Origin of the sequence: Janibacter terrae, from assembly GCF_039636765.1 — a bacterium.
Lineage (GTDB): Bacteria > Actinomycetota > Actinomycetes > Actinomycetales > Dermatophilaceae > Janibacter > Janibacter terrae.
Genome location: NZ_CP144167.1, coordinates 3,034,306 through 3,259,814 on the forward strand (window position 1 = coordinate 3,034,306; position 225,509 = coordinate 3,259,814).

General features: G+C 72.7%; 224 protein-coding genes, 2 tRNA genes and 2 riboswitches (2 of these 228 only partly in view). Of the genes, 77 read left to right on the top strand and 149 right to left on the bottom strand.

Annotation, left to right across the window (positions count from 1 at the left end; all coding sequences use genetic code 11):
• The 3 genes from V3C34_RS15120 to V3C34_RS15130 all read right to left on the bottom strand — a co-directional run.
• Positions 1-607 carry the 5' portion of a S8 family serine peptidase gene (locus V3C34_RS15120; RefSeq protein WP_068322028.1) on the bottom strand. Its footprint begins 467 nt before the window's first position, so 607 of the gene's 1,074 nt are visible here — the first part of the coding sequence; it begins with the start codon at positions 605-607; its stop codon lies beyond the left edge, outside the window.
• A gap of 98 nt (positions 608-705) precedes the next feature.
• The gene (locus V3C34_RS15125) at positions 706-2,268 is read right to left on the bottom strand and encodes an acyl-CoA carboxylase subunit beta (RefSeq protein WP_068423887.1); all 1,563 of its coding nucleotides are present in this window, start codon (positions 2,266-2,268) and stop codon (positions 706-708) included.
• A gap of 29 nt (positions 2,269-2,297) precedes the next feature.
• A complete protein-coding gene (locus V3C34_RS15130) occupies positions 2,298-3,494 on the bottom strand; it encodes an acyl-CoA dehydrogenase family protein (RefSeq protein ID WP_068322018.1) in 1,197 nt (398 codons plus the stop codon).
• A gap of 62 nt (positions 3,495-3,556) precedes the next feature.
• On the opposite strand from V3C34_RS15130, the gene V3C34_RS15135 reads away from it, so the two are divergent.
• The 3 genes from V3C34_RS15135 (at position 3,557) to V3C34_RS15145 (ending at position 5,526) form a co-directional block, all read left to right on the top strand.
• A complete protein-coding gene (locus tag V3C34_RS15135) occupies positions 3,557-3,934 on the top strand; it encodes a MerR family DNA-binding transcriptional regulator (RefSeq protein ID WP_338537753.1) in 378 nt (125 codons plus the stop codon).
• A 91-nt stretch (positions 3,935-4,025) separates the two neighbouring features.
• Positions 4,026-4,817 carry a hypothetical protein gene (locus V3C34_RS15140; RefSeq protein ID WP_068322013.1) on the top strand — a complete coding sequence of 264 codons (792 nt, stop codon included), beginning with the start codon at positions 4,026-4,028 and terminating at the stop codon, positions 4,815-4,817.
• Between the two features lie 7 nt (positions 4,818-4,824).
• A complete protein-coding gene (locus tag V3C34_RS15145; protein WP_338537752.1) occupies positions 4,825-5,526 on the top strand; it encodes a class F sortase in 702 nt (233 codons plus the stop codon).
• On the opposite strand, the gene V3C34_RS15150 is transcribed toward V3C34_RS15145, so the two are convergent.
• Both V3C34_RS15150 and V3C34_RS15155 read right to left on the bottom strand, forming a co-directional pair.
• Positions 5,487-6,428: a PfkB family carbohydrate kinase gene (locus V3C34_RS15150; RefSeq protein ID WP_338537751.1), complete on the bottom strand. Its 942-nt coding sequence runs from the start codon at positions 6,426-6,428 to the stop codon at positions 5,487-5,489. The two genes, V3C34_RS15145 and V3C34_RS15150, sit on opposite strands and share 40 nt — an antisense overlap.
• 1 nt (position 6,429) lies before the next feature.
• Positions 6,430-7,200, bottom strand: a complete 771-nt coding sequence (locus tag V3C34_RS15155) for a TylF/MycF/NovP-related O-methyltransferase (RefSeq protein ID WP_338537750.1) — start codon at positions 7,198-7,200, stop codon at positions 6,430-6,432.
• 105 nt (positions 7,201-7,305) lie between these two features.
• Between V3C34_RS15155 and V3C34_RS15160 the strand changes: the two genes are divergently transcribed.
• The 6 genes from V3C34_RS15160 to V3C34_RS15185 all read left to right on the top strand — a co-directional run bounded on the left by V3C34_RS15160 (position 7,306) and on the right by V3C34_RS15185 (position 17,019).
• Positions 7,306-8,214: a MoxR family ATPase gene (locus V3C34_RS15160; protein WP_338537749.1), complete on the top strand. Its 909-nt coding sequence runs from the start codon at positions 7,306-7,308 to the stop codon at positions 8,212-8,214.
• Positions 8,201-9,679 carry a VWA domain-containing protein gene (locus V3C34_RS15165; protein WP_338537748.1) on the top strand — a complete coding sequence of 493 codons (1,479 nt, stop codon included), beginning with the start codon at positions 8,201-8,203 and terminating at the stop codon, positions 9,677-9,679. The genes V3C34_RS15160 and V3C34_RS15165 overlap by 14 nt, the downstream gene beginning before the upstream one ends.
• A 152-nt stretch (positions 9,680-9,831) precedes the next feature.
• On the top strand, positions 9,832-10,533 hold the full coding sequence (locus tag V3C34_RS15170) for a response regulator transcription factor (protein ID WP_346007552.1): 702 nt from the start codon (positions 9,832-9,834) through the stop codon (positions 10,531-10,533).
• Complete coding sequence (locus V3C34_RS15175; RefSeq protein WP_346007553.1) at positions 10,530-13,145, top strand: DUF4153 domain-containing protein; 2,616 nt, start codon at positions 10,530-10,532, stop codon at positions 13,143-13,145. The genes V3C34_RS15170 and V3C34_RS15175 overlap by 4 nt, the downstream gene beginning before the upstream one ends.
• A gap of 104 nt (positions 13,146-13,249) precedes the next feature.
• Positions 13,250-15,016 carry an acetyl/propionyl/methylcrotonyl-CoA carboxylase subunit alpha gene (locus V3C34_RS15180; protein ID WP_346007554.1) on the top strand — a complete coding sequence of 589 codons (1,767 nt, stop codon included), beginning with the start codon at positions 13,250-13,252 and terminating at the stop codon, positions 15,014-15,016.
• Complete coding sequence (locus V3C34_RS15185; RefSeq protein ID WP_346007555.1) at positions 15,016-17,019, top strand: MFS transporter; 2,004 nt, start codon at positions 15,016-15,018, stop codon at positions 17,017-17,019. Before V3C34_RS15180 ends, V3C34_RS15185 begins: the two co-directional genes overlap by 1 nt.
• Here V3C34_RS15185 and V3C34_RS15190 read toward each other — a convergent pair.
• Both V3C34_RS15190 and V3C34_RS15195 read right to left on the bottom strand, forming a co-directional pair.
• The gene (locus V3C34_RS15190; RefSeq protein ID WP_068321982.1) at positions 16,980-17,276 is read right to left on the bottom strand and encodes an antitoxin; all 297 of its coding nucleotides are present in this window, start codon (positions 17,274-17,276) and stop codon (positions 16,980-16,982) included. The two genes, V3C34_RS15185 and V3C34_RS15190, sit on opposite strands and share 40 nt — an antisense overlap.
• A 56-nt stretch (positions 17,277-17,332) precedes the next feature.
• Complete coding sequence (locus tag V3C34_RS15195) at positions 17,333-18,745, bottom strand: NAD(P)H-quinone dehydrogenase (RefSeq protein ID WP_346007556.1); 1,413 nt, start codon at positions 18,743-18,745, stop codon at positions 17,333-17,335.
• Positions 18,746-18,770: 25 nt separating this feature from the next.
• Here V3C34_RS15195 and V3C34_RS15200 point away from each other — a divergent pair, with 25 nt between their 5' ends.
• The 5 genes from V3C34_RS15200 to deoC are packed head-to-tail and all read left to right on the top strand — an operon-like array spanning position 18,771 to position 23,378.
• Positions 18,771-19,589, top strand: a complete 819-nt coding sequence (locus V3C34_RS15200; RefSeq protein WP_338537744.1) for a purine-nucleoside phosphorylase — start codon at positions 18,771-18,773, stop codon at positions 19,587-19,589.
• Positions 19,589-21,289, top strand: a complete 1,701-nt coding sequence (locus V3C34_RS15205; protein WP_346007557.1) for a phospho-sugar mutase — start codon at positions 19,589-19,591, stop codon at positions 21,287-21,289. Before V3C34_RS15200 ends, V3C34_RS15205 begins: the two co-directional genes overlap by 1 nt.
• Positions 21,290-21,300: 11 nt before the next feature.
• Positions 21,301-21,933 carry an ATP-binding protein gene (locus V3C34_RS15210; protein WP_346007558.1) on the top strand — a complete coding sequence of 211 codons (633 nt, stop codon included), beginning with the start codon at positions 21,301-21,303 and terminating at the stop codon, positions 21,931-21,933.
• A 10-nt stretch (positions 21,934-21,943) separates the two neighbouring features.
• On the top strand, positions 21,944-22,591 hold the full coding sequence (locus V3C34_RS15215; RefSeq protein ID WP_346007559.1) for a YigZ family protein: 648 nt from the start codon (positions 21,944-21,946) through the stop codon (positions 22,589-22,591).
• Positions 22,592-22,601: 10 nt separating this feature from the next.
• Positions 22,602-23,378 carry a deoxyribose-phosphate aldolase gene (gene deoC / locus V3C34_RS15220; protein ID WP_346007560.1) on the top strand — a complete coding sequence of 259 codons (777 nt, stop codon included), beginning with the start codon at positions 22,602-22,604 and terminating at the stop codon, positions 23,376-23,378.
• 50 nt (positions 23,379-23,428) lie between these two features.
• Here the strand turns inward: deoC and V3C34_RS15225 are convergent, their stop codons facing one another.
• From V3C34_RS15225 to V3C34_RS15280, 12 genes are all read right to left on the bottom strand, one after another.
• Positions 23,429-24,352 carry a hypothetical protein gene (locus tag V3C34_RS15225; RefSeq protein ID WP_346007561.1) on the bottom strand — a complete coding sequence of 308 codons (924 nt, stop codon included), beginning with the start codon at positions 24,350-24,352 and terminating at the stop codon, positions 23,429-23,431.
• Positions 24,353-24,494: 142 nt separating this feature from the next.
• On the bottom strand, positions 24,495-25,643 hold the full coding sequence (locus V3C34_RS15230) for an adenosine deaminase (protein WP_346007562.1): 1,149 nt from the start codon (positions 25,641-25,643) through the stop codon (positions 24,495-24,497).
• The gene (locus V3C34_RS15235) at positions 25,640-25,774 is read right to left on the bottom strand and encodes a hypothetical protein (RefSeq protein WP_346007563.1); all 135 of its coding nucleotides are present in this window, start codon (positions 25,772-25,774) and stop codon (positions 25,640-25,642) included. Before V3C34_RS15235 ends, V3C34_RS15230 begins: the two co-directional genes overlap by 4 nt.
• Position 25,775: 1 nt before the next feature.
• Positions 25,776-27,077, bottom strand: a complete 1,302-nt coding sequence (locus V3C34_RS15240) for a thymidine phosphorylase (protein WP_346007564.1) — start codon at positions 27,075-27,077, stop codon at positions 25,776-25,778.
• Complete coding sequence (locus tag V3C34_RS15245; protein WP_068321954.1) at positions 27,074-27,481, bottom strand: cytidine deaminase; 408 nt, start codon at positions 27,479-27,481, stop codon at positions 27,074-27,076. The genes V3C34_RS15240 and V3C34_RS15245 overlap by 4 nt, the downstream gene beginning before the upstream one ends.
• A gap of 1 nt (position 27,482) precedes the next feature.
• Complete coding sequence (locus V3C34_RS15250) at positions 27,483-28,745, bottom strand: ABC transporter permease (protein WP_346007565.1); 1,263 nt, start codon at positions 28,743-28,745, stop codon at positions 27,483-27,485.
• The gene (locus V3C34_RS15255) at positions 28,742-29,839 is read right to left on the bottom strand and encodes an ABC transporter permease (RefSeq protein WP_346007566.1); all 1,098 of its coding nucleotides are present in this window, start codon (positions 29,837-29,839) and stop codon (positions 28,742-28,744) included. Before V3C34_RS15255 ends, V3C34_RS15250 begins: the two co-directional genes overlap by 4 nt.
• Positions 29,836-31,377, bottom strand: a complete 1,542-nt coding sequence (locus tag V3C34_RS15260; RefSeq protein WP_346007567.1) for an ABC transporter ATP-binding protein — start codon at positions 31,375-31,377, stop codon at positions 29,836-29,838. Before V3C34_RS15260 ends, V3C34_RS15255 begins: the two co-directional genes overlap by 4 nt.
• Before the next feature lie 80 nt (positions 31,378-31,457).
• Positions 31,458-32,495: a BMP family ABC transporter substrate-binding protein gene (locus V3C34_RS15265; protein WP_346007568.1), complete on the bottom strand. Its 1,038-nt coding sequence runs from the start codon at positions 32,493-32,495 to the stop codon at positions 31,458-31,460.
• A gap of 192 nt (positions 32,496-32,687) precedes the next feature.
• Positions 32,688-33,884 carry an amidohydrolase gene (locus V3C34_RS15270; RefSeq protein WP_068321941.1) on the bottom strand — a complete coding sequence of 399 codons (1,197 nt, stop codon included), beginning with the start codon at positions 33,882-33,884 and terminating at the stop codon, positions 32,688-32,690.
• A gap of 46 nt (positions 33,885-33,930) precedes the next feature.
• A complete protein-coding gene (locus tag V3C34_RS15275) occupies positions 33,931-35,022 on the bottom strand; it encodes a mannose-1-phosphate guanylyltransferase (protein ID WP_338537738.1) in 1,092 nt (363 codons plus the stop codon).
• Positions 35,019-35,966, bottom strand: a complete 948-nt coding sequence (locus tag V3C34_RS15280; RefSeq protein WP_345912781.1) for a glycosyltransferase family 2 protein — start codon at positions 35,964-35,966, stop codon at positions 35,019-35,021. The genes V3C34_RS15275 and V3C34_RS15280 overlap by 4 nt, the downstream gene beginning before the upstream one ends.
• A 110-nt stretch (positions 35,967-36,076) precedes the next feature.
• Here V3C34_RS15280 and V3C34_RS15285 point away from each other — a divergent pair, with 110 nt between their 5' ends.
• The 6 genes from V3C34_RS15285 (at position 36,077) to V3C34_RS15310 (ending at position 42,572) form a co-directional block, all read left to right on the top strand.
• The gene (locus V3C34_RS15285; RefSeq protein WP_245634765.1) at positions 36,077-37,063 is read left to right on the top strand and encodes a UDP-glucuronic acid decarboxylase family protein; all 987 of its coding nucleotides are present in this window, start codon (positions 36,077-36,079) and stop codon (positions 37,061-37,063) included.
• A 98-nt stretch (positions 37,064-37,161) separates the two neighbouring features.
• A complete protein-coding gene (locus tag V3C34_RS15290) occupies positions 37,162-38,319 on the top strand; it encodes a glycosyltransferase family 1 protein (RefSeq protein ID WP_346007569.1) in 1,158 nt (385 codons plus the stop codon).
• A 127-nt stretch (positions 38,320-38,446) separates the two neighbouring features.
• Positions 38,447-39,676 carry a class I SAM-dependent methyltransferase gene (locus tag V3C34_RS15295; protein ID WP_346007570.1) on the top strand — a complete coding sequence of 410 codons (1,230 nt, stop codon included), beginning with the start codon at positions 38,447-38,449 and terminating at the stop codon, positions 39,674-39,676.
• Between the two features lie 31 nt (positions 39,677-39,707).
• A complete protein-coding gene (locus tag V3C34_RS15300) occupies positions 39,708-40,538 on the top strand; it encodes a sugar phosphate nucleotidyltransferase (RefSeq protein WP_346007571.1) in 831 nt (276 codons plus the stop codon).
• A 46-nt stretch (positions 40,539-40,584) separates the two neighbouring features.
• Positions 40,585-41,232: a PIG-L deacetylase family protein gene (locus V3C34_RS15305; RefSeq protein WP_068321924.1), complete on the top strand. Its 648-nt coding sequence runs from the start codon at positions 40,585-40,587 to the stop codon at positions 41,230-41,232.
• Complete coding sequence (locus V3C34_RS15310; protein ID WP_068321921.1) at positions 41,229-42,572, top strand: glutamate-1-semialdehyde 2,1-aminomutase; 1,344 nt, start codon at positions 41,229-41,231, stop codon at positions 42,570-42,572. The genes V3C34_RS15305 and V3C34_RS15310 overlap by 4 nt, the downstream gene beginning before the upstream one ends.
• A 34-nt stretch (positions 42,573-42,606) precedes the next feature.
• Here the strand turns inward: V3C34_RS15310 and V3C34_RS15315 are convergent, their stop codons facing one another.
• Positions 42,607-44,055: a DUF4038 domain-containing protein gene (locus V3C34_RS15315; RefSeq protein WP_346007572.1), complete on the bottom strand. Its 1,449-nt coding sequence runs from the start codon at positions 44,053-44,055 to the stop codon at positions 42,607-42,609.
• Positions 44,056-44,141: 86 nt separating this feature from the next.
• Here V3C34_RS15315 and V3C34_RS15320 point away from each other — a divergent pair, with 86 nt between their 5' ends.
• Positions 44,142-45,164, top strand: a complete 1,023-nt coding sequence (locus V3C34_RS15320; protein ID WP_338537730.1) for an SDR family oxidoreductase — start codon at positions 44,142-44,144, stop codon at positions 45,162-45,164.
• 2 nt (positions 45,165-45,166) lie between these two features.
• Complete coding sequence (locus tag V3C34_RS15325) at positions 45,167-46,477, top strand: DUF4910 domain-containing protein (protein WP_068321912.1); 1,311 nt, start codon at positions 45,167-45,169, stop codon at positions 46,475-46,477.
• Between the two features lie 21 nt (positions 46,478-46,498).
• On the opposite strand, the gene rfbC is transcribed toward V3C34_RS15325, so the two are convergent.
• Positions 46,499-47,065: a dTDP-4-dehydrorhamnose 3,5-epimerase gene (gene rfbC / locus V3C34_RS15330; RefSeq protein ID WP_068321909.1), complete on the bottom strand. Its 567-nt coding sequence runs from the start codon at positions 47,063-47,065 to the stop codon at positions 46,499-46,501.
• 66 nt (positions 47,066-47,131) lie between these two features.
• On the opposite strand from rfbC, the gene V3C34_RS15335 reads away from it, so the two are divergent.
• Positions 47,132-47,623, top strand: coding sequence for a MarR family winged helix-turn-helix transcriptional regulator (locus V3C34_RS15335; RefSeq protein ID WP_346007573.1), 492 nt, complete (start codon positions 47,132-47,134; stop codon positions 47,621-47,623).
• Here V3C34_RS15335 and V3C34_RS15340 read toward each other — a convergent pair.
• The 5 genes from V3C34_RS15340 to V3C34_RS15360 form a co-directional block, all read right to left on the bottom strand.
• Positions 47,592-48,125 (bottom strand): 2'-5' RNA ligase family protein, encoded by a 534-nt coding sequence (locus tag V3C34_RS15340; protein WP_068321904.1) that lies wholly within the window; start codon positions 48,123-48,125, stop codon positions 47,592-47,594. The two genes, V3C34_RS15335 and V3C34_RS15340, sit on opposite strands and share 32 nt — an antisense overlap.
• Positions 48,126-48,127: 2 nt before the next feature.
• Positions 48,128-49,138 (bottom strand): tryptophan--tRNA ligase, encoded by a 1,011-nt coding sequence (gene trpS, locus V3C34_RS15345; RefSeq protein WP_068423823.1) that lies wholly within the window; start codon positions 49,136-49,138, stop codon positions 48,128-48,130.
• A gap of 63 nt (positions 49,139-49,201) precedes the next feature.
• Positions 49,202-49,921, bottom strand: a complete 720-nt coding sequence (locus V3C34_RS15350) for an FkbM family methyltransferase (protein WP_346007574.1) — start codon at positions 49,919-49,921, stop codon at positions 49,202-49,204.
• Positions 49,921-51,366 carry a sugar transferase gene (locus tag V3C34_RS15355; protein WP_338537728.1) on the bottom strand — a complete coding sequence of 482 codons (1,446 nt, stop codon included), beginning with the start codon at positions 51,364-51,366 and terminating at the stop codon, positions 49,921-49,923. The genes V3C34_RS15350 and V3C34_RS15355 overlap by 1 nt, the downstream gene beginning before the upstream one ends.
• A gap of 28 nt (positions 51,367-51,394) precedes the next feature.
• Entirely contained in the window at positions 51,395-51,649 is a 255-nt protein-coding gene (locus V3C34_RS15360) for a hypothetical protein (RefSeq protein ID WP_338537727.1), read from the bottom strand.
• Positions 51,650-51,907: 258 nt separating this feature from the next.
• Between V3C34_RS15360 and V3C34_RS15365 the strand changes: the two genes are divergently transcribed.
• From V3C34_RS15365 to V3C34_RS15385, 5 genes are all read left to right on the top strand, one after another.
• The gene (locus V3C34_RS15365) at positions 51,908-54,127 is read left to right on the top strand and encodes an NADP-dependent isocitrate dehydrogenase (protein ID WP_346007575.1); all 2,220 of its coding nucleotides are present in this window, start codon (positions 51,908-51,910) and stop codon (positions 54,125-54,127) included.
• Positions 54,128-54,224: 97 nt separating this feature from the next.
• Positions 54,225-55,745 carry a molybdopterin-dependent oxidoreductase gene (locus V3C34_RS15370; RefSeq protein WP_346007576.1) on the top strand — a complete coding sequence of 507 codons (1,521 nt, stop codon included), beginning with the start codon at positions 54,225-54,227 and terminating at the stop codon, positions 55,743-55,745.
• Positions 55,746-55,812: 67 nt separating this feature from the next.
• Positions 55,813-56,475, top strand: coding sequence for a fasciclin domain-containing protein (locus tag V3C34_RS15375; RefSeq protein WP_346007577.1), 663 nt, complete (start codon positions 55,813-55,815; stop codon positions 56,473-56,475).
• A gap of 14 nt (positions 56,476-56,489) precedes the next feature.
• Complete coding sequence (sigK, locus tag V3C34_RS15380; RefSeq protein ID WP_428832178.1) at positions 56,490-57,116, top strand: ECF RNA polymerase sigma factor SigK; 627 nt, start codon at positions 56,490-56,492, stop codon at positions 57,114-57,116.
• Entirely contained in the window at positions 57,113-57,844 is a 732-nt protein-coding gene (locus tag V3C34_RS15385; protein ID WP_346007578.1) for an anti-sigma factor, read from the top strand. Before sigK ends, V3C34_RS15385 begins: the two co-directional genes overlap by 4 nt.
• A gap of 18 nt (positions 57,845-57,862) precedes the next feature.
• Here V3C34_RS15385 and V3C34_RS15390 read toward each other — a convergent pair whose 3' ends face one another.
• The 9 genes from V3C34_RS15390 to V3C34_RS15430 all read right to left on the bottom strand — a co-directional run bounded on the left by V3C34_RS15390 (position 57,863) and on the right by V3C34_RS15430 (position 66,566).
• Positions 57,863-58,642 carry a class I SAM-dependent methyltransferase gene (locus V3C34_RS15390; RefSeq protein ID WP_346007579.1) on the bottom strand — a complete coding sequence of 260 codons (780 nt, stop codon included), beginning with the start codon at positions 58,640-58,642 and terminating at the stop codon, positions 57,863-57,865.
• Positions 58,639-60,975, bottom strand: a complete 2,337-nt coding sequence (locus V3C34_RS15395; protein WP_346007580.1) for a CDP-alcohol phosphatidyltransferase family protein — start codon at positions 60,973-60,975, stop codon at positions 58,639-58,641. Before V3C34_RS15395 ends, V3C34_RS15390 begins: the two co-directional genes overlap by 4 nt.
• Entirely contained in the window at positions 60,972-61,607 is a 636-nt protein-coding gene (locus V3C34_RS15400; protein WP_346007581.1) for a GTP cyclohydrolase II, read from the bottom strand. Before V3C34_RS15400 ends, V3C34_RS15395 begins: the two co-directional genes overlap by 4 nt.
• Positions 61,604-62,344, bottom strand: coding sequence for a RibD family protein (locus V3C34_RS15405; protein WP_338537718.1), 741 nt, complete (start codon positions 62,342-62,344; stop codon positions 61,604-61,606). The genes V3C34_RS15400 and V3C34_RS15405 overlap by 4 nt, the downstream gene beginning before the upstream one ends.
• Positions 62,337-63,185, bottom strand: coding sequence for a lysylphosphatidylglycerol synthase domain-containing protein (locus V3C34_RS15410; RefSeq protein WP_338537717.1), 849 nt, complete (start codon positions 63,183-63,185; stop codon positions 62,337-62,339). Before V3C34_RS15410 ends, V3C34_RS15405 begins: the two co-directional genes overlap by 8 nt.
• Before the next feature lie 73 nt (positions 63,186-63,258).
• Positions 63,259-64,086: a methyltransferase domain-containing protein gene (locus tag V3C34_RS15415; protein WP_346007582.1), complete on the bottom strand. Its 828-nt coding sequence runs from the start codon at positions 64,084-64,086 to the stop codon at positions 63,259-63,261.
• Positions 64,083-65,177 carry a glycosyltransferase family 4 protein gene (locus V3C34_RS15420; RefSeq protein ID WP_346007583.1) on the bottom strand — a complete coding sequence of 365 codons (1,095 nt, stop codon included), beginning with the start codon at positions 65,175-65,177 and terminating at the stop codon, positions 64,083-64,085. The genes V3C34_RS15415 and V3C34_RS15420 overlap by 4 nt, the downstream gene beginning before the upstream one ends.
• Positions 65,174-65,572, bottom strand: a complete 399-nt coding sequence (locus V3C34_RS15425) for a 6-carboxytetrahydropterin synthase (RefSeq protein WP_346007584.1) — start codon at positions 65,570-65,572, stop codon at positions 65,174-65,176. The genes V3C34_RS15420 and V3C34_RS15425 overlap by 4 nt, the downstream gene beginning before the upstream one ends.
• 1 nt (position 65,573) lies before the next feature.
• A complete protein-coding gene (locus V3C34_RS15430) occupies positions 65,574-66,566 on the bottom strand; it encodes a dehydrogenase (RefSeq protein ID WP_346007585.1) in 993 nt (330 codons plus the stop codon).
• Between the two features lie 159 nt (positions 66,567-66,725).
• Between V3C34_RS15430 and V3C34_RS15435 the strand changes: the two genes are divergently transcribed.
• Positions 66,726-67,121: a hypothetical protein gene (locus tag V3C34_RS15435; protein ID WP_346007586.1), complete on the top strand. Its 396-nt coding sequence runs from the start codon at positions 66,726-66,728 to the stop codon at positions 67,119-67,121.
• An 8-nt stretch (positions 67,122-67,129) separates the two neighbouring features.
• Here V3C34_RS15435 and V3C34_RS15440 read toward each other — a convergent pair whose 3' ends face one another.
• Positions 67,130-67,828, bottom strand: coding sequence for a zf-HC2 domain-containing protein (locus V3C34_RS15440; protein WP_346007587.1), 699 nt, complete (start codon positions 67,826-67,828; stop codon positions 67,130-67,132).
• The gene (locus V3C34_RS15445; RefSeq protein WP_346007588.1) at positions 67,825-68,337 is read right to left on the bottom strand and encodes a sigma-70 family RNA polymerase sigma factor; all 513 of its coding nucleotides are present in this window, start codon (positions 68,335-68,337) and stop codon (positions 67,825-67,827) included. The genes V3C34_RS15440 and V3C34_RS15445 overlap by 4 nt, the downstream gene beginning before the upstream one ends.
• A 212-nt stretch (positions 68,338-68,549) precedes the next feature.
• Between V3C34_RS15445 and V3C34_RS15450 the strand changes: the two genes are divergently transcribed.
• Positions 68,550-69,545, top strand: coding sequence for a malate dehydrogenase (locus V3C34_RS15450; protein WP_346007589.1), 996 nt, complete (start codon positions 68,550-68,552; stop codon positions 69,543-69,545).
• Between the two features lie 73 nt (positions 69,546-69,618).
• Here V3C34_RS15450 and V3C34_RS15455 read toward each other — a convergent pair whose 3' ends face one another.
• From V3C34_RS15455 to V3C34_RS15475, 5 genes are all read right to left on the bottom strand, one after another.
• Positions 69,619-69,939: a DUF3017 domain-containing protein gene (locus V3C34_RS15455; protein ID WP_068321844.1), complete on the bottom strand. Its 321-nt coding sequence runs from the start codon at positions 69,937-69,939 to the stop codon at positions 69,619-69,621.
• Positions 69,936-70,796 carry a bifunctional methylenetetrahydrofolate dehydrogenase/methenyltetrahydrofolate cyclohydrolase gene (locus V3C34_RS15460; RefSeq protein ID WP_068321841.1) on the bottom strand — a complete coding sequence of 287 codons (861 nt, stop codon included), beginning with the start codon at positions 70,794-70,796 and terminating at the stop codon, positions 69,936-69,938. Before V3C34_RS15460 ends, V3C34_RS15455 begins: the two co-directional genes overlap by 4 nt.
• Positions 70,797-70,825: 29 nt before the next feature.
• Positions 70,826-72,424, bottom strand: a complete 1,599-nt coding sequence (purH, locus tag V3C34_RS15465) for a bifunctional phosphoribosylaminoimidazolecarboxamide formyltransferase/IMP cyclohydrolase (protein WP_346007590.1) — start codon at positions 72,422-72,424, stop codon at positions 70,826-70,828.
• 33 nt (positions 72,425-72,457) lie between these two features.
• Positions 72,458-72,531: riboswitch (ZMP/ZTP riboswitch) on the bottom strand.
• A gap of 27 nt (positions 72,532-72,558) precedes the next feature.
• On the bottom strand, positions 72,559-73,161 hold the full coding sequence (gene purN / locus V3C34_RS15470; RefSeq protein WP_345912764.1) for a phosphoribosylglycinamide formyltransferase: 603 nt from the start codon (positions 73,159-73,161) through the stop codon (positions 72,559-72,561).
• Between the two features lie 23 nt (positions 73,162-73,184).
• Positions 73,185-74,282 (bottom strand): cell division protein PerM, encoded by a 1,098-nt coding sequence (locus tag V3C34_RS15475; protein ID WP_068321832.1) that lies wholly within the window; start codon positions 74,280-74,282, stop codon positions 73,185-73,187.
• Positions 74,283-74,473: 191 nt separating this feature from the next.
• Here V3C34_RS15475 and V3C34_RS15480 point away from each other — a divergent pair, with 191 nt between their 5' ends.
• Both V3C34_RS15480 and V3C34_RS15485 read left to right on the top strand, forming a co-directional pair.
• The gene (locus V3C34_RS15480; protein WP_345912763.1) at positions 74,474-74,980 is read left to right on the top strand and encodes a SigE family RNA polymerase sigma factor; all 507 of its coding nucleotides are present in this window, start codon (positions 74,474-74,476) and stop codon (positions 74,978-74,980) included.
• Entirely contained in the window at positions 74,973-75,308 is a 336-nt protein-coding gene (locus V3C34_RS15485) for a hypothetical protein (RefSeq protein WP_346007591.1), read from the top strand. Before V3C34_RS15480 ends, V3C34_RS15485 begins: the two co-directional genes overlap by 8 nt.
• A gap of 54 nt (positions 75,309-75,362) precedes the next feature.
• Here the strand turns inward: V3C34_RS15485 and ribH are convergent, their stop codons facing one another.
• The 6 genes from ribH to sucC form a co-directional block, all read right to left on the bottom strand.
• Positions 75,363-75,833: a 6,7-dimethyl-8-ribityllumazine synthase gene (gene ribH / locus V3C34_RS15490; RefSeq protein WP_068321821.1), complete on the bottom strand. Its 471-nt coding sequence runs from the start codon at positions 75,831-75,833 to the stop codon at positions 75,363-75,365.
• Entirely contained in the window at positions 75,830-77,074 is a 1,245-nt protein-coding gene (locus tag V3C34_RS15495; RefSeq protein ID WP_068321818.1) for a bifunctional 3,4-dihydroxy-2-butanone-4-phosphate synthase/GTP cyclohydrolase II, read from the bottom strand. The genes ribH and V3C34_RS15495 overlap by 4 nt, the downstream gene beginning before the upstream one ends.
• A complete protein-coding gene (locus tag V3C34_RS15500; protein WP_346007592.1) occupies positions 77,071-77,682 on the bottom strand; it encodes a riboflavin synthase in 612 nt (203 codons plus the stop codon). The genes V3C34_RS15495 and V3C34_RS15500 overlap by 4 nt, the downstream gene beginning before the upstream one ends.
• Positions 77,682-78,773, bottom strand: coding sequence for a bifunctional diaminohydroxyphosphoribosylaminopyrimidine deaminase/5-amino-6-(5-phosphoribosylamino)uracil reductase RibD (ribD, locus tag V3C34_RS15505; protein WP_346007593.1), 1,092 nt, complete (start codon positions 78,771-78,773; stop codon positions 77,682-77,684). Before ribD ends, V3C34_RS15500 begins: the two co-directional genes overlap by 1 nt.
• Before the next feature lie 140 nt (positions 78,774-78,913).
• Positions 78,914-79,047: riboswitch (FMN riboswitch) on the bottom strand.
• A gap of 218 nt (positions 79,048-79,265) precedes the next feature.
• Entirely contained in the window at positions 79,266-80,156 is an 891-nt protein-coding gene (gene sucD / locus V3C34_RS15510) for a succinate--CoA ligase subunit alpha (RefSeq protein WP_068321809.1), read from the bottom strand.
• Positions 80,157-80,173: 17 nt separating this feature from the next.
• Entirely contained in the window at positions 80,174-81,355 is a 1,182-nt protein-coding gene (gene sucC, locus V3C34_RS15515) for an ADP-forming succinate--CoA ligase subunit beta (protein ID WP_068321806.1), read from the bottom strand.
• Positions 81,356-81,533: 178 nt separating this feature from the next.
• On the opposite strand from sucC, the gene V3C34_RS15520 reads away from it, so the two are divergent.
• The 3 genes from V3C34_RS15520 to V3C34_RS15530 all read left to right on the top strand — a co-directional run bounded on the left by V3C34_RS15520 (position 81,534) and on the right by V3C34_RS15530 (position 84,733).
• A complete protein-coding gene (locus tag V3C34_RS15520; protein ID WP_245634764.1) occupies positions 81,534-82,460 on the top strand; it encodes a lipase family alpha/beta hydrolase in 927 nt (308 codons plus the stop codon).
• A gap of 120 nt (positions 82,461-82,580) precedes the next feature.
• Positions 82,581-83,498, top strand: a complete 918-nt coding sequence (locus V3C34_RS15525; protein WP_346007594.1) for a M23 family metallopeptidase — start codon at positions 82,581-82,583, stop codon at positions 83,496-83,498.
• 197 nt (positions 83,499-83,695) lie between these two features.
• Positions 83,696-84,733, top strand: a complete 1,038-nt coding sequence (locus V3C34_RS15530) for an IS481 family transposase (protein WP_068321680.1) — start codon at positions 83,696-83,698, stop codon at positions 84,731-84,733.
• A gap of 22 nt (positions 84,734-84,755) precedes the next feature.
• On the opposite strand, the gene pcrA is transcribed toward V3C34_RS15530, so the two are convergent.
• Together pcrA and V3C34_RS15540 are read right to left on the bottom strand one after the other, a co-directional pair.
• The gene (gene pcrA, locus V3C34_RS15535) at positions 84,756-87,203 is read right to left on the bottom strand and encodes a DNA helicase PcrA (protein ID WP_346007595.1); all 2,448 of its coding nucleotides are present in this window, start codon (positions 87,201-87,203) and stop codon (positions 84,756-84,758) included.
• A gap of 35 nt (positions 87,204-87,238) precedes the next feature.
• Positions 87,239-88,276 (bottom strand): IS481 family transposase, encoded by a 1,038-nt coding sequence (locus tag V3C34_RS15540; RefSeq protein ID WP_068321680.1) that lies wholly within the window; start codon positions 88,274-88,276, stop codon positions 87,239-87,241.
• A 135-nt stretch (positions 88,277-88,411) separates the two neighbouring features.
• Between V3C34_RS15540 and V3C34_RS15545 the strand changes: the two genes are divergently transcribed.
• On the top strand, positions 88,412-89,002 hold the full coding sequence (locus tag V3C34_RS15545) for a GNAT family N-acetyltransferase (RefSeq protein WP_346007596.1): 591 nt from the start codon (positions 88,412-88,414) through the stop codon (positions 89,000-89,002).
• 21 nt (positions 89,003-89,023) lie between these two features.
• On the top strand, positions 89,024-89,989 hold the full coding sequence (ligD, locus tag V3C34_RS15550) for a non-homologous end-joining DNA ligase (protein WP_338537700.1): 966 nt from the start codon (positions 89,024-89,026) through the stop codon (positions 89,987-89,989).
• Here the strand turns inward: ligD and V3C34_RS15555 are convergent.
• Complete coding sequence (locus V3C34_RS15555; protein WP_346007597.1) at positions 89,986-90,312, bottom strand: TfoX/Sxy family protein; 327 nt, start codon at positions 90,310-90,312, stop codon at positions 89,986-89,988. The two genes, ligD and V3C34_RS15555, sit on opposite strands and share 4 nt — an antisense overlap.
• Before the next feature lie 33 nt (positions 90,313-90,345).
• Between V3C34_RS15555 and V3C34_RS15560 the strand changes: the two genes are divergently transcribed.
• The 3 genes from V3C34_RS15560 (at position 90,346) to V3C34_RS15570 (ending at position 93,199) form a co-directional block, all read left to right on the top strand.
• Positions 90,346-91,176, top strand: coding sequence for a uracil-DNA glycosylase (locus V3C34_RS15560; RefSeq protein WP_346007598.1), 831 nt, complete (start codon positions 90,346-90,348; stop codon positions 91,174-91,176).
• 23 nt (positions 91,177-91,199) lie between these two features.
• A complete protein-coding gene (locus V3C34_RS15565; RefSeq protein WP_346007599.1) occupies positions 91,200-92,189 on the top strand; it encodes a quinone oxidoreductase in 990 nt (329 codons plus the stop codon).
• Positions 92,190-92,326: 137 nt separating this feature from the next.
• Positions 92,327-93,199 carry a DUF559 domain-containing protein gene (locus V3C34_RS15570; RefSeq protein WP_346007600.1) on the top strand — a complete coding sequence of 291 codons (873 nt, stop codon included), beginning with the start codon at positions 92,327-92,329 and terminating at the stop codon, positions 93,197-93,199.
• Between the two features lie 61 nt (positions 93,200-93,260).
• Here the strand turns inward: V3C34_RS15570 and V3C34_RS15575 are convergent, their stop codons facing one another.
• The 3 genes from V3C34_RS15575 to V3C34_RS15585 are packed head-to-tail and all read right to left on the bottom strand — an operon-like array spanning position 93,261 to position 95,354.
• Positions 93,261-93,599: a hypothetical protein gene (locus V3C34_RS15575; RefSeq protein ID WP_068321779.1), complete on the bottom strand. Its 339-nt coding sequence runs from the start codon at positions 93,597-93,599 to the stop codon at positions 93,261-93,263.
• A gap of 34 nt (positions 93,600-93,633) precedes the next feature.
• Positions 93,634-94,278, bottom strand: a complete 645-nt coding sequence (locus V3C34_RS15580) for an NUDIX hydrolase (protein ID WP_346007601.1) — start codon at positions 94,276-94,278, stop codon at positions 93,634-93,636.
• Positions 94,275-95,354 (bottom strand): glycosyltransferase family 4 protein, encoded by a 1,080-nt coding sequence (locus V3C34_RS15585; RefSeq protein WP_346007602.1) that lies wholly within the window; start codon positions 95,352-95,354, stop codon positions 94,275-94,277. Before V3C34_RS15585 ends, V3C34_RS15580 begins: the two co-directional genes overlap by 4 nt.
• Positions 95,355-95,397: 43 nt before the next feature.
• On the opposite strand from V3C34_RS15585, the gene V3C34_RS15590 reads away from it, so the two are divergent.
• Both V3C34_RS15590 and V3C34_RS15595 read left to right on the top strand, forming a co-directional pair.
• On the top strand, positions 95,398-96,243 hold the full coding sequence (locus tag V3C34_RS15590) for a PIG-L family deacetylase (RefSeq protein ID WP_346007603.1): 846 nt from the start codon (positions 95,398-95,400) through the stop codon (positions 96,241-96,243).
• A complete protein-coding gene (locus tag V3C34_RS15595) occupies positions 96,240-97,307 on the top strand; it encodes a lysylphosphatidylglycerol synthase transmembrane domain-containing protein (RefSeq protein ID WP_082807390.1) in 1,068 nt (355 codons plus the stop codon). Before V3C34_RS15590 ends, V3C34_RS15595 begins: the two co-directional genes overlap by 4 nt.
• On the opposite strand, the gene V3C34_RS15600 is transcribed toward V3C34_RS15595, so the two are convergent.
• The 3 genes from V3C34_RS15600 to V3C34_RS15610 are packed head-to-tail and all read right to left on the bottom strand — an operon-like array spanning position 97,308 to position 100,162.
• The gene (locus tag V3C34_RS15600) at positions 97,308-98,099 is read right to left on the bottom strand and encodes a cobalamin biosynthesis protein CobB (RefSeq protein WP_346007604.1); all 792 of its coding nucleotides are present in this window, start codon (positions 98,097-98,099) and stop codon (positions 97,308-97,310) included.
• Positions 98,096-99,439 carry a Mur ligase family protein gene (locus V3C34_RS15605; protein ID WP_346007605.1) on the bottom strand — a complete coding sequence of 448 codons (1,344 nt, stop codon included), beginning with the start codon at positions 99,437-99,439 and terminating at the stop codon, positions 98,096-98,098. Before V3C34_RS15605 ends, V3C34_RS15600 begins: the two co-directional genes overlap by 4 nt.
• Positions 99,440-99,463: 24 nt before the next feature.
• Positions 99,464-100,162, bottom strand: a complete 699-nt coding sequence (locus V3C34_RS15610) for a lysophospholipid acyltransferase family protein (RefSeq protein WP_082807388.1) — start codon at positions 100,160-100,162, stop codon at positions 99,464-99,466.
• Positions 100,163-100,192: 30 nt separating this feature from the next.
• On the opposite strand from V3C34_RS15610, the gene V3C34_RS15615 reads away from it, so the two are divergent.
• Entirely contained in the window at positions 100,193-100,660 is a 468-nt protein-coding gene (locus tag V3C34_RS15615; protein WP_169701789.1) for a hypothetical protein, read from the top strand.
• 24 nt (positions 100,661-100,684) lie between these two features.
• Here the strand turns inward: V3C34_RS15615 and guaA are convergent, their stop codons facing one another.
• The 6 genes from guaA to V3C34_RS15645 form a co-directional block, all read right to left on the bottom strand.
• Positions 100,685-102,286 (bottom strand): glutamine-hydrolyzing GMP synthase, encoded by a 1,602-nt coding sequence (guaA, locus tag V3C34_RS15620; protein WP_068322481.1) that lies wholly within the window; start codon positions 102,284-102,286, stop codon positions 100,685-100,687.
• A gap of 9 nt (positions 102,287-102,295) precedes the next feature.
• The gene (locus tag V3C34_RS15625; RefSeq protein ID WP_068321760.1) at positions 102,296-102,643 is read right to left on the bottom strand and encodes a DUF3817 domain-containing protein; all 348 of its coding nucleotides are present in this window, start codon (positions 102,641-102,643) and stop codon (positions 102,296-102,298) included.
• Entirely contained in the window at positions 102,640-103,389 is a 750-nt protein-coding gene (locus tag V3C34_RS15630) for an SURF1 family protein (RefSeq protein WP_068321757.1), read from the bottom strand. The genes V3C34_RS15625 and V3C34_RS15630 overlap by 4 nt, the downstream gene beginning before the upstream one ends.
• A gap of 9 nt (positions 103,390-103,398) precedes the next feature.
• Complete coding sequence (locus tag V3C34_RS15635; protein WP_338537692.1) at positions 103,399-105,195, bottom strand: GMC family oxidoreductase; 1,797 nt, start codon at positions 105,193-105,195, stop codon at positions 103,399-103,401.
• 5 nt (positions 105,196-105,200) lie between these two features.
• Positions 105,201-106,793, bottom strand: a complete 1,593-nt coding sequence (locus V3C34_RS15640) for a succinic semialdehyde dehydrogenase (protein ID WP_346007606.1) — start codon at positions 106,791-106,793, stop codon at positions 105,201-105,203.
• A gap of 66 nt (positions 106,794-106,859) precedes the next feature.
• Positions 106,860-107,981, bottom strand: a complete 1,122-nt coding sequence (locus tag V3C34_RS15645; protein WP_068321749.1) for a GuaB3 family IMP dehydrogenase-related protein — start codon at positions 107,979-107,981, stop codon at positions 106,860-106,862.
• A gap of 51 nt (positions 107,982-108,032) precedes the next feature.
• Between V3C34_RS15645 and V3C34_RS15650 the strand changes: the two genes are divergently transcribed.
• Together V3C34_RS15650 and V3C34_RS15655 are read left to right on the top strand one after the other, a co-directional pair.
• Positions 108,033-109,781, top strand: a complete 1,749-nt coding sequence (locus tag V3C34_RS15650) for a DHA2 family efflux MFS transporter permease subunit (RefSeq protein ID WP_345912751.1) — start codon at positions 108,033-108,035, stop codon at positions 109,779-109,781.
• Positions 109,782-109,873: 92 nt separating this feature from the next.
• Entirely contained in the window at positions 109,874-110,167 is a 294-nt protein-coding gene (locus V3C34_RS15655) for an antitoxin (RefSeq protein WP_338537688.1), read from the top strand.
• 1 nt (position 110,168) lies between these two features.
• Here V3C34_RS15655 and V3C34_RS15660 read toward each other — a convergent pair whose 3' ends face one another.
• Positions 110,169-111,194, bottom strand: a complete 1,026-nt coding sequence (locus V3C34_RS15660) for a dipeptidase (protein ID WP_346007607.1) — start codon at positions 111,192-111,194, stop codon at positions 110,169-110,171.
• 199 nt (positions 111,195-111,393) lie between these two features.
• Between V3C34_RS15660 and V3C34_RS15665 the strand changes: the two genes are divergently transcribed.
• Positions 111,394-112,620, top strand: a complete 1,227-nt coding sequence (locus tag V3C34_RS15665; RefSeq protein WP_346007608.1) for an extracellular catalytic domain type 1 short-chain-length polyhydroxyalkanoate depolymerase — start codon at positions 111,394-111,396, stop codon at positions 112,618-112,620.
• Positions 112,621-112,647: 27 nt separating this feature from the next.
• Positions 112,648-113,679, top strand: a complete 1,032-nt coding sequence (locus V3C34_RS15670) for a P1 family peptidase (protein WP_338537685.1) — start codon at positions 112,648-112,650, stop codon at positions 113,677-113,679.
• On the opposite strand, the gene V3C34_RS15675 is transcribed toward V3C34_RS15670, so the two are convergent.
• Together V3C34_RS15675 and guaB are read right to left on the bottom strand one after the other, a co-directional pair.
• Positions 113,663-114,640 carry a hypothetical protein gene (locus V3C34_RS15675; RefSeq protein ID WP_346007609.1) on the bottom strand — a complete coding sequence of 326 codons (978 nt, stop codon included), beginning with the start codon at positions 114,638-114,640 and terminating at the stop codon, positions 113,663-113,665. The two genes, V3C34_RS15670 and V3C34_RS15675, sit on opposite strands and share 17 nt — an antisense overlap.
• Before the next feature lie 11 nt (positions 114,641-114,651).
• Positions 114,652-116,193, bottom strand: coding sequence for an IMP dehydrogenase (guaB, locus tag V3C34_RS15680; RefSeq protein ID WP_068423760.1), 1,542 nt, complete (start codon positions 116,191-116,193; stop codon positions 114,652-114,654).
• A 180-nt stretch (positions 116,194-116,373) separates the two neighbouring features.
• On the opposite strand from guaB, the gene V3C34_RS15685 reads away from it, so the two are divergent.
• Both V3C34_RS15685 and V3C34_RS15690 read left to right on the top strand, forming a co-directional pair.
• Positions 116,374-116,676, top strand: a complete 303-nt coding sequence (locus V3C34_RS15685; protein WP_068423758.1) for a WhiB family transcriptional regulator — start codon at positions 116,374-116,376, stop codon at positions 116,674-116,676.
• A gap of 29 nt (positions 116,677-116,705) precedes the next feature.
• Positions 116,706-116,951, top strand: a complete 246-nt coding sequence (locus tag V3C34_RS15690; protein WP_346007610.1) for an RNA-binding S4 domain-containing protein — start codon at positions 116,706-116,708, stop codon at positions 116,949-116,951.
• 100 nt (positions 116,952-117,051) lie between these two features.
• Here V3C34_RS15690 and V3C34_RS15695 read toward each other — a convergent pair whose 3' ends face one another.
• Positions 117,052-117,747 (bottom strand): aspartate/glutamate racemase family protein, encoded by a 696-nt coding sequence (locus V3C34_RS15695; protein WP_068322475.1) that lies wholly within the window; start codon positions 117,745-117,747, stop codon positions 117,052-117,054.
• A gap of 114 nt (positions 117,748-117,861) precedes the next feature.
• Here V3C34_RS15695 and serA point away from each other — a divergent pair, with 114 nt between their 5' ends.
• The gene (gene serA / locus V3C34_RS15700; protein ID WP_068423757.1) at positions 117,862-119,064 is read left to right on the top strand and encodes a phosphoglycerate dehydrogenase; all 1,203 of its coding nucleotides are present in this window, start codon (positions 117,862-117,864) and stop codon (positions 119,062-119,064) included.
• A 91-nt stretch (positions 119,065-119,155) separates the two neighbouring features.
• Here the strand turns inward: serA and groL are convergent, their stop codons facing one another.
• Entirely contained in the window at positions 119,156-120,763 is a 1,608-nt protein-coding gene (gene groL, locus V3C34_RS15705) for a chaperonin GroEL (protein ID WP_068321720.1), read from the bottom strand.
• Positions 120,764-120,862: 99 nt separating this feature from the next.
• Entirely contained in the window at positions 120,863-121,159 is a 297-nt protein-coding gene (gene groES, locus V3C34_RS15710; protein ID WP_068321718.1) for a co-chaperone GroES, read from the bottom strand.
• 202 nt (positions 121,160-121,361) lie between these two features.
• On the opposite strand from groES, the gene V3C34_RS15715 reads away from it, so the two are divergent.
• Together V3C34_RS15715 and V3C34_RS15720 are read left to right on the top strand one after the other, a co-directional pair.
• Positions 121,362-122,606 (top strand): class I SAM-dependent methyltransferase, encoded by a 1,245-nt coding sequence (locus V3C34_RS15715; protein ID WP_068423756.1) that lies wholly within the window; start codon positions 121,362-121,364, stop codon positions 122,604-122,606.
• A gap of 47 nt (positions 122,607-122,653) precedes the next feature.
• On the top strand, positions 122,654-123,943 hold the full coding sequence (locus V3C34_RS15720) for a glycoside hydrolase family 3 N-terminal domain-containing protein (protein ID WP_245634762.1): 1,290 nt from the start codon (positions 122,654-122,656) through the stop codon (positions 123,941-123,943).
• A gap of 30 nt (positions 123,944-123,973) precedes the next feature.
• Here V3C34_RS15720 and tsaD read toward each other — a convergent pair whose 3' ends face one another.
• The 6 genes from tsaD to alr are packed head-to-tail and all read right to left on the bottom strand — an operon-like array spanning position 123,974 to position 129,098.
• Positions 123,974-125,053: a tRNA (adenosine(37)-N6)-threonylcarbamoyltransferase complex transferase subunit TsaD gene (gene tsaD, locus V3C34_RS15725; RefSeq protein ID WP_346007611.1), complete on the bottom strand. Its 1,080-nt coding sequence runs from the start codon at positions 125,051-125,053 to the stop codon at positions 123,974-123,976.
• Positions 125,050-125,523: a GNAT family N-acetyltransferase gene (locus tag V3C34_RS15730; protein ID WP_338537678.1), complete on the bottom strand. Its 474-nt coding sequence runs from the start codon at positions 125,521-125,523 to the stop codon at positions 125,050-125,052. The genes tsaD and V3C34_RS15730 overlap by 4 nt, the downstream gene beginning before the upstream one ends.
• Positions 125,520-126,272 (bottom strand): tRNA (adenosine(37)-N6)-threonylcarbamoyltransferase complex dimerization subunit type 1 TsaB, encoded by a 753-nt coding sequence (tsaB, locus tag V3C34_RS15735; RefSeq protein ID WP_346007612.1) that lies wholly within the window; start codon positions 126,270-126,272, stop codon positions 125,520-125,522. The genes V3C34_RS15730 and tsaB overlap by 4 nt, the downstream gene beginning before the upstream one ends.
• Positions 126,269-126,751 carry a tRNA (adenosine(37)-N6)-threonylcarbamoyltransferase complex ATPase subunit type 1 TsaE gene (gene tsaE, locus V3C34_RS15740; protein ID WP_068321705.1) on the bottom strand — a complete coding sequence of 161 codons (483 nt, stop codon included), beginning with the start codon at positions 126,749-126,751 and terminating at the stop codon, positions 126,269-126,271. Before tsaE ends, tsaB begins: the two co-directional genes overlap by 4 nt.
• Positions 126,748-127,890 (bottom strand): alpha/beta hydrolase, encoded by a 1,143-nt coding sequence (locus V3C34_RS15745; protein WP_346007613.1) that lies wholly within the window; start codon positions 127,888-127,890, stop codon positions 126,748-126,750. The genes tsaE and V3C34_RS15745 overlap by 4 nt, the downstream gene beginning before the upstream one ends.
• Entirely contained in the window at positions 127,890-129,098 is a 1,209-nt protein-coding gene (gene alr, locus V3C34_RS15750) for an alanine racemase (protein ID WP_346007614.1), read from the bottom strand. Before alr ends, V3C34_RS15745 begins: the two co-directional genes overlap by 1 nt.
• 49 nt (positions 129,099-129,147) lie before the next feature.
• Between alr and mgrA the strand changes: the two genes are divergently transcribed.
• Complete coding sequence (mgrA, locus tag V3C34_RS15755; protein WP_346007615.1) at positions 129,148-130,191, top strand: L-glyceraldehyde 3-phosphate reductase; 1,044 nt, start codon at positions 129,148-129,150, stop codon at positions 130,189-130,191.
• 32 nt (positions 130,192-130,223) lie between these two features.
• Entirely contained in the window at positions 130,224-130,772 is a 549-nt protein-coding gene (locus tag V3C34_RS15760; protein WP_068321698.1) for a glycine cleavage system protein R, read from the top strand.
• Here V3C34_RS15760 and V3C34_RS15765 read toward each other — a convergent pair.
• The 3 genes from V3C34_RS15765 to glmS are packed head-to-tail and all read right to left on the bottom strand — an operon-like array spanning position 130,769 to position 134,497.
• On the bottom strand, positions 130,769-132,244 hold the full coding sequence (locus V3C34_RS15765; protein ID WP_346007616.1) for a bifunctional ADP-dependent NAD(P)H-hydrate dehydratase/NAD(P)H-hydrate epimerase: 1,476 nt from the start codon (positions 132,242-132,244) through the stop codon (positions 130,769-130,771). The genes V3C34_RS15760 and V3C34_RS15765 overlap by 4 nt on opposite strands.
• 35 nt (positions 132,245-132,279) lie before the next feature.
• Entirely contained in the window at positions 132,280-132,633 is a 354-nt protein-coding gene (locus V3C34_RS15770; protein WP_338537673.1) for a holo-ACP synthase, read from the bottom strand.
• 4 nt (positions 132,634-132,637) lie between these two features.
• On the bottom strand, positions 132,638-134,497 hold the full coding sequence (glmS, locus tag V3C34_RS15775) for a glutamine--fructose-6-phosphate transaminase (isomerizing) (RefSeq protein ID WP_346007617.1): 1,860 nt from the start codon (positions 134,495-134,497) through the stop codon (positions 132,638-132,640).
• Positions 134,498-134,555: 58 nt separating this feature from the next.
• Here glmS and coaA point away from each other — a divergent pair, with 58 nt between their 5' ends.
• A complete protein-coding gene (coaA, locus tag V3C34_RS15780; RefSeq protein WP_068423744.1) occupies positions 134,556-135,512 on the top strand; it encodes a type I pantothenate kinase in 957 nt (318 codons plus the stop codon).
• Between the two features lie 66 nt (positions 135,513-135,578).
• On the opposite strand, the gene V3C34_RS15785 is transcribed toward coaA, so the two are convergent.
• From V3C34_RS15785 to V3C34_RS15795, 3 genes are all read right to left on the bottom strand, one after another.
• On the bottom strand, positions 135,579-136,334 hold the full coding sequence (locus V3C34_RS15785; protein WP_346007618.1) for a hypothetical protein: 756 nt from the start codon (positions 136,332-136,334) through the stop codon (positions 135,579-135,581).
• 193 nt (positions 136,335-136,527) lie between these two features.
• Positions 136,528-137,766 carry a PhoH family protein gene (locus V3C34_RS15790; RefSeq protein WP_428832225.1) on the bottom strand — a complete coding sequence of 413 codons (1,239 nt, stop codon included), beginning with the start codon at positions 137,764-137,766 and terminating at the stop codon, positions 136,528-136,530.
• 504 nt (positions 137,767-138,270) lie between these two features.
• A complete protein-coding gene (locus tag V3C34_RS15795; RefSeq protein ID WP_068321677.1) occupies positions 138,271-139,026 on the bottom strand; it encodes an isoprenyl transferase in 756 nt (251 codons plus the stop codon).
• A 129-nt stretch (positions 139,027-139,155) separates the two neighbouring features.
• Between V3C34_RS15795 and trhA the strand changes: the two genes are divergently transcribed.
• Positions 139,156-139,875, top strand: coding sequence for a PAQR family membrane homeostasis protein TrhA (trhA, locus tag V3C34_RS15800; RefSeq protein WP_338537671.1), 720 nt, complete (start codon positions 139,156-139,158; stop codon positions 139,873-139,875).
• On the opposite strand, the gene V3C34_RS15805 is transcribed toward trhA, so the two are convergent.
• A complete protein-coding gene (locus V3C34_RS15805) occupies positions 139,816-140,100 on the bottom strand; it encodes a hypothetical protein (protein ID WP_338537670.1) in 285 nt (94 codons plus the stop codon). The two genes, trhA and V3C34_RS15805, sit on opposite strands and share 60 nt — an antisense overlap.
• Complete coding sequence (mca, locus tag V3C34_RS15810; protein WP_346007620.1) at positions 140,097-141,029, bottom strand: mycothiol conjugate amidase Mca; 933 nt, start codon at positions 141,027-141,029, stop codon at positions 140,097-140,099. Before mca ends, V3C34_RS15805 begins: the two co-directional genes overlap by 4 nt.
• A gap of 166 nt (positions 141,030-141,195) precedes the next feature.
• Here mca and V3C34_RS15815 point away from each other — a divergent pair, with 166 nt between their 5' ends.
• Together V3C34_RS15815 and greA are read left to right on the top strand one after the other, a co-directional pair.
• Complete coding sequence (locus tag V3C34_RS15815) at positions 141,196-141,621, top strand: DUF4307 domain-containing protein (RefSeq protein ID WP_338537668.1); 426 nt, start codon at positions 141,196-141,198, stop codon at positions 141,619-141,621.
• A 170-nt stretch (positions 141,622-141,791) separates the two neighbouring features.
• Entirely contained in the window at positions 141,792-142,286 is a 495-nt protein-coding gene (gene greA, locus V3C34_RS15820) for a transcription elongation factor GreA (protein ID WP_338537667.1), read from the top strand.
• 71 nt (positions 142,287-142,357) lie between these two features.
• Here greA and V3C34_RS15825 read toward each other — a convergent pair whose 3' ends face one another.
• Entirely contained in the window at positions 142,358-142,981 is a 624-nt protein-coding gene (locus V3C34_RS15825) for a hypothetical protein (protein WP_338537666.1), read from the bottom strand.
• Positions 142,982-143,081: 100 nt separating this feature from the next.
• Between V3C34_RS15825 and msrA the strand changes: the two genes are divergently transcribed.
• On the top strand, positions 143,082-143,780 hold the full coding sequence (msrA, locus tag V3C34_RS15830) for a peptide-methionine (S)-S-oxide reductase MsrA (protein ID WP_068321656.1): 699 nt from the start codon (positions 143,082-143,084) through the stop codon (positions 143,778-143,780).
• 166 nt (positions 143,781-143,946) lie between these two features.
• On the opposite strand, the gene V3C34_RS15835 is transcribed toward msrA, so the two are convergent.
• Positions 143,947-145,959, bottom strand: coding sequence for an NADPH-dependent 2,4-dienoyl-CoA reductase (locus V3C34_RS15835; protein WP_346007621.1), 2,013 nt, complete (start codon positions 145,957-145,959; stop codon positions 143,947-143,949).
• A gap of 134 nt (positions 145,960-146,093) precedes the next feature.
• Here V3C34_RS15835 and V3C34_RS15840 point away from each other — a divergent pair, with 134 nt between their 5' ends.
• Positions 146,094-147,089, top strand: a complete 996-nt coding sequence (locus V3C34_RS15840) for an SGNH/GDSL hydrolase family protein (RefSeq protein ID WP_068321650.1) — start codon at positions 146,094-146,096, stop codon at positions 147,087-147,089.
• Between the two features lie 164 nt (positions 147,090-147,253).
• On the opposite strand, the gene V3C34_RS15845 is transcribed toward V3C34_RS15840, so the two are convergent.
• From V3C34_RS15845 to V3C34_RS15860, 4 genes are all read right to left on the bottom strand, one after another.
• The gene (locus V3C34_RS15845; RefSeq protein ID WP_068423730.1) at positions 147,254-147,514 is read right to left on the bottom strand and encodes a hypothetical protein; all 261 of its coding nucleotides are present in this window, start codon (positions 147,512-147,514) and stop codon (positions 147,254-147,256) included.
• Complete coding sequence (locus V3C34_RS15850; RefSeq protein WP_068423729.1) at positions 147,511-148,449, bottom strand: Bax inhibitor-1/YccA family protein; 939 nt, start codon at positions 148,447-148,449, stop codon at positions 147,511-147,513. The genes V3C34_RS15845 and V3C34_RS15850 overlap by 4 nt, the downstream gene beginning before the upstream one ends.
• Before the next feature lie 107 nt (positions 148,450-148,556).
• Entirely contained in the window at positions 148,557-149,738 is a 1,182-nt protein-coding gene (locus V3C34_RS15855) for a cystathionine gamma-synthase (protein ID WP_068321639.1), read from the bottom strand.
• A 6-nt stretch (positions 149,739-149,744) separates the two neighbouring features.
• Positions 149,745-151,127: a cystathionine beta-synthase gene (locus V3C34_RS15860; protein ID WP_346007622.1), complete on the bottom strand. Its 1,383-nt coding sequence runs from the start codon at positions 151,125-151,127 to the stop codon at positions 149,745-149,747.
• A gap of 80 nt (positions 151,128-151,207) precedes the next feature.
• Here V3C34_RS15860 and V3C34_RS15865 point away from each other — a divergent pair, with 80 nt between their 5' ends.
• Positions 151,208-152,041 (top strand): siderophore-interacting protein, encoded by an 834-nt coding sequence (locus V3C34_RS15865; protein WP_346007623.1) that lies wholly within the window; start codon positions 151,208-151,210, stop codon positions 152,039-152,041.
• 21 nt (positions 152,042-152,062) lie between these two features.
• Here V3C34_RS15865 and V3C34_RS15870 read toward each other — a convergent pair.
• The 9 genes from V3C34_RS15870 to mfd form a co-directional block, all read right to left on the bottom strand.
• A tRNA-Leu gene (locus V3C34_RS15870) sits at positions 152,063-152,137 on the bottom strand.
• Positions 152,138-152,149: 12 nt separating this feature from the next.
• Positions 152,150-153,133, bottom strand: a complete 984-nt coding sequence (locus V3C34_RS15875) for a Ppx/GppA phosphatase family protein (protein WP_346007624.1) — start codon at positions 153,131-153,133, stop codon at positions 152,150-152,152.
• Positions 153,130-153,666, bottom strand: a complete 537-nt coding sequence (locus V3C34_RS15880) for a DUF501 domain-containing protein (RefSeq protein WP_068321626.1) — start codon at positions 153,664-153,666, stop codon at positions 153,130-153,132. The genes V3C34_RS15875 and V3C34_RS15880 overlap by 4 nt, the downstream gene beginning before the upstream one ends.
• A complete protein-coding gene (locus V3C34_RS15885; RefSeq protein ID WP_338537659.1) occupies positions 153,663-154,199 on the bottom strand; it encodes a septum formation initiator family protein in 537 nt (178 codons plus the stop codon). Before V3C34_RS15885 ends, V3C34_RS15880 begins: the two co-directional genes overlap by 4 nt.
• 8 nt (positions 154,200-154,207) lie before the next feature.
• Positions 154,208-155,488 carry a phosphopyruvate hydratase gene (eno, locus tag V3C34_RS15890; RefSeq protein WP_068321619.1) on the bottom strand — a complete coding sequence of 427 codons (1,281 nt, stop codon included), beginning with the start codon at positions 155,486-155,488 and terminating at the stop codon, positions 154,208-154,210.
• 100 nt (positions 155,489-155,588) lie between these two features.
• Complete coding sequence (locus V3C34_RS15895) at positions 155,589-156,713, bottom strand: GNAT family N-acetyltransferase (protein ID WP_346007625.1); 1,125 nt, start codon at positions 156,711-156,713, stop codon at positions 155,589-155,591.
• Between the two features lie 10 nt (positions 156,714-156,723).
• Positions 156,724-157,542, bottom strand: coding sequence for a MazG nucleotide pyrophosphohydrolase domain-containing protein (locus V3C34_RS15900; protein WP_346008573.1), 819 nt, complete (start codon positions 157,540-157,542; stop codon positions 156,724-156,726).
• A complete protein-coding gene (locus tag V3C34_RS15905) occupies positions 157,488-158,063 on the bottom strand; it encodes a hypothetical protein (RefSeq protein WP_170307538.1) in 576 nt (191 codons plus the stop codon). The genes V3C34_RS15900 and V3C34_RS15905 overlap by 55 nt, the downstream gene beginning before the upstream one ends.
• Positions 158,064-158,088: 25 nt before the next feature.
• Positions 158,089-161,724, bottom strand: coding sequence for a transcription-repair coupling factor (gene mfd / locus V3C34_RS15910; protein ID WP_346007626.1), 3,636 nt, complete (start codon positions 161,722-161,724; stop codon positions 158,089-158,091).
• A 97-nt stretch (positions 161,725-161,821) separates the two neighbouring features.
• On the opposite strand from mfd, the gene V3C34_RS15915 reads away from it, so the two are divergent.
• From V3C34_RS15915 to V3C34_RS15925, 3 genes are all read left to right on the top strand, one after another.
• Positions 161,822-163,867, top strand: a complete 2,046-nt coding sequence (locus tag V3C34_RS15915) for a TPM domain-containing protein (protein WP_346007627.1) — start codon at positions 161,822-161,824, stop codon at positions 163,865-163,867.
• 78 nt (positions 163,868-163,945) lie between these two features.
• Positions 163,946-164,662, top strand: a complete 717-nt coding sequence (locus V3C34_RS15920; RefSeq protein ID WP_068423718.1) for a PspA/IM30 family protein — start codon at positions 163,946-163,948, stop codon at positions 164,660-164,662.
• Between the two features lie 2 nt (positions 164,663-164,664).
• Positions 164,665-164,823: a hypothetical protein gene (locus V3C34_RS15925; RefSeq protein WP_170307542.1), complete on the top strand. Its 159-nt coding sequence runs from the start codon at positions 164,665-164,667 to the stop codon at positions 164,821-164,823.
• A gap of 105 nt (positions 164,824-164,928) precedes the next feature.
• Here V3C34_RS15925 and pth read toward each other — a convergent pair whose 3' ends face one another.
• The 3 genes from pth to V3C34_RS15940 all read right to left on the bottom strand — a co-directional run bounded on the left by pth (position 164,929) and on the right by V3C34_RS15940 (position 167,599).
• Positions 164,929-165,519: an aminoacyl-tRNA hydrolase gene (gene pth, locus V3C34_RS15930; RefSeq protein ID WP_346007628.1), complete on the bottom strand. Its 591-nt coding sequence runs from the start codon at positions 165,517-165,519 to the stop codon at positions 164,929-164,931.
• A 186-nt stretch (positions 165,520-165,705) separates the two neighbouring features.
• Complete coding sequence (locus V3C34_RS15935) at positions 165,706-166,398, bottom strand: 50S ribosomal protein L25/general stress protein Ctc (protein WP_338537652.1); 693 nt, start codon at positions 166,396-166,398, stop codon at positions 165,706-165,708.
• Positions 166,399-166,582: 184 nt separating this feature from the next.
• Entirely contained in the window at positions 166,583-167,599 is a 1,017-nt protein-coding gene (locus V3C34_RS15940; protein WP_345912716.1) for a DMT family transporter, read from the bottom strand.
• A 55-nt stretch (positions 167,600-167,654) separates the two neighbouring features.
• Here V3C34_RS15940 and V3C34_RS15945 point away from each other — a divergent pair, with 55 nt between their 5' ends.
• The gene (locus tag V3C34_RS15945) at positions 167,655-168,209 is read left to right on the top strand and encodes a CGNR zinc finger domain-containing protein (RefSeq protein WP_068321599.1); all 555 of its coding nucleotides are present in this window, start codon (positions 167,655-167,657) and stop codon (positions 168,207-168,209) included.
• Positions 168,210-168,212: 3 nt separating this feature from the next.
• Here V3C34_RS15945 and V3C34_RS15950 read toward each other — a convergent pair whose 3' ends face one another.
• Both V3C34_RS15950 and glmU read right to left on the bottom strand, forming a co-directional pair.
• Positions 168,213-169,184 carry a ribose-phosphate diphosphokinase gene (locus V3C34_RS15950; protein WP_068321596.1) on the bottom strand — a complete coding sequence of 324 codons (972 nt, stop codon included), beginning with the start codon at positions 169,182-169,184 and terminating at the stop codon, positions 168,213-168,215.
• Positions 169,181-170,662 carry a bifunctional UDP-N-acetylglucosamine diphosphorylase/glucosamine-1-phosphate N-acetyltransferase GlmU gene (glmU, locus tag V3C34_RS15955; protein ID WP_170307541.1) on the bottom strand — a complete coding sequence of 494 codons (1,482 nt, stop codon included), beginning with the start codon at positions 170,660-170,662 and terminating at the stop codon, positions 169,181-169,183. The genes V3C34_RS15950 and glmU overlap by 4 nt, the downstream gene beginning before the upstream one ends.
• Positions 170,663-170,917: 255 nt before the next feature.
• Between glmU and V3C34_RS15960 the strand changes: the two genes are divergently transcribed.
• Positions 170,918-171,955, top strand: a complete 1,038-nt coding sequence (locus tag V3C34_RS15960; protein ID WP_068321680.1) for an IS481 family transposase — start codon at positions 170,918-170,920, stop codon at positions 171,953-171,955.
• Between the two features lie 52 nt (positions 171,956-172,007).
• On the opposite strand, the gene ptsP is transcribed toward V3C34_RS15960, so the two are convergent.
• The 8 genes from ptsP to V3C34_RS16000 form a co-directional block, all read right to left on the bottom strand.
• Positions 172,008-173,693, bottom strand: coding sequence for a phosphoenolpyruvate--protein phosphotransferase (gene ptsP, locus V3C34_RS15965; RefSeq protein ID WP_068321593.1), 1,686 nt, complete (start codon positions 173,691-173,693; stop codon positions 172,008-172,010).
• Between the two features lie 5 nt (positions 173,694-173,698).
• Positions 173,699-173,971 carry an HPr family phosphocarrier protein gene (locus V3C34_RS15970; RefSeq protein WP_068321589.1) on the bottom strand — a complete coding sequence of 91 codons (273 nt, stop codon included), beginning with the start codon at positions 173,969-173,971 and terminating at the stop codon, positions 173,699-173,701.
• Between the two features lie 71 nt (positions 173,972-174,042).
• Positions 174,043-176,088: a PTS fructose transporter subunit IIABC gene (locus V3C34_RS15975; protein ID WP_068423715.1), complete on the bottom strand. Its 2,046-nt coding sequence runs from the start codon at positions 176,086-176,088 to the stop codon at positions 174,043-174,045.
• Between the two features lie 22 nt (positions 176,089-176,110).
• Positions 176,111-177,070: a 1-phosphofructokinase gene (gene pfkB / locus V3C34_RS15980; protein ID WP_068423713.1), complete on the bottom strand. Its 960-nt coding sequence runs from the start codon at positions 177,068-177,070 to the stop codon at positions 176,111-176,113.
• Entirely contained in the window at positions 177,067-177,828 is a 762-nt protein-coding gene (locus tag V3C34_RS15985; RefSeq protein WP_346007629.1) for a DeoR/GlpR family DNA-binding transcription regulator, read from the bottom strand. The genes pfkB and V3C34_RS15985 overlap by 4 nt, the downstream gene beginning before the upstream one ends.
• A 151-nt stretch (positions 177,829-177,979) precedes the next feature.
• Positions 177,980-178,441 carry a PTS sugar transporter subunit IIA gene (locus V3C34_RS15990; RefSeq protein WP_068321573.1) on the bottom strand — a complete coding sequence of 154 codons (462 nt, stop codon included), beginning with the start codon at positions 178,439-178,441 and terminating at the stop codon, positions 177,980-177,982.
• Entirely contained in the window at positions 178,438-178,701 is a 264-nt protein-coding gene (locus V3C34_RS15995) for a glucose PTS transporter subunit EIIB (protein WP_255218231.1), read from the bottom strand. The genes V3C34_RS15990 and V3C34_RS15995 overlap by 4 nt, the downstream gene beginning before the upstream one ends.
• Positions 178,698-179,717, bottom strand: coding sequence for an SIS domain-containing protein (locus V3C34_RS16000; RefSeq protein ID WP_338539303.1), 1,020 nt, complete (start codon positions 179,715-179,717; stop codon positions 178,698-178,700). The genes V3C34_RS15995 and V3C34_RS16000 overlap by 4 nt, the downstream gene beginning before the upstream one ends.
• 87 nt (positions 179,718-179,804) lie before the next feature.
• On the opposite strand from V3C34_RS16000, the gene V3C34_RS16005 reads away from it, so the two are divergent.
• From V3C34_RS16005 to nagA, 3 genes are read left to right on the top strand one after another with little or no spacing between them, the layout of a single operon-like run.
• Positions 179,805-180,548, top strand: a complete 744-nt coding sequence (locus V3C34_RS16005) for a GntR family transcriptional regulator (RefSeq protein WP_068321567.1) — start codon at positions 179,805-179,807, stop codon at positions 180,546-180,548.
• A gap of 3 nt (positions 180,549-180,551) precedes the next feature.
• Positions 180,552-181,817 carry a PTS transporter subunit EIIC gene (locus V3C34_RS16010; protein WP_082817141.1) on the top strand — a complete coding sequence of 422 codons (1,266 nt, stop codon included), beginning with the start codon at positions 180,552-180,554 and terminating at the stop codon, positions 181,815-181,817.
• Positions 181,814-182,932 (top strand): N-acetylglucosamine-6-phosphate deacetylase, encoded by a 1,119-nt coding sequence (gene nagA, locus V3C34_RS16015; RefSeq protein ID WP_346007630.1) that lies wholly within the window; start codon positions 181,814-181,816, stop codon positions 182,930-182,932. The genes V3C34_RS16010 and nagA overlap by 4 nt, the downstream gene beginning before the upstream one ends.
• An 85-nt stretch (positions 182,933-183,017) precedes the next feature.
• On the opposite strand, the gene V3C34_RS16020 is transcribed toward nagA, so the two are convergent.
• The 4 genes from V3C34_RS16020 to V3C34_RS16035 are packed head-to-tail and all read right to left on the bottom strand — an operon-like array spanning position 183,018 to position 186,986.
• A complete protein-coding gene (locus V3C34_RS16020; protein ID WP_346007631.1) occupies positions 183,018-183,695 on the bottom strand; it encodes a histidine phosphatase family protein in 678 nt (225 codons plus the stop codon).
• A 9-nt stretch (positions 183,696-183,704) separates the two neighbouring features.
• Positions 183,705-184,265 (bottom strand): TOPRIM nucleotidyl transferase/hydrolase domain-containing protein, encoded by a 561-nt coding sequence (locus V3C34_RS16025; RefSeq protein WP_346007632.1) that lies wholly within the window; start codon positions 184,263-184,265, stop codon positions 183,705-183,707.
• Position 184,266: 1 nt separating this feature from the next.
• Positions 184,267-185,610, bottom strand: a complete 1,344-nt coding sequence (locus tag V3C34_RS16030) for a hypothetical protein (protein ID WP_346007633.1) — start codon at positions 185,608-185,610, stop codon at positions 184,267-184,269.
• Positions 185,607-186,986 (bottom strand): hypothetical protein, encoded by a 1,380-nt coding sequence (locus tag V3C34_RS16035; protein WP_346007634.1) that lies wholly within the window; start codon positions 186,984-186,986, stop codon positions 185,607-185,609. The genes V3C34_RS16030 and V3C34_RS16035 overlap by 4 nt, the downstream gene beginning before the upstream one ends.
• A 55-nt stretch (positions 186,987-187,041) precedes the next feature.
• Between V3C34_RS16035 and V3C34_RS16040 the strand changes: the two genes are divergently transcribed.
• The gene (locus tag V3C34_RS16040; protein WP_346007635.1) at positions 187,042-187,677 is read left to right on the top strand and encodes a cation transporter; all 636 of its coding nucleotides are present in this window, start codon (positions 187,042-187,044) and stop codon (positions 187,675-187,677) included.
• A 2-nt stretch (positions 187,678-187,679) separates the two neighbouring features.
• On the opposite strand, the gene V3C34_RS16045 is transcribed toward V3C34_RS16040, so the two are convergent.
• Positions 187,680-187,758: transfer RNA gene (locus V3C34_RS16045), tRNA-Gln, on the bottom strand.
• A 68-nt stretch (positions 187,759-187,826) separates the two neighbouring features.
• Between V3C34_RS16045 and V3C34_RS16050 the strand changes: the two genes are divergently transcribed.
• Positions 187,827-188,477, top strand: a complete 651-nt coding sequence (locus V3C34_RS16050) for a TetR/AcrR family transcriptional regulator (protein ID WP_400293143.1) — start codon at positions 187,827-187,829, stop codon at positions 188,475-188,477.
• Here the strand turns inward: V3C34_RS16050 and V3C34_RS16055 are convergent, their stop codons facing one another.
• Positions 188,478-189,278, bottom strand: coding sequence for a methyltransferase domain-containing protein (locus V3C34_RS16055; protein WP_346007636.1), 801 nt, complete (start codon positions 189,276-189,278; stop codon positions 188,478-188,480).
• Positions 189,279-189,369: 91 nt separating this feature from the next.
• On the opposite strand from V3C34_RS16055, the gene V3C34_RS16060 reads away from it, so the two are divergent.
• Positions 189,370-189,876, top strand: a complete 507-nt coding sequence (locus V3C34_RS16060; RefSeq protein WP_068321542.1) for a MarR family winged helix-turn-helix transcriptional regulator — start codon at positions 189,370-189,372, stop codon at positions 189,874-189,876.
• Between the two features lies 1 nt (position 189,877).
• On the opposite strand, the gene V3C34_RS16065 is transcribed toward V3C34_RS16060, so the two are convergent.
• From V3C34_RS16065 to metG, 6 genes are all read right to left on the bottom strand, one after another.
• The gene (locus tag V3C34_RS16065) at positions 189,878-191,704 is read right to left on the bottom strand and encodes an ABC-F family ATP-binding cassette domain-containing protein (RefSeq protein WP_346007637.1); all 1,827 of its coding nucleotides are present in this window, start codon (positions 191,702-191,704) and stop codon (positions 189,878-189,880) included.
• Complete coding sequence (locus V3C34_RS16070) at positions 191,704-192,642, bottom strand: 4-(cytidine 5'-diphospho)-2-C-methyl-D-erythritol kinase (RefSeq protein WP_068321536.1); 939 nt, start codon at positions 192,640-192,642, stop codon at positions 191,704-191,706. Before V3C34_RS16070 ends, V3C34_RS16065 begins: the two co-directional genes overlap by 1 nt.
• Complete coding sequence (gene rsmA, locus V3C34_RS16075) at positions 192,639-193,535, bottom strand: 16S rRNA (adenine(1518)-N(6)/adenine(1519)-N(6))-dimethyltransferase RsmA (protein WP_068423692.1); 897 nt, start codon at positions 193,533-193,535, stop codon at positions 192,639-192,641. Before rsmA ends, V3C34_RS16070 begins: the two co-directional genes overlap by 4 nt.
• Positions 193,536-193,642: 107 nt before the next feature.
• Positions 193,643-194,875: a ubiquitin-like domain-containing protein gene (locus V3C34_RS16080; RefSeq protein WP_346007638.1), complete on the bottom strand. Its 1,233-nt coding sequence runs from the start codon at positions 194,873-194,875 to the stop codon at positions 193,643-193,645.
• A 279-nt stretch (positions 194,876-195,154) separates the two neighbouring features.
• Positions 195,155-196,033: a TatD family hydrolase gene (locus V3C34_RS16085; protein ID WP_346007639.1), complete on the bottom strand. Its 879-nt coding sequence runs from the start codon at positions 196,031-196,033 to the stop codon at positions 195,155-195,157.
• Entirely contained in the window at positions 196,033-197,829 is a 1,797-nt protein-coding gene (gene metG, locus V3C34_RS16090; protein ID WP_346007640.1) for a methionine--tRNA ligase, read from the bottom strand. Before metG ends, V3C34_RS16085 begins: the two co-directional genes overlap by 1 nt.
• 96 nt (positions 197,830-197,925) lie before the next feature.
• Here metG and V3C34_RS16095 point away from each other — a divergent pair, with 96 nt between their 5' ends.
• Both V3C34_RS16095 and V3C34_RS16100 read left to right on the top strand, forming a co-directional pair.
• Positions 197,926-198,519, top strand: a complete 594-nt coding sequence (locus tag V3C34_RS16095) for a DUF4126 domain-containing protein (protein WP_068321524.1) — start codon at positions 197,926-197,928, stop codon at positions 198,517-198,519.
• Between the two features lie 35 nt (positions 198,520-198,554).
• A complete protein-coding gene (locus tag V3C34_RS16100; protein WP_346007641.1) occupies positions 198,555-199,331 on the top strand; it encodes a CPBP family intramembrane glutamic endopeptidase in 777 nt (258 codons plus the stop codon).
• On the opposite strand, the gene V3C34_RS16105 is transcribed toward V3C34_RS16100, so the two are convergent.
• From V3C34_RS16105 to V3C34_RS16120, 4 genes are read right to left on the bottom strand one after another with little or no spacing between them, the layout of a single operon-like run.
• A complete protein-coding gene (locus V3C34_RS16105) occupies positions 199,322-200,224 on the bottom strand; it encodes a hypothetical protein (protein WP_068423686.1) in 903 nt (300 codons plus the stop codon). The two genes, V3C34_RS16100 and V3C34_RS16105, sit on opposite strands and share 10 nt — an antisense overlap.
• A 31-nt stretch (positions 200,225-200,255) precedes the next feature.
• Positions 200,256-200,999 (bottom strand): succinate dehydrogenase/fumarate reductase iron-sulfur subunit, encoded by a 744-nt coding sequence (locus tag V3C34_RS16110; protein ID WP_068423683.1) that lies wholly within the window; start codon positions 200,997-200,999, stop codon positions 200,256-200,258.
• Positions 201,000-201,001: 2 nt separating this feature from the next.
• Positions 201,002-202,990, bottom strand: a complete 1,989-nt coding sequence (locus V3C34_RS16115) for a fumarate reductase/succinate dehydrogenase flavoprotein subunit (RefSeq protein ID WP_068423680.1) — start codon at positions 202,988-202,990, stop codon at positions 201,002-201,004.
• 17 nt (positions 202,991-203,007) lie between these two features.
• Positions 203,008-203,721: a succinate dehydrogenase cytochrome b subunit gene (locus tag V3C34_RS16120; RefSeq protein ID WP_428832181.1), complete on the bottom strand. Its 714-nt coding sequence runs from the start codon at positions 203,719-203,721 to the stop codon at positions 203,008-203,010.
• 141 nt (positions 203,722-203,862) lie between these two features.
• On the opposite strand from V3C34_RS16120, the gene V3C34_RS16125 reads away from it, so the two are divergent.
• Positions 203,863-204,555: a hypothetical protein gene (locus tag V3C34_RS16125; RefSeq protein WP_346007643.1), complete on the top strand. Its 693-nt coding sequence runs from the start codon at positions 203,863-203,865 to the stop codon at positions 204,553-204,555.
• Between the two features lie 18 nt (positions 204,556-204,573).
• Here V3C34_RS16125 and hemL read toward each other — a convergent pair whose 3' ends face one another.
• The 13 genes from hemL to V3C34_RS16190 form a co-directional block, all read right to left on the bottom strand.
• Positions 204,574-205,905 (bottom strand): glutamate-1-semialdehyde 2,1-aminomutase, encoded by a 1,332-nt coding sequence (gene hemL / locus V3C34_RS16130; RefSeq protein WP_346007644.1) that lies wholly within the window; start codon positions 205,903-205,905, stop codon positions 204,574-204,576.
• A gap of 76 nt (positions 205,906-205,981) precedes the next feature.
• Positions 205,982-206,461, bottom strand: a complete 480-nt coding sequence (locus V3C34_RS16135) for a MarR family winged helix-turn-helix transcriptional regulator (RefSeq protein ID WP_346007645.1) — start codon at positions 206,459-206,461, stop codon at positions 205,982-205,984.
• Positions 206,458-207,456, bottom strand: a complete 999-nt coding sequence (gene hemB, locus V3C34_RS16140) for a porphobilinogen synthase (protein WP_346007646.1) — start codon at positions 207,454-207,456, stop codon at positions 206,458-206,460. Before hemB ends, V3C34_RS16135 begins: the two co-directional genes overlap by 4 nt.
• A 2-nt stretch (positions 207,457-207,458) precedes the next feature.
• Positions 207,459-209,102, bottom strand: a complete 1,644-nt coding sequence (locus V3C34_RS16145) for a uroporphyrinogen-III synthase (protein ID WP_346007647.1) — start codon at positions 209,100-209,102, stop codon at positions 207,459-207,461.
• A complete protein-coding gene (gene hemC / locus V3C34_RS16150) occupies positions 209,099-210,058 on the bottom strand; it encodes a hydroxymethylbilane synthase (protein ID WP_346007648.1) in 960 nt (319 codons plus the stop codon). Before hemC ends, V3C34_RS16145 begins: the two co-directional genes overlap by 4 nt.
• Positions 210,055-211,329, bottom strand: a complete 1,275-nt coding sequence (locus V3C34_RS16155) for a glutamyl-tRNA reductase (RefSeq protein ID WP_068321489.1) — start codon at positions 211,327-211,329, stop codon at positions 210,055-210,057. The genes hemC and V3C34_RS16155 overlap by 4 nt, the downstream gene beginning before the upstream one ends.
• A complete protein-coding gene (locus V3C34_RS16160; protein ID WP_068321486.1) occupies positions 211,326-212,009 on the bottom strand; it encodes a redox-sensing transcriptional repressor Rex in 684 nt (227 codons plus the stop codon). The genes V3C34_RS16155 and V3C34_RS16160 overlap by 4 nt, the downstream gene beginning before the upstream one ends.
• A 131-nt stretch (positions 212,010-212,140) precedes the next feature.
• The gene (locus V3C34_RS16165; protein ID WP_068321483.1) at positions 212,141-212,389 is read right to left on the bottom strand and encodes a glutaredoxin family protein; all 249 of its coding nucleotides are present in this window, start codon (positions 212,387-212,389) and stop codon (positions 212,141-212,143) included.
• Between the two features lie 8 nt (positions 212,390-212,397).
• Complete coding sequence (locus V3C34_RS16170) at positions 212,398-213,840, bottom strand: lysophospholipid acyltransferase family protein (protein WP_346007649.1); 1,443 nt, start codon at positions 213,838-213,840, stop codon at positions 212,398-212,400.
• Positions 213,840-214,892 carry an NAD-dependent epimerase/dehydratase family protein gene (locus V3C34_RS16175; protein ID WP_169701783.1) on the bottom strand — a complete coding sequence of 351 codons (1,053 nt, stop codon included), beginning with the start codon at positions 214,890-214,892 and terminating at the stop codon, positions 213,840-213,842. Before V3C34_RS16175 ends, V3C34_RS16170 begins: the two co-directional genes overlap by 1 nt.
• Positions 214,893-215,068: 176 nt before the next feature.
• Positions 215,069-215,167, bottom strand: coding sequence for a 30S ribosomal protein bS22 (locus V3C34_RS16180; RefSeq protein ID WP_003792170.1), 99 nt, complete (start codon positions 215,165-215,167; stop codon positions 215,069-215,071).
• A 159-nt stretch (positions 215,168-215,326) separates the two neighbouring features.
• Complete coding sequence (locus V3C34_RS16185) at positions 215,327-215,524, bottom strand: helix-turn-helix domain-containing protein (RefSeq protein WP_068322435.1); 198 nt, start codon at positions 215,522-215,524, stop codon at positions 215,327-215,329.
• A gap of 168 nt (positions 215,525-215,692) precedes the next feature.
• Positions 215,693-216,883: an acetoin utilization protein AcuC gene (locus V3C34_RS16190; RefSeq protein WP_068321480.1), complete on the bottom strand. Its 1,191-nt coding sequence runs from the start codon at positions 216,881-216,883 to the stop codon at positions 215,693-215,695.
• Positions 216,884-216,946: 63 nt separating this feature from the next.
• Here V3C34_RS16190 and V3C34_RS16195 point away from each other — a divergent pair, with 63 nt between their 5' ends.
• The gene (locus tag V3C34_RS16195; protein ID WP_255218216.1) at positions 216,947-217,615 is read left to right on the top strand and encodes a potassium channel family protein; all 669 of its coding nucleotides are present in this window, start codon (positions 216,947-216,949) and stop codon (positions 217,613-217,615) included.
• 97 nt (positions 217,616-217,712) lie between these two features.
• On the opposite strand, the gene V3C34_RS16200 is transcribed toward V3C34_RS16195, so the two are convergent.
• Positions 217,713-218,750 carry a 2-keto-3-deoxygluconate permease gene (locus tag V3C34_RS16200; RefSeq protein ID WP_338537625.1) on the bottom strand — a complete coding sequence of 346 codons (1,038 nt, stop codon included), beginning with the start codon at positions 218,748-218,750 and terminating at the stop codon, positions 217,713-217,715.
• Between the two features lie 66 nt (positions 218,751-218,816).
• Positions 218,817-219,608 carry a 1,6-dihydroxycyclohexa-2,4-diene-1-carboxylate dehydrogenase gene (locus V3C34_RS16205; RefSeq protein WP_068426314.1) on the bottom strand — a complete coding sequence of 264 codons (792 nt, stop codon included), beginning with the start codon at positions 219,606-219,608 and terminating at the stop codon, positions 218,817-218,819.
• 160 nt (positions 219,609-219,768) lie between these two features.
• On the opposite strand from V3C34_RS16205, the gene V3C34_RS16210 reads away from it, so the two are divergent.
• The gene (locus V3C34_RS16210; protein ID WP_346007650.1) at positions 219,769-220,533 is read left to right on the top strand and encodes an IclR family transcriptional regulator; all 765 of its coding nucleotides are present in this window, start codon (positions 219,769-219,771) and stop codon (positions 220,531-220,533) included.
• 4 nt (positions 220,534-220,537) lie between these two features.
• Here V3C34_RS16210 and V3C34_RS16215 read toward each other — a convergent pair whose 3' ends face one another.
• The 7 genes in view from V3C34_RS16215 to V3C34_RS16245 are tightly spaced (at most 53 nt apart) and all read right to left on the bottom strand, a layout consistent with a single transcriptional unit that may run on beyond the window.
• Complete coding sequence (locus V3C34_RS16215; protein ID WP_068321465.1) at positions 220,538-221,053, bottom strand: GNAT family N-acetyltransferase; 516 nt, start codon at positions 221,051-221,053, stop codon at positions 220,538-220,540.
• Between the two features lie 53 nt (positions 221,054-221,106).
• A complete protein-coding gene (locus tag V3C34_RS16220; RefSeq protein ID WP_346007651.1) occupies positions 221,107-221,613 on the bottom strand; it encodes a GNAT family N-acetyltransferase in 507 nt (168 codons plus the stop codon).
• A complete protein-coding gene (proC, locus tag V3C34_RS16225) occupies positions 221,592-222,371 on the bottom strand; it encodes a pyrroline-5-carboxylate reductase (RefSeq protein ID WP_346007652.1) in 780 nt (259 codons plus the stop codon). The genes V3C34_RS16220 and proC overlap by 22 nt, the downstream gene beginning before the upstream one ends.
• A 20-nt stretch (positions 222,372-222,391) precedes the next feature.
• Complete coding sequence (locus tag V3C34_RS16230; RefSeq protein WP_346007653.1) at positions 222,392-223,336, bottom strand: hypothetical protein; 945 nt, start codon at positions 223,334-223,336, stop codon at positions 222,392-222,394.
• Complete coding sequence (locus V3C34_RS16235) at positions 223,333-224,256, bottom strand: diacylglycerol/lipid kinase family protein (RefSeq protein WP_346007654.1); 924 nt, start codon at positions 224,254-224,256, stop codon at positions 223,333-223,335. Before V3C34_RS16235 ends, V3C34_RS16230 begins: the two co-directional genes overlap by 4 nt.
• A gap of 27 nt (positions 224,257-224,283) precedes the next feature.
• Complete coding sequence (locus V3C34_RS16240) at positions 224,284-225,018, bottom strand: ABC transporter permease (protein WP_338537622.1); 735 nt, start codon at positions 225,016-225,018, stop codon at positions 224,284-224,286.
• Positions 225,015-225,509 carry the 3' portion of an ABC transporter ATP-binding protein gene (locus tag V3C34_RS16245; RefSeq protein WP_345912695.1) on the bottom strand. Its footprint extends 228 nt past the window's final position, so only the last 495 of its 723 coding nucleotides appear in the window; its start codon lies beyond the right edge, outside the window; its stop codon occupies positions 225,015-225,017. The genes V3C34_RS16240 and V3C34_RS16245 overlap by 4 nt, the downstream gene beginning before the upstream one ends.

Consider the following 225,509-nt stretch of genomic DNA (forward strand, 5'->3'; position numbering starts at 1 on the left):
TCAACGTGCCCTTGTCGCGGGCGTACTGGATCGCGTCCATCATCGTCGTGTCGAGACCGAGGATGGAGAAGATCTGCGTGCCGGGCAGGCCGCCGAGGCTGAGGTTGACGACGTCGGCATCGTGGTCGGCCGCGTAGCGGATGCCCTCGGCGATGTCCTCGTTGGTGCCGGAGCCGTCCTCGAGGACCTTGATCGGCATGACCTGGGCGTCGGGCGCGACGCCGGCGACGCCGATGCCGTTGTCCGCCGTGCCGACGATCGTGCCGGCCACGTGGGTGCCGTGGACGTCGGGGTCCTGGCCCACACCGTCCTGCCCCTGCCAGCTGCCGTCGCCGCAGGACCCGGTGGCCTCGCCGCAGACGAAGTCGGCCCCGGGCACGAGACGACCCTGCAGGTCCGGGTGACCGAGGTCGACGCCGGTGTCGACGACGGCGACGACGACGCCCGCACCGCGGCCGGAGGACCAGGCCTGCTCGGCGTGCACCTGGTCGAGCCCCCACAGGTCGGGGCGGAGCGGGTCGTTGGTGGCGGCGCCGGCGGAGCCGGCGGTGGCGACGAGGCCGATCGCACAGGCTGCGGCGGCGAAGGGGGCTGTCCAGCGCGTCATCAGGGTGTTTCCTTCGTCAGGGGACGTGGCTACCCAACGGTAAGGAAGAGCGAGCGATCTCGCAGCGCGAACGGCAGGACCCCGGTCGCCGCCCCAGGTCAGACGGGCGGGATCCCCCGACGGCGCTCGGTGAACCGGCGGTCGCGACCCCGCGCGTGTCGCAGTCGGGCGAGCAGCTCGCCCCGCAGCTCCTCCGGCTCGATGACCTGGTCGAGGACGAGGTCGGCGGCGAGGCGCTCGAGGTCGACGTCCTCCTCGTACTCGGCGCGACGGGCGGCGATGAACGCGTCGCGGGCGGCCTCCCCTTCGTCGGCCTCGACCTGCGCGATCTTGTTGGCGTAGACCGCGTTGACCGCGGCCTCGGGGCCCATGACGGCGATGCGGGCAGTCGGCAGCGCGATCGTCGCGTCGGGCGCGAAGCCCGGCCCGCCCATCGCGTAGAGACCGGCGCCGTAGGCCTTGCGGACGACGACGCAGAACTGCGGCACCGTCGCCGAGGCCACCGCGGAGACCATCTTGGCGCCGTGGCGGATGATGCCACCCCGCTCGACCTCGACGCCGATCATGAACCCGGGGACGTCCGCGAGGTAGATGAGCGGGATCGAGTAGGCGTCGCAGAGCCAGATGAAGCGCGCGGCCTTGTCGGCGCTGTCGGTGAAGAGCACGCCGCCCTTGGCCATGGAGTTGTTGGCGACGATGCCGACGGTCTCGCCCGCCATCCGGCCCAGGCCCACGACGAGCTCGGGCGCGAAGAGCTGCTTGACCTCGAAGAAGGAGTCGTCGTCGACGAGGCCGTCGATGACGTCGTGGACGTCGAAGGGCTGTGACTCGCGCTCCGGGATCGTCGCGGCCGTGAGGGGCACCGCCGGCTCCTCCGGGAGGTAGGTGGGCAGGTCGCTGCGCCAGCTGAGCGGGAGATAGCTCAGCCACAGCCGTGCCGTCTCGATCGCCTCGGCGTCGTCACCGACGAGCACGTCGCCGACGCCGCTCACGGTGCAGTGCATGCGGGCTCCACCCATCTCCTCCAGGGAGACCCGCTCCCCCACGACCATCTCGGCCATGCGCGGGCTGCCGAGGTACATCGACGCGTTGCCCTCGACCATGATCACGAGGTCGGTGAAGGAGGGGATGTACGCGCCGCCCGCGGCGCTCGGGCCGAAGAGGCAGCAGATCTGCGGGACCCGGCCCGACAGCGCGACCTGGTTGTGGAAGATGTGGCCGGCGCCGCGGCGGCCGGGGAACATCTCGACCTGGTCGGTGATCCGCGCCCCGGCGGAGTCGACCAGCCAGAAGACGGGCAACTCCTCGCGCAGCGCGGTCTCGGTGGCGCGCACGATCTTCTCCACCGTGCGGGCGCCCCACGAGCCGGCCTTGACCGTCGGGTCGTTGGCGATGACGATGACCGGCCGGTCGTCGACGAGGCCACGGCCGGTGACGACGCCGTCGGCCGGGAGCCCCGGGGCGAGGGCGTTGGCGTAGCGACCGTCCTCGACGAAGGAGCCCTCGTCGACGAGCAGGGCGATGCGGTCGCGGACGTAGAGCTTGCCCTGCGCCTCGAGCTTGGCGGCGGCCTGCTCGCTCGGGCGCTCGGAGGCCTCGTGGGCCTCGCGGATGCGGCGACGGACGTCCTCGACCTTGGGATCAAGAGGGTAGGTGCTCACGGGTGGTGCTCCCTTCGCTCGTCGCTCGCTCAGACCGGCAGGCCGAGGTGGCGGGCGATGACCATGCGCTGGACCTCGGAGGTGCCCTCGCCGATCTCGAGGATCTTGGCGTCGCGGTAGAAGCGTGCGACCGGGTACTCCTCCATGAAGCCGTTGCCCCCGAAGACCTGGGTCGCGATGCGGGTGGCGCTCACGGCCGCCTCGGAGGTGTAGAGCTTGGCGATCGAGGCCGCCCTGGCGACCTCCTTGGCGGAGCGGCGGCCGCGGTCGGCCTCGTCCTTGAGCCACGCGGCCTTGTAGGTGAGCACGCGGGAGGTCTCGGCCATGACCGCGAGGTCGGAGACCTGGAAGCTCACGCCCTGGTTGGCCCCGATCGGGCGCCCGAAGGAGGTGCGCGTCTGGGCATACTCCGTCGACAGCTCGAGCATCCGCTGGGTCAGGCCGGTGGCGAGCGCGGAGATCGCGATCCGCCCGTCGTCGAGGGTCTTGAGGAACTGACGGAAGCCCTGCCCCTCCTCGCCCACGAGGTGGTCGGCGGGCACGCGGCAGCCGGCGAAGGACAGCCCGTGGGTGTCGGAGATGTGCCAGCCGAGCTTGTCGTAGGGCTCCTCGACGGTGAAGCCGGGGGTGCCGCTCGGCACGATGATCGCCGAGATCTGCGGGCGGCCCTCGGCGCTCGTGCCGGTGCGGACCGTCACGGTGACGAGCGAGGTGATGTCGGTGCCCGAGTTGGTGATGAAGGACTTGGCGCCGTCGATGACCCACTCGTCGCCGTCGCGCCGGGCGGTCGTCCGGGTGCCACCGGCGTCGGAGCCGGCATCGGGCTCGGTGAGGCCGAAGCCGGCGAGCGCGCGCCCGGCGACGAGGTCGGGCAGCCAGGTGTCGCGCTGCTCGTCCGTGCCGTAGGTGAGGATCGGGTTGATGCCCAGGCCGACGCCCGCCGACAGGGTGATGCCGATCGACTGGTCAACCCGGCCGAGCTCCTCGATCGCGACGCACAGGGCGGTGAAGTCGGACTGCACCACGCCGTCGACGGTCTCGGCGGAGCCGCCCCAGCGCTCGGGGACGACGAGGCCGAAGAGCCCCAGGTCGCCCATCCGGCGCACGACCTCGAGGGGCAGGTGGTGGTCCTTGTCCCACCGGGCGACGTGCGGCTCGACCTCCTTGTCGGCGAAGTCGCGCACGCTGGCGCGGAAGTCCTCGTGGTCCTGCGAGAGCTCGAACATGTCGTGTCTTCCGAGACGAAGGGCGCTTGACGTTGACGTCAACGTAAAGCATGCTCCCGTCCATGACAAGCGCGACCTGGACGATCCGCGAGATGGCGGACGAGTTCGGCGTGACGACGCGCACGATCCGCCACTACGAGGCCCTCGGCCTGATCTCCCCGGAGCGGCGAGGGACGACCCGGATCTTCCACCGCCGCGACCGCACCCGCCTGGCCCTCGTGCTGCGGGGGCGGCGCCTGGGCTTCCCCCTCGACGAGATCGCCACGATCATCGACCTCTACGACGCGCCCCGGGGCCACGCCAGCCAGCTCGAGTACGTGCTCGGGCAGATCGGCGAACGCCGCGAGGACCTGCAGCGCCGGCGGCGCGACATCGACGACGCCCTCGCCGAGCTCGACACCTTCGAGCAGCGCTGCCGCGACGAGCTCGACGCGCGCTGACCAATCCGTCCTCCCCCTTCGCTCCGAAGTCCCGGCACGAGGCCCCACCGGTCACCCGAGATCGGCCCGGCCAACGACACAGGAGTCAGGTATGCACACCTTCACCAAGGCCGCTCTCGCCACCCCGGCCGCGTGCGCGATCCTCTTCGCGGGAGCCACCGGCGCGAGCGCCGACGAGACGTGGACGATGAACCTCACCGACACGATGGGCAACGACAGCGGGTCGACGTCCACCGCCACGGTCACCGTGGCGGGCGACCAGATGACGGTCGACATCACGGGCACCGGGTTCACCCCGAGCTCGCCGCACGCCCAGCACTTCCACGGCTCGTTCGACGAGAACAAGGACTTCACGTGCCCCACGCCCGCAGCCGACAAGGACGGCGACGGCCAGGTCGACACCGAGGAGGGCCTGCCGACCTACGGCGACATCATGATCTCGCTGACGACGAAGGGGGACACGAGCCCGAAGAGCGGCCTGGCCGTGGACCGCATGCCCGTCGCGGACGCCGACGGCAACCTGAAGTACTCGCGGACGATCACCCTCCCCGAGGGGGCCGGGCCCAAGCTGAAGAACCTGCACGTCGTCCAGCACGGCCTCGACGCCAACGGCAACGGCAAGTACGACATGGACGCGCTCGGCGAGTCCAGCCTGGCGAAGTCCCTCGGCGTCAAGGGCATCCCGGAGGAGGCCACCAACCCGGCCACCTGCGGCACCGTCACGGGCGCCGCGGTCGCAGCGGCACCCACCGGTGGCGTCCAGACCGGTGGCGGCACGACCGAGGGCCTCGAGGCCAAGGGTGCGCTGGGCGCCGGCGCCCTCGCCATGGCGGGCGCGGCCGGCCTGCTCGTCATGCGTCGTCGCCTGACGCAGGAGAGCTGAGCGCGTCGTGCCACAGCGCACCCAGGGCCGCGACCGCCGCGCGAAGGGCGTGGCGGTCGCGGTCCTCGCCCTCGCCGTGGCCGGCAGCGGCCTGACCGCCTACGGCCTCTCGCAGCAGGAGACCCGGACGCCGCCACCCGCGGCGGTGTCGGAGGGTGGGCACGCCGGTCACCACATGGGCCCGGCCCCCACGAGCCCGTCCCCGTCGTCCGATCCCGCGCCCGAGCCCACCGCCGAGCGGATGTCTCGGTCGCGCCCCACGTCGATCTCGATCCCGTCGCTCGGGGTGAGCAGCTCGATCACCGACCTCGGCCTGCAGGCCGACCGGACGATGGAGGTGCCCCAGGACGGCACGAGCACCGGCTGGTTCACCGGGAGCCCCACCCCGGGCGAGCTCGGACCATCCGTCCTGGCCGCGCACGTCACGTGGGACAAGGAGCCCGCGGTGTTCTTCGAGCTCGGCTCGATGCGCGAGGGCCAGCGGGTCGAGGTCGAGCGGGCGGACGGCTCGACCGCCGTGTTCGAGGTGAGCGACATCGGGCAGTACCCCAAGACGAAGTTCCCCACCGACGACGTCTACGGCGAGGTCGACCACGCCGCGCTGCGGCTGATCACCTGCGGTGGCCACTTCGACGGGGAGACGGGGCACCACGTCGACAACGTGGTGGTCTACGCCGAGCTGGTCGACGAGCGGGCAGCCGCCAGGTAGGCGTCGATCTCCGCGGCGGTGGGCGCGCTCGTCGGCCCCTTGCGGGTCACCTTGATCGCGCCGGCGGCGTTGGCCCGGCGGCAGGCATCCGGCCAGGTGGCCCCCTTCGCCCGCTCGGCGAGGAGGACGCCGGTGTGCGTGTCGCCCGCGCCGTTGGTGTCGACCGGGGTCTCGGGGAACCCGGGCACGACGAAGGTCTCGCCGTCGGCGTGCACCGCGCACCCCCGGTTGCCGTCCCGGACGACGGCCACGGCCCCATCGCGGAGGTGGGCGGCGACGGCCTCGGCGGCCGGACCCATCCCCGGCGCCCCGCCGAAGTCCTCGGACTCCTCTGCATTGCCCGTCCAGACGTCGGTGAGCGCGACGACCCGGGAGCGAAGGGAGGGGTCCAGCTCGGCGAAGACGGCACCTGGGTCGAGCACGACGAGGACCCCGGCGGGAAGTAACTCGAGCCAGGCGACGATCGGGTCCCTGGTGCGACCCACGAGGCTGTAGCCGCTGACGCACACGAGGTCGCCCGCGACGGGTGCGCTCGTCTGCAGGGACTCGACGCTGATCCGCCGCTCGGCGTCCTGGGTCGTGACGAAGGTGCGCTCCGCGGACGGCTCGACCATGACGACGCAGATGCCGGTGTCGAGCTCCTCGACGACGGGCGCGGACAACGAGACCCCTTCTGCCGCAAGGGTCTCGCGCACGAGGTCGCCGTTGGGTCCCCGACCGTGGGCACCGGCGTGGACCGCCTCGGCGCCCGAGCGGGCCGCCGCGAGGAGGGTCGTCACCGCTCCCCCGGCGTACCGGGTGGCGTCCGTCGCCATGGCGTTGCCGCCGCGACGTGGCAGGCCGGGCACCTCGACGACGACGTCGACGAGCGCCTGGGCGGTGTGGATGACGCGGGGCGCCACCTCAGCCCTCCCGCACCACGTGCACCTTGGCCCGGTGCTCGACGCGCCAGCCCGGCCGCCCGTCGAAGTACTCGTCGGTCGCCGTGCGCGCCCCGGACCAGTGGTAGTAGTCGTCGAGGACGATGCGGCCGCCCGGCACGACATGTGGGGCGATCCGCTCGAGGCAGACCTTCGTCGATGCGTACCAGTCGCCGTCGAGGTGCGCCAGGGCGACCGGGCCGTCGACGTGCACGGTGTCCTCGAAGAGTCCGCGCACCAGCTCGATGTCGTTGTCCGCCACCGGGACCCCGTGGCGGGCGAAGGAGGCGGTCACCTCGCCGAGCAGGTCCTCGCGGTAGCCGTAGTACGTCTGGCCGCCGAGACCCCCGGACTCACCGCGCCGGATCGTCTCGTACCGCTCGTGGACGTCGGCCCCGTCCTCCTCGGTGGGCGGCGGGATCATCCCGAAGACGTCGAAGACCCGCATGGGGCGACCTGCGGCCTTGGCCGCCCCCATGACGATCGCGGACCCGCCGAGCGCGGTGCCGCACTCGAGGACCAGGCCCTCGCGACCGGCGCGGTCGGCCTCGACGACGAGCTCGGCGAGCAGGCGCAGGTCCGCCTCCTTGAGGTAGGTCAGGGACTCCTCGCGCACGCCCGTCACCACGTCCGCGACCCGCGGGGGCAGGTCGATGTCGTCGAAGGGGTGCCTGCTGAAGCCGCGCAGCAGGTCGAGCTCCGCGGTCAGGGCCTGGTTCCGGCTCTTCAGGCGCCGGATCTGGTCGTCGCTCACGTGGGGTCCGTCCTGGGAGGTGGCGAAGGGCGTGGCGCCCACCGTACCCATCGACCCCGCGGACCGGAGCGGACGCGCCCCGAGCCCTCCGGCAGACTGGCGCCCATGACGCACACCCCCCGCTTCGCCTCCGTCGACGACGTCCGTGAGCGGCTCGCGGCCCACGGCTACCTCGCCTCCGACGCGATCGCGACGACGGTCTACCTCGCCGACCAGCTCGGCAAGCCGCTGCTCATCGAGGGGCCGGCCGGTGTGGGCAAGACCGCCCTCTCGGCTGCCGTCTCGGGCGCGACGGACGGCGAGCTCGTGCGCCTCCAGTGCTACGAGGGCGTCGACGAGGCCCGCGCCCTCTACGAGTGGAACCACGCCAAGCAGCTGCTGCGCATCACCGCCGCCGGTGCCCACCACGACTCCCGGGGCGCCGACGAGGCCGACTGGACGTCGGTCAAGGAGGACATCTTCACCGACGAGTTCCTCCTCTCCCGCCCGCTGCTCACCGCGATCCGCAACGCGCACCCGACCGTGCTGCTCATCGACGAGCTCGACAAGGCCGACGTCGAGATCGAGGGGCTGCTGCTCGAGGTGCTCTCGGACTTCCAGGTCACGGTCCCCGAGCTCGGGACGATCCGGGCGAGCCAGACCCCCTTCGTCGTCCTGACCTCCAATGCCACGAGGGAGCTCTCCGAGGCCCTGCGCCGCCGCTGCCTTTACCTGCACATCGACTACCCGGAGGCCGAGCTCGAGCGCCGGATCGTCGCGCTCTCCGTGCCCGGCCTCGAGGACGCCCTGGCCGACTCGATCGTGCGGCTCGTGGGTGCGCTGCGCCGGATGCGGCTGCGAAAGTCGCCCTCGGTCGCCGAGACGATCGACTGGGCCCGCACCCTCGTCAGCCTCGGAGCCGGCGACGAGCCCGACCCGCAGCTCCTGCGCGCCACCCTCGGTGTCGTGCTCAAGCACCGCGAGGACATCGACATGGCGATCGCGCAGCTGGACCTGGACCGTGCCCTCGCGTGACCCGCTCGGCGAGCGCCTCGTCGACCTCGCGCGCTCGCTGCGGCTGCACGGCGTGACCGTCGGGACGTCCGAGGTCGCCGACGCGGCCGCGGTCGCCACCGTCCTCGGGCTCGACGACCGCGAACGGCTGCGGGCCGGCACGGCCGCGGCGATGATGCGCCGCTCGGCCGACCGCGCCGTCTTCGACCAGCTCTTCGACATCCACTTCCCGCCGGCCGTCGGCGGTCGCACGGGGGCGGCCGGCGACCCGGTGCCGACCGACACCGCCGGCGCCCGCGCGCGTGCCGCCGCCATCCGCGAGGCCCTCGTGGACGCCCTCGCCCGGGACGACGAGCGCGGTCTCGAGGAGCTCGCCGCGCGGGCGCTCAGCGAGCTCGGCCGCCTGGCCAACGAGGCGACGACGGGCGGGTGGTCCGCGAGCCAGACGCTCGACCGGCTCGCGCCGCAGACGGCGATCGCCGCTGCGCTGCAACGCGCCCGGGACGCCGGCGACGTGCCGGGCGGAGCGGGCGAAGGGGGTGGGGGCACCGGCTCGGGGTCCGGCGCCTCGGGCGGCGGCGGCGCCGGGAGCCCGTGGCGGCCCGAGCGGCTCAGCGACCGCTACGACCGCGACGAGATCCGCGGGCGCGTCGCCGCCTTCCGCCGGGCCGTCGAGACCGAGGCCGCGCGGCGCAACGCGGAGGTCCGCGGCCGCGAGCGCATCTCGCGCTTCGGCGTGCGGGACCCCTTGGAGCGCAAGGACTTCCTGCTCACCGGCACGACCGAGGCGGCCGAGCTGCAGGCCGTCATCGGCCCGCTGTCACGCAAGCTCGCGGCCAAGCTCGCCGCCCGCCAGCGGCGCCATGCGCGCGGCAGCATCGACATCCGACGCACCCTCCGCTCGGCGATGTCGACGGGTGGCGTGCCGGTGCGGCCGGAGTACAAGCGGCGTCACCGCAGCCGCGCCGACATCGTGCTGCTGTGCGACATGTCGGGCTCGGTCGCGGGCTTCTCCCGCTTCACGATGCTGCTGCTCCAGTCGCTCGCCGGCGTCTTCCGCCGGGTGCGGTTCATCGGGTTCGTCAACATCTGCGACGACATCACCGAGCTCGTGCGCGAGTCGCGGGTCGGCGAGGACATCAGCGAGCGCGTGGCCCGCGAGGCGCAGCTGACGCGGTGGCACGGGTCCAGCGACTACGGTGCCGCCTTCGAGGACGCGGTCGAGCACCACCTCGACGCCATCGGTCCCCGCTCGACGGTGCTCGTCCTCGGCGACGCCCGCACCAACGGCACCGACCCACGGGTCGAGGCGCTGCGGACCCTCGTGCGGCAGGCCAAGCACGCCGCCTGGCTCAACCCCGAGCCGGCCCGCATGTGGGACACCGGCGACTCCGTCGCGAGCCGCTACGCCGAGGTCGTCGACATGCACGAGGTGCGCAACATCGAGCAGCTGCGGCAGTTCATCTCCCGTCTGCCGGTGACCTGACCCTCCCCCCCTTCGCACCTGAACCCGCATTGCCCTAGGGGAATGCGCACCTGAACCCGCATTGCCCTAGGGGAATGCGGACTCCCGGATCTGCAGACAATCTCCACACGTCGTCCCCGGGATCCACCGATCGCGCTGCCTAGCCTGAACCCATGACCTCCACCCACGCGCCGCGACGGGTCCTCGTCGTCGAGGACGACCCGACGATCAACCAGGCGCTGACCGACCGGTTCGTCGCGGAGGGCTTCGAGGTGTCGCAGGCCCACGACGGGCCGGGGGCGGTGGCGGCCCACGCCGAGCACCACCCCGAGGTGGTCGTCCTCGACCTCATGCTGCCGGGCTTCGACGGGCTGGAGGTGTGCCGCCGGATCCAGGCCGAGCGCCCGGTGCCGGTGCTGATGCTCACCGCCCGCGACGACGAGAGCGACATCCTCGTCGGGCTCGGTGTCGGCGCCGACGACTACCTCACCAAGCCCTTCCGCATGCGCGAGGTCGTCGCCCGGGTCCGCGCGCTGCTGCGCCGCATCGAGCGTGCCGCGGAGCTCTCGCGCGACGCCGGGCCGGTGACCCTCGACGGCCTCGTGCTCGACGCACGCACCCGGCGCTGCACCGTCGAGGGGCTCGCCGTGCACCTGACACCGACCGAGTTCGACCTCCTCGCCCTCCTCGCCCGCGAACCCGGCTCGGTCGCGCGCCGCGAGCGGATCGTCGCCGACCTGTGGGGCTGGGACGAGAGCCTGGGTCGCGGCAGCCTGGACAGCCACGTCAAGTCGCTGCGCGCCAAGGTCGGCAGCCACCGCATCCGCACCATCCACGGCGTCGGCTACGCCCTCGACGACGGGACGGGTCGATGAGCCGCTCCGCTCCCCTGCTGGAGCTGACCTCGATCCGGACCCGCCTCGGCGTGCTCGTCGGCGCCAGCATCGTCGTCGCGGCCGTCGTCGGCACGATCGGGACCGACGCCGGGGTCCCGCTCTGGCTCGGCCTGCCGGCGACGATCGGCGTGGCGCTCGTCATCACCCGCTGGCTCGCCACCGGGATGACGACGCCGCTGCTCCAGATGACCGAGGCCGCGCAGCGGATGGCGCGCGGCGACTACGACGCACAGATCACGACGAGCGGGCAGGACGAGGTGGGGAGCCTCGCGCGGGCCTTCAGCTCGATGGCGGGCGAGCTGCGCGAGGCCGAGGAGCACCGGCGACGCCTCGTCGCGACGGTCGCCCACGAGCTGCGCACGCCCCTCAGCGCCCAGCAGGCCCTGCTGGAGAACCTCGTCGACGGCGTCGTCGCCCCCGACGACACGACCCTCGGCGCGGCGCTCGCGCAGTCCGAGCGGCTCGGTGCCCTCGTCACCGACCTGCTCGACCTCTCCCGCCCCGACGGCCGCGGGATCCCGTTGTCCCCCAGCCGCATCCGTGTCCACGAGCTCCTCGACGAAGCCATGGACGAGGCCCGCCTCCAGGGCCGCGAGCTCACGCTCGTCGCCGACGTCGAACCCACCGACCTCACCGTCACCGGCGACCGTGCCCGGCTCGCCCAGGTGACCGCCAACCTGCTCGACAACGCCGTCCGGCACAGCCCCGCCGGCGGCACCGTCACCCTCACCGCCCGCGCCGAAGCCGAGCGCTGGCAGCTCACCGTCGCCGACGAGGGTCCGGGGCTCTCGCCCGAGCGCGCCGAGCGCCTCTTCCACCGCTTCGGTCCCGGCGGGGACGAAGGGGGTGGCACCGGCCTCGGCCTGGCCATCGCCGCGTGGGTCGCGTCGATGCACGGAGGCAGCATCCGCACGGTCGGCACGGCTGCCGGAGCGCGGATCCAGATGACGCTCCCGCTCGTCCCGCCACGCCCCTCCCCCTCGCCCGCCCCGCTCACCACCCAGGAGACCGCCATGACCGCCCAGCCCGTACCCACCACGCCCCTTCGAGACGGCGCGAGCGCGCCTCCGGTTCCTGAGGAGGGAGTCCGCGCAGCGGGCGAGCGTCTCGAAGGGCAGGGGGCGGGTGCGGCACCCCCTTCCCTCTCGCTGGCGCGGTGGTGGCCAGAGCGCACGAGCGAAGGGCGGCCCCGGCTGCTGCTCGCCGCGCTCGCCGTCGGGCTGCTCGCCGCGGTCCTCCTGCCGGGCAACGCGATCGGGCTCGGCCTGCTCGTCGTGCTCACCGCCGGCGGCGCGGCGCTGTGGTTCGCCTCGCCGCGTCGCGCCGCGCCCTGGTCGTGGTGCACGGCGGCGCTCGCGCTGCCGCTCGGCCTCACGACGGTGCTGCGCGACGACCCGGCGACGAGCTTCTTCGCGGTCGCCGTCGCCGGCGTGCTCGCCGCCACCGCGTGCACCGACGCACGCACCGTCGCGGGCATCGCGGCCTCGGTCATCGCCTGGCCGCTCTCCGCGCTGCGCGGTCTGCCGCTCCTCGACCGGACGATTCGGATCCTGGCCCGCCGGGGCAGCGCGTGGTCGATCCTGCGTACCGGCGCCGTGAGCCTCGTCCTGCTCCTCGTCTTCGGTGGGCTGCTCGCCTCCGCCGACGCCGTCCTCGGGTCCTGGACCTCGGCGCTCGTCCCCGAGATCAGCGACATGGCCGTCCTGCGCGTCTTCGTGCTCGTCTTCTTCGCCGGGGTGACCCTCGCGGGCCTCTACCTCGCGATCAACCCGCCCGTCGTCGACGGCGCGAGGCCCTCGCCGCGCATCCCAGAGCGCGAGTGGCAGGTCCCCCTCGGTGTCGTCATCGCGATCTTCGTCGCCTTCGTCGTCGCGCAGGCCGCCGCGGTCGTCGGCGGGCACGACTACGTCCTGCGAACCGCAGGGGTGACCTACGCCGAGTCGGCCCGCCAGGGCTTCGGGCAGCTGACGCTCGCCACCGCGCTCGTCCTGCTCCTCGTCGCGGGGGTGCGCACCCTGGGACGCACGAGCACAGACCGCGACCGCACGGTCATGCGGGCGATGAACGCGGCGCTGTGCGTCCTCACGCTGCTCGTCGTCGCCTCCGCCCTGCGCCGGATGGCGCTCTACCAGGACGCGTACGGGTACACGACGCTGCGCGTCAATGCCGACCTCTTCGAGATCTGGCTCGGGCTCGTCGTGCTCGCGGTCCTCGTCTCGCTCTTCACGCCGTCCCGCCGATGGGTCGGTCGGGCGGTGCTCGTCACGGCCGCGGCCCTGACGATCGTCGGCACGGTCGGCAACACCAGTGCCCGGGTGGCCGAGCACAACATCCAGCGGTGGGAGGAGACCGGCAGGCTCGACACCGAGTACCTGAGCAGCCTGCCGGGCGACGCCGTGCCGGCCATCCACACCAGCTCGCTCCCGGCGCAGCTGAAGACCTGCATCCTCTCGCAGCACCAGGTCCACGGCGCGGGCGACGAGCAGAGCCTGCCGGGCTGGAACCTCGCCCGCTCCCGCGCCGGGGAGATCCGGGCGCTCTACCCCGTGCCGACCGCCTGCGCGCCGGGCCGCGGCTCGTCGACGAGGTGAGCCACGCACCCTCCGTCACGGCCTCGCGGCGGAGGGAAAAGGTGGCGCGGGCCACGATGCGGTCGGGTCATCGAGGGGCTGGGGCACGCAGTAGTCTGCGACGCATGGCCATCAACAAAGTCCTCATCGCGAACCGCGGCGAGATCGCCGTCCGCATCGCCCGTGCCTGCGCCGACGCAGGCATCGGCTCCGTCGCCGTCTACGCCGAGCCCGACCGTGACGCCTTGCACGTCAAGGTCGCCGACGAGGCGTACGCCCTCGGTGGGCAGACGCCCGCCGACAGCTACCTGCTCCAGGACAAGCTCCTCCAGGTCGCCAAGGACGCCGGTGCCGACGCGGTCCACCCGGGCTACGGCTTCCTCGCGGAGAACGCCGACTTCGCCCAGGCCGTCCTCGACGCCGGGCTGGTCTGGATCGGGCCGAGCCCGCAGGCCATCGACGCGCTCGGCGACAAGGCTAAGGCCAAGCACATCGCCGTCAAGGCCCACGCCCCGCTGGCCCCCGGCACCAACGACCCGGTCAAGGACGCCGACGAGGTCATCGCCCTGGCGCAGGAGTTCGGCCTGCCGATCGCCATCAAGGCCGTCTACGGCGGCGGCGGCCGCGGCCTCAAGGTTGCCCACACCATGGAGGAGATCCCCGAGCTCTACGACTCCGCCGTCCGCGAGGCCGTCACGGCCTTCGGCCGCGGCGAGTGCCTCGTGGAGAAGTTCCTCGACAAGCCCCGCCACGTCGAGACCCAGTGCCTCGCCGACCAGCACGGCAACGTCGTCGTCGTCTCCACGCGTGACTGCTCCCTGCAGCGCCGCAACCAGAAGCTCGTCGAGGAGGCACCCGCCCCCTTCCTCACCGAGGAGCAGCACGCCGAGCTCGTCCGCGCGTCCAAGGCGATCCTCAAGGAGGCCGGGTACGTCGGCGCCGGCACCTGCGAGTACCTCGTCGCCCAGGACGGCACGATCTCCTTCCTCGAGGTCAACACCCGCCTGCAGGTCGAGCACCCCGTGACCGAGGAGGTCACCGGCATCGACCTCGTCCGCGAGATGCTGCGCATCGCCGACGGCGAGGAGCTCGGCTACGACGACCCTGTCGCCCGCGGTCACTCCTTCGAGTTCCGCATCAACGGCGAGGACGCCGGCCGCAACTTCATGCCGGCCCCCGGCACCGTCACCAAGATGCGCGTGCCCCACGGCCCGGGTGTCCGCTGGGACGCCGGCATCGAGGAGGGCGACACCGTCGCCGGCGCCTTCGACTCGATGATCGCCAAGCTCATCGTCTCCGGCGCCACGCGCCAGCAGGCCCTCGAGCGCTCGCGCCGCGCCCTGGCCGAGCTCGTCGTCGACGGCATGCCGACGGTGGTCCCCTTCCACCGGGCGATCGTCTCCGACCCGGCCTTCGCGCCGGAGGGTGACGCCCCCTTCAGCGTCCACACCCGCTGGATCGAGACCGAGTTCGACAACCAGATCGCCCCCTACGGCGGCGAGGTCGGCGAGGCAGCGGACGAGGGCGAGCGCCAGAAGATCACCGTCGAGGTCGGCGGCAAGCGCCTCGAGGTCGTCCTGCCCGGTGGACTCTCGCTCGGTGGTGGCGGAGGTGCCGCTGCCAAGAAGAAGGCCCCGAAGCGCTCCGGCGGGGGTGGCGGCGGCGCCGCGGCCTCCGGCGACAGCCTCACCGCGCCGATGCAGGGCACCATCGTCAAGATCGCCGTCGAGGAGGGCCAGCAGGTGGCCGAGGGCGACCTGGTCGTCGTCCTCGAGGCGATGAAGATGGAGCAGCCGATCACCGCGCACCGGGCCGGCACCATCACCGGCCTGGCCGCCGAGGTCGGGGCCACGGTCAGCAACGGCGCGGTCATCGCCGAGATCAAGGACTGATGAGCGCCTCCCCCACGAGCCTCGACGCCGCCCCCGGCACGCCCTCGCGGCGTACCGGGGGCGGCCTCGTCATCGCCGTCCTCGCGCTGTGCGGCACCGTCGTCTCGCTCCAGCAGACGATGGTGCTGCCGCTCGTCCCCGAGCTGCCCGCCCTCATCGGCACCAGCACCGGCAATGCCTCGTGGATGGTGACCGCGACCCTCGTCGCCGGCGCCGTCGCGACCCCGGTCATCTCCCGCATGGCCGACATGTACGGCAAGCGGCGGATGATCCTCGTGACCCTGGCGATCGTCGCCCTCGGGGCGCTCGTGGGCGCCTTCGCCACCACCCTCCCGCTCCTGCTCCTCGCCCGTGCCCTGCAGGGCATGGGCATGGCACTCGTGCCGGTCGGGATCGCGACGATGCGCGACGAGCTCGACCCCGACCGCGTGCCCCTGGCCGTGGCCCTGATGAGCGCGACCCTGGCCATCGGTGCCGGCGTCGGCCTGCCCCTCGGCGGCTACCTCGCCGAGGCCTTCCACTGGCACGTCGTGCTGTGGCTGCCGGGCGTGCTCGCGCTCGTCATGCTGGCGCTGGTGCTCGTCACCGTCACGGAGTCGAGCGTGCGCACCGCCGGCGCCTTCGACCACCGGGGCGCCGTGCTGCTCAGCCTCGCCCTCGTCCTGCTGCTCCTCGCGGTCTCCAAGGGCTCGGACTGGGGCTGGACCGACGCCCGAACCCTCACGTCCGTCGCCGCGGGGGTCGCGCTGCTCGCGGTCTTCGTACCGCTCGAGCTGCGCATCCCGAACCCCCTCGTCGACATCCGCACCGCCGCGCAGCCGGTCGTCATGGCGGCCAACGCCATCTCGGTCTTCATGGGGTTCGCGATGTTCGTCAACATGCTCGTCTCGACGCAGCTGCTGCAGACCCCCACGAGCACCGGGTACGGCCTGGGCCTGGACGCACTCCACGCCGGGCTGTGGATGGCCCCGTCGGCCGCGGCCTTCGGACTCCTCGCGCCGCTGTCGGGGTGGGTCACCCGCCGCTTCGGCCCCGAGCTGGCCATCGGCCTCGGCGGCGCGATCATGACGATCTCCTACCTCGCCCGCATCCCGCTGAGCGGCACGGTCACCCTCGTCGTCCTCGGCACGATCACGGTGACCATCGGCACCGCCCTGGCCTACTCGGCGCTGCCGACGCTCATCATGCGCTCGGTCCCCGTCACCGAGACGGCTGCGGCCAACGGCCTGAACACCCTGCTCCGCTCCGTGGGCACCTCGAGCGCCAGCGCGGTCACCGCCGCCGTGCTCGCCGCGAGCGTCTCGGCGGCGACGCAGGGGCACCCGAGCTTCGGCGCGCTGCAGCTGATGTTCGTCCTCGCCGCCAGCGCCGCGGCCGTCTCGACGGGCGTCATCGTCCCCTTCCTGCGCCGGCGGGTCGCGGAGGGCGAGACCCAGTCGACCGAGCGGCTCACCGTCGACCACGTCGTCCGGGGCCGGGTCGTGGACCCGCAGGGCCGTGGGGTGCCCGGCGCGATCGTCACCGTCCTCGGGGGGCGCGGCAGCCACATGGACTGGGCGCACACGGACTCGGCGGGCGACTTCAGCGTCGCCACCGGCGGCCGGATGCGCCACCTCTTCGTCGTCTCGGCCATCGGGTGGGCGCCCGTCTCGGCGTACCCGGACCTCTCCGAGGACCGGACGCTTGCCCCCTTCGTCGTCGGGGAACGGCTCACCGTCTCTGGGCGGGTCACCGACGAGCAGGGGCACGCGGCCGCGGACGCGTCGGTGGTCATCACCCGTCGCACGGGTGGCTCGGTCTCGTGGGTGCGCACGGACGCGGACGGCAGCTACGCGCTCCCCCTGCCGCGCGAAGGGGGCTACGACCTGACCGCGGTCGACCGCGCGTCGGGCGCCACCGCGAGCCGGCTCATCGCCGTCGGAGGACGCTCCATCACCCTCGACCTGCAGCTGGTCGCGGCGGCTCAGCCGGGCAGCTTGCCGCAGCCCGTCGGGTCGGACTGACCCTCGGGGTCGGTCTGACCCTTGGGGTCGGTCTGACCCTCGGGCCCGGTCTCCTGCTCGGTCGGCAGCCCGATCCTGTCCTCGAGGAAGTCGCCGGCCGTGTCGATGATCGACGTGAACCTGCCACCGGTGCGCTGGTCCACGGCGTCCTGGACCTTGTCGATCGCGCTGCGCGCCTGGTCCGGGTGGTCACGCGCCGCGTCCCGCGCCTTGTCGACGTACTCGCCACCGTTGAACTGCTGCGGGGTGTTGCCCATGGTCGGCTCCTTCGTCACGGAGCCGCCGGTCGGCCCCCTTCGACCCTAGCGGCGGATCAGTCCTCGCGACGGGGGTGCAGACGACGCGCGGCCTCCGCGAGCGTCCCCGTGAGCGAGGGGTAGACGGTGAAGGTCGAGGCGACCTGGTCGACCGACAGGCGGTTGTGGACCGCGATGGCGACCGGGAAGATCAGCTCGGAGGCCCGCGGGGCCACGACGACCCCACCGAGGACCGTGCCGGTGCCGCGGTAGGCGAAGAGCTTGACGAAGCCCTCGGTGATCCCGAGCATCTTGGCGCGCGGGTTGCGCGAGAGCGGCATCGTCACGGCCTCGACGTCGGGGTTGTCCGCGGCGTCGGCAGCGGTGAGCCCGACCGTCGCGATCTCGGGGTCCGTGAAGACGTTGGCCGAGACGGCCGAGAGGCGAAGGGGGGCCACCGCGTCACCCAGCGCGTGCGCCATGGCCGTGCGGCCCTGCATGGCCGCGACCGACGCGAGGGCGAAGACTCCGGTGCAGTCCCCCGCCGCGTAGATGCCGCGGACCGAGGTGCGCGAGACCCGGTCGGTGACGACGTGGCCCGAGTCGCTCTGCTCGACCCCGACCTCCTCGAGGCCGATGTCGCGGGTGTTGGGCACGGCCCCGACGGCGATGAGCACGTGGCTGCCCTCGACCTCGCGGCCGTCCTCGAGCGTGACGACGACGCCGTCGCCGCGGCGCTGCGCCGAGGCCATCCGCGAGCGGTTGAGCACGGTCATGCCGCGACGGCGGAAGACGTCCTCGATGACCGCGGCCGCGTCCTGGTCCTCGCCCGGCAGGACGAGGTCGCGCGAGGAGACGAGCGTGACGTCCGCGCCGAGGCCGAGGTAGGCCTGGGCGAGCTCGGCGCCGGTGACACCGGAGCCGACGACGATGAGCCGCTCCGGCATGTCCGGCAGCGCGTAGATCTGCTGCCAGGTGAGGATCCGCTCGCCGTCCGGCTGAGCGGCCGCCAGCACCCGCGGGCTCGCCCCCGTGCTGAGGAGCACGACGTCGGCCTCGACGGTCTCGGTGCCCGTGCCGGTGGTGACCTCGACCGTGCTCGGCGAGGTGAGCCGGCCGGTCCCGGGCAGCACGCGCACGCCCACCTCGGCGAGGCGGGCGCTGATGTCGGCGGACTGCGCGGCGGCCAGATCCAGGACGCGCTGGTTGATGGCCCCCAGCTCCGCGACGGTCTCGGTCGCGACGTCCCCCTCGGGGTCCTCGAGGTGGACGCCGAGCTCGGCGGCGGTCCCGATGCCACCGAGGTAGTCGGCGGTCGCGATGAGGGTCTTGCTCGGGACGCAGTCGGTGAGCACCGCGGCCCCGCCGATGCCGTCCCGGTCGACGACGGTGACGGAGGCGCCGAGGTGGGCCGCGACGAGCGCCGCCTCGTAGCCGCCGGGTCCGCCACCGAGGATCACTACTGAGCTGGTTCGTGTCACGCCACCCATCCAACCACCCTTGTAGATTGCGGCTGTGACCGAGCAGACCCACAGCCAGGACCCCTTCGCCCTCGCCCGTGAGGCGGCGGCCGTCATCGCCGACCGCACCGGTGTCGAGCGCCACGACGTCGCCCTCGTGCTGGGCTCCGGCTGGGGCCAGACCGCGGACCTCGTCGGCGAGACGGTCACGACGATCGAGCAGGCGCAGGTGCCGGGTTTCTCCACCGCCGCCGTCGCCGGCCACTCCGGGCAGATGCGCTCCGTCGACATCGCCTCCTCGGGTCGTCGCGCGCTCGTCTTCGGCACCCGGACCCACTACTACGAAGGGCGGGGCGTGCGGGCCGTCGTGCACGCCGTCCGCACGGCGGCCGCGGCCGGTTGCCGGGCGATCGTCCTCACCAACGGGTGCGGCGGCCTGCGGCCGGAGTGGGGGCCCGGCACGCCGGTCCTCATCAGCGACCACCTCAACCTCACGGCGACCTCGCCGATCGAGGGCGCCAACTTCGTCGACCTCACCGACCTCTACTCCCCCCGCCTGCGCGAGCTGGCCCGCGAGATCGACCCCGAGCTCGACGAAGGCGTCTACGCCCAGTTCCGCGGGCCCCACTACGAGACGCCGGCCGAGGTGCGCATGGCCGGGATCCTCGGCGCCGACCTCGTCGGCATGAGCACGGCGCTCGAGGCGATCGCCGCGCGCGAGGCCGGGCTCGAGGTCCTCGGGCTCTCCCTGGTCACCAATGCCGCTGCCGGCATCAGCGAGACGCCGCTGGCGCACGACGAGGTCGTCGCCGCCGGGCAGGCTGCCGCCGAGCGCTGCGGCACCCTCCTCGCCGACATCGTGGGGCGCATCTGATGAGCGAGTACTCCGGTCGCCACTCCGCCACCGAGCTGCCCGACGACCTGCTCGTCGCGGCCGCGGAGTGGGCGGCCGACGACCCCGACCCGGTCACCCGCGCCGAGCTCCAGGACCTGGTCACCGCGGCCGAAGGGGGTGACGCCGTCGCCGTCGCCGACCTCACCGGCCGCTTCGCCGGTCTCCTGCAGTTCGGCACCGCCGGGCTGCGCGGCGCCCTGGGGGCCGGGCCGCACCGGATGAACCGCTCCGTCGTCATCCGCGCCGCCGCCGGCCTCGTGGCCCACCTGAAGACCCTGGGAGACGGCGCCTTCGTCGTCGTCGGGCGGGACGCGAGACACAACTCCGACGCCTTCGCCATCGACACGGCCGCCGTGGTCGTGGCTGCGGGCGGTCGGGCGGCGGTCCTGCCGCAGCCGCTGCCGACGCCGGTGCTCGCCTTCGCGATCCGTCACCTCGGCGCCGACGCCGGGGTCATGGTGACGGCCAGCCACAACCCGCCGCAGGACAACGGCTACAAGGTCTACCTCGGCGACGGCCGCCAGATCGTCCCTCCGAGCGACGCGCAGATCGCCGCGCAGATCGACCGGGTGGCGAGCGTCGCCGACGTCCCGCGCGCCGAGGGCGGGTGGGAGGTGCTCGGCGACGAGGTGCTCGAGGCCTACCTCGACGCGATCGCCGGAGTCGTCGCCCCGGACACCCCGCGCGACCTGCGGGTGCTGCACACCGCGCTGCACGGTGTCGGCGACGGCACGGTCCAGGCGGCCTTCACCCGGGCGGGTTTCGCTGCGCCCCAGCAGGTCCCGAGCCAGGCCGCGCCGGACCCGGACTTCCCCACGGTGGCCTTCCCCAACCCCGAGGAGGACGGCGCGCTCGACGCCGCCCTGGCCGCCGCCCGCGAGAGCGGGCCCGACCTGGTCATCGCCAACGACCCGGACGCCGACCGGTGCGCGGTGGCCGTCCCGGACGCCGGCGTCGACGGCGGGTGGCGGCTGCTGCGCGGTGACGAGCTCGGCGTGCTGCTCGCCTCCCACCTCATCGTGCGCGGGGTGCCCGAGGGACGTCGCATGGCCAGCTCGATCGTCTCCTCCCGGCTGCTCGCCGCGATGTGCCGCCAGTCCGGGGTGGCCCACGAGGAGACGCTCACGGGGTTCAAGTGGATCGCCCGCGTCGAGGACCTGCACTACGGCTACGAGGAGGCGCTCGGCTACTGCGTCGCGCCCGACCTCGTCCGGGACAAGGACGGGGTCTCGGCCGCTCTCCTCGTCGCCGAGCTCGCCGCGATCCTCAAGGCCGAAGGCAGGACCCTCCAGTCGGTCCTCGACGACCTGCACACCCAGCTCGGCGTGCACGCGACGGACGCCTTCTCCATCCGGGTCACCGACCTCGCCGACATCGTCGTGCTCATGGCGCGCCTGCGCCGGACGCCACCGACGGAGGTCGCCGGCTCACCGGTCACGAGCAGCGAGGACCTGGCGCTGGGGGACGGTCGGCTGCCGCCGACCGAGGGCCTGCGCTACCTGCTCGACGACGGCTCGCGGATCATCGTGCGCCCCTCCGGGACGGAGCCCAAGCTCAAGGTCTACCTCGAGGCCATCGAACCGGTGGCCGCGCCCGAGGACCTCGGCGCGGCTCGCGAGCGCGCGGCGGAGCGCCTGGGCCGGGTGCGGGCAGCGATGGAGGGCCTCACCGCCCTCTAGACTCTCCCTTCGTGCCCACGCCCACCCCTGCCCCCGAGACCGGCCGCATCGTCGTCCTCGCGGGGCCGAGCGGATCGGGCAAGTCACGGCTCGCCGGTCGCCTCCGGCGCCGGCACGGGTGGCCCGTCGTGCGGCTGGACGACTTCTACAAGGACGCCGACGCCCCGGACCTGCCGCTCAGCGAGGAGCTCGGGATGGTCGACTGGGACCACCCGGCCAGCTGGGACGAGGACGCCGCGGTCGCCTCCCTCCGCCGGCTGCTCACGACGGGCCAGGCATCGATGCCCGTGTACGACATCAGCGTCTCGCGCGCCACCGGCGCGCACACGGTGACCGCCCACGCGCACGACCTCGTCGTCGCCGAGGGCATCTTCGCGGCGGAGGCCATCCCGGCGCTGCGCGCGGCCGGGCTGCTGCACTCCGCGTGGTGCATCCGCCACCACCGGCTCAAGACCTTCGTCCTCCGCCTGGCGCGCGACCTCAGGGAGCGCCGCAAGCCCCCGCTCACGCTCGTCCACCGCGGCCTGGTGCTCATGCGCGAGGAGCCGCGCGTCGTGGCCCGGCACGTCGAGCTGGGCGCGCGCTGCGCCACGCCGTCGCAGGCCGAGCGGCTGCTGGCCGGGCACCGTCCGAGCGGCGCCTGAGGACCCGGCGGTGGCGACGACGTCGTACCTGACGATCGCCCACGACGGCGAGGTCGAGATCGAGGTCAGGCGGTCCCGCTTCCGCTGCACGCTCGAGCGCGTCGAGACGCAGGACGAGGCGCGGGCCGTCGTGGAGCGGCTGCGCAAGCAGCACTGGGACGCCCGGCACCACTGCTCTGCCTTCGTCCTCGGGCCCGAGCGCGGGACCACGCGCTCGTCCGACGACGGCGAACCCTCGGGGACCGCTGGCGCGCCCATGCTCGAGGTGCTCCTCGGTCACGGTGTGTCCGACGTCGTCGCCGTCGTGACCCGCTGGTTCGGTGGTGTGCTTCTCGGCACCGGTGGCCTGGTCCGCGCCTACGGCGACTCCGTGCGCGCCGGGCTGGCGGACGTCGGCACCCTGCGCCGCACGCTGGTCACCGAGCACGAGCTCGTCGTCCCGCACGCCGAGGCCGGCCGGATCGACAACGAGCTGCGCGCCCGGGGAGTCCGCGTGCTCGACGCCCGGTACGCCGCCGAGGTGACGCTGCGGCTCGGCGTCGCCGCCGACGACCGGGACACGCTGCCCCCGCTCGTGGCCGAGCTGACCGCGGGCACCGGCCGGTTGCGCGATGTCGGCTCGCGCTGGGTCGACGGTGGGTCCGACGCCACCGCCTAGGCTTGCGGGCATGACGCGACCCCCCTTCGCCCCCGGCAGCACGCTCACCGTCCAGGACGTCGCCGACCTCATCGACCATGCGCTGCTCAAGCCCGAGCTGACGCCCGACGAGGTCGCCGCCTCGGTCCGCGAGCTCGCCGCGCAGCGCATCTGGAGCGTCTGCGTGCGGCCCAGCGACGTGGCCCTGGCCAGGGAGACCGTCGCCGAGGTCGTCGGCAGCCCGACCCGGGTGTGCACGGTCATCGGCTTCCCCCACGGCACGACGTCGACCGCCGCCAAGGTCGCCGAGTCGCGGCAGGCCCTCGCCGACGGCGCGAGCGAGCTCGACATGGTCCTCAACATCGGCCGGCTGCGGGGCGGGGACGTCACCGCGGTGCGTGACGACATCGCGGCCGTCGTCGAGGTCGGGCACGCGGCCGGCGCGATCGTCAAGGTCATCTTCGAGACCGCGCTGCTGGACGAGCGGGCCAAGATCGACGCGTGCCGGGCGAGCGCCGACGCCGGGGCGGACTTCACCAAGACCGCCACCGGGTTCGCCGGCGGCGGCGCCACCCTCGCCGACGTCGCGCTGATGCGCGCCCACACCCCCGAGCGCATGGAGGTCAAGGCCTCCGGCGGCGTCCGTGACATCGCGACCCTCCTGGCGATGCTCGCCGAGGGCGTCACCCGCATCGGCACCTCGAGCACCGCGGCCCTGCTCGCCGAGGCCGAGCAGCTCGGTCCGGAGAGCCTGGTCGTCCCCGAGCCCGGCCGGACCACCGACGCCGCTCCCAGCGACTCCTACTGATCCCCCTTCCTCCCCGGTGGAGGTGAACGCGCTGACCTTTCGTCCGCGCGTCAGCTTCCATTCGTGAGACGCCGGTGCGCGGTGACGACCTGGGCCATGAAGTCCTCTTCCAGGGTGCGGAGCCCGATCGTGTCGATCCGCAGCACGGTGTCCCCGGCCAACGTCGCGAAGTTGTGCCGCAGGTTGTCGTCGCTCACCGCCAGTCCCCACCGGTGGCCGGCTCCGTCGATCTCGACGACGAGGCCGCAGGCCCATCGCACGTCGAGGTAGATCCGGCCCCTGGGACCGCGCCTGACGGCCTGCCGCTGCGGCTCCGGCAGGCCGTGGATCCGGCAGATCCGGGCGAAGTCGAGCTCGCTCAGGGCCTCGGCCCCACCCGCGATGTCGGCGGCGACGAGCCTGATGAACTTCCGTCGGGTGCGACCGCGCACCTCGCGGGTTGCGACGACGAGCTGGTCCCCCGTGACCAGGCGCTGCTGGACGGGCAGCACCATGATGAGCGCCGCCTGTCGGTCCGAGCGGGCCCAGTGCGCTCCCCTCACGGCTGCCGGCCCTGGTGCCGCGACCGGGAGACCGGTCGCGCTGACATGGCGACGAGGGCGCGTCCGCACCTTGTGGAGCACGACCCCGTCGACGGGGTGGGTCCTCGCGGTGTGCGGCACCGAGACGTGGATGCTCGGCTCGGCGAATCCCTTGAGCCCCCTCTGGTGCAGTGCGCTCACGCCGTCGACCACGGCGATGCCCTCGCCCACATCCCAGACCGCGCGCCAGCGCTGGGCGAGCAGGCTCAGGTCGCCCGTGTGGACCGCGATGGTCCATCGTCCGTGCTCACGCCAGCGACCCGCACGGACGTGGCCGCGCACCTCGTCGCGGTCGATCCCCGCCGCCCGCAGCATCCGCCGGGAGGCGACGCCGTCCTGCGCAGCAGCCGCTGCCACGGCGACCCGGTGCACGGCCCTGATGCGTTCGATCACGGACCCAGCACACCGGCTGGGAGCTCACCGAGGGCGGCGGACCACCGGGCTGTGGGTACCCGCGTCGTGAGCTCGCCCCCTGGGGACGAATCGGTGGAGGTGTACGCGCGGGGGTTTCCCCGGCGCGTACACCTCCACCCGGTCAGGGTCGGGAGCCAGCCGCTGCGTAGCCCGGCTTGATCGTCCCTTCGATGAGCTCCAGCCGCTCGTCGAAGGGGAGGAAGGCCGACTTCATCGCGTTGGTCGTCACCCAGCGCAGGTCCTCGAGCGTCCAGCCCGCCTCGGTGACCAGCGCGGTCATCTCCTTGGTCATCGACGTGTCCGACATCAGCCGGTTGTCGGTGTTGAGGGTGACGCGGTAGCGCAGCAGCGCGAGCAGGGTGATGGGGTGGGCGGCGATCGACGGCGCCGCGCCGGTCTGGACATTGCTGTGCGGGCACATCTCGAGCGGCACCCGGGTGTCCCGGACGAAGGACGCCAATCGCCCGAGCCGCAGCTGCGAGGGGTCCTCCCGCGCGGCCTCGTTGGCGGCGAGGGGGTCGTCGGTGACGGTCGCCCCGCGGAAGCCGATGTCGTCGACGATGCGCACCCCGTGCCCGAGCCGGTCGGCGCCGCACCACTGCAGCGCCTCCCAGATGCTCGGCAGCCCGAAGGCCTCCCCGGCGTGGATCGTGAAGTGCGCGTTCTCGCGGCGCAGGTACTCGAAGGCGTCGAGGTGCCGGCTCGGGGGGTAGCCCGCCTCGGCGCCGGCGATGTCGAAGCCCCCGACCCCGCGGTCGCGGTAGCGCACGGCCAGCTCGGCGATCTCGCGCGACTTGGCCGCGTGGCGCATCGCGGTGAGCAGCCCCCGCACGACGATCGGGTGGCCCTCGGCAGCCGCGGCCTCCTCCCCTTCGCGGAACCCGGCGTCGACCTCCTCGACGACCTCCGTCAGGCTCAACCCGCCCTCGAGGTGCTGCTCGGGGGCGTAGCGCGACTCCGCGTAGACGACCCCGTCGCGGGCCAGGTCGAGGACGCTCTCGCGGGCGACGCGGCGCAGCGCGGGGGCGGTCTGCATGACACCCACGGTGTGCGCGAAGGTCTCGAGGTAGCGCACGAGCGAGCCCGAGTCGGCGCACTCGCGGAACCACCGGGCCAGGCCCTCGACCGTGCGGTCGGACCCGCCCACCGGCAGCTCGTGGCCGACCTCGTCGGCGAGGTCGAGCACGGTCTGCGGCCGCACGCCGCCGTCGAGGTGGTCGTGGAGCACCACCTTGGGCAGCGCCCGGACGGCGGCCTCGTCGAGGCTCATGCCTCGTCCTCGCGGTGCACCGTGCCGGGGCCGAGGGCCGGCGTGCAGATGGCGACGCGACCGACGTGCTCGGCGATGACCTTGCCGCCGGCGACGTCGATGATCGACGGGGAGGTGGTGAGCTCGGGCACGTCAGCGCTCCTCTGCGGTGATGCGGTCCAGCACGATCGGGGACGAAGGGGGTGCCTCCCGCGTGATCCGCCACCCGCCCTCGAGCGCCTGCCGGGCGCGCTCGAAGCGCTCCGGGGTGTCGGTGTGCAGCGTCATGAGCGACTGACCGGCGGTGACGCGGTCCCCCGGGCGGGCGTGCAGCTCCACGCCGGCGCCGGCCTGCACGGGGTCCTCCTTGCGGGCGCGACCGGCACCCAGCCGCCAGGCCGCGACCCCGACGGACATCGCGTCGAGCTCGGCCAGGTGGCCGTCCGCGTCCGCGGTGATCGTCTCGGTCTCGCGGGCGGTGGGGAGCTCGGCGCCGGGGTCGCCGCCCTGCGCGGAGATCATCCGCCGCCACACGTCCATGGCGCGGCCGTCGGCCAGGGCTGCGCGCAGCTCGTCGGTACCGATGTCCTTGCCGGCGGCGCGGGTCATCTCGTCGGCGAGCGCGACGGTGAGGTCGACGACGTCGGCCGGTCCCCCGCCGGAGAGGACCTCGACGGACTCGCGCACCTCGAGGGCGTTGCCGGCGGTCAGTCCGAGCGGCACGGACATGTCGGTGATCAGCGCGACGGTGTCGACCCCCGCGTCGGTGCCGAGGTCGACCATCGTGCGGGCGAGCTCGGTGGCGTCCTCACGGGACTTCATGAAGGCCCCGGACCCGACCTTGACGTCGAGGACGAGCGAGCCGGTGCCCTCGGCGATCTTCTTGCTCATGATCGAGCTGGCGATGAGCGGGATGGCCTCGACGGTCCCCGTGACATCCCGCAGCGCGTAGAGCTTCTTGTCGGCCGGGGCCAGGCCCGCGCCGGCGGCGCAGATGACCGCACCGACGTCCTCGAGCTGGGCGAGCATCTCGGCGTTGGTGAGGTCGGCCCGCCACCCGGGGACGGACTCCAGCTTGTCGAGCGTCCCGCCGGTGTGGCCGAGCCCGCGGCCGGACAGCTGCGGGACGGCGACGTCGAAGACGGCTACGAGCGGCGCCAGGGGCAGCGTGATCTTGTCACCCACGCCGCCGGTCGAGTGCTTGTCCGAGGTGGGGCGGCTCAGGGCGGCGAAGTCCATCCGCTCCCCGCTCGCGATCATGGCCGCGGTCCAGCGCGCGATCTCGGGGCGGGTCATGCCGTTGAGGAGGATCGCCATGGCCAGTGCCGACATCTGCTCGTCGGCGACGACCCCACGGGTGTAGGCGTCGATCACCCAGTCGATCTGCCCGTCCGTGAGCTCTCCCCGGTCACGCTTGGTCCGGATGATGTCGACGACGTCGTGCTGCTCGGTCACGGTGCTCCCTTCGTCAGGTCCTGCGCGCCGAAGGCCTGCGGGAGGATGTCGGCGATCGTCAGCTCCCCCTCGGGGGTCTGGATGCGGCACTGCGGCCCACCGTGCTCCCAGAGGAGCTGTCGGCAGCGGCCGCACGGCATCAGGGTCTCACCGCGTGCGTCGACGCACCACACGGCGACGAGCAGGCCGCCGCCGGTGCGCACGAGGTCGCTCACGAGACCGCACTCGGCGCACAGCCCGACGGCGTACGACGCGTTCTCGACGTTGCAGCCGCTCACCAGCCGCCCGTCGTCGGCGAGGCCGGCGACGCCGACCGGGAAGTGGGAGTAGGGCGCGTACGCCCGCTCCATGGCCTCGACCGCGGTCACCCGCACGCGCTCCCAGTCGGCGTCCGTGACCTCCATGTCAGTGGCCCTCTCCCCTGCGGTAGACCTTGCCGTCGGCCGCGGGCATCCGCAGCCGTTGGCTGGCGAAGGCGAGCACGAGCAGGGTCGTCAGGTGCGGGGCGAAGGGGGTGATCTCGCCAGGGACGGTGTCGCTGAGGGCCCAGTAGACGACGACGACGAGGCCCGCCACGACCGCGAAGGTCCCCTGCACGAACGCCCGGCGGCGCAGGACCTGCCACAGACCGATGCCGAGGAGGACGAGCGCGACGAGGAGCAGCAGCGCGTGCAGCGCGGCGCCGCCGCCGCGCAGCTGGAGCGCGTCCATGTAGCCGAAGAGGCCCGAGCCCATGAGCACGCCACCCGGGCGCCAGTTGCCGAAGATCATCGCGGCGAGACCGATGTAGCCCCGGCCGCCGGTCTGGCCCTCGCGGTAGGCGTCGGAGGCGACCATCGCGAGGAAGCCACCACCGAGCCCGGCGAGGCCGCCCGAGGCGACGACGGCGATGTACTTGTAGAGGTAGACGTTGACACCGAGCGTCTCGGCGGCCACCGGCGACTCACCACAGCTGCGCACCCGCAGGCCGAAGGGGGTGCGCCACAGGACGTACCACGTCCCGGCGATCAGCAGCAGGGCGATGACGGTGAGGGCGGACAGGCCCGTCGTCGCGGCGCGCAGCACGGCGGCCACCTCGGAGACGAAGAACCAGCCCTTGGCCTCGACGGTGGCCAGCGGCTCCGAGATGCCGGGGATCCCCAGCTTCGGCAGCCCGGGCAGCTGCGGCGACTGGACGTCGCTGCCGCCCTCGACCTGGCCGAAGAAGCGCGCCGCGAGGTAGCTCGCGACACCGACGGCGACGATGTTCAGGGCCACACCGGAGACGATGTGGTCGACGCCGAAGGTGACGGTCGCGAGGGCGTGGACCAGGCCACCGAGCGCACCGCAGACGAGCGCACCGAGCACGCCGCCCCACGGACCGGCGTGGATCGCCCCGAAGGCAGCGCCCCACGTGCCGAGGACCATCATCCCCTCGAGCCCGATGTTGATGACGTCGGCCCGCTCCGACCACAGACCACCGAGGCCGGCGAGGGCCAGGGGCATGGCCCAGGCGAGGGCGGCGCTCAGGGTGCCGGACGAGGCGATGTCGCCCTGCCCGGTGACGACGCGGATCGCCGAGAGCACGACGATGAAGCCGGCGAGGGCCAGTGGCCAGAACCAGAAGGGCACCCGGCGAGAGGGCCGGGCGGGCTCGACCTCGGTCTCGGTCCCGACGCTGAGGGTCATGCCGGGGCTCCTTCCGTCGTGGCATCGAGCTGACGGGCGACGTGCCGCTGCTCCATGCGCTGCTCGATGCGGTGGACGACCTCGTAGGCGATGACGACCGCCAGGAGGATGACGCCCTGGATGATGAAGACGAGCGCGGGCGAGACGTCGGCGCGCAGCTGCAGCCCGTCGCTCGCCTTCTCCAGCCACGACCACAGCAAGGCCGCGAAGGCGATGCCGATCGGGTGGTTGCGGCCGAGGAGGGCGACGCCGATGCCGATGAAGCCGACGCCCGACTGGAAGTTCATGCCGTAGCTGTGGTCGGCGCCGAAGAAGCCCGGCATGCCGATGAGGCCGGCGACGGCACCCGAGGCGACCATCGCGACGAGGACCATCCGCGGGACCTTCACGCCGCTCGCGACCGCGGCCGACTCGGACTCACCGGTCGCGCGCACGTCGAAGCCGAAGCGGGTGCGGTTGATGACGAACCAGTAGCCGATGCCGAGGAGGACCGCGAGGAGGAGCAGGGTGTAGACCTTGCCCGTCGCGCCCGGGACGAGCCCGAGTCCCTCGAGCTGGCTCGAGGCCGGGATCTCCTGCGTGCTGCGGGTGTTGCTGCCCTCGGCGCGCTGCCCCCACGAGCGCAGGCCCCACGCGACGAGGCCGCCGGAGATCGCGTTGAGCATGATCGTCGAGATGACCTCGGAGACGCCGCGGCGGACCTTGAGCCAGCCGGCGATACCGGCCCAGAGACCACCGACGAGCATCGCGACGAGCAGGGCCAGGACGATGTTGAGCGGCCCGGGCAGCCAGCCGTTGCCGGCGACGAGCGCCGCGGCGAAGGTGGCGATGCGGTACTGGCCGTCGACGCCGATGTTGAACAGCTTCATCTTGAAGCCGACCGCGACGGCGACGGCGGCGATGTAGTAGGTGATCCCGCTGTTGACGATGTTGACGATGGTGCGGGGCTTGGGCTCGGACAGCAGCGTCGCCCACACCTTGCCGACCGGGTCGCCCACCGCGACGAGCACGAGCGAGGTGACGACGAAGGCCACGACGACGGCGAGCACCGGGGCCGCGAGGGTGAGCGCCAGGCGGCGCGGGTCGAGCTTCATGATGCGTCCTTACCGGCGCCGGTCATCGCGCTGCCGAGCTCCTGGCTGGTCACGGTGTCGGGGTCGAACTCACCGGTGATCCGCCCCCGAAGGATGACCTTGATCGTGTCGGAGAGCCCGATGAGCTCCTCGAGGTCGGCGCTGACGAGCAGCACGGCGAGCCCCTCGCGCCGCGCGTCGCGGACGAGGTCCCAGATGGCGGCCTGCGCGCCGACGTCGACGCCTCGGGTCGGGTGGCTCGCGACGAGCACCTTGGGGTGGTGGCTCATCTCGCGGCCGACGATGAGCTTCTGCTGGTTGCCGCCGGACAGCGAGCCGACGGTCACGTCGATGCCCGGGGTGCGCACGTCGTACTCGCGCACGATCCGCTCGGTGTCCGCCTTCGCGGCCGAAGGGGTGAGCAGACCGCGTCTGGAGGACGGCGCCTCCGTCTGGTGGCCCAGCATGCGGTTCTCCCACAGCGGGGCGTCGAGCAGCAACCCCTGGCGATGGCGGTCCTCCGGGATGTAGCCGACGCCCGCCTCGCGGATGGCGCGCACGTCCCAGTCCGAGATGTCGGTGCCCTCGAGGTGGACGGTGCCGGAGGTCGGCTCGAGCATGCCCATGAGGACCTCGACGAGCTCGGCCTGGCCGTTGCCCTCGACCCCGGCGATGCCCAGGACCTCCCCCGCGTGGATGTCCAGCGTGATGTCCTGCAGCAGGTCGCGACCGTGACCCTGCAGGGTGATCTCCCGCATCGAGAGCACGACCCGGTCGGTGACCGTCGACTCCTCGGTCTGCGGGGTCGGCAGCTCCGAGCCGACCATGAGCTCCGCGAGCTGGCGGGCGGTGACACCGGTCGGGTCGACGGTGTCGACCGTCGTCCCGCGGCGGATCACGGTGACCGCGTCGGCGACGGAGAGCACCTCGTCCAGCTTGTGCGAGATGAACAGGACGGTGATGCCCTCGCGCTTCAGCTCGCGCAGGTTGTCGAAGAGCTCCTCGACCTCCTGGGGCACGAGCACGGCGGTCGGCTCGTCGAGGATGATCGTGCGGGCCCCCCGGTAGAGCACCTTGAGGATCTCGACGCGCTGCCGCGCCCCCACGCCGAGGTCGGCGACGAGGGCGTCGGGGTCGATGTCGAGGCCGTACTCGTCGGAGATGCGGGTGATCTCGGCCCGCGCCCCGCCCCGGATGCCGTGCAGACGCTCGGCGCCGAGGACGACGTTCTCGGTCACCGTGAGGTTGTCCGCGAGCATGAAGTGCTGGAAGACCATGCCCACGCCGTGCTTGATCGCCTCGGACGGGCTCGACATCGTCACGGGTTCGCCGTTGATGCGGATCGTGCCCTCGTCGGGCTTCTGCACCCCGTAGAGCATCTTCATCAGCGTCGACTTGCCGGCGCCGTTCTCCCCGACGATGGCGTGGACGGTGCCGCGGCGGACACCGAAGGTGACGTCGCGGTTGGCGACGACGCCCGGGAACCTCTTGGTGATGCCCTCGACCTCGACGGCCAGGCCGTCACCCCCGGTCACTGGCGCTGGGGTGGTGCTGCTCATGATGCCTCCGGTGGTGGCTCCGACAGGGACGGGGCCCGGCGACGCACTCGGCGCCGACGGACCCCGTCTCGGTCAGGGCGTCACTTGGACGGGACGGAGATCTTCCCGTCGATGATCTGCTGCTCGTAGTCGTCGAGGTCCTTGGTGATGTCGTCGATCTTGCCGCCGGTGGTGGCGTAGGAGACGCCACCCTCCTTGAGGCCGTAGACGATGTTGCCGGACTGCGGCTCGCCGTCGACGCTGGCCTTGATGTAGTCGAAGACCGCCACGTCGACGTTCTTGACCATCGAGGTGATGATGACGTCGCGGACGCTCGCGTCGGCCGTCTTCGCCTGGTCGGAGTCGACGCCGATCGCCATCTTCTTGCTCTCGGACGCAGCCTTGAAGACGCCGGAGCCGGACCCGCCGGCCGCGTGGTAGACGACGTCGGCACCCTTGTCGTACATGCCCTGGGCAGCGGTCTTGCCCTTCGCCGGGTCGGCGAAGCCGGAGCCGTCCTCGGCGAGGTACTTGACCTGGATGTCGATCTTGGGGTCGACGGTCTTCGCGCCGGCCTCGAAGCCCGCCTCGAACTTGTTGATCAGCGGCACGTCCGTGCCACCGATGAAGCCGACCTTGCCGCTCTTGGACTTCATCGCGGCGGCCGCACCGACGAGGAAGGAGCCCTCCTGCTCGGCGAAGGTCAGCTGGGCGACGTTGTCGGCCTTGGACGCGTCGGAGGCGTCGTCGATGACGGCGAAGCTGATGTCCTGGTTGGCCTTGGCCGCGGCACCGATCGCGTTGGCGTAGATGAAGCCGACACCGATGATGTTGGTGCACCCGGCGTCGACGAGCTGGTTGAGGCGGTCCTCGCGGGCCGCGTCGTTCTCGCCCTGGCTGGCCTCGACCTCGTCGATCTCGACGCCGAGCTCGTCCTTGGCCTGGTCCAGGCCCTTGGCGGCGGAGTCGTTGAACGACTGGTCGCCGCGACCACCCACGTCGTAGGCGAGGCAGGCCTTGACGTCGCTGCCGCCGCCCTCGCCGGAGGTGGCGTCACCACCGGAGTCACTCCCACCGCACGCGCTCAGGGCCAGTGCGGCGACGGACATGATCGATGCAGCCTTCACGGTGTGACGCAAGGCGCTCTCCTTCTCGAGCAGGGGTACAGGGCACGCGATGGCGCATGCCGTCCGGGGGATGCTACGTCCGGGTACGCCCCGGGTCACCAGCCGATGCGATCCGTGGGCCAACTGTTATGAGACCGCGACCCCTCGCGCTCCTCCGGCAGGGTTTTCCCTCGCAGGGCAGGACCCTGCCGGACGAAGGGGAGGTCAGTCCGCCTCGACCCGCGTCCACTCCCCCGCCGCGGCGATGGCGAGCAGGGCCGTGCCGTTGCGCACCGCGCCCTCGTCGACGACGAGGTCCCCCTGGTGGAGGTCGAAGGTGCGCCCGCCGTGGGTGCGCGTGCCCAGCCGGGCCATGGCGCCCTCGGCGTCGTGCAGCATCCAGGCGAAGTCCTCACCGCCGAGGCTGTGCGGCGTGGGCACCGGCCGCAGGCCCGCGGCCATGGTCGCGCGACCGAGCGCCGCCACGGCGGGTGCGTCGTTGACGACCGGCGGCACGCCGCGCACGTGGTCGACCGCGGCGTCGACGCCGTAGGGGCGCACGACGTCGTCGATGACCTCGTGGAGCAGGGGGCCGATCTCCTCCCAGAGGTTGACGTCGAGCATCCGCAGGGTGCCCTGGGCGACACCGGTGGAGGGGATGACGTTGATCGCCTCGCCGGCGGAGACCTTGCCCCACACGAGGACGAGACCGGCGCGCGGGTCCACCCTGCGGCTGAGCACCCCCGGCACGTCGGTGATGACCTTCGCCAGGGCGTACGTGAGGTCCTCGGTGAGGAAGGGGCGGGAGGTGTGGCCACCCCGGCCGCGCAGCGTGACCGTCACCTGGTCGGCCGCGGCGGTGAGCGCGCCCTCGCGCAGCCCGATCTCGCCGACGTCGAGTGCCGGGTCGCAGTGCACGGCGTAGACGGTGTCGACGCCCTGCATGACGCCGGCCTGCACGAACTGCAGCGCGCCACCGGGCATGCGCTCCTCGGCCGGCTGGAAGAGCAGGCGGACCGCGACGTGCCGGGCGGCGAGCTCGTCGGCGACCTCGGCGAGGGCCAGGCCCGCGCCGAGCAGGGCCGTCGTGTGCACGTCGTGGCCGCAGGCGTGGCAGACGCCGTCGACGGTCGAGCTCCAGTCGAGACCGGAGCGCTCGCGCACCGGCAGCGCGTCGAGGTCACCGCGCAGGGCGACCCGACGTCGCGGCTCGGGGGCGCCGAGGTCGACCACGAGACCGGTCTCGCCGACCGACCGCGGGGTGAGGCCCGCTGCCTCGAGCCGCGAGCGCAGCCGCTCGCTCGTGCGGTGCTCCTCGAAGGAGAGCTCGGGGTGGGCGTGCAGGTCCCGCCGGAAGTCGATCAGCTCCGGCAGCAGCTGGTCGATGACCCGCAGGAGCGTCGGGGCGAGGGGGGCAGTCATATCGGGTGAACTCTACCGACGGCCGGGCACCCGCCCGTGGAGGCGCTCACACGAGGTCGGTGCGTCCGGCGGCCTTGAGCGCCTCGACGACGAGCTTGACGTCCTGGGCGCGCTCACGACTGGCCACGAGGAGAGCGTCGGAGGTCTCGACGACGACGACGTCCTCGAGCCCGACGACCGCGACCATGCGCCCGGACTCGGAGACCACGAGACCGCCCGAGTCGACCGCCTGGACCTGCGCGGGGTCGCCGACGACGGTCATCGAGCCCTCCCCCTTCGGCAGCAGCCCGGAGAGCGACTTGAAGTCGCCGACGTCGTCCCAGTCGAAGACCCCGGGCACGACCGCGACCCTCCCTTCATCCGCAGCGGGCTCGGCGACCGCGTGGTCGATCGAGATCTTCTCGAGCCCGGCCCAGCGCTCCTCCAGGAGCGAGGGGTCCGCGGCGATCTCGCGCAGGCCGGCGGCGAGGTCGGGGTGCCACCCCGCGAGGAGGTCGAGGAGCGTGCTCGCCCGCACGACGAACATGCCGGCGTTCCACCGGAACTCGCCGGTGGCGAGGTAGGAGGCGGCGCGGCGGGCGTCGGGCTTCTCGACGAACTGGCGCACCCGCGCGGCCGTGGGGTGCGCGCGCAGGCGCGGGCCCATCTGGATGTAGCCGAAACCCGTCGAGGGGAAGGTCGGCTCGATGCCGATCGTCACGAGCAGGTCGTCGCGCTGGGCGACGCCGACGGCCTCGGTGACCGCGGCGGCGAAGGCCTCCTCGTCGCGGATGACGTGGTCGGCGGCGAAGGAGCCGAGGATCGCCTCGGGGTCGCGCAGCTCCAGGACCGCGGCGGCCAGGCCGATCGCGGCCATGGAGTCGCGCGGCGAGGGCTCGGCGATGATCAGGTCCGAAGGGAGGTCCGGCACCTGCTCGGCGACCGCGGCGGCGTGGGCCGCGCCGGTGACGACGAGGACCCGCTCGGGGGCCAGGCAGCGCAGCCGGTCGACGGTCGCCTGGATGAGCGTGCGGCCGCTGCCGGTGAGGTCGTGGAGGAACTTCGGCGAGGCCGCGCGGGAGACGGGCCACAACCGCGTCCCGGCACCACCGGCGGGCACCACCGCCCAGAAGCGCTCGAGGTCGGGTGCCGTCGTCACAGGTCGTCCTCCCCGGTCGGTCCGAAGCGCAGGATCCGCAGCTGCTCGAGCGTCTCCTCCATGAGCACGCGGTTGGTGCGTTGCAGGTCGGCGATGACCAGCAGGGCGTACGAGAAGAGGGCCCCGACGATCAGCGCGGTGCCGAAGATCAACGACTGGACGTGGCCGCCCCCGTCACCCATCGCCGCGAGGACGAGGAAGCGGACGAAGGGGATGAGCCCCAGCAGCAGCAGCGCCGTCCCGAGCAGGCCGAAGAACACGTGCGGCTTGAACATGATGTAGGAGCGGATGATCGCCGACCCGGACTTCGCCATGTGCTGCCAGATGCTGGAGAAGAGCCGCGACTCGCGCGTCTTGTCGTTGGTCACCACGGGGATTGAGGCGATGGACATCCGCTTGTGCCCCGCCTGGATGATCGTCTCCATGCAGTACGAGAAGTCGGTGACGATGTTCAGCCGCATCAGCGACGCCGCGGAGTAGGCGCGGAAGCCGCTCGCGGCGTCCGGGAGGTCCGTGCTCGCCACCTTGTTGACCACGGCCGAGCCGAGCGCCTGCATCTGCCGCTTGAACGGGGAGAAGTGCTTGATGGTCCGGGTCTGCCGGTCCGCGACGACGATGTCGGCCTCGCCCGCGAGGATCGGTTGGACGAGGTCACCGATGCGCTCCTGCGGGTACTGGTTGTCCCCGTCGGTGTTGACGAGGATGTCGGCGCCGTGGCGCAGGGCGAAGTCGGCCCCGTCCCGGAAGGAGCGGGCCAGCCCCAGGGGCCGGGTGTGGCTGAGGACATGGGTGACGCCGAGCTTGCGGGCGACCTCGGCGGTGCGGTCGCTCGATCCGTCGTCGATGACGAGGGTCTCGATGACGTCGACGCCCGGGATCGACGCAGGGATCGTGGCCAGGACGAGGGGGAGCGTGGTCTCCTCGTCGAGGCAGGGGATCTGCACGATCACCTTCATGGGTCAGGGAGCCTTCCGGACTGGTGCTGGGATGAGCCGCGTCTCAGGGTAGTCGGCGCGTGCGACGGGCCGGAGCGACCAACGGGTAACCTGACGCGGTGAACGCTCGGGACCGCCAGGGAATGGCTCAGGAGATGGCCGGGCCCCCGCGCCGGGTGATGGTCACCGGTGGCGCCGGGTTCATCGGCTCGCACATCTGCGAACGGCTGCTGGAGCAGGGCCACGAGGTCCTCGTGGTCGACAACTTCTACTCGAGCACCCGACGCAACCTCACGCACCTGCTCGACCACCCCAGCTTCGAGCTGATGCGGCACGACGTGACCTTCCCGCTCTACGTGGAGGTCGACGAGATCTACCACCTCGCCTGCCCGGCGAGCCCGATCTACTACCAGCGCGACCCCGTGCAGACGACGAAGACGAGCGTCCACGGGTCGATCAACATGCTCGGTCTGGCGAAGCGCACCAAGGCCAAGATCCTCCTGTCCTCGACCTCCGAGGTCTACGGCGACCCGCAGGTCCACCCGCAGACCGAGGACTACTGGGGCAATGTCAACCCCATCGGCATCCGCTCCTGCTACGACGAGGGCAAGCGGTGCGCCGAGACGCTCTTCTTCGACTACCGGCGGCAGCACGACCTGGGCATCAAGGTCGCCCGGATCTTCAACACCTACGGCCCCCGGATGCAGCCCGACGACGGCCGGGTCGTCTCCAACTTCATCGTGCAGGCCCTGTCCGGTGCCCCCATCACCATCTACGGCGACGGCAGCCAGACCCGCTCCTTCTGCTTCGTCGACGACATGGTCGAGGGACTCATGGGCCTGATGGCGACCGACCACGAGGTCACCGGCCCCATCAACATCGGCAACCCCACCGAGTTCACCATGCTCGAGCTCGCCGAGCTCGTGCTCGAGCTGACCGGCAGCTCCTCGTCGATCGAGCACCGTCCCCTCCCCGAGGACGACCCGACCCGACGTCGGCCCGACATCACCCGGGCCACCGAGGTGCTGGGCTGGCACCCCCGCGCCCGGCTGCGCGACGGCCTCCAGCGCACGATCGACTACTTCACGCAGCTGCCGACCCGCTAGGGCGCTGGACGCGGGGCCCCGGATGGTCACCTGATGCTCACCGGACACCCACCGCGAGGTCACCGAAGGGGGGTGGCACCGCACGCAGAGTGGGTCCCGTGCGAGTGGCGATTGCGACCGAGTCCTTCCTGCCCAGCCTCAACGGCGTCACGACGAGTGTCTGCCGCGTGGCCGAGAACCTGCGCGAGCAGGGCCACAAGGCGGTGATCATCGCGCCGGGGCCGGCCCCGGCGACGTACGCGGGCCACGTGGTCCGCGCGCTGCCGGCGGTGCCCGTGCGCGGGTTCCGTGCAGGCCTGCCGACTGCGGCGGTGCGCAGGGCCCTGCGCGACTTCCGCCCCGACGTCGTCCACGTCGCCTCCCCCTTCCTCGTGGGGGCTCGCGGGCTGCAGCAGGCCGAGAGCTTCGACCTGCCCACCGTGGCGATCTACCAGACCGACATGCCGGGCTACGTCCGGCAGCACGGCCCCGGGGCCCTCGGTCGCAGCGCGTCGAACCTGGCCTGGGAGTGGGTGCGCCGCATCCACGAGCGCGCGGACCTCACCCTCGCGCCGAGCCGACCCACCCTGGAGGAGCTGCGTGCCCACCGCATCCCGCGCACGGGTCTGTGGGGTCGCGGCGTCGACACGCGCCTGTTCACGCCGGCGTGGAAGGACGACTCCGAGACGCTCGCGCTCAAGCACGCCCTCGCCCCGAACGGCGAGCTCCTCCTCGGCTACGTCGGCCGGCTGGCCCCCGAGAAGGAGCTCCACCGACTCGTCGAGCTCGCCCAGCTGCCGGGCACCCGCCTGGTGCTGGTCGGCGAGGGCCCGAGCCGCAACGAGCTCGGGGCCCGGCTCGCCGAGGCCGTCGCCGCCAGCTCCGGCCGGCCCAACCTCCCACCGGCATTCCTCGGGCCCCGCACGGGCGCCGACCTCGCGCGCGCCTACGCGGCCTTCGACGTCTTCGTCCACACGGGGACCAAGGAGACCTTCGGGCAGACGCTGCAGGAGGCCGCCGCCGCTGGGCTGCCCGTCGTCGCGCCGGGCGTGGGTGGCCCCCTCGACCTCGTGGCCCACGGCGCGTCCGGCTACCTCTTCGACCCCGACCGCCGCGGCGACCTCGCTCGCTGGGTGGGCGAGCTCGTCGAGTCCCCCGGTCTGCGGGAGCGCATGGCCACGACGGGTCCGGGGATGGTCGCGGAGCGCTCGTGGAGCAGCCTGACCACCCAGCTCGTCGGGCACTACGAGAGTGCGATCGCCGCACGCGCGGCCTGACCCGGCAGGGCTCCCCCACACCGTCATTCGCCCCCTTCGGGCTATGGCGTCCACCCGGTGACCGCTGGCATAGTGATGGTGCAGGCACAGGCCGGGGGCCGGTGCCGCCGGACGTGAGGATGTTCAGATGGACGCACCACGGTGCCGGCTCTGCTCCACCGAGCTACGACACACCTTCGTCGACCTGGGCTCGTCGCCGCCCTGCGAGAGCTTCCTGCGGGCCGACCAGCTGGACCAGGGCGAGGTCTTCTACCCGCTCCACGTGCGGATCTGCTCGGAGTGCCTCCTCGTGCAGCTGCCGGCCTACATCCCGGCCGAGGAGATCTTCAGCGACTACGCCTACTTCTCCTCCTACTCCGACTCGTGGGTGCAGCACGCGAAGGAGTTCGTCGACGGCGCCGTCTCCCGGCTCGGCCTCGGCAGCGACGGCTTCGTGGTCGAGGTCGCGAGCAACGACGGCTACCTGCTGCAGCACGTCGTCGCGCGGGGGCTGCGCGCCCTCGGGGTGGAGCCCGCGGCGAACATCGCCGAGGTGGCCCGCGGCAAGGGCATCCCCACCGAGACCACCTTCCTCGGGGAGGAGACGGGGGCCGCAATCGCCAAGGAGCACGGCCGCGCCGACCTGGTCGTCGCGAACAACGTCTTCGCCCACGTCCCCGACATCGTCGACTTCAGCACGGGGCTGCGTCGGCTGGTGGCCGACGACGGCGTCGTGAGCATCGAGATCCCCCACCTCCAACGCCTCATCGAGGGCAACGAGTACGACACGATCTACCACGAGCACTACTCCTACCTCAGCCTGCTCACCACCCAGCGGGTGCTCGCGGCCGCGGGCCTGACGGTGGTCGACGTCGAGGAGCTGTCCACCCACGGCGGCTCCCTGCGCACGTGGTCCAGACCCACGGAGTCTGCAGGTGACCCGAGCGATGCCGTCGCCCGCGTGCTCGCGGCCGAGGAGGCCGCCGGGCTGCACACCCTTCAGGGCCACGACGGGTTCGCGGACTCCGTGGCGACCGTGCGCAACGACCTGCTCGAGTTCCTCATCCGCTGCTCGCGCGAGGGCCTGACCGTGGCCGGCTACGGGGCACCGGGCAAGGGCAACACGCTGCTCAACCACTGCGGGATCCGCCGCGACCTGATGGCCTTCACCGTCGACCGCAACCCGCACAAGCACGGGCTCTTCCTGCCCGGCACGCACATCCCGATCCGCCCGCCGGAGGCCCTCGACGACGAGGCACCCGACGTCGTGCTCATCATGCCGTGGAACCTGCGCACGGAGATCGCCGCCCAGCTGCAGCCCTTGCGCGACCGGGGCACCCGCCTCGTCGTCGCCCTGCCCCACCTCGAGCAACTGTGACGGCCGCCGGCCGTCCGGGAGGGAGCCAACCGTGAAGGTCGTCCTCTTCTGCGGTGGTCTCGGCATGCGCATGCGTGCCGACAACCAGTCGCTGCCCAAGCCGATGATGCCCATCGGGCCACGTCCGGTGCTGTGGCACGTCATGCGCTACTACGCCCACTTCGGCCACACCGAGTTCATCCTCTGCCTCGGGCACGGGGCGGAGGCGGTCAAGGAGTACTTCCTCGACTACCGGGAGACCGCGTCCAACGACTTCGTCATGACGAAGGGGGGCGAGGAGATCGAGATGCTCGGCACCGACATCAGCGAGTGGACGATCACCTTCGTGGACACCGGGCTCAGCACCGCGATCGGTGAGCGCCTGCGCCGCGTGCGTCCGCACCTGGGGGACGACGAGATCTTCCTGGCCAACTACGGCGACGTCCTCACCGATGCGCCGATGAACGAGCTCATCGAGGAGTTCCGGGGCACCGACGCCGTGGGCCAGATGCTCGCGGTGAGGCCGCAGGAGTCCTTCCACGTCATCGAGATGGACGACGAGGGGATCGTGAGCGGTCTAACCCCCGTCGCGGACATGCCCTTCCCGATCAACGGCGGCTACTTCTGCCTGCGGCAGGGGATCTTCGACTACCTCCACGAGGGCGAGGACCTCGTCATGGACGCGTGCGTGCGCGCGGCCGCCGACGGCCGGATGCGAGCCGTCCGGTACGACGGGTTCTGGGCGCCGATGGACACCCTCAAGGAGCGCACCGCGCTGCAGGAGCAGTACCGGCAGGGCACCAGCCCCTGGGCCGTCTGGCGCCCCGACCCCACCCCCGACCCGATCCCCGCGTCGCTCACTCCTGCCGTCGTCATGCCATGACGGCTCGCCGGGGGGCGGCAGGTCGCGACAGAGGTGGGAGGGCCTCATGATCACCCTGCATCCGGGGAGCAGCCCGCTGACCGTGCTGGCCCTGGGGGCCCACCCCGACGACATCGAGATCGGTTGCGGTGGCACGTTGCTCGCCCTGACCGAGCGGGCCGGGACGAGCGTGCACGGCCTCGTGCTCACCGGCACCCCGGCGCGCCGGGCCGAGGCCGGGACCGCGCTCCCCGCCTTCTTCCCCGGGGCGAGCCTGGACGTCCTGGACCTCCCCGACGGGCACCTGCCGAGCCACTGGGGAGCGGTCAAGGAGGCCCTGGAGGACCTGGCGGGCCGGGTCCGTCCCGACGTCGTCCTCGCGCCCCGGGCGGACGACGCGCACCAGGACCACCGCCTGGTGGGTCGGCTCGTGCAGACCGTGTGGCGGGACTCCCTCGTGCTCCACTACGAGATCCCGAAGTGGGACGGTGACCTCCTCCCCCCTTCGCACTACGTCCCGCTGACACCGGAGCAGGCACGGCGCAAGGTGGAGCTGCTCGACGCGGCCTACCCGAGCCAGCAGGCCAGGGACTGGTGGGACGAGGAGCTCTTCCTCGGGCTCATGCGGTTGCGCGGCGTCGAGTGCCGAGCCCGGTACGCCGAGGCCTTCCACGTCGGCAAGGTCGTGCTCGACTGGTCATCGGAGGCGACATGACGAGCTTCACCCGGTCCGACGCCGCGCAGGCGCGGTTGCACGAGCTCGTCCCGGGCGGTGCCCACACGTATGCCCGCGGGTCGGACCAGTACCCGGAGGGGATGGCCCCCGTCATCCGCCGAGGCCGCGGGGCGCGGGTCGAGGACCTCGACGGCAACACCTTCGTCGAGTACGGGATGGGCCTGCGCTCGGTGACCCTCGGGCACGCCCACCCCGCGGTCGTCGAGGCCGTGACGCAGGCCGTCGCCGAGGGAACGAGCTTCAGCCGGCCGACCCATCTCGAGCTCGCCGCCGCCGAGGACTTCCTCGAGCGGGTCCCCGGGGCGGACATGGTCAAGTTCACCAAGAACGGCTCCGACGCCACGACCGCCGCCGTCAAGGTGGCGCGCGCGGCGACGGGCCGCCCCCTCGCCGCCATCTGCCGCTCGCACCCCTTCTTCTCCACGGACGACTGGTTCATCGGGACGACAGAGATGAACGCGGGCATCCTGCCGCAGCACCTCACGACGACCGTCGGCTTCGACTACAACGACCTCGGCTCGGTCCGTGACCTGCTGGCGGCCCACCCGGGCGAGATCGCCTGCTTCGTCCTCGAGGCGGCGACCGCCCTCGCGGAGCCGGAGCCCGGCTTCCTCGAGGGCCTGCGCGACCTGGCCGACCAGCACGGGATCGTCCTGGTCCTCGACGAGATGATCACCGGCATGCGCTGGTCGTCCGGCGGGGCGCAGGCGGTGTACGGCGTCACGCCCGACCTGTCGACCTGGGGCAAGGCGCTCGGCAACGGGGTAGCCGTCTCGGCGCTCGCGGGGCGGCGCAGCCTGCTCGAGCTCGGCGGGCTGAGCACCGACCGCCCGCGCGTCTTCCTCCTGTCGACGACCCACGGTCCCGAGACCATCGGGCTCGCAGCCAGCCTCGCCGTCTCCCGGGTCTACCGCGAGGAGGACGTCGTCGGGACGATGGAGCGCCAGGGCACCCGCCTCGCCGAGGAGGTCAACGCCGCGAGCCGCGAGCTCGGGCTGCAGGACCATGTCGCCGTCATCGGTCGTCCCTCGTGCGCCGTCTTCACGACGAAGGACCACCTCGGCCGGCCCTCCCAGGCCTTCCGCACCCTCTTCCTCCAGGAGCTCCTGCAGCGCGGCGTCCTCGGGCAGTCCTTCGTCATCTCCGCCGCCCACACCGACGAGGACCTCGACCTGACGGTGGATGCGGTCCGCGGTGCCCTGCCCGTCTACGCCCGGGCCCTCGAGCAGGGTGGGGTGGAGGGACTGCTCCGTGGTCGTCCGGTCGCGCCGGCCCTGCGCAGCCTCGCCGAACCCCGCCGGCTGGAGGTGCGTCGATGACCGCACCGACCGCCCTGGCCGGCGACCGCCCGGCTCAGCGGCTGGTGAGCTCGAGCAGCCAGTCACCGTCCCCGTCGGCGTTGGCACCGGGGGTCCGGTACGTGGCCCGCACCGGTACGGACCGCCTGCTGCCGGTCGAGGGGTCCACCCAGGCGGCGCGCACGGAGCCCGCCAGCCGCGAGTCGTCGATGGTGAACGTGCGGGCGGTCGGGACGTAGACGAGCCCGCTCGACCCGTCGGGCGCGAGGGCTGCCGTAGCCAGGTCGCTGTCGAGCACGTCCGTCGTGCCGTCGTCCTCCGTGATGGCCTGCCCCCGGCCCGAGGTGATGAAGTCGCCCTCGGTGTCCGGCTCCCAGGTCCACCACGGCAACCCCTCGACGACGTCGCGCACGTGCCCGACGTCCGCCAGACCGGGTGCGTGGAGCCGGTCCTGCCACCCACTGCGGAACTCCCAGTCGTCGGAGCCGTAGAAGTCCGCCACCGCGCCGCTCGTGAGCGCCCACGCCGTCTGGCGGCGCAGGGTCTCGGGCGTGGTCGGCTGGTTGCCCTGGAGGTTCTCCCGCTCGTAGTTGCCCTCCCCGAAGACCACCGGGCGGGCCGGGTCCGCCGCGCGGGCCCGGCGGACGAGCCGGTAGGTCGGCGAGTACGTGTAGGCGAAGTTGAAGCTGATGCGGTGGCGCCAGAAGGGGTCGTCGCTCGAGGCCATCGGCTGGCCCCCACTCACCTGGATCGTGCGGGGCCGGGTGTCGCCGGATCGACGGATGCCGTCGAGCACCGCGTCCAGGCAGCGGTCGACCTCCGTCCCGCTCTCGGAGGCCCGGTCCGGCAGGTAGTCGCCTCCGACGGACCACATGATGTTGGGCAGGTCCGCGAAGAACTCCCCCACCTTGCGGCCGTAGGCCCGGCACGCGCCGACCTCGGTCGGGACGAGCCCGCTGTCGACGACCCAGGAGTCCACCGGGTACAGGACGAGCGTGATGCCGTGCTGCTGCGCCATCCGGACGTAGGCATGCATCCTGCGCCAGTAGGCGGGGTTCCAGTCGGTGATGCCCCCGTCACGGAAGGGTCGGACACCGTCGTGCGTCGCGCCGTCGTCGCTCGGGCCACCGTTGCCCACGGAGCCGAGCACCGAGACGATCATCGCGTTGACCCCCCGGGACTGCCGGTCGGCGAAGTAGCGCCTCGCCTGGTCGGCCGACAGGTCCGTCATGAGCGACCACGGGGAGTCCCCCCGCACCAAGAGGGGTCGACCGTGCTGGTCGACGAAGTACCTGCCGGATGGGGCGACCGCGGTGACGAGGGGGACGTACTCTCGCACCGGCGGCTTGGACGGCTCGGCCGGCTCGGGCCGCATGGACAGCTCGGACGGCACCGGACCCGCGGTGACCTCGCGCGAGACATCACCCCGCACGACGCCGACGGTCCACATCCCGAGGGCGAGCACCACGGCCAACGCTGTCACGGCGAGAACCCGACGACCCACCTTGTGAAGGCTACCCCTCGAGAACGGCCTGTGAGACGATCGCCGTGCCGGTCGGTACCCGCGCCGACCCTCGGGGTGGAGGGCACATGCGCGTACTCGTCAACGGCGACCGGGGCTACATCGGAGCGGTCCTCGTGCCGATCCTCCAGGAGGCAGGGCACGAGGTCGTCGGCCTCGACGCGGGGTGGTACGACGGGTGTGACTTCGGTCCGCAGCCGACCGGGTACACCTCCCGCACCGGGGACGTCCGGGACGTGGGCGTGGAGGACCTCACGGGTTTCGACGCGGTCGTCCACCTCGCCGCGATCTCCAACGACCCGATCGGCCACCTCAACCCCGAGGCCACCTACTCGGTCAACGCCGACGCGGTCGGCCACATCGGCGCGGTGGCCAAGGCCGCGGGGGTCCCGCGCTTCCTCTTCTCCTCCTCGTGCTCGCTCTACGGTGCCGGCGGCAGCTCGCTCAAGGCGGAGGACAGCGAGTTCAACCCCGTGACGCCCTACGGGGAGAGCAAGGTCCGCGCCGAGGCGCTCCTCGCCCGGCTCGCCGACGACGACTTCAGTCCGACGTACCTGCGCAATGCCACGGCCTACGGCTCCTCCCCCCGGCTGCGCGCCGACATCGTCGTCAACAACCTCACCGGCACGGCACTGACCCGCGGCGAGGTGCGGCTGCAGAGCGACGGCAGCCCCTGGCGACCGCTCGTGCACGTGCGCGACATCTCCATGGCCTTCCTCGCAGCGCTCGAGGCCCCGCGCGAGACCGTGCACGACCAGGCCTTCAACGTCGGCCGCGACGAGGACGTCGTCCAGATCCGCGACATCGCGACCGCGGTGGCCGAGCACACCGGCGCGCCCGTGACCTTCGCCGAGGGAGCCGGACCCGACGCCCGCGACTACCGGGTCGACTTCCGCAAGATCGGCGACCTCCTGCCCGCCTTCACCCCGGAGTGGACGATCGACCGGGGCATCGTCGAGCTCGCCGAGGACATGGAGCGCATCGGCCTGACGAGCGAGGAGTTCGAGGGTCCCCGCTACGTCCGGCTGCGTCGCATCGAGGAGCTCACGGAGCAGGGTCGCCTCGACGCGCTGCTCCACGTGCGGGGCTGACGGTGCCGGGCACGCAGGACGCCGACGGGGCGCTGGGAGCCGTCCTGCTGGAGCGGGTCGCCCGCCTGCGGCCCCACCTGCGCAGCCTCACCGGCGACGGGGTCCGGGGCACGCTCGACGTCATCGCCGAGGACCTGCCCATCGAGCGGCACGCGGTCCCCTCGGGCAGCCGGGCCTGCGACTGGGTCGTGCCCGAGGAGTGGAACGTCACGGCGGCCCACATCACCCACGCGGACGGCCGCCGCGTCGTCGACCTCGCCGACCACGACCTGCACCTCGTCGGGTACAGCGTGCCCGTGCACGAGCGCATGGACCTCGCGGCGCTGCGCCCCCACCTGCACACGCTCCCGGAGCACCCCGACTGGATCCCCTACCGGACGAGCTACTACCACCGCGACTGGGGCTTCTGCCTCACCCAACGCGTGCTCGACGGTCTCGACGAGGGGCCCTACGACGTCGTCGTCGACAGCCGGCTCGGCCCCGGGGAGCTGACCTGGGGCGAGCTCGTCGTCCCCGGCGACACCGACGACGAGGTGCTCGTCAGCAGCCACCTGTGCCACCCGGCCATGGCCAACGACAACCTCAGCGGGCTCGCCACCGCGATCGAGCTCGCCCGCCACGTGTCCGCCCTCCCGGCGCGGCGCCTGACCTACCGGTTCGTCTTCGCTCCCGGCACGATCGGCTCCCTCGTGTGGTTGGAGCACCGCGAGGCCGTGCTGCCCCGGGTGCGGCACGGCCTCGTCCTCACCGGACTCGGCGGGCCGGGACCGCTCGTCTACAAGCGCAGCCGCCACGGTGACCGCGCGATCGACCGCGCCGCCGCCCACGTCGTCACCCGCCGGCACGGTGAGATCCGGGACTACGCACCGTGGGGCTACGACGAGCGGCAGTACAACTCGCTCGGCTTCGACCTGCCCGTCGGGCGGCTGACCCGGACGCCGCACGGTGAGTACCCGGAGTACCACACCTCGGCCGACGACCTGTCGCTCATCTCGGGTGGGCGGCTCGCCGAGTCCGTGCGCGCGCTGACCGAGATCGTGGCCGTGCTCGAGCACGACGGGTTCCACCGCAACCTCCTCCCCCGCGGCGAGCCCCAGCTCGGCCGCCGCGGCCTCTACCCGACGACGGGCGGCCGCTCCGCCGACGACGCGGTCATGGCGATGCTGTGGGTGCTCGCGCTGGCCGACGGCCAGACCTCGCTGCTGGACATCGCCGAGCGGGCGGGCACCGACTTCGGGGCCGTCCACGCCGCCGCCCAGCGGCTCCTGGCGGCCGACGTCCTCGAGCCCGTCGCACGCGACGCCGACGCCTGAGCCGACCGCGGGGAGACCCGGTCAGCGCGGCGCGGGGGCGATCGTCGCCAGCCGTCCCTCCAGCTGCTCCAGCAGCGGCGCGTCGAGGTCCTTGGCCGAGGCCAGGGTCACGGGCAGCGGCCACGGGATGTCGAGCCGGGGGTCGCGGAAGGAGATCGTCAGGTCCTCGGACGGGTCGTGCTCACGGTCGATCCGGTACGTGATGTCCGCCGGCTCGGTGAGTGCCTGGAACCCGTGGGCACACCCCGCCGGGATGTACACCGAGCGTGGCGTCTCGTCGTCGAGGTCGAAGGAGAGCCAGGTCAGGTACGTCGGCGAGCCGGGTCGCAGGTCGACGACGACGTCGAAGATGGCGCCCCGCGAGCAGCGGACCAGCTTCGCCTCGCCGGCCCCGGTCCGCACGTGCAGGCCCCGCACGACCCCCTGCCGCGACCGGGAGACGGAGTCCTGGACGAACCCGTGCGGGTCGATGCCGGCCGAGGCCACGACCTCGGCGTCGAAGGTGCGGGAGAAGAACCCGCGGTCGTCCCGGTACGGGGTGGGCGTGAGGACCAGGACCCCGGGGAGCGACGTGTGCGTGACGTCCATGGGCACGAGTATGCCGCCCGCGCCCCAGTAGTTGATTGTCGCGACAAGCACAGACACAATGAGCCCATGGACCCGCGCTGGCTCGACGACGACGAGATGACCGCCTGGCTCCGGCTCATCGCGCTCGCGGAGCTGCTGCCGGCCCGCCTGGACGCCCAGCTGCGGCGTGACGCGCAGCTGACGCACTTCGAGTACCAGGTGCTCGCCATGCTCTCCGAGGCCCCCGAGCGGACCCTGCGGATGTCCTGGCTGGCCCAGCGCACCCAGGCGACGCTGCCGCGGCTCTCGCACGTTGTGCGCCGTCTGGAGGACCGCGGTCTCGTGCGTCGTCAGCCGAGCGCCACCGACGCGCGCGCCAACGACGCGAGCCTCACCGACCTCGGGTGGCAGACGATCGTCGATGCCGCACCCGGCCACGTCTCCCTCGTGCGCGAGGAGGTCTTCGACGCGCTGACCCCCGAGCAGGTCGGGCAGCTGGCCGACGTCGCGACGGCGATCCTGGAGCGGCTCGACCCGGAGGGTCACCTCACGATGAAGGCTGCAGACGCGTCCCGCTGAGCCGGAAGCCCTGCATCGGGCGCCACACGCCGTCCGCCCCGTGCTGGTACAGGTGGATCTCGCCCACCTCGAACCGGGCGTCGAAGCCCGCGAGCCCGTCGAAGGCCTGGTCGAGGGCGCTCTCGTCGACGTGGTGCGCGATCGTCACGTGGGGGTGGTAGGGGAACTCGAGGTCACGGGTCACCGGCCCCCGGCGCACCGCCTGCTCGAGTCGTTCGCACATCGGGATCCCCTGGGAGACCTGGACGAAGACGACCGGGCTCACCGGGCGGAAGGTGCCGGTCCCCCGCAGCCGGACGGTGAAGGGGCCGTGGGCCCGCACGACCGCCTGGAGGTGCCGGGTGAAGTCGGGCAGCTCGCTCGCCGAGATCTCCGTCGGCGGCATCAGGGTGATGTGCGGCGGGATGGCCCGCGCCATGGGGTCACCGACGTCCTCGCGATGCTGCTGCAGCTGGGAGCCCCAGGGCTCCGGCACGGCGATGGAGACCCCGTGGACGGCCACCTTCAGGCCTTCGCGGCCAGGAGGCCGACCCGATCGTAGACACGGTCCCGGGTGGCGGCGGCCACCTCGCGGGCGCGGGCGGCCCCCTTCGCCAGGATGTTGTCGAGCTCGGCCGGGTCGTCCATGAGCTCGGCCATGCGCTGCTGGTACGGCTCGAGGGCGGCGACGACCACGTCGGCGACCTCCTGCTTGAGGTCCCCGTAGCCGCGGCCGGCGAAGCCGGCCTCGACGTCGGCGACCGACCGGCCGGAGAGGGCCGAGTGGATCGACAGCAGGTTGGAGACGCCGGGCTTGGCCTCGACGTCGAACCGGATCTCGCCGTCGGTGTCCGTGACGGCCGAGCGGATCTTCTTGGCGATGCGCCTGGGGTCGTCGAGCAGGGAGATCAGGCCCTTGTCCGAGGACGTCGACTTGCTCATCTTGGCGCTCGGCTCCTGCAGGTCCATGATCCGCGCCGTCTCCTTCAGGATGTGCGGCTCGGGGACGACGAGGGTCTCGCCGAAGCGGGCGTTGAACCGCTCGGCGAGGTCGCGGGTGATCTCGAGGTGCTGGCGCTGGTCGTCACCGACGGGCACGCGGGCCGCGTCGTAGACGAGGATGTCCGCGGCCATGAGGATCGGGTAGGTGAAGAGGCCGACGTTGGCGCCCATCCCCTTGGCCGTCTTGTCCTTGAACTGCGTCATGCGGCTCGCCTCGCCGAAGGCGGTCTGGCAGGCGAGCACCCACATCAGCTCGGTGTGCTCGCGCACGTGGCTCTGGCAGAAGATCGCCGAGCGCTCCGGGTCGACGCCCCCGGCGATGTACTGCGCGGCCGTGACCCGGCTGCGGCGGGTGATGTCCGCCGGGTCGGTGGGGACGGTGAGGGCGTGGAGGTCGGCGACGAAGTAGTACGCGTCGAAGTCCTCCTGCAGGCCTACCCAGTTGACGAGCGCCCCGAGGTAGTTGCCGAGGTGGAGGGAGTCGCTCGTCGGTTGCATCCCCGAGAGGATGCGCTGCCGTGGTGCCGTGGTCATGGGCGCCATTGTGACAGCCCGTCGGCCGCCTCCAAGGACCGGGCGCACTCGACTCCCCGGCCGTCAGGCGCTCAGACGCCTGACCCCGCCGGGGTACTCGTAGACGATCTCGTCGATCGCCTCGCGCACGTCGACGGCGATCGCGTCCACGATGGCCTCCTCGCTGCCCCCCGTGTCGATCTTGACGAGGTCGATGTGCCCCCCTTCGCCCTCGAGCACACCGCGCAACGCGTCGTCGACGGCCTCGCACCAGACCTCGACGGCGACCCGGCCGTCGGCGGTCGGCAGGTTCTGGGCGAGCGTGCTGGAGCGACCGAGCGGGACCACGAGGAGGGTCGCCGGACCCGCCTGCGGGGCCAGCGCCGCCTCGTGGACCACGCAGCGGTCACCGAAGCGCGCGACGTTGGTGCGCAGCGTCTGCAGGTTGTGCGGCACCGGCTCCCACACGTGCACCCGCGTGTGGGCAGAGCGACTGAGGAACCAGGCCGCGCTGACACCGATGTTGCCGCCGACGTCGACGACCACCCGCGGTCGTCCCGTGCCGTAGTCATGGCGGTGGAAGATGTCGTTGACCGTCCGCACGTCGTGCGGGTGCGGCACGACCAGCCGGACCGGTCCGATCGGCGTCCGCAGCGACGTGGTCCACGGGTACTCACCGGTCCCGCGCACGTACCGGTCCACCGACTCGACCGGCTGCAGGCTCGTCGTGAGCGTGGACCACAGCGCGCGGTAGCTGCGGGGACGGAACGGCGCGCTCCACGTCCGTCGCTGGTCGTCCGTCATCAGTAGGCCCCGTCCCGGGAGACGACGGCGGAGAGGGTGCGCCACAGGATGACGAGGTCCTGGGCGACGGACCAGTTCTCCACGTAGTAGAGGTCGAACCTCACGGACTCGTCCCACGACAGGTCGCTGCGCCCGTTGATCTGCCACAGGCCGGTCATGCCGGGCTTGACGAGCAGGCGCCGTCGCACGTCGTCGGCGTACTCCGAGACCTCCGAGGGCAGCGGCGGACGAGGGCCGACCAGGCTCATCTCCCCGCGCAGCACGTCGAAGAGCTGCGGCAGCTCGTCGATGGAGTACCGGCGGATGAACCGACCGACGGGTGTGACCCGGGGGTCGTCCTTCATCTTGAACAGCACCCCACGGTCCACGTCGGCGTCCTCGTCGCGGGACGTCTCCAGGTCGGCCAGGCGGGCCTCGGCGTCGACGACCATCGAGCGGAACTTCGTCATGCGGAAAAGCTCGCCGTCGAGGCCCACCCGCACCTGCCGGAAGAAGACCGGCCCACCGTCGGACAGCTTCGTCACGAGCGCCACGCCGAGCAGGAGGGGCGAGAACAGGATCACGAGGAGAAGCGCCCCGATCCAGTCGACCATCGACTTGAGGACGAGCTTGGGACCGGAGAAGGTCGGCGCCTCCACGTGCAGCAGGGGCAGCCCCGCGACCGGGCGCGTCAGCACCCGTGGCCCGGCCACCTCGGTGAGCCCGGGCGAGACCACGAGGCCGATGTCGCTGCCCTCGAGCGCCCACCCCAGACGTCGCAGGCCCACGGCGCCGAGTCCGTGCTCCCCCACGCACGCCACGACGTCCACGCCGAGCTCGATGGCCACCTTGGCCGCCTCGCGCGGGGTGCCGAGCACCGGCAGGTCGGGTGGAAGCACCGTCTCCGCCGTCGTGCAGGCACAGACGACGCGGTACCCCGCCTGCGGCACGGCGGCGAAGGCGCCCACCAGCTCGGTCACCGCTGCACCCTCCCCGACGACGAGCACGTCGAGGCTGAGGTCGCCGACCTCGCGACGGTCCCCCAGCCACGTGCGCCAGGCGCGGCGGGCCACGGAGAGTCCGACGACGCCCGCCGGCAGGGCGAGGAGGATGTACCCGCGCGCCACGTCCACCTGCAGGGCGAAGCCCAGCATCGCGACACCGGCGAAGAGCCTCAGGGAGGCGACGCCGATGATGCGGTACTCGGCGGTCCCGTGGCCCAGCACGTGGGACTCGTACGCGCCGTGCAGGCGCAGCATGAGCCACCACGCGATGGCCAGCACGACGCTGAAGGTGGTGTAGCTCAGCGTCAGGTTGCCGGCGGTGGCCGCCACGTCGGTCCGGCCCTCGATGCCGAAGCGGACGAACTGCGCGCCGAAGGTGGCCCAGACGATGACCAGCAGGTCGGTGACGGCCAGCATCCCCTGCAGGGGCCGCAGGGCTGCCCGGCCGGCACCAGCGTCCACGTCGACCAGACGCGGGACGCCGACCACGTCAACCCCGACGAATCATCAGGGCGGCGCTGGCCGCGGCGTTCTCGGCGAGGCGGATCGCCTCGGTCATGCGACCGCGCTCGGTGGCACCGGTCGCGACGCGCTGGGTCCGCATCTCGTCCAGACGCCCTGCGGCGTCGGTCCGGGTCCGCAGGGCACTGCGCTGGTTGGAGTGACGGATGGCCCACTGGGCACTGGTGTAGGCGACCATCGGGACGGTGACCCACCCCACGAAGTACATGATCTCGATGCGCACTGCACAAACCCCTCCCCGAGCCGACCCGGGGCAGGGTCTGCCTCGGGACGAGGTCGTGGACCTCCCCGTCCGCGTCCTCGTGGCGAAACTTTACCAACCTCTTACCAATATTTACCAGACCCTTTACTGAACCAATTGCGGCAAGAACTACCCATTGCGTTCCCCGGGCGACCGGCCGCCGGAGCCGCAGGGCGTCCCCCTTCGCCCGCGTGGGAAGATCTCCACGAGACCCACCCCACACTCCTTGGAGGGACACCCATGACCGAGAAGATCATCTGGACCAAGATCGACGAGGCCCCCGCGCTGGCCACGTACTCGCTCCTGCCGATCGTCCAGGCCTTCACCTCGGGCACCGGAGTCGAGCTCGAGACGAGCGACATCTCCCTCGCCGGCCGCATCCTCGCGCAGTTCCCCGACCGCCTGACCGACGAGCAGCGCGTCCCCGACAACCTCTCCGGGCTCGGCGCCCTGGCCACGACCCCCGAGGCCAACATCATCAAGCTGCCGAACATCTCGGCCTCCGTGCCGCAGCTCAAGGCCGCGATCGCCGAGCTCCAGGGTCAGGGCTACGACCTACCGAGCTACCCCGACTCCCCCGAGAGCGAGGAGGAGAAGCAGGTCGCCGCGGCCTACGCCACCGTCCTCGGCTCCGCGGTCAACCCGGTCCTGCGCGAGGGCAACTCCGACCGCCGCGCGCCGCTGGCCGTGAAGAACTTCGCCCGGAAGCACCCGCACAAGCTCGGTCCGTGGACCGCGGACAACAAGGCCCGCGTCGCCTCGATGCCCGGCGGCGACTTCTACGGCAACGAGAAGTCCGTCGTCATGGCCGAGGACGACACCCTGAAGATCACCCTCACCGCCGCCGACGGCACGGCCACCGTCCTCAAGGACTCCGTCCCGGTGACGAAGGGGGAGATCGTCGACGCGACCTTCCTGTCGGTCTCCGCGCTCCGCGCGTTCTACGACGAGCAGATCGCCGCCGCGAAGGAGGAGGGCCTGCTCTTCTCGCTCCACCTCAAGGCCACGATGATGAAGGTCTCCGACCCGATCCTCTTCGGCCACGGCGTCGCCGCCTGGCTCGGTGACCTCGTCGAGAAGCACGCGGCGGCCTTCGTCGAGGCCGAGGTCGACCTGCGCTACGGGCTGGCCTCGCTCTACACGCAGATCGAGCAGCTGCCGGCCGACAAGCGCGACGAGATCCTCGCCGACATCAAGGCCCTCGCGGACTCCCGCCCGGCCATCGCGATGGTCGACTCGGACAAGGGCATCACCAACCTGCACGTCCCGAGCGATGTCATCATCGACGCCTCGATGCCGGTCGTCATCCGCGACTCCGGGCAGATGTGGAACGCCGAGGGCGGCCAGTCGCAGACCCTCGCGCTCGTCCCGGACCGCTCCTACGGCCCGATGTACGCGGCCGTCATCGAGGAGCACAAGCGCAACGGCGCCCTCGACCCCGCGACGATCGGCACCGTCCCCAACGTCGGCCTCATGGCGCAGAAGGCCGAGGAGTACGGCTCGCACCCGACGACCTTCGAGATCCCGACCGCCGGCACGGTCACCGTCACCGGCACGGACGGCGAGACGCTCCTCGAGCACTCGGTCGAGGAGGGTGACATCTGGCGCATGAGCCGGGTCAAGGACATCCCCGTCCAGGACTGGGTCAAGCTCGCCGTCACCCGCGCCCGTGCGACCGGCGCACCGGCCGTCTTCTTCCTCGACGAGCAGCGGGCCCACGACGCGCAGATCATCGCCAAGGTCCGCGAGTACCTGCCGCAGCACGACACCGAGGGCCTGGACATCCGCATCCTCCCGCCGGTCGAGGCGATCACCTTCTGCCTCGAGCAGATCCGCGCCGGCAAGGACGCGATCTCCGTGACCGGCAACGTCCTGCGCGACTACCTCACGGACCTCTTCCCGATCCTCGAGCTCGGTACGAGCGCCAAGATGCTCTCGATCGTCCCGCTCCTCGCGGGCGGTGGGCTCTTCGAGACCGGTGCCGGCGGCTCCGCCCCGAAGCACGTGCAGCAGTTCGTCAAGGAGAACTACCTGCGCTGGGACTCGCTCGGCGAGTTCTCGGCGCTGGGCGCCTCGCTCGAGCACCTGGCGACGAACTTCGGCAACCCCAAGGCGCAGGTCCTCGCGGACACGCTCGACACCGCCATCGCGACCTTCCTCGAGGAGAACAAGTCGCCGGCGCGCAAGGTCGGCCAGATCGACAACCGCGGCAGCCACTTCTACCTCGCCCTGTACTGGGCGCAGGCGCTGGCCGCCCAGGACGCCGACGCCGAGCTCAAGGAGCGCTTCACCGCGGTCGCCGAGCAGCTCGCGGCGAACGAGGACAAGATCAACGAGGAGCTCGTCGCGGTCCAGGGCTCGCCCGTCGACCTCGGTGGCTACTACAAGCCGGACGCGGACAAGGTCTCCGCCGCGATGCGTCCGAGCAGCACCTTCAACGAGATCATCGACGCGCTCTGAGCGCTCACGGTCCGCACGACGCAGGGGGTCCCGGACGGGGCCCCCTTCGTCGTGCCGCGGACCCATCCACCGGAGGATCGGCTCCGAACCCCGTGGCATGAAGACCTGGATCCTGCCCGCGACCTGCGGCGTGGCAGCCGCCGCCCTCGGGACCGCCGCCGCCCACCTCGTCGCGGCGCTGGTCTCGCCCCCTGCCTCACCCGTCCTCGCCGTGGGCAGCCAGGTCATCGATGCCACGCCCACCCCCGTCAAGGAGTGGGCGGTCTCGACCTTCGGCACCGCGGACAAGCCGGTGCTCATCGGCTCGGTCGCGCTCGTCACCCTGCTGCTCGCAGCGGTGGCCGGTGCGGTCCGACCGCGCTCGCGCCTGCTCTCGACGCTGCTGCTCCTGCTGCTCACGGGGCTGGCGGGCGCGGCTGCGGTCCTGCGCCCCACCGCCGACGCGCTGGCCTGGCTGCCCGCAGTCGTCGCGGCCGTGGTCGGCGTGCTCGCCCTGGACCTCCTCGTGGCCAGGGTGCTGCCCGCGGGAGCGTCCCACGCGGGCCCCGCGCAGCCGACCCGCCGCTCGGTCGTCGCCCTCGGCGGCACGGGTGTCGCGGCGGTCGCCCTCGGGGCCTCCGGGCAGGCGCTCGTCGCGCGCGCCACGCCGCCGACCCTCGCCCTGCCGGACCCGACGCGTCCCCTCGCCCCGCTGCCCGCGGGCGTGGAGGTCGGCACGCCGGGGATCTCCCCCTTCGTCACGCCGAACGCGCAGTTCTACCGGATCGACACCGCACTGCTCGCGCCGAACGTCGACCCGGGCGACTGGTCTCTGACGATCGACGGCGATGTGCCGGACGGGTTCACGATGGACATCGGGGAGCTGCTCGCGACGCCCATGATCGAGCGTGACATCACGCTCAACTGCGTCTCCAACGAGGTCGGCGGCCCCTACATCGGCACTGCCCGCTGGCTCGGCGTGCCCACCCGCGAGCTCCTCGCGCGCGCCGGCCTCGACGTCGACCCGAAGGACCCGGACCTGCAGGTCCTGTCGACGTCGACCGACGGCATGACGATCTCCACGCCCCTGTCCGCGCTGCTCGACGACCGCGACGCGCTCGTCGCGGTCGGGATGAACGGCTCGCCGCTGCCCCGCGAGCACGGCTTCCCCGCACGGCTGGTCACGCCCGGGCTCTACGGGTTCGTCGGCGCGACCAAGTGGCTCACGAGGATGACCGTCACCCGCTACGACCGGGCGAGCGCCTACTGGACCGACCGCGACTGGGCCACCGACGGCCGGGTCAGGACGCAGGCGCGCGTCGACACACCCCGGGCGCTGCGACGCATCGCCCCCGGTCGCACCGTCATCGGTGGCGTCGCCTGGGCCCAGGGGCGCGGCATCACCCGGGTCGACGTGCGCGTCGACGACGGCGAGTGGCGGCGCGCCACCCTCGGCGCCGAGGCCAACGTCGACTGCTGGCGGCAGTGGTTCCTCCCGTGGGACGCCACCCCCGGCCGGCACGACATCACCGTGCGCGCGACCGACGGGACGGGCGAGGTGCAGACGCAGCAGGACGCCACCCCCTTCCCCTCCGGGGCCACGGGCTGGCACTCGATCGCGGTCACGGTCACGGACTGAGCCATCCGGGAACGCGACGGCTCCGAACCCTTGTCGCACAGTCAATCCCGACGCCCTGGAGGCCGACATGTTCCGCATGACCACCACCCGCACCGCCGCTGCCCTCGCCGCGATCACCCTCCCCTTCGCCCTCACCGCCTGCGGTGGCGACTCCGCCGGGTCGGGGGCCTCCTCGAGCGCCAGCTCCGCGAGCAGCTCCGAGTCCATGGGCTCCGACGACTCGATGACCACCTCGGGCGGGGCCACCGAGGCAGCCGCTCCCTTCGGCGAGGGCTGCCAGGCCGTCCCCACGAGCGGCAAGGGCTCCTTCGACGGCATGGCCAAGGACCCGGTCGCCACCGCTGCGAGCAACAACCCGGCCCTGAAGACCCTCGTCAAGGCGGTCACGGAGGCCGACCTGGCCAAGACGCTCAACTCCTCGAAGGACATCACCGTCTTCGCGCCGACCGACGACGCCTTCGCCGCGATGGACAAGGCCACGCTGGACAAGGCGATGGGCGACCCCAAGGGCCTGCTCACCACGGTCCTGACGCACCACGTCGTCGACGGCCGCCTCGCCCCCGAGGACCTCGCCGGCACCCACGAGACCCTCGCCGGCGACGAGGTCACGGTCAAGGGCTCCGGCGAGGACTTCACCGTCGGCGAGGCCGAGGTCGTCTGCGGCGACGTGCAGACCGCCAACGCGACCGTCTACATCATCGACTCGGTCCTCATGCCGACCGCCAAGTGATCTGATAGACCACGATGGACCTCGTGCCCCCTCCCCACCAGCAGGACCTCCCGGACGCCCTCACCGGCGCCCAGGGGGAGCCTGCCGGCGGTGTCGGCGACCCGCTCGCCCAACGCCTCAAGCAGGTGGCGAAGGGGGACGAGGCGGCCTTCGCGGCGGTGTACGACGAGACCGCACCGCGGCTGCACGGACTCGTCCTGCGGGTCCTGCGCAACCCCGCGCAGTCCGAGGAGGTCACGCAGGAGGTCTTCCTCGAGGTCTGGCGCCGGGCCAGCCACTTCGACCCGCGCAAGGGGTCGGCGATCGGCTGGATGCTGACCATGGCCCACCGCAGGGCCATCGACCGGGTGCGCTCGAGCCAGGCGGCCGTCACCCGTGACGACACCTGGCACGCGCGCACCCGTGAGGTCGACTTCGACACCACCGCCGAGCTGGCGACCGCCCGCATCGAGGCCAGACGGGTGCGCTCCGCGCTCGACGGGCTGACCGCGGCGCAACGGGAGGCGGTGAGCCTCGCCTACCTGGGCGGCTACACCCACACCGAGGTGGCCGGCCTCCTCGACCTGCCGCTCGGCACCGCCAAGACACGCATCCGCGACGGACTCATCCGCCTGAGGGACCAGTTGGGAGTGACGCCATGAGCGAAGACCTGCACAGCCTCTCCGGGGCCTACGTCCTCGACGCCCTCGACGACGGGGAACGAGCCGACTTCGAGCAGCACCTCGCGCGGTGCTCGACCTGCCGCGACGAGGTGGACTCCTTCCGCCTGGTCACACCGCTGCTCGCGGAGACGGTCGCCGTCACCCCGCCGCCCGCGCTGCGCGCCGACGTGCTGGCCGCGGTCCGCACCACCCGGCAGGACCCGCCACCGGTGCCCGGGCCGGAGCCCGCGGCCGAAGCCGAGGCCGAGCAGGCGACCGTGACTCCCCTGCGTCAGCGGGTGCGGCGACGCTGGGTCGCCCTCGCCGCGGCCGCCGCCCTCGTCGTCGGCGGTGGCGCCACCTGGCAGGTGGTCGAGCGCACGAGCCAGAGCCTGACCGAGCAGGTCGTGGCTGCGGACGACGCCCACAGCTGGTCCGCGACGACGGCAGACGGTGGCACCGTCAGGATCACCCGCTCCGAGGACATGGGCCGGGCCGTGCTGCGCGTCGAGGGCCTCTCCGCGCCCGGCGAGGGCCGGGCCTACCAGGCCTGGCTGCAGGACGCCTCGGGCGAGATGACCTCCGCCGGGATGGTGCCCGGCACCGACGGCGAGATGCTCCTCGAAGGGGATGTCTCGACAGCCGCGGGGGTGGGCCTGACCATGGAGCCGGCCGGTGGGTCGAGGCAGCCGACGAGCGACCCGGTGGCACTCGTCGAGCTCGGCTGACCCCGGAATCGGCCGGCGTCACCAGAGGCGCTGGGCGCGCACCCGCTCGGCGACGACGCAGTACTTGCGGATCCGACCGGAGGCGAGCCACTCGGCCCAGAGCCGGTGCCCCGCGACGATGTCGCGACGTGCGCCCGCACCGACCACCGCGTCGAGACGGGGTGCCCGGCGCTCGTAGGACGCGGCGAGCGCCAGCGCCACGCGCGCGTGGTCGAGGCTGCGGTCGGTGCGGGCGACCAGCCGCAGCCCGGCTGCCTCGAGGTCGGCCCGCAGCTGCGCGAAGGGGGTCGGCCACACGGTGTCCGACCCCGGCATCACCGCGCGCTCCGCAGGGCCCAGCGGGTCCCCTGCCTCGACGGTCAGGGCGCACCGGCCGCCCGGCTCGAGGGCGGCCGCGATGCGGACCAGCAGCGTCGCCTTGTCCCGGAAGGCGAGCAGGGTCTCGAGCAGCAGCACGACCTCGAAGGTGCCCGGCGGCAGCGGCGGCACCCGGCCCACGACGAACCGGGCCCCCACCCCCAGCTCGCTCGCCCTCCGACGTGCCGTCGCGATCGCGTCCGCGTCGGCGTCGACCCCGAGGTATTCGCACCCGAGCACCCCGGTGACCCACAGACCGGGCCCGGCGAGGCCGCAGCACAGGTCGAGCACCCGAACGCCCGGGGCGACCCGCGCCCGGGAGGCGAGCCAACCCACCTCCGACGCCGAGACGAAGCTCTGCTGGCCGACGAACTCCCCCGGCGCGAACGCCTCGCGTCGAGCCTGCCAGAGCACCCGCTCCGGGGTGGCCGGCGCGGTCATCGGGTGCTCTGCGACGTGAGGAAACGGTCGCGGAAGTCGGCCATCGGCCACACCGGGGCACCGCGGTCCGGGACCAGGCCCGGGGTCCACCCCCACGCGGCGATGCGGTCGACCACCGTCCGGTCGCGGGCGACCACGCTCACCGGGACGTCGCGGTTGCCTCCGTGCCCGCTCACCACGGACGCCGGTTGGTGGTCCCCCAGCAGGACCACGACGAGATCCTCGTCGTCGTGGGCCCGGAGCAGGTCCAGGACGCTAGTCAGCGAGTAGGCGATGGACTGCCGGTAGGCCGCCGGCACGTCCTCGCGATGGCGCAGGAGCTGCGCCGGGCCCACCGCGCGGGCCGCCATGTCGTCGTAGACCGACCCGTCACCGAGGTCGGTCGGGTCGACGCGCGTGGGCAGCGGCGCCCACGGGCCGTGGCTCGAGGTGAGCTCGATCTGGGCCACGACGGGCGCACGGCGGGAAGGGGTGAGCTCACGTCGACCGAACTCGGTGAGGGCGAACTGGTCCGGCACCTTCGAGAAGCCGAAACGGGGACCCGCGTAGCCGAGGTCGTGGGTGCCGTAGACGCGGTCGAAGTCGTAGAACCGCTGCCCCTGCGGCCACGGTCGGTCCACCGACGGCAGGAGGGCGACCGAGCGCCACCCACCGCGCCCGAGGATCGACGACACCGTGCTGCGCCCGCTGCCGAGCAGGACCTCGTAGCGCAGCTGGTCCGTCACGGGCACGCCGGCCTGCACGGTCGCGTGGGCCAACCAGCTGCTCCCACCGAAGGTCGGCGACGTGAGGTAGCCGCTCCTCGCCGCGAACCCGCGTGACCCCAGAGAGTCCCCGCCCGCGCGCACCAGACCCCGTACCCGGCCGGACCCCGGTCCCTCGACGGCGACGCGTCCGTAGCTCTCGACGAAGACGACGAGCACGTCCTTGCCGGCCAGACCGGCCAGGTCCGGTGGCGCCGAGGCGAAGGGGTCGTCGGCGACCTGCTGCTCGAACTGCGCCAGGTCGTGCCGCGCCTCGAGCGATGCCCGTCCCTTGTCCACGACATAGGGCCCGGAGCCGGTGACGGCCACGGGACCGGCGGACGACCGCAGGCCCGCTCCGGCGGCCACCACCCACACGGTCGCCGAGACGAGGACGAGCCGCTCCGCGACCCGGCGGTGGTGCCGGGCGGCGCGCACCAGCCGTGTCGTGGCCCGGGGCAGGCCGGCGAGGGCAGCGAGGACGAGGACCGCCGTCACGACCACAGCGCCTCGCGCCGCCCACGGACCCGCCGAGTCGTCGACGAAGGACAGCCCGGACGCCAGCAGCGGGCCGTCCGTCGTCACCTCGAAGGGACGCCCGAGCACGGTGACGGCGCCCAGGTCGAGGACCTTGAGGACGGTCACCACCCCGAGGACGAGGCCCGCGCCTGCCCCGAGCACCGCAGCCCATCGTGACGGGAGCAGGACCGCCAGGCCGGCGAGCGCCACGGCCTCGAGCGGGATGCGCAGCAGGGCGAGCACCGACATGCGGGCCGGGTCGGCCGGCGCCACGAGTGCGAACCACAGCGCGGCCAGGGCCACCACGCCGAGGACGAAGGGGGCCACCCGCCGCCGGCCCGGGTGACGGGCACGCCACAGCGTCCGCACGTCGCGCCCGAAGGACTCGGTGAGGAGGGCGAGGGCACCGACCAGCGCGGCCTCCATCCACCCGTGCGGCAGCACGCCGGAGGCGGCCACCGCGAGGACAACGCCTACCGTGGCCGTGACGACCTTGCGCCAGTAGCGGTACCCCAGGGGTCCGCGCAGCCAGGGCAGGACCACCCCGGCCGCGGCGAAGGCGTAGCGCGCCAGGCCTGCCGCCAGGACCCACCACCCGTAGGTCGGCGCGACGAAGACGCTGAGCGCGAGGATGAGGAAGGCGTCGACCTCTCCGTCGAAGCGCGCACCGAAGGGCGAGACCGTCCCGGTCCGGCGCGCCAGCCTCCCGTCGACCGCGTCGAGGACGAGACCCGGGGCGGCCAGGACGAGGACGGCCGCGGGCTGGGGTTGCGCGACCAGGGACTCTGCCGCCAGCCCCGCGACCCCGCAGGCGAGCAGCCCCCGGCCGTAGGTGATGAGATCGGCGGGGCCCGGTGACCGGGAGCCCGCGGCCGCGAGTCCCCGCAGCAGGTAGAGGGTCAACGCGCCACCGCACACGGACCCGACGGCCCAGCCCGGCGCGGTGAGCCCGGCGACCTCGCCCAGCAACGCGAGCAGGGTGGCGAGCCCGGCCGTCCCGACCGAGGCACAGGTCCCGGTGCGCGGAGCCCCCACGGCCCGTGCGGGGACGAGCACGCGCGGCGTGGTCACGGCCGAGGCGGTGCGAACGGCGCGAAGCGGTGCGCGCCCCGGGCGGCCTTCGTCGCGAGGTACCGGGCGTTGGCCGGGCTCCGGTGCACCGCGGTCGGCACCTGCTCGACGACCCGGATGCCGAGCCGCTCGAGCTGGGCGGCCTTGTCCGGGTTGTTGCTGAGCAGGGACACCCGCTCCAGCCCGAGCGCCCGGAGCATCTGCACCGCCACGGTGTAGTCGCGGGCGTCCGCCTCGAAGCCCAGCGCCTCGTTGGCCTCGTAGGTGTCCAGCCCCGCGTCCTGGAGCGCGTAGGCGTCGAGCTTCGCGGACAAGCCGATGCCTCGGCCCTCCTGCCGCAGGTAGAGCAGGTGGCCACCGACCTCGGCGATCCGCTCGACGGCCTCCCGCAGCTGGGGCCCGCAGTCGCACCGCTCGCTGCCGAGGACGTCACCGGTGAGGCACTCGCTGTGGATCCGCACGAGCGGGTCGCGCGCTGCGTCGACCGCGCCGAGGGCGACCGCGATGTGCTCGCGGCCGTCGATGAGCCCGGTGAAGCTGATGACGCGGCCCTCGACGCGGTAGCCGTCGGCGAAGGCCAGCGGAAGGGGGACCTCGGTCCTGATCGCGGCAGCGGCGAGTCGGTGCCTCATGGCCGGACCCCCAGGAGGCGCTCGGAGGCACTGACGGCAGCGTGCCCGTCCCCGTCGCAGCGCGCGGACAGGGCGTAGCGCATGAGCACGACGTCCCCGATCCGACGCACCTCGGCCAGGCGCGCGCGGTGGTCCCGGTTCCACGGGAGGGGCCCGTCCGCGACGACGCGGTGCGCGTGCGAGTCGCCGACGAAGATCGGGGCCAGGACGAGGTGGAGCTCGTCGGCGAGATCCTCGGCGATGAACTGGGTGTGCACCTGCTGGCCGCCCTCGACGAGGAGCCGCCGCACCCCCCTTCGCCCCAGGTCCGCGCTCACGGTGCGCAGGGTCGGCCGTGGGCCCGCGTCGACGACGTGCGCCCGGACGCCCAGCCGCGCCCGGGTCCGCGGGGCTGCCGCCGAGGAGCAGTAGACGAGCTTGTCGGCCCCGTCGTCGGCGAAGAACCGCGCCGCCGGGTCCAGGGCTGCGCGCCGGGTCACCGTGACCTTGCAGGGCGACCCGGGGAGCCCGGCGAGGACCCGGGCGGCGCGCCGGTGCTCGGAGCGGACGAGGAGACGTGGGTCGTCGGCCCTGATCGTCCCCGCGCCCACGAGGATCGCGTCGCACCCGGCCCGGACGTCGTCGACGCGGTCGAGGTCGGCGGCGTTGGACAGGACGAGCCGGGTGCCGGTGGCGTCGTCGAGGTAGCCGTCGAGGGAGACGGCACAGCTGAGGATCGTGTAGGGCCGATCAGCCACGGGTGCCCACCCCCGGTGCCGGGGCGAGGGCGTGCCCGCCGCGCACCACCCGCGGCCGGTGCAGCAGGACCACCGCACCGGGCAGCGTCGCGACGGTGACGACTGCGCCGAAGGCGACGGCCACGGCCAGGCCCTGCGCCGCCGTGGCTCCGGCCGCGGCGAACGCCCACGCCGCGGCGCCCTCACGCGGGCCCCACCCGGCGATGCTGAGCGGGATGCCCGCGACGAGGAGCACCACGAGCGTCAGCGGGAGCAGCACCCCCAGGGGCAGGCTCACCCCCACGGCGCGGGCCACGAGGACGAAGATCGCGACGTGACCTGCGACCGCGACGACCGAGGCGAGGACGACGCGGGCGATGACCGACCAGCCGTGACGACGCTCGAGCCACAGCCCACCCACCACCAGCGCCAGGACACCCGCAGCGACCGGGACCGGCACGATGCCCGCGGCCGCGGCTGCCACGACGGCCAGGGGGACGAGCACGGCCTGACCCACCAGACGCTCGACGGCGACCGCACCCAGGCCGGCGCGCAGGTCGGCCGCGCTGCGACCGTGCCGCACCGCGCGCTCCACATCACCCACGACACCTCCCGGCAGCGTGAGGTTGACCAGCTGTGACCGGTAGCAGGCCGCGACGGCGGTGCGCAGCGGCAGACCGACGCCGAGGCGCCCCGCGACGACCTGCCAGCGCCACGCGCTGCTGGTCGTCGTCACCGCCGTCAGCACCACGGCGACGGCGACCGCGAGGGCGTCGACCGACAGCAGGCCCTCCACCACTGCTCCGGCGCCGACCCGGGCGAGGAGCACACCGAGGATCGCGGCGCCGACGACGGGACGCACCCACCGTCGCCACGACCTCGTCCACGAGCCCGGTGTCTCCACAGCAGTGACACGCACGACGACCCCTCCCGGTTCAGCGAGGCGGCAGGACCAGCAGGTCGACGTGGTCGACCAGGACGCCCAGCCCGCCCCCGGCCAGCTGCGCCCGCCGGAGCCCGGCGTACCCGGCGACGGGGTCGAGCAGGTCCGGACGCTGCTCGACCGCCGCTGCCAGCCACCCGGTGAGCCACTCGGCCGCGAGCGCCGCCGCGTCGGCGCCGAGGCACCACGGGCTGGCCGCCACCAGCACCCGTGCACCGCGGCCCCGCGCCAGGTCGCGGGCCGCTGCCGCCGCGTCGGGTCCGAGCAGGGCGCGCTCCCCCGCGCGGCGGCGCTGGTGGTCGTTGAAGGCCGTCTCGATGCGCGCGTCGAGCAGCGCCCCCGGCGTGAGCCGGACCCGACCCGTGACGCTGAGGGTGAGCAACACCGGGCACCGCGCCTGCACGCACCGCGCCACGACCCGCTCCATCTCCTCGAGCGTGAGCATGTCGAGGAGGGCAGAGGCCGTGATCAGCGTGGCGTCGGCGACGTCGTCCGCACCGAGGCGGGTGAGGTCCCCCGTGCGCGTCTCGACGCTCACGGCCGCACCGTCCAGCGCTGCGGCCGGCGGGTGCGCGGCGGCGACGGCGAGGAGGGCGGCGTCCCGGTCGTGCAGGACCCAGTGCTGCCGACCGGGCAGGCGCGGGGCGAGCCAGCGCCCCATGGACCCGGTGCCGCTCCCGAGGTCGTGCACGACGTGGCGCGGGGTGTCGGCGAGGACCCGCCCGAGCGTCCACCGCAGGCCGAGGGACCGGGCCGCCGCGTCGGCCGGCTCCCGCAGCCGCAGCCAGTCGGGGCTCACCGTGACCGTCGACGCGCTCATGCGGCCGCCCCGGCCCGCACGGTCGACAGCACGGCGGACACACCGTCGGCCGTCGTCGACCAGTCCGCGAGGGCCTCCCGCCGCGCGCGTGCCGCCGACCTCAGGTCGGCACGTCGCCCCGCGTCCGTGAGCCATCGCCGCAGCGCACGGGCGAGGCCGGCGGGCTCGTCGGGTGGCACCAGGACCCCGGGCCGACCGAGCGGCGTGTCACCCAGCGCCTCGGGCAGGCCACCCACGTGCGACGCGACGACGGGGATGCCCCTCGCGAGGGCCTCGGTCACGACCAAGCCGTACGTCTCGATCCTCGACGGGACGACGAGGAGGTCGCTGTCGGCGTACACCGCGTCCACCTCCGGTCCCGGGAGCGGTCCACGCAGGCGCACCCGCTCCCCGAGGCCACCCCCTTCGACCCTCCGCCCGAGACGTCGGGCCCACGACGGCTCGACATCGAGCGACCCGACGACCTGGCAGGACCAAGACAGGTCCGTGACGTCCGCGAGCGCGTCGACGAGCCGGTCCTGCCCCTTCGTCGGGACCACGGCCCCGATGCACGCCAGGCGGCTCCCCGCTGGTCCGCCCGCCACGAGCGGTGCGGCGTCGACGCCCGGCGCCACCACGTCGACGCGGTCGGCCGCGAGGCCGTAGGCCTCGACGACCCAGTCGCGCGTCCACCGGCTCGGGACGATGACCCCCGCCGCCGCGCGCAGGACCGTGCCTTCGTCCGCCCGGGTCCGGCGGCGGAGTGCCGGGGCACCGTCGACGCCCCCGGCCGCGTCGTGGCCGCGGGGCAGGTGCAGCAGCACGACCACCCGCAACCGACGGGCCTCGGCGACGAGGACCTCGGGGACCGCCGAGGCCACGAGCCCGTCGACGAGGACGAGGGAGCCGCGCGACAGGCCCGCCAACCTGGCCCCCAGCGCCTGCCGCGCGGCAGCGTCCGGTCCGGGCCACCGCCCGGCGGCCTCGTGGCGGCTCACCGCCCAGCCACGACGGGCCAGCCCCGCGCAGACCCGGAGGTCGTAGGTGTTGCCGCCGCTCGGCCGGGTCGGGTCGTCCACGCCCTCCGGGACGACGACGTGCACGGCGGTCACGGCGCACGCTCGTAGCTCGCCCACGCGACGTGGGACTCGTGGAGGGTGACGGCCAGGCCGGTCAGGTGGCCGACATCGGCACCCAGCTCCCCGCCCGCGACCCGGTCCGCGAGCCGGTCCGCGACGACCTGCGCCAGCCGCTCGGTCGTGGTGTTGACGTCTACCAGCGTCGGGTCGTCGTCGAGGTTGCGGTGGGCCAGGTCGGCGAGGACGGCCGCCAGGGCCACCGTCGCCGCGCCGATGTCGACGACGAGCCCGTCGTCGTCGAGCTGCGCGGCGCGGAAGGTCGCGTCGACGACATAGGTCGCGCCGTGCAGCCGCTGCGCGGGGCCGAAGACCTCTCCCCGCAGGCTGTGGGCCACCATCACGTGGTCCCTCACCGTCACGCTGAACATCTCATCCCGCCTCCTCTGCCGTCGGGTAGGTGATCGTGTGGCACAGGGCCGGGAGGGCCCCCGAGGCGATCCGCGGCATGACCTCGGGCAGGTCGTCGAAGGAGGAGCTGCCCGTGATGATCGCGTCGAAGGCGGGGTCACGCAGCAGCTCCATCGCGAGCAGGAGCCGCTCGTGGGTCGTGCGCCCGGGACGGCGCCGCGGCGAGACGCTCCCCACCTGGCTCGCCCGGATCGACAGCCGGCGCGCGTGGAAGGCACCACCGAGCCGCAGGCCCACCTCGGTGTCGCCGTACCAGCTGACATCCAGGACGCTGCCCCCTGCGGCGAGCAGGTCGAGCGAGAGCTGCAGGCCGGCGCCGGTGGCGCTGGCGTGGACGACGAGGTCACGGTCGCGCGGCGCGTCGGGGGGAAGGGAGAAATCCGCACCGAGCGCTCGGGCCACCGGCTCCCTTCGCGGGTCGAGGTCGACGACGGTCACCTCGGTGCCGGGGATGCCCACGAGCAGCCGGGTGGTGCACAGGCCGACCATGCCGGCGCCGACGACGACGACACGGTCCCCCACGAGGGGCGCGGCGTCCCAGAGGGCGTTGACGGCCGTCTCGACGGTCCCGGCGAGGACGGCCCGGTCATCGGGCACCTCGTCGGGCACCGGGACGACCGCGCCGACGGGGACGACGTAGGCCGTCTGGTGGGGGTGCAGGCAGAAGACGCGGCGGCCCAGCAGGTCGCTCGGTCCCTGCTCGACGACGCCGACGCTCAGGTAGCCGTACTTCACCGGTCCGGGGAAGTCCCCTGCCTGGAAGGGGGCCCGCATCACCGCGTACTGGTCGGGTGGGACGCCTCCGCGGTGGACGAGGGCCTCGGTGCCCCGGCTGACGCCGGAGCGCACGGTGCGCACCCGGACCTCACCGGGACCGGGGGCGCGCAGGACGACCGGCCGGATCTCCCCGGACCCGGGGGCACGCAGCCAGTAGGCCCGGTCCGGGCCGCTCACCGTGGCACCTCGCGACGTCCTCGCACGGTGGAGACACGGGGCGTGCCGGGCGATGGTTCATCCGCGCTCGTGCCCACCTGGGGCCTTGAACCGCAGGGCCGCCGCGGCCGTGATCAGGTCAGGGGTGATGGCGGTGTCACCCGGAGATGAAGGAGCACCATGCGCACCCGACTCATCACGGCAACGGCAGCCCTCGTCTCGGCGGCGGTGCACCTCGTCCTGTGGGCGTTCGAGGGCTACCGGGACCTCGACGTCATCGGTCCGGCCTTCCTGCTCAACGCGATGGCGGGCGTCGTCATCGCCGGCCTCCTCATCGGGTGGCGGCACTGGGTCCCGGCCCTCCTCGTGCTGGGCTTCGGCGCGAGCACGCTGGGCGCCTTCATCACCTCCGCCACCGTCGGGCTCTTCGGGGTCCAGGAGCGGTGGACGGGTGGCTGGGTGCTCACGGCTGCGGTCGCCGAGGTCGTCTGCATCGTCGGCGGCCTGACCCTGCTGCGCCGCCACGCGCCGGCCCGTCGACCGCTCCTGCGCTCTCGCACCCTGCGGACCCACTGACGCGGGGCTCAGATCGTCAGTCGCAGGAGGGTGGTCCCGTCCTCCGAGCGCATCTCCACGCTCTCGATGTCCCCCCGTCCGGTGGCGGTGGCCGCCGACAGGTGCATCGTCCGCCCGGGCAGGCCCCGCCAGGTGGCCACCCTCTCGGTCGCCCCGCCCTCCCTCCGCACGACGAGGGCGTACTCGGGTTCGTAGGCGAGCGTGTGGCCGGCTTCCTGCTCGTAGGTGCACGTCACCTCGATCCGGGTGCCCCAGGCCACGCTCTCCAGCTGCAGGTCCGCCTCCACCGGCACGCGTCCGACGGCGGTCATCGGGAGCGAGGGCACCGGGCTCGTGGCGACCGGTGGCGCCGCCACCCCCGGGTCCGGGGCGGTGCCGTCGCCGAGCGCGGCCATGCCGAGCGCCGCGGCGGAGACCGTGAGCGCGGCGACGGAGGCGGCGAGGCCGGCCACGACGACGGTGCGCCGTCGCTGCTGGTGCCGCACGTCGGCGACGAGCCCCGGCAGGAGCGTGCGCGGGACGGGGGGCACGGGCAGCAGGTCGTCGGGGCCGACCTGCGCGAGCAGGCCCGGCACCCCCGCGAGCTCGCGCACCGACCGGCTGCAGTCGTCGCACCGGGTGAGGTGCTCCTCGAACTCGAGGCGCTCGGTCGGGGACAGCGCACCCAGCACGTAGGCGCCGTCCCAGTGGGCGAGCTCGCAGGTCATGCGCCGACCCCCTTCTCCTGCAGGGCGAGCCGCAGCGCGCGCAGGGCGTAGTGCGTCCGGGACTTGACCGTCCCCTCGGGGATCCCGAGGGACCGCCCCGCCTCCGCGACCGACGCCCCGCGGAAGTAGCACTCCTGCAGCACGGCGCGGTGGTCAGCAGACAGGGACATGAGCGCATCGGCCACCACCCACGACAGCAGCAGCTGGTCGGTGTGGTCCCGGGCGTCCCGGGCGTCCGGCACGTCGGCCACGCTGAGCTCGCTCTGCGACCGCTTGGTCCGCCACTCGTCGATGACGATGTTGCGGGCCACGGTGAACAGCCACGCCCGCACCGACCCGTGGCTCTCGTCGAGACGAGCACGGTTTCGCCAGGCCCGGATCATCGTCTCCTGCACGACGTCCTCGGCACGCGCGTGGTCACGCCCGGTGAGGCTGAGGCAGTAGCCCCAGAGTGCGGCAGCGTGCTCGTCGTGCAGCTGCTGCATGAGCGCCGTGCCGGTGTCCGTCATGAGACCTCCTGGGAGGCCGTACGCAGGGAGCCCGTCCGCGGTTCACGACCGCGGCCCACCCGCGCCCGGACCCCGAACCCTCCTCCCGCGGACGTGGCCTGTCAACGACGGCCGAGGTGGCCGGAGGGTGAACCTGCCGCACTCGCCCCGCCGCGGCGCTGCTAGCGTCGCAGGGACAGCATTTCCCTGTTTCCGCACGAAGGGGTCCACCAGTGAGCACCACTCCCGTCAAGGTCGCCGTCACCGGCGCCGCCGGCCAGATCGGCTACAGCCTGCTCTTCCGCATCGCCAGCGGATCGCTCTTCGGTCCCGAGACCCCGGTCGAGCTGCGCCTGCTCGAGATCACCCCGGCCCTGAAGGCCCTCGAGGGTGTCGTCATGGAGCTCGACGACTGCGCCTTCCCGACCCTCGCCGGTGTCGAGATCGGCGACGACGCCGACAAGGTCTTCGACGGCGTCAACCACGCCCTGCTCGTCGGCGCCCGCCCCCGCGGCCCCGGCATGGAGCGCGGTGACCTCCTGGAGGCCAACGGCGGAATCTTCGCCCCGCAGGGTGCGGCGCTGAACAACGTCGCTGCCGACGACGTGCACGTCACGATCACGGGCAACCCGGCGAACACCAACGCGCTCATCGCGATGAACAACGCGCCTGACATCCCCAACGAGCGCTTCAGCGCGCTGACCCGTCTGGACCACAACCGGGCCATCAGCCAGCTGTCCGCCAAGCTCGGCGTGCCGGTCACCGAGATCAAGAAGATGACGATCTGGGGCAACCACTCGGCCACCCAGTACCCCGACCTCTTCCACGCCGAGGTCTCCGGCAAGAACGCCGCCGAGACCGTGGGCGACCAGGAGTGGCTGGAGTCGACCTTCATCCCGACCGTCGCCAAGCGCGGCGCGGCGATCATCGAGGCCCGCGGCGCCTCCTCCGCCGCCTCCGCGGCGTCGGCGACCGTCGACCACGCCCGCGACTGGGCGCTCGGCACCCCCGAGGGCGACTGGGTGTCCATGTCGGTCTGCTCCGACGGCTCGTACGGCGTCCCCGAGGGCCTCATCTCCTCCTTCCCCGTCACCGTCAAGGACGGCAGCTGGGAGATCGTCCAGGGCCTGGAGATCGACGACTTCTCGCGCGCGAAGATCGACGCCTCGGTCGCCGAGCTGGCCGAGGAGCGCGAGGCCGTGACCAAGCTCGGCCTCATCAAGGGCTGACACCGCGCACCCCAACAAGGAGGGCCCCGCACCGGTCGGTGCGGGGCCCCCTTCGTCGTGCTGGGGACCTGCCTCAGCGGGCGGTGAGGTCCAGCGAGAAGCCCGCGACGAGGACCGCGACCGCGAGGACGACGAGCGTCACGACGTCGACGAGCGGACCGCGCACGGCGATGCCGCCGGCGCGCGAGCCCGGGAGGGTCACGCGCAGGACCGCGGCGAGCAGCAGCGAGCCCGCGCAGGCGAGCGTGGCCCGCAGCACGTGGTCGGTGAGGATGAAGAGCAGGGCGACGGCGAGGCCGCCGGCGATGAGCCACCAGGCGGCGAGCGGGCGCACGTCGAGCGCCGGTCGGGCCGGCGCCGTCGGCCGATGCTCCCGCTCGCCCGGGCCGGTCATCGCAGGGCCCGCTCCGCGGCCTCGACGACATTGGTGAGCAGCATGGCGCGGGTCATCGGGCCGACGCCGCCGGGGTTGGGGCTGACCCAGCCGGCGACCTCGGCGACGTCCGCGGCGACATCGCCGGCGACCTTGGACGTACCGTCCTCGGCGACCAGCCGGCTCACGCCGACGTCGAGCACGGCCGCACCCGGCTTGACCATGTCGGCGGTGATGATGCCCGGCACGCCGGCGGCGGCGACGACGACGTCGGCCTGGCGCACCTCGGCCGCGAGGTCGCGAGTCCCGGTGTGGCACAGGACCGTCGTCGCGTTCTCGCTGCGGCGGGTGAGGATCAGGCCGAGCGGGCGCCCCACCGTGATGCCGCGACCGACGATGACGACCCGGGCGCCGGCGATCGGCACGTCGTGCCGCCGCAGGAGCTCGATGCAACCCATCGGCGTGCACGGCAGCGGCGCCGGCTCGCCGAGGACGAGCCAGCCGAGGTTCGTCGGGTGCAGGCCGTCGACGTCCTTGGCCGGGTCGACGGCGGAGAGGATCGCGTTCTCGTCCAGGCCGGTCGGCTGCTGCACGAGGAACCCGGTGCAGGCCGGGTCCTCGTTGAGCTCGCGCACGACCGCCAGGACCTCCTCGAGCGTCGAGGTCGCCGGCAGGTCACGGCGGATGCTCGTGATGCCGATCTCTGCGCAGTCCCGGTGCTTCGCGCCCACGTACCAGCGGCTGCCCGGGTCCTCGCCCACGAGCACGGTGCCGAGCCCCGGGGTGACGCCCTGCTCCTTGAGAGCGGCCACCCGGCCGCGCAGCTCGTCCTTGATCGACGCGAGCGCCGCCTTGCCGTCGAGGATCTGTGCTGTCACGACCCCATCCTTTCGTCGGTGTCCGGTGCTCAGTGGGCGAAGTGGCGGGTGCCGGTGAAGTACATCGTGATGCCCGCGGCCTGCGCCGCGGCGACGACCTCGTCGTCACGCACGGACCCACCCGGCGCGACGACGGCGCGCACTCCCGCGTCGAGCAGGACCTGGAGCCCGTCGGCGAAGGGGAAGAAGGCGTCCGAGGCCGCGACGGCCCCCTTCGCCCGCTCCTCGCCGGCCCGGCCGACCGCGAGGTGGCACGAGTCGACCCGGTTGACCTGGCCCATGCCGATGCCCACCGAGCCGCCGTCCTTCGCGAGGAGGATCGCGTTGGACTTGGTCGCGCGCACGGCGCGCCACGCGAAGGCGAGGTCAGCGAGCGTCTGCTCGTCGGCGGCATCACCGGTCACGAGCGCCCAGGCGCGCGGGTCGTCCCCGTGCCCCTGCGTCGGCTTGTCCTCCCCCTTCGCCTCGACGACGCCGTCGATCGCGTCGCGCTGCTGCACGAGCAGGCCACCGGAGATCGGTCGGGTCTCGACGCCACCGGGCGTGGGGGTCGCGACCTTGAGCAGGCGGCGGTTCTTCTTCTCCTTGAGGATCGTCAGGGCGTCGGGCTCGAAGTCCGGCGCCAGGACGACCTCCGAGAAGGTGTCGTTGAGGGCGGTGGCCATCGCCGCGGTGATCGGGCGGTTGCTGGCGACGATGCCGCCGTAGGCGGAGACCGGGTCGCAGGCGTGCGCCCGCTCGTAGGCGGACTCGATGCTCTCCCCCACCGCGATGCCGCACGGGTTGGCGTGCTTGATGATCGCGACGGTCGGCTGGTCGCCGTGGTCGTGCGCGGCGCGCAGGGCCGCGTCACCGTCGATGTAGTTGTTGTACGACATCTCCTTGCCGTGCAGCTGCTCGGCGTGCGCGAGGCCAGCGGCGCCCTCGGTCACGTACAGCGCGGCGGCCTGGTGCGGGTTCTCGCCGTAGCGCAGGCCGGAGGACTTGGTGTACGTGCCGCCGATCCAGCCCGGGAAGGGGGTGTCGTCGCTCGGGCTGAGCACCGAGCCCATCCACGACGCCACCGCGACGTCGTACGTGGCGGTGTGGACGAAGGCCGCCGCCGCGAGGCGCTCGCGCTGGGCCTGGATGAAGCCGCCGCCGCGCACGGTCTCGAGGACGTCGGCGTAGCTGCTCGGGTCGGTGACGATCGCGACGGACGCGTGGTTCTTGGCCGCGGCGCGCACCATCGTCGGCCCACCGATGTCGATCTTCTCGATGCAGTCCTGGATGCCGGCGCCCGAGGCCACGGTGTCGGCGAAGGGGTAGAGGTTCACGACGACGAGGTCGAAGGGGGTGACCTCCAACTCCTCGAGCTGGCGGACGTGGTCGGGCAGCCGGGTGTCGGCGAGGATGCCCGCGTGCACGCGCGGGTGCAGGGTCTTGACCCGGCCGTCGAGGCACTCGGGGAACCCGGTGAGGTCCTCGACCTTCGTCACGGGCAGGCCCAGCCCGGCGATCGTGGCCGCGGAGCCGCCGGTCGACACGAGCTCGACGCCCGCGTCGGCGAGACCCCGGACGAGGTCCTCGAGGCCGGTCTTGTCGTAGACGGAGACGAGGGCACGGCGGACGGGACGGCGTTCTGACACGAGTACTCCTGGAAGGTCGCTTGCATCTGCAGATGGGCGCACCCAGGCGGGCGATGCACCTCGACTTCGTCACTCCCCGGTGGTGATCCACCTTCGCCAGTCGTGTGCCCCCAGTCTACGAGAGGTCGCGCGACTCAGCGCACCCCGCCGAGGAGGACCCGGCGACCCTCGACCCGCCAGCCACCAGTGGCCATCGCGGCGACGACGTCGACGAGCATCTCGCGCTCGACAGCCTTGATCCGCTCGTGCAGCGACTCCTCGGTGTCGTCAGCGGAGATCGCCACGGTCCGCTGCTCGATGATCGGGCCGGTGTCGACGCCGGCGTCGACGAGGTGGGCAGTCGAGCCGGTGACGGTGACGCCGTACGCCAGCGCGTCCCGGACGCCGTGGGCGCCGGGGAAGGCCGGCAGCAGCGCCGGGTGGGTGTTGAGGAAGGTGCCGCTCGCGAGGGCCCGCGGCCCGAGGATCTTCATGAAGCCGGCCGTGACGACGAGGTCGGGCTCGTGCCGGGCGATGTCGGCCGCGAGCGCCGCGTCCCAGGCCTCCCGGTCGGGGTGGTCCGCGACCCGCTCGACGAAGGTCTGCACGCCCGCCGCCGCGGCCCGCTCCAGGCCCACGCACTCCCGGTCGGCGCCGACCGCGACGACCTGCGCGGGCAGGTCGGGGGCGTCGAGCAGGGCCTGCAGCAGGGTCCCCGAGCCGGAGACGAGGACGACGAGACGAAGGGGGGCGCTCACCCGCCGCAGTCTAGGTCGAGCGCTCAGCGGCGCAGGACCCACCACTCGCGCGCCAGGACGATGAAGGCCCCGATGCCGAGCTCGAGCACGAGCACCCCGCCGAGCGCCGGCGCCCGGGCGCCGAGGTCGGCCAGGCGCAGGGCACCCAGCGAGCCGCCGGCGAGGGCGTCGAGCAGGACGACGAGGAGTGCGGCCACACCGACCGCGACCGACAAGACGGCGAGCTTGGTCTGGGTCGGGGCCAGCCGCGGCACCCACTGCAGCGCCTCACGGCCGAGCCAGGCGCCGGCGAGGACCGGCAGGAGGACGAGCAGGTGGGTCACCCAGGGCAGGTCGCCCGGCTGGGGCTGCGCGGCGAGGACGGGCACCATCGGCAGCAGGCCGGACTCCGCCCCCGACCACGTCGTCATCGCACCGCCCGCGGTCGAGAAGCCCGGACCGGCGGCGAAGGACAGCGCCCAGATCCCGAGGTTGGGCAGGAGCATCAGCTGCAGGAGCACCAGGAGCGTCCCGCCGAAGACCCCCGCGTCGAGGCCAGCGTGCAGGTGCGCCACCCGGCCGAGGTGCACGGCCGTCGCGACGAGGACCAGTGCGGAGCCGAGGAGGACGAGGAGGGCGGCCCCCTTCGCCCCCGGCACGACGCCGCGACGCAGCGAGGTCGGCGCCCGCTCCCACACCCGCGCGGCCTCCTCGGGCAGCCCGTGCGCGAGGACCAGGCCGAGCGCGGGGAGGACGACGAGCGGGAGGAGCACGCTGGGGACCACAGGTCCGGCCGGCGACAGCAGACCGAGGAGGGAGACGAGCAGGCCGACACCGGCGTAACCGCCGAGCCAGGCGCCCTGGAGCGCGCGCGACGGCTCCTGCGGCAGGCCGCGCCGGGCACCGGCCCGGGCCAGGAGGAGCAGCAGGAGGGTCCCGACGAGGGGCGTCATGGCGAGCGTGCCGTCGCCGAGGTGCAGCCGCGCCCCACCGAGGACCAGCCACAGGAGGCTGCCCGATCCGAGGGCGTCGCCGACGCCGGCGGAGGCACGGGGCACCGCCAGGGCGCCGAGCAGGACGAGGACGACGGGCACGAGCCACCCGGCGAGCGCCGTCAGCGCACCGGCGGCCGCGGCCGCCACCTCGGGCCGCCTGCGAGTAGCGTCTTCTCCCGTCGTGGCCGACCGGATGTGTTCCATCACCGTCACGGCCCCATCGTCACCGACGGGGGACGGCTGGTGGTGGAGGCCAGCCGGGGAGGACTAAAAGAAGTGGGAAAGGACCACGCACCCGCGGGGCAACCGCATCGCCGGCACACGCGTCTGGAGAGGTGATGGAGGGAGGTCGGGCATCAGCCGAGGACGAGTTCGACGAGTTCTACCGGGCGACCGCACCGCGCGTGGTGCACCTGGTGTACGCCGCGACGGGCGACCTGGAGCTCGCGCGCGACTCCACCCAGGAGGCCTTCGCCCGCGCGTGGCAGCGCTGGGACCAGGTGCGGACCGCGGACGAGCCGGGCGCGTGGGTCCGGACGGTGGCTCGCCGGATCGCCATCTCGACATGGCGCAAGGACTCCAACCGCACCAGGGCGATGGAGCGGCGCGGCGAGGACGCCCGACCGGCCGCGCCGACGGTGGACCGGGTCGCGGTCGTCGCCGCCCTGCGCACCCTCGGCCCCGACGTGCGCGAGACCCTGGCCCTGTACTACCTCGCCGACCTGTCGGTCGACGAGATCTCCCGGCAGACGGGCATCCCGTCGGGGACCATCAAGGCACGGCTGCACCGCGGCCGTGCCCAGCTGGCCACGGCCCTCGCCGACACGGAGGCCCACGATGACTGACCGTCACGACACCCCGCGCGGCCCCGACGACGACGAGCTCGTGCGTGCCGCCCTCATGGAGCTCATGGACGACGTGGGCGCGCACCCGCTGCCCGAGCCGTCGGCCGTGCGGGCCCGCGCCGAGGTCGACGGGGCGAGCTTCACGCCCGACGACATGCGCCACCTCGCCCGAGCCGTCCTCGGGGAGGTCGACCTCACGCAGGAGCCCTGTCCGCCGGCCACCCCCTCCTCGGCCGCGACGGGCGCAGCCGCGGACCACCCGGGCAGAACAACGCCGACCCGGGAGCAGGGGGGATCGACCGGGTCGGCGCTGTGGGAGACAGGCTAAGCCCGTCAGGTCGTCCGCGTCACCAGTGGGCCGGACCGGGGGCCGTGTCGTGCATCACGCCCGCAGGCCGGCGAGCAGGGCGGCCGTGGCGACGGCGGCCTCTGCGGCCTCGCGGCCCTTGTCCTCCCGGGATCCCGGCAGGCCGGCCCGGTCGAGTGCCTGGGCGTCGTCGTCGCAGGTGAGCAGGCCGAAGCCGATGGGCGTACCCGAGTCGAGCGCCACCCGGGAGAGCCCGTCCGTCGCCGCGGCGCACACGTAGTCGAAGTGCGGTGTGCCGCCACGGATCACGACGCCGAGGGCGACGACCGCGTCGTGCGTCCCGGCCAGCTCGGCCGCGACGAGCGGCAGCTCGAAGCTGCCCGGGACGCGCACGAGCATCGGCTCGATGCCCGCCTCCGCGAGCGCTGCCCGCGCGCCACCGACGAGACCGTCCATGACCTGCGTGTGCCAGCTCGAGGCGACGACCGCCACGCGCAGGTCGCCGGCCGCGGCGATGTCGATCCTCGGTGCTCCGTGCCCGCTCATCGGGTGCTCCCTTCGTCCGTGTCCGGCAGCCACGGGAGGTCGTGGCCCATCCGGTCGCGCTTGGTGCGCAGGTAGTGCAGGTTGTCACTCGTGACGCCCGCCGGCAGCGGGTCGCGACCGGCGACGGTGATGCCGAGCGCCTGGAGGGCGTCGACCTTGGCCGGGTTGTTGCTCAGCAGCCGCACCGTCGTGACGCCGAGCCGGCGCAGCACCTGGGCGGCGTGGGTGTAGTCCCGTGCGTCGACCGGCAACCCCAGGTCCGCGTTGGCGTCGACGGTGTCGGCACCACGGTCCTGGGCGGCGTACGCCCGCAGCTTGTCGACGAGGCCGATGCCCCTGCCCTCGTGCCCGCGCACGTAGACGATGACGCCGGAGCCGGCCGAGACGACGGCCGCCATGGCCGCCTGGAGCTGCGGTCCGCAGTCGCAGCGCAACGAGCCGAAGACGTCCCCGGTGAGGCACTCGCTGTGCACCCGCACGAGCGGCGTGCCCCGGCCGATGTCGCCGTGGACGAGCGCCATGTGCTCGGAGCCGTCGACGGCGCTGCGGTAGCCGTGCGCGACGAACTCGCCGTGGGAGGTCGGCAGCCGGGTCGAGACGACGTGCTCGATGAGCGCCTCGGAGCGGCGGCGCAGGTCGACGAGGTCGGCGATGCTCACGAGCGGCCAGCCGCGCTCGTCGGCGAGGCGGCGCAGCCCGGGCAGCCGCGACATCGAGCCGTCCTCCTCGACGACCTCGCAGATGACGCCGGCGGGCGCCCGTCCGGCGAGCCGGCAGAGGTCGACCGCCGCCTCGGTGTGGCCGCGGCGCACGAGCACGCCCCCGTCCCGGGCGCGCAGCGGGAAGACGTGCCCGGGCCGCGCGAGGTCCCCGCGACCGGTGCTCGGGTCCGCGAGCAGCCGCGCCGTGCGGGCGCGGTCGGCGGCGCTGATGCCGGTGGTCACGCCGGTCCGCGCGTCGACGGAGACCGAGTAGGCCGTCCCCTTGGAGTCCTCGTTGATCGCGGTCATCGGCGGCAGCGCGAGCCGGTCGAGCTCGGCACCGGTCATCGCGACGCAGATCACCCCGCTGCCCAGGCGCACCGTGAGGCCCATGAGCTCGTCGGTCGCGGCGTCGGCCGCGAAGATGATGTCGCCCTCGTTCTCCCGGTCCGCGTCGTCGACGACGAGCACCGGGCGGCCGGCCGCGATCGCCTCGATCGCGGTCTCGATCGGGTCGAGCAGGTCGTCGTCGTGGGTCATCGCGGGTCCTTCGGGTCGAGTGCGAGCATGCGCTGCACGTACTTGCCGAGGATGTCCACCTCGACGTTGACGCGGTCGCCGACTCCCTTGCGTCCCAAGGTCGTCAGCTCCATCGTCGTGGGGATGAGGGCCACCTCGACGTGGTCGTCACCGGCGGCGGTCAGGGTGAGGCTCACGCCGTCGAGGCAGATCGAGCCCTTCTCGACGACGAAGGGGGCCAGCCCGGGGTCGATCGCCAGGCGCACCTCCTCCCACCGGTCGCCCGGGCGGCGCTGGGTGATCGTCGCGGTCCCGTCGACGTGCCCCTGCACGAGGTGGCCGTCGAGGCGGGCGCCGAGCACCATGGCCCGCTCGAGATTGACCACGTCGCCGACGGCGAGGTCGCCGAGGACGGTGCGGCGCAGGCTCTCGGCCATGACGTCGAAGGTGACCTCACCCCCCTTCGCCTCCGTGTCGGTGACGGTGAGGCAGGCGCCGTTGACGCCGATGGAGGCCCCGTGCGGTGCGTCGGTCGTCGTGACCTGCCCTCGCACGGTGATGCGGCTGGAGTCGGCCCCCTCCTCGACGGCGACGACCTCCCCCAGCTCCTCGATGATCCCGGTGAACATCAGTGGTCCCTTCTGACGGTGGCGGTGAGGGCGACGTCGTCGCCCAGCCGCCGCACGTCGGTCGTGTCGAGGCGCAGCGCGCCGGTCATGGTCGTGATGCCCGCGTCGGCGAGGACCGAGGTCCCGGCGCCGAGCAGGGCGGGGGCGATGTGGGCGACGACCTCGTCGACGAGGTCGTGCGCGATGCAGGTGGCGGCAAGGCTCGCGCCGCCCTCGAGGAGCAGCGAGCGCACCCCGCGCTCGTGCAGGGTCGTGAGGACGGCTGCGACGTCGAGGCCGCGCGGGCCGCGCGGCGCGGCGAGGACGTCGACGCCGGCGGCGAGCAGCCGGGAGGCGTCGGCGTCGTCCGCGACGACGACGAGGGTCGGTGCGACGTCGTCGAGCACGCGGGCGTCGAGCGGGATCCTCGCTCCGGAGTCGAGGACGACGCGCAGTGGCTGGTGGGCGCCCGGCAGGTCCCGGACGGCGAGGTGGGGGTCGTCGGCCCGCAGCGTCCCGCCCCCGACGAGGACCGCGTCGCGCTCCGCGCGCAGCCGGTGCACGGCGGCCCGCGCCTGCGGCCCGGTGATCCACCGGCTCGTCCCGTCGGCGGCGGCGGTGCGGCCGTCGAGGGTGCTCGCGAGCTTCCACGTGACGTGCGGTCGACCGGCGACCGTCGCGCGCAGCCAGGCCCGGTTGACGTGCGCGGCGGCCTCCCGACCGACTCCCTCCACGACGTCGACACCGTTGTCCCGCAACAGGTCCGCTCCCCCGCCGGCGGTGCGCGTGGGGTCGGGCACGGCGATGACGACGCTCGCGATGCCCGCCTCGAGCAGCGCGCTCGTGCACGGTCCGGTGCGGCCCGTGTGCCGGCACGGCTCGAGGGTGACGACGGCGGTGCCGCCGCGGGCGGCGTCGCCGGCGGCCCGCAGGGCGACGACCTCGGCGTGCGGTCCCCCGGCCCGCTCGTGGTGGCCCTCGCCCACGATGCGCCCGCTGGCGTCGAGCACGACGCAGCCGACGACCGGGTTGGGGCTGGTGCGACCGAGGCCGCGCGCGGCCAGCCCGACGGCTCGCGCCATCGCGGTCTCGATGATCAAGCGGTGCTGCATGTGCCTCTCCGTGGTCCGACGCGGACCACGGGGGCGAAGGGAGACACGCCCGTCGGGCGTGGCGGCGTGCGCCGGGCCACCGGCACCCCGGTGGGACCGCGCCGGGTGTGGAGGACCCACGCACGGCACGGCAGGCGACGCCGCGTGCTGCCTCCCATCCGGACTTTCACCGTCGGTCCCGGAATTTCACCGGCTCGGCCCGACCTCGGTGAGGAGGACGGGTTCGCGGACTGTCACCGCCGGCTCGGAATTGCACCGACCCCGGAGCACGCGTACGACAACTCGTACGCCGTGAAGGATACTCGCGCCCCGCAGCAGGGTCACCCGCGGTCCACGTGGTGGCGCCCACGTGGACCGCGGGGTGTCTCAGTGCGTGGCGACGTACCTGAGCCTTGCCCCGATTGCGTCAGGTCTTCGTCCGCCCACGTCCTCACGACGAAGGGCGCCGCACACGTGGTCGTGTGCGGCGCCCTTCGTCAGGCCGGGACGTCCTCAGCTGGACAGGCCCTTCATGATCTCGCGCATGAGGTCCGCCGTCTCAGACGGCGTCTTGCCGACCTTGACACCGGCGGCCTCGAGGGCCTCCTTCTTGGCGGCCGCCGTACCGGAGGAGCCGGAGACGATGGCGCCGGCGTGGCCCATGGTCTTGCCCTCCGGGGCGGTGAAGCCGGCGACGTAGCCGACGACCGGCTTGGTCACGTGGTCCTTGATGTACGCCGCGGCGCGCTCCTCGGCGTCGCCACCGATCTCGCCGATCATGACGATCGCGTCGGTCTCGGGGTCGTTCTCGAACGCCTCGAGGCAGTCGATGTGCGTCGTCCCGATGATCGGGTCGCCACCGATGCCGACGCCCGTGGAGAAGCCGAACTCACGCAGCTCGTACATCATCTGGTAGGTCAGCGTGCCCGACTTCGACACGAGACCGATGCGCCCGGCGCCGGCGATGTCCGCCGGGATGATGCCGGCGTTGGCCTTGCCGGGGCTGATCAGGCCCGGGCAGTTGGGGCCGATGAGACGCGTGGCCTTGCCCTTGGAGTAGTTGTAGAACTCCGCCGAGTCCTTGACCGCGATGCCCTCGGTGATGATCACGGCGAGGCCGATCTCGGCGTCGATCGCCTCGACGACGGCGGACTTGGCGAAGGCCGGCGGCACGAAGATGACCGACACGTCGGCGCCGGTCTCCTTGATGGCGTCGGCGACGGAGCCGAAGACGGGGACGGACTGGCCACCCGGGAAGTCGACGCTCTGGCCGGCCTTCTTGGGGTTGACGCCGCCCACGACGTTGGTGCCGGAGGCGAGCATGCGCGTGGTGTGCTTCATGCCCTCGGAGCCGGTCATGCCCTGGACGATGACCTTGGAGTCAGCGGTGAGGAAGATTGCCATGTCTGTGTCTGCGTCCTTTACTTCGCGGCCAGCTCGGCGGCCTTGCGGGCGGCGCCGTCCATGGTGTCCTCGATGGACACGAGGGGGTGGTTGAACTCGGCGAGGATGCGGCGACCCTCTTCGACGTTGTTGCCGTCGAGGCGGACGACGAGCGGCTTGGTCGCCCCGTCGCCCAGCGTCTTGAGCGCGCCCACGATGCCGTCGGCGACCGCGTCGCACGCGGTGATGCCGCCGAAGACGTTGACGAAGACGGACTTGACCTGCTCGTCGTGGAGGATGACGTCCAGACCGTTGGCCATGACCTCGGCCGAGGCGCCGCCACCGATGTCGAGGAAGTTGGCCGGCTTGGCCCTGCCCGCGGTGTAGTCCTCACCCGCGTAGGCGACGACGTCGAGGGTGCTCATGACGAGCCCGGCGCCGTTGCCGATGATGCCGACGTTGCCGTCGAGCTTGACGTAGTTGAGGCCCTTGGCCTTCGCCTTGGCCTCGAGCGGGTCCGCGGCCTCCTTGTCCTCGAGCGCGGCGTGCTCGGGCTGGCGGAAGTCCGCGTTGCCGTCGAGCGTCACCTTGCCGTCGAGGGCCACGATGTCGCCCTGCTGCGTCTTGACGAGCGGGTTGACCTCGACGAGGGTCGCGTCCTCCTCGCGGTAGACGACCCAGAGCTTCTTCAGGACGTCAGCGATCTTGGCCTGGTCCGCGGCGTCGAAGCCGGCGGCCTGGACGATCTCCGTGGCCTTGGCGTCGTCGATGCCGACGTTGGGGTCGACCTCGATGCGCGCGAGGGCCTCGGGGCGCTCGACGGCGAGCTGCTCGATCTCCATGCCGCCCTCCTTGGAGCACATGGCGAGGTAGGAGCGGTTGGCCCGGTCGAGCAGGATCGAGAAGTAGTACTCCTCGGCGATCTGGGCGCCCTGGGCGATCATGACCTTGTGGACCGTGTGGCCCTTGATGTCCATGCCGAGGATGTTCTCGGCCGCCTCGGTTGCTTCGTCAAGGGTCTTGGCGACCTTGACGCCACCGGCCTTGCCACGTCCACCGGTCTTGACCTGGGCCTTGACGACGGTGACGCCGCCGCTCTTGGCCCCGATGGTCTCGGCGGCCGCGCGGGCCTCCTGCGGGGTGGTGGCGACGGCGCCGGCAAGAACCGGGACGCCGTGCTTCTCGAACACGTCGCGTGCTTGGTACTCGAAGAGATCCACGAGGGTGATTCCGTCCTCTGCTGTGGTAACGGGGGTGCGGGTCGAGACTAGCCCCCGGACGGGGGCCGAGCATCCTCCGGTCCGCGACGCGGCCGCGAGGCCCGCGAGCAGCCGACCGGTCACGGAGTCGTCACGACGCCTCGCACCGCCCTCCCACCGGGGTTACCCTCGAGTCACCATGGCCCCGCACCAGCCCCACGTGAGGCAGACCCACCCCACCAGCGACCCGGCGACGACGCCGGCCGCGCTGCGGTCCGGCGTGTACCAGCAGGTGCGCCAGATGGTCTCCGCGCAGGCGATGGTCTTCGCCGCGGTCGAGCTCGTCTGGGCCGCGACCCACGTCTCGCTCTACCCCTTCGGCACCCGGGCGCCGCGCCGCGGCGGCGACCGGCACGGCTACCGCATCGAGCACCTCAGCCCCGTGCAGCGCGGCATGCTCGTCAACGGCGTGACCGAGGTCGGGACCCCGATCCTGTTGCTGCACGGCTACGCCGACAACCACTCGATCTTCACCCTGCTGCGCCGCGGCCTCCTGCGGCGAGGCTTCAGCCGGGTCTTCGCGATGAACTACTCCGTGCGCACCCGGGACGTGCGCACCGCCGCCGTGCAGCTGGCCGAGGAGATCGAGGCGATCGCCGCGGAGACCGGCTACGAGCGCATCCACATCGTGGCGCACAGCCTCGGTGGCGTCGTCGCCCGCTACTACGTCACCCGACTCGGGGGCGACGAGCGCATCCACACCCTCGTCACGCTGGGCGCACCGCACACCGGGACGCTCCTCGCGCACCTCGTGCCGGCCTCGCTCACCCGGCAGCTGCGCCCGGGCAGCGCGCTCATGCAGGAGCTGAACGCCCCCGCGCCCGGCTGCCTCACGCGGATCATCGCCTTCTGGTCCGACACCGACGAGGCGATCGTCCCCGCGGTCAACGCCTCGCTCGTCCAGGAGGGCGTCGAGGTCAGCAACATTCGCCTGCACGGCGTCGGCCACCTCTCGCTGCCGATCCTGCCGTCGGTGGTCCACCGCATCGCGACGAGCCTGACGATGCTCGACCACGACGGCAACCAGACGGCTTCGGTCACCGACATCTCCCAGCGCCCGGCCTGAGCCGGAGCCACCCCGTGACCGGGGTCACGTGACGCCCACCACCCGGTTTTGCATAACGAAAAGGTCACGCTAGGGTTTCGCAAGATTTGTCCGAGACCCCCTGCGAGGACGTCCCCCTTCATGAGTGACTACACCGGACGGCACCGGCCGCCCACCCGAGCCGAGCGCCGCGCGATCGAGCGCCGTTCGCGCCTGCCCAAGAGTTTTAGCCCTGCCTACGCGCTGCCCACCGCCGCCGCCGCGACCCTGGTCCTGTCGGCCGCGGGTGCGACCGCCGCCCAGTCCTCCACGTTCGCGGGCGGGACCGTCCAGGCACAGGGTGCGCTCGCCGCACCTGCGCCCTCGGCCGCCGCCGCCTTCCTCGAGGACCCGAAGGTCAACGAGGCCGCCCGGGCGGAGGTCGCCGACTCGACCGCCGAGGCCGACGACCTCGCGCAGCGCCGCCAGGCCGTCTCCACCGAGGTCGCCCGCGACCAGGGCCGCCTCCAGGAGCGTCAGCGCATCGCCCGCGACAAGGCCCGCAAGGAGCTCGCTGCCAAGCGCGCCAGCGCCGAGAAGAAGAAGGAGAAGGAGCAGGCCCAGGAGACCGGTTCCGCCCCGGGCGGGACCGCGACCAAGGGGCCGGAGGCCACCAACGCCTCGGTCGGCTCCCAGGGCTGGGTCAAGCCCCTGGACAACGCGGTCTTCACCTCCCCCTTCGGCATGCGCTGGGGCCGCCTCCACGCCGGCCAGGACTACGCGGCCTCCGTCGGCACGCCCCTGAAGGCGATGAGCAGCGGCACCGTCATCGCCGCCGGCCCGATGAGCGGCTACGGCGTCTACATCGACGTCAAGTACTGGGACGGCTCGGTCTCCCGGTACGGCCACCTGAGCTCCGTGTCCGCCTCGGTCGGCCAGCAGGTCGCCCCCGGCGACGTCGTCGCCCTCTCGGGCAACACCGGTCGCTCCACCGGACCGCACCTCCACATGGAGATCCACCCCGGTGGCGGCGGCGCGATCGACCCGGCCGGCTGGCTCGCCGAGCGCGGCATCAGCTGACCCACCCGCGCGAAGGGGGCCGACGACCACTGGTCGTCGGCCCCCTTCGTCGTGCCCGGGACCCGCATTCCCCTAGGTGTTGCGGGGCATGAGGTTGGTGACACGAGGAGGGGCGTAACAGGGCGGGCAGGTCCCCGTGGCGACAGGATGAGGGTGTCAAAGCCGTTCATCACGAGCCAGCCAAAGGAACCTGCCCTGTGTCCCACGCTAATGCCCCGATGACCCCTGGTGGTCGCCTACGTCTGATCGAGCGAGTGCTGGGTCAGGCCAATGATGAGGCCGGCCCGCGGCCGATCGCGCACGTCGCAGCCGAGGCCGCGATCTCACGCCAGTGCCTGTCCAAATGGGTAGCCCGCTACCGCGAGCACGGCGAGGAAGGGCTGCACGACCGCTCCAGCCGGCCACAACGCTCCCCGAGCGCGACTGCCGAACCGGTGGTCGAGCGGATCATCGAGCTGCGGCGCCGTAAGTGGTCCGCGCGGCGCATCCATCTGGCGCTGGCCGATGAGGGCACGAACGTGGCGGTGTGCACCATCGCCCGGATCCTGCGCCGCGAGGGCTTGAACCGGCTGCGGGACCTGGACGTCGACGGGCAGCCCCTGCGCCAGCAGCCCGCCGGCAAGATCATCGCGCGCTACCCCGGGCACATGATCCACCTGGACGTGAAGAAGGTCGGACGCATCCCGCCCGGGGGCGGGTGGCGCGTCCACGGCCGCGGCTCGGACGCTGACCGGGCCCGCGGCCTGCGAGGACACCACCGCGGCGCCAAGGTGGGCTACACCTACCTGCACTCGGCCGTGGACGGCTTCACCCGGATGGTCTACACCGAGGCCCACGACGACGAGAGCGCCGCGACCGCGATCGCGTTCCTGGCCCGCGCCCGGGTCTTCTTCGCCGCGCACGGCATCACCCGCATCACCCGCATCGTCACCGACAACGGGTCCTGCTACCGCGCCAAGAACTTCACCCGCTCGGTGCTCTCCTTCGCCTCGAAGCACAAGCGGATCAAGCCCTACACGCCCAAGCACAACGGCAAGGTCGAGCGCTACCAGCAGACCATGGCCCGCGAGGTCCTCTACGCCGACGCCTACCCCTCCGAAGAAGCCCGCCGACGACAGCTACAGATCTGGGTGACCCACTACAACTACCATCGCCCACACAGCGCCATCGGGGACCAACCCCCAGCCAGCCGCGCCAAGACCCGTGTCACCAAGGTCATGCCCAGTTACACCTAGGGGAATGCAGGTGAGCGGTCGGTCAGAGCTTCTCGAGCGGCGCGTAGCGCAGCAGCAGGCGCTTGACGCCGTCCTCACCGCCGAAGTCGACGTGGGCCATCGCCTTGTCCCCCTCGCCCTCGACGCGGATGACCGTGCCGAGGCCGAAGCTGTCGTGGGTCACCTTGTCGCCGTCGGCGAGCGCGATGGGGGGTCGGTTGCCCGGCGAGCGCACCCCCGGTCGGGCCGCCAGGCGCGCGACCGCCGGCTCGCGGCGCGAGCGCGACGGACCGACCGGTGGGCCGGTGCGCTCCCAGCGCACGAGGTCCGCGGGGATCTCGTCGAGGAAGCGCGAGGCCGGGTTGTACTGGGGCGCGCCGTAGGCGCTGCGCACCGCCGCCCGGGAGAGGTGCAGCCGCTCGCGGGCGCGGGTGATGCCGACGTACGCGAGGCGCCGCTCCTCCTCCAGCTCCTTGGGGTCGCTCAGGCTGCGGCTGTGCGGGAAGGTGCCGTCCTCCATGCCGGTGAGGAAGACGACGGGGAACTCCAGGCCCTTGGCGGTGTGCAGCGTCATCAGGGTGACGACTCCTTGGTCGACACGGCCCTCCCCTGCCGTTGGTTCCTCCGGGATCTCGTCCGCGTCGGCGACGAGGCTCACCTGCTCGAGGAAGTCGTCGAGGCTGATCACCTCGCCGGTCGCCTCGCGGGTGGCGTCGAACTCGCGGGCCACGCCGACGAGCTCCGCGAGGTTCTCCAGCCGGGTCTCGTCCTGGGGGTCGCGGCTGGCCTGCAGCTCGGTGACGTAACCGGTGCGGTCGAGGACGGCCTCCAGCAGGTCCCCGATGCCGGCCCCGGACTCGTGCAGCTCCCCCAGGCCCTCCAGGAGCGCGGTGAACCCCTTGACCGAGGTCACCGAGCGCGTGGCGATGCCGGGCGCGTCCTCGACCCGCCCGAGCGCTGCGACGAAGGGGATGCGCTCGCGCTCCGCCAGCTGCGCCACGGCCGCCTGGGCCCGGTCGCCGATGCCCCGCTTGGGCACGTTGATGATCCGGCGCAGGTTGACCGTGTCGGCGGGGTTGGCGACGACGCGCAGGTAGGCCAGGGCGTCCTTGACCTCGCGACGCTCGTAGAAGCGGGTGCCGCCCACGACCTTGTACGGCAGGCCGACCCGCACCAGCACCTCCTCGATGGCGCGCGACTGGGCGTTGGTTCGGTAGAAGATCGCGACATCGCCGGGGCGGACCCCGTGCTGGTCGTGCAGCTCGTCGACCGTCTTGGCGATGAACGCGGCCTCGTCGTGCTCGTTGTCCCCGACGTAGCCGATGATCGGCTCGCCGGCGCCCGCCTGGGTCCACAGGTTCTTCTTGCGGCGCGACTCGTTGCGCTCGATGACGGCGTTGGCCGCGGTGAGGATCGTCTGGGTGGAGCGGTAGTTCTGCTCGAGGAGGATCGAGCGGGCGTCGGGGTAGTCCTCCTCGAACTCGACGATGTTGCGGATCGAGGCGCCGCGGAAGGCGTAGATCGACTGGTCGGCGTCGCCGACGACGACGAGCTCGCTCGGCTCGACGGCGTGCTCGCCGCGGGCCTGCCCGTCGGCACCACCGACCAGCTCGCGCACGAGCTGGTACTGCGCGTGGTTGGTGTCCTGGTACTCGTCGACGAGCACGTGGCGGAAGCGGCGGCGGTAGTGCTCGGCGACGTCCGGGAAGGCCTGCAGGATGTGCACCGTCATCATGATGATGTCGTCGAAGTCCAGCGCGTTGGCCTGGCGCAGGCGGCGCTGGTACTCGGTGTAGACCGCGGAGAGCGTCTGCTCCTGGTGCGTGCCGCCGGGTAGCTGCGCGTCCTCGTCGGCGGCGACCGTGCGGGCGAAGTCCTCCTCGTCGACCAGCTCGTTCTTGAGGTTGCTGATGCGGTGGGAGAAGGACCGCGGCGGGAAGCGCTTGGGGTCGAGGTCGAGGTCGCGCATGACGAGCGCGATGAGTCGCTGGCTGTCGGCCGCGTCGTAGATCGAGAAGTTGCTCTTCATCCCGACCTTGGTCGCCTCGCGACGCAGGATGCGCACGCACGCCGAGTGGAAGGTCATGACCCACATCGCCTTGGCCCGCGGGCCCACGAGGTCCTCGACGCGCTCGCGCATCTCGGCGGCGGCCTTGTTGGTGAAGGTGATCGCCAGGATCTGCCCCGGCTGCGCGCCGCGCGCCGCGAGCAGGTGCGCGATGCGGTGGGTGAGCACCCGGGTCTTGCCCGAGCCGGCACCGGCGATGATGAGGAGGGGACCGCCGTCGTGCAGCACGGCCTCGCGCTGGGCGGGGTTGAGGCCGGCGACGAGCTCCTCTGGGTCCGGCTGCGCCGGGCGCCCGTGGCGACTGTGCGCCGCGCGGGTGGGACCCTCGTCGGACATGGCCCACGTGGGGACACCGGTGTCGGTCACGTCCTTGGTCCAGTCACCGGGCAGGGCATCGGGGAGGTCGTCGAAGAGGCTGCTCATGTCGGCGTCCAGCCTACGTGGCGCAGGTGACAGCCCTAGGTGTAACTGGGCATGACCTTGGTGACACGGGTCTTGGCGCGGCTGGCTGGGGGTTGGTCCCCGATGGCGCTGTGTGGGCGATGGTAGTTGTAGTGGGTCACCCAGATCTGTAGCTGTCGTCGGCGGGCTTCTTCGGAGGGGTAGGCGTCGGCGTAGAGGACCTCGCGGGCCATGGTCTGCTGGTAGCGCTCGACCTTGCCGTTGTGCTTGGGCGTGTAGGGCTTGATCCGCTTGTGCTTCGAGGCGAAGGAGAGCACCGAGCGGGTGAAGTTCTTGGCGCGGTAGCAGGACCCGTTGTCGGTGACGATGCGGGTGATGCGGGTGATGCCGTGCGCGGCGAAGAAGACCCGGGCGCGGGCCAGGAACGCGATCGCGGTCGCGGCGCTCTCGTCGTCGTGGGCCTCGGTGTAGACCATCCGGGTGAAGCCGTCCACGGCCGAGTGCAGGTAGGTGTAGCCCACCTTGGCGCCGCGGTGGTGTCCTCGCAGGCCGCGGGCCCGGTCAGCGTCCGAGCCGCGGCCGTGGACGCGCCACCCGCCCCCGGGCGGGATGCGTCCGACCTTCTTCACGTCCAGGTGGATCATGTGCCCGGGGTAGCGCGCGATGATCTTGCCGGCGGGCTGCTGGCGCAGGGGCTGCCCGTCGACGTCCAGGTCCCGCAGCCGGTTCAAGCCCTCGCGGCGCAGGATCCGGGCGATGGTGCACACCGCCACGTTCGTGCCCTCATCGGCCAGCGCCAGATGGATGCGCCGCGCGGACCACTTACGGCGCCGCAGCTCGATGATCCGCTCGACCACCGGTTCGGCAGTCGCGCTCGGGGAGCGTTGTGGCCGGCTGGAGCGGTCGTGCAGCCCTTCCTCGCCGTGCTCGCGGTAGCGGGCTACCCATTTGGACAGGCACTGGCGTGAGATCGCGGCCTCGGCTGCGACGTGCGCGATCGGCCGCGGGCCGGCCTCATCATTGGCCTGACCCAGCACTCGCTCGATCAGACGTAGGCGACCACCAGGGGTCATCGGGGCATTAGCGTGGGACACAGGGCAGGTTCCTTTGGCTGGCTCGTGATGAACGGCTTTGACACCCTCATCCTGTCGCCACGGGGACCTGCCCGCCCTGTTACGCCCCTCCTCGTGTCACCAACCTCATGCCCCGCAACACCTAGGGTGCCTCCCATGGCCCAGATCGTGCGACCCGATGCCCGCTACCAGCGCTCCTACCTCGAGGCGCACGACGAGTTCGGCGGCGCGCACCGCGACGGTGACGGCGAGTGGCAGCAGGCGGGGGACGAGGCGACGGGCTTCGCCGGCCACGTCTTCACCCGCGAGGGCCTGGAGGACCCCGACGAGTTCCGCCGCCTCGTGCAGGTGCGGCGTGCGGCCGAGCTGCCGGAGACGCCCCGGCCCACCGGCCACGTACCCTGCACCTTCCTGTGGGTCGTCGACGGTGACGACTACCTGGGGTCGATCGCCCTCCGGCACGAGCTGACCGACGTCCTCCGCGAGCAGGGCGGGCACATCGGGTACTCGATCCGCCCCTCGGCGCGGCGGCAGGGGCACGCGGGCACCGCCCTTCGGCAGGTCCTGGAGCTCGCGGCCGAGATGGGGCTCGAACGGGTCCTCATCACGTGCGACGAGGACAACCTCCCCTCCCGCGCGACGATCGAGGGCGCCGGCGGGGCCTACGAGGACTCCCGCGTCGGAAAGCGGCGCTACTGGGTGCCGACGGTCGCGACCGACCGGCCCGCGGGCGCCGTCATCGGCTGAGGCGGCCCTAGGCTCGGGGGCATGGCCAAGGAGCACGGTGAGGACGTCCACCTCGACGTCGGCGGTCGGGATGTGCGCATCTCCTCCCCCGACCGCGTGTACTTCCCCGAGCGCGGTGAGACCAAGCTCGAGCTCGCGCAGTACTACCTCGCCGTCGGCGAGGGGATCCTGAGCGCGCTGCGCGAGCGGCCGACGATGCTGCACCGCTTCCCCAAGGGCGTCGCGGGCGCCAAGATCCACCAGAAGCGCCTGCCCAAGGGTGCGCCCGACTGGGTCGAGACCGTGCGGCTGCACTTCCCCCGGTACGACCTGCACGCCGACGAGCTGTGCCCGACCGAGCTCGCGCAGATCATCTGGGCCGTGCAGATGAGCACGGTCGAGCTGCACCCGTGGAACGTCCGCCGCGCCGACGTCGACCGCCCCGACGAGTGGCGCATCGACCTCGACCCCATGCCGGACGCCCCCTTCGAGCGGGTGCGACGGGTGGCCGGCGTGGTCCACGAGGTCCTCGACGAGCTCGGGGTCGTGGGCTACCCCAAGACCTCCGGCGGGTCCGGGCTGCACGTCTACGTGCGCGTCGAGCCGAGGTGGGAGTTCGGCGAGGTGCGAAGGGCGGCGCTCGCCTTCGCCCGCGAGGTCGAGCGGCGCGTGCCGAAGGACGTGACGACGACGTGGTGGCGCAAGGACCGCGACCCGGCGGCGGTCTTCGTCGACTACAACCAGAATGCCCGCGACCACACGATCGCCGCGGCGTACTCGGTGCGCGGCAACGCCGCCGGCACCGTCTCGACGCCGATCACCTGGGACGAGGTCCCCGACGTCGAGCCGCGGGACTGCACGATCGCGACCGTGCCGGAGCGGTACGCGCGGCTCGGCGACCTGCACGCCACCATCGACGACGTGGCGCACGACCTCACGCCGCTGCTCGAGTGGGCCGACCGGGACGAGGCCGAGGGCGCGGAGCCGCCGATCGACCCGGAGGACTAGCGACGCAGGGCCGCGTCGACCCAGTGGCCCAGGCCTGCCTCGTCCTCGACGGCGTCCGGCGAGACGTCGAGCCAGCTCGGCCCCATGTCGCGGCCGCCCATGTCGGCGACCTGCACGTAGTACGGGCCGGCCCGCGCCACGAGCTGCTCGCTCTCCTCCGGCGCGACCCTGACGAGCAGGCCTCCCCCACCGCGGCAGCCGACGAGGATCGACCCGCCGACCATGAAGATCAGAGCGCCGAACATGCGCTTCTCCTCCCACTGCACACCTCGGTCGAACAGCGCGGTGCGGACCCGGTCCGCAAGGACCTCGTCGATCGCCATGGCTCCACGATGGCAGGTGCCTAAGGTGGAGGGGTGGCTGACGACGTGCTCCTCCCGCACCCGGTGACGGGTGCCCCCTTCGCCTCGCCGGTCGTGCCGGGGACCGGGTGGCCGGACGACCTCGCGACGAGCGCGACCCCCGTCGCGCGGACCGCCGCCCAGGTCCGCCGCCTGGCCGCCGGTGCGGTCGGGCAGGGCGAGCTCGACGCGCGGATCTCGGTCTGCCGCGCCTGCCCGCGACTCGTCACGTGGCGCGAGGAGGTGGCGGTGACCAAGCGCGCGGCCTTCGCCGACCAGCCGTACTGGGGCCGCCCGGTGCCCGCGCTCGGCCCGCCGGACGCGCCCGTGCTCGTCGTCGGCCTGGCGCCGGCGGCGCACGGCGCCAACCGCACCGGGCGCAACTTCACCGGCGACCGCTCGGGCGACTGGCTCTACGCCGCGCTGCACCGGGCCGGGTACGCCAACCAACCGGTCTCGTGGGCGGCCGGGGACGGTCTCGAGCTCGACGGCGTGCGGATCATCGCGCCGGTGCGCTGCGCTCCCCCGCAGAACAAGCCCACCCTGGTGGAAAGACAGACGTGCGCACCGTGGCTCGACGCCGACCTGGCGAGGAGCGCCCCCTTCGTCCGCTCGATCATGTGCCTCGGGTCCATCGGCTGGGACGCGACGATCGCCGGGGTGCGGCACGCGGGCTGGGAGGTGCCGCGACCGAAGCCGAAGTTCGGGCACGGCGCCCGCGCCACCCTGCGCACGCCCGAGGGCCGCGAGGTCGCGCTCGTCGGCTGCTACCACGTGAGCCAGCAGAACACCTTCACCGGCAAGCTCACCGAGTCCATGCTCGACGAGGTCATCGCCTCGCTCTGACCGGCGCGTCCTAGGGTGGGCCCATGACCACCACGACAGCGCTCGTCGTCACCGCCCACGGAGGGCCCGAGGTCCTCGCCCTCGAGGAGAGGCAGGTGGCCGACCCCGGGCCCGGGGAGGCGCACGTCGAGGTCGTGGCCGCGGGGGTCAACTTCATCGACGTGTACCAGCGCGAGGGGGTCTACCCCACCCACCCGCCGTACGTGCAGGGCTACGAGGCAGCGGGCACCGTGCGGGCCGTCGGCGAGGGCGCCGTCGTGGCCGTGGGCGACCGGGTCGCCTGGTCGATGACGCTCGGCCTGCACGCGGGCCTCGTCATGGCCGACTCGGCCCGACTGGTGCCTGTGCCCGCTGGCGTCGACCTCGAGACCGCCTGTGCCGCAACCCTGCAGGGCATGACGGCGCATGCCCTCGTGACCGACTGCTTCCCGGTCGGCGAGGGGACCGTGGCACTCGTCCACGCCGCCGCGGGCGGCGTGGGTCAGCTGCTCACGCAGATGATCACCTCGCGCGGCGGACAGGTCATCGCCACGGCCGGGTCCCCGGCCAAGCTGGACATCGCCCGCTCCCGCGGAGCCGTCGAGCTCGTCGACTACTCGGCGACCGACGACCTCGCCGGGGACATCCGCGCGGCGGCGGAGCGGCTCGGTGCCGCGAAGGGGGTCGACGTCGCCTACGACGGCGTCGGCAAGGCGACCTTCGACGCGTCGCTGGCCTCGCTGCGGCGGCGCGGGATGCTCGTGCTCTTCGGTGGCGCGTCGGGGCAGGTGCCGCCCTTCGACCTGCAGCGGCTCAACGCCGGTGGCTCCCTCTTCGTCACCCGCCCGACGCTGGCGCACTACATCGAGGAGCGCGAGGACCTGCTCCGGCGCGGGCGCGAGGTCTTCGGCGCGATCGCCGCCGGGGAGCTGGAGGTCTCCGTCGGCGGGCGCTACGGGTTCGCCGACGCGGCCGAGGCCTACCGGGCGCTCGAGGGACGGGCGTCGACCGGGAAGCTGCTGCTCATCCCCTGACGCGTGTCGCACTGCAGTTCACGGCTCGCCTCACGAGATCCCGGGCCGGGTAGGGCCACGGCGGGATGAACTGCAGTCCGACACCCACCTGTGGACAAGCCGGACGGGCGGATCGCCGACCGGGCCACGCTGTGGTGATGAGCATCGTCACCCATCTCGTGGGCCAGCACGGCGGCTCCGCCACCCGCGCCCAGCTGCTCGAGCTCACGACGGCCGCGACGGTGGCGAGCGCACTCCGCTCCGGGGAGGTCGCTCGACACCGACGCGGGGTCTACGGACTTCCGGCGGACGGTGCCCCGGCCCGCGCGGCGCAGCTCGGGGTGCACCTGAGCCACCGGACCGCCGCCCTGGACCACGGCTGGGGCGTCCTTCATGTCCCTGACCGCCCCGAGGTCATCGCCTCGCGCACGCGCCGCATCCGGCGGCCCACCGATCTCGACCTGCGCTACCGGACCCTCGCCGACGACGACCTGGGGCTGCACGCCACGACTGCGTTGCGCACCGTGATCGACTGCGCCCGCGACCTGCCCCTGCCCGACGCCCTCGCGGTGGCGGACTCGGCCCTGCGATCGGGCACCGTGACCGTCGACAAGCTCAGCCGCGCCGTCCTGCCGAGGACCGGTCGCGCAGCCGCCCGCCGGGTGCTCGACCTCGCGTCGGCGCAGGCTGTCAACCCCTTCGAGTCGGGCCTGAGGGCCCTGGCCGTCGAGGCCACCGATGTCGCGTGGGCGCCGCAGCAGCCGATCACCCTGCGCAGCGGTCAGGCCCTGCACGCCGACGTCGGGTGTGACGACGTGCGGGTGGCCCTCGAGGCCGACAGCCACGAGTTCCACAAGAGCCGTCTGGACGTGCGCCGGGACTGCTGGCGCTACGACGAGATGATCATCTCCGGCTGGATCGTGCTGCGCTTCGCGTGGGAGCAGGTGATGTTCAACCCGGAGTGGGTGCGCGAGGTCATCGGCTGGGTGGTGCGGCAACGCGTGTCGTACTGCAGTTCACTCGGCGCGTGACGAGCTCGCGGGCCGGATCGAGCGTCGGTGTGACGAGCTGCAGTCCGACACACCGTCAAGGTCACCAGAGGAAGGCGATGGCGGCGTTGACCAGCGCCAGACCGGCAGCGGCCCAGGCGAGCTTCGACGCGGCGGCCTCGCCTCGCTTGGCCTTGGCGTTGCCGATCTCGGCGCAGGCCAGGACGGCGATCATGATGACGAGCTTGGTGCCGATCTTGGCGTGGTTGACCTCGGCGTCACCGGCCTCGGCGATGCCGGTCAGCCCGAGGCCGAGCAGCAGCTGGATGCGGGCGCCCCACACCTGGACCAGGTGACCACGACCGGCGACGGCCGGGCCGACGAGGATCGCCAGCATGGCGATCATGTGCAGGACGTACAGGACGAGACGCAGGGCTTCCATGGCCGCCAGCGTAGGCGAGCGGACGCGGCCGCTCCTACAGCGGGTAGGAGTGGCTGCCGGGCACCCACGGCCACAGCGGCGCCATCATGCTCCCGAGCGGGAGGCCGGGCACCTCCTCGATCGGCACCCAGGCCGCGGCACCGGTGGACCCGTCGACCTCCACGACCCGCGCCGGTCCCGGGTCGGGGCAGTGCGCCAGGTGGATCAGCCGCACGGCATGGAAGTCCTCGGACCCGTCGGCCGCGACCCGGTGCACGGACTGCACCTGGACGAGCCCTCCGGGCACGACGTGCTGGCCGGTCTCCTCGTGCACCTCGCGCACGAGACCGGCCACCGGCTCCTCCCCGGGGTCGACCCCGCCCCCGGGCAGGGTCCACCGGCCGGCCCCGCCGACGACGCCGGCCGCCAGCCGTGACATCAGCAGCCGCCCGGACGCGACGACGATCGCGTACGACCCGAGGCGCTGCAGCCGGCGGGCACCCGGACGGCCCGGCTCGACGGGGACCGGCGGTCGCGCGTCGACCGGCGCGACGTCGTAGTGGACCTCGACCTCCCCCCTTCGCCCGAGCCGAGAGCCCACCGGCTCGCCCACCCAGCCGTGCTCCGCGAGGAGGTCCACCGGGTGCTGCCCGTGCCGCAGCGGCAGGCGCTCGTCACCGGCGACGACGACGACGCTCATGCACCGGCCCTGCGGTACTCGGCGACGGCCAGGTCGACGACCCGCTCCCAGGTCTGCGCCGGAGGCGTGCGCGTGTTGTGCCGCGCGATGCGGGTCCGCAGGGTCTCGTCGGCGACGAGCCGCACGAGCGCGTCGGCCAGACCCGTGTCGTCGTCGGCGAGGAGCCCCGAGCGTCCGTCCGCCACGACCTCGCGCACGCCCGAGTCACCGCGCGCGACGACGGGCAGGCCAGCGGTGCGGGCCTCGAGCGCGGCGATGCCGAAGGCCTCCAGCCGGGTCGGCGACAGGTACACGTCGGCCTCGCGCCACGCCGCCGCGAGCTCGGTGCGCGTGACCCGCCCGCGCAGGTGCACGACGTCCGTCAGCCCGAGAGCTGCGACCCGCGCCTCGAGCCACGGTCGCAGCGGGCCCTCGCCGTAGACGTCGAGGACCATCGTCCCCGGACCCAGGCGCCGGTGGGCCGCGGCGACCACCGAGAGCATGGCGCCCACCCGCTTGCGCGGTGCGAGACGCGAGGCGGTGACGACCCGCACCGGGCCGCCCGTGCGGACCGGGCCGGGCGGCCACGCGCTCGGGTCGATCCCGTTCGGCAGGACGGTGACCGGTCCACCGCGCGCGGCCCGCCGCACGCCGTCCGCGGCGAAGGCCGACACCGCGGACAGCACGGCGCCCCGGCGCACCCACCGCCGGACCGCGGGTCCGATCGCCGGCGCCGCCCCGTCGAGCACGCAGTGCCAGGTCAGGGCCGTCGGCAGACCGAGCGAGGTCGTCACCCGCGTCATGTCCCAGGCGAAGGGCGAGACCACCCCCAGGTGCACGTGAGCCACGTCGAAGCCGCCGGCGGCCAGCAGACGTCGCGCCTCCGGCGGGGCGAAGGGGTTGACCGGCAGGCCCATCGAGAGCGGCGTGCTGAGCCGGTGCACGCGCACCCCCTCGGTGCCCGCTCCCCCGGCAGTCGCCGTGAAGACCTCGACCTCGTGCCCGGCGGCCGCGAGCTGCGCGGCCAGGTCGCCCACCTGCGACTCGATCCCCCCGGTGCGCGGCGGGTAGCAGTCGGAGAGCAGGGCGACCTTCACGGGTCCAAGGGTGCCACGCGGTGGTGTGGCAGGGTTTCACCCGATGGACGAGCCGACCCGCACGCTCGTGGTCTTCCACGCGCACCCCGATGACGAGGCCCTGCTGACCGCGGGCACCATGGCGCGCGCCGCCGCAGCGGGGCACCGCGTCGTCCTCGTCGTCGCCACCGACGGCGCGCTCGGGCTCACCGACGAGGCCTCCTTCGGGACGAAGGGGGATGCCCTCGCCGCCACCCGCAGCCGGGAGCTGGCGGCGAGCGCCCGCGCGCTCGGCGTCGTCCGCACCATCGAGCTCGGGTACGCCGACAGCGGCAGCGGGCCGCAGGTGTCGGCCGACCCGCCGGGCGGACGACGCTTCGTGCGGGTCCCCGTGGACGAGGCCGCCGAGGCGCTCTGCGGGATCCTCCTGCAGGAGCGCGCGGACGTCCTCACGACCTACGACCCCCGGGGCGGCTACGGCCACCGTGACCACGTGCGGGTCCACGAGGTCGGGGCCCGCGCGGCCGAGCTCGCCCGCGAGCGCGGCCTGCCCGTGCGGGTGCTCTGGGCGACGGTCCCCCGTGACCTCATCTGCCGCGCCATCGACCTGGTCGCCAGGGTCTACCGCTTCCCGCCCGAGTTCGACCGCAGCAGCTTCGACCGCGCCTTCGTCGCCGGCGCCGAGATCACCCACCGGGTCCCGGTGCGCGACTTCGCCGCCGCCAAGCGGGCGTCCATGCGCGCCCACGCGAGCCAGGGCGCCGACTCCGGCGGCGGGGACCGCACGCTCGGCATGCTCGTGCGCATCCCGCGGCCGCTCTACGACCTCGTCTTCCGCCGCGAGTGGTACGTCGACCCCGACGTGCCGGCCGGGACGACCCGGACCGACGTCTTCGAGGGGCTGGCATGACGGCCGCGCCGGGCGAGCCGGTGGCGGCGACGACCCGGAGGACCTCCCCCGTCGTCCGGGGGGCGCAGGTCGTCCTCGGCCTCGGGCTCGCGGTCGTCATGCTCTGGTGGGGCCTGCCGCACTTCGCCAAGACCTCCTGGTCGGAGGTCCTCGCCGTCCTCGACACCGTGCCGCTGTGGAGGGCCGCTCTCTTCGTCGCGCTCGTCCTGAGCGGGCTCTACTGCTACACCTTCGTCATGACCGGCGCGATGCACGGACTGGGTCACGTGCGCGCGCTCATCCTCAACGTCTGCGGCTCGTCCGTGTCCAACCTGCTGCCCGGTGGCGGCGCGGTCGGCCTCGCGGCGACCTACTCGATCGCCAAGTCCTGGGGCTTCTCCGCCGCGAGCGTCACGACGATGGCCGTCGTGACCGGCGTGTGGAACGTCCTGGCGCGGGTCGCCCTGCCGATCATCGCCGTCCTCGCGCTGGCCTGGGGCGCCACCGACCTGCCCTCCGCGATGCGGGAGGCCGCGTGGGCCGCGGTGCTCTCCGGCACGGCGATCGCCGTCCTCTTCGCGGTGGCCATCGGCACCGACGCGGGTGCCCGCCGTCTCGGCCACGGCATCGACCGTCTCGTCCGCCTCGTGCGGCGGGGGCACGGGGACTCCGTCGAGCGGGGCCTCACCGGCATGCGCGAGCGCACGGCCGACACGGTCCGCACCGGCTGGCTGCAGATGACGCTCGGCATGGTCGGGTTCTTCGGCCTGTACTACGTGCTCTTCCTGCTGTGCACGGACACGACCGGCATCGAGCTGCCCTTCGGTCAGCTCTTCGCCGCGTACGCGATCGGTCGGCTGCTCACGGCCGTCGGCGTCACGCCCGGAGGGCTCGGGGTGACCGAGACGGGTACCGCGGCCGCGCTCGTGGCGTGGGGCGCCGACCCGGCCGCGTCGATGGCGGGGGTCGTGCTCTTCTCGATCTTCACGCACTTCCTCGAGATCCCGCTCGGGGCGCTCGGGTGGGTGGCGTGGAGCCTCATGCCCAAGGCCAGCGCCCGGGAGCTCGCCGAGACCGAGGCCTGATCAGCCGAGCAGGCGGCGCACCTGGCGCGTCTGCGCCTGCCGGGCCACCTCGTCGTCGAGCACGCCCGGCTCGAAGCCGCGCCCCGTCGCCGACTCGGCCGCCCACCCGATGAGCGTGTCCGCGAGCTGCGGGTTGGCGGGGAGGATCGGGCCGTGCAGGTACGAGCCGATGACGTGGCCGGTGATCGCGCCCTCGGTGCCGTCGTTGCCGTTGTTGCCCAGGCCGTGCCGCACCCGGCCGAAGGGAGTCTGCCCCGCCCCGAGCGTCGTGGATCCCGAGTGGTTCTCGTAGCCGACGACGTCACCGTGGTCGGTGGAGAGCACGACGGGGCCGATCATCCGCTTCTCGTTGCCCTGGGTCGTGACGTCGAGGATGCCCAGGCCGGGCAGGCGCTGGCCCTGCACGGTGATGAAGGCATTGCCGAAGAGCTGGTACATCCCGCAGATCATGAGCATCGGCGTGCCGTCGGCGGCCAGGGCGCGCAGCCGGTCGGCGATCCGCTCGAGGTCCTCCTCCACCTTCGCCTGGCCGGAGTCCTGGCCGCCGCCGCCGACGAGCAGGTCGACCTGCTCGGGCAGGTCCTGCCCGGGGTGGTGCTGGTGGACGACGGGCACGTACCCGTGGCGCCGGATCCGCGAGGCGAGACACCGGGTGTTGCCGAGGTCGCCGTAGATGCTCATCTCGCGCGGGTAGAGGTGCACGAGGTGGATCTCGCCCTTGCCCTCGCTGCCGGGCTCGGCCGGCAGGTCGGAGCCGGCGGGCTCGCCGAGGATCGTGATGTCGCGGCTCATGCCGCACCTCCGGTGGGCTCGGGGGCGTCGACGCCCATCTCGGGCAGGTCGTACCGCTCCCCCAGCATGCGTCGCAGCGCGAGCATCGCCGTGTAGGTGCAGAAGATCCGCTTGGGCTCGTCGCGGTGCGCGGCGAGGAAGCCGTCCAGGGCTCGCGCGAGGTCGACCTCGGTCCCGCCGACGGGCACCTCGTCGTACTGCAGGCGCAGCGCCATGTCCCAGCCGCGCACGCCGCTGGTGACGGCGACGCCCTGGTCCCGCAGGGACTCGAAGCTCACGTCGTAGAGCCACGACACGTCGCGCCCGTCGGCGTAGTCGTCGTTGATCGCGATCATCGACGCGACGGGGGTCGACCCGTAGGTGCCGAGCGCGACCGTGAACCCGGCGGGGTTCTTGACCAGGACGAGCTCGAGCGGGGTCCCGTCGGCGTCGATGACCTCACCGCGGCCGAAGGGGGGCGCCACCGTGCGCAGGGCCTGCTCCGCGGCGTCGGTGCGGAAGTCGTCGCCGAGCAGCGCGCGGGCGGTGGCGGTGGCGGCCGTCGCGTTGATCATCGCGGCGAGGCCACGCTGGCGCAGCTCGACGGGGCCGACGGTGCCCCCTTCGCCGTGCTCGCCGAAGTCCACGCGCAGGCGCTGCTCGTCGAGCGGCACCAGGAGCGCGTCCTCGGCGGTGACCGCCGGTGGCGTCCACGCGTCGTGGGCGCGGGAGTCGTGCTCCTGCAGCTCACCGAGGCGCTCGGCGACGGAGGCGTCGAGGCCGAACCACGAGACCCCGACGCCGGGGGCGAGGGTCGTCGCGATGCGGTTGACGAAGGGGTCGTCGCGGTTGAGCACGACCCCCCGGGTCGTCATGCCGGCGAGCTGCTCGAGCAGCCCCGCGGTGTGGTCGATCTCGGCGAAGCGGTCGAGCTGGTCGCGGGCGACGTTGAGCAGGAGGGCGTGCGTCGGTGCGACCGCCCGGGCGAAGTGCAGGGCGTGGGCCTCGTCGAGCTCGAGCACCGCGATGTCGGCCTCGAGCCGGCCGCGCAGCGGCATCTCGGCGAGCATCGCGGAGATCACCCCGCGGGTGAAGTTGCTGCCCGTCGGGTTGGTGAAGACCGTGCGCCCGTGCGCCCGCAGCAGCGCGACGAGCATCTTGGTCGTCGTCGTCTTGCCGTTGGTCCCGGACACGACGACGATGCCGCCCGGCACGTCCGCCAGCGCGTGCGCGAGGAACCCGGGGTCGATCCGCTCGGCGACGAGACCGGGGAGCGCGGAGCCCCCGGAGCCGCCGCCGCGGAGTCGGGCGGCACGGCGGGCGGCCTTGCCGGCGAGGGCGGCGACGGTGGTCTTCAGCACCGCGCCAGCGTACTCAAGCGTGCCTCAGGCCGAGTCGGGGCGGTTGGCGTAGTCGTCGGAGCGCTCTTGCGGGGAGCGCTGCGCGATCGCGTCCATGACCTCGTCGGTGATCGCGCGCAGCAGCCGGGCCTTGGTGTACTGCGCCTGCAGCGCGGCGACGTCGACCGGTGGCGCGAAGCGCACGGTGACCCGGTGCGGACGGATGCCGCGGGAGTCGACCGGCTGCGCCTTGTCGGTGCCGACGAGCGCGCACGGGACGACCGTGGCCCCGCTGGCCAGGGCGAGCCGCCCGACGCCGGTGCGTCCCTTGTGCAGCCGGCCGTCCCGGCTGCGGGTCCCCTCGGGGTAGATGCCGAAGGCTCCCCCGCGGGCCAGGTGCTCCTCGGCGAGCTCGATCGAGCGGGCGGCGGCCCGGGCGTCCGAGCGGTCCACGGGGATCATGCCGCCGAACTCCCCGAACCACAGCCGACCGAGCCAGCCGGAGACCCCGGTGCCCTGCACGTACTCGGCCTTGCCGAGGAAGCCGACCTTGCGGCCGGCCGCGATCGGGATGACCATGGAGTCCACGAAGCTCAGGTGGTTGCTCGCGATGATGACCGGACCGGTGGCCGGGATGTGCTCGGCGCCCTCGACCCGCAGGCGCAGGTAGGCGCGAAGGGGAGGTCCCACGAGGACTCGACGCAGGAGCCACTCGAGCCCGCGCATGGGGAGGTTGCCGTTCACCCGGCCAGAGTAGTCACTAGCCTCGCTGCCATGACGAACGTTCCACCGCCGCACCAGCCCCAGCCCCACCAGCAGCCGGTCATGCCGGTCACCGGGCCGCAGGCCGCGTTCCTGCAGCCGCCCGCCGGCCACGGCGCCCTGGTGCTCACCCTCCAGGGCAATGCGATGACCGCGGGGCTCACCCCGTCGGTCCACATCGACGGCTACCCGGTGCCGGGGGGCTTCGGACCCAACTTCTACCCCCTTCGCCCCGGGCGCCACCGCGTCGACGTGCACACCCAGTGGCTGCGGCAGTACGGGCAGGCGTCGATGGACCTCGACATCCGTGAGGGCCAGACGGTCCCCGGGTACTACGCCGTGCCGTGGCACCAGTTCACGACCGGCTCCATCGGCCACGTCAAGCAGACGCGCAAGGGACTCGGCGTGGTGCTCGCGCTCCTCGCGCTCGTCACCGTGCTCGTCCTCGGCTGCGCGCTCGGCGCAGCGCTGCTCGGCTGAGCGCGGCCCCCGGGGCGCCTGCGCTCACTCCCACTCGATGGTGCCCGGCGGCTTGCTCGTCACGTCGAGCACGACCCGGTTGACCTCTTCGACCTCGTTGGTGATCCGGTTCGAGATGTGCGCGAGGACGTCACCGGGCACGCGAGTCCAGTCGGCCGTCATGGCGTCCTCGGAGGAGACGGGGCGCAGGACGATCGGGTGGCCGTAGGTGCGGCCGTCGCCCTGGACGCCGACCGAGCGAACGTCGGCGAGCAGGACGACCGGGCACTGCCAGATCTCCTTGTCGAGACCGGCCGCGGTCAGCTCCTCGCGGGCGATCGCGTCGGCCCGGCGCAGGATGTCGAGGTTGGTCTCGGTGACCTCACCGATGATGCGGATGCCCAGCCCCGGCCCGGGGAAGGGCTGGCGGTCGACGATCGGGTCGGGGACACCGAGCTCGCGACCGACCTGGCGCACCTCGTCCTTGAAGAGAGCGCGCAGCGGCTCGATGAGCTTGAACTGCAGGTCGTCGGGCAGGCCACCGACGTTGTGGTGCGACTTGATGTTGGCCGCACCGGTGCCGCCCCCGGACTCGACGACGTCCGGGTAGAGCGTGCCCTGCACGAGCCACTTGACGGGGTGGCCCTCGTCGGCGCCCTCACCGACGACGTCGCGGGCCGCCTGCTCGAAGACGCGGATGAACTCGCGGCCGATGATCTTGCGCTTCTCCTCCGGGTCGGTCACCCCGGCGAGCGCGGAGAGGAACCGCTCCCGGGCGTCGACGACGACGAGGTGGACGCCGGTCGCGGCGACGAACTCCTCCTCGACCTGCTCGGCCTCGCCCTGGCGCAGCAGGCCGTGGTCGACGAAGACGCAGGTGAGCTGCTCGCCGACGGCCCGCTGGACGAGCGCGGCGGCGACGGACGAGTCGACGCCGCCGGAGAGGGCGCACAGGACCCGGTCCTCGCCGACGGTCTCGCGGATGGTCGCGACCTGCTCGTCGATGACGTTGTCCGCGGTCCAGTCGGGGGTGAGCCCGGCGCCGCGCAGGAGGAAGTTCTCCAGGACCGGCTGGCCGAAGGTCGAGTGCATGACCTCGGGGTGCCACTGCACGCCGTAGAGACGGCGCTCGTCGTCCTCGAAGGCCGCGACGGGTGCGCCGGACGTGCTCGCGGTGACCCGCATGCCCTCGGGGGCCTCGGTGACGGAGTCGCCGTGGCTCATCCACACCGACTGCTCGGCGGGCTGGCCGTTGAAGAGCGTGGACTCGCGGTCGCTGACCTGTGCGCGGGTCGAGCCGTACTCGCGCAGGCCGGTCCGCTCGACGGTGCCCCCGAGCGCCCGGACCATCGCCTGGAAGCCGTAGCACATGCCGAAGACGGGGACCCCGGCCTCGAGCAGCGCGACGTCCAGACCCGGGGCGTCCTCGGCGTAGACCGACGAGGGCCCCCCGGAGAGGATCACCGCGGCCGGCTCCTTGGCGAGGATCTCGGCCACGGGCATCGTGTGCGGCACGACCTCGCTGTAGATCTTCGCCTCACGCACCCGTCGGGCGATGAGCTGGGCGTACTGGGCGCCGTAGTCGACCACCAGGACCGGCGAGGTCTTGAGGGAGTCGGCCGGGGAGGTCTTGAGCGAATCCGTCACGCGCACAGGTTACCGGGGCGCGGTGAGCGGGCCGACCTCGCGCACGACCCGACGCTCCTCGACGAAGGCGAGGAACGGGATGCAGGCCAGCAGGAGGATGAGGACCATCCGCCCGACCGACCAGCCGACCTTGAACCCCAGGTTGGCCGTCGCCACCGCGAAGACCATGAAGATCAGGCCGTGGACGGGCGACCACCAGGTGAGCACGTCGTTGTCCAGGCCGTACTTGAGGACCATCTCGACGATGAGGACGAACATCGCCAGACCGGCGACGATCGCCGCGCCACGGAAGAAGGTCAGCGCACCCGCGATGGCCCGCGGGTGGGCTGCGGGTCGGGTCCTGTTGTCCGTGCTCACGTGCTCTCCTCCATCTGGACGGCGGCTGCCGTCTGCTCCGGGCGCGCCGCCTGGCGCACCATCTTGACCCACATCCACAGCGCGAAGACCGAGAACATCCACCACTGGAAGGCGTACATGACGTTGCGCCACTGCAGCGAGGTGTCCGGCAGCGGCGGGGGGACGCGCTGGACCCCCTTCGCCTCCGCCGTCCCGTCCTCCGTGACGGCGAACGCGAAGCCGTTGTAGATCTCGCCCGGCCAGACGTTGACGAGCTGGGCGACGTCGACGGAGGTCAGCTCGCCGTCCCGCACGCCACCGGTCTCGTCCGGGGCCTCCGCAGGAGCCAACGACCCGACGAGCTCGATCGTGCCCGACGGCGCCGCCGGTGCGTCCTCGCCCTCCGGGACCCAGCCGCGCACGACCGGCAGGTTGGCGCCGCTCTCCGCGACGACGAACCGGTCGAGGACCCACTCGACCGGCCGGCCGTCGAGTCGACGATCGAGGATGCGAAGGGGGTCCCCCACGTACTCGCCCCGCGTCGAGACCCGTTGCCCGGACCCGTCGTCGGGGAAGCCCTCGTGGGGGGCCACGACGTCGGCGAGCGGCCGCACCGGACGGTCCTGGACCTCGCGCACGGCGTCGGCGCGGGCCTCGTCGTGGGCGACGGACCACTGCCAGCGCCCGGCGGTGATGCCGAGGGCCACGAGGACCAGCGCCACGACGAGCAGCCCCAGCCAGCGGGGTCGAGCGGCGGTCCTGAGCACCCGCTCAGGCTACGTGAGCACTCCGGACGCCCTGGACACACCGTCGCGGACGGTGGGCACGGGCAGGGTCACCCTGGCGCTGGCGTGGGTGTACTCGCGCACCGCCGGCTGCCGGGCCACGACCGCGTCGACACGGCGGTAGGCCTCGCCCTGCGGCGGACGCGGGTCCGCGTCGCCGGCGTTGGGCCACATCGAGAAGGCCCGCTCCGACTGGGCGGTGATCGTCAGCGACGGGTTGACGCCGAGGTTCGCCGAGACCGCGGACCCGTCGACCACGCTGATGCCGGGGTGGCCCCACAGGCGCTGGTAGGGGTCGATGACCCCGGTCGAGGGAGAGTCGCTGATCGGGGCGCCGCCGAGGAAGTGCGCGGTGAGCGGGATGTCGAAGGCCTCGCTCCACGTGCCGCCCGCGTAGAAGGGCTGCCCGAGCCGCGACGAGAGCTGCTCGGCGATGACCTTGATGCCCTCGTGCCCGGCCGCGATGTACGTGGGGTTCTCCTCGCCGTGCCCCTGCCGGGACGTCAGCCGACGACCGCGGGGGCCCTGGGTCAGGTAGGTCGTCAGCGAGTTGTCCAGGGACTGCATGACCAGGCCGATGACCGTGCTGTCCGCGAAGTGGGTCCCCGGCGGGAACCACGCCCTGAGCGCGGGGAGGTTGCGCGGCAGGTCGGCAAGGAGCTTCAGGACGCGGGGGGTGCGCCCGGTCCTCGGCGGCGCCAGGAGCGTGGTCAGCAGGCCCATGGCGTCCGACCCGCGCCCGTAGCGGACGTTCTCGATGTGGGTGGCCTCGTCCGGGTGGAAGGAGGAGGTGATCGCCACCCCCTTCGTCAGGTCGTCCTCGCCGGTGGGCGGGGTGCTGGCGAGCGCGCCGACGAGGGCCTCCGAGTTGGTCCGGGTCAGCTCACCCAGCCGGTCGCTGGTGCCCGGCAGCTCGCCATCGGCCTTCATGGCGTGGAGCAGGTGCTGCGTGCCCCACGTCCCGGCCGCGACGACGACCTTGCCCGCGGTGACGACCCGCGCGCTCCGGTCACCCGGGGCGTCCGTGGCCTCGTGCCGCACCCGGTAGACCTCGTCGGGGCCCTCGGTCCCGGGCACGACGCCCACCCGGGTCACCGTGCGCATCGGGACGATCTGGACGCCCAACCCCTCGGCGAGGGCCAGGTAGTTCTTGACGAGCGTGTTCTTGGCGCCGACGCGGCAGCCGACCATGCAGTTGCCGCACTCGGTGCACGTCGTGCGGGTGGGCCCGGCGCCCCCGAAGTACGGGTCCGCGACGGTGCGCCCCTGCTGCTCGCTCGAGTCGTCGTCACCGAAGAGCACACCCACGGGCGTCTTGCGGAAGGTGTCGGCGACGCCCATCTCGGCGGCGGCGCTGCGCATGACGTCCTCGACGACGGACTCGCAGGGGTTGGTCACGACCCCGAGCATCGTGCTCGCCATGTCGTAGTGGGGCTTCAGCTCGGACTGCCAGTCGGTGATGTGGCCCCACTGGCGGTCCGTGAAGAAGACCTCCGGCGGCACGTAGAGCGTGTTGGCGTAGTTGAGCGACCCGCCGCCGACGCCCGCCCCGGCGAGGACCATGACGTCCTTGAGCAGGTGGATGCGCTGGATGCCGTAGCACCCGGCCCGGGGGGCCCACAGGAAGTTCTTCAGGTCCCAGCTCGTCTCGGCGAAGTCCTCGTCGGCGAAGCGTCGCCCGGCCTCGAGCACCATGACGCGGTAGCCCTTCTCCGCCAGGCGCAGGGCGGCGACGGAGCCGCCGAAGCCGGACCCGATGACGAGCACGTCGGTGTCGGTGGTCTGCACCGGGCTCACCTCATCCCTGCCGTCTTCATCAGGCGCAGGCCCGCGGTGAGGACCTTGGCGTGCACCCTGTCGCTCATCCCGAGGGCCGGGGCGATCGGCAGGAGGTGCTGCGCGGCGACGGTCTGCGCCTCGGTGTACTTCAGGATCCCCTCGGCTCCGTGACGGCGGCCCATGCCGGAGTCCTTCATCCCGCCCATCGGCGCGCCCATCGACGCCCACGCGGCGGCGTAGCACTCGTTGATGTTGACCGTGCCCGTGCGGATGCGGGCGGCGATCTCCCGGCCGCGGCGCACGTCCCGGGTCCAGACCGAGGAGTTGAGGCCGTACTCGGTGTCGTTGACCAGCGCGATCGCGGCCGCGTCGTCGGCGACCCGGTAGATCGAGACGAGCGGGCCGAAGGTCTCCTCGTCCCGGCAGGTCATCGCGGAGGTGACGCCCTCGAGCACGGTGGGCTCGAAGACGAAGGGCCCGATCTCGGGGCGGTGGCGTCCGCCGGTGAGGATCCTCGCCCCCTTCGCCACGGCGTCCTCGAGGTGGGCGGTGACGGTGTCGAGCTGGGCCTGGTTCACCAGCGAGCCCATGTCGTACCCGTACTCGAGCGCCGTGCCGAGCGTCATGGCGTCGACCGCGGCGACGAACCGCGGGACGAACTCGTCGGCGACGGCCTCGTGGACGACGACCCGCTCGGTGGAGATGCACAGCTGCCCCGCGCTGGAGAAGCATGCCCGCACGGCGCCCTCGACGGCGCGGTCGAGGTCGGCGTCGGCGGCGACGTAGACGGAGTTCTTGCCGCCGAGCTCGAGGCTGAAGGAGACCAGCCGGGCCGCCGCCGACCGGGCGACACCGCGCCCCGTGCGGGTCGACCCGGTATAGCTGACGTAGTCGGTGGAGTCGACGACCGCCTGGCCGGCCTCCTGACCGGAGCCGAGGACCACCTGGAGGACGCCCTCGGGCAGGCCGGCCTCGCGCAGCAGCTCGACGCCGGCGAGCGCGGTGACCGAGCCCTGCTGGTCCGGCCGCAGGACGACGGCGTTGCCGGCCATGAGCGCGGGCAGCGCGTCGGTGATGGCCAGGCTCAGCGGGTAGTTCCACGGGGAGACGATCCCGACGACGCCCTTGGGGTGGTGGAGCACGCGGGTCTGCGTCAGCACCGGGTAGGCACCGGCGACCCGGCGCGTCCGCAGGTGCGCCTCGGCGGTGCGGGCGTAGTAGCGCGCGGCGAGCGCGGTGTCGAGGACCTCCTCGAAGGCCTGCTTGCGCACCTTGCCGGACTCGATCTGGACCAGGTCGAGCAGCTCGACCTGCTTGGCCAGGACCAGGTCGTGGAAGCGCAGCATGATGCGCCGGCGCTCGTCGAAGGAGGTCGCCGCCCACCGGGGCTGGGCCGCGCGGGCCGCGGCCACGGCCCGGTGGACGTCCTCGGTGGTCGACATCGGCAGCGAGGCGATCGGGCCGCCGGTGAGCGGCGAGGTCCGCGTGAAGGCCTCCGCCCGGGGTGAGGCCACCACCCGACTGGCGTACCGGCGGGTGCGGCCCGGGTCCACGGCGTAGGTGGCCGTCGGGTCCAGCTCAGGGTCAGCGATGATCTCCGAGGTCATTACCCAAGGGTAACCGTGCGCGCCGCCGCAGGCCATGGGGAGCGCCCCGGATGGGACGAAGGGGGATCAGCTCGGCTGGTGCGGCGCGACGACGACCTCGATGCGCTGCAGCTCCTTGACCTCGGTGTACCCGGTGGTGGCCATCGCCCGGCGCAGGGCGCCGATGAGGTTGGTCGAGCCGTCGGCCACCCGGCTGGGGCCGAAGAGGACCTCCTGGAGGGGCGCGACCGAGCCGACCTCGACGCGGGCGCCGCGGGGCAGTTCCGGGTGGTGCGCCTCGGCGCCCCAGTGGTACCCGCGACCCGGCGCGTCGGCGGCCCGAGCCAGGGCGGCCCCCAGCATGACCGCGTCGGCACCGCAGGCGATGGCCTTGACGATGTCGCCGCTCGTGCCGAGGCCGCCGTCGGCGATGACGTGCACGTACCGGCCGCCGGACTCGTCGAGGTAGTCGCGGCGGGCGGCGGCGACGTCGGCGACCGCGCTCGCCATCGGGGCGTGGATGCCCAGCGCCTTGCGCGTCGTGTGCGCCGCACCGCCACCGAAGCCGACGAGGACGCCCGCGGCGCCGGTGCGCATGAGGTGCAGGGCCGCGGTGTAGCCCGCGGCGCCGCCGACGATGACGGGCACGTCGAGCTCGTAGATGAAGCGCTTGAGGTTCAGCGGCTCGGCGCGGCTGCTCACGTGCTCCGCGGAGACCGTCGTGCCCCGGATGACGAAGAGGTCGACCCCGGCGTCGACGACGCACTTCCAGTGCTGCTGGGTGTTCTGCGGGCTGAGGGCACCGGCGACCGTGACCCCGGCGGCGCGGATCTGCCTCAGCCGCTCGGTGATGAGCTCGGGCTGGATCGGCGCGGCGTAGATCTCCTGCATGCGGGCGGTGGCCACGGCCGGGTCGAGCGAGGCGATCTCGGCCAGGAGCGGCTCGGGGTCCGGGTAGCGCGTCCACAGGCCCTCGAGGTCGAGGACGGGCAGGCCACCGGCCTCGCCGAAGGCGATGGCCGTGGTCGGCGACATGACCGAGTCCATCGGGGCCGCGATGACCGGCATGTCGAAGTGGTAGGCATCGATCTGCCAGTCGAGCGAGACCTCCTCCGGATCGCGCGTGCGGCGGCTCGGCAGCACGGCGATGTCGTCGAAGGAGTAGGCCCTGCGGCCCCGCTTGCCCCGGCCGATCTCGATCTCGTTCACCCACCCACCCTAAAGGGCTTGGTCGTCGCACCCGCAGGGGCGCATACTTGCTTGGCCGATGCATGCATCTTCTGCCCCGGCCAGGGTGGCGACGAGGCCGCCGCCTCCCCCTTCGCACCCCCTCAGGAGACCCCTGTGCCCGTCACCGCGCCCGACCCCTCCCTGCCACAGGAGTACCCGGAGAAGATCGACGCCGCCGTGCTCAAGGTGGCCGGTGTCGTCGTCCTCGGCGCCATCATGTCGATCCTCGACATCACGGTCGTCAACGTCGCCCTCCCCCACTTCCAGACCGACCTCGCCACGGGCCCCGAGCCGCTGCAGTACTCGACCGTCGCGTGGACCGTCACCGCCTACACGCTGGCCCTCGCCACGGTCATCCCGCTCACCGGCTGGGCGGCCGACCGCTTCGGCACCAAGCGCCTCTACCTCGCGGCCATCGCCTTCTTCGTGGCCGGCTCCGTGCTGTGCGCCTTCGCGCCGTCGATCGAGATGCTCATCGGCGCGCGCGTCCTGCAGGGCCTCGGCGGCGGCATGCTCATGCCGCTCGGTATGACGATCATGACCCGCGCGGCCGGCCCCCAGCGCATCGGCCGCCTCATGGCCATCCTCGGTGTCCCGATGCTCCTCGGCCCGATCGGTGGCCCGATCCTCGGTGGCTGGCTCATCGACAACGCCCACTGGCTGGGCCGTCCGAGCTGGACCTGGATCTTCCTGATCAACCTGCCGATCGGCGTCATCGCCCTGGCCTACGCCGCGATCGTCCTGCCCAAGGACCACACCGAGCCCACCGAGTCCCTCGACGTCGTCGGCCTGCTGCTCATGTCGCCCGGCTTGGCGCTCTTCCTCTACGGCGTCTCCTCGATCCCCGAGGAGGGCACGGTCAGCTCGCCCAAGGTCTACGGCACGGCGCTCGCCGGGCTCGTGCTCATCGCCGCCTTCGGGTGGTGGTCGATGCGCCCGAAGCACCCGCTGCTCGACCTGCGCCTGCTCGCCAACCGGCGCTTCTCCGTCGCGGCCCTGACGATGTTCCTCTTCGCCGCGGCCTTCTTCGGTGGCCTGCTGCTCATGCCCACGTACTTCCAGCAGGTGCGCGGCGAGAGCACGACGATGGCGGGCGTGCTGATGATCCCGCAGGGCCTCGGCGCCCTCATCACCATGCCGATCGCCGGCGCCCTCGTCGACAAGTACCCGGTCGGCCGCATCGTGCCCGTGGGCATCGCCCTGATCACCGGCGGCATGTTCGCCTTCACCCAGCTCTCCGCGGACTCCAGCTACTGGGGCTTCGTCATCCCCGCGCTCTTCGTCATGGGTCTGGGCATGGGCGCGACGATGATGCCGCTCATGACGAGCTCGCTCAAGGCCCTCACCGCCCACCAGGTGGCCCGCGGCTCGACCCTGCTCAACATCACCCAGCAGGTCGCGAGCTCCTTCGGTGTCGCCATCGCCTCCGTCGTCCTGACGCGTGGCTTCGAGGACCGCCCGCTCATCGGCCAGGCCCAGGCCTTCGGCGAGGAGAGCGCCCAGGTCAGCGACCCCAACGCGATGCAGCAGCTGCTCGCGAGGTTCCCCGAGGTCGCCCAGGTCCTCGGCCAGTACGCGACCGACCCGCAGGCGGGCGCGCAGGCGCTCGTGCACGCGGTCCGCGTCGACATGGCCGAAGCCTTCGCCGCGACCTACTGGGTCTCCGCCTTCATGTGCCTCGCGACGCTGCTCGTCGCGGCCTTCCTCCCGCGCAAGCACGAGGAGAGCCACCTGCTCGACGAGGAGACCCCCGAGGTGACCACGGTCGCCGTCCACTGACGGCTCCATGACGAAGGGGGGCGGCGCAGGAATCCTGCGCCGCCCCCCTTCGTTGTCATGCTGGAGTGACCACCGACAGATGAGGACGTCAGATGGCCAAGTTCAAGAACGCAGCAGCCATGCTCACCGCGCTCGAGGCCGCCCGGCAGTGGGCCCGGTCCAACCCGGACAAGGCGGGCACGTACATCGACCGGGCCGCCGGCTTCGTCGACGGCCGCACCAAGGGCAGGTACCACAAGCAGGTCGAGGGCTTCTCGCGGACCGCGAAGAAGAACCTGACCGGCAGCCAGACGGTGACCGGGTCGACCGTGCACGGCTCGAGCGGGAACGCCGCGACGCCGCCCCCGCCGCAGGACAAGCGCTTCTTCCCCGACGGGCGCGCCTGACCTACCGCACCTCGGTGGCCTCGAGGACCCGCAGCACGTTGCCGTGCGCGAGGGCCTCGAGGTCGCTGCGTGACCAGCCCCGCTCCCCCAGGGCCGCGAGCAGCCGCGGGTAGCTCGCGACGTCCTCGAGGCCGACCGGTGTCTCGTCGACCCCGTCGTAGTCGGCGCCGATGCCGACGTGCTCGATGCCCACGACCTCGCGCAGGTGCTCGAAGTGGGCGAGGACGTGCTCGGTGGTCGCCACCGGGTCGGGGACCACGTCGGTGCGTCCGAGGTCCACGTCGGCCCGGGCCTGGTTGACGAACTTGGGCACGACATTGGCCATGACGATCCCGCCGTTGCCGGGGATGCGCTCGAGGACGTCGTCCGGGACGTTGCGCGGGTGGTCGCAGATCGCGCGGGCGCCGGAGTGGCTGAACATCACCGGCAGGCGGGTCGCGTCGAGCGCGTCGTGCATCGTCTCGGCGCTCACGTGGGACAGGTCGACGACGACGCCGAGGTCGTTCATCCGCGCCACGACCTCACGACCGAAGTCCGTCAGCCCACCGTGGACGCGCTCGTCCGTGGCCGAGTCGGCCCACGGGGTGTTGTCGTTGTGCGTGAGGGTCATGTAGCGAGCCCCCCTGCCCGCGAAGGCCTCCAGCGTCTGGAGCGAGCCGTCGATGCAGTGGCCGCCCTCCATCCCGATGAGCGCCGCGTGCCTCCCCGCGTCCCACGCGGCCCGGACCTGCGCGGCGGTGCGCGCGGGGACCATCTCCTCGTAGCGCGCGCACATCGCCTCGACGAAGTCGATCTGCTCGTGCGTCGCGGCGACCGCCTCCGCGCCCTGCACCGTCGTCGGGACCCAGACCGACCACAGCTGCGCCGCGAGACCGCCCTCACGCATCCGGGGCAGGTCGGTGTGCAGGTGCGGCTGCGGCCGCGCGATGTCGCACGCGTCGAGGTCGTAGCCGGCCACCTCGCGGTGGTGCCACGGCAGGTCGTTGTGGCCGTCGAGGACGCGGATCGGGGTGCTGCTCGTCGTCATCGCTCCAGTCAACCACCGACCCACCACGCTCCCCGAACCTCGAAGGGTGTCCCCTCGCCACACGTGGACGCGCACCAGAGCGCCCCGACCAGGAGTGGGCAGGCGGCACATTGCCCCTCGCCCGCGCCGGCGACGAACGTGGCGGACACCCATGACACCGGCGTCAGCGTGGACGTCGGTGCACGACGAGGAGACACACATGCGTTCAGTGCGGTTGCTACTCGGATCGGTCCTGCTCGGCGGAGCCCTGGTGGGCGCCTCCTCGGTGCCGGCGACCTCGGCCCCGCCACCGGGCTCGTCGGCTGCGCTCGCGGCCGGGACGTTGACGCCGGTCACCGGCTTCGGCTCCAACCCCGGCAACCTGTCGATGTACGAGTACGTCCCCGCCGACCTGCCCGCAGGCGCGCCGACCGTCGTCGCGCTCCACGGGTGCACGCAGTCGGCGTCGGCGTACCACGTGGGCTCGGGCTGGTCGCAGCTGGCGGACGAGCACGGCTTCGCGGTGGTCTACCCGCAGACGTCGTCGGGCAACAACGCCAACTCGTGCTTCAACTTCTTCGAGGCGGCGGACACGACGCGTGGCCAGGGCGAGGTCGCCTCGATCGCACAGATGGTGCAGCACGCGCGCTCGAGCCACGGGTTGGGCAGCGACAACACCTTCGTCACCGGGCTGTCGGCCGGGGGCGGGATGACGTCTGCGGTGCTCGCGACCTATCCGGATCTCTTCGCGGGCGGGTCGGTCATCGCCGGTCTGCCCTACCGGTGCGCGACCTCGATGATCGACGCCTTCGGCTGCATGAACAACCCGCCGGACCGGACCCCGACGCAGTGGGGCGACCTCGCCCGGCAGGGCTTCCCCGGGTACTCCGGTGCGCGTCCCCGGGTGGCGGTCTGGCACGGCACCGCCGACTCGACGGTCGTCCCGGCCAACGCGCGGGAGCTCGTCGACCAGTTCACTGACGTCGCGGGGGTGGGCACGACGCCGACCGCCACGAGCAGCCTGCCCGGCGGCACGACCCGCACGTCCTACGGCGACGCCGTCGTGCGCTACTCGGTCCAGGGCATGGGCCACGGCACCCCCGTCGACCCGGGCACCGGACCGGAGCAGTGCGGTCAGGCCGGCGCCTACTTCCTCGACACCATCTGCTCGGCCAGGTACGACGCGGCCTTCTTCGGGCTGACCGGCGCCGTCGACCCGGGCGACCCGAGCGACCCCGGAGACCCGGGCGACCCGGGCGACCCCGACCCGGAGCCGGGCGCGTGCGTCACCTCGAGCAACTACACCCACACCGTCGAGGGGCGGGCGCACCAGAGCGGTGGCCTGACCTACGCCAACGGCTCGAACGACCCGATGGGCCTGTGGAACGTCTACACGACGACCGAGCTCGAGGAGACCTCGCCCGGGTACTGGGAGCTCGGCTGCTGAACCGCTCCGGGGTGCATGCTGGGGGCCATGCACCCCGGAGCGCACAATGCCATCACCGACGTCCCGGGCATCCGGGTCGGGCACGCCACCCGTGACGAGACCGACTGGCTGACCGGGACGACGGTCGTGGTCCCGCCGGTCGGCACCGTCGGCGGCGTCGACGTCCGCGGCGGCGGGCCGGGCACCAGGGAGACCGACCTGCTGGACCCGCGCAACCTCGTCGACGCCGTCGACGCGGTCGTGCTCTCCGGCGGCAGCGCCTACGGCCTCTCGACGGCCGACGGGGTCATGGCGGCCCTGGCGGACGAGGGCCGCGGCTGGCAGGTCGGCCGCCCCGGCGAGATCGTGCCGATCGTCCCCGCCGCGATCCTCTTCGACCTCGACCGCGCCGGGACCTGGCGCCACCACCCCGGCCCGGACGAGGGCCGGGCGGCCTACCTCGCCGCGAGCGACGGCCCGGTGGACGAAGGGGGTGTCGGCGCCGGCACCGGAGCCCGCGCCGGTGGTCTGCGCGGAGGCATCGGGAGCGCCAGCCTCGTCCTCGACTCGGGGATCACCGTCGGCGCGGTGGTCGCGGTCAACGCGGTCGGCTCACCGCTCCTGCCGAGCGGTGAGCTCCTCGGCGCGCGTCACCTGCTCGACGGTGAGGTCGTCGTCCCGCAGCCGGATCCCGTTGCCGTGCAGGGCCACTGGCAGAGGCAGGCCGCCGAGGCCCAGGCCCTGCAGGCAGGCACGGCGACCACGCTCGCTGTCGTCGCGACCGACGCGACCCTCGACAAGGCCGGCTGCGCGCGGCTCGCCGGCGTGGCCCATGACGGCTTCGCGCGGGCGCTCTCACCGGTCCACACGGCCTTCGACGGCGACACGGTCTTCGCCCTGGCGACGGGTGGACGCCAGGGACCGACCCCCTTCGAGCTCGTGGCCCTGCAGACCGCGGCAGCCGACTGCGTGAGCCGGGCGATCGTGCGGGCGGTGCTCGCCGCGCGGACCGTCGACCGCACCGACGAGGGCGGGCTGCGCCTGCCCGGCTACCGGGAGACGATCAGTCGAGGAAGCTGACCACGTCGGTGACGTCCGACGACCCGCCGTCACCGTGACCGCTCGGGATGTGGTGCCTGAGCTCGTTCTTGCCGACCCACCCGAGCACGACGACGAACGGCAGACATAGCACCGTCACGATGATGAACTCGCGGTCGACGAGACCGGCGAAGGCGAAGATCGCGAGGAATAATGCGGCGATGAGGGCGCTCATCCCCTGGAAGCCCGCGAGGTCGCTGCGTGACTCACGGGTGCCGAGCCAGCGGTGCCGCAGCAGGTCGTGCGCCCACATGAGCACCCAGCCGACCGGGAGGAGCAGGAAGCTCAGGAGTGCCCACTCACGCGGGAACGCAGGATCGAGCACGTCCAGGACGACCACGAGGACCACGGCGAAGGGGATGGAGGCGACCATGCACACCTTCGCCACCATCCGCAGCCGCTGCAGCGGCCGGGACCACCGTCCTGCCCGCACCGACGTGGGGATGCCCGGTCCGAGCTCCCGACGCCGCAGCGCGGCCGCACGCAGCTCCTCGGACGTCGGCTCCGGTCGCGGTGCCCGCGGGTGCGCCTGCTCGTGCCCGGCCTGCTCCTGCCGGTGGCGCTCACGGATCCGCTCGTCGGCGGCCCAGCGCTGGGCGAGCCGCTCACGCTCGTGCGGTGGCGACCAGCGGTCGACCCGCAGCTCGTTGCCGGCGAGGTCGGTGTAGACCCGCTCGTCCTTGAGCTGGCGCCACGACGAGCGCAGCATCCCACCGACGAGGAGCACGGTGCACAGCACGAACCAGACGGCGAAGGTGGGCCAGTGCGGGTCCGGCTCGGAGGTCCCCTCGAGGGGCATGCGGGTGAGCATCATCAGGGCGAAGGCCAGCACCCCCATGAGAGCGAGGGTCAGGACGAGGCCGACGAGCTGCTGCAGCCACCAGCCGGTGCCGATGCTCCGCGGTGCGCGCCAGTCCGGCCGCGACGTCGAGCTGTCCCCCATGACGCGACCCGTCAGCCGAGGCTGTAGTTGGGAGCCTCGACGATGCCCTGGATGTCGTGCGGATGGCTCTCCTTGAGGGAGGCGGAGGTGATCCGGACGAACTGCCCTTTCGCCTGCAGCTCGGGGATGGTGCCGGCACCGACGTAGAACATCGACTGGCGCAGGCCCCCGACCATCTGGTGGGCCACCTGGGCCAGGGTGCCGCGGTAGGAGACGCGGCCCTCGATGCCCTCGGGGACGAGCTGGTCGTCGCTGGTGACCTCGGCCTGGAAGTACCGGTCCTTGGAGAAGGACTTCTTGCCGCGGCTGCTCATCGCGCCGAGGCTGCCCATGCCGCGGTAGGCCTTGAACTGCTTGCCGTTGACGAAGATCAGCTCGCCCGGGCTCTCCTCGCAGCCGGCCAGGAGCGAACCGACCATGACGGAGTCGGCGCCGGCGACGAGCGCCTTGGCGATGTCGCCCGAGTACTGCAGCCCGCCGTCGGCGATGACCGGGACGCCGGCCGGCTTCGCGGCGAGGGAGGCGTCGTGGACCGCGGTGATCTGCGGGGCGCCGACGCCGGTGACGATGCGGGTGGTGCAGATCGAGCCCGGGCCGACGCCGACCTTGATCGCGTCGACGCCCGTGTCGATGAACGCCTGAGCGCCCTCGCGGGTCGCGACGTTGCCGCCGATGACCTGGACGTGCCGGGTCGCCGGGTCCTTCTTGAGGCGCTCGACCATCTCCAGCAGGAGCTTGACGTGGCCGTGGGCGGTGTCGGCGACGAGGACGTCGACGCCCGCGTCGATGAGCGTCGTCGCGCGCTCCCACGCGTCACCGAAGTAGCCGATGGCAGCGCCGACGAGCAGGCGTCCCTGGGCGTCCTTGCTCGCGTCGGGGAACTGCTCGCTCTTGACGAAGTCCTTGACCGTGATCAGGCCCGCGAGCCGGCCGTCGCCGTCGACGATGGGCAGCCGCTCGCGCTTGTGCTGGCGCAGCAGCAGGGTCGCCGCCTCGTTGGAGATCCCCACGGGAGCGGTGATGAGCGGCATCGGGGTCATGACGTCGCGCACCAGCGTGGTCGACCACTCGGCGACCGGCGTGAAGCGCAGGTCGCGGTTGGTGATGATGCCGATGAGGACGTTGTCGCCGTCGACGACCGGCAGGCCCGAGACGCGGTACTCGCCGCAGCGCTGGTCCAGGTCGTCGAGGGTCGCGTCCGGACCGATGACGACCGGGTTGGTGATCATGCCGGTCTGGGTCCGCTTGACGAGGTCGACCTGGTAGGCCTGGTCCTCGATCGAGAGGTTGCGGTGGAGGACGCCGAGGCCACCCTGCCGCGCCATGGCGATGGCCATGCGGGACTCGGTGACCGTGTCCATGGCGGCGGAGATCAGCGGCGTCTTGATGGAGATCTCACGCGTCAGGCGCGTCGTCGTGTCGAGGTCGCCGGGAGCCAGCTCGCTGTACCCGGGGAGCAACAGGACGTCGTCGTAGGTCAGACCGAGCTTGGCGAAGGGGTTCGGGGCCGCGGCCCCGGAGTCGTCAGGGGCGGGCGTTGCACCGAAATCCATCTCCCTATCCTAAGCCACCGCGCACACGCGCTCGGACGTGACCCTTTCCTGACGAACTCCCGCAATTCCGGGGCGAATCCATACCTTCCCGACCACCTGCGTTTGCGTTGCCGTCCTTAGGTTGGCTGCAGACAGGGGAGGCGTCGTCAGGGCCGCCCCAGGCACGGAGGTGGAGCAGAGATGGCGCACAACGACAAGGTGCCGGGTCCCGTGGCGGACCACTGGGAGTGGCAGTTCGAGGGCGCCTGCCGGGACACCGGCAGCGAGTCCTTCTACCACCCGGACGGTGAGCGCGGCGCCGCCCGACGCCTGCGGGACGCCGCTGCCAAGGAGATCTGCGCCGGGTGCCCCGTCGTCGCGGCCTGCGGCGAGCACGCGCTCGCCATCCGTGAACCCTTCGGCGTGTGGGGCGGCATGACCGAGGACGAGCGCCACGCCCTGCTGGCCGAGCGCGACATCGCCGCCGCCGGCCTCGCCGGCTGAGGCTCCCCTTCGCCGCCTAGGCTGGTGGGGTGAGCTCTCCCGCACCGGTCCACATCCGCGACGAGTCCATCCGTCTCGGCCAGCTGCTCAAGCTCGCCGGGCTCGTGGAGGACGGCGCCATGGCCCGTGAGGTCATCGCCGCGGGCGAGGTGAGCGTCGACGGGTCCCCCGAGACGCGTCGCGGCGCGCAGGTCCGGGCGGGCAGCGTCGTCGAGTTCGCCGGGCAGCAGGTCGAGGTCGTCACGGGCGAAGGGGAGGTCGACGTCCCCTGGTGACGGTCACCCACCGCGACGTCCCCTGGTGACGGCCCCCGAGGAGGTCGACGTCCCCTGGTGACGGTCCCTGAGGAGGTTGCGCAGCAACCGTCTCGAAGGGTCAGCCCTCGGTGAGCATCCAGTCCAGCGCCCGGTCGACGTGGACCGCCGTCGTGTCGTGCAGCGGCACCGGACAGTCGTCCTCCTCGATGAGCAGGCCGATCTCGGTCCCGGCCAGCACGACGCACTCGGCGCCGCGGTCGGACATCCCCTCCATGACGGCGCGCAGCTGGCGGCGCGAGCTGTCCTTGATGACTCCGTGGACGAGCTCCTCGTAGATGATCCGGTCGACCTCGGGGCGTTGCTGCTCCTCGGGCAGGATCACCTCGATCCCGCGCTGCTCGAAGGGGGTCGTGTAGAAGTCCCCCGCCATCGTCGTCGCGGTGGCGACGAGCCCGACCTTGCGCTGGTGCGAGGCCTCGACGCGGCTCGCGGTGGCCTTCGCGATGTGGAGGAAGGGGATGTCGACGGCCGCCTCGACCCGGTCGGCGACGGCGTGCATCGTGTTGGCAGCGAGGAGGAATCCTTGTGCGCCAGCGGCCTCCAGGCCGCGGGCGGCCTCGACGAGGGTCTGCGCCATGGCGTCCCAGTCGCCGGCGTTCTCGGCGTCGTCGATCGGCTGGAAGTCGACGCTGTGGATCAGGACGCGGGCGCTGTGCAGACCGCCCAGGCGCGCCTCCACCCCTTCGTTGAGACGGCGGTAGTACTCCGCCGTCGCAGACCAGCCCATACCGCCGATGACACCGAGGAGACGCATGGCCACACCCTAGCCAGCGAGCGCGCCGTCGTGGGGTCCGTTCCGCACGGTGGTGCGCGCCCGCATCGCGGGCGAGTGCCAGGTCACACCGCGGCCGGGCATACCCTGCAGGGCGTGAAGGTGCTGCTGCTCGAAAACATCCATGACGCTGCCCGCGAGGCCCTGACCGACGCCGGCTTCGACGTCGAGACCCGCTCCGGGGCCCTCGACGAGACCGAGCTGATCTCCGCCCTCGAGGGCGTCGACCTGCTCGGCATCCGCTCGAAGACCAAGGTGACCCAGGCGGTCATCCAGGCCCGCCCCGAGCTCAAGGCGGTCGGTGCCTTCTGCATCGGCACCAACCAGATCGACCTCGACGCGGCTGCCCAGGCCGGCACGGTCGTCTTCAACGCCCCCTTCTCCAACACCCGCAGCGTCGTCGAGCTGGCACTGGGCGAGATCATCTCGCTGGCCCGCCACCTGACCGACAAGAGCACCGCCCTGCACGCCGGGGTCTGGGACAAGTCGGCGAAGGGGGCACACGAGGTCCGCGGGCGCACGCTCGGCATCATCGGCTACGGCAACATCGGCGCCCAGCTGTCGGTCGTCGCCGAGGCCTTCGGGATGCACGTCTCCTTCTACGACCTCGAGGACAAGCTCCCCCTCGGCAACGCCAAAAAGTGCGAGACCCTCGACGAGCTCCTCGAGACCTGCGAGACGATCACGCTCCACGTCGACGGCCGGGCGGGCAACGCCGGCAACTTCGGCGCGGCGCAGTTCGCCAGGATGCGCCCCCGCAGCCTCTTCCTCAACCTCTCGCGCGGTTTCGTCGTCGACCTCGAGGCACTGCGCGACAACCTGCTCTCCGGCCACATCGCCGGTGCCGCGATCGACGTCTTCCCGAGCGAGCCGAAGAAGGCGGGCGACGCCTTCGAGAACTGCCTGCAGGGCATCCCCAACGTCATCCTCACCCCGCACATCGGCGGTTCCACCGAGGAGGCGCAGCTCGACATCGGCCGCTACGTCTCCGGCAAGCTGCGTGACTGGGCGACCACCGGTGCCACGACGATGTCGGTCAACGTCCCGGCCGTCGCCGCCCCCGTCGCCCAGGGCGGCACCCGCATCCTCCACCTGCACCAGAACGTCCCCGGAGTCCTGGCCCGGGTCAACACGATCCTGTCCGAGGGCGACGTCAACATCGACAGCCAGCAGCTGAGCACCAAGGGCGAGTACGGCTACGCCGTCACCGACCTCGCGAGCAGCCTGCCCGCCGACACCGAGCAGCGCCTGCGCGAGCTTCCGGAGACCATCGAGGTCCGGGTCATCGTGACGGCCTGAGGCTGCACCCGCCCGGGGCAGTGCAGCGCCGGGCACGACGAAGGGGGCCACGCACCGGATGGTGCGTGGCCCCCTTCGTCGGATCAGGAGATCAGTGGGAGTGGCCGTGACCGTGGGTCTCGGGCTCCTCCTCCTTCTTCTCCACGACGAGCGTGTCGGTGGTGAGGACCATCGACGCGATCGACGCGGCGTTGATGAGCGCCGAGCGGGTGACCTTGACCGGGTCGATGACGCCCTGGCCGATGAGGTCGCCGTACTCGCCGGTCGCCGCGTTCAGGCCCTGGCCGGGGGCCAGCTCCTGCACCTTGGCGACGGCGACGTAGCCCTCGAGGCCGGCGTTCTCAGCGATCCACCGCAGGGGCTCCACAGCGGCCTTGCGCACTATGTTGGCGCCGACCTTCTCGTCGCCCTCGAGCTCGATGCCGTCCAGGACGGCGACCGCGTGGGCGAGCGAGGAGCCACCGCCGGCGACGATGCCCTCCTCGATGGCCGCGCGGGTCGCGGAGATCGCGTCCTCGATGCGGTGCTTCTTCTCCTTGAGCTCGACCTCGGTGTGGGCACCGACCTGGATGACGCAGACGCCACCGGCGAGCTTGGCGAGGCGCTCCTGGAGCTTCTCGCGGTCCCAGTCGGAGTCGGTGCGCTCGATCTCGGCCTTGATCTGGTTGACCCGGCCGGTGACGTCCTCACCGTTGCCCTGGCCGTCGATGATCGTCGTGTTGTCCTTGGTGACGACGACGCGACGGGCCTGGCCGAGGTCCTCGAGACCGGCCTGGTCGAGCTTGAGGCCGACCTCCTCGGCGATGACCTGACCACCGGTGAGGATCGCCATGTCCTGCAGCATCGCCTTGCGACGGTCGCCGAAGCCGGGGGCCTTGACGGCCACGACGTTGAAGGTGCCGCGGATCTTGTTGACGACGAGCGTGCTCAGGGCCTCGCCGTCGATGTCCTCGGCGATGATGAGCAGCGGCTTGCCGGACTGGACGACCTTCTCCAGCACGGGCAGCACGTCGGCGATCGTGGAGATCTTGCCCTGGTTGATCAGGACGTAGGCGTCCTCGAGGACGGCCTCCATGCGCTCGGGGTCCGAGACGAAGTACGGGCTGATGTAGCCCTTGTCGAACTGCATGCCCTCGGTGAAGTCGAGCGAGGTCTCGGCGGTCGAGGACTCCTCGACGGTGATGACGCCGTCCTTGCCGACCTTGTCGAAGGCCTCGGCGATGATCTCGCCGATGCCCTGGTCCTGGGCGGACAGGGAGGCGACCTGGGCGATCTCGTCCTTGCCCTCGACCTCACGGGCGTTCTCGAGCAGGCGGGCGGCGACGGCCTCGACGGCCTGGTCGATGCCGCGCTTGAGGCCGGACGGTGCGGCACCCGCGGCGACATTGCGCAGGCCCTCGCGGACCATGGCCTGGGCGAGGACGGTCGCGGTCGTGGTGCCGTCACCGGCGACGTCGTTGGTCTTGGTCGCGACCTCCTTGGCGAGCTGGGCGCCGAGGTTCTCGTACGGGTCCTCGAGCTCGATCTCCCGGGCGATCGTCACGCCGTCGTTGGTGATGGTCGGCGCGCCCCACTGCTTGTCGATGACGACATTGCGGCCCTTGGGGCCGAGCGTCACCTTGACGGCGTTGGCGAGCTGGTCGACGCCGCGTTGGAGGGCGTCACGGGCGGAGTCGTTGAACTCCAGTTCCTTGGCCATGTCTGTCCTTTGGTTCTACGAAGGGGGAAGAAGCGACGGCCCCGGAGGGACCCGGGAGGGCCCGCACCCGGGGCGTGCGCTGCAAGCGGAGAGAGGTCGTCAGGAGACGATCGCGAGGACGTCGCGGGCGGAGAGGATCAGGTACTCCTGGCCGCCGTGCTTGATCTCGGTGCCGCCGTACTTGGAGTAGATGACGCGGTCGCCGACGGCGATGTCCATGGGGATGCGCTCGTCGCCGTCCTCGTTGAAGCGGCCGGGGCCGATCGCAACGACCTCGCCCTCCTGCGGCTTCTCCTTGGCGGTGTCCGGGATGACGAGGCCGGAAGCGGTGGTCTGCTCGGCCTCGACGGCCTGGACGACGATGCGGTCCTCGAGCGGCTTGATGGAAACCGACACGGTGACTCCTTAGTGAAGTGAGGGTCGTGAGTATGAGTTCTGGCGTGCCGGGCCGGGCGCCGTCGCGGGGGTCGACCAGCCGTGGCATCTGGCACTCGCCGAAGGTGAGTGCCAAGGGCAAATCTAGGCACCCGGCTGGCACTCGGTCAACCTGAGTGCCAATGTGCGGCGCGGGACGTCGCGACCGTGGACAATGCCGCCTGTGGACATCCAGACCGTGAGGTGGCTCGCCTCCCCGGAGGGCCATGCCCGGCTGCACGAGCTCCCTGCCTACCGCGAGGCCGACGCCGTGACCACCGCGGCCCGGTTGCGGTCCGAGGGCCTGGCACCCGAGCACGCCGCCGGGCTGCTGACCCAGAAGCGCCTGCAGGACAAGGCGAAGGACAAGTTCGGCGAGTTCGCCGAGGGGATGCTCTTCACCCCCGACGGGCTCGAGCAGGCCAGCCGTCTCGAGGTCGCCGCGACCCACGCGGGGCGCTTCGCGGCGGCCAGCCTCGCGACGGTCCACGACCTCGGCTGCGGCATCGGCTCGGACGCGATGGCGATGAGTGCCCTCGGGGTCACGGTCCACGGCGTGGACGCCGGCCCTCTCACCGCGGCGATCGCCGACGTCAACCTCCGCCCGTGGCCGGACAGCCGCGCCCGGCCGGGCGTCGCCGAGGACTTCGAGGCACCGATCGACCCGCTCCACTCCCGCGTGGGCGTCTGGCTCGACCCCGCCCGCCGCACCCCCGGGCACACAGACCGCACCGGCCGCACGCGCCGGGTCTTCCGCCTCGACGAGATCTCGCCGTCGTGGGAGTTCGTGCTGTCCGTCGCCCGTGACGTGCCGGCGACGGGCGCCAAGCTCAGCCCCTCGCTCCCCCACGACATCCCGCCGCTCGGCACCGAGGCGCAGTGGACCTCGTGGCAGGGGACGGTCCTGGAGTGCGCCGTGTGGTGGGGGCCTCTCGTCAAGGAGGCCGGTCGCAGCGCGCGGATCCTGCGCAAGGACGCCCCGCCCGTCGAGGTCGACCAGCGCACCTGCGAGGACGACCCCGACGTCGCCGGTTCGCTCGCCGACCTCGGGCCCTGGCTCTACGAGGCCGACCGGGCCGTGACCCGCGCGGGGCTCATCGGCACCGTGACCGGCGCCGTCTCGGGCCGCGAGCTCGAGGCCGGCCTCGGGTACGTGAGCAGCGACCGCGCGCTCGACCTCGGGCACGCGCGCCGCTACGAGGTGCTCGAGGCGATGCCCTTCTCCGTCAAGGGGCTGCGAGCGTGGCTGCGTGAGCGCGGCGTCACCGGCCTGACCGTCAAGAAGCGCGGCATCCGCCTCGACGAGGACCAGCTGCGCAAGCAGCTGAAGATCGGCCGCGGCGCCGGCAGCGGTGACAGCGCGACCATCGTCCTCACCCGCGTCGGCGGCACCCAGGCGGTCCTCGTCGTGCGGCCGGCCGGGGCCTGAGTCCCGGGATCACGTCCCCTTCGCCCGCCCCGGGTAGCCTGCAGAGCATGCCGCGTCGAGCCACCCACCTGACCCGCGCCACCGCCGCCGTCGCCGCGCTCACCCTCGTGGGATGCGGCTCCGACTCGGGTGACGAGGCGTCCAGCCCGACCTCGAGCACCTCCTCGAGCACCTCCTCGGGCACCTCCTCGACGAGCCGGTCGACCTCGGCGACGGCCTCCCCTTCGTCCCCGTCCTCGAAGAAGACGTCGTCCTCGACCTCGACCACGACGAGCGCGTCCGGCCCGGCCGCGAGCTCCTGCGTGGCCTCCGTCCGGGACGCGATGACCCCGACCCAGCAGGCCGGCCAGCTGCTCATGGCCGCGATGCAGCCGGGACCGGCGACCGGTCTCGACGGTCCGATCGGGCAGCAGGGTCTCGGCTCGATGCTCTACCTGGGCGGGTGGCAGGACTCTGGCACCGTCGCGGCGGCGAGCGCGCACCTGCAGGACGTCTCCCCGACCGTCGACGGCACCAAGGTCGGCATGCTCGTCGCCGCAGACCAGGAGGGCGGCGAGGTCCAGCAGCTCACGGGCGCAGGCTTCACCGAGATGCCCTCCGCCCTCGAGCAGGCCCGGGACCCCGACCTGCGGGCTTCCGCCAAGGCCTGGGGCGCGGAGCTCGCTGCGGCCGGGGTCAACGTCAACCTCGCCCCCGTCGCCGACACCGTCCCCGCCGAGATCGGTCGCGCCAACCAGCCGATCGGCAGGTGGGGCCGCCAGTACGGCTCGACCCCGGCCGCGTCGAGCGCCGGGGCGGAGGACTTCGCGCGCGGCATGCAGGACGCGGGCGTGGAGCCGACCGTCAAGCACTTCCCGGGCATCGGTCGCATCACCGGCAACACCGACCTCTCCGCGACCGGCATCACCGACTCCACGGCGACGACGACGGACCCCTACCTCGCCCCCTTCGCCGACAACATCGAGGGCGGGACCAGGATCGTCATGGTCGGCTCCGCGCACTACTCCAGGATCGACGGCGAGACGCCCGCGCTGTTCTCGAAGAAGATCGTCGACGGCATGCTCCGCGAGGACCTGGGCTTCGACGGGGTCGTCATCACCGACGACGTCGGCGCGGCCGAGGCGGTCGCCGCGACCCCGGTCGGCGCGCGCGCCACGAAGTTCATCGCCGCCGGCGGGGACATCGTCCTCACCGCCGACCCGGGCCAGGTCCCGACGATGGTCTCGGCGATCGAGGGCACGGCGAAGGGGGACCCGGCCTTCGCGCGGCAGGTCACCGCCTCGGTCACCCGCGTGCTGACGCTCAAGGAGGACATGGGTCTGCTGCGCTGCGGCTGACCGGCGCGCACCCCCGCACCGCTCCTCCGGTCAGTGCGCGTGGTCGTGGTCGACGTGCACCGGCAGGCCGGTGCTCACGTCGGTCACCGGTAACGAGCTGTCGGCGGGCAGCGACAGGTCGCTTGCGGGACGCCCCTTGAGCATCATCTGGGCACCGAGGCTCGCGACCATCGCGCCGTTGTCGGTGCACAGCCCCGGCCGCGGGACACGCAACGCGATCCCGGCGTCGTCGCAGCGCTGCTGTGCCATCGCCCGCAGGCGCGAGTTGGCGGCCACGCCGCCACCGATCTGCAGCGCTGCGACGTCGTGCTCGCGGCAGGCGAGGACCGCCTTGCGGGTCAGCACGTCGACGACAGCCTCCTGGAAGGAGGCGGCGACATCGGCGACCGGGACCTCGCGGCCGGCGGCCCGCTCGGTCTCGACCCAGCGCGAGACGGCGGTCTTGAGCCCCGAGAAGGAGAAGTCGAACCGGTGGCGCTCCATGTCCTTGCGCGTCGACAGCCCGCGCGGGAAGTCGATGGTGATCTGCCCATCACCCGCGGCGCGGTCGATGTGCGGCCCTCCGGGGAAGGGCAGGCCGAGCACGCGCGCGACCTTGTCGAAGGCCTCCCCCGCCGCGTCGTCGATCGTCGCGCCGAGGCTGCGGATGTCGTGGGTGACATCGGGGACGAGCAGCAGCGAGGAGTGGCCGCCGCTCACGAGCATCGCCAACGTCGGCTCGGGCAGCGGCCCGTGCTCGACGATGTCGACCGCGACGTGGCTCGCGAGGTGGTTGACGCCGTAGAGCGGGACGCTGAGCGCGAGCGCCAACGCCTTGGCCGAGGCCACCCCGACCATGAGGGCGCCGGCCAGGCCGGGGCCGGCGGTGACGGAGATGCCGTCAAGGTCGCCGAGCGCGACGCCGGCCTCGCGGCAGGCCCGCTCGATCGTCGGGACCATCGCCTCCAGGTGCGCGCGGGAGGCGACCTCGGGCACGACCCCGCCGAAGCGCGCATGCTCGTCGACGCTCGAGGCCACGGCGTCGACGAGCAGCTCCTCGCCGCGGACGATGCCGACGCCGGTCTCGTCGCACGACGTCTCGATGCCGAGGACGAGTGGCTGGCTGCTCATGACTGCCTCCCGAGGTCGAGGGCGAGGACGAGCGCGTCGACCCCACCCGCGTAGTAGCCACGACGGGTCTGCAGCAGCTCGAACCCGCGTGCGGCGTACAAGCCGCGGGCGGCCGCGTTGTCGGCGCGCACCTCGAGGAGGAGGCGCTCGGCGCCCGCGGCGCGGGAGCGCTCGACGAGCTCCTCGAGCAGTCGTCGGCCGAGGCCCGTGCCCCGGGCGCGCGGCAGCGTCGCGATCGTCATGAGGTCGCTGACCTCACCGCCGTGGTCGAGCCCGGCGTACCCGGCGATGCCCTCGTCGTCCTCGGCGAGCAGGTACTCGCGCCGTGGCCGCCCGGCGAGCTCGCCCCACCACGAGGCCTCGGACCAGGCCTCGGTCCCGAAGAGGTCGACCTCGTGCCCGGCGAGCTCGGCGAGGTCCTGCCAGCGCACCTCCCGCAGGACGAAGGGGGTCTGCGTCACCGTGGTCACTGGTCCGCCTCCCCGCGCCGCGGCTCACCCGACGACCCACGGCCCACCTGCCGCAGCGGGCGCTGCTGCTGGCGGGGCGGGGCGGCGGCCAGGGAGGGCTTCGGGGGCGCCGACGCGACGGCGTCCGGGCGGCGCAGGTAGAGGGGCTCGACGGGCATGTCGTCCCCGGCGGCGAGCCTCGTGACCGCGAGGGTCGCGAGGACGCCCGCGTCGACGTCGAGCAGGTCGCTGGCGTGGGGCAGCAGCTCGGGGTAGAGCAGCGGTCCACGACCGACGGTGGGCAGGGCGCGGACCTCCTCGGGCAGGTCGGCCGGGCGGGTCACGCTGGGGTCGTCGATCGCGGTGGCCGTCCCTGCGGCACACCGGTACCGGGCCCAGTAGACCTCCTTGCGCCGCGCGTCGGTCGCGACGAGCAGCAGGCCCTCATGACCCTCGACGGCGGCAGCCGCAGCCAAGGCGTCGAGGGAGCAGACCCCGTGGACGCTGATCCCCCGGACGTGGGCGAAGGTCACGGCGGTGACCAGTCCGACCCGCAGCCCGGTGAAGGGTCCCGGACCGGTCCCCACCGCCACGTGGGTGATGTCGGCGGTCGTGGCGCCGGCCGCGGCGAGGGTCTCGGCGACGAGGGGCGCGAGCAGCTCGGTGTGCCGGCGCGGGTCGAGCACCGACCGGGTCGCGAGCACCTGCGCGCCGTCGTGCACGGCGACGGTGATCGCCGAGGTCGCGGTGTCCAGCGCGAGCAGCCTCATGCGTCTCCCCCTTCGTCCCGCAGGAGGGACTCGACATCGGTCCCGGCCCAGCGCGGGCCGACGGCCAGCACGTCCAGCCGGCGCGACTCGGTGGCCGGGTCGGCGACGAGGGTCAGCTCGAGGCGGTCGTCAGCGAGCCCCTCGGCGAGGCCGGCGCCCCACTCGACGACGGTGACGGCCTCGTCGAGGTCGGCGTCCAGGTCCAGGCCGTCGAGCTCCGCGGCGCCGCCGAGACGGTAGGCGTCGACGTGGACGAGCTCGGGCCCGTCACCGAGGGGCGGGTGCACCCGCGCGATGACGAAGGTCGGGGAGGTCACCGCGCCGCGGACACCGAGGCCCTCGCCGAGGCCACGCGTCAGGGTCGTCTTGCCGGCGCCGAGGCCACCGGTGAGGACGACGAGGTCACCGGCACGCAGCAGGCGCGCCAGCCGGCGGCCGAGCGCGACCGTCGCGTCGGTGTCCGGGAGGACCAGGCTCACGTGCTGGCCACCTCGTCGACGGCCCCCTTCGCCCGCTTGGCGTCGCGCGCCGCGTCGTCGCCGCGGGTGCGCTCGAGGAGACCGAAGATCGCGTCCGTGACCGGACCGGGCCGCTCGAGGTAGAGGATGTGCCCGACGCCGGGGACGACGACGTGCTCCGCGGTCGGCAGCGCCTCGGCGAGCGCGACGCTGTGCTCCGGCGGCGTCATCTTGTCCGCGGACCCGGCGACGATGAGGACCGGCGTCTCGCGCAGGCCGGGCAGCGAGGCGCGGATGTCGAGCTCGTCGAGCTCGGGCAGGAAGGCGCCGATCGTCTCCAGCCGGGTACCGAAGACCATCGTGGCGACCTTGCGCAGCAGCTCCTTGGGCACCGGCTGGCCGAAGGCGTAGTACTGCACGAGTCGCTCCTCGATGGCGCGCCCCCCGAGCCGCAGCCCGCCCCAGACGGCCTCCTGGTCACCGAGCCGTCCGAGGAACCCGGGGCCGAGGCGCGCGATGATCCGGTCGAAGACCTGACCGAGGCCCAGCCGGACGAGGCTGTCGCCGCCCGCGCTCGTCGCGATGAGCGCGGCGCCGGCGACGCGGACCCGGGTGTACTGCTGGTACCGCCCGGCGAAGCTCATGATCGTCATGCCGCCCATGGAGTGGCCGACGAGGACGAGCTGGCCCTCGGGCGTCGTCGCGTCGAGCACCGCCCGCAGGTCCATGGCGAGCTGGTCGATGGTGCACCGCTCGAGCTCGCCGACCTGCGAGGCGCCGTGGTTGCGCTGGTCGTAGCTCACGACGCGGTAGCCGGCGTCGACGAGGGCGCGACGCTGGTGCACCCACGAGCTGAGGTTCAGCACGAAGCCGTGGATGAGCACGACCGTCGGGCCGTCCTGCGGGCTCCAGCCCTTCGGCTCGTCGATCTCGGCGTGCAGCACGAGGCCGTCGTTGGCCGGTACCGCGACGTACTTGTCCGTGGCGAAGGGGAAGACGTGCACCTTGTCGGCGCTGGTCACCGCGTGGACCCGGGACCGTCGGGCGACGGACCTGCCGGCGAGGCCGGCCCCGGCGAGCGCGATGCCGCCGACGGCCGCAGCCGCCAGACCGATCCCGGTCGCCGCGGTCCTGCCGAGGCCGGTGCGTTGCTCGTCCATCACGACTCCTCCAGGTAGCGGCGCGGGACGCGGGGCCCGAGCCGGGTGACGATCTCGTAGTTGATCGTGCCGATGGCCGCGGCCCAGTCCTGCGCGGTCGGCTCGCCGGCGGCCTCGCGGCCGATGAGGACGACCTCGTCGCCGGCCGCGGCCGGGCTGTCGGCACCGAGGTCGAGCACCACCTGGTCCATGCACACGCGCCCGGCGATGGTGTACCGACGCCCGTGCACCTGCATCGGGCCGACGCCCGAGGCGTGCCGCGGGATCCCGTCGGCGTAGCCCAGCGGCACGAGGCCCAGGCGGGTCTCCGCCGGTGTCACGTACTCGTGCCCGTAGGAGACGCCCTGACCGGCCGGGCAGTCCTTCACGGCGATGAGCCGCGCGGTGACCCGCATGGCCTCGCGCAGGCCGAAGTGCGTCGGCCCCCCGATGTCGGGCACGGGGCTCAGGCCGTAGATCGAGATGCCGGGCCGCACCATGTCGAGGTGCGCCGAGGGGTTGGTCAGGGTCGCCGCCGAGTTGGCGAGGTGGCGCAGGCGCGGGCGCAGCCCGACGCGGTCGGCGTCGGCGAGCACCGCGGCGAAGGTCTCCTGCTGCGCCCGCACCGTCGGGTGGTCCGGCGCGTCGGCAGAGGCGAAGTGGGAGAAGATCCCCTCGACGTCGACGACGCCCTCCGCCTCGAGCCGGGCGGCGTCGACGAGCATGCCGGCGAGGTCCTCGCGCCAGGCACCGCCACGGCCCAGGCCGGTGTCGACCTTGAGGTGGATCCGCGCGGTCGTGCCGAGCGAGCGGGCGGCGGCGGCGATCTCGGCCAGGGCCCAGGGGGCACCGGCGGAGAGGGTGAGGTCCTCACCGATCGCGCCCGCGAGGTCGGCGCCCGGCGGGTAGAGCCAGGTGAGGATCGGCGCGCTCACGCCGGCGGCACGGGCGGCGCGGGCCTCCGCGAGCTGGGCGACCGCGAGGTAGGTCGCCCCCCCGGCGAGGGCGGCCCCGGCGACCGGCACGAGGCCGTGCCCGTAGGCGTCGCCCTTGATGACCGCCATGACGTCGGCGTCGCCGGCGAGGCGGGCGAGCTGGGCGACGTTGTCACGGATCGCGGTGAGGTCGATGTCGGCCCATGCCGACAGACCGACCGTGGACGCCCCCTGCGGCAGGACGGAGGGGGTCGCGACGGACGGGAGCTCGGGGTGCGGGGTCGACAGGTCCATGGGCTTTCCGGACAAGTCTAGGTCGCGCCGGCGGGGCAGGATGGGAGGCATGACGTACCGCACTGACGACTACCAGGCCGACGGCACCCGCTACGACGGGACGGACTACCGCCGCTGCGGACGCTCCGGGCTGGTGCTGCCCCCGATCTCGCTGGGCCTGTGGCACAACTTCGGCGACGCCGAGCCGTTGGAGACCCAGCGCGCGGTGCTGCGGCGCGCCTTCGACCGCGGCGTGACGCACTTCGACCTCGCCAACAACTACGGCCCGCCGTACGGGGCGGCCGAGCGCAACTTCGGGACGATCTTCGCGCAGGACCTGCGGCGCTACCGCGACGAGCTGGTCCTCTCGACCAAGGCCGGCTGGGACATGTGGCCCGGGCCCTACGGGCAGGGCGGCGGCTCGCGCAAGTACCTGCTCGCCTCCCTCGACCAGTCGCTGGAGCGGATGGGGGTGGACTACGTCGACATCTTCTACAGCCACCGCTTCGACCCCGACACGCCCCTCGAGGAGACGATGGGCGCCCTCGACGCCGCCGTCCGCAGCGGCAAGGCGCTCTACGTCGGCATCTCCTCCTACGGCCCCGAGCGCACCCGAGAGGCGCACGCGATCCTGCGGGAGATGGGCACGCCCCTGCTCATCCACCAGCCGTCGTACTCGATGATCAACCGCTGGATCGAGGACGAGCTGCTCGACACGGTCGACGAGCTCGGCATCGGCACGATCGCCTTCACCCCGCTCGCGCAGGGGTTGCTCACCCACAAGTACCTCGGGGGCATCCCGGCCGACTCCCGGGCCGCGCGCGAGGGCACCGGCATCGTCGACCAGCTGACCGAGGACAACCTCGCGCGCATCCGTGCGCTCGACGAGATCGCGCAGGAGCGCGGGCAGACGCTCGCCCAGATGGCCCTGGCGTGGGCGCTGCGCGACCGGCGCGTCACCTCGCTGCTCGTCGGCGCCCGCACCGTCGAGCAGCTCCACGACAGCCTCGACGCGATGGAGCGCCCGGACTTCACGGACGAGGAGCTGCGGCGGATCGACGAGCACGCCGTCGACGGCGGGGTCAACTGGTGGGCGGAGTCCGCGCAGGGCTGATCGCGAGGCGGCGGTGGGGCTAGCCTCGGCTCATGCGCACCGTCGTCATCAGCCTCATCGCCGCCGACCGTCCCGGCCTCGTCGCCGACCTCGCCCGCACCGTCGCAGAGCAGGGCGGCAACTGGCTCGAGAGCCAGATGGGCCGGCTCGGAGCATCGTTCGCCGGCGCGGCCCTCGTCGAGATCGACCATGAGCGGGTCGAGTCGCTCACTGCCGCGGTGCGGTCGCTCCCGGACGTCGGCGTCGTCGACGTCTCCGTCACGTCGGCCGGTGACGACCCGGGGCAGTCGGTCGACCTGCAGGTCGTCGGCCAGGACCAGCCCGGCATCGTGCGCGACGTGACCACGGCGCTGGCCGCCCGCGGCCTGAGCATCCGCGAGCTGCACACGTGGACGAGCGACGCCCCGATGAGCGGCGAGCGACTCTTCGAGGCCGTGGCGGTGGTCGGCGTGGGACCCGACGTCGACCTGGCCGCCCTGCGCAGCACGCTGGACGAGGTGTCCGCGCAGCTGAGCCTCGACGTGCGCATCGACGACGGGCTCGAGCCCTCGGCCTGGGGCGCGGTGCCCGAGCGCGGCTAGCCCGCGTCGCGCAGCAGGCCCGCGACGGTGCGACCGAGGGCGTGCGCGAGGTCCAGCGCGCGGAGCGGCCCACCGGGGCTGGCGACGTCCGCGGCCCGACCGTGGACGAGGGCGCCCAGCGACCCCGCCTCCGCCGGCTCGAGGTCGGCCGCGAGCAGCACGCCGAGGAGGCCCGCGAGGACATCCCCGGCGCCGGCCGTCGCGAGCCACGCCGGGGCGTCGTCCTGGACGTGGACCGGCCCGTCGGCGTCGACGACGAGCGTCGTCGCGCCCTTGAGGAGCACGGTGGCGCCGGTGACCTCGGCGAGCGCCCGGGCGTGCTCGAGCGGTGACCCCTCGACCTCCTCGCGGGTCAGCTCGGTCGTGCGACCCCGCAGCCGGGTGAGCAGGCGGGCGCACTCCCCTGCGTGCGGGGTGAGCAGGGTCGGTGCGTCACGCGGTCCCTCGACGAGGTCGAGGCCCCCGGCGTCGACGAGCACCGGCAGGTCGGAGGCGAGCGCCGCGCGGGCGACCTCGGTCTGGGCCGCCGCACCCTCGGCCGTCGAGGTCACGTCGAGGCCCGGCCCCACGACCCAGGCCTGGACCCTCCCTTCGCCGTGGACGGCCTCGGGGACGGCGGCGCGCACGAGGGCGCTGGGGGTCGGGGTGCCGACGTAGCGGACCATCCCCGCGCCCGCGGTCACGGCCGCGGTCACGGCGAGCACCGCGGCACCCGGGTACTCCTCGCCGCCCGCGACGACCCCGAGCACGCCCCGGGAGTACTTGTCGTCCTCGGCGGTCGGGACCGGCCAGAGCCGCGCGACGTCGTCGGGCGTGTGGCGCACCACGGCCGGCGTCGCGCCCTCGAGGTCGAGGCCGATCTCGAGCACGGTGAGCACGCCGCACGCCACCTCGGTCGGCGGCAGGAGGTGCACCGGCTTCGGGGCGCCGAAGGTCACCGTCTCGTCGGCGAAGACGGCGTCGGCCACGAGCGGCCCGCCCTCGACCGGCTGGCCGCTCGGGGTGTCGACGGAGATGACCCAGGACCGGTCCCGGATCGCGTCGACCCACGGGCGGGCGAAGGGGGCCAGCCCCGGTCGTCCGCCGATGCCGGTGATGCCGTCGAGGACCACCTCGGCGCGGGAGATCGCGGTGACCACCTCGGGACCGGCACCCGTGAGCACGGTGACGCCGCGTTCCGTGGCCAGGGCCGCGGCCTCGGTCTGGACCTGCGAGGCGCTCGGGTCGGCGCATACGGCCGTGGCCGCGAAGCCGCGTCGGGCCAGCCGGGCCAGGGCGAAGAGCGTGTCGGCGCCGTTGTTGCCGGGCCCGACGAGACCGACGACGGTGCGGGCGCCGCGCTCGCGCATGCGACCGGCGGTGAGCCGGGCGACGCCCCGGGCGGCCCGCTGCATGAGCTCGCCGCTCTCGAGGAGCTCGGGGAGTGCTGCCTCGGCCGCGCGGATGGTCTCGACGGAGTAGCCGGTGATCACGAGACCGACGCTACCGCGCCCCCTTCGCCCCGGGGTCAGGCGGACTCGGCGACGACGAAGGCCGTGGCGATGCCTCCGTCGTGGCTCAGGGAGATGTGCATGCGGGCGACCCCCATGGCCTCCGCCCGCGCGGCCACCGTGCCGGAGATGACGAGGACCGGCTCGCCGTGCTCGCCGTTGGTCACCTCGACGCCCTGCCACGGCAGGTCGCCGGGGGTGCGCAGCGCCTTGCCGACCGCCTCCTTGGCCGCGAAGCGGGCCGCCAGCGAGTGCAGCGGGAGGCCGCGCTCGCTCTGCGTGAACACGCGGTCGCGCAGCTTCGGCGTGCGGTCGAGCCGCTCACCGAGCCGCGCGATGTCGACCACGTCGATGCCGACCCCGATGATCACCGGGTCACTCGACGGTGACGGACTTGGCCAGGTTGCGCGGCTGGTCGACGTCCAGGCCCTTGGCGGTCGACAGGTGCAGGGCGAAGACCTGCAGCGGAACGACCGTGAGCAGCGGTTGCAGCAGCGGTGAGGTGTGCGGCACGCGGATGACCTCGTCGGCGAAGGGGAGGACCTCCTCGTCGCCCTCCTGCGCGATGACGAGGGTGCGGGCTCCGCGTGCGCGGATCTCCTGGATGTTGGAGACGACCTTCTTGTGCAGCTCGTTGGGCGTGTCCGGGCCGGGCACGACGACGAAGACCGGCTGGCCGGGCTCGATGAGCGCGATCGGGCCGTGCTTGAGCTCACCGGCGGCGAAGCCCTCGGCGTGGATGTAGGCGAGCTCCTTGAGCTTGAGCGCGCCCTCCATGGCAATCGGGTACCCGACGTGGCGGCCGAGGTAGAGCACCGCGCGGGTGTCGGCCATGAAGCGGGCGATCTCCTTGACCCGGTCCATCTCGCCCAGGAGCGACTCGATCTTGGCGGGCACCTCGTGCAGCTCGGCCATGACGGCCTTGGCGTCGTCGGCGTAGGTCTCGCCGCGCAGCTGCGCGAGGTAGAGGCCGAGCACGTAGCAGGCGGTGATCTGCGCGAGGAAGGCCTTGGTCGAGGCGACGGCGATCTCAGGTCCGGCGTGGGTGTAGAGCACGGCGTCGGACTCGCGCGGGATCGTCGCGCCGTGGGTGTTGCAGACCGAGACGGTCAGGGCACCGAGCGAGCGCGCGTGCCGCACCGCCATCGCCGTGTCGGCGGTCTCGCCGGACTGGCTGATCGAGACGACGAGCGTGCGGTCGGAGACGATCGGGTCGCAGTAGCGGAACTCGTGCGCCAGCGCGACCTCGACGGGGATGCGGGTCCAGTGCTCGATGGCGTACTTGGCGACCATGCCGGCGTAGGCGGCGGTGCCGCACGCGACGATGGTGATGCGGTCGATGTCCTTGAGCTTGGCCTCGTCGATGCGCAGCTCGTCCAGGACGAGGCGTCCGTCGGCGTCGGTGCGGCCGAGGAGGGTGTCGCCGACCGCCTGCGGCTGGTCGTGGATCTCCTTCTCCATGAAGGTGTCGTAGCCGCCCTTCTCGGCGGCCGCGGCGTCCCAGGTCACCTCGTAGGGCTTGCCCTCCGCGGGGGTGCCGTCGAAGTTGATCACCGAGTACGAGGACGGCGTGATCGTGACGATCTGGTCCTGGTCGAGCTCGACGGCCCGCTTGGTGTACCCGATGAAGGCGGCGACATCGGAGCCGAGGAAGTTCTCCCCTTCGCCGAGGCCGACGACGAGCGGGCTGTTGCGACGGGCCGCGACGACCGTGTCCGGCTGGTCCGCGTGGACCGCGAGGAGGGTGAAGGCGCCCTCGAGGCGGCCGACGACCGTGCGCATCGCCTCGGTGAGGTCACCGGTCGCGGCGAAGGCCCGGGCCACGAGGTGCGCCGCGACCTCGGTGTCGGTCTCGGAGGTGAACTCCGCGCCCTCGGCGAGCAGCTCCTGCTTCAGCGCGTGGAAGTTCTCGACGATGCCGTTGTGGACGACCGCCAGCTTGCCGTCGCCCCCGCCGCGGTGCGGGTGCGCGTTCTGGTCGGTCGGACCACCGTGGGTGGCCCAGCGGGTGTGGCCGATGGCGGTCGCCGACCCGGGGACGGTGTCGCCCTCGAGCGCGCCGCGCAGGTTGGCGAGCTTGCCGGCACGCTTCTCGGTGAAGACCCCGCCACGGTCGACGAGCGCGACGCCCGCGGAGTCGTACCCGCGGTACTCGAGGCGGGCCAGGCCCTCCATCACGACGTCCAGGGAGCGGGCACCGGAGTCGGGCCCCACGTATCCAACGATTCCGCACATGACGGACAGGCTAACCGTCCGTGCGTCGTCGCCAGACCACGTGGGACACAATGGGGGCGTGTCCACCGCCCTCACGGCGACGTTGCCGTCCCCCTTCGTCGAGCTCGACCGCCAGGCGTGGGCCCACCTCCGCGAGAACCACCCCCTCAACCTCGACGAGGGTGACCTCGCCCGCCTGCGCGGGCTGAGCGATCCGATCGACCTGGAGGAGGTGCAGGAGGTCTACCTCCCGCTCTCCCGCCTGCTCACCTTCTACGTCTCGGCGACGACGCGGCTGCACCGCATCACCTCGACCTTCCTCGGCGAGCGGCCGCCGAAGGCCCCCTTCGTCATCGGCGTCGCCGGGTCGGTCGCCGTCGGCAAGTCCACGACCGCGCGCATCCTGCGCGAGCTCATGCAGCGCTGGCCCGACACCCCCAAGGTCGACCTCGTGACGACCGACGGGTTCCTCCTGCCCAACGCCGAGCTCGAGCGCCGGGGGCTGCTGCAGCGCAAGGGCTTCCCGGAGTCCTACGACCGGCGGGCACTGCTGCGCTTCATCTCCGCGATCAAGGCCGGCCAGCCCGAGGTCACGGCGCCGGTGTACTCGCACCTGACCTACGACATCGTCCCCGACGAGCGGATCGTCGTGCGCCAGCCGGACGTGCTCATCGTCGAGGGGCTCAACGTCCTCCAGCCGCCGGGGGCGCGCAGCGACGGGCGCACCGGTCTCGCGGTCAGCGACTTCTTCGACTTCTCCGTGTACGTCGACGCCAACGTCGCCGACATCCGGCGCTGGTACGTCGACCGGTTCCTCAGCCTGCGGCAGACCGCGTTCGCCGACCCGGCGTCGTACTTCCACCGCTACGCGAGCCTCACCGACGAGCAGGCCGAGGCGCGGGCGCTGCACATCTTCGAGACGATCAACGAGCCCAACCTCGTCGACAACGTCCTGCCGACCCGGGGCCGGGCCACGCTCGTGCTGACGAAGGGCGCCGACCACCAGGTCCGCCGGATCCGCCTGCGCAAGCTCTGACGCCGCGCGACGACGAGGCCCCCGCCGACCCAGGGGTCGCGGGGGCCTCGTCGTACCGGCAGCGGCTCAGTACCAGTGCGGGTTGTTGCTGTCCCAGAAGGCCTTGGCCCCGCAGGGCGTGCCGTAGGACTGCTTGATGTAGTCCATGCCCCAGTGCATCTGGGTGATGGGGTTGGTCTTCCAGTCGTCACCCGAGGTGGCCATCTTGTCGGCCGGCAGGGACTGCGGGATGCCGTAGGCGCCGGAGCTGGGGTTGGTCGCCTTGTAGTCCCAGTCGGACTCGCCGTTCCAGAGGCTGATGAGGCAGGACCACTCGCCCTCGCCCCAGCCGAACTCCGGGAGCATCTCCTTGGCGTACGGCGCCGGGTCCTTCTGGATGATCGCGATCTCGGCGTCGGTGAACTCGCGCTCGCTGACCGGCTTGGCCTTCTCCTCGGCGCGCTTCTTCTTCGCGGCCTCGGCCTTGCGCCTCGCCTCGGCCTTCTTCGCCTCGGCCTTCTTGGCGCGCTCGACCTCGGACAGGCGGGCCTGCTCGCGGGAGGCGCTGCGGGAGACATTGGTCGTGCGGCGGTCCTGCGCCAGGCGCGTGGCGTCGACCGTGGCGGTGTCAGCGGTCACCTCGGAGGTCGGGGACTCGACGGCGGCAGCGCTCCCGTCCGAGTGCGAGGGGTCACCAATGGCGACGGTGGCGCCGACCGATCCGAGCATGGCCACCGCGAGGGCGCCACCGACGAGGGGGCGACGGACGGCAGCGCGCAGCGCGGCTCCCTTGCCCCCCTCGGGGGCACCGCCGTGTCTGGGCGCGTAGCTCGACGAGCGCACGTGACCAGCTCCTTTCCGTGAAAAAGCCACTCACGGGGAGTGGCCAAGTGCCGCCGGCGACGACGAGGCGTCGGACCGGCCGTTATCTTTTCGAGACCTTAGCCGACGGGCCGCGCCGGACGCAAAGCGCCCCTGTGGACGAAGGGGAGGCCCCGCCCGGTGATCCGGCGGGGCCTCCCCTTCGCTGCGGGGGTCAGAGGTCGAGGCCCTCGAGGAGGTCCGTGACGAGCGCGGCGATGGGGCTGCGCTCGCTGCGGGTGAGGGTCACGTGGGCGAAGAGCGGGTGACCCTTGAGGGTCTCGATGACCGCGGCGACGCCGTCGTGGCGACCGACGCGCAGGTTGTCCCGCTGGGCGACGTCGTGGGTGAGGACGATCTTCGAGTTCTGCCCGATGCGGGACATCACGGTGAGCAGGACGTTGCGCTCCAGGCTCTGCGCCTCGTCGACGATGACGAAGGCGTCGTGGAGGCTGCGGCCGCGGATGTGCGTCAGCGGGAGCACCTCGAGCATGTCGCGGTCGAGGATCTCGTCGACGACCTCCTTGGAGACCAGCGCGCCGAGGGTGTCGTGGACCGCCTGCGCCCACGGGCCCATCTTGTCGGACTCGCTGCCGGGCAGATAGCCGAGCTCCTGGCCGCCGACCGCGTAGAGCGGGCGGAAGACGACGACCTTGCGGTGCTGGCGCCGCTCCATGACCGCCTCGAGGCCGGCGCACATCGCCAGGGCGCTCTTGCCGGTGCCGGCGCGACCGCCGAGGCTGACGATGCCCACGTCCGGGTCGAGCAGCAGGTCGAGGGCGATGCGCTGCTCGGCCGAGCGGCCGTGCAGGCCGAAGGCGTCACGGTCGCCGCGCACGAGTCGCACCTGCTTGTCGGCGCCGACCCGGCCGAGGGCGCTGCCCTTGGGCGAGAGGATCTTCAGCCCGGTGTGGCAGGGCATCTCGGCGGCAGCGAGGTGCTCGACCCGACCGGTCTCGTACAGGTGGTCGACGTCCTCGGCACTCATCTCGAGCTCGGACATGCCGGTCCAGCCGGAGTCGGACGGACGCTGCTCGTGGCGGTACTCCTGGGCGTCCAGACCCACCGCCGAGGCCTTGACCCGCATCGGCAGGTCCTTGGAGACGATCGTGACGTCGGCGCCGTCGAGGGACAGGTTCTTGGCCACGGCGAGGATGCGGGTGTCGTTGTCCCCGAGGCGGAAGCCCGACGGCAGGGACTGCGTGTCCGTGTGGTTGAGCTCCACCCGCAGCGTCCCGCCGTCCTCGCCGACGGGCACCGGCGCATCGAGGCGGCCGGCGGACACGCGCAGGTCGTCGAGGAGACGCAGTGCGGTCCGCGCGAAGTAGCCGAGCTCCGGGTGGTGCCGCTTGCCCTCGAGCTCGGTCACGACGACGACCGGCAGGACGACCTCGTGCTCCTTGAACCGCAGCATCGCGCGCGGGTCGGACAGGAGGACGGAGGTGTCGAGCACGTAGGTGCGGGGGCCCTCGTCCTGGGGCGGGAGGTCCACCGGGTCGGGCGCGCCCTCGGGCTGCGCGAGCGAGGGGGTGACGGTCTGGGTCATCAGGTCGTCCACGTCGGTCTCCTCCACGGGCGCCGCGCCGGCAGGCGCGTGCGCGCCTACTCTCGGTGCTGGTGCCGGGACCGGGCCGCGGACCGGAGCCGGGGCCGGGTCCGGCCCCTCCTGCTGAGCAGCTGCTCCATGCGAGGCCTCCCGAGACGTCCTGCGGTGTGCGGGTCGTCACGCTCAACGTAGGACCACCGGAGCAAAACGCGCGCGACGTCGGGGGCGTGTCGCGGGGCTGCTCGAGGTGTTCACGCCGTCGACACCTCACCCGCCCCACGGGCCACTCCTGTCCCTCCCCCCTTCGTCCGGCCACGACCGCTCGTCTGCATTGCCCTAGGGCAATGCAGGGTCGGGAGAGCGAAGGGGAGGTCAGGCGCCGAAGCGGCGGTGCCGGTCCGCGTAGGAGCGCAGCGCGCGCAGGAAGTCGACCCGGCGGAACTCGGGCCAGTAGACCTCGCAGAAGTAGTACTCGCTGTGGGCGGACTGCCACAGCAGGAACCCGGAGAGCCGCTGCTCGCCCGAGGTGCGGATCACGAGGTCCGGGTCGGGCTGGCCCTTGGTGTACAGGTGCGCGCCGATGTCCTCGACGGTCAGCTCGCTGGCGATGTCCTCGATCGTCGCGCCCTGCTCCGCACGGTGGCGCAGGAGCGAGCGGACCGCGTCCGCGATCTCCTGGCGACCGCCGTACCCGACCGCGACGTTGACGATGAGGCCCTCGACCTCGGCGGTCTCCTCCTCGGCACGGCGCAGCGCGGCGGCCGTCTGGACCGGGAGCATGTCGAGCGCACCGGCGGGGTGGAGCTGCCAGCGGCCCGCGGCGGCGAGGTCGGCGACGAGCCCCTCGATGATGCGCAGCAGGCGGTCGAGCTCCTCCGGCGGACGGGTGAGGTTGTCCGTCGACAGCAGCCACAGGGTGACGACCTCGACCCCGGCGTCCTCGCACCACTCCAGGAAGCTGGCGATGTTGGCCGCGCCGGCCCGGTGCCCCTCGTCGGCGTTCGCCCCGCGCGCCTTGGCGAAGCGGCGGTTGCCGTCGACGATCATCCCGACGTGCCGAGGGACGGACTGGGAGTCGAGGTTGCGGACGAGCCGCCTCTCGTAGGCGCTGTAGAGCGGATTGCGCACTCGCGGTTCCCTTCCTGGCGACGTGGTCCGCCCAAACCTACCTGCGCGACGTGTCCGCCCTCACGCGCGTCCCCGTGGAGACCCGACGCACATGGCCAACCTACGGGCCCGTAGGTTAACGTCTTCGGCATGGATTCCCCCCGGGCAGAGATCAAGGAGCTCGGCGAGCACGTCGGCGAGCATGTCGACGCATTCGTCGACGCGGTCAAGCCGCACCTGCGCGGGTGGCTCCACCTGGTGACCGCCCCGCTCGCCCTCATCGGCGGGCTCATCCTCACCTCGACCGCCCCGACGCAGGCCGGGCGCGTCGCGGCCATGGTCTTCACGATCACCGCCGGCCTGCTCTTCGCCACCTCCGCGCTCTACCACCGCGGCCGCTGGGGACAGCGCACGGACGCGGTGCTGCGGCGCTGGGACCACGCCAACATCTTCCTCATCATCGCGGGCAGCTACACCCCCTTCGCCCTGATGCTGCCGCGCCAGCAGGCCATCACCCTGCTCGTCATCGTCTGGAGCGGGGCGATCATGGGCGTGCTCTTCCGCATCCTGTGGATCGGCGCCCCGCGCTGGCTCTACGTGCCGGTCTACGTCGCGCTCGGCTTCGTGGCCGTCTTCTACATCAAGCCGCTGCTCACCCACGGGGGCTGGACGATCCTGGCCTTCGTCGTCATCGGCGGTGCGCTCTACACGGCCGGCGCGCTCGTCTACGGGTTCAAGCGCCCCAACCCGTCACCGCGCTGGTTCGGCTTCCACGAGATCTTCCACGCGCTGACGGTGCTGGCCTTCATCTCACACTTCGTCGCGGCGACCCTGGCCCTCTTCGGGCCCATCGCGACGAAGACCGGCTGACCCGCCGGATCCCTCCGGCAGGTCCAGGTCGCGAGCGCGCTCGGCGAGGTCGTCACGGGCCCGCGCCTCCTCCTGCTGACGGCGCAGCTCGTCCTTCTGCGCGAGGTTCATCCGACGTAGCCGCGTGAACATGCTGCGCATGATGAGCCACAGCGCGATCGCGAGGAAGAAGAAGGCGACGAAGGCCCACCAGCCGGGGCCGACCTCGGTGCTCGGGGCGCTCATGACCACTCCCTCACGGTCGGTTCGGTCCGCTCGTCGAGCACGAGCTCGAGGTCGCCGCGGGTGGCGAGGGCGTCGGCCTCGGCCAGGCTCGTCGGCACCCCGGCGAAGAGGTCGTCCTCGGGGACCGTCGTCGGCACGTGGCTCATGACGAGCTCGTACTCCTCGGTCGGCCACAGGTCGGCCTGCACGTCGTTGGGGACGGCGAAGAAGAAGCCGTCGGGGTCGATCTGCGTCGCGTGCGCGCGCAGCGCCTCGTCCCGCTGGTCGAAGAAGTCCGAGCACGGCACCCAGGTGGTGAGGGTGCGCTGCGGACGACCCTCGGTGCGCTGGATCCACTCGACGAAGGGGGACTCCTGCCCCCGGGCGATCAGGGCCTCGTGGAAGGTGTGGATCCGCTCGCGGCTGAACCCGCCGATGTAGTAGAGCTTCAGCGGCTGCCAGGGCTCCCCCGCGTGCGGGAAGGCCGCCGGGTCACCCGCGGCCTCGAAGGCCGCGACGCTGACGCGGTTGGTCATGACGTGGTCCGGGTGCGGGTAGCCACCGTTCTCGTCGTAGGTCGTCATGACGTGCGGGCGGAACCGGCGGATCTCGCGGACGAGGGCCTCGGTCGCCCCCTCCAGCGGCTCGAGGTAGAAGCAACCGGCGGGCAGCGCCGGGAGCGGGTCACCCTCGGGCAGACCGGAGTCGACGAAGCCCAGCCACGTGTGCTGCACCCCGAGGGCCGCCTGAGCCCTGGCCATCTCCTCGCGGCGCACCTGCACCAGGTCGCGCAGGATGTGCACGTCCCCCTTCAGCTGGGGGTTGAGCACGTCACCACGCTCACCGCCGGTGCACGTCACGACGAGCACCTCCGCGCCCTCGTGGACGTAGCGGGCGGTCGTCGCGCCACCCTTGCTTGCCTCGTCGTCGGGGTGGGCGTGCACGGCCATCAGCCTGAGTGCTTCCACTGCTCGGGTCCTCCCGGAGGGGTGCGCCCGCGGCCCCGGGGTGCCGCCGCGGACTTCGGTCACGGACAATGGCTCCATCCTCTCACCGCGCCCGGGTGGTCTCGACCGCCGGCCGGACCGACCCCCTTCGTCCCGCAGGAGCCCGTGCATGACCTCCGACGCCCCCGACGCCGTGCCCGCCTGGGACCCGGAGCGCGAGGAGGCAGAGGCGGAGTCGCGCCGCGACCAGGGCAGTCGTCGCTGGTGGGTCGTCGCCGCGGTGCTCGTGACGCTCGCGACCGCCCTGACGATGTGGTTCGGGATCTCCGGCACCCGAGGCGCGATCACGACGACCGACATCGGCTTCGAGAAGGACAGCGACAGCCGGATCACCATGGTCTTCGACGTCACCCGCCCCGAGGGTACGGCGGTCTCGTGCACGATCGCGGCGATGGACGGCAGCTACGCGCGGGTCGGGACCAAGGAGCAGGTCGTCCCGGCGAGCCGGGAGCGCACCACCCGGGTGCGCGCCGCCGTGCGCACGACCACCCGCGCCGTGACGGCCACCGTGCAGGGCTGCTCGCGGGTCGAGTGAGGCCTGCACCCACGCCGATTCCGCGTTATACTGATCCTTTACCGCAACCGTGGGTCTGGACCGATGGGTCCAGACCTTTGTGCTTGACCCGGACGACCGGGCGGCACCACCGGTTCATCGTCCACGGGGGTTCACCAGGTCTCCCCGCGGCCCGAAGCAAGGAGTTACCCGTGACCCAGACCGCGTCTTCCGCGTCCTACCTGACCCAGGAGGCGTTCGACCGACTCCAGGCCGAGCTGCGCGAGCTCTCGGGCCCGGGTCGTGTCGACATCGCCAAGCGCATCGAGGCTGCCCGTGAAGAGGGCGACCTCAAGGAGAACGGCGGCTACCACGCAGCCAAGGAGGAGCAGGGCAAGATGGAGGCCCGCATCCGCCAGCTCAAGCAGATCCTCGACACCGCGATCGTCGGCGAGACCCCGCCCGACGACGGTGTCGTCGAGCCCGGCATGGTCGTCACCGTCGAGATGTTCGGCGAGGAGGAGACCTTCCTCCTCGGCTCCCGTGAGATCGCCGACGGCAACGACTCCATCGACGTCTACTCCGAGCAGTCACCGCTCGGCGGCGGCATCAACGGCAAGAAGGTCGGCGAGACGGCCACCTACCAGGCCCCCAACGGCAAGACGATCGAGGTCAAGATCCTCGCGGCCAAGCCGTACTCGGCCTGACCGAGCACCACGACGCAGGGGGTGTCCCGACCAGTGGTTGGGACACCCCCTGCGTCGTGCCCGGCGCCGGCTCAGTGCTCGTGGACGTGCAGCCACTCCCCGCCCTCCGGCGCGCGGCGAAGGGGGGCGACCCGCGAGGTCTGCGTGGGGTCGAAGGCGACGCCCCGCTCCCCCGGGATCCAGCTGGAGCTCGGCTCCGCGGGCCCGACCGGCGGGTAGACGCCGAGCTCGAGCCGCTGGAAGGCCGGACCGGACCACGTGCTCTCACCGACGAGCTCGCCCTCGAGCCGTGGCGGCACTGCGAGCGGCACCGTCGGGAGGAAGGCCGCACGCGGCGGCTCCGCCTCGCGCGCGCCCACGGGCTGGCCGTCGTCGGGGCGCCGGAAGACCTGGCCGGGCCGGCCACCGTCGCCGGAGGGGCCGCCGGACGCGGACCGCTGCAGCTCGGACGCCGCACCCGCCTTGCGGCTGTAGACCCGCAGCTGGGTCTCCGCGCCCTCGATCGTGCGACGGGCGGCGCGCCACTCCCCGGCGAACCTCTCGAAGTCAGGCCCCTGCCAGAGCACGCGCAGCCGCTCCAGGAGCGTCGCGCCGCGAGCGCCGATCTCCGCGACCGCGTCGCTCTGGCGGCGCAGGGCGACGGCGATGTCGTCGAGTCGCTCGACGTCCGCGCCGTGGCTCAGGTGCTGTGCCATCTCCCGCCTTCCACTGTCGTCAGGCCCAAGGGTAGGGACCGAGGGGTCGTCTCCCCAATGGGGAGGACTCCCCCTTCGCCCGACCTGCGACACTGGAGTCATGTTCGGTCGCCGGATCCCGCCCATGCCCACCGCCGAGACCGCCCTGCCGGGGCGAGCCGAGAGGACCTTCTCCGTGCCGGAGCTGCACGAGGTGCTCGGCACGCCGCTCGAGGGCCCGTGGCCGACGGGCACCGAGGTCATGTACGTCGCGATGGGCTGCTTCTGGGGGGCGGAGCGGATCTTCTGGCAGCTGCCGGGGGTGGTGACGACCGCCGCGGGGTACATGGGCGGCTTCACCGCGAACCCGACGTACGAGGAGACCTGCTCCGGCCTGACCGGCCACACGGAGAGCGTCCTCGTCGCGTACGACCCGGAGCGGACCCGTCCCGAGCTGCTGCTCAAGGCGTTCTGGGAGAACCACGACCCGACGACGCCCGACCGCCAGGGCAACGACGTCGGCACGCAGTACCGCTCGGCGATCTACTGGACGAGCGAGGCCCAGCGCGCTGCGGTCGAGGCCACCGCCGCGTCCTTCGGCGAGGAGCTGGCCAGCCACCAGCTGCCGCCGATCAGCACCGAGATGCGCCCGGCGAGCGAGGTGGGCACGTTCTGGTACGCCGAGGACTACCACCAGCAGTACCTGCACAAGAACCCCGGCGGGTACTGCAACCACGGGCCCAACGGCCTGACCTGCCAGGTCGGCATCCTGCGCCAGGACGAGGTCCCCGCGCAGCAGGACATCGCCCCGCCCCGGTAGCCCGAGGGTGCTCTTCGTGGCGAATCACTCCCGACCCTGACCGAGCCCGTCCACCGGCGCGAGCCGGCGGTCGGGGACCAGGTCGGCGACGTCGGGGGTCAGGTCGGGCACCGTCCCTGGTGGGCGGCCCGGCGTCCAGCCGCAGCAGGACGTGAGGCGGCGCGCGTCAGAGGGTGGTCGCGAGCTCGGTGCCCTGGCGGATGGCGCGCTTGGCGTCGAGCTCGGCCGCGACGTCGGCGCCACCGATGACGTGCACGACGACCCCCTTCGCCCGCAGCGGCTCGACGAGGTCACGCACGGACTCCTGACCGGTGCACACGACGACGTTGTCGACCGCGAGGGTGCGCGGCCGGCCGTCGACGGTGATGTGCAGGCCGTCGTCGTCGATGCGCTCGTACGTGGCCCCGGTGACCCGGTGGACGCCCTTGGCCCTGATCGCGGCGCGGTGGACCCATCCGGTCGTCTTGCCGAGGCCGGCGCCGATCTTGCTCTCCTTGCGCTGCACCAGGTACACGGTGCGGGGAGACGGCGACGGGTGGGGCTCCTTGAGCCCGCCTCGGCCGGGTGAGAAGGGGTCGACGCCCCACTCGTCCTGCCACTCCTTGAGGTCCAGCGTCGGCGACTCGACGGTCGTCAGGAGCTCGGTGACGTCGACGCCGATGCCGCCGGCACCGATGACGGCGACGCGCTGCCCGACCTCACGGGTACCGAGGACGGCCTCGGGGTAGGTGAGCACCATGGGGTGGTCGATCCCCTCGATCTCGGGGACGCGCGGGCTCACCCCGGTGGCGAGCACGACTTCGTCGTACCCGGCGAGGTCGTCGACGCCGGCGCGGGTGCCGAGGTGCACCCGCACGCCGCGCCGCTCGAGCTCGCCGCGGTAGTACCGGATCGTCTCGGCGAACTCCTCCTTGCCCGGGATGCGCATGGCGAGCGCGAACTGGCCGCCGATGTCCTCCCCCGCCTCGAAGAGCTCGACGTCGTGGCCGCGCTCGGCGGCGGAGACGGCCGCGGACAGGCCGGCGGGGCCGCCGCCGACGACCGCGATGTGCTTGCGACGGGACGTGGGAGCCAGCACGAGCTCGGTCTCGTGGCCGGCGCGCGGGTTGACCAGGCAGGAGGCCGTCTGGCGCCGGAAGGTGTGGTCGAGGCAGGCCTGGTTGCAGGCGATGCAGGTGTTGATCGCGTCCGCGCGACCGGCCTCGGCCTTGGCTGCCCACTGCGGGTCGGCGAGCCACGGCCGCGCCATCTGGACGAGGTCGGCGCGCCCCTCCGCGAGGACCTGCTCGGCCTGGTCGGGCATGTTGATGCGGTTGCTCGTGACGACCGGGATGTCGACGTGGGGCCGCAGCCGCTCGGCGACCTCGGTGAAGGCCATCCGCGGCACGGACGTGACGATCGTCGGCACCCGGGCCTCGTGCCAGCCGATGCCGGTCGAGAGGATCGTCGCACCGGCGGCCCGGATCTCCTGGCCCAGGGTGACGATCTCCTCCCACGTCTGGCCGTCCTCGACGAGGTCGAGGACCGAGAGGCGGTAGACGATGATGAAGTCCTCGCCGACGGCCGCGCGCACCGCGCGCACGATCTCCGTGGCGATCCGGCGGCGGTTGGCCGGCGTGCCGCCCCACCCGTCGGTGCGCTGGTTGGTGCGCGGCGCCAGGAACTGGTTGATGAAGTACCCCTCGGAGCCCATGACCTCGACGCCGTCGTAGCCCGCGCCGCGGGCCAGCTCGGCCGCACGCGCGAAGCCCCGGACCTGCCGGCGGACCCCGCGCTCGCTCAGCCCGCGGGCGCCGAAGGGAGTGATCGGCGACTTCGTGGAGGAGGCCGACACCGAGTACGGGTGGTAGGCGTAGCGCCCCGCGTGCAGGATCTGCAGGGCGATCTTGCCCCCTTCGCGGTGGACGGCGTCGGTGACCTGCTGGTGCCGGCGGGCCTCGCGGCGGGTCGTGAGCTTGGAGGCGAAGGGGTAGAAGCTGCCCTCGATGTTCGGCGCGAAACCGCCGGTCACGATGAGCCCGGCGCCCCCCTTCGCCCGCTCGGCGTAGAAGGCGGCGAGCCGCTCGAAGCTGCTCGCGCGGTCCTCGAGACCGGTGTGCATCGACCCCATGATCGTGCGGTTGCGCAGGGTGGTGAACCCCAGGTCGAGCGGGGTGAAGAGGTGGGGGTACTCGCTCATCGTGTCCTCGTGACGAAGGGGGCCATCGTCACCGACGGTACCCAATGGGCGGGCTGCGGGCCGTGGCTCGTTGGCATCGTCACCCGGGGATGACAAGGTGGCCTCGAGGGATCGACACCGAGCGAGGGAGAAGCATGGCGGAGCTGGGACGCATGGCCGGGCGTGCCGCCGTCGGCGCAGCCGGCGCGGCCATGGCGAGCGTGACGCTGGCGGGCCTGGGCTACGGGCTCATCCAGGCCGAGGCCAAGCTCACCCGCCGGATCGTGGGACAGCCCTTCGAGGGAGCGCCCGACGACGACGGCCTCTACGGCGCCGCCCCGGGCGACCCGGTGCGCCTGCTGATCCTCGGGGACTCGACCGCGGCCGGCATGGGCGCCGACAACCGGTACCAGACGATCGGCGCGATCCTCGCGAGCGGTCTGGCAGCGATCATGGGCCGCCCCGTGGAGCTGACCAACGAGGCGGTCGTGGGCGCCGAGTCCTCCGACCTGAACGTCCAGCTGTCCAAGGCCCTGGCGCGGATCGACAACCCGGACGTCGCCGTGATCCTCGTGGGCGCCAACGATGTGACCCACCGCATCGACCGCTCGGTCTCCGTGGAGCACCTCGGCCGCACGGTCCGCTACCTGCGCACCCTCGACGTGCCCGTGGTCGTCGCGACCTGCCCCGACCTCGGCACCGTGGAGCCGATCCCCTTCCCGCTCAACAAGCTGCTGCGGCAGTGGAGCCGCGAGCTCGCCGCCGCGCAGACCGTGGCCGCGGTCGAGGCCGGGGCCCGCACGGTGTCGCTGGGTGACCTGCTCGGCCCGGAGTTCGAGGCCAGCCCCGCGGTGATGTTCAGCGTGGACCGCTTCCACCCCTCGGCCGCCGGCTACGCCCGGGTCGCCTCGGCGCTGCTGCCCTCCGTCGCGGCCGAGCTGCGGGCCTGGCCCGAGGGCGCCGAGCACGACTCCGAGCCCGAGGCCCGACTGGGCGAGGGCATCGGCGCGCTGGACGACGCCGCCGAGCGCGCGGCGTCCACCCCGGGCACCGAGGTCGGACCGGCCCACCTCAGCGGCAAGCGCGCCGGCCCCCGGGGTCCTTGGGCCATGCTCCGTCGCCGGGGCGTGCACGAGGTCACCGACCTCTGAGGCCGCCCGGCGATGCGGCTGGGGCTCGCGCACCGCTGCGCCCGGTGGTGGGTCACGTCGTGCACCATCACCCCCGGCGGTAGTGCACGACGTGACCCGCCGCGGGCGAAGGGGAGGCCCCCCGGCTGCATTCCCCTAGGGCAATGCAGCCTCTCGCGGCCTCGTCAGGACCAGGAGAGGCGCAGGTCGGCGAGGCGCCGGGCGAGGTGAGTGGGGCCCCCTTCGCCCGTTGTGCAGGCGTCGAAGACGACGACCCGCAGCTGGTCCATGACCACGGCCGGACCCAGGTCGGGCGGGCGCTCCCCCGCGAGCTCCTCGAGGAGGTCGTGCACCCCCGCAACCGCGTCGGCCGCGCGGTCCAGTGGCAGCTGCTGCCACCTGCGGACCGCGCGGCCGACCTCGGTCGCGATGTCGTCCGGGATCAATCCGAGCGGAGCCGGGCCAGCAGGCGCAGCAGCTCGAGGTAGAGCCAGACGAGGGTGACGAGGAGACCGATGGCCAGGTGCCACGCGTAGCTCGCCGGGGCGCCCGTGCGGATCGCAGTCTCGATGGAGTCGAAGTCGAGCGCCAGCGTCACGGCCGCGAGGCCGGTGCCGAAGACCGAGATGGCGATGCCGAGCATGCCGGTGCCACCGAAGCCGAAGGGCGAGCCGTCGAAGAAGAGCATGTAGCCCAGGTTGATCATCGAGAAGATGAAGTACCCGAGGATCGCCATGCTGACGATGGCGCGGAACTTCTGCGTCACCTTGATGACGCCCGTCTTGTACAGGGTGAGCATCGCGGCGAAGACGCAGACCGTCGCGAGGATCGCCTGGGTGACGATCGACTCGAAGACATTGGTCCCCACCGGGTCGTAGATCTGGTGGTAGATGCCGCTGATCGGGCCGACGAAGGCGCCCTCCAGGGCGGCGTAGGCGACCGCGAGCGGCGCACCGACCGGCTTGCGCCGGAACATCATGAACAGGCTCATGCCGATGGTGCCGACGAGGCCGACCATCATCATGATGCCGCCGACGCCGGGCGCCACCGAGGTGAGCGTCCAGCCGATCGCCGCCACGGCGAGCATGACGCCGAAGAGCGCACCGGTACGGATCATGACGTCGTCGAGCGTCAGGGCGCGGCCACCGCCGCCACCCCCGCCGAAGCCGCCGACGGGACCGGGCTGGCCGTAGCCGGGCTGGGGCTGGCCGTAGCCCTGCTGCGGGAAGCCGGGCTGTTGGTATCCGGGCTGCTGGTATCCGGGCTGCTGGTAACCGGGCTGCTGGTAGCCCTGCTGCGGGTACTGGGTGCTCGAGTCACGGAAGCCCGCGTACCCGCGCTGGGCATCCTGCTCGACCCGGCCGAGGATCGGGTTGCTCATGTGTGCTCCTGGTGAGGGGCTGGCGCGACGCGGTCGCCGCTGACTGGTACCAGACTAAGCGCACGACCGCGTCGCGGTGTTCCCGCCCTCCACAGGCGATCCCGGCCTCAGGACAGGCCGTCGAGCGCCTGCTCGAGGTCGGCGAGGATGTCCGCGCAGTCCTCGATGCCGACGGACAGGCGCACCAGGTCGTCCGGCACCTCGAGCATCGAGCCGGCGGTCGACGCGTGCGTCATCGCGCCGGGGTGCTCGATGAGCGACTCGATGCCGCCGAGGGACTCGGCGAGGGTGAAGACCTCGGCCCGCGCGCACAGCTGCTGCGCGGCCTCGCGCCCGCCGGCCATGCGCACCGAGATCATCCCGCCGTACCGGGTCATCTGCCGCGCCGCGACGTCGTGACCCGGGTGCTCGGGCAGGCCCGGGTAGAGGACCGAGGTGATCTCCTTGCGCGCGGACAGCAGGTCCACGACCGCCTCCGCGTTGTCGCAGTGACGGTCCATGCGCACCCCGAGCGTCTTGATGCCACGCATCGTCAGGTACGCGTCGAAGGGGCCGGGCACGCCTCCGGACCCGTTCTGCAGGAAGGCGATGTCGGCATCGATCTGCTCGTCGTCCGTGACGAGCAGGCCACCGACGACGTCGCTGTGTCCGCCGAGGTACTTCGTGCTCGAGTGCAGCACGACGTCGGCGCCGAGGGAGAGCGGCTGCTGCAGGTACGGGCTGGCGAAGGTGTTGTCGACGACCAACCGGGCCCTGGCCGCGTGGGCGACCTCGGCGACCGCCGTGATGTCCCCGATGTTGAGCAGCGGGTTGGTCGGCGTCTCGAGCCACACGAGCTTGGTCGTGGGCCGGATCGCCGCGCGGATCGCGTCGACGTCGCCGACGGGGGCCGGCGTGTGCTCGATCCCCCACTGCGAGAAGACCTTGTCGATGAGCCGGAAGGTGCCGCCGTACGCGTCGTCCGGGATGACGAGGTGGTCCCCGGGGCGAAGGGAGGCCCGCAGGATCGCGTCCGTCGCCGCCATGCCGGAGGCGAAGGCACGACCGTGGGTCCCCCCTTCGATCGACGCCGCGTTGGCCTCGAGCGCCTGACGGGTCGGGTTGCCGGTACGGGCGTACTCGAAGCCGCCCCGCAGGCCGCCCACGCCGTCCTGGGCGAAGGTCGAGCTGGCGTAGATCGGGACGTTGACCGCACCGGTCAGCGGGTCGGGCTCGTAGCCCGCGTGGATCGCTCGCGTGGAGAAGCCCTGGCTGGCGCGGGCGTCCGCCGCACTCTTGTGCTCACCCATGGTGTCTCAGCCCTTCGCTCGGTGGGACAGGTGGCCCAGCAGGTCCTGCCGGGTGATGACGCCGGCCGGCTTGCCGCCCTCGACGACGAGCAGCGCGTCGGCGTGCTCGAGCGCCTCGGTCGCGGCCGAGACGGGCTCGGCGGCACCGATCTGCGGCAGCTTGGCGCCCATGTGCGCGCTCACCGGGTCGGCGAGCGAGGCGTGCCCCTCGAAGACGGCGGTGAGCAGGTCCCGCTCGGTCACCGCACCCGCGACCTCGCCGATGACGACCGGCGGCTCCGCGCCGACGACGGGCATCTGGGAGACGCCGTACTCGCGCAGGATGTCGATGGCCTCGCGGATCGTCTCGTTGGGGTGCGTGTGCACGAGGTCGGGCAGCTCGCCGGACTTGCCGCGGAGCACCTCACCCACGCTGGCGTCGCTGCCTGCGTCACCCGGCAGGAAGCCGTAGGAGGCCATCCACTCGTCGTCGAAGATCTTGCCGAGGTAGCCGCGGCCGCCGTCGGGCAGCAGGACGACGATTGTGGCGTCGGGGCCGGCGGTCTCGGCGACGCGCAGCGCCGCGACGACGGCCATGCCGCTCGACCCACCGACGAGCAGGCCCTCCTCGCGCGCGAGGCGCCGCGTCATCGCGAAGGCCTCCTGGTCGTCCACCGCGATGACCTCGTCGGGCACGGACGGGTCGTAGGCACCGGGCCACATGTCCTCGCCGACGCCCTCGACGAGGTACGGCCGGCCGGTGCCGCCGGAGTAGACCGAGCCCTCGGGGTCGGCGCCGATGATCTTGACCCGGCCGCCGGACACCTCCTTGAGGTAGCGCCCGGTGCCGGTGATCGTGCCGCCGGTGCCGATGCCCGCGACGAGGTGGGTGATCTCCCCGTCGGTCTGCTCCCAGATCTCCGGGCCGGTGCTCTCGTAGTGCGCCTGCGGCCCGTTGAGGTTGAAGAACTGGTTGGGCTTCCACGCCCCCTCGATCTCGGCGGTCAGCCGGTCACTCACCGAGTAGTAGCTGTCCGGGTGGTCCGGCGCGACGGAGGTCGGCACGATCTGCACCTCCGCACCGTAGGCCCGCAGCACGTCGATCTTGTCCTTGCCAACCTTGTCGGGGCAGACGAAGATGCAGCGGTAGCCGCGCTCCTGCGCGACGAGCGCCAGCCCGACGCCGGTGTTGCCGGAGGTCGGCTCGACGATGGTTCCACCGGGCTTCAGCTCGCCGGAGGCCTCGGCCGCGTCGATGAGCTTGCGGGCGATGCGGTCCTTGATGCTGCCGCCGGGGTTGAGGTACTCGACCTTGGCCGCGACGAGGGGGGAGCCCTCGGGGACGACGGAGCTGAGCCTGACGAGCGGGGTGTTGCCGATCAGGTCGGAGACGTGGCTGGCGATCTGCATGACAAGCATCGTGGCACGGATCACCACGGCCCACGAAGGGGGTCGCAGCGCGACGGTCGCGTAAGGGTAGCCTTAGTTTCATGACGACCCCCGCAGCACGTCCGCCCCGGCCCCAGCGCGTGCTGACGGTCGAGTCCGCAGAGCCGCTCGGGCCGCACCTCGTGCGGCTCGTCCTCGAGGGCGAGTCGCTGGCGGACTTCGGCGCGCGGGAGTCGACCGACGCGTACGTCAAGCTGCTCTTCGTGCCGGACGAGCTCGGGCTGGAGCCCCCCTTCGACCTCGCCGCGATCCGCGAGAGCGCGCCCGCGCACCTGCAGCCGGTGACCCGCACCTACACCGTCCGTGCGATCGACCGCGAGGCGCGACGGTTGACGCTGGACGTCGTGACGCACGGCGACGTCGGGTACGCCGGAGCCTGGGCCCAGCGGGCGAAGGGGGGTGACGTCGCCGTCGTCATGGGGCCGGGCGGCGGCTACGCCCCCGACCCGCAGGTCGGCTGGCACCTTTTCGCGGGTGACCTGTCCGCGCTGCCGGCGATCGCCGCCTCGCTGGAGGCGCTCCCCGCGTCCGCGCGGGGCGTCGCGCTCGTCGAGGTGGGGCTGGCGGAGGACGTGCTCGAGCTGGCCGCACCCGAGGGCGTGCGCGTCGAGTGGCTCGTCAACCCCGACCCCTCGGACATCGGTTTCCTCGCCCGCGCGGTCGACGCGGCGCCGTGGCCGGAGCAGGTCGACGCGGGCACCGTGCAGGTCTTCGCGCACGGCGAGCGCGAGTCGATCAAGGCCGTGCGCCGGGTCCTCGAGGAGCGGGGCGTGCCCCGCGAGGCGCTGTCGATCTCGGGCTACTGGGCGCGAGGTCGGACCGAGGACGCCTTCCAGGCGGAGAAGCGCACACCGGTCGGCCGGATCGAGGTCTGACGACCCGTCGTCGTCCGCGCGTACCCCCGGCGGGACTCGAACCCGCACCGTGCACCATTTTAAGTGGCGTGCCTCTGCCAGTTGGGCTACGGGGGCGTGGCCGTCAGACTAGCCAGCCTGGTCGACGCCCTCCGCGGCGACGGCGCCGATCGACATCGCGATGCCGTCGAGGATGTCGTGCTCGGAGGCGGTGACGACGATGTCGGGGCCGTTGGCGCCGAGCGCCCGCTCCAGGATCTCCCACCAGATGAGCGCGCCGGCGCCGATGACGTCGACCCGGCCGGGGTGCATGTAGGGCTGCGCAGCCCGCTCGGCGCGGGTACTGAGGATGAGCCGCTCGCAGGACTCCATCATCTGTGCGACCGGCACCCGGGCGAGGTGGATCGCCGTGGGGTCGTACGAGCCCAGGCCGAGGGCCTGGGCGGTCACGGTCGTCACCGACCCGGCGAGCCCGACCACGGTCTGGATGCCGCCGAGCCCGACCTCGGCCTCGGCCCGGTCCAGCGCCTCGGCGATGTCGAAGCGCGCGGCGTCGATGACCTCCTGCGTGGGTGGGTCGGTGCGGTGGTGCCGCTCGGTGAGTCGCACGCAGCCGATGTCGAGGGAGGTGCCGGCCACGACCTCGTGGGTGCCGCGGACGATCTCGGTCGAGCCGCCGCCGATGTCGACGACGAGGTACGGCCCCTCGAAGCCCGCGTCGAGCAGCCCGCCAGTGGCCCCCGCGAAGCTCAGCTGGGCCTCCTCGTCCCCCGAGATGACCTCAGGGGTGACGGCTAGGTCACCGAAGGCCTCCTGCACACCGGCGACGAAGTCCGCGGCGTTGTCGGCGTCGCGCGAGGCCGACGTGGCGACGAAGCGCACGGCCCCCGGGTCGACCGCCAGCTCACGGCACTGTGCCGCGTACTCGGCGGCCACGGCCAGGGTGCGCCGCAGCGCCTCCTCCCCGAGCTGACCGGTCCTGTCGACCCCTTCGCCCAGGCGCACGACCTCGATGCGGCGCAGGACGTCGCTCAGCGTCCCGGTCTCCTCGTCGCGGTCGGCGACGAGCAGCCGGATCGAGTTGGTCCCGCAGTCGATCGCTGCGACTCTCATGCGTCGCTCCCTTCGTCCGGGCCCACGCACGGGCTGGTGTGCCACCACTGCGGCAGCAGGTCGAGCGCCTCATCCCCCAGGGGGTTGACCCCGGGGCCGGCGGCCAGCGAGTGCGCGACGAGGACGTGCAGGCACTTCACGCGGGTGGGCATGCCCCCCGCGGAGATCCCCTCCACCTCGGGCACGTCGCCGAGCTCGGCCCGCCGACGCAGGTAGTCCTCGTGGGCCGCGCGGTACCGGGCGGCCAGGTCCTCGTCGTCGAGCAGCCGCTGCGACATCTGCGCCATGAGCCCGCTGGACTCGAGCGTCGAGATCGCGCCGGTCAGGCGCGGGCAGGTCGCGTAGTACGTCGTCGGGAAGGGGGTGCCGTCGGGCAGGCGCGGGGCCGTGCGCAGGACCGTCGGGCCGCCGCAGGGGCACCTGTGGGCGACGGCGACGGTCGCCCGCGCCGGGCGGCCGAGCTGCCGGTGGACGGTCTCGAGGTCCTGCGGGTCGACCCGCTCCAGGTCGTTGCCCCGCTCGTCGGTGCTCACCGGCCCGCGGTCGGGTCGTCGGCGGCCTCGACGGAGGAGGCGACCTGCTCGTACCACGGCTGCGTCGCCGGGGCCTGGACGGTGCCCGTCTCGGGGTCGACGTCGGGGGTCTCGCCTGCGGGGTCGATGACCGTGTAGGTCCGCTCCCCCGGCTTGACGAACTTCAGCCGCTGCCGGGCCTGGGCCTCGACGTACTCGTCGGTCTCCCACAGGTCGCGCTGGCGCTTGAGGTCCGCGACGTTGGCCTCCTGCGCGGCGACCTGCTCGTGCAGCGCGTCGAGGCGCTGGCGCTGGTCGTACCAGGACTTGCCGGTCGGCAGGAGCATGACGGCGAGCAGGACGCCGAGGGAGACGAGCACCACCCAGCGTCGGGTCGTCATGACGGCCCGACGCTCCTGGGCCGCCTTGGCGGCGGTGCCGGAGCGGGAGCGGGTCGGGCGCGCGCCGCGACCCGCGGGCCGGGTCGCGCGGGGTCGCCGCGTCCCGCCCTGCGCGCTCGTGCGTGCAGGGCGGCGACGCGGTGTCCCGGCCATGTCCCGGATCAGCCCTTGAAGCGCGGGAAGGCGCCGGCGCCGGCGTAGATCGCCGCGTCGTCGAGCTCCTCCTCGATGCGCAGGAGCTGGTTGTACTTCGCCACGCGCTCGGAGCGGGCCGGGGCGCCGGTCTTGATCTGGCCGCAGTTCGTCGCGACGGCCAGGTCGGCGATGGTCACGTCCTCGGTCTCGCCGGAGCGGTGGCTCATCATCGAGGCGAAGCCGCTGCGGGTCGCGAGCGCGACCGCGTCGAGGGCCTCGGTGAGCGAGCCGATCTGGTTGACCTTGACCAGCAGCGCGTTGGCGGCCCGGTCCGCGATGCCACGGGCCAGGCGCTCGGGGTTGGTGACGAAGAGGTCGTCGCCGACGATCTGGACGCGGTCGCCGAGGCGCTCGGTCATCGTCTGCCAGCCCTCCCAGTCCTCCTCGTCGAGCGGGTCCTCGATGGAGACGAGCGGGTAGGCGTCGACGAGGTCGGCGTAGTAGTCGACGAGCTCGGAGGAGCTGATCTGCTTGCCCTCGAAGGTGTAGGAGCCGTCCTCGTGCAGCTCGCTGGCCGCGACGTCGAGGGCGAGCGCGATCTCCTTGCCCGGCTCGTAGCCGGCCTTGGTGATGGCGTCGAGGATGAGGTCGAGCGCCTCGCGGTTGCTCTCGAGGTTGGGCGCGAAGCCGCCCTCGTCGCCGAGGCCGGTCGACAGGCCCTTGTCCTTGAGGACGGCCTTGAGCGAGTGGTAGACCTCCGTGCCCCAGCGCAGCGCCTCGCGGAAGGAGGGCGCACCGATGGGCGCGATCATGAACTCCTGGATGTCGACGTTGGAGTCGGCGTGGGAGCCACCGTTGAGGATGTTCATCATCGGAACGGGCAGGATGTGCGCGTTGGGGCCGCCGATGTAGCGGAAGAGCGGCAGGCCCGCGGACTCCGCGGCGGCCTTGGCGACGGCGAGCGAGACGCCGAGGATGGCGTTCGCGCCGATCGAGCTCTTGTTGTCCGTCCCATCGAGGGCGAGCATCTCGGCGTCGACGAGACGCTGCTCGCTGGCCTCGAAGCCGACGAGGCGGGGCATCAGGTCGTCCTCGACCGCGCGGACCGCGTCCTCGACGCCCTTGCCCAGGTAGCGCTTGTCGTCACCGTCGCGGCGCTCGGCGGCCTCGAAGGCCCCGGTGGAGGCACCGCTGGGCACCGCGGCCCGGGCGATGGTGCCGTCGTCGAGGGCGATCTCGACCTCGACGGTCGGGTTGCCGCGCGAATCGAGGATCTCGCGCGCGCCAATTGCTTCGATGCTGGCCACTACCGGCTCCTAGGTGGTGCTCGATGACACGGGTTGGGTGGCTCCGAGCGTAACGGCTGGCCGGCACCGGGGCGCAGACCGACCCGCACCTCGGGCGGGCTCACACCCCTGCGACGGGAGGCCGAAGGGGGGACCGCTGCGCCCCGTCGTCGAAGTTGGCCGGGTCGAGCCACGCGTCGTGCGCCGCCCGGATGGCCGGCCAGTCCTCGACGACCATGGCGAACCACGTGGTGTCGCGGGACCTCCCCTTCGTCACGGCGTGGCGGCGGAAGGTGCCCTCGCAGGTGAACCCTAGGCGCTGCGCCGCCCGGCGCGAGGGGGCGTTGAGGGAGTCGCACTTCCACTCCAGGCGCCGGTACCCGAGGTCGAAGACGTGCCGGGCGAGGAGCGAGAAGGCCTCCGTCGCCGCGGTGGTGCGCTGCAGCCGTGGACCGAAGAGGACGTTGCCGATCTCGACGACGCCGTTCGCCTCGTCGATGCGCATCAGGCTGGCCAGCCCGCAGGCGACGCCCTCGCCGTCCCGGACGACGACGTCGACCGTGCCGGGCCCGCAGCGCCGGGCGATGTACGCGTCGAAGGCGACGGCATCGCCCGGGCGCTCCTCCTTGAGGTAGGTCCACAGGTCGTCGTGGTCCTCCCCCGCGACCTGCTGACGCAACGTGTGGGCGTGCTCGGGCGCGAGCGCCTCGAGCGTGCAGTGGCTCCCGGTGATCGTCGTGACCTGCGGCCACGGCGCCCCGGCCCACCCGTCGACCGGGGGCCCGACCGGCTGCCCGAAGGGGGTCGCGCGCACCTCGTCGCGCGACGCCGGCGGCAGCACGACCTGGCCGATCGGCCCCGGGTTGACCGCGACCTCCCAGCGGAACCCGTCGGGGTCGGCGAAGTAGCCCGTGTACCCGCCCCAGTCGCGGCGCTGCGCCGGCTGCACCTCGGGCGAGCCGGCGGCGCGGGCCAGCTCGAGGATCGCGTCGACCTCCGACTCGCCGGCGACATTGTGCGCCAGGGTGACCGGCGCGATGCCCGGGCCGCCGCGGATCGGGCCGACCTCCCCTTCGAACTCGTCCTCGTCCCACAGCGAGAGCACGAGGTGCTCGCCGACGCGGATCATGAGCACCTCGCCGGGGACGTCGAGAACCGCGCGCCACCCCAGCCCGTCGAGGTAGAAGCGGCGCGTCGCGTCGAGGTCGGCGACGGCCAGGGTGACGAAGCTGATGCGCTGGTCCATGCGCACGACCTTACGGAGCGGGCCGCTCGGACCTCTCCTGCGCCTTGATCGCCTGCCACTGCGCCTCGATCTCCTCGAGGGTCTCGGCGGTCGCGTCGCCGAAGACATGCGGGTTGCGGCGCACGAGCTTGTCGACGAGCGCGGCGGCCGCGTCGTCGACGGTGAAGGGGGCGTCCGGGTGGTCGGCCGCGACCCGGGCGTGGAAGAGCACCTGGAAGAGCAGGTCGCCGAGCTCGTCGACCAGCTCCTCGCGCAGCCGGACGTCGTCGGGGACGGCGATGACGGCCTCGAGCGCCTCGGTCACCTCGTGCGCCTCCTCCAGGACGAAGGGGAGCAGGCTCGCGTGGTCCTGCGCGGCGACCCAGGCGCACCCGCCGGACGAGCGGAGGCGGTCCATGACGGCGACGGCGTCGAGCAGCCGACCGCCCTCGACGTCCCAGGAGCCGACGAGCACCTCGACCTCGGGTGCGTCCTCCAGCCGCGAGACCTCCGCGGCGACGGCATCGCTGAGGCCGGGGTCACCGTCCGGTGAGCCGACCCACAGCACCTGCGTGGTCCGGGCGGCCTCGACGAGCAGGCGCGCCCGTTCGTGGGGCGCCTGCGCCCCGATGGTCTCGACGGCGACGCCGTCGTCGACGAGCGCGAGCGGCAGGGCGTCGCCCGGGTCGGCAGCGAGGACGGCGTCGGCGGCCTCGAGGGCACGCCACGCATCCCGGCTGAGCAGGCCGGGCGAGACGCGGGGGCTGGTCGCCAGGAGGACCAGGCGACCGGCCGTCAGGGCGTGCCCGTCGGCAGCTGGGCGTCCTGCGCGGCGGGCTCCTGGAGCCAGTCGGGCGACTCGCCGACGGCGGCGGCGTACCGGGGGCTGACGGTCACGTCCTGCTCCTGGACGTACGCGCTCAGCTCCTTGCGGGCGGCCTCGTCGAGCTGGGAGTTGAGCGAGTTGGCCCGCAGGAAGTCGACGGTCGTGTCCGACGGGGAGGGCAGGACCTGCGCGAGCTGCTGGCGCACGCTCCCGGCCGACGGGACGGGGGTGCCCTGCTCGTCGGCGAACTCGAGGACCGACGGCACCTGCACGAGGAGGGCGACGACCTGGTCCGCGGTGATCTCCTGACCGGGCTGGCCCTGGCTCTGCGCCTCGATGACCGTGCCCAGCTCGCGGGTGGTGCGCTGCACGTCGCCGACGGTGACCACCTCGTCGCCGACCTTGGCCGCGACGGCGTCGCTGCCGGAGCCGTCCACGTCCACCGGGTCGTTGGCGGAGCCGCCGCACGCCGAGAGGGCGAGGGTCGCAGCGGCTGCGAGGGCGATCGCCCGGGCGGGGCGAGCGAGGGGCTGTCGACGGAGCACGGTGTGGGTCCCTTTCGTCCGGTCCTCAGCGCGAGCGCGAGGTGTCTCGGGGCGCCGTCGCCCCGCTGTCCACGATGACATCATCGAGCATGACCTGACGGATGAGGTCAGTGGCCCACGTGAGCACCGCGGTGTCCCGCAGCGGGGTCCCCCCGATGCGCGCGGTCGTGGGCTTGGGGACGAGCACCGTCTGGGTGCCCTCCTTGTAGCTCGACCTGGGGTAGAGGCGGGCCAGCCGCAGCTCCTGGCTCTCGCGGAGCCGGGCCGGGGCGAAGCGCACGTTGGCCCCCTGGGCCACGACATCGGTCAGTCCGGCCGAGCGCACGACGATCCGCAGGCGGGCGACCTCGACGAGGTTGCGCACCGGCTCCGGCGGCTGGCCGTAGCGGTCGGTGAGCTCCTCGAGGATCTCGGTGAGGTCGGCCTCGGTCTCCGCGGACGCGAGCTTCTTGTACGCCTCCAGCCGCAGCCGCTCCCCCGGGATGTACTCGTGCGGCAGGTGGGCGTCGACGGGCAGCTCGATCTTGACCTCGGCCGGCGCGGCCTCCCCTTCGCCCTTGAAGTCCGCGACGGCCTCGCCGACCATCCGCACGTACAGGTCGAAACCGACGCCCGCGATGTGGCCGGACTGCTCGCCGCCGAGCAGGTTGCCCGCGCCGCGGATCTCGAGGTCCTTCATCGCCACCTGCATGCCGGCGCCGAGGTCGGTGTTGCTCGCGATCGTCTCGAGGCGGTCGTGGGCCATCTCCGTGAGCGGCTTGTCCGGCGGGTAGAGGAAGTAGGCGTAGGCGCGCTCGCGCCCGCGCCCGACGCGGCCGCGCAGCTGGTGCAGCTGGCTCAGGCCGAAGCGGTCGGCGCGGTCGAGGATCAGCGTGTTGGCGTTGGAGATGTCCAGGCCGGTCTCGACGATCGTCGTGCACACGAGGACGTCGAAGCGCCGCTCCCAGAAGTCGAGGACGACCTGCTCGAGCCGGTGCTCGCCCATCTTGCCGTGGGCGGTCTCGACGCGGGCGTCGGGCACGAGCTCGCGGATGCGGGCCGCCGTCCGCTCGATCGTGCTGACGTTGTTGTGCACGTAGAAGACCTGGCCCTCGCGCATGAGCTCGCGGTGGATCGCGGCGGCGACCTGCTTCTCCTCGTAGCCGCCGACGAAGGTGAGCACCGGGTGGCGCTCCTCCGGGGGCGTGGCGAGCGTCGACATCTCGCGGATGCCCGTGACCGCCATCTCGAGGGTGCGCGGGATCGGCGTGGCCGACATGGCGAGCACGTCGACGTTGGTGCGCATCGCCTTGAGCTGCTCCTTGTGCTCGACGCCGAAGCGCTGCTCCTCGTCGATGATGACCAGGCCGAGGTCCTTGAACTTCACCTCGTTGCCGAGGATCCGGTGGGTGCCGATGACGAGGTCGACCGCACCGGACTCCATGCCCTCGAGCACCTCCTTGGCCTGCTTGTCGGTCTGGAAGCGGCTGAGCGCCTTGACCGTGACGGGGAAGCCGGCGTACCGCTCGGAGAAGGTGTTGAGGTGCTGCTGCACGAGCAGGGTCGTCGGTACCAGGACGGCGACCTGCTTGCCGTCCTGGATCGCCTTGAAGGCCGCCCGGACCGCGATCTCGGTCTTGCCGTAGCCGACGTCGCCGCAGATCAGGCGGTCCATCGGGACCGTCTTCTCCATGTCGTCCTTGACCTCGTCGATGGTGGTCAGCTGGTCGGGCGTCTCGATGTGGGCGAAGGCGTCCTCGAGCTCGCGCTGCCACGGGGTGTCCGGGCCGAAGGCGTGGCCGGGCGTCGCCATGCGCGCGCTGTAGAGACGGATGAGCTCACCGGCGATCTGGCGCACGTGGCGCTTGGCGCGCGACTTGGTCTTGTGCCAGTCGCTGCCGCCCATCTTGTTGAGCGGCGGGGCGTCGCCGCCCACGTAGCGGGTCACCTGGTCGAGCTGATCGGTCGGCACGAAGAGCCGGTCGCCGGGGTGCCCCTTGCGGGACGGGGCGTACTCGATGACGAGGTACTCACGGGTCGCGCCCTGCACGGTCCGCTGGATCATCTCGACGAAGGACCCGACGCCGTGCTGCTCGTGGACGACGTGGTCCCCGGGACGCAGCTGGAGCGGGTCGACCTGCTTGCGCCGGCGCGAGGGCATCCGGCGCATGTCGCGCGTGCTCGCCCCGGCCCCGCTCGAGCCGAGCAGGTCGGCCTCGGTGAGCACGGCGAACCGCCGCTCGGGCACGACGAACCCCGTGCCGAGGCTGGCCCGGGTGAGCGCGACGACGCCCGCCGTGAGCGTGACCGGCTCCCCCTCGTCCGCGACGCGGGTCGGGACGCCCGCGTCACCGAGGACCTCGGTGACGCGCTTGACGAGTCCCGGGCCGTCGGTGGCGATCAGCACCTGCCAGCCCTCCCCGGTCCACTCGCGCAGCTGGGCGATCGCGGCCTCGGTGTTGCCGCGGAAGTGCGGCGGCTCCTCGGCCGGCACCCGCAGGCCCACGTGGTCGTGGTCGACCCGGTCGTCCAGGTCGGCGGCGATGGCCGCGAGCTCGTCGTCGACGGCGAAGGGGGTGACGCTCCACCACGGCAGCCCGATCTCGAGCGCGTGGTCGCGGGCCTGCCCCAGGGTCCAGTGGGAGGCCGTGCCGAGCACGCCCTCGAGGTCGATCGGGACGGCGTTGCCCGCGGCGGCGTTGGCCCAGCTGGCCTGGAGGAACTCCTCGCTCGTCGAGACGAGGTCGTGCGCGCGAGCGCGCACCCGCTCGGGGTCGAGGACGACGACACCGGCGCCCTGCGGCAGGACGTCGAGGACCGACTCCATGCCGTCGACGAGGGCGGGCGCGAGTGACTCCATGCCCTCCACGGCGATGCCCTCGGCGACCTTGAGGAGCATGTCGGCGACGCCGGGCAGCTCCCCCGCGAGGGTCGCCGCGCGTCGACGCACGGTGTCGGTCAGCAGGACCTCCCGGCAGGGCGGGGCCCACATCTCGATCGCCGTGTCGAGGCTGCGCTGGTCGGCGACCTTGAACCACCGGATCTCGTCGACCGTGTCGCCGAAGAACTCGACCCGGACGGGGTGCTCCTCGGTCGGCGGGAAGACGTCGAGGATGCCGCCGCGGACCGCGAACTCACCGCGGCGCTCGACGAGGTCGGTGCGCACGTAGGCGGCACCCGCGAGCGCCTCGGTGACCTCGGTGAGCGCCGCCTCGTCGCCGACGCGCAGCCGCACCGGCTCGAGGTCGGCCAGGCCCTTGGCGATCGGCTGCAGGACGGCCCGGACCGAGGCGATGACGTAACCGGGCCGGCCGTGGCCCTCCCCCGCGTCGGGGTGCGCCAGCCGGCGCAGGACGGCCAGCCGACGGCCGACGGTGTCGCTGCGGGGGCTGAGCCGCTCGTGCGGCAGCGTCTCCCAGCTCGGGAAGGTGACCACCTGCTCGTGGCCGACGAGCTCGCCGAGCGCGGTGGCGATGTCGTCGGCCTCGCGCGCGGTCGAGGTGACGACGAGCCTCGGTGCGTGCGAGGCGCGGTCGCCACCGATGCAGGCGACCGTGGGCGCCCGCAGACCGGTGGGCGCGACGATGTCGACCAGGTCGCTGGCGTCGCGGTGTCGTGGGATGTCGGCGAGACCGGGCAGGCCGGCGATCGCACTCAGGAGCGGGGCGAGGGAGGAAGTCATGCTGGCCATGATTCTGCCGCACGTGTCTGTAATACTCAGCAAGCACTGGGCTCCGGCGACAGGCCGGGGGCTCGCGCACCAAGGGGCAGGGCACCGGATGACCGACCGCACGCGACGTCTGGGCGGGGTCCTGTGCGGCCTCGCGGGTGCTGCCGCACTGGTGCTCGGCGCCTCGCCGGCAGGCGCGATGACCAGCTCCGCCCCACCGCAGGTCACGGTCGCCGCCGCCCCCGCGGAGGCCCCCTTCTCCCTGCCGGAGCAGATCACCGACCGGGCGGACGTCCTCGACGAGGGCGCCCTGCAGGACGACCTCGACACCCTCCAGCGCGAGCGCGGCATCCAGCTGTGGGTCGTCTACGTCGACAGCTTCGACGGGCGGTCCGGCGAGGAGTGGGTCAGGGCGACCTACGAGGAGTCCGGCTTCGGGACCAACGACGTGCTGCTCGCCGTCGCCGTCGAGGACCGCGCCTACGGCATGTGGGCCCAGGAGGGCGCCGGCGTCACCCCGGACCTGCTGACGCAGGTCCAGACCGCCGACGTCGAGCCGCGGCTGGGCCGGGACGACTGGGACGGTGCCGTGACCGCCGCGGCGCAGGGCCTCGACGAGCGCTACGGCGACAGCAGCGGTGGCAGTGGCGGCGGCATCCTCGGCGGGTTCAACCTCTTCTCCTTCTTCCCCCTCCTGCTGGTCGGGATGTTCCTCCTGCCGGTCATCGGCAAGGTCATCGGCGCCGTCCGCGGGCGCCGCGACCCCCAGCCCGCGGCCCCGCCGATCGGCCAGCCCGAGCCTGTCCTGCCCTCCGTCCCCACCGACCAGCTGCGCCAGCAGGTCGCGACGGCCCTCGTCGACCTCGACAACGCGATCCGCGCCTCGGGTCAGGAGCTGTCCTTCGCGCAGGCCCAGTTCGGCGAGCAGGCGACCCAGCAGTTCACCGCCGCGCTCGAGGCGGCCCGTGGCCGGGCCGCCGAGGCCTTTCGCATCCAGCAGGAGCTCGACGTCGCCCGCGGAGCAGGCCGCCTCGTCGAGGCCGAGGAACGCGCGCGGCTGGCGCAGGTCCTCGAGCTGACCCGGTCAGCGGACGCCGAGCTCGACGCCCAGGAGGCCGAGTTCGCCAGGCTGCGCGACCTGGAGGCCACCGTCCCGCAGTTCCTCGCCTCGCTGCGGACCCGGGTCGCCGAGGTCGAGGCCCGGGTGCCGGTCGCGCAGCAGGAGCTCGCGGGGCTGTCCGCGACCCACGCCCGCGATGCGCTCACCACGCTCGTGGCCAACGTCGAGCAGGCGCCCCGCCTCATCCAGTCGGCGCGCGGTTTCGTCACCACCGGGGAGCAGCACGTGCAGGCCGGCGACCGTCCGTCGGCGGTCGCGGCCGCCCGGGCCGCTGAGGACGCCCTCGGCCAGGCGGACAGCCGACTCGAGACGGTCCTGTCCGCGCGCGCCGTGCTGGCCGACGCCGCCGCGGCCCTCGACCAGGCCCTGGCCTCGATCTCCTCCGACCTGCTCGACGCCACGCGACTGCAGGCCAACGACCAGATGACCCTCTCCGCGGTCGCCGAGGCGCAGCGCGCCGTCGAGATCGGCACCCGGGCCCGTGGCGGCGGCGACGTCATCGGCGCCCTGAGCACCCTCGAGCGCGCCGAGCACTACCTCGACACCGCCCTCGAGCGGTACCGCAAGGACGCCGACCGCGCCGGCGCCAGGGTGGAGAAGTTCGACCGACGCTACGAGCACGTGCGCTCCCGCATCGTCACCCTCGAGCGCGAGCTGGACAGCGTGCGCGGGTGGGTCGACGCCGAGCCGCGCACCCAGCTGCGCGAGGCCTCCCGCCTGCTGTCGCTGGCCCACGGCGAGCGCGAGCGCAACCTCGACCTGGCCGCCGAGCACCTCACCGAGGCCGAGGTCCTCGCCGAGCGCGTGGCCGGCAACCTGCACTCCCGGGACGACGACTGGGGCGGCTTCGGCGGGAGCACCCCCCGCGGCAGGAGCGGCATCGACATCGGCTCCCTCGTCCTCGGCGGCATCCTCTCCGGCGGCTTCGGTGGCCGGGGCGGCGGCTGGGGCGGCTCCTCCGGCGGGTTCGGGGGCGGCTTCGGCGGCGGCGGGGGCGGCGGGGGCGGCGGCTTCGGCGGGGGTGGTCGCTTCTGACCGGGGGAACCAGCACCAGCACGTGAACCGATCACCAGGCACCACGACCGGCGGTCCCACCGCCAGGAGGAACGCACGATGACCAAGAAGCAGACCATCCTCGGCCGCGTCAGCCAGCTGGCCAAGGCCAACATCAACGCCCTCCTCGACCGCGCCGAGGACCCGGAGAAGATGCTCGACCAGCTCGTCCGGGACTACACCAACTCCATCGCCGAGGCTGAGGAGGCCGTGGCCCAGACCATCGCGCACACGCGCATGGCCGAGGGCGACCTCAAGGCCGACCAGGAGGCCGCCACCGAGTGGGGGCGCAAGGCCGCTGCCGCGGCCGCGAAGGCCGACGAGCTCACCGCCGCCGGTGACACCGCCGGTGCCGAGAAGTTCACCAACCTCGCCCGCGTCGCCCTGCAGCGCCAGATCCAGCACGAGGGCGAGGCCAAGGAGGCCGAGCCGGCCATCGCGCAGCAGAACGCGCAGGTCGAGCAGCTCAAGTCCGGTCTCGTGCAGATGAAGACCAAGCTCGAGGACCTGAAGTCCCGCCGCTCGACCCTCGTCGCCCGCGCCCGCTCGGCCGAGGCCCAGTCCCGCGTCCAGGAGGCCATCGGCTCCATCGACGTCATGGACCCGACGAGCGAGCTGGGTCGCTTCGAGGACCGCATCCGCCAGCAGGAGGCGCTCGTCCAGGGCCGCGCCGAGGCGCAGTCGACCTCCCTCGAGGACCAGTTCGCCGAGCTCGAGGACCACAGCCAGGACGCCGAGATCGAGGCGCGCCTGGCCGCCCTGCGCAAGCAGGCCTGAGCATGTGGTGGCTGCTGGGCGGCATCGCCGCCGCCATCGCCGGGCTCGGCGCGGTCATCGCGCGTCGCGGTGGCTCGATGAGCTCGTCCGACATCGACGGGCACGCCAAGGGCGTCGCCGAGGCCGTGCATGTCCACAACAACAACGCGGGCGCCGGGTAGCCACCCGACGCACCGCGGCAGAGGGTCACGTCATGCACGAAAATCACCGTCTTCGTGCATGACGTGACCCTCTGCAGGGCGCGGAGCAGGTTCTCGTATCGGGGGTCAGACGCGCGGGGCGTGGACGACCTGCTGCGCGTCGGTCAGGCCCTTGTCGATGAGCAGCTCGACCGCGTCGGCCGCGTCGTCGACGAGGAAGGGCAGCTCCTTGCGCTCGGTCGGGCTGAAGTCCTTCAGCACGTACGCGGCGGCGTCCATGCGACCGGGCGGACGGCCGATGCCCACGCGCACCCGCAGGTAGTCCTTGGTCCCGAAGCTGCTGGAGATCGAGCGCAGGCCGTTGTGCCCCCCTTCGCCGCCGCCGAGCTTGAGCCGCACCTCGCCGAAGGGGATGTCGAGCTCGTCGTGCAGCACGATCGTGCGCTCGGGCGGGACGGAGAAGAAGCTCGCGAGACCCTTGGTCGGGCCGCCGGAGAGATTCATGTACGAGCTCGGGATGGCGATGATCGCGCGCGTCCCGGGCATCGGCCCGAGCCGGATCGACTCCGCCGCGGCGCCGGCCTTGTGGCTGCGCAGCCTCGCCCCCGCGCGCTCGGCGAGGTGCTCGACCACCATCGCGCCGACATTGTGCCGGTTGCCCGCGTACTGCGGTCCGGGGTTGCCGAGACCGATCACGAGCCAGGTGTCATCACTCACGGGGCCCCACTCTAGGCAATGCAGCAGGCGGGTCCTGCGCCTGCTGCAGACGGACGAAGGGCGGGACCTCCGTGGTGGAGGTCCCGCCCTTCGAGACGGCCGCGAGCGGCCTCCTCAGGGAACGCCTTCGAGACGGCCGCGAGCGGCCTCCTCAGGGAACGCCCTTCGAGACGGGTCGGTGTGGGGTCACTCCTGCTCGGAGGACTCCTCGCCACCCTCGGAGGACTCGCCCTCGGCGCCCTCTGCGGCCTCTGCGGCCTCGGCGTCGGACTCGTCGTGCTCAATGCCGGCCTCGGCCTCGGCCTCGGCGAGCTCGGCCTCCAGCTCCTCCGCGGAGATCTGCTGGGTGATGTTGACGACGAGCAGCTCCGGGTCGGAGACGAGGGTCGCGCCGGCGGGCATCTCGACCTGGCTCGCCAGGACCTGGGTGCCGACCTCGAGGCCCTCGACGGAGACGGTGAGGCCCTCGGGCAGGTTGGTGACGTCGGCCTCGATCTCGAGGGTCTGGGCGTCGAGCGTCACGACGGTCTCGGGAGCCGCATCGCCCTCGACGTGGACGGGGACCTCGACGGTGACCTTCTCGCCGCGCTTGACGATGACGAGGTCGACGTGCTCGATGATCGGCTTGATCGGGTCGCGCTGGACGTCCTTGGCCAGGGCCAGCTGGTCGCCCTCGCCGTCGACGGCGATGGTGAGCAGGGCGTTGGGGTTCTTCAGCGCCTGGAAGGTGTCGTGGAAGGGCAGCGCGAGGTGGATGGGGGCCTCGCCGTGGCCGTAGAGGACCGCGGGGACCTTGTTGGCGCGGCGCAGCTTGCGGGCCGCGCCCTTGCCGAACTCGGTGCGCTTGTCGGAAACCAGGCGGATCTCGTCGCTGGACATGTGGTGCTCCTTGTCGTGGGGGTGTGCCCGCGAAGGGAGCGGGCGAGTCTCGGGCGGTGGCCTCGACGCGGGACGTGGCGCGGACGAAGGGTGTCGACGCGCAGGCGAACCCACATGGCGGCACCGCGTCGATCACGGATCGCTGCGACCGTGCAGCGTCCCTCGCCGAGGCAACCCCGAGATCCTAGTGGACCCGCGTGGCGTCGGCCAAACCGGCCCCGATCGCCTCGTCCGTGGGCGTCGGGAGGGCGGGGCCCTCCCCTTCGCCCAGCTTGACCATGACGACGCCCGCGAGGACCGCGACGCCGCCGAGCAGCTGGCCCGGGCTCATCGCCTCGCCGACGAGGAGCCAGGCGAAGGTGATCGCGAGGAGGACCTCGCTCAGGCCGACGAAGGAGGCGACCGTGCCGCCGAGGACGCGGGCCGCCGCGATGCCCGTCGCGTAGGCGACGGCCCCGGCGACCAGCGCGAGCTCGAGGACCGCGGCCCACCACGGCAGCGACCAGCCGCCGAGCGTGACGTCGGCCGTGCCGGCCGACCACGGGAGGATGCCGAGCGCAGTGGTGGCCACGAGGCTGAGGGCGCCGACCGCGAGGCCGCCCCCGGCGAGCGCGATGGGCGGCAGCGAGTGCTCGCTCTCGTGCGCGGCGACGAGGAAGAAGACGACGAGGCCGACGGCGGCGAGCAGGCCCCACAGGACACCCACGACGTCCAGCTCGGCCCCGGACGCCACGTCGAGGACGAGGACGAGCCCGACGATCGCGGCGACGACGCCGGCCGAGGTCAGCCGGCTCGGCCGGTGGCCGCGGCGCGCCCACATCCAGCCCACGATGAGCACCGGCGCGAGGTACTCGAGGAGGAGCGCGACGCCGACGGACAGGCTGTCGACCGCCATGAAGTACGCGAACTGGCAGCCCGCCACGGCGAGGAGGCCGTAGGCGAGGACGGGGACGACATTGCGCCGCAGGAGGTGCCAGCGCCCGCGCATCGCGACGGCCGTCGGGCCGGCGAGGAGCAGCGCGGCGCCGACGATGCGCAGCGTGACGACGGCGGCCGGGCTCCACCCGGTGGCCATGAGCGCGGTGCCGAAGGTGCCGGACGAGCCGAAGGCGGCAGCCGAGAAGAGCGCGATGCCCAGCCCGACGACGAAGGGGGTCTGGTGACCCGTGGTGGCGGCCCGCACGGCTGCTCCTGACGTCATGAGTGAAGTAACCTGTTGCTGATGACGCTAGACCTCGACGCCGTCAGGAGTCAACGTGACCTTTGCCCATGACACCGACGTGGCCCTGCGCACGGCCGCGGCGCTGGTCAACACGGGGGTCGGCGCCTTCCCCGACGAGCAGGGCGACACCCTGGCCACCCTCGAGGCCCTCCACGAGTTCTACGTCGGGTGGGGCTGGACGGGGCGCTTCGACGGCGACGCGGCCGAGCTCGAGCAGGTGCGCAGGCTGCGGGACCGGCTGCGCGGGGTGTGGGTCCGCGCCGAGGACGAGGCGGCGGCGGTCGAGGCCGTCAACGAGCTGCTGCGCGACGGACGCGCCCTCCCCCAGCTCGTCGACCACGACGACTACGGCTGGCACATCCACGCGACCGACGCGGACGCCCCCTTCGCCCGGCGGGTGCAGGTCGAGGCCGCGATGGCCTTCGTCGACGTCATCCGTGCCGGTGAGCTCTCCCGGCTGCGCGTCTGCGCCGCCGACGACTGCGACGACGTGCTCGTCGACCTCTCCCGCAACCGGTCCCGGCGCTACTGCGACGGCGGCTGCGGCAACCGCCTCGCCGCCGCCGCCTACCGCTCGCGGCAGGGCTGAGCCTCAGGTGAAGAGGCTGGTGACCGACCCGTCCTCGAAGACCTCACGGATGGCGCGAGAGACGAGGGGGGCGATCGACAGGACCGTGAGGCCGTCGAACTTCTGCTCGTCGGAGAGCGGGAGGGTGTCGGTGACGACGATCTCCTCGGCGGCGCAGGCCTGCATGCGCTCGACGGCCGGGCCGGAGAAGATCGCGTGCGTCGCGGCGATGATGACGCCGGCGGCACCGTCGGCCATGAGCGCGTCCGCAGCCTTGGTGATCGTGCCGGCGGTGTCGATCATGTCGTCGACGAGCACGCACCAGCGGCCCTCGACCTCACCGACGACGCGGTTGGCGACGGACTCGTTCGGCCGGTCGATGTCGCGGGTCTTGTGGATGAAGGCCAGCGGGACGCCGCCGAGCTGGCGGGACCACTGCTCGGCGACCTTGATCCGGCCGGCATCCGGGGAGACGACGGCGAGCTCACGGTCGCCGTACTTGTCCTTGACGTAGTCCGCGAGGATCGGCCGGGCCATGAGGTGGTCGACCGGCCCGTCGAAGAAGCCCTGGATCTGGTCGGTGTGCAGGTCGACCGCGATGAGCCGGTCGGCCCCGGCGGTCTTGAAGAGGTCGGCCATGAGGCGGGCCGAGATCGGCTCGCGGCCGCGGTGCTTCTTGTCCTGGCGGGCGTAGCCGTAGAAGGGCTGGACCACGGTGATCCGCTTGGCGCTCGCGCGCTTGAGGGCGTCGACCATGAGCAGCTGCTCCATGATCGCCTCGTTGATCGGCGTCGCGTGGCTCTGCAGGACGAAGGCGTCGCAGCCGCGCACCGACTCCTCGTAGCGCACGTAGATCTCGCCGTTGGCGAACTCGTAGGCGCTCGAGGGCACGAGCTCGGTCCCGAGCTTCTCCGCGACCGCCTCGGCGAGCGCCGGGTGGGTCCGCCCCGTGAAGACCATGAGGTTCTTCTCGGTGGTCTTGTTGATACCGGTCACTTGGTGTCCTCGCTGCTGTCGGGGGTGGCGGACGAAGGGGGCTGGGCTGCGGCGAGCGCGGCGGCCTCGGTCTGGGTGCCGGGCCGCTGCCTGGCGACCCAGCCGTCGACGTTGCGCTGGTGGCCGCGGGCGACGGCGAGCTGGCCGGGGCCGACGGCCTCCGTCACCGCGGAGCCGGCGGCGACGTAGGCACCGTCGGCGATCTCGACGGGCGCGACGAGCACGGCGTCGGAGCCGATGAAGGAGTGGCGCCCGACGACGGTCCGGTGCTTGTGGACACCGTCGTAGTTGGCGAAGATCGTGCCGGCGCCGATGTTGGCGCCCTCCTTGATGTCGGCGTCCCCCGCGTACGTGAGGTGAGGGACCTTGGCCCCCTCGCCGATCTTCGTGTTCTTGGTCTCGACGAAGCCGCCGATCTTCCCCTTCGCCCCGAGCTCGGTCCCCGGACGCAGGTACGAGAAGGGGCCGACCTTGGCACCGTCGCCGATGACCGCGAGCAGGCCCTCGGCGCGCTTGACCTCCGCCCCGTCGCCCACCTCGCAGTCGGTGAGCGTGACGTCCGGCCCGATCGTCGCCTCCGCGCCGATGCTCGTGGCCCCCAGCAGCTGGGTGCCGGGGAGCAGGCGGGTGTCCTGGCCGATGGTCACGTCGACGTCGATCCAGGTCGTGTCGGGGTCGATGATCGTCACGCCGGCACGCATGTGGCGCTCGCAGGTGCGGCGGTTGAGCTCCTTGCCGAGCTGGGCGAGCTGGACGCGGTCGTTGACGCCCTCGGTCTGCCACAGGTCGGTGAGGACGTGGGCGGCGACCGTCCCCCCGGCGGCACGCGCCAGCTGGAGGACGTCGGTCAGGTACTTCTCGCCCTGGGCGTTGTCGCTCCTGACGTTGGCCAGCTCGCGGCGCAGCACGGCGGCGTCGAAGGCGTAGATGCCCGAGTTGATCTCGCGGATGCCGCGCTCGGCCTCGGTGGCGTCCTTGAACTCCACGATCCGCTCGACGTGGCCGTCGGCGTCGCGGACGATGCGGCCGTAGGACTTGGCGTCCTCGAGCACCGAGGTGATGACGGTGACCGCCGCGCGCTCCTCGTGGTGCACCCGGGTCAGCTCGCTGATCGTCTCGGCGGACAGCAGCGGGACATCGCCCATCGTCACGACGACGGTGCCGGTGAGGTCGGCCGGGAGGACCTCGAGGCCGCACTCGACGGCTCGGCCGGTGCCCTTGACCTCGTCCTGGTCGGCGGTGCGGCAGGCCAGCCCGCTGCGCTGCGCGTACTCCTCGATGAAGGCGGCGACCCGATCCCGCTGGTGGCGGACGACGACCACCGTCTCCGCGGCGCCGGCACCCGCGGCGGCACGCATGGCGTGACCGAGGAGCGGGGCCCCACCCAGGGGGTGGAGGACCTTGGGGAGGGTCGATTTCATCCGGGTGCCCTCGCCCGCGGCGAGGATGATGACTGCGTCGGGACGGACGTCGTTCACGCGGTTGATCTCCGAGGTGTCGGGGGTGCGGCCGGCCGACCGGGCCGCCTCGCCACTGTAGCGGCCGATCGGCGCGCCCCTCGACCCGGCGCCCCCCGACCGCGACGGACCGACAGGACTCTGCATTCCCCTAGGTGTTGCGGGGCATGAGGTTGGTGACACGAGGAGGGGCGTAACAGGGCGGGCAGGTCCCCGTGGCGACAGGATGAGGGTGTCAAAGCCGTTCATCACGAGCCAGCCAAAGGAACCTGCCCTGTGTCCCACGCTAATGCCCCGATGACCCCTGGTGGTCGCCTACGTCTGATCGAGCGAGTGCTGGGTCAGGCCAATGATGAGGCCGGCCCGCGGCCGATCGCGCACGTCGCAGCCGAGGCCGCGATCTCACGCCAGTGCCTGTCCAAATGGGTAGCCCGCTACCGCGAGCACGGCGAGGAAGGGCTGCACGACCGCTCCAGCCGGCCACAACGCTCCCCGAGCGCGACTGCCGAACCGGTGGTCGAGCGGATCATCGAGCTGCGGCGCCGTAAGTGGTCCGCGCGGCGCATCCATCTGGCGCTGGCCGATGAGGGCACGAACGTGGCGGTGTGCACCATCGCCCGGATCCTGCGCCGCGAGGGCTTGAACCGGCTGCGGGACCTGGACGTCGACGGGCAGCCCCTGCGCCAGCAGCCCGCCGGCAAGATCATCGCGCGCTACCCCGGGCACATGATCCACCTGGACGTGAAGAAGGTCGGACGCATCCCGCCCGGGGGCGGGTGGCGCGTCCACGGCCGCGGCTCGGACGCTGACCGGGCCCGCGGCCTGCGAGGACACCACCGCGGCGCCAAGGTGGGCTACACCTACCTGCACTCGGCCGTGGACGGCTTCACCCGGATGGTCTACACCGAGGCCCACGACGACGAGAGCGCCGCGACCGCGATCGCGTTCCTGGCCCGCGCCCGGGTCTTCTTCGCCGCGCACGGCATCACCCGCATCACCCGCATCGTCACCGACAACGGGTCCTGCTACCGCGCCAAGAACTTCACCCGCTCGGTGCTCTCCTTCGCCTCGAAGCACAAGCGGATCAAGCCCTACACGCCCAAGCACAACGGCAAGGTCGAGCGCTACCAGCAGACCATGGCCCGCGAGGTCCTCTACGCCGACGCCTACCCCTCCGAAGAAGCCCGCCGACGACAGCTACAGATCTGGGTGACCCACTACAACTACCATCGCCCACACAGCGCCATCGGGGACCAACCCCCAGCCAGCCGCGCCAAGACCCGTGTCACCAAGGTCATGCCCAGTTACACCTAGGGCAATGCAGAGTCTCGACGTCGAGGGGCTGCATTGCCCTAGGGGAATGCCGTCACAGGAGGTCGCGCAGGCCCGGGTCGGCGAGGTCGAGCGCGGCGCGCAGGGCGTCCGCTGCCGTCCGGGCGTCCCGCACGGCGACGGCGATCCGCTGGCAGTCCGGGCGGGAGTGCAGCGAGAGGGCGAGCCGGACCATCGGCACCCTGGAGGGGGCCATCGACAGGCTCGAGGCGCCGAGGCCGACGAGGACCAGGGCGAGCAGCGGGTCGCCCGCCGCCTCGCCGCACACACCGATCGGGGTCCCGGTCGCCGCTCCCCCGTCGCACGCGGCGGCGATGACGTCGAGGACGGCCGGCTGCCAGGGGTCGAGCAGGTCGGACAGCTCACCCTGCATCCGGTCCGCCGCGAGGGTGTACTGCGACAGGTCGTTGGTCCCGATGCTCGCGAAGTCCAGGTCGGCCAGGACGTGCCGCGAGCGAAGGGCGGCGGCCGGCACCTCGATCATCACGCCGACCGTGGGCAGCCCGTGCTCGCGCACCCGCCGGGCGAACCAGTCCGCCTCCTCGGCGGTGGCGACCATCGGGGCCATGACCCGCACGTCGGCTCCGGTGTCCGCGGCGGCCACGGCGAGCGCCGCGAGCTGGGTGTCGAGCAGCTCGGGTCGGGCGGCGGACAGCCGCAGGCCGCGACGGCCGAGGGCCGGGTTCTCCTCGGGACCGAGGTCGGCGAAGGACAACGGCTTGTCGGCGCCGGCGTCGAGGGTGCGCACGACGACGCGCCGGTCCCCGAAGGGGGCCAGGACCCGGCGGTAGATCTCCGCCTGCTCCTCGACGGTCGGGGCGGTCGTGGCGGAGAGGAAGACGAACTCGGTCCGGAAGAGCCCGACCCCCTCGACGTCCTGGGCCGCAGCGGACTCCGCGTCCTCGACGTCACCGATGTTGGCCAGCAGCGGCACGGGGTGCCCGTCGCGCGTGCGCCCGGGACCGATGGCGCCGACCAGGGCCGCGGCGCGACGCTCCCGGCGTGCGGTGAGGTCGGCGACGAACTCCTCGCTGGGGTCGAGCGTCACGGTGCCGAGGTCCCCGTCGACGGCGACCGGCGTGCCGGCGACCAGCTCGAGCGCCCGGTCGCACTGCACGACGGCGGGGATGCCGCGCTGCGCGGCGAGGATGGCGGTGTGGCTCGTGCGGCCACCACCGCTGGTGACGATGGCCAGGACGAGGGCGCGGTCGAGGACGGCGGTCTCCGCCGGCGCGAGGTCCTCGGCGACGACGATGCTCGGCTCGGCGAGGTCCGGGACGCCGGGAGCTGGCACCCCGAGGACCGCCGCGACCGCCCGCGCGCCGACGTCCCTGAGGTCGGCGACGCGCTCGGCGAAGTACCCGCCGAGGGCCTCGAACTGCACGACGAACTCGTCCACGGCCGACTCGATCGCGGTGGCCGGCCCCTCCCCGGCGTCGAGGTGCGCACCCGCCGCCTTGAGCAGGCTCTTGTCCCGGGCGATGAGCGCGGTGGCCGACAGGATCTCGGCAGCGGTGTCCTCGACCCGGCCGGCGCGGTCCTCGAGGTCCCGGGCGACCGACTCGAAGGCCGCGGCGACCGCCCCCTTCGCCTGCTCCGGGTCGGTGGCGGCCGGCTCACCCTCGGGCGCGCGGACGGGCGGGGCGACGAGCACCACCGGGCCGTACGCGCTGCCCGGGGAGACGCCGATGCCGCGGCGCGTGCTGTCCTCGACGGCCATCGGGCTCACTCCTTGGCGTCGAGGTCGGTCTCGAGGAGCTCGACGAGACCGTCGAGGACCTCCTCGGCGCCGTCCCCGTCGGCGGAGATCTCGACCCGCTCGCCGTGCTTGGCCCCGAGAGCCATGACGCCGAGGATGCTCGTCGCGTCGACGGGCGCCTCGCCGAGGCGGGCGATCTGCACGTCGAGACCGGACTCGCTGGCCTGCTTGACGAACAGCGCGGCGGGCCGGGCGTGGAGACCGACGGAGGAGGCGATGGTGGTGGTGCGACGGGCCATGGGGTTCTCCTGGTGGTGTGGTGGTGGTCGGCGGTCAGCCGGCCCGCTGGCGCGGGCAGGCTCCCACCTTGTCAGGCGGCGACGCGCTGTGGCTGCGTGTCGACCGCCGTCGTGCGGGCCCCGAGGGACTTGAGGACGACGACGATCAGGGCCATCACGAGCACGCCGATCACGAGCGCGACGACGAACATGAGGAAGTTGCCCATGAGTGGCAGGACCCAGATGCCGCCGTGGGGTGCGCGCAGGGTGACCCCGGCGGCCAGGGCGATGCCCCCGGTGAGGGCCGATCCGACGACGGAGCCGGCGATGACCCGGACCGGGTCGGCGGCGGCGAAGGGGATGGCCCCCTCCGAGATGAACGACGCGCCGAGCAGCCAGGCCGCGCGGCCGTTCTCCCGCTCGGGCTCGGTGAAGAGCCGCGGCCGCACGGTGGTGGCGAGCGCCATGGCGAGGGGGGCGACCATGCCGGCCGCCATGACCGCGGCCATGATCTTCAGCTGGATGGCGTCGGTCGCCGCGCCCGCCGTGGCCAGGCCGGTCGTGGCGAAGGCGTAGGCCACCTTGTTGACCGGGCCGCCGAGGTCGAAGCCCATCATCGCGCCAAGGATCAGACCCAGGACGAGCGAGCTGCCTCCGCCCATGCCCTCGAGCGCCGCCGTGAGGTTGTCCATGAGCCAGGTGATCGGCCGGCCGAGGACGGTGATGAAGAGGCCGGCGGTGATGAAGGTCGACAGCAGCGGGATGACGACGACGGGCATGATGCCGCGCACGCCGGCGGGCACGGTCCAGCCGGCCAGCCACCGGGCGACGAAGCCCGCGAGGAAGCCCGTGGCCAGGCCGCCGAGGAAGCCGGCCCCCATCGTCGCCGCGATCCAGCCGCCGACGATGCCGGGGACGAGGCCGGGACGATCGGCGATGGCGTAGGCGATGTAGCCCGAGAGGATCGGCACGAGGAACCCGAAGGCGGCGCCGCCCATGACGAAGAGGAGCGCGGCCCACGAGGTGAGGCTCACCGGGTCGAAGCTGTTGGTGATGTTGTACTTCCCCTCCGCGTCGAGGGCGTACTTGGTGATCTCGATGGCGCCCTGCTCGCCGAGGGCGACCTGGGCGAGCATGAAGGAGAGCGCGATGAGGATCCCGCCCGCGGCGACGAAGGGGATCATGTAGCTCACGCCCGTCATGAGCCACTGGCGCACCCTGGTGGCCGTCGACACCTCGTCCTGCGCCCCGGCCGAGTCGTCGGCCTCCGTGCGCGCGGCCCGGGCCGCGGCCCGCTCGGGGTCGGCAGCCCACTCGCGGGCCAGCGTCGTGGCGCGCCGGACGAGCTCGGGTGCGTCGGAGACGGCCTTCTTCACGCCCACGTCGACCGTGGGCTTGCCCGCGAACCGGTCCTTGTCCCGGACCTCGAGGTCGTGGGCGAAGATCACCGCGTCAGCGCTCTGGATCTCCTTGCGCGACAACGGCTTCGAGCCCGCAGAGCCCTGCGTCTCGACGGAGATCGTGTGCCCGGCCTCGGTGGCGGCGAGCTCGAGGGCCTCGGCGGCCATGTAGGTGTGGGCGATGCCGGTCGGGCAGGAGGTGACCGCGACGAGGTGGAGGGGCGCGTCCGACGGCGCTGCCGCGGGAGCCTCGGCCGGCACTGCTGCCGGCGCTGCGGCGGCGGCGGGCTCGTCGAGGGCCACCCGCGCGTTGACGATGTCGACGACCTCGGCCTCCGTCGTGGCCGCCTCGAGGGCCGCGCGGAAGCTCGTGTCCATGAGGGCCCGGGCGAGCTTGGGCAGGACCTGCATGTGCGCCTCGCCCCCGCCCTCGGGAGCGGCGATGAGGAAGACGAGGGTGGCGGGGCCGTCCGCCGCCCCCCAGTCGATCCCCTCGCGCGATCGACCGAAGACGAGCGACGGCTCGGTGATCGCCGCGCTGCGGGCGTGGGGGATCCCGATGCCTCCGGGGAGACCGGTGGCCATGACCTCCTCACGGGCGCGCACGTCCTCGAGGAAGGCCTCGAGGTCCGTCGCGCGACCGGCGGTCACGAGGGTCTCGGCGAGCGTCCGGGTGGCCGCGTGCCGATCCGGGGCGACCAGGTCGAGCACGACCTGGGACTGGGTGATGAGCGCCATCTCGGGGTTCCTTTCGGGCAGCTCAGTCGCGGACGGCGAGGGAGCGGTCGGGGGTGGAGGTCAGCTCGACGGCGATGCCGACGAGGTCGTCGGGGCCGGGGACGCGGCTGCCGGGCAGGGTGACGGCCGCGGCGCCCCAGAGCACGCCCGTGCGCAGGGCGGCCTCGGGCGTGGTGCCGCTCGACAGGTCGTGCACGAGGCCGGCGAGCATGCAGTCGCCGGCACCGACGGTGGACCGGGGGGTGCCGATCGTGGCCCGGGCGTGGGTGGCTCCCGAGGCGTCGACGAGGACCGCGCCGTCGCGACCGAGGCTCACGGCGACCGTGCCGATGCCCTGCGCGACGAGGTCGCGGGCCGCGTCGATGACGTCGCCGAGCGTGGGGAGCTCGGCACCGACGAGCTCTTCGAGCTCGACGCGGTTGGGCTTGACGAGGTCCGGGCGCTCGGCGACCGCAGGACGAAGGGGGTCGCCCGAGGAGTCGACGGCGACGCGGGCCCCTGCCGCACGGGCAGAACGCACGAGCCGGGCGTGCAGGTCGACGGGCGCACCGGGTGGCAGGGAGCCGCACGTCACGACCCAGACCGGCTCGTCGGGGACGGAGCGGACGCAGTCGGCGACGGTCTGCAGGAGGCGGTCGACCTCCGACGCGTCGAGGGTCGGGCCGGGCTCGTTGAGCTTGGTCGTCGTGCCGTCGGGCTCGACGGCGGTGATGTTGAGCCGGACGGAGCCGCGGATCGGGACCCCCCGGCGGGCGACTCCCGCGTCGTCGAGCAGCTCAGCCATCAGGTGCCCCTCGGGGCCCCCAACGGGCAGGACGGCGAGTGTCGCCGCGCCCTGGGCGGTGAGGGCCCGCGAGACGTTGACCCCCTTGCCGCCGGGGTCGATCCGGCTCGAGGTCGCGCGGTTGACCGCACCCCGGTGCAGGTCGTCGAAGGCCACGGTGCGGTCGACGCTCGGGTTGGGCGTGAGCGTGATGATCATGCGAGCACCACGGCCATGCCCTCGGCGCCGAGCGCGTCGGCGGTGTCGGTGTCGAGGTCCTCGTCGGTGATGAGCAGGTCGATCGACCCACCGTCGGCGAAGCGGTGGAAGTGGTCGTCCCCGGACTTGGTCGAGTCCGCGAGGACGACGGTCCGGCGCGCGGCGGAGACCATGGCCCGCTTGGCCACGGCCTCGGCCTGGTCCGGGGTCGTCATGCCGCGCGTCGGGGAGAAGCCGTTGGTGCCGAGGAAGGCGACGTCGACGCAGACGTCGGCGAGGGCGGAGGTGACCCAGGCCCCCACGCAGGCGCCGGTCCGGCCGCGGACGCGACCCCCGAGGACGTAGAGGCCCGTGTGGGTGTGGCCCTGCAGGATCACCGCGGTGTCGATGGAGTTGGTGACGACCGTGAGCCCCTCGCGGTCCGGGAGGAGCTCGGCGAGCGCCCGCGTCGTCGAGCCGCCGTCGAGGAGGATCGCGCCCTCGGTGGGCAGCTCGTCCAGGGCCCGGGCGGCGATGCGCCGCTTGGTCTGCGCGTTCTGCGTCGCGCGGGTCGCGAGGGGCGGCTCGACCTCGAGCCGCTCGACCGGGAGCGCCCCGCCGTGGACCCGGCGCACGGACCCCCGGCGCTCGAGGGCGGTGAGGTCACGCCGGACGGTCTCCGTCGTCACCCCCAGGTCCGAGGACAGGGCGAGGACCTCGACCCGCCCGTGGGCGCGAGCCATCTCGAGGATGCGCTGCTGCCGCTCGGGTGCGTACATCGCGGTGGACTCCCTCGTCCTCCATGGGCGTCACGGGCGCCCGTACCAGTGGTGACGAAGCACCACGATAGGACCCGAACCAACAGAAGTAAAGAGAAACCAACCTGTATTTGTGTTGGGAGTTCCGAGCGGCAGGACCTGCCCGCGCCGCCTAGCCCGGCACGGCGTAGAGCAGGTCGCCGGCGCCGACACGTTCCGGCACGCCTGACAGGTCGAGCGAGTCGGGGGCGGCGTCGAGGACGATGACCGGGACCTCGCGCGAGATCGGCCGCCCCGCGACCTCGTTCGGCAGCGACGACGGGTCCCAGGTGATCATCGGGTCACCGGCGGCGACCGTCGCGCCCTGCTCGACGAGCACCTCGAAGCCCTCGCCCTGGAGCCCCACGGTGTTGATCCCGAGGTGCACGAGCACGCCGGTGCCCTCGCCGACGACGACGAAGGCGTGCGGGTGCACCTTCATCACCGCCCCGCCGATCGGGGCGAGCACGCTCGTCCGGCCGTCGGGTGGGTCGATGACGACCCCGGGGCCGACGAGCTGGGCGGCGAAGACGTCGTCGACGCTCTCGGTCACGGGCCGCACGGCGCCGGCGCAGGGGGCGAGGACCTCACTCACATCAGGTCCTCGATGTCCTCGGCCAGGGTGTCGGCCTCGGGGCCGACGACGACCTGGACGACCGTGCCCTGGGCCATGACGCCGTGCGCACCGGCCGCCTTGAGCGCGGCCTGGTCGACCTTGGAGCCGTCGCGGACCTCGGTGCGCAGCCGCGTGATGCACGGCTCGATCTCGACGACGTTGTCGGCGCCGCCGAGGCCGGCGAGGATCTGCTCCGCCTTGGTTGCCATGGTGTGTCCTCTCGTTGGGTGGTGCGTCAGGTGTCGGTGCGGGTGACCTTGGCCAGGCCGCGAGGGCTGTCGGGGTCGAGGCCGAGCGCTCGGGCGAGCCGCTCGACGAGCTGCTGGGCCGGCGCGATGAGCCCGAGCGGAGCCACCGCCTCCGGCAGGTCGGGCCCGGCGACGTGGACGTCGCAGGCCCGCGCGAAGGGGGTGTCCCCGCCGATGCCGACGACCTGCGCGCCCCTGCGGCGCAGGTCGTCGGCGAGCTCGGTGACCGGTCCGGTCATCGGGCCGTCCTGGGCGGCGACGAGCACCGCGACGACACCGGGGTCGACGACGGAGATCGGCCCGTGTCGCAGGTCGGCGTACGAGTAGCCGCGCACGGGCACGAGGCAGGTCTCCTCGATCTTCAGCGCGGTCTCCAGCGCGGTGCCGAGGCACATCCCGCGGCCCGAGACGACGACGTGCTCGGCGCCGTGCAGCAGCTCCACGGCGGGGTCGAGCCGGCCCGGGTCGGCGAGCGCCGCCTCGACCTCGTCGGCGACCCGGGCGAGCGGCTCCTCGACCCGCGCGCCGAGGGCGTCACCGAGGACGGCCGTCGCGGCGAGCTGGGTGAGGTAGGTCTTCGTGGCGGGCACCGCCCGCTCCGGCCCGGCCCGGGTGACGAAGGGGAGGTCCGCCCCCTTCGCCAGCGGGGAGCCCTCGACATTGGTCACGGCCACGGTCGCGGCACCGCAGGCCCGGGCCCACGCGAGCGTGTCGACGATCTCCGTGGTCGCGCCGGACTGCGAGATCGCGACGGCCAGCGTGTCGGTGAGGTCGAGGCGGGCGCGGTAGTGGGTCGCGATGCTCGGGGCGGCGAGGCCCGTCGGGACGCCCGCGCGGGCCTCGAGGAGGTAGCGGGCGTAGACGGCGGCGTTGTCGCTCGAGCCGCGGGCGACGAGCAGGACGCGGCGACGACCCCGGGCCAGGGCGCGCACGTCGGCGCGCAGGGGCAGCAGGGCGGCGAGGGTGCGACGGACCGCATCGGGCTGCTGCGCGATCTCGTCGGCCATGACGCTCACGTGCTTGACACCTCCCACCTCGACGTGGATCCTCACTGGTACGTACCAGACCGTACCAATGAGGGTGAGGATCCGGAAGTGTCCCGGGACAGGCTGATCGGCTCTCGGCCGAAGCACGCGCAGCTGCGCGCCCGCCTCGCCGAGCTCGCGAATGCCCTCGGGCCCGACGCGGCCATCCCCTCCGAGCGCGAGCTCATGACGACCCACGACGTCTCGCGGGCCACGGTGCGCAAGGCGATCGAGTCGCTCATCGCCGACGGCCTGCTGAGCCGCGTGCACGGCAAGGGCACCTTCGTCACCCGACCGCGGCTCGAGAGCCAGCTGCACCTGGCGAGCTTCAGCCAGGACATGCGCCGGCGCGGGCTCGAGCCCTCGACCCGGCTGCTCGCCGTCGAGCGGGCGGCTCCCCCGGGCGAGGTCGCCGCATGGCTCGGCGAGGACAGCTCGTGGCGGCTGGAGCGCCTGCGGCTGGCCGACGGCCAGCCGATCGCCCTCGAGGAGAGCTGGTACTCCGCCACGCTTCTGCCCGACCTCGATGCCCACGACCTGGGCGACTCGATCTACGCCCTCCTTTCCGACGAGTACGGCGTCGCCATCGACGCCGCCGAGCAGACCCTGTGGGGCGAGAGCGCCGAGGGCACCGTCGCCCGGCTGCTCGCGAGCCCGGCGCACACGCCGCTGCTCGTCTTCCGTCGCCTCTCCTCGAGTCTCGGCCGCCCGGTCGAGCACGTCGTCTCCCGCTACCGCGGGGACCGCTACCAGCTGCACATGTCGTTGCGCCGGGACGACACCCCACCCCCGGCACCTGAAGGAAGGGATTGACTCGTGACCACTGCAGACGGGCCCATCGACGTGCCCGGCGACCGCCCGGAACGCAAGAAGCTCAACCTCGCCCCGCTCCAGAAGTTCGGGCGCAGCCTCATGCTGCCCATCGCGGCCCTGCCCGCAGCGGCGCTCCTGCTGCGCCTCGGCCAGCCCGACCTCCTCGGCGCCGACGGCCTCGGGTGGACGCGCGTCGCGCCGGTCATCGGCGCCGCGGGCGGCGCGCTCTTCGACAACCTGCCCATCCTCTTCGCCGTCGGCATCGCCATCGGCATGGCGAGAAAGTCGGACGGCTCGACGGCCCTCGCGGCCGTCGTCGGCTACCTCGTCTTCAAGGGCGTGGGCGACGCGATGTCCCCCTTCGTCCTCGGCGCTGCCCCCGAGGGCGAGGAGCAGGAGCTGATCAACTACGGCGTCTTCGGCGGCATCATCATGGGCCTCGTCGCGGCGTGGCTCTGGCAGCGCTACCACCGGATCAAGCTGCCGGCATACCTCGCCTTCTTCGGCGGCCGCCGCTTCGTCCCGATCGCGACCGCCACCGCGGCCATCGTCATCTCCGTGCTCGTCAGCCTCGTCTACACGTGGTTCGACGCCGGCATCACCAACCTCGGTGAGTGGGTCGCCGACAACGAGGTGCTCGGCGGTTTCGTCTACGGCACGGTCAACCGGCTGCTCATCCCGACCGGGCTGCACCACATCCTCAACAACCCGCCGTGGTTCCTCATCGGCGAGTACACGCCCGCGGGCGGCCAGCCGGTCACCGGTGACATCGCCCGCTTCCTCAACGGCGACCCGACGGCGGGCGCCTTCATGACCGGCTTCTTCCCGATCATGATGTTCGCCCTGCCGGCCGCCGCCCTGGCGATCTACCACGAGGCCAAGCCGGCGCAGCGCAAGGTCGTCGGCGGCATCATGGGTTCGGCCGCGCTCACCGCCTTCCTCACCGGCGTCACGGAGCCGCTCGAGTTCGCCTTCATGTTCGTCGCGTGGCCGCTCTACGTCATCCACGCGCTCCTCACCGGCAGCTCGCTGGCCCTGGTCAACGCCCTCGGGATCAAGGACGGGTTCGGCTTCTCCGCCGGCCTCTTCGACTACGTCCTCAACTTCAACATCGCCACCAAGCCCCTGCTGCTCGTCGTCATCGGGCTCGGCTACGCGCTCGTGTACTACGTGCTCTTCCGCTTCGTCATCCGCCGGTGGAACCTGCGCACCCCCGGCCGCGAGGAGGAGGGCGAGGAGTCGCTCGTCACGGCGGACGACAGCGCGTGATCCTCGCCGCCGACCGCGTCCTCGCCCCGGGGCGCACGCTCGCCCCGGGGTGGGTGCGCGTCGCCGGTGACCGCATCGTCGGGACCGGCGAAGGGGGTCCCCCCTCACCTGCCGAGGTGGTCCTGCCGGGCACCCTCGCGCCGGGTTTCGTCGACACCCACTGCCACGGGGGCGGCGGCGCGTCCTTCACCGTCGGTGACGCCGACGAGGCGGCGACCGTGGCGGCGGCGCACCTGCGTCACGGCACGACGAGCCTCGTCGCGAGCCTCGTGACCGACGAGGTCGACGCCCTCGACCGGTCGATGCGGGGGCTGCGCGACCTCGTCACCGACGGGCTGCTCGCCGGGCTGCACCTCGAGGGCCCGTGGCTCGCGCGCGACTTCTGCGGCGCCCACGAGCCGGCGCTGCTGCGTCCCCCTTCGCCGGAGGACGTGGAGCAGCTGCTGGCCGCCGGGGGCGAGGCGCTGCGGATGGTGACGCTCGCACCGGAGCTCGACGGGGGCCTCGACGCGGTGCGCCGGGTCGTCGGTGCGGGTGCGGTGGCGGCGGTGGGGCACACGGACGCCACCTGGGAGCAGACGCGCGCGGCGATCGACGCCGGCGCGAGCACCGCGACCCACCTGTACAACCAGGTCCGCGGCCTCCACCACCGCCGGCCCGGACCGATCGCGGCACTCCTGCAGGACGAGCGGGTGTCGGTCGAGCTGATCTCCGACGGCGTGCACGTCCACCCGGCGATGCTCCGCCTCGCGCTCGGCGCGGCGCCCGGCCGGATCGTGCTCGTCACCGACGCGATGGGCGCGGCCGCCGCGGCCGACGGCGACTACCACCTCGGCCCGATCCACGTGCAGGTGCGCGACGGGGTGGCCCGCACACCGAGCGGCGCGATCGCCGGCTCGACGCTGACCATGGCCGCTGCCGTGCGGCACTCCGTCGCGAGCGGGTTCACGCTCGAGCAGGCGGTGGACGCGGCGACCCGGGCACCGGCGGCCGCCCTCGGCCTGGGCGACGTCGGTCGCATCGAGGCCGGCGCCCGCGCCGACCTCGTCGTGCTCGACGAGACCCTCGAGGTGACCGCGGTGATGCGCTCGGGGTCGTGGACGACGGGGCCCTGACGACCTCCCGTGGTCTCGGTCCACGCCTTCTCCACGCACTGCCCGGGCCGCGCGGGCCACGGCGCACTCGACGTGGCCCGACGGATCAGCCCTCGAGCTCCTCGTCGATCGCCTCGCCCGTGACGTCGTGGGCGCGGACGCTCGCGAGGTGGGCGCCGCCGAGCGGGTCGGCGTGCCAGCGCACGAGGTCCCAGCCGTCACCGGGGTGGCCCTCGAGCAGGACCATGCCGGTGTTGTTGATCCACAGCCCCTCGACGTGCTCCGCGTCGAGTCCGGCCGCGAGGGTCGCGTAGACGCGGATCGCCGCGCCGTGGCTGAAGAGCGCGACCGTGTCGTCGCGCCCGTGGGCCTGGGCGATGCCGCGCACGGCCCCGTCGTACCGGGCCATGAAGTCGTGCCCGGTCGCGCCGCCCGGCAGGACGTGGTCGAGGTCGCGGTGCAACCACGCGGCCACTCCCCCGAGGTAGGCCTCGACGGCCGATCGGTCCGACCGCATCTCGTACTCGCCGGCGGCGATCTCCTGGAGCCCCTCGCGCACGTGCACGTCGATGCCGCGCTCCGCGCCGAGCGGGGACCCGGTGAGCTGGGTGCGCACGAGCGGCGAGGCGTAGACCGCGCTCACGTCCTCGTCCGCGAGCGCCGCGGGCACGGCCGCGGACTGGGCTTGACCGAGCTCGGTCAGACCCGCACCGGGGGAGGCGGTGTCGAGCGCACCGGTCACGTTGTTGGGGGTCTGGCCGTGACGGATGAGGAGGAGTCGCACGCCAGCAGGCTACGTGGCCGCCACGGCCGCCAGCAGCGCGGTCAGCGGCGCCGGCGCTCGGTCGAGGTCCAGCGCCTGGACGCACAACCGCGCGTACCTCGCCTTGCGACCCGACTGCGACGTGAGGAAGCGCCGCAGCACCTGCTCGCGCGTCCAGTCGCGCTGCGCCGGCATCCCCGCCAGCAGGCGAAGGGAGGTGGAGTCACCCGCCGCGTCGATGACGGCCTCCACGCCGTCCGGACCGAGGGAGCGCAGCAGCTCGTCCTCGAGGTCGACGACGCAGGCGTGGAAGTCCCGTCGTGCAGGACCGCCCTCGTCGGGCGCGACGGGGATCCCGGCTGCGGCCAGCCCCCTTCGCACGTGGCGTTCCTCGCCGATGTCGTAGAGGCCGAGCAAGCGACGGCCCTCGCCGAGCGGTCCGAGGCGCAGGGCGTGCGCGCGGAGGTTGGTGATGCCACCCAACGCCACGATCTCGACGCCCGCGAGATCCTGCCGCGTGCGAGCCGCCAGGGCGCACAGGGCGATCAGGTCGCTCTCACCCTCGACGAGGACGACCGGCCGCGGGTCCACTTCAGCGCACTCCGACGACCCACACGTACTGGCGGGCGGCGCGGCTGCGACGACGCTCGGTCCGCTTGCTGAGGACCGCGTAGCCGTCGGGAGAGGTCTGGACTCCGGGGGCCATCCCGTCACCTGCCGCGACCGTCGTCGCCGTCCGCGCGTCCACGACCCGCTGGCTCGAGCTGAGCTTGTCGCCGAACACCACCTCGCGCGTGCGGTAGAACACGACGAGTCGCCCGCGCGGCTCGTTGGTCGCGATGCGCATGCCGTCGGGCACCTCGACCGAGCCGACGCCCGCGCCGGACAACGCGTCCGTGATCGTCACCCGGTCACCGTCGCGCCGCAGCAGGTAGCGGTCGTGCACGACGCTCCGGCCGTCGGGCACCTCCTGGCTCTCGCCGACGGGCGGGGCCTCCACCGTGACGAACCCGGACCCGTCGAAGAGCCGGACCGAGTCGCCGCACCTCACCAGTGGCGTCGCGTCGGCCGACAACCGCCCGCCGGGGTCACCGGGGGTGTCGAGACGCGCGCCCGGGCAGCTGACCCGTGCGACCTCCCGGCCGGAGCGGAGCGAGGTCGCCGTCACCTCGTCGCCCGAGCGGTGCACCGCGATGTCCTCGCGCACCACGACGCGGCCGCGAGGCGAGTCCTGCCAGGTCCGGGCGATCCTGCCGGTGTCGAGGTCGAGGGCCTCGGTCCGGTCCGTGCGCGGCGTGAGCAGCACGTAGCGCTGCTCCGGCAGAGCGGTGGGGTAGAATGCGGCCAGGTCGGCGTCGCACGCCACCCCCGGGTCGTGGCTCCACGTGACCGCGCCGTCGTCGAGCGCGACCCCGGAGACGACCAGCTGACCGTCCTCCCCGTCCTCGTCCAGCCTGGGTGCGCCGTCCGGGGACAAGCAGGACACGACCGCCACGTGCTCCTCGGAGAGCCCGATGACCTCGGCCGACTCCCCCGCCCGCAGGGTCTTGTCACCGTGCGCGACGAGCAGGTCCGCAGCCAGCGCCTGCACCCGCGTGCCGTCACCGGAGATCGTGACGTCCCCGCCGAGCGCGCTGACCGACCTCCCGTCGGAGGTCAGCGCCTCGGGCCGCCCCGAGCCCTCCAGCTGCCACGCCCCGCCCTCCTGCGCGTGCTCGACGAGGTATCCGCCCTCGTCGTCGGAGTGGACGAACCAGCCCCCGGGCCCCAGCTGCACCGAGTAGGTGTCGTCGCCCTGGTAGTAGACCCGGCCGTCGACGGCGCCGCCCCCACGGCTCGTGAAGAACCACAACCCCGCCCCGGCGAGCAGTGCTCCGACCACGACGACGGCGACGAGCCTGGTGAGGTCGGTCGCCTTGCTCGGTGTGCGGGTCATGACGCCTCCCGCGCGCCCGCGACCCAGGCGCGGGGCGCTCCGTCCTCCGCGGCGTCCTCGTCCAGAGAGACGAGGACCTCCCCGGACGGGGCCAGGTCGGTCCCCGTGCGCATCCCCGGCCCGGCGGCGAGCACGAGCTCGCCGGTCGTCGCGTCGAAGACCCGGTAGTCACCGGTCACGCGCTCCCCGCCGGCGTCGATGCGGACGAACCCGATGAGCCGACCGACCGGCCCGAACTGCCCGACCTCGTAGCCCTCCGGGACGTCCAGGGTGCCGATGGTCTCGTCGGTGAGCCCGTCGGAGAGCTGCACGCCGTCGCCCGTGCGCCGCAGGACGGTCCGGCCCACCGCGACCGGCTCGGAGCCCAGCTCGCCGTCGACCCCGGTGACGGGGGCGGCCCCGCTGTCGACGACCTCGCCCTCGTCGACCAGGCGGACGCCGTCCCGGCAGGCGACGAAGGGGGTGACCTCCGGCGCGAGCTGCCGGCTGATGTGCTGCGGGTCGCCCGCACTCGCCCCGTCGCACTCGACCCGCGCCACGACCTCCTCCGTCGGCAGCGAGCGGTAGGCGACCGCATCCGCGCCGGCCGGCTCGAGGACGTGGTCCCCGTGGACGGTCACGTCGGACCTGCGGACGCCGGTCCAGCGACGCTCCACCCGGCCGGTGTCGAGGTCGACCGCGTGGCGGGCGTCGTCAGCGGTCTCGACGAGCAGGTACTCCTGCTCCGGCAGCGTGTCCGGGTAGTACGAGGGCGTCACCTGCGGCCCGCACGCCACCCCCGTGTCGTGCGTCCACGCGACCGAGGCGTCCTCGAGGTCGATGCCCGCGACGACCTGTGTGCCGCCCTCGACCTCGGCGACCAGGCGGGCCGGTGCGGGCGCGAGGCAGGTGAGGACGGCGACGTGATCGGCACTCACCCCGACCGGGACGACGTCCTCGCCGGGCCACAGGTCCGCGTCGCCGAAGGCCTCGACGATGTCCTGCGCCCGGGTCGTCAACCGCGACCCGTCACGCTGGAGGACGACCTGCCCCTCGACGTCCTGGACGATGACCCCCTTCGGCGTGATCTCGCGCTGCGAGGACATGTCACCGACGGTCCAGCTCTCGTCCGTGCGCACGTTGGTGGCGGCGTACCCGTCGCCGTCCGCCGGGTGGGTCACCCACCCGTCCGGGCCGAGCTGGACCGCGATGTCCTCGCTGCTCCACAGCACCCGGCCACCCACCTGCGGATCCTCGCCGCCGAACGCCGGGAGGTCGTCCCAGAAGTAGATGGCGGCCGGGACGAGCGAGAGCGCGAGCACCCCGAGGAAGATCCACGGGACGCGCCGCCGGGGACCGCTCTCCTGCACTGGGCTGGTGTGGGGCGAGGTCGTCACGGGGAGATTGTCGCCGACCCGGCCCGGCCGCGTCGCGCGGGATAGCCTGCGGCCCATGGGGACCGACACGCAGCACCCGCCGCGCCTCGATGCCGACCGGCTGCGGCGGGTCGTGCTGGTCGTCGCCGGGCTGAACTTCGCCTACTTCTTCGTCGAGTTCTCCGTGGCCCTCGTCGCGGGCTCGGTGTCGCTCCTCGCCGACAGCGTCGACTTCCTCGAGGACACGTCGATCAACCTGCTGATCTTCGTCGCACTCGGCTGGCCGCTCGCACGACGGGCGCTCATGGGCAAGGGCATGGCCCTGGTCATCCTCGGTCCCGCCGCCGTCGCCGGCTGGGAGGCCATCCGGCGCTTCTCCGACCCCGTGGCCCCTGAGGTCCTGCCGGTCGTCCTCGCCTCGCTCGGCGCCATCGTCATCAACGGAACGAGCGGCTGGCTGCTCGCGGGCGTGCGGCACGCGGGCGGCTCGCTCAGCCGCGCGGCCTTCCTCTCGGCGCGCAACGACGTGCTCGTCAACGTAGCCGTCATCGGGATGGCCGTCATCACGCTGTGGACCTCGTCGGGCTGGCCGGACCTCGTCCTCGGCTGCGGGATCATCGCCATCGCGCTGCACGCCGCGTGGGAGGTCTGGGAGGTGAGCGAGGAGGAGCGCCTCGCCGCCAAGGCCCTCGCGGGCGAGGAGATCGACTGAAGCTCCCCGGGTAGGAGTCGAACCTACGTCGCTAGTCCTGATTCAAAGTCAGGCGGGCCCTGCCGGCAGACCAACCGGGGAACGCCGCCGGAGCGGCACCGGTCAGGGTAGTCGACCCACCCCCTTCGCCCGTCACCGACAATGGACGCATGAGCCAGCGAGACGACCAGACACCGACACCCCGGCGTCCGCGGATGACCGGTGCCGCGCGTCGCGAGCAGCTCGTGAGCGTCGGTCGTGGCCTCTTCGCGGCGAAGGGGGTCGACGGCACCTCGGTCGAGGAGATCGCCGCGACCGCCCGGGTCTCCAAGCCGGCGGTGTACGAGCACTTCGGCGGCAAGGAGGGCCTGTACGCGGTCGTCGTCGACCGCGAGCTGCGCACGCTCACGGACCGCATCACCACCTCCCTCACCCGGGGCGGGTCGGACCGGGAGACCATCGAGCGGGCCGCGCTCGCCCTCTTCGACTACATCGAGGGGTCGTCGGACGGGTTCCGGATCCTCGTGCGCGATGTCGCCGGCGGGGCCCCGACCGGCACCTACTCGTCGCTCATGTCCGACGTGGCCGCCCAGGTCTCCTACCTGCTCTCCGACGCCTTCGAGCAGCGGGGGTTCGACACCCAGGCCGCCCCGATGTACGCGCAGATGCTCGTCGGCATGGTCTCGCTCACCGGCCAGTCGTGGCTCGAGACCCGCTCACCCGCCAAGGAGGTCGTCGCTGCGCACGTCGTCAACCTCGCTTGGAACGGCCTGACCGGCCTGCGCTCGGCGCCGGCCGGCCTGGGCGCGTCCGGCGCCTGATCAGGCCTTGCGGCCCACCGCGAAGACCCGACGGAAGGTCAGCAGCACCCCCGCCGGGGTGCGGGGGTAGGCGGCGGCGACCTTGTCGGCGTAGGCCGCGATGAACTCCTCGCGCTCGCTCTCGTCCTCGAGCACCTCCAGCATCGGGCGCAGCCCGGTGCCCGAGACCCAGTCGAGCACCGGGTTCTCGCTCTCGCCCGCGGGGTCGAGCACGTGCGTGTACGTGGTCTCCCAGGCGTCGACGGCGAGGCCGTGGGCGCTGAGGATCTGCAGGTAGGTCGACGGGTCCCCGGCGCCGTAGCGCTTGCTCGCGGCCTCGAGCTCGCCCGCACGGGGGTGGTCGACTGCGGTCTCGCGCATGAGTGCGTGCGTCGGTGCGTCGAAGTTGCCCGGGACCTGCAGCGCGAACCACCCGCCGGGCGCCAGCGCCTCGACCCAGTGCTCGATGAGCGGCAGGTGGCGCGGGACCCACTGCAGGGCAGCGTTGCTCACGATGACGTCGGGCGCGGCGCCGAGACTCTCGATGTCCCACTCGGCCAGGTCGGCCTCGACCCACTCGACCCGCCCGTCGGTGTCGAGGGCACGGGCCGCGTCGAGCATCTCCACGCTGCTGTCGACACCCACGACCCGCGCACCGGGCCACCGGTCGGCCAGCGAGAGCGTCAGGGGTCCGTTGCCGCAGCCGAGGTCGACGACGAGGGCGGGGTCGACCGCGTCGACGCGCCCCACGAGGTCGAAGAACGGTCGCGCCCTCTCGTTCGAGAACTGTCCGTACCTGCTCGGGTCCCACGCCACCGTCATGCTGTCTCCTTCGAGTCGGTGCCCCGAGCCTACTGGCAGGTCACCACACTCTCTTGACGTCGAGATTCACGATGACGGCTATTCTCGACGGATGAGCAGCCGACACGACCCCGCCGACGACGTCGACGCCATCGTCGAGGCCTGGCGTCGCGAGCGCCCCGACCTCCACGTCGACCCCCTCCACGTCTTCTCCCGCGTCTCCCGGCTGGCCCGCCTGCTCGACCTCGACCGCATGCAGGCCTTCGCCCGGCACGAGCTCGAGGGCTGGGAGTTCGACGTCCTCTCTGCGCTGCGCCGCGCCGGCGAGCCCTACCAGCTCTCCCCCGGGCGGCTCGTGCAGGAGACCCTCGTGACCTCGGGGACGATGACCAACCGCATCGACCGCCTGACGGTCAAGGGATGGGTCGAGCGCCTCCCCTCGCCGACCGACCGCCGCGGCGTCATCGTCCGCCTGACCGAGGCGGGGCAGCGGGCGGTGGACGCCGCGATGGCCGACCTGCTGACCCGCGAGGCCGAGCTGCTCGACGACATGCCCGAGGACGAGCGCCGGGCCCTGGCCAACGCGCTGCGGCGCCTGCTCACACCCTTCGAGGCGTAGCTCAGCCGAAGAGCTCGGCGGCCTCGAGCCACTCGAGCTCCAGCAGCTCCTTCTCCTCCGCGAGCTCCCCGAGCTGCGCGTTGAGCTCGCCGAGCCGCGCGTGGTCGTGCACCGCGTCGGCCATCTCGTGGTGCAGCCTGTCCTCGCGTGCCGCGACCTTGGCCAGCTGCTTCTCGACCCGTGCCATGGCCTTGCGCGCCTCGCGCTGGGCGGCCGGGTCGACCGCCGACTCCTCCGAGGAGGACGAAGGGGGCGCCCCTCCCCCCTTCGTCGTGGCCGCCGGCGGCGCACCGGACATCGCCGCGGGGCCGCCCGTGGAGCGCTGCGCCTGGCGCAGCCGCAGGTACTCGTCGACGCCGCCCGGGACATGCCGCAGGCGCCCGTCGAGGATCGCGTACTGCTGGTCGGTGATCCGCTCGAGGAGGTACCGGTCGTGGGAGATGACGATGAGCGTGCCCGGCCAGGAGTCGAGCAGGTCCTCCATCGCCGCGAGCATGTCGGAGTCGACGTCGTTGGTCGGCTCGTCGAGGGCGATGACGTTGGGCTCGCTGAGCAGGAGCAGGAGCAGCTGCAGGCGCCTCTTCTGACCGCCCGAGAGGTCGTCCACGCGCGCCGACAGGTGCTCCCGGGCGAAGCCCAGCCGCTCGAGCAGCTGCGCGGGCGTGTGGTCCTTGCCGTCGATGGTGAAGGTCGTCTTCGTCCGGGCGAGCACCTCGCGGACGCGGTCCCCGCCGATCTCGGCGAGCTGGGAGAACTGCTGGTCGAGGAACCCGAGCCGGACGGTCTTGCCGCGCTTGACCCGACCCGAGGTCGGCGCGAGGTCACCGGACACGAGCGCGAGCAGCGTGGACTTGCCGACGCCGTTCGCGCCGAGGATCCCGGTGCGCTCACCCGGCGCGATGCGCCAGGTGATGTCGCGCAGGATCGTGCGGTCACCGAAGGCGACGCCGGCGTCCTCGAGGTCGATGACGTCCTTGCCGAGGCGGGCGACGGCCATGCGCTGCAGCTCGATCGGGTTGCGCACCGGGGGCACGTCCGCGATGAGCTCGTTGGCGGCGTCGATGCGGAACTTCGGCTTGGAGGTGCGGGCCGGGGCGCCGCGGCGCAGCCAGGCGAGCTCCTTGCGCATGAGGTTCTGCCGCTTCTGCTCGGTCGCGGCGTTGATCCGGTCGCGCTCGACGCGCTGCAGGACGTAGGCGGCGTAACCGCCCTCGAAGGGCTCGACGATCCCGTCGTGCACCTCCCACGTCTCGGTGCACACCTCGTCGAGGAACCACCGGTCGTGGGTGATGACGAGGAGGCCACCGGCCCCCTTCGCCCAGCGGCGGGTGAGGTGGTCCGCGAGCCAGGCGATGCCCTCGACGTCGAGGTGGTTGGTCGGCTCGTCGAGCGCGATGAGGTCCCACTCGCCCACGAGGAGGGCGGCGAGCGCGACCCGGCGGCGCTGCCCACCGGAGAGCTCGCCGACGCGGGCCTCCCACGGCACGTCCGAGACCAGCCCGGCGATGACGTCGCGGACGGCGGGGTCGCCGGCCCACTCGTGCTCGGGTCGGTCGCCGACGATGCAGTGCCCCACGCTCGACGCGGGGTCGAGGTCGTCGGTCTGGCCCAGGACGCCGAACCGCACACCGCCGCGCCGCGTCACGCGTCCCGACTGCGGCTCGATCGTGCCGGCGAGCAGGCCCAGCAGGCTGGACTTGCCGTCACCGTTGCGGCCGACGAGGCCGATGCGGTCGCCCTCCTCGATGCCGATGCTCACCGAGTCGAAGACGACGCGCGTGGGGTACTCGAGGTGGAGCGCCTCCGCGCCCAGGAGCGGTGTGGCCATCAGCGCGTGCGCACCGTCGGCAGGATGTGGGCACCCTGGACCGGGCCGGTGGCGCGCAGGACGTCGCCGGCGACGCCGGAGGCGGTGAGCGCCACGGCGAGGTCGATCGCGCCCTCGGCGGACTCGGCGAGGATCGCGACGGTCGGGCCCGAGCCCGAGACGATCGCGGCCAGCGCGCCGAAGCCCATGGCGGCCTCGATGACCTCGCCGATCGCCGGCTGCAGCGCCACCGCGTCGGGCTGCAGGTCGTTGTCGAGGACCGGTGCGAGCGCGAGCGGGTCACCCGCGCGCAGCGCGCTCATCAGCTCGCTGCGCGGCTGCGGGTCGTGGATCTCGGTGCCCGCGGTGCGCTGGTCGAAGGCGGAGTAGACGAGCGGGGTCGACAGGCCGTTCGCGGCGGAGGGCACGAAGACCCAGTGGTAGACCCCCTTCGCCAGGACGGCCGTGACGACCTCGCCGCGGCCGGAGCCGACGGCGGTGCCGCCGTGGAGGAGGAAGGGGACGTCGCTCCCGATGCCGGCGGCGACCTCCTCGAGCTCCTCCCTGGGCAGGTCCGTGCCCCAGAGCGCGTCGCACGCGACGAGCGCGGCCGCGGCGTCGGCCGAGCCGCCGGCCATGCCGCCGGCGACGGGGATCTCCTTGTGGATCGACAGGTGCACGGGGTCCTGGGTGCCGGTGTGCTCGGCGAGGGCACGGGCCGCGCGCAGCGCGAGGTTGGACTCGTCGGTCGGCACCTTGTCCGCGTCGCGGCCGCGGACCGAGCAGCCCCACTCGTCCGCGTACGCAGCAGTGACCTCGTCGTGGACGCCCACCGCCTGGTAGACGGTCGAGAGCGCGTGGTACCCGTCCTCGCGCAGCGGTCCGACGAAGAGCTCGAGGTTGACCTTGGCCGGCGCGCGCACCGTGACGGCGGCGGGCGTCTCGAGCACTGAGGTCATGTGGTCACCCTAGCCATGAGTTCCTCGGTGATCCGCGCGAAGGCGACGACGTCCAGCTGCTCGCCCCGGGTCCGCGGGTCCACCCCTGCCGCGAGGAGAGCCTCCTGCGCGACCTCGCCCGACCCGGCGATGCCCCGCAGGGCCGCCCGCAGGGTCTTGCGACGCTGGGCGAAGGCGGCGTCGACGACCCGGAAGACCTGCTCCCGGGTCGCGCTCGTCTCCGGTGGCTCGCGCCGCTCGAGCCGCACGAGGCCGGAGTCGACGTTCGGGACCGGCCAGAAGATGCTCCGGGAGACGCGGCCGGCGAGGCTGACCTGAGTCCACCACGCGGCCTTGACGCTCGGCACGCCGTAGACCTTGCTGCCCGGCTCGGCGGCGAGGCGCTCGGCGACCTCGAGCTGGACCATGACGAGCACCCGCTCGATGCTCGGGAAGAGCTCGAGGAAGCGCAGCACGACCGGCACGGAGACGTTGTAGGGCAGGTTGGCGACGAGTGCGGTGGGGGGCGGGCCCGGCAGGTCGGTGACCGTCATCGCGTCACCGTGGACGACCTCGAGGCGGTCGGCCGCGGCGGGTGCGAGCTCGGCGACGGTGCCCGGCAGGGCCTGCGCGAGCACCGGGTCGACCTCCACCGCAGTGACGCGCCCGGCGGACTCGAGCAGGGCGAGGGTCAGCGACCCGAGGCCGGGGCCGATCTCCACGACGTGGTCCTGCGCCGTCACGTCACCGGCACGCACGATGCGCCGCACCGTGTTGGCGTCGACGACGAAGTTCTGGCCCCACTGCTTCGTCGGGCGCACCCCGAGGCGGTCGGCGAGCTCGCGCACCTTGGTGGCGCCGAGCAGGCCGACGCCGCTCCCGTCGCTGCGGGCACCGGCTGGGTCGGACGTCATGAGGGGACTCTATGTCGTCCCGGACGGGACCGGGACACGCTCGGGCCCCCGCGACCCGGAGGTCACGGGGGCCCGTGAGGAGGTCGCGCAGCGACCGTCCCGGAGGGTCAGGCGGCGTGCGCGCAGCCCCACGGCTGGAGACCGCGGTCGGCGTAGACGCGGTTGGCCACGGTGATCTGCTGCTCGCGGCTGGCGAGGTCCGGGCGGGCGGCGAAGTCGCCCCCGCCGGCACCGAGCCAGGTCTGCAGGTCGAACTGCAGCCCGCCGTAGTAGCCGTTGCCCGTGTTGATCGACCAGTTGCCGGTCGACTCGCACTGCGCGATGCGGTCCCACATCGCCGCGTTGGACGTGTTGAGGCCGGAGCTGCTCGTGGAGGTGTTGGTCGAGGACGGCGGCTTGGGGGCCGTGGTCTTCGGGGTGGTCTTCGGCGCGGTGGGCTCGGGGGCCGGCTCCGGCGTGGGCTCGGGCTCAGGGGCCGGCTCGGGGGCCGGCTTGGGGGCCGGCTTGACCTTGGTGCCCTCGACGACGACCTTCTTGACCGGCTGCTGGGTCACCGTACTGGTGCCCTTGCGGGTGTAGACGACGTCACCGTTCTTGTAGGTGATCGTGTAGGTCGTGCTGCGGGAGCCGGCGCGGCCCTCCTGCTCGACCTCGGTCGTGCCCTCGTAGAGGGAGGCGTCCTTCTTGATGATCGTGTCGAAGGGGATGGCCTGGGTGCGCGTCGTCGTCCTGCGGTTGACGCGGTCGAGGCGGATCGTCATGCCGTCCTTGACGGCGGTCGAGGCACCCGGCTTCACGAGGTCGTTGGAGTCGTAGCGGACCTCGGCCTGCGCGAGCGCGGCCTTGACGGTCGTCGCGGTCACGGTCTCGGTGGAGCGCTTGCCGCCCACGAGGAGCGTGATGTCCTTGGGGGTGCTGACGTCGAGGTCGAGGCCGTTGCGGCCGATCGACTGGCTGCGCGAGGCGGACAGGACGGCGTCCTCGCCGCCCCGGATGCCGAGCTGCTTGAGCGCGTCGCCGACGGTCGTCGCCGTGGTCCAGTACTCCCGCTCCTTGCCGTCCACCGTCAGGGTCAGCTTGCGGCCGTAGCGCACGACGATGGTCTGGCCGTCGTCGACCGGGCTCTCGGCCGAGGGGGTGACGACGTCGTGGGGACCGACCTCGATGCCCTGCTTGTCCAGGACGTCACCGACGGTGCCGCCGAAGGCGTGGACGGTGGACGTGTCGCCGTCGACGGAGAGGGCGACGGACTTGTCCATGACGACGACGCCCGAGACTCCGAGGGCGAGGGCGCCGACGACGCCGGCCTGGGTGATGCGGCGGATCGCGGGTGAACTCACAGTGCTCCGATGATTGTGCTTCCCGGGCACCGGTGGCCACGGACACACGGGCCCACGAGGTGCCGGACCCGGTGTCAGCGGCAGATCAGGGGAAACCGGCTCCGGCCAACAGCGGACCACCCTGCACGACGCGCCCCCCGCAGGTCAAGTTTTGGTAACGGAGCCTGTGGAGGGCGTCGCCCGCTGACGGGGACGCAGCTCGCGAGAACTCCCGAGGATCCGGGGCCGCGGCCGGGGTCGCGGCCCGTGAGCATGACCTCCGTCACGGGGCCGGCGGGATCACGCCCAGGGGCCGTACACGCGCTCGCTGTTGTCCGAGATCGCCGCGCACATCGACGGCACGTCGACCCCGAGGGTGCGGGCCATGACCCGCACCGTGTGCGGCAGCAGGTACGGGGCGTTGGCGCGACCGCGCTCGGGCGTCGGCGTGAGGTAGGGCGCGTCGGTCTCGGCGAGCACCTGCTCGATCGGGGTGTGCACGAGCGCCTCGCGCAGGGCGGCCGCGCTCTTGAAGGTCACGGTCCCGGCGAAGGAGAGGTAGTAGCCGCGCTCGACGCACTCGCGGGCCATCGCGAGGTCACCGCTGAAGCAGTGCAGCACCGTCGTCTCCGGCGCCCCCTCCTCCGCGAGGACCCGCAGCACATCGTCGTGGCTGTCACGGTCGTGGATCTGCAGGGCCTTGCCGGTGCGCTTGGCCAGGTCGATGTGCCAGCGGAAGGACTCCTGCTGCACGGCGTGCCCCTCCGGCCCGGTGCGGAAGTAGTCGAGGCCGCTCTCGCCGATCGCCCGCACCCGCGGGTGCGCGGCGAGACGCTCGATCTCGTCCCAGGCCGCCTGCAGGTCGCCGGCCTCGGCGAGCGCGGGGATCTCGTTGGGGTGCAAGGCAACTGCGCCGAGCATGCTCGGGTGGCGCTCGACCTGCTCGACGGCGAACCGGGCACCCTCGAGGTCGCAGCCGACCTGGACGACCCGGTCGACCCCGACCGACGCGGCGGCGGCGAGCGCGCCGGCGACGTCCTCGGTGCTGCGCTCGTCACCCCCTTCGGGCGCGATGGCGTCGGGGACGTCCCGGCGACGGATGTCGAGGTGCGTGTGGTTGTCGACGACCGCGACCGGCAAGGGGTCCGGCCGCGGCGCGACCTCGTCCCGGTCCCCCATCAGTCGTCCGCCATGGCCGCGCGCTCGGTGGCGACGACCTCCTCGGGGTCGAGCTTGACGAAGACCGGGGTGGGCTTGGCGATCGGCGTGCCCACGGTGACGGGCGCGCTCGCCCACGCGGGGAAGGTCGAGTAGTCGCCGGTGATCACGGGGTACCCGGGACCGCCGTCGAGGTCCTCGACGTCCTCGACCCGGGGCATCGGGACGAGCTGGCCCTCGCCCCCGAGGACCACGTGGACCCGGTTGGCCGCGTGCGGGACGAAGGGGGCGAGCAGCACGTTGCAGTCGCTGACGCACTGGGTGAGCGTGTGCAGGACCGTCGCCAGGCGCTCGCGCTCGTCCTCGCCCTTGAGCCGGAAGGGCTCGGTGTCGGTCACGTACTTGTTGACGTCGCCGACGACGCGCATGGCCTCCGCGAGCGCGGCCTTCTGGCGGTTGCGCGAGAGCAGGTCACCCACCTCGTCGAAGGCACCGCGCACCCGGGCGAGGACCGCGTCGTCGACCGGCTCGAGCGTGCCCGGCTGCGGGATCTCGCCGAAGCTCTTCGCGACCATCGAGGCGGTGCGGTTGACCAGGTTGCCCCAGCCGGCGACGAGCTCGGAGTTGTTGCGCTGGACGAAGTCGGGCCAGGTGAAGTCCGAGTCCTGGTTCTCCGGGCCGGCCGCGCAGATGTAGTAGCGCAGCGGGTCCGGTCCGTAGGTCTGCAGGACGTGGCGCAGGCCGATGACGTGACCGCGGCTGGAGGAGAACTGCTTGGACTCCATCGTGAGGAACTCGCTCGCCACGACCTCGGTCGGGAGGTTGAGCTCGCCGTACGGGCCGGGCTCTCCCCCCTTCGCCCCCTTGCCGGAGTACGCGAGCAGCTCCGCCGGCCAGATCTGGCTGTGGAAGGTGATGTTGTCCTTGCCCATGAAGTAGTACGAGCGGGCCTGCTCGTCGTTCCACCACTCGCGCCAGCGCTCGGGGTCGCCGGAGCGGCGGGCCCACTCGATCGACGCGGACAGGTACCCGATGACCGCGTCGAACCACACGTAGAAGCGCTTGGTCGGGTACTTCGCGCCGAGCTCGCCCGGCAGCGGGATGCCCCAGTCGATGTCACGGGTCATCGCCCGCGGCCGGATGTCGTCGAGGATGTTCAGGCTGAAGTTGATGACATTGGGCCGCCAGGTACCGGTCGCCTCGCGCCCCTCGAGGTACTCGCGCAGCGCGTCGGCCAGGGCGGGCAGGTCGAGGAAGAAGTGCTCGGTCTCGCCGAACTGCGGGGTGGCGCCGTCGATCTTGCTGCGCGGGTCCAGCAGGTCCGTCGGCTCGAGCTGGTTGCCGCAGTTGTCGCACTGGTCGCCGCGGGCGTCCTGGTAGCCGCAGATCGGGCAGGTGCCCTCGATGTAGCGGTCGGGCAGCGTCCGGCCGGTGCGCGGGTCGAGCGCGACCTGCTGGGTCTGCTCGACGAAGTAGCCGTTGGCCAGGCACTGCTCGAAGAGGTCCTGGACGACCCGGTAGTGGTTGCGCGAGGTCGTGCGCGTGTACAGGTCGTACGAGCAGCCGAGGTCGGCGAGCTCCTCGGCGATGATGCGGTGGTTGCGGTCGGCGAACTCGCGCGCCGAGATGCCCTCCTTGTCGGCCTGCACGAGGATCGGCGTCCCGTGCTCGTCCGAGCCGCTCACGACGAGCACGTCGTGGCCGGCCATCCGCATGTACCGGCTGAAGACGTCCGAGGGGACCCCGATCCCGGCGACGTGACCGAGGTGGCGGGGGCCGTTGGCGTACGGCCAGGCGACAGCGGAGAGAACCTTCATGCGGCTCATCCTAGGTTCCCGGCCACGCCGCCCCGTCAGCGCTAACCTGCTGCGACCACGTGGGCTCCGCCCGCACCGACGAAGGGGGGCGCCCCCGTGATCGCCGCACTCACCGGGATGGGCCTGAGCGCCGCTGCGGGCCTCAACGCGTACATCCCCTTCCTCGTCGTCGCGCTGCTCGCCCGCTTCAGCGACGTCTTCGTCCTGCCGACGGGGTTCGAGTGGATGGAGTCGTGGTGGGCCATCGGGATCGGCGCGGTCCTGCTCCTCACCGAGATGACCCTCGACAAGGTGCCCGCGGTGGACAGCATCAACGACGCGGTGCAGACCTTCATCCGGCCGAGCATGGGCGGCCTCATGGGCGCCGCGACGGCCGGGGCGAGCACCCTCGACGAGTCCACGTGGATGCAGGAGCACGCGTGGGTCGGAGTCCTGCTCGGCGTCGTGGTCTCGGGACTCGTGCACGCGGGCAAGGCCGCGTCACGTCCGGTGGTCAACGCGGGCACCGCCGGGTTCGGGGCGCCGGTGGTCTCGACCGTCGAGGACGGGGCATCGATCGGCATCTCGCTGATCGCGGTCTTCCTGCCGCTCCTCGTGGTCCTCGTGCTCGTCCTGCTCGCGGCACTGCTCGTGCAGGTGCTGCTGCTGTGGCGACGGCTGCGCCGGCGCCGTGAGCGGCCTGCCTGGTAGGGCGCGCGGTCTGCTCGCACACCTAGGCTGGTGCCATGGCCGCAGCCCCCGAGCACCTGCCCCACCGGACGGCCCTGACCGAGTCCTTCCTGCTCCTCGGCGTCTCGCTCGGGGCCTCCGCGCTGTGGTCCGCCCTCGCGCTGGTGCGCAAGCTCGGTGCTGAGGGTGGACTGTCCGGTCAGGTGACGGCGATGAACCAGTCGGTCACGCCCGACCAACCCTGGCTCGACCTCGCCCACCAGCTCGTGGGCATCGCCCTCGCCCTCGTGCCGGTGGGGCTGGCGTTGCACCTGCTCGCCCGGCAGCACGAGCGGCCGACCCGCCTCATCGGTCTCGACGGTCGGGCGCCCGGACGGGACGTCGCGATGGGCCTGGGCCTGGCCGCCGTCATCGGCATCCCCGGGCTCGGCCTCTACCTCGCTGCCCGCTCGCTCGGCCTCAACACGACCATCGCCGCCTCCGACCTCTCCTCGGCGTGGTGGACCGTGCCCGTGCTGGTCCTCGCCGCGGGGCAGAACGCCCTGCTCGAGGAGGTCGTCATGGTCGGCTACCTCTTCACCCGCTGGCGCGAGGTCGGCTGGAGCCCGGTCGTGGTCGTCGTCGCGAGCGCGCTCGTGCGCGGCAGCTACCACCTCTACCAGGGCTTCGGCGGCTTCGTCGGCAACATCGCGATGGGCCTGCTGCTCGGCGTCGTCTACCTCAGGGTGCGCCGGACGATGCCGCTCTTCATCGCGCACTGGGTGATCGACGTCGTCGCCTTCGTCGGCTACGCCCTGCTCGTCACGAGGATCGACTGGCTGGGTCAGCTGTAGTCGACGCCGCCCAGGTCCGCCGGGTCGGCGTCCTTCAGGGTCCTCGCCCCCGCAGGGGCGGTGAAGTCCTCGCGGCTCTGCCCCCACCGGGAGAAGGTGAGCGTCGTGCGGTCCGGGTACCTGCCGAGGGTCATCTTGAGCATCTCCGGTGCCTGCGGGTCGCTCGAGACCCACACCGTGCGCTGCACACCCCGCCCGCCGTCGTCGCCGGCCCGGGCGAGCGGGATCCGGTAGGTCCACTCGCCACCGAGCTCCTCGACGGTGACATCGCTCTTGAGCTGGTCGAACTGGGTCAGGGAGTCGCCGTAGAAGGTCCGCAGGAAGGTGTAGGGGCGCACCCCGTCGACGGGCGAGCCCTTCTTGCCGGGGACCTTGACCCACCGGCCGACGTTCTTGCGCAGCGGGCTCTTGAGCCTGACCCGGGTGGCGTCGAGCCATTTCTGGTCGACCTTGAGGTAGTGGTCCCACCCGATGGCGTAGGAGTCGAAGGTCCCGCCGTCGGCCAGCGTGAGCGTCGTCCGCGAGATGCCCCCGCCCCCCTCGACACGCGAGCGGACACCCCCGGTGGAGCCCTCGGCGTGGATCGTGATGTCGAGGTCGCGCTCGACGTCGCGCAGGGTGCCGTCGATCGTGACGTTCGCGTGGGTGGCCATCCGGTCGCGCACGGCGGTCAGCACCGGAGCCGGCTGCGGCGGCGACGGCTTGTCCCGGTCCGCGGTCGTCGACGGGCTCGACGTCGGCTCCGTGGTCGAGGTCGTCGTGAGCGGCACGTGTGCGGTCGAGGAGGTCTCGCTCGGCTCCCCCTGGACCAACGAGCAGCCGGCCGTGGACAGCGCGACGGCGCCGGCCAGCAGGATGCTGGCGCGGCGCCGTGCGCGGTGGTGCGTGGTCATGACGGTCCCCCCGGTCGTCAGGCCGTTCGGCTCAGAAGCCGCCGCGGGCTGCGGTGCGCAGGTCCGCGTTGAGCGTGCTGATGACGTCGAGCGGGATCTCCTTGGGGCAGGCAGCGGCGCACTCGCCGATGTTGGTGCACCCGCCGAAGCCCTCGAGGTCGTGCGTCTCGAGCATCTTGACGACGCGGCCACCACGCTCGGGCTGACCCTGCGGCAGCTCACCCAGGTGGGTGACCTTGGCGCCGAGGAAGAGCATGCCCGAGGCGTTGGGGCAGGCCGCGACGCAGGCGCCGCAGCCGATGCACTTGGCGGAGTCGAAGGCGCGGTCGGCCTTCTCCTTCGGCACCGGCACCGAGTGCGCCTCGGGGGCGGCACCGGTGTTGACGGAGACGTAGCCGCCGGACTGGATGATCCGGTCGAAGGCGCTGCGGTCGACGACGAGGTCACGGATCACCGGGAAGGCGTTGGCCCGCCACGGCTCGATCGTGATGGTCTCGCCGCTGCGGAAGGAGCGCATGTGCAGCTGGCAGGTGGTCGTCCGCTCGGGGCCGTGGGCCTCACCGGAGATCATCAGACCGCACATGCCGCAGATGCCCTCGCGGCAGTCGCTGTCGAAGGCGATCGGCTCGGTGCCCTCGCCGATCAGCTGCTCGTTGAGGACGTCGAGCATCTCCAGGAAGGACATGTCCGGGGAGATGTCCGCGACCTGGTAGGTGACGAGTTCGCCCTTCGCCGTGGGTCCGGCCTGGCGCCAGATCTTGAGGGTCAGTTCCATGCTCACTTGTAGCTCCGCTGCTTCAGCTCGATGAACTTGTAGTTCAGGTCTTCCTTGTGCAGGACGGGTGCGTCCTCGCCGAACTCCCAGGCCGCGACGTACGCGAACTCGTCGTCGTGGCGCAGGGCCTCGCCGTCCTCGGTCACGGACTCGGCGCGGAAGTGACCGCCGCAGGACTCTCGGCGGTGCAGCGCGTCGATGCACATGAGCTCGCCGAGCTCCAGGAAGTCGGCCACCCGGCCGGCCTTCTCGAGGCTCTGGTTGAGCGAGTCCGCGCTGCCGAGCACCCGGACGTTGGTCCAGAACTCGTCCTTGAGCGCGCGGATCAGGCCGATGGCCTTGCGCAGGCCCTCGTCCGTGCGCTCCATGCCGCAGTACTCCCACATGATGTTGCCGAGCTCGCGGTGGAAGGAGTCGACGCTGCGCTCACCGTTGATCGAGAGGAACTTCTCGATCCGGTCGGTGACCGCGGTCTTCGCCTCGACGACGGCCGGGTGGTCCTCGGCGATCTTGTCGAACGGGCCCTTGGCCAGGTAGTCCCGGACGGTGTTGGGCAGGACGAAGTAGCCGTCGGCGAGGCACTGCATGAGCGAGGAGGCGCCCAGGCGGTTGGCCCCGTGGTCGGAGAAGTTGGACTCACCGATCGAGAAGAGGCCCTCGACCGACGTCTGCAGGTCGTAGTCGACCCACAGGCCACCCATCGTGTAGTGCACGGCGGGGTAGATCCGCATCGGCACCTCGTAGGGGTTCTCGCCGGTGATGCGGGCGTACATGTCGAAGAGGTTGCCGTACTTCTCCTCGACGGCCGCCTGGCCCAGCCGCTCGATGGCGGCGGCGAAGTCCAGGTAGACGCCCCGGCGCATCTGGCGCGGGTTGCCCTCCGCGTCGACCTCGTCGACGAGCGGGCCGACGCCGCGTCCCTCGTCGCACATGTTCTTGGCCTGGCGCGAGGCGATGTCACGGGGCACGAGGTTGCCGAAGGCGGGGTAGATCCGCTCCAGGTAGTAGTCGCGGTCCTCCTCGGGGATCTGCCGCGGGTCCTTGTCGCAGTCCTCGGCGCGCTTGGGCACCCAGATGCGGCCGTCGTTGCGCAGCGACTCCGACATCAGGGTCAGCTTCGACTGGTGGTCGCCGGAGACCGGGATGCACGTCGGGTGGATCTGCGTGTAGCACGGGTTGGCGAAGTAGGCGCCCTTGCGGTGCGCCCGCCACGCGGCCGTGACATTGCAGCCCATCGCGTTGGTGGAGAGGAAGAAGACGTTGCCGTAGCCGCCGGTGGCGAGCACGACGACGTCGGCCAGGTGGGTCTCGATCTCGCCGGTGACCATGTCGCGGGCGATGATGCCGCGGGCGACACCGTCGACGATGACGACCTCGAGCATCTCGTGGCGGCTGTACTCGGTGACCGTGCCCTTGGCGACCTGGCGCTCCATGGCCTGGTAGGCGCCGATGAGCAGCTGCTGACCGGTCTGGCCGGCCGCGTAGAAGGTCCGGGCGACCTGGACGCCACCGAAGGAGCGGTTGTCGAGGAGACCGCCGTACTCGCGGGCGAAGGGGACGCCCTGGGCGACGCACTGGTCGATGATGTTGGCGCTGACCTGGGCCAGGCGGTACACGTTGGTCTCGCGGCTGCGGTAGTCGCCGCCCTTGACCGTGTCGTAGAAGAGGCGGTAGACGGAGTCGCCGTCGTCGTTGTAGTTCTTCGCGGCGTTGATGCCACCCTGCGCGGCGATGGAGTGCGCGCGGCGGGCGCTGTCCTGGTAGAAGAAGCTCTTGACGTTGTAGCCGGCCTCGCCCATCGTGGCGGCGGCCGAGGCACCGGCGAGGCCGGTACCGACGATGATCACGTCGAGCTTGCGACGGTTGGACGGGTTGACCAGTGCGGAGTCGAACTGGTGCTGCGTCCACATCGCGTTGATGTCGACGTCGGGCGCCTTGGTGTCCGCGACGGGCGCGCCCTCGGAGAAGTACTCGCTGAGAGTGTCGGTCATGGTGAGGAGGCTCCTGCTCAGAGACTGTCGATGAAGATGTAGACGGGCGGGACGAGGAACCCGACCACGATCACCGCAGCGATGACGGTGCCGATCACCCGGGCGCGCGCACGTGCCCTGGCGGTGTTGTTCAGACCCATCGTCTGCGAGGCGCTGTAGACGCCGTGGTAGAGGTGCATGCCGAGCGCGACCATGGCGATGACGTAGATGAGCAGGACCCACCACGTCGCGAACGCCGCGCTGATCATCACGTACGGCGACTCCTTGATGGCCGCCGCGTCGGCCGCACCGTAGAGGTTCGGCTTGACGATCGTGAACTGGATCAGGTGGAAGACCACGAAGGCCAGGAGGGCGAGGCCACCCCAGCGCATGGTGCGCGAGGCGAGCGTCGAGTGGACGTTCTTCTTCACCTGGTACCTGACCGGGCGGGCGGCGTTGTTGCGCCCCATGAGCTTCAGCGCGGCGTAGACGTGCCCGACGAGCGCGAGGACCAGGACGATGCGCACGATCCACAGCAGGCCCTCGTACGGGAGCATCGGCTCCCCGAAGGTCCGCAGGTGGTGCGCGTACTCGTCGAAGGCTTCCTGACCGGCCAGGGCCTTCAGGTTGCCGTACATGTGCAGGAGCACATACAGGATGAAGATGACGCCAGTGCCTGCCATGAGCAATTTGAGCCCGATCGAGGACGACGCCACCCCCTTCTTCTTCGCGGGGAGGGTCGTAGTAGCCACGGGGTCAAGGTACCGCCTTGTGAGCGGGCACACGCCACCGGTTCCGCCCTTCGCCATGTGACCTTGGTCCGGTTACCGTGCCGTAATAGGCAACACGTCCGTCGCAATAACCTCGCGGGACACCGCGCCGAGGAGGCCCTCATGGACGACTCACCCGCCGCGGAGACGATCGTCTCGGCGACCACGCCCCGGGGGGAGATCGCGCTGCGCGAGCGAGCAGATCCCGACGGGGGCGTCGTGCACGAGCTGATCATCGCGGGGACCTTCGCGATGGACAGCCTCGACACCTCCACCGAGACCAGGCTCGCCGAGGAGTCGCTGTCCCGCACGGCGGCACCCGAGCGCGTGCTGGTCGCCGGCCTCGGTCTCGGGTTCACCACCTGGCAGGTCCTGAAGGACAAGCGGGTGCGGCACGTCGACGTCGTCGAGATCGAGGCCGACCTCGTGCAGTGGGCCCGCCTCGGCCTCGCCCCCACCCTCGGGCTCGTGGCCCGTCATCCCCGTGTGGGCGTCCACGCCGGGGACGTCGCCGGGGTCCTGCGCGGCGAGGCCACCCCGGTCGGCCCGTGGGACCTGGTCCTCCTGGACGTCGACAACGGACCGAGCTTCCTCCTGCACGAGGGCAACGAGCGGCTGTACCGGCCCGAGGCCCTCGCCGCAGCCCTGGCGCAGCTGTCCCCCGGCGGGACCCTCGCGATCTGGGCCGCCCAGCGCGAGCCGGGGCTCCTCACCAGCCTCGAGCGCCTCGCCCCCACCGAGGAGGTCGTCCTCGAGGTCGAGCGCCAGGGCCGCCGCCTCGAGTACGCGCTCTACCTGACCTCTGCATTGCCCTAGGGCAATGCAGACGAACGGTCAGGCGGAGGCCGCCGCCCGGGCAGCGAGCGGCAGTGCCGCCCTGATGGTCTCCAGGGCGGAGGTGTCGAGGGCGTCGGACACGAACCAGACCTCGAAGGCGCTCGGCGGGAGGTGCACGCCGGCCTCGAGCATGGCGTGGAAGAAGCGGCCGTAGGCCGCGGTGTCCTGGGCCTGCGCGTCGGCGAAGGAGGTGACCTCCCCTTCGCGGAAGAAGATCGAGAACATCGAGCCCGCCCACTGCACCCGGTGCGCGACGCCCTCGGCGGACAGCGCCGCGGACGCGGCGTCGGCGATCGTGCGGGCCGTGGTCTCCAGGCGCGGGTAGAGGTCCTCGGTGCAGGCGCGCAGCGTCGCCAGGCCGGCGGCGGTCGCGACAGGGTTCCCCGACAGCGTGCCCGCCTGGTAGACCGGCCCCTCCGGTGCGAGGTGCGCCATGAGGTCGGCGCGGCCGCCGAAGGCCGCGGCCGGGAAGCCGCCGCCCATGACCTTGCCGAAGGTGAAGAGGTCCGGGGCCCCGCCCGCGTACCCGCCGGGGTGCGCGCCCTGCGGACCCGTCTCGAGGCCGTACCAGCCCGAGCGGCTCGCGCGGAAGCCCGTCATGACCTCGTCGCTGATGAGCAGTGCCCCGTGCCGGGCGGTGACCCGGCGCAGCCCCTCGGTGAACCCGGGCGCGGGCGGGACGACGCCCATGTTGCCCGGGGCCGCCTCGGTGATGACCGCCGCGATCTCCTCGCCACGCACGGCGAAGAGCTCCTCGACGGCCGCCAGGTCGTTGTAGGGCAGGACCACCGTCTCCCCCGCCGCGGAGGCGGGCACGCCGGCCGAGTCCGGCAGGGCGAAGGTCGCGACGCCCGAGCCCGCCTGCGCGAGCAGGGCGTCGACGTGCCCGTGGTAGCAGCCGGCGAACTTCACGATGACCGAGCGCCCGGTCGCGCCCCGCGCCAGGCGAAGGGCGGACATCGTCGCCTCGGTCCCGGAGGAGACCAGGCGAACCTGCTCGAGCGGCTCGACGCGGTCGACGATCTCGGCGGCCAGGGCCACCTCGTTCTCGCTCGGGGTGCCGAAGGAGAAGCCCTTGCCTGCGGCCGTGGTGACCGCCGCGAGGACGTCCGGGTGCGCGTGGCCGAGGATCATCGGCCCCCACGAGCAGATGAGGTCGACATAGCGGTTGCCGTCGACGTCGACGAGCGTCGCGCCCTGCGCGCTCTCGATGAACCGCGGGACGCCGCCGACGCCGCCGAAGGCGCGCACCGGCGAGTTGACCCCACCGGGGATCACCTCGCGCGCGCGGTCGAAGAGGGCCTGCGAGCGGGTCGTCGAGAGCGTCATGCCCTCATCCTCCCAAGGTCGCGGTCCTCGAGGGCACACGGGGCAGGGCCACCTGCCATCACGGGCGCCGGTGCGTTCAGTCGTCGAGGCCGATCTCGTGGTGCCCCGGCGCGAGCCGGTCGCGCACGACCGCCATCGCCTCACCGAGCGCCGCGAACTGCTCGGGCGTGAGCGCGTCGACGAGGTGCCGGCGCACGGACTCCACGTGCACGCTGGCGAGCGCGCCCAGGGCGTCCCGGCCGGCGTCGGTCATGAGGATCTCGACCCCCCGGCCGTCGTCGGAGGAGCGGCAGCGCTCCACCCACCCGCGCTTCTCCAGGCGCGAGGCGGTGTGCGTGACGCGGGAGCGCGACTGGATGATGTCGTCGGCCAGGCGTGACATGCGCATGCGCTGCCCGGGCGACTCCGACAGCATCGAGAGCAGCTCGTACTCGGTGAGCTGGATGTCGTGCGGCGCGAGGTCGTCGACGAGGGCACGCTCGAGCAGCCGCACGCCGCGCAGGTACGCGCGCCAGTGCTCCTGCTCGTCCTCGTCCAGCCAGCGCGTCCCGCTCACAGCCGCCCCGCCACCTCGAGCGCGAAGTACGTGAGGATGATCTGCGCGCCGGCCCGCTTGATGTGCAGCAGCGACTCCGTGACTGCCGCGTCGCGGTCGATCCAGCCGCGCTCGGCGGCAGCGACGATCTGCGCGAACTCGCCGGAGATCTGGTAGGCCGCGACGGGCACGGGCGAGACCTCGGCGGCCGCCGCGACGATGTCGAGGTGCGGCTGCGCCGGCTTGACCATGACGATGTCGGCGCCCTCGGCGAGGTCGAGGTCGATCTCGCGCAGCGCCTCGGTCGCGTTGGCCGGGTCCTGCTGGTACGTCGCCCGGTCACCGCTCAGCGAGGACTGGACGGCCTCGCGGAAGGGCCCGTAGAGGGCGGAGGTGTACTTCGCGGCGTAGGCCAGCACGAGCGTGTCGGTGTGGCCGGCCGCGTCCAGGGCGGCGCGCACGTGCGCGACCTGGCCGTCCATCATCCCGGAGAGCCCCAGCACGTGGGAGCCGGCCTCGGCCTGCGCGATCGCCATCGCGGCGTAGCGCTCGAGCGTCGCGTCGTTGTCGACGACGCTGCGGCCGTCGAGGGTGCTCGTGAGCACCCCGCAGTGGCCGTGGTCGGTGAACTCGTCGAGGCACAGGTCGGTCATGACGACGAGGCGGTCCCCGACCGCGTCGACGACGGCCCTCGTGGCCAGGTTGAGGATGCCCTGCGGGTCGTCGGCGCCGGAGCCCCGGGCGTCCTTGGCCACCGGCACGCCGAAGAGCATGATCCCGCCGATGCCCGCGTCCACGCACGCCTGCGCCTCGTCGACGAGCGACTCGAGCGTGTGCTGCACGACGCCGGGCATCGAGGAGATCTCGACCGGCTCGTGGATCCCCTCGCGCACGAAGACCGGCAGGACGAGGTCCGCCGGGTGCAGGCGGGTCTGCGCCACGAGACGACGAAGGGGGACGCTCCCCCGCAGTCGTCGCGGCCGCACGACCGGTCCGCGAGGTGCTGCGTCGCCCACGCTCACCCCTTCGCCTTGCGGCGGGTCGTCGACTTCTTGCGGCGGGCGCTCGGGCGGGTCGGCTCCTCACCGGCGGCCACGGCGGCGGCGGCCAGCTCGCGCCCGTGGTCGGCGAGGGCCTGGACGAGGCTCTCGCCGGTGGCCTCGGGCGCCATGACGTCGACCCGCAGACCGGCCTCCTCGGCGGTCTTGACCGTGGCCGGACCGATGCAGGCGATGACCGTCGACGGGTGCGGCTTGCCGGCGATGCCGACGAGGTTGCGCACCGTCGAGGACGAGGTGAAGACGACGGCGTCGAAGGCGCCCTGCTTGATGGCGTCGCGCACCGGCGCCGGCGGCGGGGTCGCCCGCACCGTGCGGTAGGCCGTGACGTCGTCGACCTGCCAACCCATGTCCTGCAGACCGGCGACGAGCGTGTCGGTCGCGATGTCGGCCCGCGGGAGGAAGACCCGGTCCATCGGGTCGAGCACCTCGTCGTAGGGCGGCCAGACCTCGAGCAGCCCCCGGGCCGACATCTCGCCGTCGGGCACGAGATCGGGCTCGAGGCCCCACTCGCGCAGGGCGTCGGCGGTGACCCCACCCACCGCGGCGATCTTCAACCCGGAGAACGCGCGGGCGTCGAGACCGAACTCCTCGAACTTCTCGCGGATGGCCTTGACGGCGTTGACCGAGGTGAACCCGATCCACTGGTAGCGACCGGTGACGAGCCCGCGCACGGCGCGCTCGACGGCCTGCGGCGTGCGCGGCGGCTCGACGCTGATCGTCGGGACGACCTCGCTGGTCGCGCCGTGGCCGAGCAGCTGCCGGGTCATCGGGCCGGCCTGGTCCTTGGTGCGCGGGATGAGCACCCGCCAGCCGAAGAGCGGCTTGCTCTCGAACCACGAGAGGGTGTCGCGCAGCCCGACCGTCGAACCGACGACCGCGAGCGTGGGCACCTCGAGCCCGGCGACGGCGTCGGCCGCCCCCTGCAGGGTCGTCGCCCGGGTCGTCTGCGCGGTCGTCGTGCCGCCCCGGGTCACGGCGACCGGGGTGTCCGCGGCGCGCCCGGCGGCGAGCAGGTCGCCGAAGGCGGCGGCCAGGTGGTCGGGCAGGCCGAGCAGGACCAGGGTCACGTCGTCGGCGACCGAGGCGGACAGGTCCGCGCGCCTGGACCCGGTGAGGCTCACGACGTGGACCGCGCCGGTGGAGCGCGCGGTGAGCGGGATGCCGGCGTACGCCGGGACGGCGCTCACGGCCGAGACGCCGGGGACGACGTCGAAGTCGATGTCGGCCTTGACGAGGGCCTGCGCCTCCTCGGCGAGTCCGTTGAAGGTCGCGGGGTCGCCGTCCATGAGCCGCACGACGAGACCGCCCTTGTGCGCCTTGGCCGTCTTGACGACGAGCTTGGCGCGGGAGGCGTGGGTCAGCTGCTGCCCGTGCTCGCCGTGGCTGGCATCGACGATCTCGACGTCGCCCGAGGTGAGCGAGCCGACGACCGCCTCGTTGGTCAGCTGGTCGGTGATGACCGCGTCAGCACGACCCAGCAGATCGACGGCGGCGACGGTCATGAGTGACGCGTCACCGGGACCGGCGCCGACGAAGGCGACGCGGGCCGGCCGGCGGGAGGCGTCGACGTGGGCGGGTGCGGCAGAGCGCTGGGGGGTCACTGGGCATGCTCCGAAGCGGTGGTGGGGTGGGTGGCTGACAGGTCGGCGATGGCGGGGGCGCCGTCGTCGACCAGCGTGCGGGCGAGGCGGCGGCCGAGGGCCTCCGCGTCGGTGAGGGGGCCGGTGATCGACCGGCGCAGGTCCGCGGTGCCGTCGGTCGCGGCGATCACGGCCCGCAGCGAGAGGACCGGGCCGTCGACGTCCTCGACGACCTCGCCGAGCGCGCCGACGGGTGCGGCGCACCCTGCGCTCAGCTCCGCGAGGATCGCGCGCTCCGCGGTGACGGCCGCGCGCGTGTCCGGGTCGTCGAGGGGGCGAAGGGAGGCGATCACCACCTCGTCGTCGGAGCGGCACTCGACGGCCAGGGCACCCTGGCCGGGCGCGGGCAGCATCTGGATCGGCTCGAGCAGCTCGGTGATCCGGTCGGTGAGGCCGAGCCGCGTGAGCCCGGCGTGCGCGAGCACGACGGCGTCGAGCTGGTCCTCGCCGGGACCGACCATGTCGAGGCGGGTGCCGAGGTTGCCGCGGATGTCGCGGAACTCCAGCCCGAGCCCGAGGGCCGCCAGCTGGGCGCGACGGCGCGGGGACCCGGTCCCGACGACCGACCCCTCGCCGAGCTCGCCCAGGGCCAGTCCGTCTCGGGCGCAGAGCGCGTCGCGCGGGTCGACCCGCGGGGGGATCGCGGCGACGACGAGACCGGGCTCCTGCACGGCCGGCAGGTCCTTGAGCGAGTGCACGGCGAGGTCGATCTCACCCGCGTGCAGGGCCTCGCGGAGCGCGCTGGCGAAGACACCGGTCCCGCCCATGCTGGCCAGCGAGGCGCGGTTGGTGTCGCCCTCGGTGACGACCTCGACGAGCTCGACCTCGTGGCCGGCTGCCCGCAGGGCATCGGCGACGTGGCCGGACTGGGTCATCGCGAGCGCGGAGCGCCGCGTGCCGAGGCGGAGCGCGGTCACAGGGCACCCCCTTCGGCGTGGAGGTCGAAGAGCTGGCGCAGGGCGTCCTCGTACTCGCCGAAGCGGCCGTCGATCGCCAGCTCCTTGGCGCGCACGGTCGGCTGGTGCAGGAGCTTCTCGACGATGCGGTGGACGGCGAGCTCGACCTCGGCACGGTCGGCCCCCGACATGTCCGGGGTTCGCTGGTCCAGGCGGGTCAGCTCACGCTCGACGACCTGCTGGGCGGCGGTGCGCAGCGCACGCACCGTGGGTCCGGCGATGCTCGCCGCGCGCTTGCCGAGGTGCTGGGTGACGGCGTCACCGACGATCGCGCGCGCCTGCTCGACCTCGGGCAGGCGGCCGTCGGAGCCGAGCAGGTCACCGAGGTCGGCGAGACCGAGGCGGGTGACGCCACGCAGGTCGGCGACCTCGTGGGCCACGTCGTGCGGGAGGGCGAGGTCGATGAAGGCCTGCGGGCGACCGCCGCGGGCGACCTGCGCGTCGGCGACGTCGGGCAGGGTGATGGCCAGACCGGTCGAGCCGGTGCACGAGATGACGACGTCCGCGTCGGCGAGCGCGTCGACGAGCTCGTGGGCGGGGCGGGCCGACCCGCCGAGGCGCTCGGCCAGCGCCGCGCCCCGCTCGTGGGTGCGGTTGACGACGGTCAGCTCGGCGACGCCGCGACGCACGCAGCTGGTGGCCGCCAGGGCGCTCATGGCGCCGGCACCGACGACGAGCACGTGCGCCTGCTCGAGGTCGCCGAGGTGCTCCCGGGCGGCGTCGAGACCGGCGCCGACGAGCGAGCGGGAGACCTCGTCGATGGCGGTCTCGCTGTGCACCCGCTTGCCGGTGCGCAGGGCCTGCTGGACGAGGGAGTTCAGGCTCGGGCCGACATGACCCTCGCTCTGGCCGCGGCCGAGCGCGTCCCTCAGCTGCCCGAGGATCTGCGACTCCCCCACCGCCATCGAGTCGAGCCCGGCGGCGACGTTGAAGACGTGGGCGACGGCGGCGTCGCCGTAGTGCAGGTCGAGGTGGGCCTTGAGGTCGTCGTGGGTGATGCCCGTCGAGGACGTCATCGCCTCGGTGAGGTCGGCCACGGCCCCGTGGAACGCGCTGACCTCGGCGTAGACCTCGGTGCGGTTGCACGTCGCGACGACGAGGTGCTCGGTGATGTCGGGGCTGGCGGTCGCCGCCGCGATGATCGCGGCGAGGCTGGACTCGTCGAGCGCCGCCCGCTCGAGGACGGAGATCGGGGCCCGACGATGGTTGAGCCCGAAGGCGAGCAGACTCATCTGGCGGCCCCTTCCAGGAAGTCCTCTGGACTGGCCCCGAAGCGCTGTTGCTCGTGGAAGGCGAGGATCTGCAGCTCCGTGGACAGGTCGACCTTGCGCATGTGGACTCCCTCGGGGACCTGGATGGCCGTGGCGGCGAAGTTGAGGATCGAGCTGACCCCCGCGGCGACGAGGAGGTCGGCGACCTCCTGGGCGGAGCCGGCGGGGGTCGCGATGACCCCGATGCAGGCCTCGCCGGGACGGACGAGCGCGTCGAGCGCGTCCATCGGTTGGATCGCGAGGTCGTCGAGCCTCTCGCCGACGACGAGCGGGTCGCGGTCGAGCAGGGCGACGACCTTGAACCCCTTGGTGGCGAACCCGCCGTAGGAGGCGAGCGCGCGGCCCAGGTTGCCCATCCCGACGATGATCACGGGCCAGTCGTGGGTCAGGCCGAGCGCCCGGGAGATCTGGTAGTTCAGGTGGGCCACGTCATAGCCGACGCCGCGGACGCCGTACGAGCCGAGGTGGCTGAGGTCCTTGCGCAGCTTGGCCGAGGTGACACCGGCGCTGTGGGCGAGCTCCTCGGAGGAGACGGACAGCACGCCCTGGGAGGTCATCTGGCCGAGTGCCCGCAGGTATCCGGGGAGTCGCGCGACCGTTGCGTCGGGGATGTCCCGCTTGGCGGTCTGATCGACGGACACGGTTGCCCTCGGCTCCTCTCCCGGTCGGGGGGCGCGGCGCCTGACGACCGAACAGGATCGAGATTACGCTCTTGTGAACAAATGCACAAAGTCAGCCGTCAGGCGAGACCAGCGGGGGCGGACGCGTCCCCTCAGGGGCGAAGGGCGGCGCGCAGCCTCCCTTCGTCGACCCGGTGGTAGTCGTGCTGGCGGCCGTCGACGAAGGTCACCGGCACCTCCTCGGTGTACCGGGCCAGACGCGGGTCCGCGTCGATGTCGACCTCGGCGAAGCTGTCGCCGGTCTCGGCGACGACCCCCTCGATGACCCCCCGTGCGATCTCGCACAGGTGGCAGCCCTGCCGGCCGATCATGACGACCCGGGCGCCGGGCAATGCATCCATACCTGCTCCTAGAAGAAGACCGAGCGACGGGTGACGAGGACCGAGTACAGGGTCTGCTGGATCGTCTCGCGCACCTGGTCGGTCAGCTCGAAGACGAGCATCGGGTCGTCCGCCGCCGCCGGTCCGAGGGAGGCGGTGTCGATCGGCTCGCCGAACTCGATGATCCACTTGCTCGGCAGGGGGATCAGACCGAGCGGTCCCAGCAGCGGGAAGAAGGGCGTGATCGGGGCATAGGGGGCGCCGACGAGGCGGGCGAGCGTCTTCATGTTGCCGATCATCGGGTAGACCTCCTCGGCCCCGACGACGGAGCACGGGATGATCGGCACCTCCGAGCGGATCGCCGCCGAGACGAAGCCACCCCGACCAAAACGCTGCAGCTTGTAGCGCTCACGGAAGGGTTTGCCGACGCCCTTGAAGCCCTCGGGCCACACGCCGACGAGCTCACCACCGCGCAGCAGGCGCTCCGCGTCGGCGTTGGAGGCCAGGGTCGCGCCCGTCTTCCGGGCGAAGTCGCCCACGACCGGCAGCTGGAAGACGAGGTCGGCGCCGAGCATCCGCAGGAAGCGGCGCTGCGGGTGGGCGTCGTGGATCGCCAGCTGGGTGATGACCGAGTCGATCGCGATGGTGCCCGAGTGGTTGGAGACGAGGAGCGCACCGGTGTCGGCCGGGATGTTCTCGATCCCCCGGACCTCGACGCGGAACCACTTGTCCTTGAGCAGGCGCAGCACGGGGAAGACCGTGTGGATCGTGAAGTCCTCGTCGAAGCCGAAGTCGTCGACCGCGTAGTCGCCCCTGACCCGACGCTGGAGGAAGTGCAGCGTCTCGGCGAAGCGCCGCTCCCACTCCTCACCCGCCGCAGCGCCGGCCGCCTGGCCGAGCGTGCGCGAGGTCAGCTGACCGGCGGAGAGCAGCACCGACAGCAGCTCCGCCAGGCCCGGCACGATCGTCTGGCCGGAGTCGGGCGTGCCGGTCGACGCGGACCGCGACTGCTGCTGCGGGGTCGTGGCGGACGGGCGCGCTGCGGTGGAGGTGCTCCTGCGGGCCGGCGGTCGGCGGCGACCGGCCGCGGGCTTCGCCGTCGTGCGCCGGACGGTGGGTGGCCCGCCGTCCGGGCCGGGCACGACGGTGAGGTTGGGCTTGCGGGGCGGCCGGGGCTTCTTGGGGCGGGCTGGCGTGGTGCTGCGCGCGGCCGGGGCCGACGGCACCTCCGCCGAGGGACCGGTGAGCAGCGGCGTGGTGCGACGACGAGCCCGCTCGCCCCCGGCGCGGTCGGCCGCGAGGGCGACGCTGGAGCGCGGCGCGGAGGCCGCCGTGGTCTTCTTCGCCGTGGTCTTCTTCGCCGTCGTCTTCTTCGCGGCGGCCTTCTTCGCGGCGGCCTTCGCGGAAGCCGTCGCGCTCTTCTTCGTGGCGGTCTTCCTGGCCGTGGACTTCTTGGCGGTACGGTCGGCCATCACTTCTCGCTCTCGGGTGTGGGCGCCACGGCGCGCATCGCGGCCTCGGCGGCCTGGACTGCGGACCAGCCGGGCTGCGCGAAGGGCAGGCGGTCCATGACCCGGCCCTTCGTCGCCCGGGCGTAGTCCTCGTAGGCGGCCCGGGTCGTGTACGCCGGCTCGAAGCCGAGGTGCTCGCGCATGCGGGTGGTGTCCAGACCCCGGCCGAAGCTCAGCAGGTCGAGCTGGTCGGAGCCGATGTCGATGAGGCCGAACTTCTTGGCCAGGTCGGTGACCATGCCGGTCGCGGCCCGCGGCACGAGCGCATAGGGACGGCCGGCGAGGTTGGCGGCCTGGCTGGCGGTGATGATCCCGTCGCCGGCGACGTTGACCGCGCCGAGCCCCGGGAGGCCGACCGCCGTGGCCATCGCCGCGACGCAGTCGTCCTCGTGGACGAACTGCAGGCGCGCGTCGTACCCGAACGGGATGGGGATCACCGGGAGGCTGAAGTGGTCGGTGAAAGCGGTGCGGATGCGTGGGCCGATGACATTGGCGAAGCGCAGCGTCGTGATCTCGATGTCCGGGCGCCGTCGTGACAGGCCGCGCACGTAGCCCTCGACCTCGACGCTGTCGCGGGCCCAGCCTGACCTGGGCATCCGCTTGGCGGACATGTCCTCGGTGAACATCGCGGGGTCACGTGGGCTCGACCCGTAGACCCCGGCGGTCGACTTCACGACCAGCTTGCTCACCGACTCGGCCCGCTGGCACGCCGCGAGGAGCTGCATCGTGCCGATGACGTTGATCTCCTTCTGCGTCGCCCGACCACCGCCGGCGCGCGGCGTGGCGATGACCGCCATGTGCACGACGGTGTCGACGTCGTTGCCCGCGATGATCCGGCTGATGAGCGGGCTGCGGATGTCGGCGCGCATGAACTCGGCGCGGCCGATGCCGTGGCGTGGCGGCACCACGTCGACGCCGATGATCCGGCCGACGGACTCGTCGCGGCTCAGCCGTCGGGCGAAGGCACCGCCGAGGTGGCGGGAGACGCCTGCGATGAGGACGGTCTCGGGCACCGGGACACCTTCCTGTGGAGATGGACCCGTGGGTCGGGGCACTGTGGGCAGCCTAGTCACGCGGCCCTGCGCGGGGGGCCGTTCAGCCGCCTGGCGGGCGCGGAGAGATCGGGATCACGACGGGGACGACGAAGGGGGCCCCACCGGTCATCCGGTCGGGGCCCCCTTCGTGCGGGTCACTTCTTGTTGCGACGCTGGTGGCGCGTCTTGCGCAGCAACTTGCGGTGCTTCTTCTTCGCCATGCGCTTGCGACGCTTCTTGATGACAGAACCCATGCGGACGTCCTTCGGTGTTGATCGGTGCTTTCGGTGGTGGCTCGAGCGATGCCGGCCTTGCGGCGCAGGCCCCACCGAGTACGAGTCAGACGGCAGAGTTTACCCGACTCCCGCGGGAGGCTCGCGCCCGGGGAGTCGGGACGGGTCGGGCCAGAGCTCTCAGGCCGTCTCGATGAACGACGTCTCGAGGTAGGTGTGCACCGCGTCCTCGGGGACTCGGAAGCTACGACCGACGCGGACGGCCGGCAGGTCACCGTTGTGGACCATGCGGTAGACGGTCATCTTCGACACCCGCATGATCGACGCGACCTCAGCCACTGTGAGGAAGTGCACCTCACCCAGTCGATCGTTGGACATGATCACCTCGACATCTCCGCAGGGCCGCACCACCGACCCATGTCGGCAGACGTCAACGAGCCCCGCAGATGACAACCATAGGGGCAGATGTGACGACTGTGAAGACTGGAGGGCAGATTCACCCCCCGCCGTCCACCCGACACGCCGGGAAGCGGCGGAAAATCGGTCCTACTCGTACCAGACGTCGAGACCGTGGAGCGGGAAGACCGCCTCGCGGGCGGCCATGATCGCCCGGTCCACGCCGCTGTGCGGGTTGTAGCCCATGCTCCACGGCTGCACCCAGATCGGCAGGTCCTGCGGCTCCAGGTCGCCCATGCGCTCCGGGCCGCGCTCCCCCGAGATCTTCTCCACGTGCGCGCGCCAGGGCTCCGGGATCGGGGTGTCCGCCGGGATCGGCTTGTGGGCGGCGATGGCGGTGAGGTGGGTCCAGGCGCGGGGCACCGCCCCGACCAGGTCGTAGCCGCCCCCGCCGAAGGCGACCCACCGTCCGTCGCAGACCTCGTGGGCGAGGCGGTGCAGGTTGACCGCGGCCTGGCGCTGGGCGTCGGTCGTGAGGGACATGTGCGCGAGCGGGTCCTCGCGGTGGGTGTCGCATCCGTGCTGGGTGAGCAGGATCTGGGGCTCGAAGGCGCGCACGACCGGGGCCGCCACCGCGGTGATGGCGCGCAACCACGGGCCGTCGGTCACCCCGGGCGGGAGGGCGACGTTGACCGCGGTGCCCTCGGCCCCGGGCCCACCCGTGTCGCCCGGCCATCCGGTCCCGGGGAAGAGGGTGCGTCCCGACTCGTGGATCGAGACCGTGAGCACCCGAGGGTCGTCGTAGAAGATCTCCTGCACGCCGTCGCCGTGGTGGACGTCGACGTCGACGTAGGCCACGCGCTCGACGCCCTGGTCGAGCAGCCACTGGATCGCGGCAGCGATGTCGTTGTAGACGCAGAACCCTGCGGCCCGCTCGCGCATCGCGTGGTGCATGCCCCCGGTGAAGTTCACCCCGTGCTCGGCCTCGCCGACCCACACCCGGCGCGCTGCCTCGACCGAGCCGGCCACGATCCGCGCGCTCGCCTCGTGCATCCCCACGAAGGCCGGGACGTCGTCGGTGCCGATGCCCCACGTCCCGTCGGCGCTCGCGGGGTCCGCGGAGCCGGCGCGGACCGCGTCGACGTACGCGCGCGAGTGGACGGTGGCGAGCACCTCGTCGGTGGCCACGTCGACGTCGACGACCTCGACGTCGTCGAAGACCCCGAGCTCGCGGCACAGTCGCGCCGTGAGGTCGAGACGCACCGGTGCCATCGGGTGCCCGGGACCGAAGTCGTATCTGGTGAAGTCCTCGCCCCAGATGGCGCACACCTGCGTGCTCATGGGTTGGACGCTACCCGGATATAGGGTTTTCTCCACGACCACCCCGACGAAACGGAGGACCGCGTGCCCCGCATGCGTCTGCACAACGAGGACGTCCTCGTCATCGGCCTCGGACGATTCGGCGGTGCCGTCGCCACCGAGCTGCACCGGCTGGGCAACCGCGTCACGGCGCTCGAGCTCGACCCGTCGTTGGCGGAGAGCTACCTCGGGCGGGTCGGACGCATCGTGCAGGGCGACGCCACCTCCGTCCAGGCCATCGAGGAGATCAAGCCGCACACGTTCTCCGCCAGCGTCCTCGGGATCGGGTCCTCGATCGAGGCGAGCGTCCTCGCCGCGGTCAACCTCATCGACGGCGAGGCCCCCAAGGTGTGGGCCAAGGCGGTCAGCCCGGAGCACGCCCGGATCCTCAACCGGATCGGCGTGCACCACGTGCTCTCCCCCGAGATCGAGTCGGGCAAGCGCCTGGCCCACCTCATCGGCAGCCGCCTGATGGACTACATCGAGTTCGACGACGGCTTCGCGATCGTCAAGATGACCCCGCCGGCGGAGGCGATCGGGTTCACCCTCGAGCAGTCCGCGATCCGCAGCAAATACGGGGTGACGGTCGTCGGCGTGAAGTCGCCCGGCCAGGACTTCACCTACGCCCGGCCGGAGACGAAGGTCCGCAGCGGCGACCTGATCATCGTCAGCGGCCCCACCACCCTCATCGAGCGGATGGCCGCACGACCCTGAGACCGCCCGTGGCACTGCACTGCAGGGCGCGGACGTGGCGAGGCGCCTCGTCCCCCTTCGTCGAAGGGGGACGAGACGCCTCGTGCGGGTCCCTCGCTCAGGCCGTGGCCGGGGCGGGGACGCTCGCGGGAGCGGTGCCCTCGTACAGCGCCTCCTCGGCCTCCGGGGTGATGCCGCGGCGGCGCTGCCACTTGGCGAGGTAGGCCACGGCGAAGGGCATCGTGAAGGCGGTCGTGACCACGGCCGCCGCGACCTGCGCGGTCGCCGTCGCCTGGATCCCGGCCAGCGACGGGTCGATCGTCGCGACGGCCAGCGGCGTGGCGATCGCGTTGCCCGCCGTCGAGGCCTCGCAGAAGCCCGCGAGGACATTGCGCGTGGGCTGGGGGTGGCGACGCAGCAGGTGCCACAGGTAGAGGCCGCCGACGGCCGCGCCGCCGGAGAGGACGACGGTCAGCAGGCCGAGCAGGACGCCGATGGCACCGGCACCGGCCAGCACCCGGAAGTCGATGCCCGCGCCCAGGGCGAAGGCGGCGAAGGGGATGATGAGCTTCTCGCCCGGCGCGAGGAAGTCCCGCGCGATCTGGCTGGTGTTGCCGAGGATGAAGCCGAGGAGCATCGGGAAGATCGCGGCGAACAGCGCCATCATCGGGAAGCTCGCCAGGCCGGCTGCGCCCATGGCGACCATGGTGAGGAAGGGCCCGTCGTTGATCGAGAGGATCGAGATGGCGCCCTTGTCGGTCTTGTTGCCGAACTGGCTGGTGAGCGCCACGTAGAGGGAGCCGTTGGAGTTGGACATGCCGGCGATGATCGCCAGCGGCAGCAGACCCCACAGGGTGCCGTCGGGCATGACCCACGCGACCCCGAGGCCGAAGACGACCGCGACGCCGTACTTGGCGAGGAGCATGACGATGCCCTTCTCGACCGAGGGCAGGGCCGCCTTGACGTTGATCTGCGAGCCGATCGACATGAAGAACAGACCGATGAGGACCGCCGCGCCCTCCTTGAACAGGGCGGTGGTGAAGGAGCCGATGCCGAGCACGTCCGGGGCGACGGTGTTGATGAGCGCGCCGAGGAAGAGGGGCACGATCATCAGCGCCCCGGGGATGCGCCCGATGGCGCGCAGGAGGTTGTCCATGATGAGAACTCCGTTGTTCAGGGGATGGGATGGGGAAGGGGTGGTGCAGGAACGCGTGGGGGCGGGTCAGCCCTGGTCGCCGCCGCCGACCGGCAGCACGCTGCCGGTGATGTAGGACGCCTCGTCGGAGGCGAGGAAGAGGATCGGGGCGGCCTGCTCGGCGAGGGTCCCGTAGCGACCGACGTGGGTGCTGTCGACGGTCTGGTCGACGATCTGCTGGTACCACTCGTCGTCCCGGGCGCCGAGCTCGGTGTCGTTGCGCGGGACCCGGCGCGCCGGCGCCTCGGTCCCGCCGGGGGCGGTCGCGACGACGCGGACCCCCTTCGACGCGGCCTCGAAGGACAGCGAGGCCGTGAGCGCGTTGACGCCACCCTTGGCCGCGGCGTAGGGCACGCGGTTGATGCTGCGCGTGGCGATCGAGGAGACGTTGACGATGACGCCGCTCCCCCGCTCGACCATCGACGGGAGCACCGCGCGGCAGCACCAGAGGGTCGGGAAGAGGGAGCGGCTGATCTCCCGCTGGATGTGCTCCGGCTCGTACTCCTCGTACGGCCGGGTCCAGATCGTCCCGCCCACGTTGTTGACGAGGACGTCGATGCGGCCGTACCGCTCGACGGCGGTCGCCCGCAGCTCCTCGGCGCCCGACCACTGCTCGAGGTCGGTCTCCAGGCAGGAGGCAATGCCGTCGGCGGCGACGATGCGCTCGACGACCTCTGCGACGAGGGGCGAGCGGTCGACGAGGAGGACGCTCCCCCCTTCGGCAGCCGCCCGCTCGGCGACCTGCGCACCGATCCCCTGGGCGGATCCGGTGACGACGACGACCTTGCCGGCGAAACGATCCGGGCAGGTTGGACTCATGGGTGTGCTCCTGGGTGGGTGGTGCGAAGGGGGCGAGCCGGTCCGGCTGACGACCAGTACGCCATCACCGGGCGTGAGGCACCAACACTCCCGCTGGGTAATGTCTCCCTGCGGAACAACCGGAGATCCTCGGGGGCCGGATCGGCCATATTGGTTCGCCATGCGGAACACCACGATCCAGCGGCCCGTCGGGCCGCACCTGTCCTCGCTGGACTCCGGGCTGCAGGTGATGACGATGTTCAGCAGCCACCAGTCCGTCAACGTCACCCAGGTGGCCGAGCACCTGGGCTGCTCGCGCTCGACCGCGTACCGGGTGCTCAACACCCTGCGCAACCGCGGCATCGTCATGCTCGGGCCGGGGGGCCGCGGGTACTACCCCGGGCCGGTCCTGGTCGACCTGGCGCGCCCCCGGGGTCTCGACCTCGTCGACCGGGTGCGCTTCCGACCCGTCATCGACAAGGCGGTCGAGCTCACCGGCGAGACGGTCCACGTCGGCGCACTCGTCGGCTCGCACATCGTCTTCTTCGACGGCAGGGAGCCGGACCGGGCGGTCCGGGCCCAGCTGACCGCGGGGTACTTCCGTCCGGCGCACGCGATCTCGGCCGGCAAGCTGCTGCTGTCCGACTACTCGGACGACCAGGTCGCCGCCCTGTTCCCGGGCGAACGACTTCCCAAGGAGACCCCGTGGACGACCGACTCGGTGTCCGCCCTCATCGCCGAGCTGCCGGCGATCCGCGAGCAGGGGTACGTCCTGAACTTCCAGCAGACGGAGGCCGGGCTGGCCGGCTGCTCGGTCCCGGTACCCGGTCGGGGGTGGCGGGAAAGGGTCGCCCTGTGCGCCACCGTGCCGGTGAGCCGGGGCACCCGCGAGGAGCTCATGCTCGTGCGCGACGGCCTCGTCGAGGCGGCCTCCCTCTTCCGGTGAGGGGTCAGCCGCGGTCGTCGCCGAGGGCGAGGACCAGGGCGATCTCCTCCTCGCCTCCGGCATCGGAGGCGGTGCGCATGGCCCGACGCTCGTCGGTGGGACGGAACCCGAAGCTGGACGCGAAGGCCACGGCCCGACCGTTGTCGGAGCCGACCCAGTAGAAGAGCTGGCCGAAGCCGCGCTGCTCGGCGATGCGGGCGCCCTGGCTCACGAGGTTGGCCGCGACGGACTTGCCCCGCCAGGCGGGTGCGACCCAGAGGCCGAAGAGCTGCCCGGCGGTGGCGTCGTCGCCGCCGTGGGCGGTACCGAGGCTCGCGACGCCCACCAGCTCGTCGTCGACCTCTGCCACGAGGCGGACGCTGCGGGACATCCGCGTCCGCCAGAACTCCTCCGGCTCGGCCGCCTCGGTCGCGTGGTCGGCGACGAAGGCCTCAGGAGATTCCTGCAGCGCTTCCAGCCGAAGGGTGCGGTAGGTCGCCCACTCGTCCTCGGTCAGTGCGCGCACGGTGATCTCACTCATGGCGCGAGTCTCTCATCCCCGGGCCCGAATTGCCCTGCCGGGTCACGGATTGTTCACCCGGTCGACCGCAGGTCGCGGCTCATCCGCTCGCACGCCTCGTCGTCCTCGGCCCGCACCCCGTCGAAGGAGAACCCGGCCCGGGCGTACATCGCCGCGGCCCGCGGGTTGTCCGCCATGACGTGCATCAGGACCCGCGAGGCGCCCCGGCGCGCAGCCTCCGCGACGCAGGCCTCGACGAGCGCGTCGGCGACGCCGCTGCCCCGGGCGTGACCGGCGACCCACATCGCCACGATCTCGGGCTCACCCCCGGGCTGCGGGGTGTACAGGGTCGCCGCGCCGAGCGGCAGCCCGTCCCCACGTGCGGCGAGGAAGACGGGGTGGCCGAGCCGCTCGCGCCACGTCGCCTCGTCGAACCCGACCTCGCGGCCGAAGCTGCTCCCGTAGGCACGCGGCTCGTCGAGCAGCATCGCGAGGCGGACGGCGCGGTGCAGCTGCCACTCGTCGGGGGTGAGGCGGCGCACGGCCCAGCCGCCGACCATCAGCCGGCCCTGTCGGCGCATGCCTCCACCGCGTCGGCGAAGGCGTGCCGCACGCCGTGGGCCTCGAGCCGCGCGAGCGCGGCGGCCGTCGACCCTCCGGGCGAGGTGACCGAGGCCCGCAGCAGCGCGGCCTCCTCGCCGGTCTCGACGAGCATGGCGCCGGCCCCGCGGGCGGCCTGCGCGGCGAGAACGAGGGCGTCGGAGCGGGTCAGCCCGCGCGCGACCCCAGCGTCGACGAGCGCCTCGACGACGAGGTAGAAGTACGCCGGCGCCGAGCCGGAGAGCGCGGTCGCGACGCCCTGCTGGGACTCGGGCAGGACGAGCGTCCCACCGGTCGGGGCGAGCAGCTCGCGGACCCGCTCGAGCTGCTCGTCGGTGACGTCGTCGGCGGGGCTGAGCACGGTCATCCCCTGCCCGACCCGGGCCGGGGTGTTGGGCATCCCGCGGATCGCGGCGACGCCGCTCGGCAGGGCCGCGGCCAGGTCGGCGAGCGACACGCCGAGGGCCAGGCTGAGCACGATCGAGCCGGGACGAAGGGAGGGCGCCAGCTCCTGCAGTAGCGCGGGCACGGAGTACGGCTTGACGACGACGAGGTGCACATCGGCACGGCCGGCGGCGGTCGTCGCGTCGACCACCTCGACGCCACGGTCGGCGTACGCCACCCGCAGCTCCTCGGCACGGGGGGCGTGACCCTCGACGGCGAGGACCTCCCCTTCGCCCGCGAGGGCCTCGAGGATCGCGCCGCCCATGGCGCCGACTCCGTAGATCGCGACTGTCATCCGTGTACTCCTAGCGGTGGTCAGGTCCGGTTGGTGAGCGTCTCGACGAGCCGGCGCAGGCCGTAGGGCCGGCGCGCGAGGTCGTGCAGGTACTCCATCCACATCGGACCGTAGGGCACGAGCACGCGCACGCGGTGCCCGGCGTCGGCGGTGCGCAGCTGCAGGTCGGGGTCGGCGCCGAGGAAGAACTGGTACTCCAGCCCCTCCGGGCCCCGGCCGGACTGGTCGGCGAGCCCGTCGGCCAGGTCCAGCAGTACCGGCTCGTGGGTGGCCACGACGGTCGGCACGCCGCTGCCGAGCAGCGTGGCGAGGCACCGGGCGAACGCGAGGTTGACCTCGTGCTGGTCCTGCCACGCGACGGCGCGGGGCTCGCCGGCGCCACCGCGCACGAGGCGGACCCGGGCCCCGGCGGTCGCGAGCGTCGCCGCGTCGCGCTCGGAGCGGTGCCGGCGCGCGACGAGCGAGGTGGTGAGGCGCGGGTGGGCCGGGCGGATGGCGGCGACGAGCTCGAGCAGGTCGTCGACGACGTCGTGCGGGCCGGACCGCAGCGTGATGTCGACCTTGCGGTCGTCGCCGACGGCACAGATGCGGGCGAGCGCGTCGGCGGCGTGGCCGGGGTCGAGCGCGAGGCCCAGCTGCTCGGGTGCGAGGTACAGCTCGGAGCGGTAGTCGCCGCCGGAGGTCGCCGGCGCCATCTGCTCGATGGCCGTGACCGCCTCGGCGACGGCCGCCTCGACCCCCGCCGCGTCGGTGGCCGCCGGCAGGAGCGGGTGGAGCGCGGCCATGCGGTTGGTCCGGCGCAACCACGACGCGACCGCCACGGCGTCGTCGACGCCCTCCCCCGCGACGAACCGGTCACGGGCGGAGTCGACGAGCCGCGAGCCGGCGACCCGGTCGCGGTGCCCCTCGGACAGCAGGGTGTCGAGGACCCGGGTGCGCACCCGGTCGGGGTGCCAGGAGATCACTCGGTCTCCGCCGGGGAGTGCAGGCGGTAGGCGTCGGGGACGATGCGCCACGTGCGCGACCGGGCGGGGCCGAGGTGCTCGCCGTCGGAGTTGGCGGCGACCTGGTGGTTGACGCCGGTCACGGTCACCGTCTCGCGCGCCCGCACGTTGACGACGTCGTCGAGGCGGGTGTGCGTCCCGCTGCTGAGGTGCAAGGCGTAGCGCAGCCGCTTGAGGGGGGCGACGGCGTAGGAGATGACGACCTCGGCCGCTCCGTCCCCGGGGCGTGCGTCGGGGGCGATGCGGGTCCCACCGCCGACGCTCTGGCCGATGGTCACCGCGACCTGCAGCACCCGCCGGGACGGGTCACCGACCGTCTCCCCGTCGACGACGACCTCGAGGTGGCGTCCCTGCTGGCCGAACCCGGCGGCGATCCCCCCGACCACGTAGCCGAGGACACCGAGGTGCGCCTTGCCGAGACGCTCCTTCCACGGGGCAGCGATGCGTCCGGCCTCCTCCCCCACGCCGATGTGCACGGCGTTGGCGACGAGCATCCCTTCGTCGTCGACGAGGACGTCGACGGGGCGGGCGGGCTGGTCCAGCACGACCCGGGCGGCGAGCGCCGGGTCGTTGGGCAGCTCGACCGTGCGGGCGAAGTCGTTGCCCGTCCCCATCGGCAGCAGGCCGACGGTCGGCGGGTCCTCCCCGAGGTCGCCGAGGCGGCAGAGGGCGGTGGTGAAGGCGTTGAGCGAGCCGTCGCCGCCGGCGATGACCACCTCGCGGCCGTCGCGCTCGGCGAGGGCGTCGACGAGGTCCTCGACGGACTCGGTCTCGACCACCCGCACGTCCGCCTCCTCGCGCAGCACCTCGAGCGCGGCGTCGCGGCGCTCGCGGTCCGAGGTCCCCGCTGCGGCATTGGCGATGAAGAGCAGGCGTCTCACGATCGCCAGCCTACGGTCAGGGGCGGCTCATGGTGTCCGTCGGCGCAGGGTGAGACTGCCGAGCACCAGCGCGACGACGATCCACACCCCGATGACGAGCAGCGGGACGACGAGGTCGTCGAACGGGGCGGCCTGACGGGCGACCGACGACGCGGCGTCGACGACATGGGACAGGGGCAGCACGTCGGAGAGCAGCTCGAGGGGCCGGGGCAGGCGGTCGCGCGGCACGAGCAGGCCGCACAGGAGGAACTGCGGCAGCACCGTGGCCGGCATGAGCTGCACCGCCTGGAACTCGGTCCGCGCGAAGGCCGAGGCCAGCAGCCCGAGGGAGGTGCCGAGCACCCCGCTGCCGACGACGACGAGGACGAGCCAGGCCGACGAGGCCGTGGTGTCGAGCCCGTACAGCCACACCGAGACGGACGTGACGACGACACCCTGCACGACGGCGAGCAGCCCGAAGGCCAGCGCGTAGCCCACGACGAGGTCGCCCTTGCCGAGCGGCGTGGTGAGGAGCCGCTCGAGGGTCCCGCTCGTGCGCTCCCGCAGGGTCGCGACGCTGGTGACGACGAACATGATGACGAAGGGGAAGACCGTCAGGAGCGCGGGTCCGACCCGCTGGAAGAGCGGTCCGTCGACGTAGACCCAGGCGAGCAGGCCCATGAGCACGACGGGCATGGCGAGGAGCAGGGCGAGCGTGCGGTGGTCGCGGGCCACCTGCCGCAGCACCCGGGCGGCGGTGAGGAGGGTGCGCCGGGGGTTCATGCCGCGTCAGCCTCCACGAGGGCGAGGAAGGCGCCCTCGATGTCGGCCGCACCGGTCAGCTCGAGGAGGTGGGTCGGGGTGTCGTCGGCGAGGACCTCCCCTTCGCGCAGCAGGACGAGGCGGTCGCAGCGGGAGGCCTCGTCCATGACGTGGCTCGACACGAGCAGGGTGACGCCGTCGGCGGCGAGGCGGCGGAAGAGGTCCCACAGGTCACGGCGGAGGACCGGGTCGAGGCCGACGGTCGGCTCGTCGAGGACGAGCACGTCGGGGCTCCCGACGAGCGCCGCGGCCAGGCTGGCACGGCTGAGCTGCCCACCGGAGAGCGTGTCGGCGCGCGAGTCCGCCTGGGGGGCGAGATCGACTCGCTCGATCACCGCGGCGCTCGCCGGACCGAGGTCCGGGACCCCGAGGAGGGCGCCGAGGTGCGCGACGTTCTCCCGCACGGTCAGGTCGCCGTAGATGCTCGGCGCCTGGGTGACGTAACCGACCCG

Coding starts and splice junctions, on each gene's coding strand:
- V3C34_RS15130 (WP_068322018.1), bottom strand. CDS start 3,494: ATGTTCGAGCTCTCGCAGGACCACGAGGACTTCCGCGCCAGCGTGCGC.
- V3C34_RS15135 (WP_338537753.1), top strand. CDS start 3,557: ATGACAAGCGCGACCTGGACGATCCGCGAGATGGCGGACGAGTTCGGC.
- V3C34_RS15140 (WP_068322013.1), top strand. CDS start 4,026: ATGCACACCTTCACCAAGGCCGCTCTCGCCACCCCGGCCGCGTGCGCG.
- V3C34_RS15160 (WP_338537749.1), top strand. CDS start 7,306: ATGACGCACACCCCCCGCTTCGCCTCCGTCGACGACGTCCGTGAGCGG.
- V3C34_RS15170 (WP_346007552.1), top strand. CDS start 9,832: ATGACCTCCACCCACGCGCCGCGACGGGTCCTCGTCGTCGAGGACGAC.
- V3C34_RS15175 (WP_346007553.1), top strand. CDS start 10,530: ATGAGCCGCTCCGCTCCCCTGCTGGAGCTGACCTCGATCCGGACCCGC.
- V3C34_RS15180 (WP_346007554.1), top strand. CDS start 13,250: ATGGCCATCAACAAAGTCCTCATCGCGAACCGCGGCGAGATCGCCGTC.
- V3C34_RS15185 (WP_346007555.1), top strand. CDS start 15,016: ATGAGCGCCTCCCCCACGAGCCTCGACGCCGCCCCCGGCACGCCCTCG.
- V3C34_RS15190 (WP_068321982.1), bottom strand. CDS start 17,276: ATGGGCAACACCCCGCAGCAGTTCAACGGTGGCGAGTACGTCGACAAG.
- V3C34_RS15195 (WP_346007556.1), bottom strand. CDS start 18,745: ATGGGTGGCGTGACACGAACCAGCTCAGTAGTGATCCTCGGTGGCGGA.
- V3C34_RS15205 (WP_346007557.1), top strand. CDS start 19,589: ATGAGCGAGTACTCCGGTCGCCACTCCGCCACCGAGCTGCCCGACGAC.
- deoC (WP_346007560.1), top strand. CDS start 22,602: ATGACGCGACCCCCCTTCGCCCCCGGCAGCACGCTCACCGTCCAGGAC.
- V3C34_RS15230 (WP_346007562.1), bottom strand. CDS start 25,643: ATGAGCCTCGACGAGGCCGCCGTCCGGGCGCTGCCCAAGGTGGTGCTC.
- V3C34_RS15245 (WP_068321954.1), bottom strand. CDS start 27,481: ATGGAGGTCACGGACGCCGACTGGGAGCGCGTGCGGGTGACCGCGGTC.
- V3C34_RS15250 (WP_346007565.1), bottom strand. CDS start 28,745: ATGACCCTCAGCGTCGGGACCGAGACCGAGGTCGAGCCCGCCCGGCCC.
- V3C34_RS15255 (WP_346007566.1), bottom strand. CDS start 29,839: ATGAAGCTCGACCCGCGCCGCCTGGCGCTCACCCTCGCGGCCCCGGTG.
- V3C34_RS15260 (WP_346007567.1), bottom strand. CDS start 31,377: ATGAGCAGCACCACCCCAGCGCCAGTGACCGGGGGTGACGGCCTGGCC.
- V3C34_RS15270 (WP_068321941.1), bottom strand. CDS start 33,884: ATGACTGCCCCCCTCGCCCCGACGCTCCTGCGGGTCATCGACCAGCTG.
- V3C34_RS15295 (WP_346007570.1), top strand. CDS start 38,447: ATGGACGCACCACGGTGCCGGCTCTGCTCCACCGAGCTACGACACACC.
- V3C34_RS15305 (WP_068321924.1), top strand. CDS start 40,585: ATGATCACCCTGCATCCGGGGAGCAGCCCGCTGACCGTGCTGGCCCTG.
- V3C34_RS15310 (WP_068321921.1), top strand. CDS start 41,229: ATGACGAGCTTCACCCGGTCCGACGCCGCGCAGGCGCGGTTGCACGAG.
- V3C34_RS15320 (WP_338537730.1), top strand. CDS start 44,142: ATGCGCGTACTCGTCAACGGCGACCGGGGCTACATCGGAGCGGTCCTC.
- rfbC (WP_068321909.1), bottom strand. CDS start 47,065: ATGGACGTCACGCACACGTCGCTCCCCGGGGTCCTGGTCCTCACGCCC.
- V3C34_RS15335 (WP_346007573.1), top strand. CDS start 47,132: ATGGACCCGCGCTGGCTCGACGACGACGAGATGACCGCCTGGCTCCGG.
- trpS (WP_068423823.1), bottom strand. CDS start 49,138: ATGACCACGGCACCACGGCAGCGCATCCTCTCGGGGATGCAACCGACG.
- V3C34_RS15350 (WP_346007574.1), bottom strand. CDS start 49,921: ATGACGGACGACCAGCGACGGACGTGGAGCGCGCCGTTCCGTCCCCGC.
- V3C34_RS15365 (WP_346007575.1), top strand. CDS start 51,908: ATGACCGAGAAGATCATCTGGACCAAGATCGACGAGGCCCCCGCGCTG.
- V3C34_RS15370 (WP_346007576.1), top strand. CDS start 54,225: ATGAAGACCTGGATCCTGCCCGCGACCTGCGGCGTGGCAGCCGCCGCC.
- V3C34_RS15375 (WP_346007577.1), top strand. CDS start 55,813: ATGTTCCGCATGACCACCACCCGCACCGCCGCTGCCCTCGCCGCGATC.
- sigK (WP_428832178.1), top strand. CDS start 56,490: ATGGACCTCGTGCCCCCTCCCCACCAGCAGGACCTCCCGGACGCCCTC.
- V3C34_RS15385 (WP_346007578.1), top strand. CDS start 57,113: ATGAGCGAAGACCTGCACAGCCTCTCCGGGGCCTACGTCCTCGACGCC.
- V3C34_RS15390 (WP_346007579.1), bottom strand. CDS start 58,642: ATGACCGCGCCGGCCACCCCGGAGCGGGTGCTCTGGCAGGCTCGACGC.
- V3C34_RS15400 (WP_346007581.1), bottom strand. CDS start 61,607: ATGAGGCACCGACTCGCCGCTGCCGCGATCAGGACCGAGGTCCCCCTT.
- V3C34_RS15415 (WP_346007582.1), bottom strand. CDS start 64,086: ATGAGCGCGTCGACGGTCACGGTGAGCCCCGACTGGCTGCGGCTGCGG.
- V3C34_RS15425 (WP_346007584.1), bottom strand. CDS start 65,572: ATGTTCAGCGTGACGGTGAGGGACCACGTGATGGTGGCCCACAGCCTG.
- V3C34_RS15435 (WP_346007586.1), top strand. CDS start 66,726: ATGCGCACCCGACTCATCACGGCAACGGCAGCCCTCGTCTCGGCGGCG.
- V3C34_RS15440 (WP_346007587.1), bottom strand. CDS start 67,828: ATGACCTGCGAGCTCGCCCACTGGGACGGCGCCTACGTGCTGGGTGCG.
- V3C34_RS15445 (WP_346007588.1), bottom strand. CDS start 68,337: ATGACGGACACCGGCACGGCGCTCATGCAGCAGCTGCACGACGAGCAC.
- V3C34_RS15455 (WP_068321844.1), bottom strand. CDS start 69,939: ATGACCGGCCCGGGCGAGCGGGAGCATCGGCCGACGGCGCCGGCCCGA.
- V3C34_RS15480 (WP_345912763.1), top strand. CDS start 74,474: ATGGAGGGAGGTCGGGCATCAGCCGAGGACGAGTTCGACGAGTTCTAC.
- V3C34_RS15485 (WP_346007591.1), top strand. CDS start 74,973: ATGACTGACCGTCACGACACCCCGCGCGGCCCCGACGACGACGAGCTC.
- ribH (WP_068321821.1), bottom strand. CDS start 75,833: ATGAGCGGGCACGGAGCACCGAGGATCGACATCGCCGCGGCCGGCGAC.
- V3C34_RS15495 (WP_068321818.1), bottom strand. CDS start 77,074: ATGACCCACGACGACGACCTGCTCGACCCGATCGAGACCGCGATCGAG.
- V3C34_RS15500 (WP_346007592.1), bottom strand. CDS start 77,682: ATGTTCACCGGGATCATCGAGGAGCTGGGGGAGGTCGTCGCCGTCGAG.
- ribD (WP_346007593.1), bottom strand. CDS start 78,773: ATGCAGCACCGCTTGATCATCGAGACCGCGATGGCGCGAGCCGTCGGG.
- sucD (WP_068321809.1), bottom strand. CDS start 80,156: ATGGCAATCTTCCTCACCGCTGACTCCAAGGTCATCGTCCAGGGCATG.
- V3C34_RS15520 (WP_245634764.1), top strand. CDS start 81,534: ATGGCCCCGCACCAGCCCCACGTGAGGCAGACCCACCCCACCAGCGAC.
- V3C34_RS15525 (WP_346007594.1), top strand. CDS start 82,581: ATGAGTGACTACACCGGACGGCACCGGCCGCCCACCCGAGCCGAGCGC.
- pcrA (WP_346007595.1), bottom strand. CDS start 87,203: ATGAGCAGCCTCTTCGACGACCTCCCCGATGCCCTGCCCGGTGACTGG.
- V3C34_RS15545 (WP_346007596.1), top strand. CDS start 88,412: ATGGCCCAGATCGTGCGACCCGATGCCCGCTACCAGCGCTCCTACCTC.
- ligD (WP_338537700.1), top strand. CDS start 89,024: ATGGCCAAGGAGCACGGTGAGGACGTCCACCTCGACGTCGGCGGTCGG.
- V3C34_RS15555 (WP_346007597.1), bottom strand. CDS start 90,312: ATGGCGATCGACGAGGTCCTTGCGGACCGGGTCCGCACCGCGCTGTTC.
- V3C34_RS15565 (WP_346007599.1), top strand. CDS start 91,200: ATGACCACCACGACAGCGCTCGTCGTCACCGCCCACGGAGGGCCCGAG.
- V3C34_RS15570 (WP_346007600.1), top strand. CDS start 92,327: ATGAGCATCGTCACCCATCTCGTGGGCCAGCACGGCGGCTCCGCCACC.
- V3C34_RS15575 (WP_068321779.1), bottom strand. CDS start 93,599: ATGGAAGCCCTGCGTCTCGTCCTGTACGTCCTGCACATGATCGCCATG.
- V3C34_RS15580 (WP_346007601.1), bottom strand. CDS start 94,278: ATGAGCGTCGTCGTCGTCGCCGGTGACGAGCGCCTGCCGCTGCGGCAC.
- V3C34_RS15590 (WP_346007603.1), top strand. CDS start 95,398: ATGGACGAGCCGACCCGCACGCTCGTGGTCTTCCACGCGCACCCCGAT.
- V3C34_RS15595 (WP_082807390.1), top strand. CDS start 96,240: ATGACGGCCGCGCCGGGCGAGCCGGTGGCGGCGACGACCCGGAGGACC.
- V3C34_RS15600 (WP_346007604.1), bottom strand. CDS start 98,099: ATGAGCCGCGACATCACGATCCTCGGCGAGCCCGCCGGCTCCGACCTG.
- V3C34_RS15615 (WP_169701789.1), top strand. CDS start 100,193: ATGACGAACGTTCCACCGCCGCACCAGCCCCAGCCCCACCAGCAGCCG.
- V3C34_RS15640 (WP_346007606.1), bottom strand. CDS start 106,793: ATGACCTCGGAGATCATCGCTGACCCTGAGCTGGACCCGACGGCCACC.
- V3C34_RS15655 (WP_338537688.1), top strand. CDS start 109,874: ATGGCCAAGTTCAAGAACGCAGCAGCCATGCTCACCGCGCTCGAGGCC.
- V3C34_RS15660 (WP_346007607.1), bottom strand. CDS start 111,194: ATGACGACGAGCAGCACCCCGATCCGCGTCCTCGACGGCCACAACGAC.
- V3C34_RS15665 (WP_346007608.1), top strand. CDS start 111,394: ATGCGTTCAGTGCGGTTGCTACTCGGATCGGTCCTGCTCGGCGGAGCC.
- V3C34_RS15670 (WP_338537685.1), top strand. CDS start 112,648: ATGCACCCCGGAGCGCACAATGCCATCACCGACGTCCCGGGCATCCGG.
- V3C34_RS15675 (WP_346007609.1), bottom strand. CDS start 114,640: ATGGGGGACAGCTCGACGTCGCGGCCGGACTGGCGCGCACCGCGGAGC.
- guaB (WP_068423760.1), bottom strand. CDS start 116,193: ATGGATTTCGGTGCAACGCCCGCCCCTGACGACTCCGGGGCCGCGGCC.
- V3C34_RS15685 (WP_068423758.1), top strand. CDS start 116,374: ATGGCGCACAACGACAAGGTGCCGGGTCCCGTGGCGGACCACTGGGAG.
- V3C34_RS15695 (WP_068322475.1), bottom strand. CDS start 117,747: ATGCGTCTCCTCGGTGTCATCGGCGGTATGGGCTGGTCTGCGACGGCG.
- groL (WP_068321720.1), bottom strand. CDS start 120,763: ATGGCCAAGGAACTGGAGTTCAACGACTCCGCCCGTGACGCCCTCCAA.
- V3C34_RS15720 (WP_245634762.1), top strand. CDS start 122,654: ATGCCGCGTCGAGCCACCCACCTGACCCGCGCCACCGCCGCCGTCGCC.
- tsaD (WP_346007611.1), bottom strand. CDS start 125,053: ATGAGCAGCCAGCCACTCGTCCTCGGCATCGAGACGTCGTGCGACGAG.
- tsaB (WP_346007612.1), bottom strand. CDS start 126,272: ATGAGGCTGCTCGCGCTGGACACCGCGACCTCGGCGATCACCGTCGCC.
- V3C34_RS15745 (WP_346007613.1), bottom strand. CDS start 127,890: ATGGACGAGCAACGCACCGGCCTCGGCAGGACCGCGGCGACCGGGATC.
- alr (WP_346007614.1), bottom strand. CDS start 129,098: ATGGACCTGTCGACCCCGCACCCCGAGCTCCCGTCCGTCGCGACCCCC.
- mgrA (WP_346007615.1), top strand. CDS start 129,148: ATGACGTACCGCACTGACGACTACCAGGCCGACGGCACCCGCTACGAC.
- V3C34_RS15760 (WP_068321698.1), top strand. CDS start 130,224: ATGCGCACCGTCGTCATCAGCCTCATCGCCGCCGACCGTCCCGGCCTC.
- glmS (WP_346007617.1), bottom strand. CDS start 134,497: ATGTGCGGAATCGTTGGATACGTGGGGCCCGACTCCGGTGCCCGCTCC.
- V3C34_RS15790 (WP_428832225.1), bottom strand. CDS start 137,766: ATGCTGCGGTTCAAGGAGCACGAGGTCGTCCTGCCGGTCGTCGTCGTG.
- trhA (WP_338537671.1), top strand. CDS start 139,156: ATGGATTCCCCCCGGGCAGAGATCAAGGAGCTCGGCGAGCACGTCGGC.
- V3C34_RS15805 (WP_338537670.1), bottom strand. CDS start 140,100: ATGAGCGCCCCGAGCACCGAGGTCGGCCCCGGCTGGTGGGCCTTCGTC.
- mca (WP_346007620.1), bottom strand. CDS start 141,029: ATGGCCGTGCACGCCCACCCCGACGACGAGGCAAGCAAGGGTGGCGCG.
- V3C34_RS15815 (WP_338537668.1), top strand. CDS start 141,196: ATGACCTCCGACGCCCCCGACGCCGTGCCCGCCTGGGACCCGGAGCGC.
- V3C34_RS15825 (WP_338537666.1), bottom strand. CDS start 142,981: ATGGCACAGCACCTGAGCCACGGCGCGGACGTCGAGCGACTCGACGAC.
- msrA (WP_068321656.1), top strand. CDS start 143,082: ATGTTCGGTCGCCGGATCCCGCCCATGCCCACCGCCGAGACCGCCCTG.
- V3C34_RS15835 (WP_346007621.1), bottom strand. CDS start 145,959: ATGAGCGAGTACCCCCACCTCTTCACCCCGCTCGACCTGGGGTTCACC.
- V3C34_RS15840 (WP_068321650.1), top strand. CDS start 146,094: ATGGCGGAGCTGGGACGCATGGCCGGGCGTGCCGCCGTCGGCGCAGCC.
- V3C34_RS15850 (WP_068423729.1), bottom strand. CDS start 148,449: ATGAGCAACCCGATCCTCGGCCGGGTCGAGCAGGATGCCCAGCGCGGG.
- V3C34_RS15855 (WP_068321639.1), bottom strand. CDS start 149,738: ATGGGTGAGCACAAGAGTGCGGCGGACGCCCGCGCCAGCCAGGGCTTC.
- V3C34_RS15860 (WP_346007622.1), bottom strand. CDS start 151,127: ATGCAGATCGCCAGCCACGTCTCCGACCTGATCGGCAACACCCCGCTC.
- V3C34_RS15865 (WP_346007623.1), top strand. CDS start 151,208: ATGACGACCCCCGCAGCACGTCCGCCCCGGCCCCAGCGCGTGCTGACG.
- V3C34_RS15875 (WP_346007624.1), bottom strand. CDS start 153,133: ATGAGAGTCGCAGCGATCGACTGCGGGACCAACTCGATCCGGCTGCTC.
- V3C34_RS15885 (WP_338537659.1), bottom strand. CDS start 154,199: ATGGCCGGGACACCGCGTCGCCGCCCTGCACGCACGAGCGCGCAGGGC.
- V3C34_RS15895 (WP_346007625.1), bottom strand. CDS start 156,713: ATGGACCAGCGCATCAGCTTCGTCACCCTGGCCGTCGCCGACCTCGAC.
- mfd (WP_346007626.1), bottom strand. CDS start 161,724: ATGACTTCCTCCCTCGCCCCGCTCCTGAGTGCGATCGCCGGCCTGCCC.
- V3C34_RS15915 (WP_346007627.1), top strand. CDS start 161,822: ATGACCGACCGCACGCGACGTCTGGGCGGGGTCCTGTGCGGCCTCGCG.
- V3C34_RS15920 (WP_068423718.1), top strand. CDS start 163,946: ATGACCAAGAAGCAGACCATCCTCGGCCGCGTCAGCCAGCTGGCCAAG.
- V3C34_RS15925 (WP_170307542.1), top strand. CDS start 164,665: ATGTGGTGGCTGCTGGGCGGCATCGCCGCCGCCATCGCCGGGCTCGGC.
- V3C34_RS15935 (WP_338537652.1), bottom strand. CDS start 166,398: ATGTCCAGCGACGAGATCCGCCTGGTTTCCGACAAGCGCACCGAGTTC.
- V3C34_RS15940 (WP_345912716.1), bottom strand. CDS start 167,599: ATGACGTCAGGAGCAGCCGTGCGGGCCGCCACCACGGGTCACCAGACC.
- ptsP (WP_068321593.1), bottom strand. CDS start 173,693: ATGGCCGTCGAGGACAGCACGCGCCGCGGCATCGGCGTCTCCCCGGGC.
- V3C34_RS15970 (WP_068321589.1), bottom strand. CDS start 173,971: ATGGCCCGTCGCACCACCACCATCGCCTCCTCCGTCGGTCTCCACGCC.
- V3C34_RS15975 (WP_068423715.1), bottom strand. CDS start 176,088: ATGGCGCTCATCACCCAGTCCCAGGTCGTGCTCGACCTGGTCGCCCCG.
- pfkB (WP_068423713.1), bottom strand. CDS start 177,070: ATGATCATCACGCTCACGCCCAACCCGAGCGTCGACCGCACCGTGGCC.
- V3C34_RS15985 (WP_346007629.1), bottom strand. CDS start 177,828: ATGTACGCACCCGAGCGGCAGCAGCGCATCCTCGAGATGGCTCGCGCC.
- V3C34_RS16000 (WP_338539303.1), bottom strand. CDS start 179,717: ATGGCCGACGAGATCGCGCAGCAGCCCGATGCGGTCCGTCGCACCCTC.
- V3C34_RS16030 (WP_346007633.1), bottom strand. CDS start 185,610: ATGACCCGCACACCGAGCAAGGCGACCGACCTCACCAGGCTCGTCGCC.
- V3C34_RS16040 (WP_346007635.1), top strand. CDS start 187,042: ATGGGGACCGACACGCAGCACCCGCCGCGCCTCGATGCCGACCGGCTG.
- V3C34_RS16050 (WP_400293143.1), top strand. CDS start 187,827: ATGAGCCAGCGAGACGACCAGACACCGACACCCCGGCGTCCGCGGATG.
- V3C34_RS16055 (WP_346007636.1), bottom strand. CDS start 189,278: ATGACGGTGGCGTGGGACCCGAGCAGGTACGGACAGTTCTCGAACGAG.
- V3C34_RS16060 (WP_068321542.1), top strand. CDS start 189,370: ATGAGCAGCCGACACGACCCCGCCGACGACGTCGACGCCATCGTCGAG.
- V3C34_RS16065 (WP_346007637.1), bottom strand. CDS start 191,704: ATGGCCACACCGCTCCTGGGCGCGGAGGCGCTCCACCTCGAGTACCCC.
- V3C34_RS16070 (WP_068321536.1), bottom strand. CDS start 192,642: ATGACCTCAGTGCTCGAGACGCCCGCCGCCGTCACGGTGCGCGCGCCG.
- rsmA (WP_068423692.1), bottom strand. CDS start 193,535: ATGACGTCCGACCCAGCCGGTGCCCGCAGCGACGGGAGCGGCGTCGGC.
- V3C34_RS16085 (WP_346007639.1), bottom strand. CDS start 196,033: ATGGGGGACCGGGACGAGGTCGCGCCGCGGCCGGACCCCTTGCCGGTC.
- metG (WP_346007640.1), bottom strand. CDS start 197,829: ATGAAGGTTCTCTCCGCTGTCGCCTGGCCGTACGCCAACGGCCCCCGC.
- V3C34_RS16100 (WP_346007641.1), top strand. CDS start 198,555: ATGGCCGCAGCCCCCGAGCACCTGCCCCACCGGACGGCCCTGACCGAG.
- V3C34_RS16105 (WP_068423686.1), bottom strand. CDS start 200,224: ATGACCACGCACCACCGCGCACGGCGCCGCGCCAGCATCCTGCTGGCC.
- V3C34_RS16110 (WP_068423683.1), bottom strand. CDS start 200,999: ATGGAACTGACCCTCAAGATCTGGCGCCAGGCCGGACCCACGGCGAAG.
- V3C34_RS16115 (WP_068423680.1), bottom strand. CDS start 202,990: ATGACCGACACTCTCAGCGAGTACTTCTCCGAGGGCGCGCCCGTCGCG.
- V3C34_RS16125 (WP_346007643.1), top strand. CDS start 203,863: ATGGACGACTCACCCGCCGCGGAGACGATCGTCTCGGCGACCACGCCC.
- hemL (WP_346007644.1), bottom strand. CDS start 205,905: ATGACGCTCTCGACGACCCGCTCGCAGGCCCTCTTCGACCGCGCGCGC.
- V3C34_RS16155 (WP_068321489.1), bottom strand. CDS start 211,329: ATGAGTCTGCTCGCCTTCGGGCTCAACCATCGTCGGGCCCCGATCTCC.
- V3C34_RS16165 (WP_068321483.1), bottom strand. CDS start 212,389: ATGGATGCATTGCCCGGCGCCCGGGTCGTCATGATCGGCCGGCAGGGC.
- V3C34_RS16170 (WP_346007649.1), bottom strand. CDS start 213,840: ATGGCCGACCGTACCGCCAAGAAGTCCACGGCCAGGAAGACCGCCACG.
- V3C34_RS16180 (WP_003792170.1), bottom strand. CDS start 215,167: ATGGGTTCTGTCATCAAGAAGCGTCGCAAGCGCATGGCGAAGAAGAAG.
- V3C34_RS16185 (WP_068322435.1), bottom strand. CDS start 215,524: ATGTCCAACGATCGACTGGGTGAGGTGCACTTCCTCACAGTGGCTGAG.
- V3C34_RS16190 (WP_068321480.1), bottom strand. CDS start 216,883: ATGAGCACGCAGGTGTGCGCCATCTGGGGCGAGGACTTCACCAGATAC.
- V3C34_RS16200 (WP_338537625.1), bottom strand. CDS start 218,750: ATGGACAACCTCCTGCGCGCCATCGGGCGCATCCCCGGGGCGCTGATG.
- V3C34_RS16205 (WP_068426314.1), bottom strand. CDS start 219,608: ATGAGTCCAACCTGCCCGGATCGTTTCGCCGGCAAGGTCGTCGTCGTC.
- V3C34_RS16210 (WP_346007650.1), top strand. CDS start 219,769: ATGCGGAACACCACGATCCAGCGGCCCGTCGGGCCGCACCTGTCCTCG.
- V3C34_RS16215 (WP_068321465.1), bottom strand. CDS start 221,053: ATGAGTGAGATCACCGTGCGCGCACTGACCGAGGACGAGTGGGCGACC.
- V3C34_RS16220 (WP_346007651.1), bottom strand. CDS start 221,613: ATGCGCCGACAGGGCCGGCTGATGGTCGGCGGCTGGGCCGTGCGCCGC.
- proC (WP_346007652.1), bottom strand. CDS start 222,371: ATGACAGTCGCGATCTACGGAGTCGGCGCCATGGGCGGCGCGATCCTC.
- V3C34_RS16240 (WP_338537622.1), bottom strand. CDS start 225,018: ATGAACCCCCGGCGCACCCTCCTCACCGCCGCCCGGGTGCTGCGGCAG.